General features: G+C 71.7%; 168 protein-coding genes, 1 rRNA gene, 1 pseudogene and 1 riboswitch (1 of these 171 only partly in view). Of the genes and pseudogenes, 99 read left to right on the forward strand and 71 right to left on the reverse strand.

Features of this window, described 5'->3' with window-relative positions; genetic code table 11:
- On the reverse strand, positions 1-962 hold the 5' portion of the coding sequence (locus ACGF5O_RS03470; RefSeq protein WP_393808228.1) for a heme A synthase. 58 nt of this gene lie to the left of the window's left edge; only the first 962 of its 1,020 coding nucleotides appear in the window; it begins with the start codon at positions 960-962; its stop codon lies beyond the left edge, outside the window.
- Between the two features lie 50 nt (positions 963-1,012).
- Positions 1,013-3,643, reverse strand: coding sequence for a tetratricopeptide repeat protein (locus tag ACGF5O_RS03475; RefSeq protein WP_393808229.1), 2,631 nt, complete (start codon positions 3,641-3,643; stop codon positions 1,013-1,015).
- A gap of 232 nt (positions 3,644-3,875) precedes the next feature.
- Here ACGF5O_RS03475 and ACGF5O_RS03480 point away from each other — a divergent pair, with 232 nt between their 5' ends.
- Positions 3,876-5,141: a glycosyltransferase family 4 protein gene (locus ACGF5O_RS03480; protein WP_393808230.1), complete on the forward strand. Its 1,266-nt coding sequence runs from the start codon at positions 3,876-3,878 to the stop codon at positions 5,139-5,141.
- Here the strand turns inward: ACGF5O_RS03480 and ACGF5O_RS03485 are convergent.
- From ACGF5O_RS03485 to ACGF5O_RS03500, 4 genes are all read right to left on the reverse strand, one after another.
- Positions 5,078-7,213 carry a glycogen debranching N-terminal domain-containing protein gene (locus ACGF5O_RS03485; RefSeq protein WP_393808231.1) on the reverse strand — a complete coding sequence of 712 codons (2,136 nt, stop codon included), beginning with the start codon at positions 7,211-7,213 and terminating at the stop codon, positions 5,078-5,080. The two genes, ACGF5O_RS03480 and ACGF5O_RS03485, sit on opposite strands and share 64 nt — an antisense overlap.
- Positions 7,214-7,290: 77 nt before the next feature.
- On the reverse strand, positions 7,291-8,070 hold the full coding sequence (locus ACGF5O_RS03490; RefSeq protein ID WP_393808232.1) for an ABC transporter permease: 780 nt from the start codon (positions 8,068-8,070) through the stop codon (positions 7,291-7,293).
- Positions 8,067-8,990, reverse strand: coding sequence for an ABC transporter ATP-binding protein (locus ACGF5O_RS03495; RefSeq protein ID WP_393808233.1), 924 nt, complete (start codon positions 8,988-8,990; stop codon positions 8,067-8,069). The genes ACGF5O_RS03490 and ACGF5O_RS03495 overlap by 4 nt, the downstream gene beginning before the upstream one ends.
- Before the next feature lie 46 nt (positions 8,991-9,036).
- Complete coding sequence (locus tag ACGF5O_RS03500; RefSeq protein WP_393808234.1) at positions 9,037-9,840, reverse strand: aminoglycoside N(3)-acetyltransferase; 804 nt, start codon at positions 9,838-9,840, stop codon at positions 9,037-9,039.
- Positions 9,841-10,024: 184 nt separating this feature from the next.
- Between ACGF5O_RS03500 and ACGF5O_RS03505 the strand changes: the two genes are divergently transcribed.
- From ACGF5O_RS03505 to ACGF5O_RS03540, 8 genes are read left to right on the forward strand one after another with little or no spacing between them, the layout of a single operon-like run.
- Complete coding sequence (locus ACGF5O_RS03505; RefSeq protein ID WP_393808235.1) at positions 10,025-10,759, forward strand: helix-turn-helix transcriptional regulator; 735 nt, start codon at positions 10,025-10,027, stop codon at positions 10,757-10,759.
- Positions 10,756-12,177: a Fe-S cluster assembly protein SufB gene (gene sufB / locus ACGF5O_RS03510; RefSeq protein ID WP_351326265.1), complete on the forward strand. Its 1,422-nt coding sequence runs from the start codon at positions 10,756-10,758 to the stop codon at positions 12,175-12,177. The genes ACGF5O_RS03505 and sufB overlap by 4 nt, the downstream gene beginning before the upstream one ends.
- Positions 12,178-12,232: 55 nt before the next feature.
- Complete coding sequence (gene sufD, locus ACGF5O_RS03515) at positions 12,233-13,417, forward strand: Fe-S cluster assembly protein SufD (RefSeq protein WP_393808236.1); 1,185 nt, start codon at positions 12,233-12,235, stop codon at positions 13,415-13,417.
- Positions 13,414-13,740 (forward strand): non-heme iron oxygenase ferredoxin subunit, encoded by a 327-nt coding sequence (locus tag ACGF5O_RS03520; RefSeq protein WP_393808237.1) that lies wholly within the window; start codon positions 13,414-13,416, stop codon positions 13,738-13,740. Before sufD ends, ACGF5O_RS03520 begins: the two co-directional genes overlap by 4 nt.
- Before the next feature lie 7 nt (positions 13,741-13,747).
- Positions 13,748-14,533 carry a Fe-S cluster assembly ATPase SufC gene (gene sufC / locus ACGF5O_RS03525; protein WP_393808238.1) on the forward strand — a complete coding sequence of 262 codons (786 nt, stop codon included), beginning with the start codon at positions 13,748-13,750 and terminating at the stop codon, positions 14,531-14,533.
- Positions 14,530-15,786 carry a cysteine desulfurase gene (locus tag ACGF5O_RS03530; protein WP_362581327.1) on the forward strand — a complete coding sequence of 419 codons (1,257 nt, stop codon included), beginning with the start codon at positions 14,530-14,532 and terminating at the stop codon, positions 15,784-15,786. Before sufC ends, ACGF5O_RS03530 begins: the two co-directional genes overlap by 4 nt.
- 18 nt (positions 15,787-15,804) lie before the next feature.
- Positions 15,805-16,272: a Fe-S cluster assembly sulfur transfer protein SufU gene (sufU, locus tag ACGF5O_RS03535; protein WP_393808239.1), complete on the forward strand. Its 468-nt coding sequence runs from the start codon at positions 15,805-15,807 to the stop codon at positions 16,270-16,272.
- Entirely contained in the window at positions 16,269-16,601 is a 333-nt protein-coding gene (locus ACGF5O_RS03540) for a metal-sulfur cluster assembly factor (protein ID WP_351485771.1), read from the forward strand. Before sufU ends, ACGF5O_RS03540 begins: the two co-directional genes overlap by 4 nt.
- A 54-nt stretch (positions 16,602-16,655) precedes the next feature.
- Here ACGF5O_RS03540 and ACGF5O_RS03545 read toward each other — a convergent pair whose 3' ends face one another.
- Complete coding sequence (locus ACGF5O_RS03545) at positions 16,656-17,567, reverse strand: AbfB domain-containing protein (RefSeq protein WP_393808240.1); 912 nt, start codon at positions 17,565-17,567, stop codon at positions 16,656-16,658.
- Between the two features lie 271 nt (positions 17,568-17,838).
- Here ACGF5O_RS03545 and ACGF5O_RS03550 point away from each other — a divergent pair, with 271 nt between their 5' ends.
- From ACGF5O_RS03550 to ACGF5O_RS03585, 8 genes are all read left to right on the forward strand, one after another.
- Complete coding sequence (locus tag ACGF5O_RS03550; RefSeq protein WP_362581321.1) at positions 17,839-18,159, forward strand: multidrug efflux SMR transporter; 321 nt, start codon at positions 17,839-17,841, stop codon at positions 18,157-18,159.
- Positions 18,159-18,695 carry a TetR/AcrR family transcriptional regulator gene (locus ACGF5O_RS03555; protein WP_393808241.1) on the forward strand — a complete coding sequence of 179 codons (537 nt, stop codon included), beginning with the start codon at positions 18,159-18,161 and terminating at the stop codon, positions 18,693-18,695. Before ACGF5O_RS03550 ends, ACGF5O_RS03555 begins: the two co-directional genes overlap by 1 nt.
- A 100-nt stretch (positions 18,696-18,795) precedes the next feature.
- Positions 18,796-19,401 carry an RNA polymerase sigma factor gene (locus ACGF5O_RS03560; RefSeq protein WP_393808242.1) on the forward strand — a complete coding sequence of 202 codons (606 nt, stop codon included), beginning with the start codon at positions 18,796-18,798 and terminating at the stop codon, positions 19,399-19,401.
- Positions 19,402-19,403: 2 nt separating this feature from the next.
- The gene (locus ACGF5O_RS03565; protein WP_393808243.1) at positions 19,404-20,357 is read left to right on the forward strand and encodes a CU044_5270 family protein; all 954 of its coding nucleotides are present in this window, start codon (positions 19,404-19,406) and stop codon (positions 20,355-20,357) included.
- Positions 20,358-20,489: 132 nt separating this feature from the next.
- A complete protein-coding gene (gene dapD, locus ACGF5O_RS03570; RefSeq protein WP_393808244.1) occupies positions 20,490-21,479 on the forward strand; it encodes a 2,3,4,5-tetrahydropyridine-2,6-dicarboxylate N-succinyltransferase in 990 nt (329 codons plus the stop codon).
- Between the two features lie 399 nt (positions 21,480-21,878).
- Positions 21,879-22,154, forward strand: a complete 276-nt coding sequence (locus ACGF5O_RS03575) for a hypothetical protein (RefSeq protein WP_393808245.1) — start codon at positions 21,879-21,881, stop codon at positions 22,152-22,154.
- Positions 22,155-22,322: 168 nt separating this feature from the next.
- Complete coding sequence (locus ACGF5O_RS03580) at positions 22,323-22,529, forward strand: hypothetical protein (RefSeq protein WP_393808246.1); 207 nt, start codon at positions 22,323-22,325, stop codon at positions 22,527-22,529.
- A gap of 303 nt (positions 22,530-22,832) precedes the next feature.
- On the forward strand, positions 22,833-24,305 hold the full coding sequence (locus tag ACGF5O_RS03585; protein WP_393808247.1) for a sialidase family protein: 1,473 nt from the start codon (positions 22,833-22,835) through the stop codon (positions 24,303-24,305).
- Positions 24,306-24,417: 112 nt separating this feature from the next.
- Here ACGF5O_RS03585 and ACGF5O_RS03590 read toward each other — a convergent pair whose 3' ends face one another.
- A complete protein-coding gene (locus tag ACGF5O_RS03590; RefSeq protein ID WP_393808248.1) occupies positions 24,418-24,633 on the reverse strand; it encodes a hypothetical protein in 216 nt (71 codons plus the stop codon).
- Positions 24,634-24,762: 129 nt separating this feature from the next.
- Between ACGF5O_RS03590 and ACGF5O_RS03595 the strand changes: the two genes are divergently transcribed.
- Positions 24,763-25,509 carry a phosphotransferase family protein gene (locus ACGF5O_RS03595; RefSeq protein ID WP_393808249.1) on the forward strand — a complete coding sequence of 249 codons (747 nt, stop codon included), beginning with the start codon at positions 24,763-24,765 and terminating at the stop codon, positions 25,507-25,509.
- A gap of 184 nt (positions 25,510-25,693) precedes the next feature.
- On the opposite strand, the gene dapA is transcribed toward ACGF5O_RS03595, so the two are convergent.
- Entirely contained in the window at positions 25,694-26,641 is a 948-nt protein-coding gene (gene dapA, locus ACGF5O_RS03600; protein ID WP_393808250.1) for a 4-hydroxy-tetrahydrodipicolinate synthase, read from the reverse strand.
- Between the two features lie 344 nt (positions 26,642-26,985).
- On the opposite strand from dapA, the gene ACGF5O_RS03605 reads away from it, so the two are divergent.
- The 4 genes from ACGF5O_RS03605 to ACGF5O_RS03620 all read left to right on the forward strand — a co-directional run bounded on the left by ACGF5O_RS03605 (position 26,986) and on the right by ACGF5O_RS03620 (position 29,679).
- A complete protein-coding gene (locus ACGF5O_RS03605) occupies positions 26,986-27,702 on the forward strand; it encodes a hypothetical protein (RefSeq protein ID WP_393808251.1) in 717 nt (238 codons plus the stop codon).
- Between the two features lie 157 nt (positions 27,703-27,859).
- Positions 27,860-28,222, forward strand: coding sequence for a hypothetical protein (locus ACGF5O_RS03610; protein WP_393808252.1), 363 nt, complete (start codon positions 27,860-27,862; stop codon positions 28,220-28,222).
- Between the two features lie 93 nt (positions 28,223-28,315).
- Complete coding sequence (locus ACGF5O_RS03615; RefSeq protein WP_393808253.1) at positions 28,316-28,924, forward strand: ArsR/SmtB family transcription factor; 609 nt, start codon at positions 28,316-28,318, stop codon at positions 28,922-28,924.
- A 17-nt stretch (positions 28,925-28,941) separates the two neighbouring features.
- On the forward strand, positions 28,942-29,679 hold the full coding sequence (locus ACGF5O_RS03620) for an SRPBCC domain-containing protein (RefSeq protein ID WP_393808254.1): 738 nt from the start codon (positions 28,942-28,944) through the stop codon (positions 29,677-29,679).
- A 15-nt stretch (positions 29,680-29,694) separates the two neighbouring features.
- Here the strand turns inward: ACGF5O_RS03620 and ACGF5O_RS03625 are convergent, their stop codons facing one another.
- Positions 29,695-31,521, reverse strand: a complete 1,827-nt coding sequence (locus tag ACGF5O_RS03625) for an endonuclease/exonuclease/phosphatase family protein (RefSeq protein ID WP_393808255.1) — start codon at positions 31,519-31,521, stop codon at positions 29,695-29,697.
- A gap of 342 nt (positions 31,522-31,863) precedes the next feature.
- Between ACGF5O_RS03625 and ACGF5O_RS03630 the strand changes: the two genes are divergently transcribed.
- The 5 genes from ACGF5O_RS03630 to ACGF5O_RS03650 all read left to right on the forward strand — a co-directional run bounded on the left by ACGF5O_RS03630 (position 31,864) and on the right by ACGF5O_RS03650 (position 38,593).
- On the forward strand, positions 31,864-33,294 hold the full coding sequence (locus ACGF5O_RS03630; RefSeq protein ID WP_393808256.1) for a hypothetical protein: 1,431 nt from the start codon (positions 31,864-31,866) through the stop codon (positions 33,292-33,294).
- A gap of 418 nt (positions 33,295-33,712) precedes the next feature.
- Positions 33,713-35,164: an alkaline phosphatase PhoX gene (locus ACGF5O_RS03635; protein ID WP_393808257.1), complete on the forward strand. Its 1,452-nt coding sequence runs from the start codon at positions 33,713-33,715 to the stop codon at positions 35,162-35,164.
- A 214-nt stretch (positions 35,165-35,378) separates the two neighbouring features.
- Positions 35,379-36,488, forward strand: a complete 1,110-nt coding sequence (locus ACGF5O_RS03640) for an LAGLIDADG family homing endonuclease (RefSeq protein WP_393808258.1) — start codon at positions 35,379-35,381, stop codon at positions 36,486-36,488.
- A gap of 435 nt (positions 36,489-36,923) precedes the next feature.
- A complete protein-coding gene (locus ACGF5O_RS03645) occupies positions 36,924-37,571 on the forward strand; it encodes a GntR family transcriptional regulator (protein ID WP_393808259.1) in 648 nt (215 codons plus the stop codon).
- A gap of 14 nt (positions 37,572-37,585) precedes the next feature.
- Positions 37,586-38,593, forward strand: coding sequence for a 1-aminocyclopropane-1-carboxylate deaminase (locus ACGF5O_RS03650; RefSeq protein WP_393808260.1), 1,008 nt, complete (start codon positions 37,586-37,588; stop codon positions 38,591-38,593).
- Between the two features lie 167 nt (positions 38,594-38,760).
- On the opposite strand, the gene ACGF5O_RS03655 is transcribed toward ACGF5O_RS03650, so the two are convergent.
- On the reverse strand, positions 38,761-40,206 hold the full coding sequence (locus ACGF5O_RS03655; protein WP_393808261.1) for an MFS transporter: 1,446 nt from the start codon (positions 40,204-40,206) through the stop codon (positions 38,761-38,763).
- Positions 40,207-40,369: 163 nt separating this feature from the next.
- Here ACGF5O_RS03655 and ACGF5O_RS03660 point away from each other — a divergent pair, with 163 nt between their 5' ends.
- Positions 40,370-40,936 carry a TetR/AcrR family transcriptional regulator gene (locus tag ACGF5O_RS03660; RefSeq protein ID WP_393808262.1) on the forward strand — a complete coding sequence of 189 codons (567 nt, stop codon included), beginning with the start codon at positions 40,370-40,372 and terminating at the stop codon, positions 40,934-40,936.
- A 135-nt stretch (positions 40,937-41,071) separates the two neighbouring features.
- On the opposite strand, the gene ACGF5O_RS03665 is transcribed toward ACGF5O_RS03660, so the two are convergent.
- The 7 genes from ACGF5O_RS03665 to ACGF5O_RS03695 form a co-directional block, all read right to left on the reverse strand.
- Positions 41,072-42,250 carry a TerD family protein gene (locus tag ACGF5O_RS03665; protein ID WP_393808263.1) on the reverse strand — a complete coding sequence of 393 codons (1,179 nt, stop codon included), beginning with the start codon at positions 42,248-42,250 and terminating at the stop codon, positions 41,072-41,074.
- Positions 42,251-42,339: 89 nt separating this feature from the next.
- Positions 42,340-43,329 carry a zinc-dependent alcohol dehydrogenase family protein gene (locus ACGF5O_RS03670; protein ID WP_362651815.1) on the reverse strand — a complete coding sequence of 330 codons (990 nt, stop codon included), beginning with the start codon at positions 43,327-43,329 and terminating at the stop codon, positions 42,340-42,342.
- Entirely contained in the window at positions 43,326-44,171 is an 846-nt protein-coding gene (locus tag ACGF5O_RS03675; protein WP_393808264.1) for a carbohydrate ABC transporter permease, read from the reverse strand. The genes ACGF5O_RS03670 and ACGF5O_RS03675 overlap by 4 nt, the downstream gene beginning before the upstream one ends.
- A complete protein-coding gene (locus ACGF5O_RS03680; protein WP_393808265.1) occupies positions 44,168-45,103 on the reverse strand; it encodes a carbohydrate ABC transporter permease in 936 nt (311 codons plus the stop codon). The genes ACGF5O_RS03675 and ACGF5O_RS03680 overlap by 4 nt, the downstream gene beginning before the upstream one ends.
- Positions 45,100-46,467 (reverse strand): ABC transporter substrate-binding protein, encoded by a 1,368-nt coding sequence (locus ACGF5O_RS03685; protein WP_393808266.1) that lies wholly within the window; start codon positions 46,465-46,467, stop codon positions 45,100-45,102. The genes ACGF5O_RS03680 and ACGF5O_RS03685 overlap by 4 nt, the downstream gene beginning before the upstream one ends.
- A gap of 76 nt (positions 46,468-46,543) precedes the next feature.
- Positions 46,544-47,314, reverse strand: a complete 771-nt coding sequence (locus tag ACGF5O_RS03690; protein WP_393808267.1) for a DeoR/GlpR family DNA-binding transcription regulator — start codon at positions 47,312-47,314, stop codon at positions 46,544-46,546.
- Positions 47,315-47,611: 297 nt separating this feature from the next.
- Entirely contained in the window at positions 47,612-48,421 is an 810-nt protein-coding gene (locus tag ACGF5O_RS03695) for an NAD-dependent epimerase/dehydratase family protein (RefSeq protein WP_393808268.1), read from the reverse strand.
- A gap of 251 nt (positions 48,422-48,672) precedes the next feature.
- Here ACGF5O_RS03695 and ACGF5O_RS03700 point away from each other — a divergent pair, with 251 nt between their 5' ends.
- The 4 genes from ACGF5O_RS03700 to ACGF5O_RS03715 all read left to right on the forward strand — a co-directional run bounded on the left by ACGF5O_RS03700 (position 48,673) and on the right by ACGF5O_RS03715 (position 52,425).
- Positions 48,673-49,614 (forward strand): 5-dehydro-4-deoxyglucarate dehydratase, encoded by a 942-nt coding sequence (locus ACGF5O_RS03700; protein ID WP_393808269.1) that lies wholly within the window; start codon positions 48,673-48,675, stop codon positions 49,612-49,614.
- On the forward strand, positions 49,611-50,801 hold the full coding sequence (locus tag ACGF5O_RS03705; protein WP_393808270.1) for a hypothetical protein: 1,191 nt from the start codon (positions 49,611-49,613) through the stop codon (positions 50,799-50,801). Before ACGF5O_RS03700 ends, ACGF5O_RS03705 begins: the two co-directional genes overlap by 4 nt.
- Before the next feature lie 238 nt (positions 50,802-51,039).
- Entirely contained in the window at positions 51,040-51,621 is a 582-nt protein-coding gene (locus ACGF5O_RS03710; RefSeq protein WP_393808271.1) for a TIGR03086 family metal-binding protein, read from the forward strand.
- A gap of 51 nt (positions 51,622-51,672) precedes the next feature.
- Entirely contained in the window at positions 51,673-52,425 is a 753-nt protein-coding gene (locus tag ACGF5O_RS03715) for an MBL fold metallo-hydrolase (RefSeq protein ID WP_393808272.1), read from the forward strand.
- 78 nt (positions 52,426-52,503) lie between these two features.
- Here ACGF5O_RS03715 and ACGF5O_RS03720 read toward each other — a convergent pair whose 3' ends face one another.
- Entirely contained in the window at positions 52,504-53,190 is a 687-nt protein-coding gene (locus tag ACGF5O_RS03720; protein WP_393808273.1) for a hypothetical protein, read from the reverse strand.
- Between the two features lie 185 nt (positions 53,191-53,375).
- Between ACGF5O_RS03720 and ACGF5O_RS03725 the strand changes: the two genes are divergently transcribed.
- The 14 genes from ACGF5O_RS03725 (at position 53,376) to ACGF5O_RS03790 (ending at position 69,104) form a co-directional block, all read left to right on the forward strand.
- Complete coding sequence (locus ACGF5O_RS03725; RefSeq protein ID WP_393808274.1) at positions 53,376-54,086, forward strand: GntR family transcriptional regulator; 711 nt, start codon at positions 53,376-53,378, stop codon at positions 54,084-54,086.
- Entirely contained in the window at positions 54,083-54,994 is a 912-nt protein-coding gene (locus ACGF5O_RS03730; protein ID WP_393808275.1) for a dihydrodipicolinate synthase family protein, read from the forward strand. The genes ACGF5O_RS03725 and ACGF5O_RS03730 overlap by 4 nt, the downstream gene beginning before the upstream one ends.
- Complete coding sequence (gene araD, locus ACGF5O_RS03735) at positions 54,982-56,736, forward strand: L-arabinonate dehydratase (RefSeq protein WP_393808276.1); 1,755 nt, start codon at positions 54,982-54,984, stop codon at positions 56,734-56,736. Before ACGF5O_RS03730 ends, araD begins: the two co-directional genes overlap by 13 nt.
- A gap of 95 nt (positions 56,737-56,831) precedes the next feature.
- Positions 56,832-57,767 carry a carbohydrate ABC transporter permease gene (locus ACGF5O_RS03740; RefSeq protein WP_393808277.1) on the forward strand — a complete coding sequence of 312 codons (936 nt, stop codon included), beginning with the start codon at positions 56,832-56,834 and terminating at the stop codon, positions 57,765-57,767.
- A complete protein-coding gene (locus tag ACGF5O_RS03745; RefSeq protein WP_393808278.1) occupies positions 57,764-58,648 on the forward strand; it encodes a carbohydrate ABC transporter permease in 885 nt (294 codons plus the stop codon). Before ACGF5O_RS03740 ends, ACGF5O_RS03745 begins: the two co-directional genes overlap by 4 nt.
- Before the next feature lie 70 nt (positions 58,649-58,718).
- Positions 58,719-59,867, forward strand: coding sequence for a Gfo/Idh/MocA family protein (locus tag ACGF5O_RS03750; RefSeq protein ID WP_393808279.1), 1,149 nt, complete (start codon positions 58,719-58,721; stop codon positions 59,865-59,867).
- A 100-nt stretch (positions 59,868-59,967) separates the two neighbouring features.
- The gene (locus ACGF5O_RS03755; protein ID WP_393808280.1) at positions 59,968-61,302 is read left to right on the forward strand and encodes an ABC transporter substrate-binding protein; all 1,335 of its coding nucleotides are present in this window, start codon (positions 59,968-59,970) and stop codon (positions 61,300-61,302) included.
- A gap of 98 nt (positions 61,303-61,400) precedes the next feature.
- Entirely contained in the window at positions 61,401-62,174 is a 774-nt protein-coding gene (locus ACGF5O_RS03760) for a rhamnogalacturonan acetylesterase (protein ID WP_393808281.1), read from the forward strand.
- A gap of 47 nt (positions 62,175-62,221) precedes the next feature.
- Positions 62,222-63,508 carry a polysaccharide lyase family 1 protein gene (locus ACGF5O_RS03765; protein WP_393808282.1) on the forward strand — a complete coding sequence of 429 codons (1,287 nt, stop codon included), beginning with the start codon at positions 62,222-62,224 and terminating at the stop codon, positions 63,506-63,508.
- A 112-nt stretch (positions 63,509-63,620) separates the two neighbouring features.
- Positions 63,621-64,736, forward strand: a complete 1,116-nt coding sequence (locus ACGF5O_RS03770; protein WP_393808283.1) for a pectinesterase family protein — start codon at positions 63,621-63,623, stop codon at positions 64,734-64,736.
- Between the two features lie 49 nt (positions 64,737-64,785).
- The gene (locus ACGF5O_RS03775) at positions 64,786-65,769 is read left to right on the forward strand and encodes a pectinesterase family protein (RefSeq protein WP_393808413.1); all 984 of its coding nucleotides are present in this window, start codon (positions 64,786-64,788) and stop codon (positions 65,767-65,769) included.
- A 32-nt stretch (positions 65,770-65,801) separates the two neighbouring features.
- Positions 65,802-66,914: a chondroitinase-B domain-containing protein gene (locus tag ACGF5O_RS03780; protein WP_393808284.1), complete on the forward strand. Its 1,113-nt coding sequence runs from the start codon at positions 65,802-65,804 to the stop codon at positions 66,912-66,914.
- Positions 66,915-67,022: 108 nt separating this feature from the next.
- Positions 67,023-67,820, forward strand: a complete 798-nt coding sequence (locus ACGF5O_RS03785; RefSeq protein WP_393808285.1) for an HAD family acid phosphatase — start codon at positions 67,023-67,025, stop codon at positions 67,818-67,820.
- 129 nt (positions 67,821-67,949) lie between these two features.
- Positions 67,950-69,104, forward strand: coding sequence for a right-handed parallel beta-helix repeat-containing protein (locus tag ACGF5O_RS03790; protein ID WP_393808286.1), 1,155 nt, complete (start codon positions 67,950-67,952; stop codon positions 69,102-69,104).
- 110 nt (positions 69,105-69,214) lie between these two features.
- Here the strand turns inward: ACGF5O_RS03790 and ACGF5O_RS03795 are convergent, their stop codons facing one another.
- Positions 69,215-70,066, reverse strand: coding sequence for a hypothetical protein (locus ACGF5O_RS03795; RefSeq protein ID WP_393808287.1), 852 nt, complete (start codon positions 70,064-70,066; stop codon positions 69,215-69,217).
- Positions 70,063-70,635: a SigE family RNA polymerase sigma factor gene (locus ACGF5O_RS03800; protein ID WP_393808288.1), complete on the reverse strand. Its 573-nt coding sequence runs from the start codon at positions 70,633-70,635 to the stop codon at positions 70,063-70,065. The genes ACGF5O_RS03795 and ACGF5O_RS03800 overlap by 4 nt, the downstream gene beginning before the upstream one ends.
- 283 nt (positions 70,636-70,918) lie before the next feature.
- Between ACGF5O_RS03800 and ACGF5O_RS03805 the strand changes: the two genes are divergently transcribed.
- A complete protein-coding gene (locus ACGF5O_RS03805) occupies positions 70,919-72,370 on the forward strand; it encodes an NCS2 family permease (RefSeq protein WP_393808289.1) in 1,452 nt (483 codons plus the stop codon).
- A 107-nt stretch (positions 72,371-72,477) separates the two neighbouring features.
- On the opposite strand, the gene ACGF5O_RS03810 is transcribed toward ACGF5O_RS03805, so the two are convergent.
- Both ACGF5O_RS03810 and ACGF5O_RS03815 read right to left on the reverse strand, forming a co-directional pair.
- Positions 72,478-73,935 carry a peptidoglycan D,D-transpeptidase FtsI family protein gene (locus tag ACGF5O_RS03810; RefSeq protein WP_393808290.1) on the reverse strand — a complete coding sequence of 486 codons (1,458 nt, stop codon included), beginning with the start codon at positions 73,933-73,935 and terminating at the stop codon, positions 72,478-72,480.
- A 105-nt stretch (positions 73,936-74,040) separates the two neighbouring features.
- Positions 74,041-74,814 (reverse strand): IclR family transcriptional regulator, encoded by a 774-nt coding sequence (locus ACGF5O_RS03815; protein WP_351694752.1) that lies wholly within the window; start codon positions 74,812-74,814, stop codon positions 74,041-74,043.
- Between the two features lie 168 nt (positions 74,815-74,982).
- Between ACGF5O_RS03815 and ACGF5O_RS03820 the strand changes: the two genes are divergently transcribed.
- The 5 genes from ACGF5O_RS03820 (at position 74,983) to ACGF5O_RS03840 (ending at position 79,794) form a co-directional block, all read left to right on the forward strand.
- Positions 74,983-76,512, forward strand: a complete 1,530-nt coding sequence (locus tag ACGF5O_RS03820; RefSeq protein ID WP_393808291.1) for an aldehyde dehydrogenase (NADP(+)) — start codon at positions 74,983-74,985, stop codon at positions 76,510-76,512.
- Positions 76,513-76,639: 127 nt separating this feature from the next.
- Complete coding sequence (locus ACGF5O_RS03825) at positions 76,640-77,248, forward strand: DUF1349 domain-containing protein (protein ID WP_393808292.1); 609 nt, start codon at positions 76,640-76,642, stop codon at positions 77,246-77,248.
- A 54-nt stretch (positions 77,249-77,302) separates the two neighbouring features.
- Positions 77,303-77,806, forward strand: coding sequence for a GNAT family N-acetyltransferase (locus tag ACGF5O_RS03830; RefSeq protein ID WP_393808293.1), 504 nt, complete (start codon positions 77,303-77,305; stop codon positions 77,804-77,806).
- Positions 77,807-77,870: 64 nt separating this feature from the next.
- Positions 77,871-78,587, forward strand: a complete 717-nt coding sequence (locus ACGF5O_RS03835; RefSeq protein WP_393808294.1) for a DsbA family oxidoreductase — start codon at positions 77,871-77,873, stop codon at positions 78,585-78,587.
- Positions 78,588-78,732: 145 nt separating this feature from the next.
- Complete coding sequence (locus ACGF5O_RS03840) at positions 78,733-79,794, forward strand: aminotransferase class V-fold PLP-dependent enzyme (RefSeq protein WP_393808295.1); 1,062 nt, start codon at positions 78,733-78,735, stop codon at positions 79,792-79,794.
- 71 nt (positions 79,795-79,865) lie between these two features.
- Here the strand turns inward: ACGF5O_RS03840 and thpD are convergent, their stop codons facing one another.
- The 5 genes from thpD to ACGF5O_RS03865 all read right to left on the reverse strand — a co-directional run bounded on the left by thpD (position 79,866) and on the right by ACGF5O_RS03865 (position 84,328).
- On the reverse strand, positions 79,866-80,753 hold the full coding sequence (gene thpD, locus ACGF5O_RS03845) for an ectoine hydroxylase (RefSeq protein WP_393808296.1): 888 nt from the start codon (positions 80,751-80,753) through the stop codon (positions 79,866-79,868).
- Between the two features lie 2 nt (positions 80,754-80,755).
- Positions 80,756-81,154: an ectoine synthase gene (locus ACGF5O_RS03850; protein WP_393808297.1), complete on the reverse strand. Its 399-nt coding sequence runs from the start codon at positions 81,152-81,154 to the stop codon at positions 80,756-80,758.
- A 31-nt stretch (positions 81,155-81,185) separates the two neighbouring features.
- Positions 81,186-82,457 carry a diaminobutyrate--2-oxoglutarate transaminase gene (ectB, locus tag ACGF5O_RS03855; RefSeq protein ID WP_393808298.1) on the reverse strand — a complete coding sequence of 424 codons (1,272 nt, stop codon included), beginning with the start codon at positions 82,455-82,457 and terminating at the stop codon, positions 81,186-81,188.
- Between the two features lie 11 nt (positions 82,458-82,468).
- Positions 82,469-82,984, reverse strand: a complete 516-nt coding sequence (gene ectA / locus ACGF5O_RS03860) for a diaminobutyrate acetyltransferase (protein WP_393808299.1) — start codon at positions 82,982-82,984, stop codon at positions 82,469-82,471.
- Between the two features lie 243 nt (positions 82,985-83,227).
- The gene (locus tag ACGF5O_RS03865) at positions 83,228-84,328 is read right to left on the reverse strand and encodes a pyridoxal-phosphate-dependent aminotransferase family protein (RefSeq protein WP_393808300.1); all 1,101 of its coding nucleotides are present in this window, start codon (positions 84,326-84,328) and stop codon (positions 83,228-83,230) included.
- A gap of 198 nt (positions 84,329-84,526) precedes the next feature.
- On the opposite strand from ACGF5O_RS03865, the gene ACGF5O_RS03870 reads away from it, so the two are divergent.
- From ACGF5O_RS03870 to ACGF5O_RS03895, 6 genes are all read left to right on the forward strand, one after another.
- Positions 84,527-85,381, forward strand: a complete 855-nt coding sequence (locus tag ACGF5O_RS03870; RefSeq protein ID WP_393808301.1) for an ABC transporter substrate-binding protein — start codon at positions 84,527-84,529, stop codon at positions 85,379-85,381.
- Positions 85,378-86,214, forward strand: coding sequence for an amino acid ABC transporter permease (locus tag ACGF5O_RS03875; protein WP_393808302.1), 837 nt, complete (start codon positions 85,378-85,380; stop codon positions 86,212-86,214). The genes ACGF5O_RS03870 and ACGF5O_RS03875 overlap by 4 nt, the downstream gene beginning before the upstream one ends.
- Positions 86,211-86,984, forward strand: coding sequence for an amino acid ABC transporter ATP-binding protein (locus ACGF5O_RS03880; RefSeq protein ID WP_393808303.1), 774 nt, complete (start codon positions 86,211-86,213; stop codon positions 86,982-86,984). Before ACGF5O_RS03875 ends, ACGF5O_RS03880 begins: the two co-directional genes overlap by 4 nt.
- Positions 86,985-87,027: 43 nt before the next feature.
- The gene (locus tag ACGF5O_RS03885; protein ID WP_393808304.1) at positions 87,028-87,654 is read left to right on the forward strand and encodes a hypothetical protein; all 627 of its coding nucleotides are present in this window, start codon (positions 87,028-87,030) and stop codon (positions 87,652-87,654) included.
- A 5-nt stretch (positions 87,655-87,659) separates the two neighbouring features.
- A complete protein-coding gene (locus tag ACGF5O_RS03890; protein WP_393808305.1) occupies positions 87,660-88,751 on the forward strand; it encodes an amidohydrolase family protein in 1,092 nt (363 codons plus the stop codon).
- A 142-nt stretch (positions 88,752-88,893) separates the two neighbouring features.
- Positions 88,894-89,832 (forward strand): SCO1860 family LAETG-anchored protein, encoded by a 939-nt coding sequence (locus tag ACGF5O_RS03895; protein WP_393808306.1) that lies wholly within the window; start codon positions 88,894-88,896, stop codon positions 89,830-89,832.
- Positions 89,833-89,940: 108 nt separating this feature from the next.
- Here ACGF5O_RS03895 and cobC read toward each other — a convergent pair whose 3' ends face one another.
- The 6 genes from cobC to cobM are packed head-to-tail and all read right to left on the reverse strand — an operon-like array spanning position 89,941 to position 96,540.
- Positions 89,941-91,053 carry an Rv2231c family pyridoxal phosphate-dependent protein CobC gene (gene cobC / locus ACGF5O_RS03900; RefSeq protein WP_393808307.1) on the reverse strand — a complete coding sequence of 371 codons (1,113 nt, stop codon included), beginning with the start codon at positions 91,051-91,053 and terminating at the stop codon, positions 89,941-89,943.
- Complete coding sequence (locus tag ACGF5O_RS03905; RefSeq protein ID WP_393808308.1) at positions 91,043-91,969, reverse strand: sirohydrochlorin chelatase; 927 nt, start codon at positions 91,967-91,969, stop codon at positions 91,043-91,045. Before ACGF5O_RS03905 ends, cobC begins: the two co-directional genes overlap by 11 nt.
- Complete coding sequence (locus tag ACGF5O_RS03910) at positions 91,966-92,550, reverse strand: precorrin-8X methylmutase (protein ID WP_393808309.1); 585 nt, start codon at positions 92,548-92,550, stop codon at positions 91,966-91,968. Before ACGF5O_RS03910 ends, ACGF5O_RS03905 begins: the two co-directional genes overlap by 4 nt.
- Positions 92,547-94,250 (reverse strand): precorrin-3B C(17)-methyltransferase, encoded by a 1,704-nt coding sequence (cobJ, locus tag ACGF5O_RS03915; RefSeq protein ID WP_393808310.1) that lies wholly within the window; start codon positions 94,248-94,250, stop codon positions 92,547-92,549. The genes ACGF5O_RS03910 and cobJ overlap by 4 nt, the downstream gene beginning before the upstream one ends.
- On the reverse strand, positions 94,247-95,683 hold the full coding sequence (gene cbiE / locus ACGF5O_RS03920; RefSeq protein ID WP_393808311.1) for a precorrin-6y C5,15-methyltransferase (decarboxylating) subunit CbiE: 1,437 nt from the start codon (positions 95,681-95,683) through the stop codon (positions 94,247-94,249). The genes cobJ and cbiE overlap by 4 nt, the downstream gene beginning before the upstream one ends.
- The gene (cobM, locus tag ACGF5O_RS03925; protein ID WP_393808312.1) at positions 95,680-96,540 is read right to left on the reverse strand and encodes a precorrin-4 C(11)-methyltransferase; all 861 of its coding nucleotides are present in this window, start codon (positions 96,538-96,540) and stop codon (positions 95,680-95,682) included. The genes cbiE and cobM overlap by 4 nt, the downstream gene beginning before the upstream one ends.
- 84 nt (positions 96,541-96,624) lie before the next feature.
- Here cobM and ACGF5O_RS03930 point away from each other — a divergent pair, with 84 nt between their 5' ends.
- Complete coding sequence (locus ACGF5O_RS03930; protein WP_393808313.1) at positions 96,625-97,353, forward strand: ZIP family metal transporter; 729 nt, start codon at positions 96,625-96,627, stop codon at positions 97,351-97,353.
- A gap of 11 nt (positions 97,354-97,364) precedes the next feature.
- Here ACGF5O_RS03930 and cobI read toward each other — a convergent pair whose 3' ends face one another.
- From cobI to ACGF5O_RS03980, 10 genes and pseudogenes are all read right to left on the reverse strand, one after another.
- The gene (gene cobI / locus ACGF5O_RS03935; protein ID WP_393808314.1) at positions 97,365-98,111 is read right to left on the reverse strand and encodes a precorrin-2 C(20)-methyltransferase; all 747 of its coding nucleotides are present in this window, start codon (positions 98,109-98,111) and stop codon (positions 97,365-97,367) included.
- Positions 98,096-99,718, reverse strand: a pseudogene (locus ACGF5O_RS03940) (cobyrinate a,c-diamide synthase); the annotation flags it as partial. The gene cobI and the pseudogene ACGF5O_RS03940, both read right to left, overlap by 16 nt.
- Positions 99,719-99,720: 2 nt before the next feature.
- On the reverse strand, positions 99,721-100,320 hold the full coding sequence (cobO, locus tag ACGF5O_RS03945; RefSeq protein ID WP_393808315.1) for a cob(I)yrinic acid a,c-diamide adenosyltransferase: 600 nt from the start codon (positions 100,318-100,320) through the stop codon (positions 99,721-99,723).
- The gene (locus ACGF5O_RS03950; protein WP_393808316.1) at positions 100,320-102,332 is read right to left on the reverse strand and encodes a putative cobaltochelatase; all 2,013 of its coding nucleotides are present in this window, start codon (positions 102,330-102,332) and stop codon (positions 100,320-100,322) included. Before ACGF5O_RS03950 ends, cobO begins: the two co-directional genes overlap by 1 nt.
- Entirely contained in the window at positions 102,329-105,997 is a 3,669-nt protein-coding gene (gene cobN, locus ACGF5O_RS03955) for a cobaltochelatase subunit CobN (RefSeq protein WP_393808317.1), read from the reverse strand. Before cobN ends, ACGF5O_RS03950 begins: the two co-directional genes overlap by 4 nt.
- A complete protein-coding gene (locus ACGF5O_RS03960; protein WP_393808318.1) occupies positions 105,994-107,505 on the reverse strand; it encodes a cobyric acid synthase in 1,512 nt (503 codons plus the stop codon). The genes cobN and ACGF5O_RS03960 overlap by 4 nt, the downstream gene beginning before the upstream one ends.
- Positions 107,502-108,452, reverse strand: a complete 951-nt coding sequence (locus ACGF5O_RS03965; protein WP_393808319.1) for a cobalamin biosynthesis protein — start codon at positions 108,450-108,452, stop codon at positions 107,502-107,504. The genes ACGF5O_RS03960 and ACGF5O_RS03965 overlap by 4 nt, the downstream gene beginning before the upstream one ends.
- Before the next feature lie 112 nt (positions 108,453-108,564).
- A riboswitch (cobalamin riboswitch) is annotated at positions 108,565-108,706 on the reverse strand.
- A 186-nt stretch (positions 108,707-108,892) separates the two neighbouring features.
- A complete protein-coding gene (locus ACGF5O_RS03970) occupies positions 108,893-109,120 on the reverse strand; it encodes a hypothetical protein (RefSeq protein WP_362651701.1) in 228 nt (75 codons plus the stop codon).
- Positions 109,121-109,138: 18 nt separating this feature from the next.
- Positions 109,139-110,383 (reverse strand): anion permease, encoded by a 1,245-nt coding sequence (locus ACGF5O_RS03975; protein ID WP_393808320.1) that lies wholly within the window; start codon positions 110,381-110,383, stop codon positions 109,139-109,141.
- Positions 110,384-110,557: 174 nt separating this feature from the next.
- The gene (locus tag ACGF5O_RS03980; RefSeq protein ID WP_393808321.1) at positions 110,558-111,337 is read right to left on the reverse strand and encodes a lysozyme; all 780 of its coding nucleotides are present in this window, start codon (positions 111,335-111,337) and stop codon (positions 110,558-110,560) included.
- Between the two features lie 196 nt (positions 111,338-111,533).
- Between ACGF5O_RS03980 and ACGF5O_RS03985 the strand changes: the two genes are divergently transcribed.
- The 3 genes from ACGF5O_RS03985 to ACGF5O_RS03995 all read left to right on the forward strand — a co-directional run bounded on the left by ACGF5O_RS03985 (position 111,534) and on the right by ACGF5O_RS03995 (position 115,334).
- Positions 111,534-112,268, forward strand: a complete 735-nt coding sequence (locus ACGF5O_RS03985) for a class II aldolase/adducin family protein (protein ID WP_393808322.1) — start codon at positions 111,534-111,536, stop codon at positions 112,266-112,268.
- Between the two features lie 126 nt (positions 112,269-112,394).
- Positions 112,395-113,522 (forward strand): alpha/beta hydrolase, encoded by a 1,128-nt coding sequence (locus ACGF5O_RS03990; protein ID WP_393808323.1) that lies wholly within the window; start codon positions 112,395-112,397, stop codon positions 113,520-113,522.
- Between the two features lie 423 nt (positions 113,523-113,945).
- The gene (locus ACGF5O_RS03995; protein WP_393808324.1) at positions 113,946-115,334 is read left to right on the forward strand and encodes a hypothetical protein; all 1,389 of its coding nucleotides are present in this window, start codon (positions 113,946-113,948) and stop codon (positions 115,332-115,334) included.
- 118 nt (positions 115,335-115,452) lie between these two features.
- On the opposite strand, the gene ACGF5O_RS04000 is transcribed toward ACGF5O_RS03995, so the two are convergent.
- Together ACGF5O_RS04000 and ACGF5O_RS04005 are read right to left on the reverse strand one after the other, a co-directional pair.
- Positions 115,453-115,866 carry a VOC family protein gene (locus ACGF5O_RS04000; protein ID WP_393808325.1) on the reverse strand — a complete coding sequence of 138 codons (414 nt, stop codon included), beginning with the start codon at positions 115,864-115,866 and terminating at the stop codon, positions 115,453-115,455.
- A gap of 116 nt (positions 115,867-115,982) precedes the next feature.
- Positions 115,983-116,873, reverse strand: a complete 891-nt coding sequence (locus ACGF5O_RS04005) for a neutral zinc metallopeptidase (protein WP_393808326.1) — start codon at positions 116,871-116,873, stop codon at positions 115,983-115,985.
- Between the two features lie 208 nt (positions 116,874-117,081).
- Here ACGF5O_RS04005 and ACGF5O_RS04010 point away from each other — a divergent pair, with 208 nt between their 5' ends.
- The 4 genes from ACGF5O_RS04010 (at position 117,082) to ACGF5O_RS04025 (ending at position 121,068) form a co-directional block, all read left to right on the forward strand.
- The gene (locus ACGF5O_RS04010) at positions 117,082-117,891 is read left to right on the forward strand and encodes a hypothetical protein (protein ID WP_393808327.1); all 810 of its coding nucleotides are present in this window, start codon (positions 117,082-117,084) and stop codon (positions 117,889-117,891) included.
- A 92-nt stretch (positions 117,892-117,983) separates the two neighbouring features.
- Positions 117,984-119,582, forward strand: coding sequence for an ABC-F family ATP-binding cassette domain-containing protein (locus ACGF5O_RS04015; RefSeq protein WP_393808328.1), 1,599 nt, complete (start codon positions 117,984-117,986; stop codon positions 119,580-119,582).
- A 335-nt stretch (positions 119,583-119,917) separates the two neighbouring features.
- Positions 119,918-120,136 (forward strand): helix-turn-helix domain-containing protein, encoded by a 219-nt coding sequence (locus tag ACGF5O_RS04020; RefSeq protein ID WP_046727957.1) that lies wholly within the window; start codon positions 119,918-119,920, stop codon positions 120,134-120,136.
- 128 nt (positions 120,137-120,264) lie between these two features.
- Entirely contained in the window at positions 120,265-121,068 is an 804-nt protein-coding gene (locus ACGF5O_RS04025) for an enoyl-CoA hydratase/isomerase family protein (protein WP_393808329.1), read from the forward strand.
- A gap of 60 nt (positions 121,069-121,128) precedes the next feature.
- Here ACGF5O_RS04025 and ACGF5O_RS04030 read toward each other — a convergent pair whose 3' ends face one another.
- The gene (locus ACGF5O_RS04030) at positions 121,129-121,824 is read right to left on the reverse strand and encodes a nucleopolyhedrovirus P10 family protein (protein WP_393808330.1); all 696 of its coding nucleotides are present in this window, start codon (positions 121,822-121,824) and stop codon (positions 121,129-121,131) included.
- Between the two features lie 87 nt (positions 121,825-121,911).
- On the opposite strand from ACGF5O_RS04030, the gene ACGF5O_RS04035 reads away from it, so the two are divergent.
- The 5 genes from ACGF5O_RS04035 to amaP are packed head-to-tail and all read left to right on the forward strand — an operon-like array spanning position 121,912 to position 124,173.
- Positions 121,912-122,376: an Asp23/Gls24 family envelope stress response protein gene (locus ACGF5O_RS04035; RefSeq protein WP_089101589.1), complete on the forward strand. Its 465-nt coding sequence runs from the start codon at positions 121,912-121,914 to the stop codon at positions 122,374-122,376.
- A gap of 55 nt (positions 122,377-122,431) precedes the next feature.
- Positions 122,432-122,626 (forward strand): hypothetical protein, encoded by a 195-nt coding sequence (locus tag ACGF5O_RS04040; protein WP_362581130.1) that lies wholly within the window; start codon positions 122,432-122,434, stop codon positions 122,624-122,626.
- Entirely contained in the window at positions 122,623-122,982 is a 360-nt protein-coding gene (locus ACGF5O_RS04045; RefSeq protein ID WP_393808331.1) for an Asp23/Gls24 family envelope stress response protein, read from the forward strand. The genes ACGF5O_RS04040 and ACGF5O_RS04045 overlap by 4 nt, the downstream gene beginning before the upstream one ends.
- Entirely contained in the window at positions 122,982-123,590 is a 609-nt protein-coding gene (locus ACGF5O_RS04050; RefSeq protein ID WP_393808332.1) for a DUF6286 domain-containing protein, read from the forward strand. Before ACGF5O_RS04045 ends, ACGF5O_RS04050 begins: the two co-directional genes overlap by 1 nt.
- Before the next feature lie 4 nt (positions 123,591-123,594).
- Positions 123,595-124,173: an alkaline shock response membrane anchor protein AmaP gene (gene amaP / locus ACGF5O_RS04055; RefSeq protein ID WP_393808333.1), complete on the forward strand. Its 579-nt coding sequence runs from the start codon at positions 123,595-123,597 to the stop codon at positions 124,171-124,173.
- Positions 124,174-124,263: 90 nt separating this feature from the next.
- Here amaP and ACGF5O_RS04060 read toward each other — a convergent pair whose 3' ends face one another.
- The 5 genes from ACGF5O_RS04060 to ACGF5O_RS04080 all read right to left on the reverse strand — a co-directional run bounded on the left by ACGF5O_RS04060 (position 124,264) and on the right by ACGF5O_RS04080 (position 129,084).
- The gene (locus tag ACGF5O_RS04060) at positions 124,264-125,019 is read right to left on the reverse strand and encodes an SDR family oxidoreductase (protein WP_393808334.1); all 756 of its coding nucleotides are present in this window, start codon (positions 125,017-125,019) and stop codon (positions 124,264-124,266) included.
- A 5-nt stretch (positions 125,020-125,024) separates the two neighbouring features.
- Entirely contained in the window at positions 125,025-126,809 is a 1,785-nt protein-coding gene (locus ACGF5O_RS04065; protein ID WP_393808335.1) for a glycoside hydrolase family 15 protein, read from the reverse strand.
- A gap of 94 nt (positions 126,810-126,903) precedes the next feature.
- Positions 126,904-127,698, reverse strand: coding sequence for an SURF1 family protein (locus tag ACGF5O_RS04070; protein WP_393808336.1), 795 nt, complete (start codon positions 127,696-127,698; stop codon positions 126,904-126,906).
- A gap of 49 nt (positions 127,699-127,747) precedes the next feature.
- Entirely contained in the window at positions 127,748-127,981 is a 234-nt protein-coding gene (locus tag ACGF5O_RS04075) for a hypothetical protein (protein ID WP_393808337.1), read from the reverse strand.
- Between the two features lie 113 nt (positions 127,982-128,094).
- Positions 128,095-129,084, reverse strand: a complete 990-nt coding sequence (locus tag ACGF5O_RS04080; RefSeq protein WP_393808338.1) for a DEDDh family exonuclease — start codon at positions 129,082-129,084, stop codon at positions 128,095-128,097.
- Positions 129,085-129,313: 229 nt separating this feature from the next.
- Between ACGF5O_RS04080 and ACGF5O_RS04085 the strand changes: the two genes are divergently transcribed.
- The 8 genes from ACGF5O_RS04085 to ACGF5O_RS04120 all read left to right on the forward strand — a co-directional run bounded on the left by ACGF5O_RS04085 (position 129,314) and on the right by ACGF5O_RS04120 (position 137,013).
- On the forward strand, positions 129,314-130,117 hold the full coding sequence (locus tag ACGF5O_RS04085; protein ID WP_393808339.1) for an acetoacetate decarboxylase family protein: 804 nt from the start codon (positions 129,314-129,316) through the stop codon (positions 130,115-130,117).
- A complete protein-coding gene (locus tag ACGF5O_RS04090; RefSeq protein ID WP_393808340.1) occupies positions 130,117-131,001 on the forward strand; it encodes an SDR family NAD(P)-dependent oxidoreductase in 885 nt (294 codons plus the stop codon). Before ACGF5O_RS04085 ends, ACGF5O_RS04090 begins: the two co-directional genes overlap by 1 nt.
- 30 nt (positions 131,002-131,031) lie before the next feature.
- Positions 131,032-132,318 carry an amidohydrolase family protein gene (locus ACGF5O_RS04095; RefSeq protein WP_393808341.1) on the forward strand — a complete coding sequence of 429 codons (1,287 nt, stop codon included), beginning with the start codon at positions 131,032-131,034 and terminating at the stop codon, positions 132,316-132,318.
- Positions 132,315-133,541 (forward strand): amidohydrolase family protein, encoded by a 1,227-nt coding sequence (locus tag ACGF5O_RS04100; protein ID WP_393808342.1) that lies wholly within the window; start codon positions 132,315-132,317, stop codon positions 133,539-133,541. Before ACGF5O_RS04095 ends, ACGF5O_RS04100 begins: the two co-directional genes overlap by 4 nt.
- A 45-nt stretch (positions 133,542-133,586) precedes the next feature.
- Positions 133,587-134,300, forward strand: coding sequence for a VIT family protein (locus tag ACGF5O_RS04105; RefSeq protein WP_393808343.1), 714 nt, complete (start codon positions 133,587-133,589; stop codon positions 134,298-134,300).
- Positions 134,301-134,400: 100 nt separating this feature from the next.
- Positions 134,401-135,267 (forward strand): sterol desaturase family protein, encoded by an 867-nt coding sequence (locus ACGF5O_RS04110; RefSeq protein WP_393808344.1) that lies wholly within the window; start codon positions 134,401-134,403, stop codon positions 135,265-135,267.
- Complete coding sequence (locus ACGF5O_RS04115) at positions 135,264-135,929, forward strand: lysoplasmalogenase (RefSeq protein ID WP_393808345.1); 666 nt, start codon at positions 135,264-135,266, stop codon at positions 135,927-135,929. The genes ACGF5O_RS04110 and ACGF5O_RS04115 overlap by 4 nt, the downstream gene beginning before the upstream one ends.
- A gap of 37 nt (positions 135,930-135,966) precedes the next feature.
- Positions 135,967-137,013 (forward strand): zinc-dependent alcohol dehydrogenase family protein, encoded by a 1,047-nt coding sequence (locus tag ACGF5O_RS04120; protein WP_393808346.1) that lies wholly within the window; start codon positions 135,967-135,969, stop codon positions 137,011-137,013.
- Between the two features lie 5 nt (positions 137,014-137,018).
- On the opposite strand, the gene ACGF5O_RS04125 is transcribed toward ACGF5O_RS04120, so the two are convergent.
- The 4 genes from ACGF5O_RS04125 to ACGF5O_RS04140 all read right to left on the reverse strand — a co-directional run bounded on the left by ACGF5O_RS04125 (position 137,019) and on the right by ACGF5O_RS04140 (position 142,725).
- Positions 137,019-138,020, reverse strand: a complete 1,002-nt coding sequence (locus ACGF5O_RS04125; RefSeq protein WP_393808347.1) for a CopD family protein — start codon at positions 138,018-138,020, stop codon at positions 137,019-137,021.
- A 110-nt stretch (positions 138,021-138,130) separates the two neighbouring features.
- A complete protein-coding gene (locus tag ACGF5O_RS04130; RefSeq protein WP_393808348.1) occupies positions 138,131-139,507 on the reverse strand; it encodes a CoA transferase in 1,377 nt (458 codons plus the stop codon).
- 87 nt (positions 139,508-139,594) lie between these two features.
- A complete protein-coding gene (locus ACGF5O_RS04135; RefSeq protein WP_393808349.1) occupies positions 139,595-141,136 on the reverse strand; it encodes a S8 family serine peptidase in 1,542 nt (513 codons plus the stop codon).
- Positions 141,137-141,198: 62 nt separating this feature from the next.
- On the reverse strand, positions 141,199-142,725 hold the full coding sequence (locus ACGF5O_RS04140; RefSeq protein WP_393808350.1) for a S8 family serine peptidase: 1,527 nt from the start codon (positions 142,723-142,725) through the stop codon (positions 141,199-141,201).
- A gap of 333 nt (positions 142,726-143,058) precedes the next feature.
- Here ACGF5O_RS04140 and ACGF5O_RS04145 point away from each other — a divergent pair, with 333 nt between their 5' ends.
- The 3 genes from ACGF5O_RS04145 to moaA all read left to right on the forward strand — a co-directional run bounded on the left by ACGF5O_RS04145 (position 143,059) and on the right by moaA (position 146,184).
- Positions 143,059-143,415, forward strand: a complete 357-nt coding sequence (locus ACGF5O_RS04145; RefSeq protein WP_393808351.1) for a DUF485 domain-containing protein — start codon at positions 143,059-143,061, stop codon at positions 143,413-143,415.
- Positions 143,412-145,040 carry a cation acetate symporter gene (locus ACGF5O_RS04150; protein WP_393808352.1) on the forward strand — a complete coding sequence of 543 codons (1,629 nt, stop codon included), beginning with the start codon at positions 143,412-143,414 and terminating at the stop codon, positions 145,038-145,040. Before ACGF5O_RS04145 ends, ACGF5O_RS04150 begins: the two co-directional genes overlap by 4 nt.
- Before the next feature lie 154 nt (positions 145,041-145,194).
- Complete coding sequence (gene moaA / locus ACGF5O_RS04155; protein ID WP_393808353.1) at positions 145,195-146,184, forward strand: GTP 3',8-cyclase MoaA; 990 nt, start codon at positions 145,195-145,197, stop codon at positions 146,182-146,184.
- 42 nt (positions 146,185-146,226) lie between these two features.
- Here the strand turns inward: moaA and ACGF5O_RS04160 are convergent, their stop codons facing one another.
- Together ACGF5O_RS04160 and ACGF5O_RS04165 are read right to left on the reverse strand one after the other, a co-directional pair.
- On the reverse strand, positions 146,227-146,460 hold the full coding sequence (locus ACGF5O_RS04160; RefSeq protein WP_393808354.1) for a hypothetical protein: 234 nt from the start codon (positions 146,458-146,460) through the stop codon (positions 146,227-146,229).
- Positions 146,461-146,707: 247 nt separating this feature from the next.
- Entirely contained in the window at positions 146,708-147,109 is a 402-nt protein-coding gene (locus tag ACGF5O_RS04165) for a DUF3099 domain-containing protein (RefSeq protein WP_393808355.1), read from the reverse strand.
- A gap of 245 nt (positions 147,110-147,354) precedes the next feature.
- Between ACGF5O_RS04165 and ACGF5O_RS04170 the strand changes: the two genes are divergently transcribed.
- A complete protein-coding gene (locus ACGF5O_RS04170; protein WP_393808356.1) occupies positions 147,355-147,636 on the forward strand; it encodes a GlsB/YeaQ/YmgE family stress response membrane protein in 282 nt (93 codons plus the stop codon).
- Positions 147,637-147,731: 95 nt separating this feature from the next.
- Here the strand turns inward: ACGF5O_RS04170 and tyrS are convergent, their stop codons facing one another.
- From tyrS to ACGF5O_RS04185, 3 genes are read right to left on the reverse strand one after another with little or no spacing between them, the layout of a single operon-like run.
- Complete coding sequence (gene tyrS, locus ACGF5O_RS04175; RefSeq protein WP_393808357.1) at positions 147,732-149,000, reverse strand: tyrosine--tRNA ligase; 1,269 nt, start codon at positions 148,998-149,000, stop codon at positions 147,732-147,734.
- Between the two features lie 43 nt (positions 149,001-149,043).
- Positions 149,044-150,438, reverse strand: coding sequence for a metallopeptidase TldD-related protein (locus tag ACGF5O_RS04180; RefSeq protein ID WP_393808358.1), 1,395 nt, complete (start codon positions 150,436-150,438; stop codon positions 149,044-149,046).
- Entirely contained in the window at positions 150,435-151,958 is a 1,524-nt protein-coding gene (locus ACGF5O_RS04185; RefSeq protein ID WP_393808359.1) for a TldD/PmbA family protein, read from the reverse strand. The genes ACGF5O_RS04180 and ACGF5O_RS04185 overlap by 4 nt, the downstream gene beginning before the upstream one ends.
- A 236-nt stretch (positions 151,959-152,194) precedes the next feature.
- On the opposite strand from ACGF5O_RS04185, the gene fabG reads away from it, so the two are divergent.
- The 3 genes from fabG (at position 152,195) to ACGF5O_RS04200 (ending at position 154,245) form a co-directional block, all read left to right on the forward strand.
- Complete coding sequence (fabG, locus tag ACGF5O_RS04190) at positions 152,195-152,914, forward strand: 3-oxoacyl-[acyl-carrier-protein] reductase (RefSeq protein WP_351498506.1); 720 nt, start codon at positions 152,195-152,197, stop codon at positions 152,912-152,914.
- 5 nt (positions 152,915-152,919) lie between these two features.
- Positions 152,920-153,687 carry an enoyl-ACP reductase FabI gene (gene fabI / locus ACGF5O_RS04195; protein ID WP_046727988.1) on the forward strand — a complete coding sequence of 256 codons (768 nt, stop codon included), beginning with the start codon at positions 152,920-152,922 and terminating at the stop codon, positions 153,685-153,687.
- Between the two features lie 207 nt (positions 153,688-153,894).
- Complete coding sequence (locus tag ACGF5O_RS04200) at positions 153,895-154,245, forward strand: hypothetical protein (protein ID WP_393808360.1); 351 nt, start codon at positions 153,895-153,897, stop codon at positions 154,243-154,245.
- On the opposite strand, the gene ACGF5O_RS04205 is transcribed toward ACGF5O_RS04200, so the two are convergent.
- Positions 154,223-154,915, reverse strand: a complete 693-nt coding sequence (locus tag ACGF5O_RS04205) for a FadR/GntR family transcriptional regulator (RefSeq protein WP_393808361.1) — start codon at positions 154,913-154,915, stop codon at positions 154,223-154,225. The genes ACGF5O_RS04200 and ACGF5O_RS04205 overlap by 23 nt on opposite strands.
- Before the next feature lie 91 nt (positions 154,916-155,006).
- On the opposite strand from ACGF5O_RS04205, the gene ACGF5O_RS04210 reads away from it, so the two are divergent.
- The 4 genes from ACGF5O_RS04210 to ACGF5O_RS04225 all read left to right on the forward strand — a co-directional run bounded on the left by ACGF5O_RS04210 (position 155,007) and on the right by ACGF5O_RS04225 (position 157,632).
- Entirely contained in the window at positions 155,007-156,389 is a 1,383-nt protein-coding gene (locus tag ACGF5O_RS04210) for a CynX/NimT family MFS transporter (RefSeq protein ID WP_393808362.1), read from the forward strand.
- Between the two features lie 133 nt (positions 156,390-156,522).
- The gene (locus tag ACGF5O_RS04215) at positions 156,523-156,639 is read left to right on the forward strand and encodes an SGM_5486 family transporter-associated protein (protein ID WP_089107830.1); all 117 of its coding nucleotides are present in this window, start codon (positions 156,523-156,525) and stop codon (positions 156,637-156,639) included.
- Between the two features lie 177 nt (positions 156,640-156,816).
- Positions 156,817-157,023 (forward strand): hypothetical protein, encoded by a 207-nt coding sequence (locus ACGF5O_RS04220; RefSeq protein ID WP_393808363.1) that lies wholly within the window; start codon positions 156,817-156,819, stop codon positions 157,021-157,023.
- A gap of 90 nt (positions 157,024-157,113) precedes the next feature.
- Positions 157,114-157,632: a SixA phosphatase family protein gene (locus ACGF5O_RS04225; protein ID WP_393808364.1), complete on the forward strand. Its 519-nt coding sequence runs from the start codon at positions 157,114-157,116 to the stop codon at positions 157,630-157,632.
- A gap of 90 nt (positions 157,633-157,722) precedes the next feature.
- Here the strand turns inward: ACGF5O_RS04225 and serB are convergent, their stop codons facing one another.
- Entirely contained in the window at positions 157,723-158,931 is a 1,209-nt protein-coding gene (serB, locus tag ACGF5O_RS04230; RefSeq protein WP_393808365.1) for a phosphoserine phosphatase SerB, read from the reverse strand.
- A 451-nt stretch (positions 158,932-159,382) separates the two neighbouring features.
- Positions 159,383-161,323, reverse strand: a complete 1,941-nt coding sequence (locus ACGF5O_RS04235; protein ID WP_393808366.1) for a streptophobe family protein — start codon at positions 161,321-161,323, stop codon at positions 159,383-159,385.
- Positions 161,324-161,555: 232 nt separating this feature from the next.
- On the opposite strand from ACGF5O_RS04235, the gene ACGF5O_RS04240 reads away from it, so the two are divergent.
- Complete coding sequence (locus ACGF5O_RS04240) at positions 161,556-164,099, forward strand: FHA domain-containing protein (protein ID WP_393808367.1); 2,544 nt, start codon at positions 161,556-161,558, stop codon at positions 164,097-164,099.
- Between the two features lie 83 nt (positions 164,100-164,182).
- On the opposite strand, the gene ACGF5O_RS04245 is transcribed toward ACGF5O_RS04240, so the two are convergent.
- The 3 genes from ACGF5O_RS04245 to ACGF5O_RS04255 all read right to left on the reverse strand — a co-directional run bounded on the left by ACGF5O_RS04245 (position 164,183) and on the right by ACGF5O_RS04255 (position 167,055).
- A complete protein-coding gene (locus ACGF5O_RS04245; RefSeq protein ID WP_393808368.1) occupies positions 164,183-164,971 on the reverse strand; it encodes a transglycosylase SLT domain-containing protein in 789 nt (262 codons plus the stop codon).
- Positions 164,972-165,307: 336 nt separating this feature from the next.
- Positions 165,308-166,363, reverse strand: a complete 1,056-nt coding sequence (locus ACGF5O_RS04250; RefSeq protein ID WP_393808369.1) for an S-adenosylmethionine:tRNA ribosyltransferase-isomerase — start codon at positions 166,361-166,363, stop codon at positions 165,308-165,310.
- Positions 166,360-167,055: an SDR family NAD(P)-dependent oxidoreductase gene (locus ACGF5O_RS04255; protein ID WP_393808370.1), complete on the reverse strand. Its 696-nt coding sequence runs from the start codon at positions 167,053-167,055 to the stop codon at positions 166,360-166,362. Before ACGF5O_RS04255 ends, ACGF5O_RS04250 begins: the two co-directional genes overlap by 4 nt.
- A gap of 226 nt (positions 167,056-167,281) precedes the next feature.
- On the opposite strand from ACGF5O_RS04255, the gene ACGF5O_RS04260 reads away from it, so the two are divergent.
- The 3 genes from ACGF5O_RS04260 (at position 167,282) to ACGF5O_RS04270 (ending at position 169,480) form a co-directional block, all read left to right on the forward strand.
- A complete protein-coding gene (locus ACGF5O_RS04260) occupies positions 167,282-168,427 on the forward strand; it encodes a GAF domain-containing sensor histidine kinase (RefSeq protein ID WP_393808371.1) in 1,146 nt (381 codons plus the stop codon).
- Positions 168,420-169,061 (forward strand): response regulator, encoded by a 642-nt coding sequence (locus ACGF5O_RS04265; RefSeq protein WP_393808372.1) that lies wholly within the window; start codon positions 168,420-168,422, stop codon positions 169,059-169,061. Before ACGF5O_RS04260 ends, ACGF5O_RS04265 begins: the two co-directional genes overlap by 8 nt.
- Before the next feature lie 170 nt (positions 169,062-169,231).
- Positions 169,232-169,480, forward strand: a complete 249-nt coding sequence (locus tag ACGF5O_RS04270) for a chaplin (RefSeq protein WP_393808373.1) — start codon at positions 169,232-169,234, stop codon at positions 169,478-169,480.
- A gap of 169 nt (positions 169,481-169,649) precedes the next feature.
- Here the strand turns inward: ACGF5O_RS04270 and ACGF5O_RS04275 are convergent, their stop codons facing one another.
- Entirely contained in the window at positions 169,650-170,429 is a 780-nt protein-coding gene (locus ACGF5O_RS04275) for a hypothetical protein (protein ID WP_393808374.1), read from the reverse strand.
- Positions 170,430-170,579: 150 nt separating this feature from the next.
- Here ACGF5O_RS04275 and ACGF5O_RS04280 point away from each other — a divergent pair, with 150 nt between their 5' ends.
- The 3 genes from ACGF5O_RS04280 to ACGF5O_RS04290 all read left to right on the forward strand — a co-directional run bounded on the left by ACGF5O_RS04280 (position 170,580) and on the right by ACGF5O_RS04290 (position 172,972).
- Positions 170,580-171,371 (forward strand): ABC transporter ATP-binding protein, encoded by a 792-nt coding sequence (locus tag ACGF5O_RS04280; RefSeq protein ID WP_393808375.1) that lies wholly within the window; start codon positions 170,580-170,582, stop codon positions 171,369-171,371.
- 91 nt (positions 171,372-171,462) lie between these two features.
- Positions 171,463-171,897: an NfeD family protein gene (locus tag ACGF5O_RS04285; RefSeq protein WP_393808376.1), complete on the forward strand. Its 435-nt coding sequence runs from the start codon at positions 171,463-171,465 to the stop codon at positions 171,895-171,897.
- Positions 171,898-172,027: 130 nt separating this feature from the next.
- Positions 172,028-172,972 (forward strand): SPFH domain-containing protein, encoded by a 945-nt coding sequence (locus tag ACGF5O_RS04290; RefSeq protein ID WP_393808377.1) that lies wholly within the window; start codon positions 172,028-172,030, stop codon positions 172,970-172,972.
- 108 nt (positions 172,973-173,080) lie between these two features.
- Here ACGF5O_RS04290 and ACGF5O_RS04295 read toward each other — a convergent pair whose 3' ends face one another.
- The 3 genes from ACGF5O_RS04295 to ACGF5O_RS04305 form a co-directional block, all read right to left on the reverse strand.
- The gene (locus ACGF5O_RS04295; protein ID WP_393808378.1) at positions 173,081-173,590 is read right to left on the reverse strand and encodes an HNH endonuclease; all 510 of its coding nucleotides are present in this window, start codon (positions 173,588-173,590) and stop codon (positions 173,081-173,083) included.
- A 166-nt stretch (positions 173,591-173,756) separates the two neighbouring features.
- Positions 173,757-174,296, reverse strand: coding sequence for a YbhB/YbcL family Raf kinase inhibitor-like protein (locus ACGF5O_RS04300; RefSeq protein ID WP_393808379.1), 540 nt, complete (start codon positions 174,294-174,296; stop codon positions 173,757-173,759).
- 77 nt (positions 174,297-174,373) lie between these two features.
- Positions 174,374-175,156, reverse strand: a complete 783-nt coding sequence (locus tag ACGF5O_RS04305) for a sporulation protein (protein WP_362581039.1) — start codon at positions 175,154-175,156, stop codon at positions 174,374-174,376.
- A 152-nt stretch (positions 175,157-175,308) separates the two neighbouring features.
- Here ACGF5O_RS04305 and ACGF5O_RS04310 point away from each other — a divergent pair, with 152 nt between their 5' ends.
- Together ACGF5O_RS04310 and ACGF5O_RS04315 are read left to right on the forward strand one after the other, a co-directional pair.
- Positions 175,309-175,959 carry a DNA-3-methyladenine glycosylase gene (locus tag ACGF5O_RS04310; protein WP_393808380.1) on the forward strand — a complete coding sequence of 217 codons (651 nt, stop codon included), beginning with the start codon at positions 175,309-175,311 and terminating at the stop codon, positions 175,957-175,959.
- A gap of 516 nt (positions 175,960-176,475) precedes the next feature.
- Positions 176,476-176,565: ribosomal RNA gene (locus ACGF5O_RS04315) — 16S ribosomal RNA — on the forward strand; the annotation flags it as partial.

Raw genomic sequence — 176,565 nt, forward strand, 5'->3', positions numbered from 1 at the left:
GCCGTGACCTCGGCGCGTTCCCGCAGCGACAGCAGGACCCGCAGCACGCCGATCCACACCAGGCAGGAGCCGAACATGTGCAGGCCGACCAGGACCGTCGGCAGGTGCGTGAAGTACTGGACGTAACCGATCACGCCCTGCCCGAGCAGGATCAGGAACAGCTCGCGGACGCGGTCCCGCGGCCCCTGGGGCGCGCCGACGCCCTTGAGGAAGAACCACAGCGCGAAGGTCAGCGACACCACGATCCAGGCGAACACCGCGTGCAGCTCCGCGACGCCCGACCAGCTGACGTCGATGCGCTCGACGTCGCCGGAGTCGCCCGGGTGCGGTCCCGCGCCGGTCACCACCGTGCCGGCGGTGATGAGCAGCAGGGTCACGACCACCAGGGCCCACACCAGCTGCTGCACGGCCTTGCCGACCAGCGGACGCGGCTGCCCGTCGCCCTCGCGGGTGCGCTGCCACATCAGGGCGGCGACCGTGATGAGGGCGGTCGCCAGCAGGAAGTGCGCGGCGACGGTGTACGGGTTGAGGCCGACGAGCACCACGATGCCGCCCAGGATCGCGTTGCTCATCACGAGCCAGAACTGCGCCCAGCCCAGCCGGGTCAGGCTGCGCCGGAACGGCTTCTGGGAGCGGGCCGCGATGATCGCCCAGCCGACCGCCGCGCACAGCACGTAGGTCAGCATGCGGTTCGTGAACTCGATGGCGCTGTGGTAGCTCAGCGCGTCGGTCGGGGTCAGCGAGCCGGCGGTGCACTCGGGCCAGGTCGGGCAGCCGAGCCCGGAGCCGGTGAGCCGCACCGCACCGCCGGTGACCACGATGACCACCGACATGACGAGCGCGGCGAGGGCCGCCCGGCGGACGGTCCGGGGATCCGGGGTCCAGCGGGCAGCGATGAAGGCGAGCGGGTTGCGCACGGCCGCTACGAGGTCGGTGGGGGTCAGCTTTGGCACGGGCACCATGGTAGGGGGCCGCTTGTGCATGCGTTCACGAGGGTCCGGGTCACCGTGCCTCACAACAACCGGCGGATGCGGTCCGCCTCGCGCCTGAGCCGGCCGGCCTCCTCGTGGTCACCGCGGTCCGAGGCGCAGTCGGACAGGTGCTCGCACACGGCCATCAGCGCGGGGTGGTCGTCACCGAGGGCCGTCCGGAAGATCCCGTCCGCCTCCCGGAGCACGCGCTCCGCGGCGCCGCCGTCGCCCTGGGCGCGCAGCACGGGACCGAGCCGGGTCAGGGACTTGGCGCGGTAGTAGTGCCGCTCGCCGTAGAGCCGCAGGTAGATCGCCTCGGCCTGCTCCAGCGTCCGCCGTGCCTCGGCCGGCCGGCCCTGCGCGAGCCGTAAGGAGCCGAGCTTGTTGAGGCAGGCCGCGTATTTGTGCTCCTCGGCCTCGCTGCGCTTGCGGTGCAGCTCCACCACCGGCCCCAGGAGCCGGTCGGCCCGGTCCAGTTCGGCGCGGGCCCTGCGGCGCAGGTCACGGCGGTGGAGCAGGCGCAGGCTCCGGCGCGCCTCCTCCCGGTGGCTCTCGCTGCGCCGGCGCAGCACGTCCGACAGGAACTTGGCTATCTGGGCCGTCTCGAAGTCCTCCGGTCCGCGATGGGCGCCGAACACCGTCAGGGCCTCGGTGAGCATGCCCTCCGCGTGTTCCAGCTGCCCTCTGTCCTGGGCGACGATGCCCAGGTCGCGCTGGAGCATGGCCCGGAACACGGTGTAGTCGGGGGGCTCCTGGTTGCCCCGGGTGGGAATGCACTCCTCCGCCCGCCGGTAGTGCCGGGTGGCCTCGGTGAGGCGCCCCGCGTTCCGGTGGATCAGCCCGGTCTCCTGCTCGGCGACGGCCCAGTCGAGGCTCTCCTCCCGCCATGTCTGACCCTCGTAGATCCCGACCGCGGTCCGGGCCGCCAGCAGCGCCTCGGGGAAGCGGTTGTGCTCACGCATGATGCCGCCCAGCTGCCGCTGGCAGTGGGCCCGTAACCGCAGGAACGCCTCCTCCTCGCGGTCGTCGCAGAGTTCGAGGGCACGGCGGCACTCCCGTTCGGCGTCGTCCAGCCCGGCCAGGAGATAGTGCTGGCGGGCCACGGCGTACCGGGCCGTCGCGCGGCCGAGGACGTCACCGTTGCCGATCTCGCGCAGCTCGGCCTCCCGTTCGAAGAAGTCCAGGGAACGCACCCAGTCGCAGCGGTGCTCCTGGTAGGCGCCGACGCGGTGCAGCAGCCGGGCCAGCGCCTCGGGGTCCTCGGACGCGCCCAGCCCGCCGTCTGCGTCGTCGCCCCAGGCGAGCTTGTCGATGACCGCCTCGACGTGCGGCATCAGGCGTTCGCACACCGGGCGGGACGCCAGCAGGTCCGGAGTGGTGGGGAAGCAGGCCTCCACGAGCCGCACCGCCGCCTGGGACCACTCCAGGCGCTCGGCCAGGCTCAGCCCGTCGTGGATCAGGGTCTGGACGCGCGGGTGCATGCCGTAGGCGGCGGATCCGTCGCGCCAGTCCCCGCTGCGCGTCAGCAGGGAGTGGTCCACCAGCAGCAGAACCGCGCGGTTGAAGGTGACCGGGTCGGCCATCACCGTCCGCAGCCGGACCGGGAGGACCGACCGGTACTGCATCAACGTGGTCTTCTGTACGTCCTCCGAGGCGAGGAACGTACACAGCCGCAGCAGGTCCACCGCGGCGGGAGAGGCTTCCGAGATGCGGGAGATGGCGAGCCGGAAGGTGTCCTCGACCGAGGCGCCGCCGGGCAGATCGCGCAGGTACTCGACCACGGTCGTCTCCGCCTGGACGATGTAGGCCGCCGCCTGTTCGAGGGCCAGCGGAAGCCAGCCGAGCTGGCGGCCGAGCCGGGTGAAGGCCTCCAGGTCCTGCTCCGAGGCCTCTTTCGGCTCGATGCCGAAGCGCTTCCGCAGGAACTCGATGCCCTCGTTCTCCGGGAAGACCCGGAGCTCGATCGGGCTCGCGCGCAGGCCGTCCCATCCCTGGTTCTGCTGAGTGGTGATCAGCACCTCGCCGTCGCCCTCCGACGGCAACAGGCTGCGCAGCGCGTCCTCGTAGGCGGGCCAGCCGTCGTAGACGAGCAGCCAGCCGCGCTGCTCGCGCAGCCAGCGCCACAGGTTCATGAGGACGACGTTCTTGCTCTCCTGGTCGCGGATGCCGACGTACTGGGCGAACTCCAGCAGCTCCGTGCGCAGCGCGTCGGGCCCGGAGGCGTTGAGCCACCAGGTCAGGGAGTGCCGGTCCAACTGGTCGCGGGCGTAGGCCACGGCGAGCTGGGACTTGCCGGCACCGGTCGCCCCGTACAGGACACAGACCCGGGGCACGGGCCGCTCGTCCCGCCGGCGCCCGCGGACCGGTCCCCGCAACACGCCCACCATGCGTTCGGTCTCGGCGGTGCGGCCGGTGAAGTACATGCTGAGGACGGGCAGGTTGTGCGGCGGCCCCTGGAGCGCGCCCGTCGGCACGTCCGGTGAGAGGTCTTGGCCGGACCTGCGGGCGACCTGCGCGGCGATCCCGCCGGCCAGCCCCGCGACCAGCCCCGCGGCCACGGACAGCCACCACAGCAGGGCGCCCCCGGAGTCGGCCGCTTTCACGGCCACCGCGACGAACGCGGTCGTTCCGGTTCCCGCCCCGGCGGAGACAGTGATCACCCAAGCGCGCATGTGGTTCCCCCGAAGCCGCGCCGCTGCCATGGGATTCGACCCACGTTCAGAGCGAATGTCGTCGAATCTTCTGTTTTCCCTACTTCTCTGCCGTGCAACCAATCGGTAACCGGTTCGTTGAAACCATCAGTTCGGGGCCGGTCGGTGGAATAACATCCCGGCCTGCGCAAGTCTGTTCTGCCGTTCACCGGGTGTGGCCCGAGCACGGTGGCAAGGGTGCCCGGAGGCGGCAATGAGGCAGGAGCCGGATCGACAGACCCCGAAGGCGCTGGACATCGCCTTCGTCCACTGGGCGTTCCCGCCGACGGTCGGCGGTGTGGAGTCGTACCTCTGGAACTGCTCCAGACTGCTCGCCAGAAGCGGGTACCGGGTGACGGTGTTCACGGGGACGTCGGACGTCAGGACGCCCCCGGAGGGCGGGGTCGAGGTGCTGCGGCATCCGGGGCTGGACCTGTCCCGGGCCTCCGGGAGCGCCACGGAGCGGGCCGAACTGCGCACGTGGTTCAGGAGCGAACTGGCCCCCAGGGAGATCCGGTTGGTCCACGGCCACAATCTCCATCACTTCTCGGCGGCACCCGCCGAGGCGCTGCTCGACCTCAGGGCCGACCTGGACCTGGTGCTGCTGCACACGTACCACAGCATCTGGCGGGACCCCGAGAGCGTCGCCCTGGCCAGGGCGTGCGGTGAGTTCGACGCGCACTTCGCGGTCTCCGGCTTCCTCCGTGACGCCTGCAGGGATGACCTCGGGGTGAAAGGCGCGGAACTCATGTACCTCGGCATCGACGCCGAGTCTTTTCTCCGGGTGCCGGAACTCGCCGATCCGGCACCGGACGACGAGGCGCTCATTCTGCTGCCGGCCCGTCTCATTCCCGACAAGGGAGCGCTGATGGCGGTACAGGCCATGCGTCGGGTCCTGAACGGGAAACTTCCGGTGCGCCCCCGCCTTGTTCTCATGGACACACCGAATTCGGTTGATTTCCATGGGGAAAAGGTCGGCTTCGGAGATGACGTGACCAGGCTTGCGAAGGATTTGAATGTCGCGGATCGCGTGAGTTTCGACCGGGCCGGCGTGGACGGAATGCACGAGCTGTATCGCCGCGCGCGTGTCGTGGTGTGTCCTTCGACGTTCGCCGAGCCCATGGGCCTCGCGGCGCTGGAGGCGATGTGTTCGGCACGCCCCGTGATCGCCACCGACGTGGGCGGCCTCGCCGAGGGAGTGGGCCGGGACGGCTCGACCGGGTTCCTCGTACCGCCCGGTGATGCGGACGCTCTTGCCGGTCACATCACCGAACTGCTCCGCTCGCCGAGCCTGGCGCGCGCCGTCGGCAATGCGGCGAGGAAGCGCGTGGTGGCGGAATTCGACCTGGAGAGTCGTTGTCTGCCCCCCTTGCTGTCGTCGTACGAGAAGTGTTCGGGTCTTCCGTTCCGGCCGCGTCAGGACGCCACGTGCCGCCATCCCTCGGGAAGTCCCTCGACCGTGATGCCGTCCGCCGGGTGATCCGTGCGGACGGTGACACTCCGCCCGGCCAGGCGGAGGCCCTCGACCTCGCGGATCAGCGGCGCGGCCGGGGAGAGCTCCCGCGCCATGGGGGCGACCAGGAGGGTCTGGTTCGTCCGATCCGGCCGGAGACCGAGCAGGGCGCCCAGCAGGGCCACACCTGATGCGGCGGACCAGCCCTGCGGACTGCAGGCGGCGGGGTAGGCGAGCGGGGCGGGTGCTCCCTGCGTGCGGCTGTCGCCGCCGTACAGTTCGGGCATCCGGTACTCGAAGTGGCTCGCCGCGTCCAGCAGGCCTGTCGTCAGGGCGTACGCCTCCTCGTGGCGGCCCGCCGCGGACAGGCCCTGGACGGCGATCGCGGTGTCGTGCGTCCAGACCGAACCGTTGTGGTAGCTCAGCGGGTTGAAGCCGGGCAGCGCGTCCGAGCGGCTGCGCAGCCCCCAGCCGGAGTTCAGTTCGGGCGAGGCGAGCCATGCCGCTATGTCCCGGCAGCCGTCGGCGTCCAGGATGCCGGTGGACAGCAACTGGCCCATGTTGGACGCGGGCCCGCTGACCGGTTCCAGGCCCCGGCCGACGGCGATCGCCACGTACCGCGGGGCCGGACCGCGCTGAGCCGACACCCAGAAGGCGTCGGCGAAGTGTTTGCGCAGCGCGTCCGCCCAGGTACGGAGCCGCGCGGCCGCGTCGTGACGGCCGCGCGCCGACAGCAGCCCGGCCAGTCCCGTCGCCGCCTGGTAGGCATACCCCTGCACCTCGCACAGCGCCAGCGGCGGTTCGATACGGCGGCCGGTCGCGTCCCGGACGGCGTCCTCGCTGTCCTTCCACGACTGGTGGCGCAGCCCGCCCTGCCGGGGGTAGTAGCGCAGGAAGCCGTCCTCGTCCCCGGCGCAGACCTCCAGCACCCACTCCATGGCGCGCTCGGCGTACGGCAGCAGTGCGTCGACCTCTTCCGTCGGCAGCCCCCAGTGCCATGCGTCCACCAGGAGCGACACGAACAACGGGGTCGCGTCGACCGAGCCGTAGTAGCGGGAGGGAAGCCACAGGCCATGACCGTGTTCGGCGTCGGCCGGGCGCAGCTCGTGGAGGATGCGGCCGGGTGCCTCCTCGCGGAACACGTCGTGGGCCGTGCCCTGACGGCGCGCGAGGGCCCACAGGGTGCCGCGGGCCAGGTCCGTGCCCAGGGGCAGCATCATGCGCGCCGACCAGATCGAGTCACGGCCGAACAACGTCAGATACCAGGGGCAGCCCGCCGCGATGAACTGGTCCTCGGTGCCGCCCGCCGTCCGGGTTCCGCGTTCGGGATCCGCGAGCCGCAGCGCCCCCAGGTCGTCCAGGCCGCGGCGGACCAGTGCCACCAGCCGCGGGTCGCCCGCCACCCGGGGTTCGGCCCAGGGGGCCGCTGAGCGCGGTGCGCCGGGGTGACCGGGCGGGGTGGGGACCGCGCCTCCGGTCACGCCGACGCGGGTCCGCCACTCCTCGCCCGGGCGCAGCACGATCCGGGGCCAGGCGAAGGTACCGCCCTCCGGCCCGTCCGTGACCTCAGGCGCGCTCGCCCCGCCCACGGTGCGGACCTCGGCGCGGCCCGCCGGGGTCCGCCAGTGCAGCCCGCCGCCGTCCCCGGAGGCGGTGCACGGCACGGTCGGCGTCCGGCGGCCCCGCTTGACGTCCGCGATGTCCGCGAGGTCGGTCGCCAGCGCCAGTTCGAGGCGCAGGCGGCGGGTGACCGTGCCGACGTTCCTGAGCTGGATGAACTCGCCCTGGCCCGCCACCCGCACCCGCTCGACGATCAGGGTGGGATCGTCGGTCGGCTCGCCCTGGTAGCGGCGGACCGAGGTGAAGCGCACCCGGTCGGGGCCCAGCGGCTGTACGCCGATCGGCTCGGGTTCGCGTCCGTCGATCAGCAGACAGGCCGTGTGCAGCAGCCTGCGGTCATGGCCGTAGAAGCCCTCCGCCCGAAGACCGCGCAGTTGCCCGTCCCGCGGCGATGCCACGAAGGCCGGAGCCGCCACGCACATGACGACGTCGTGCAGCAACGGTTGCAGAGCGCTGGGGAGTTCCGCCGACTCGTACACGGAGCGTCTTTTCCCGCTGGGCACGAACGTCACTCACGTGGCCCGGTGACGGCTTCCGTTCCGCCACGGCCGGGCCGTCACTCCCAGCGGAAGAACCTCCCCGCCGCCCCCAGCCCCACCACCGCCCAGACCGCGAGGATCCCCAGGTCGCCCCACGGCATCCCCGCCCCGTGCTGGAGCACGTCGCGCAGGCCGTCCGACAGGGCCGAGATGGGGAGCAGGCCGAGGACCGACTGGGCGCCGCCGAACTTGTCGAGGGGGACGATGACCCCGCCGCCGACGAGCAGGAGCAGGAACACCAGGTTGGCGGCGGCCAGGGTGGCCTCCGCCTTGAGGGTGCCCGCCATCAGCAGGCCGAGGCCGGAGAACGCGGCGGTGCCGAGGACCAGGAGGAGCAGGACGGCGAGGGGGTTGCCGTGCGGGGACCAGCCGAGGGCGAGGGCGATCACCGTCAGGAGGAGCACCTGGAGGATCTCGGTGACCAGGACCGACGCCGTCTTGGCCGTCATCAGGCCCCAGCGGGGCAGTGGGGAGGAGGCGAGGCGCTTCAGGACGCCGTAGCGGCGCTCGAAGCCGGTCGCGATGGCCTGGCCGGTGAAGGCCGTGGACATGACGGCGAGGGCGAGGATGCCCGGGGTCAGGAAGTCGACCGACTTGCCGGAGCCCGTGTCGACGATGTCCGCCGAGCTGAAGAGCACGAGGAGGAGGGTGGGGATCACCACCGTCAGCAGCAGCTGCTCGCCGTTGCGCAGCAGCATCCTCGTCTCCAGGGCCGCCTGCGCCGCGATCATGCGGGGGAGCGGGGCGGCACCCGGCCTCGGCGTGTAGGTGCCGGTACCGGTCGTCGCGGTGGTCATGAGCGCAGCTCCTTGCCGGTCAGCTCCAGGAAGACGTCCTCCAGCGTGTGGCGTTCGACCGAGATGCGGTCGGGCATCACGCCGTGCTGGGCGCACCACGAGGTCACCGTGGCCAGAAGTTGCGGGTTGACCTTGCCGGCGACCCGGTAGGAGCCCGGGGTCAGCTCGGCCGCCGTGGAGTCGGCCGGCAGCGCCTTGAGGAGCGAGCCGACGTCGAGGCCGGGGCGGCCGGTGAACCGCAGGGTGTTCTCGGCGCCGCCCCTGCACAGCTCCTCGGGGGAGCCCTTGGCGATCACCCGGCCGGCGTCGATGACGGCGACGTCGTCGGCGAGCTGCTCGGCCTCCTCCATGTAGTGCGTGGTGAGGATGACCGAGACGCCGTCGGCGCGCAGGTCCCGGACCAGGTCCCAGGTGGCGTGGCGGGCCTGCGGGTCGAGGCCGGCCGTCGGCTCGTCGAGGAAGACCAGTTCCGGGCGGCCGACCACGGCCATGGCGAGCGCGAGCCGCTGCTGCTGGCCGCCGGAGAGGCGGCGGTACGACGTCCGGCCGCAGCTGCCGAGGCCCAGCCGCTCCATCAGCGTGTCCACGTCCAGCGGATGCGCGTGCAGCTTCGCCACGTGCCGCAGCATTTCGTCGGCGCGGGCGCCCGAGTAGACGCCCCCGGACTGGAGCATCACGCCGAGTCTGGGGCGCAGCTCGGCCGACTGCCGTACGGGATCGAGGCCCAGGACGCGCACCGTGCCGGAATCCGGCTTGCGGTACCCCTCGCAGGTCTCGATCGTGGTCGTCTTGCCCGCCCCGTTGGGGCCGAGTACGGCGGTCACGCCCGCCTCGGCGGTCAGATCGAGGCCGTCCACAGCGGTCTTGGTGCCGTACCGCTTCACCAGGTCCCGCACCTGGACCACCGGCTCACTTCGCATGGTGACAGAGTCTAAGGACGCCGGCCGTCACCCGGACGGCCGGGTGCTAGATCTCCTCCTCACGGGGTCGATGTACGGCCAGCCACCGCTCGGCGTAGGCCACGGCTTCGGCCACGGGGAAGAGCCGGGCGTCCGCCGCGCCGACCCTGGCGCGGACGACGACGCTCCGGTCGCGTTCGAAGTCGTACCCCAGTTCGTCGAAGCGGTCCGAGGTGATCGCCACCTCGGTGACCTCCTCCCAGCCGCCGCCGGGGGCGGGGCGGCCGACCCGGACGCGCGGGGAGGGGATCCGGTACTCGGCGAGATGGAAGCTGGTGCAGGTGGCGTAGCCGGTGCCGAGCATGAGCACGCGCGCGTGCAGCTGCTCCAGCCGGGCCAGCGGGCTCCGCTCGCCGAGCCGGCAGTCCGGGGCGTGGCCGTCGAGGATCTCCGCCGCGCGGGGGCCGACGGCCGCGAAGGAGGTCTGCGGATGGGCGCTGCGCAGCGCACCCGGCCAGGTCCGCACCGTCTCCGGGATCACGCCGACCCCGCGGGTGGGGGTGGTCCGGGGGTCGTACGGCGGCATGGTGGCCCGGATCGTCTCCCACCACTCCTTCGGCACCGGCGGGTGCTGCCAGACCGCGGGGTCCGAGAGGTCGCCGGTCTGGGTGGGGACCACCAGGGTGCCCTCCGGGCCGACGGCGTCGAGGAGGGCCTGGACGACGGCCACGGCTCCGCCGTTCACCCAGCCGAGTGAGCTGAGTGAGGTGTGCGCGAGGAGGGTCTCGCCGGGCTCGAAACCCAGCAGGTGAAGCTGCCGCGCGAGGGTGTCCCGCGTGACAAGAGGGCCGGTCGGAGGGGGTGTGGACATGGTTCCGGAGTGTTCCCGAGGGGGCCGTGGAACGCCACCGAATTGGCTGAGGGATGATCGATCAAAGATCGTTTCCGCAGGTCAGAACCGGTGCCTGGTTAGGCATGCCTAAGTGATGCAGGGCACCGTCCTGTCGCCCGGACGCCGCTTGCCTGGCTCTGAGGAATTACGCAACAATGGCGTTGTGAAAAACGTCGGCGAGGCTCGGGAGACCCCCACGGGGACCCCGCAGGAGGAGCTAGCGACCGGTGAGCGCTCCACGCGCAACCGGGTCGCGCGGTCGATCCTGGACCACGGCCCGTCGACCGTCACCGAGCTGGCCGGACGCCTGGGCCTGACCCCCGCGGCCGTACGCCGGCATCTGGACGCCCTGGTCGCCGACGACGTCGTGGTGGCGCGCGAGCAGCGGGTGTACGGCGCACGGACGCGCGGCCGGCCCGCCAAGGTCTTCGCGCTCACCGACTGCGGCCGGGACGCCTTCGACCAGTCGTACGACAAGCTCGCCGCCGACGCGCTGCGCTGGATCGCCGAGCAGGGGGGCGGCCAGGAGGCGGTCGCCGCCTTCGCGCGGGCCCGGATCATGGCCCAGGCGAGCGCCTACCGCAAGGCGATCGAGGGCGTCAGCCCCGACGAGCGCACCGAAGCGCTGGCCAAGGCCCTGAGTCTGGACGGGTACGCTGCAACGGCGCGCACCGCACCGGTCGGCGAACAGCTGTGCCAGCACCACTGCCCGGTCGCCCATGTCGCGGAGCAGTTCCCCCAGCTGTGCGAGGCGGAGACGGAGATCTTCGCCGAGCTGCTCGGAACGCACGTCCAGCGACTGGCGACCATCGCGCACGGCGACGGCGTCTGCACGACGTTCATCCCCAAGATTTCCACTGACGCATCTGCTAGCACGGCCGGGAGGAACCCCGCATGACTCTCCCCACGGAGACTGCCCACCCTGAGCTCGAAGGCCTGGGCAAGTACGAATACGGCTGGGCCGACTCCGACACGGCCGGCGCCTCCGCCAAGCGCGGCATCAACGAGGACGTCGTCCGGGACATCTCCGCGAAGAAGTCCGAGCCCGAGTGGATGACCAAGCTCCGCCTCAAGGGCCTGCGCCTCTTCGAGAAGAAGCCCATGCCGAACTGGGGCTCGGACCTGTCGGGCATCGACTTCGACAACATCAAGTACTTCGTGCGCTCCACGGAGAAGCAGGCGGAGTCCTGGGAGGACCTGCCCGAGGACATCAAGAACACCTACGACAAGCTGGGCATCCCGGAGGCCGAGAAGCAGCGCCTGGTCGCCGGTGTCGCCGCCCAGTACGAGTCGGAGGTCGTCTACCACCAGATCCGCGAGGACCTGGAGGAGCAGGGCGTCATCTTCCTCGACACCGACACCGCGCTGAAGGAGCACCCGGAGCTCTTCAAGGAGTACTTCGGCACCGTCATCCCGGTCGGTGACAACAAGTTCGCCTCGCTGAACACCGCCGTGTGGTCGGGCGGCTCCTTCATCTACGTGCCGAAGGGCGTGCACGTCGAGATCCCGCTCCAGGCCTACTTCCGCATCAACACGGAGAACATGGGCCAGTTCGAGCGGACCCTGATCATCGTCGACGAGGGTGCCTACGTGCACTACGTCGAGGGCTGTACCGCCCCGATCTACAAGTCGGACTCGCTGCACAGCGCGGTCGTCGAGATCATCGTGAAGAAGAACGCCCGCTGCCGCTACACGACCATCCAGAACTGGTCGAACAACGTCTACAACCTGGTCACCAAGCGCGCCGTCGCCTACGAGGGCGCCACCATGGAGTGGATCGACGGCAACATCGGCTCCAAGGTGACGATGAAGTACCCGGCCGTCTATCTGATGGGCGAGCACGCCAAGGGCGAGACCCTCTCCATCGCCTTCGCGGGCGAGGGCCAGCACCAGGACGCCGGCTCCAAGATGGTCCACATGGCGCCGAACACGTCGTCCAACATCGTGTCGAAGTCCGTGGCGCGCGGCGGTGGCCGCACCTCCTACCGCGGTCTGGTCGAGATCGGCGAGGGCGCCGCCGGATCCAAGTCGAACGTGCTGTGCGACGCGCTGCTCGTCGACACGATCTCCCGCTCCGACACCTACCCCTACGTGGACGTCCGCGAGGACGACGTGTCCATGGGCCACGAGGCGACCGTCTCCAAGGTCTCCGAGGACCAGCTGTTCTACCTGATGAGCCGCGGTCTCTCCGAGTTCGAGGCGATGGCGATGATCGTGCGCGGCTTCGTCGAGCCGATCGCGAAGGAGCTCCCCATGGAGTACGCCCTCGAACTCAACCGGCTGATCGAGCTCCAGATGGAAGGCGCGGTCGGCTAAGCCACCGCCGTCACCGCCACGCCACTCACGTAAGAAAGCGAGCAGACCGACAGCCATGGCTGAGGCTCAGAACTCCCCGGTGGGCTCCACCACCGCCGGCGCCATCGCGGTGGCCGCCGAGTCGACCGTCGCCACGCGCATGAGCGCGCCCCCCTCCTTCGACGTCGCGGACTTCCCGGTCCCGCACGGCCGCGAGGAGGAGTGGCGGTTCACCCCGCTGGAGCGCCTGCGCGGGCTGCACGACGGCACGGCGGTCGCCACCGGCGACAGCCTGAAGGTCGCGGTGGAGGCCCCCGAGGGCGTCACCGTCGAGCTGGTCGGCCGCGACGACCCCCGGCTCGGCCGGGCCGGCGCCCCCGTGGACCGGGTCGCCGCCCAGGCGTACTCCGCCTTCGAGCAGGCCGGCGTGGTCACCGTCCCCAAGGAGACGGTGCTCACCGAGCCGATCCGGATCAGCGTGCACGGCCAGGGCGGCGTCGCCTTCGGCCACCAGGTCATCGAGCTGGGTGCCTTCGCCGAGGCCGTCGTCGTCATCGACCACACCGGTGACGTGGTCACCGCCGCCAACGTCGAGTACGTCCTCGGCGACGGCGCCAAGCTCACCGTCGTCTCCGTTCAGGACTGGGACGACAAGGCCGTCCACGTCGCCCAGCACAACGCCCTGGTCGGCCGCGACGCCGGCTTCAAGTCCGTGGTCGTCACCTTCGGCGGCGACGTCGTACGGCTGCACCCGCGCGTCGCCTACGCCGGCACCGGCGGCGAGGCCGAGCTGTACGGCCTGTACTTCACCGACGCCGGACAGCACCAGGAGCACCGCCTCCTCGTCGACCACAACACCCCGCACTGCAAGTCCAACGTCGCCTACAAGGGCGCACTCCAGGGCGACGAGGCGCACGCGGTGTGGATCGGCGACGTCCTCATCGAGGCCAAGGCCGAGGGCACCGACACCTACGAGATGAACCGCAACCTGGTCCTCACGGACGGCGCGCGGGTCGACTCGGTGCCGAACCTGGAGATCGAGACCGGCGAGATCGTCGGCGCCGGCCACGCCTCCGCCACCGGCCGCTTCGACGACGAGCAGCTCTTCTACCTGATGGCCCGCGGCATCCCGCAGCACGAGGCCCGCCGCCTCGTCGTCCGCGGCTTCTTCGCCGAGCTGGTCCAGCAGATCGGTGTCGCCGACATCGAGGAGCGCCTGCTCGCCAAGATCGAGGAGGAGCTGGAGGCCTCGGTCGCATGACGACGACTGCGTTCGTACGCGCCTGCGGGCTGAGCGAGCTGGAGGAGGACACCCCGAAGCGGGTGGAACTCGACGGCACGCCGGTCTCGGTCGTGAAGACCGAGGGAGAGGTGTTCGCGATCCACGACATCTGCTCCCACGCGAACGTCTCGCTCTCCGAGGGCGAGGTGGAGGACTGCCAGATCGAGTGCTGGCTGCACGGCTCCAGCTTCGACCTGCGCACCGGCAAGCCGTCCGGCCTCCCGGCCACGCGCCCCGTCCCCGTTTACCCCGTAAAGATCGAAGGGGACGACGTGCTCGTCTCCCTCACCCAGGAGTCCTGAGGCACCCATGGCAACGCTTGAAATCCGAGACCTGCACGTCACCGTCGAGGCCGACAACGCCACGAAGGAGATCCTCAAGGGCGTCGACCTCACCGTGAAGCAGGGCGAGACGCACGCCATCATGGGCCCCAACGGCTCCGGCAAGTCGACCCTCGCCTACTCCCTGGCGGGTCACCCGAAGTACACGATCACCGGCGGCACCGTCACCCTCGACGGCGAGGACGTCCTGGAGATGTCCGTCGACGAGCGCGCCCGCGCGGGCCTCTTCCTGGCGATGCAGTACCCGGTCGAGGTCCCCGGTGTCTCGGTCTCCAACTTCCTGCGCACCTCCGCCACCGCCATCCGCGGCGAGGCCCCCAAGCTGCGCACCTGGGTGAAGGAGGTCAAGGAGACCATGGAGCGCCTCTCCATGGACCCCTCCTTCGCCGAGCGCAACGTCAACGAGGGCTTCTCCGGCGGCGAGAAGAAGCGCCACGAGATCCTCCAGCTCGAACTGCTCAAGCCGAAGATCGCGATCCTCGACGAGACCGACTCCGGCCTCGACGTCGACGCCCTTCGCATCGTCTCCGAGGGCGTCAACCGCGTCCGCGAGACCGGCGAGGTCGGCACCCTGCTGATCACGCACTACACGCGCATCCTGCGCTACATCAAGCCCGACTTCGTCCACGTCTTCTCCGGTGGCCGGATCGTCGAGTCCGGCGGCGCCGAGCTCGCCGACAAGCTGGAGGCCGAGGGCTACGAGGCTTATGCGAAGCACGACGAAGTCGACACGAAGGGTGGCGTATCCGCGTGACACAACTGCCGGGCCTCCTCGACACCGAGGCGATCCGCAAGGACTTCCCCGTCCTGGACCGGCTGGTCCACGACGGCAAGAAGCTCGTGTACCTGGACAACGCGGCGACCAGCCAGAAGCCGCGCCAGGTACTGGACGCCCTCAGCGAGTACTACGAGCGCCACAACGCCAACGTCCACCGCGGTGTGCATGTGCTCGCCGAGGAGGCCACGGCGCTGTACGAGGGCGCGCGCGACAAGGTCGCCGAGTTCGTCAACGCGCCCAGCCGCGACGAGGTGATCTTCACCAAGAACGCCTCCGAGTCACTGAACCTCGTGGCCAACATGCTGGGCTGGGCCGACGAGCCCTACCGCGTGGACCACGAGACCGAGATCGTCATCACGGAGATGGAGCACCACTCCAACATCGTGCCGTGGCAGCTGCTCGCGCAGCGCACCGGCGCGAAGCTGAAGTGGTTCGGCCTCACCGACGACGGCCGGCTCGACCTGTCCAACATCGACGAGGTCATCACCGAGAAGACGAAGATCGTCTCCTTCGTGCTGGTGTCGAACATCCTGGGCACGGTCAACCCGGTCGAGGCGATAGTGCGCCGCGCCCAGGAGGTCGGCGCGCTCGTCTGCATCGACGCCTCCCAGGCCGCGCCCCACATGCCGCTGGACGTGCAGGCCCTGCAGGCCGACTTCGTGGCCTTCACCGGCCACAAGATGTGCGGCCCGACCGGCATCGGCGTCCTCTGGGGCCGCCAGGAGCTGCTCGAGGACCTGCCCCCGTTCCTCGGCGGCGGCGAGATGATCGAGACCGTGTCGATGCACTCGTCGACGTACGCGCCGGCGCCCCACAAGTTCGAGGCGGGCACCCCGCCGATCGCCCAGGCGGTCGGTCTCGGCGCGGCCATCGACTACCTCGACGCCATCGGCATGGACAAGATCCTCGCCCATGAGCACGCGCTCACCGAGTACGCGGTGAAGCGGCTGGCCGAGGTCCCGGACCTGAAGATCATCGGCCCCACCACGGCCGAGGACCGGGGCGCCGCGATCTCCTTCACCCTCGGGGACATCCACCCGCACGACGTGGGCCAGGTCCTCGACGAGCAGGGCATCGCGGTCCGGGTCGGCCACCACTGCGCACGGCCGGTCTGCCTGCGGTACGGAATTCCTGCGACCACGCGAGCGTCGTTCTATCTGTACTCCACTCCGGCCGAGATCGACGCTCTGGTCGAGGGCCTGGAGCACGTACGGAACTTCTTCGGCTGAAGGGCGTGAGCTGAGACCGTGAAGCTGGACTCGATGTACCAGGAAGTCATCCTGGACCACTACAAGCACCCGCACGGGCGTGGTCTCAGGGATGGCGACGCCGAGGTGCACCATGTGAACCCGACGTGCGGCGACGAGATCACCCTCCGAGTGAAGTACGACGGCACGACCATCGCGGACGTCTCGTACGAGGGCCAGGGCTGCTCCATCAGCCAGGCCTCGGCCTCCGTGCTGAACGAGCTGCTGGTCGGCAAGGACCTGGCGGACGCGCAGAAGGTCCAGGAGACCTTCCTGGAGCTGATGCAGTCCAAGGGCCGGATCGAGCCCGACGACGCGATGGAGGAGGTCCTGGAGGACGCCGTCGCGTTCGCCGGTGTCTCCAAGTACCCGGCCCGGGTCAAGTGCGCCCTCCTGAGCTGGATGGCGTGGAAGGACGCGACGGCCCAGGCGCTGGGTGGCGCCGACGCCGAAAGGAAGACGGCATGAGCGAGACCGTTGAGATGAAGCCGGCCTCGGAGGAAGAACTCCGCGAGGCGCTGTACGACGTCGTCGACCCCGAACTGGGCATCGACGTCGTCAACCTCGGGCTGATCTACGGCATCCACATCGACGACGCGAACATCGCGACGATCGACATGACCCTGACGTCGGCGGCCTGCCCGCTGACCGATGTCATCGAGGACCAGGCCAAGTCCGCCACGGACGGCATCGTCAACGAGCTGCGCATCAACTGGGTCTGGATGCCCCCGTGGGGCCCCGACAAGATCACGGACGACGGCCGTGAGCAGCTGCGGGCGCTCGGGTTCAACGTCTGAGACCGGACACGTGAAAGCGGCGGCACCCTCGGGGTGCCGCCGCTTTCACGTGTCTCAGCTCAGCCCGTCCACGAGGTCGAAGAAGAAGTCCTGGCGGTTGGTCGTGTTGTAGCCGTAAGGGTCCAGCCGCAGCTGGAAGTTCTTGTGGCGCAGGGCGTAGTTCGGGTAGTTCACCGACTGGAACAGCACGTCGTCGGAGAACCCCACCTTCTGCGGGCAGAAGGTGGCGTCCTGCCGGAAGAGGTTGCTGCCGTCGTAACTCTCGGCGCGCAGCACGAAGTTCTGGTGGCGCAGGTACAGCCCGTCGTGCGTGGCGAAGGAGTAGCAGGAGGCGTTCGCCAGGCCCTTGACCAGCTTGAAGGTCGAGTCCTCACGGGACTCGGAGCCGCTGGGCTGGTCGAGGTACACGTAGCTGCCGCTCGCGTGCCAGTAGCGGTCCGGGTAGTTGACCGAGCGGACCGACTTCTCGGAGGTGCTGGGCTGCTGCCCCGAGCCGCCCGACCCTCCTGAGCCGCCCGACCCTCCTGAGCTGCCCGAGCCGCCGGAGCTGCCCGAACTTCCCTTGGACGGCGTGGACTTGGACGGCTTCGAGCTGGACGGCGAGCTCTTCGGGCCGGTGCCGGACGAGCCGGCCGTCGCGGTGGCGGACGTGGACGAGGTCGGCGAGGTCGCCGACATCCCCGACGTGCCCTTGGGCGCACCGGACGCGTCCGAAGCCGACGGCGAGGCGAAGGAGAGCAGGCCGGGGCCGTTGTCGGTGTTCGCGGACGCCGTGGGGCCGGCCGATGACGTCTTGTCAGGGGCTTTGTGGCTGACGGCTATCGCGGTGACGCAGGCGACGACGGTGGCGATGGCCAGCGTGCCCGCCAGCCAGAGTCTTCGGGTTCCGGGAGCCCGGGAGGTGTCGGGGGCCCAGCCGTTCTCCCAGGCGGGATGCGGCGGGGGTTGGGGGGTGGTTTCTGGCATGCGCGTTTCCTCCAGCGGCGCCAAGGCAGCGGCGGCCGGGGGTGTGAAGGTGAGGTGGGTGAACTGTGAAGCAATGGTGGATCACAGAGGTGCACACACTAGTGGAGCCATGGGGCTCGGGGGAGCCGTTTCAGCTAGCGGTTTCTGTGAGCATTAAACATCTTCGTGTGGCGCACGGGGGTGCGAACGCCGTTCCTGGTGTTTTCCGGTCGCATGCCCGCCACTTCGCCGTTATGTACAGTCGTACACATCGTTGCGTACCCTCGTACACATGGGATATCTGACGCTCGCCGGCGCCATAGCCGCCGAGGTCGCCGCGACGACGGCGATGAAGTACGCGGACGGCTTCAGCAGACTCTGGCCGTCGCTGCTGACGGCGGTGGGATACGTCGTCTCGTTCCTGCTGCTGGCCGAGACGCTGAAGTCCGTGTCGATCGGCACGGCGTACGCGATCTGGTCCGGCGTCGGCACCGCGGCCATCGCCGTACTGGGCCTGCTCCTGTTCGGGGAGACGCTGACCCCGGTCAAGGTGGCCGGGATCGTGCTGATCGTCGGGGGAGTGGTGGTCCTGAACCTGGGAGGCGCGCACTGATGCCCCGCCGTTACGACCCCGACCGCCGCCAGCGGATCATCGAGGCCGCGATCCGCGTGGTCGGCGAGAGGGGACTCGCCGGGCTGAGCCACCGCACGGTCGCCGCCGAGGCGGACGTACCGCTCGGCTCCACGACGTACCACTTCAAGACCCTCGACGAGCTGATGGTGGCCGCGCTGCGCCAGGCCAACGAGGGCTTCGCCAGGACGGTCGCCGCGCACGGCGGCCTGGCCGACCCCGCGGCGGACCTCGCCACCGTCCTCGCGCGGATCCTCGGCGACTGGCTGAGCGGCGACCGCACCGCCGTGGAGCTGGAGTACGAGCTCTACCTCGCCGCCCTGCGCCGCCCGGCCCTGCGCCCGGTCGCCGCCGAGTGGGCCGACGACCTCGCCGAGCGGCTCGCCCACCGCACCGACCCGGTCACGGCGCGGGCGCTGGTCGCCCTGATGGACGGGATCTGCCTCCAGGTGCTGCTGACGGGGACGCCGTACGACGAGGGGTACGCGCGGGAGGCGCTGGGGCGCGTGCTTCCCTGAGCGGACGCGTCCGTCTCCCGGCCGGGCCACCGTGAACCCTCCGGCGGGCATCGGGGAACAAGGGGCGACACACACGCACCGACGAACCAGGGGGAGCCTCGTGAGCGGACCGCCGCCGGCCACGGCACAGGCGGGGGACGACGCGGACACCGTCGCCCAGTCCATGGAACAACCAGAGCTCTTCGCCCGGCTCTACGACCGTCACGCGCCCGACATCCACCGGTACGTGGCGCGCAGGCTCGGCTCCGACGCGGCCGACGACATCACCGCGGACACGTTCCTGACCGCCTTCCGGATCCGTTCCCGCTACGACCTCGCGCGCTCCAGCGCACGTCCGTGGCTGTACGGCATCGCGGCGAACCTGATCGGCAAGCAACGCCGGACGGAGGTACGGGCGCTGAGGGCGCTGGCCCGCACCGGGCAGGACCCGGTCGCCGCGTCCTGGAGCGAGAACTGGGTCGAGCACACGGACAACCGGATCGACGCGCAGGGACCACTAGCCGGCGCCCTCGCCGCGCTGTCGGCGGGCGACCGGCACGTCCTGCTGCTCGTCGCCTGGGCGGACCTCACCTACCAGGAGGTCGCCGAGGCGCTGGACATCCCGGTCGGCACGGTCCGCTCCCGGCTCAACCGTGCCCGCCGCAAGGTACGTACGGCGCTGGGCGCGGATCCGGCATTCGTGGGCGACACCGTGGAGGTGGCATAGCGATGGACGAGATGACCGAGGTACGAGCGCTGCGCGCCGAAGCGCCGGTGCCGGACCGGGCCAGGCTGGCGGCGGGGCGTGCCCTGCTGACCGACGCGGTACGCGCCGGGGAGCGGCGCCGGGCGGTGTGGTGGCGGCGGGAGTTCGTGATCGTCGCGGTCGTGGCCGCGGTGACCGCCGTCGCCGTCACCGCCGCCCTGCTGGTGGGCGGGAACGGCACGGGACGCGGAGTGCGGCCGGCGACGTCCGACCTCGACCTGAAAGGGATGAGTGCGGCCGACTTCCTGGAACGGGCGGCAGACGCGCTGGACCAGCAGCCGACGGGTGCCGAGCCCACGGCGAAGCAGTGGATCTACACGAGCACGGCGATGAAGCCGGCCCGCGGGCAGCAGCCGGCCGGGTACTGGCGCCGGTACGACGGTGAACTCCAGGCCTATCACCCGGCGGACGGCGATCCCGAGCTCACCGTCATCCCGGCGCACCTGAGGAGCGAAGGGCCCGGCGAGTTCGTCTCGCCGCGGGATGTGTACCGGTTCCTGGCCGCGCTGCCGGCCGACGGTGAGGGGACGCTGAAAGCGCTCCGCAAGAGGAACGCCGTCCGGGACACCGAGGGGGCGTCCCAGGCATGGGACGACTACGCCGAGATCAGTCTTCTCCTCAGGGCCGACCTCGTGCCGCCCGGGGGACTGGCCTCGCTGTACCGAGCCCTCGCACTCCTGCCCGACGGCACGGTCACCGACCACCTGGTCGACACGGTCACCGGCCGCAAGGCCGTCGCCCTGGCCTACGACCTCCCCCCGGGCGGCAAGGGCAGGACCACGACAGCACCCCAGTTCCTGATCGACCCGCGGACCTACCACCTCGTGGGCTCGCGGCTGATCGTGAACGGCAAGGTCACCGGCGCCACCGAGCGGCTCACCACGGCGGTGGTGGACAAGGCCGGCGAGCGCCCCTGACGCCACCCCCGGACCCGGGCGGCCCGCACCACGGGGGAGTGCGGGCCGCCCGGCGCGTCTTCACGGACCGTCCCCTGAGACGCCCCGCACGCTGGTTCGCCTCCCCGGCCCCCGGCCGGTTAGGTTGCCCTCATGACCGACACGACTGCTCTTCGCACCACCGGCGCCGTGGCCGCCGGCCTCGCCACCCTCGCCGCCGACGGCACCGTTCTCGACACCTGGTTCCCCGCTCCCGAACTGGTCGCCGAGCCCGGCCCGGCCGGCACCGAGACGCTCTCCGCCGAGCGGGCGGTGGAACTCCTCGGCGAGGGTGCGGCCCAGGCGATCGGCCCGGACCCCCGCCGCAACGTCGAGGTCGTCGCGGTCCGTACGGTCATCGCCTCGATCGACGAGAAGCCGATCGACGCCCACGACGTCTACCTGCGCCTGCACCTGCTCTCGCACCGGCTGGTCAAGCCGCACGGCCTGAGCCTGGAGGGCCAGTTCGGCTTCCTCGCCAACGTCGCCTGGACCTCGCTCGGCCCGGTCGCCGTCGACGAGATCGAGACGGTCCGGCTGAACGCCCGCGCCGAGGGCCTGCACCTCCAGGTCACCTCGGTCGACAAGTTCCCGCGGATGACCGACTACGTCGTCCCGAAGGGCGTGCGCATCGCCGACGCCGACCGGGTCCGCCTCGGCGCGCACCTCTCCGAGGGCACCACCGTCATGCACGAGGGCTTCGTCAACTTCAACGCCGGCACGCTCGGCACCTCCATGGTCGAGGGCCGCATCTCGGCCGGCGTCGTGGTCGGCGACGGCTCGGACATCGGCGGCGGCGCCTCCACGATGGGCACGCTGTCCGGCGGCGGCAACGTCATCATCTCCATCGGCGAGCGCTGCCTGATCGGCGCCGAGGCGGGCGTCGGCATCGCCCTCGGCGACGAGTGCGTGGTCGAGGCCGGCCTGTACGTCACCGCGGGCACCCGCGTCACCATGCCCGACGGCCAGATCGTCAAGGCCCGCGAGCTGAACGGCGCCTCCAACATCCTCTTCCGCCGCAACTCGGTCTCCGGCGCCGTCGAGGCCCGCCCGAACAACGCGGTGTGGGGCGGGCTGAACGAGATCCTGCACAGCCACAACTGACGCACGGCGGCCCGTGGCCCGCGCTGCGGCCGCCCCGTCGATGCCGGTCATCGCTGAGCGCCCTCCACGGCCCGACAACGGCCCGGGGAGGGCGCTCACCGCTTTCCTCGGGGCGGGACGTCGGCCCGCCTACCGCGCTTCGTGCGGTCGCAGTCACTCGGTGCGGCGCTCCCCCCGGGTGCCCAGGACGGGCGGGGGAGAGGATGGGACGCTGGAGTGAGGGGCCCGTGAGCGGCGAGTCGGGTGTGTTCCGTCCGGGCCGGCGGGTGCGGCGCGGAAGCGTGCGGTCAGCTCGTGCGTCCGCCGGCCGGGGCACCACTCACCGAGCGTCGCCGGGCGGCCCCACCGCGTGGATCCGGCCCGGGACCGCGCGACCAGCCCGGAAGGCAGGTGCATCCCATGCGCACGTCGACCCGTATCGCCGGTGCTCTCACCGGCCTGAGCCTCACCCTCGGCGGAGTGGTCCTCGCCGCTCCAGCGGCCCGGGCGGACATCCCCGCCTGCACGCGGATGGCCGAACTGGCCGGTGCCACCGTTTCCGACTCCGTGACGGCGGCCTGCGGCCGTGGCGTCTCCGGGGACCTGCAGAGTTGTGTGAGCGGGCTGACCGGGGCCGGAGTGGCGGGCGGCGCCGCGACCGCTGCCTGCCGGGCGGCGGCCCACGAACCGCGCTAGAGGACGGCGCGGCCGCCCGCCGGCTACCGTCGCCCGTCCCCTTCTCGGGCCCCGGCCGTGCCTCGCGGGCCTCATGCTGAGCGCCCATGCTGGGGACGAGGGCGCCGTCGTCTTGAGACCCGTCCTTCCCGAAGGCCGGACGAAGGCGCCTGCGAGGAGGAGGAAGTCATGCGTATGCGAAGAATCCTGGGCCTCGCCCTGGCCGCGGCAACCCTTGGCCTCGTGAGCGCCGTCGGCGCCGCCGGCGTCGGGGCCGCCTCGTCTCCGAACATCACCAGGGACGACTGCACGGCCGTCGGCGGCCAGGTCGTCGCACGCCCCTACGCCGGCTACGTCTGCACGCTGCCCGACGGGACCACGCAGGCGATCACCTGACCGGTCGGCGTACGGCGGGGCGAACGGTCCGGCCGGCGCGCCCGGGGCGGTGGTCCGACTTCCCGTACGAGACGGCGCCGTAGCAGCAACCACCGAGGAGCCGACCGGCACGGTGCACCCGCCGGTCGGCTCCGCCGTGCTCCGCGACGGCCCCGGGGACGACTCCGTCGTTCGGCCCATCAAGGGCACCGGCCGCAACGCCGAAAGGGACCAGGCGGAGTCGGCCCCCACCCTCGCGTTGCGGTACACCTCCGCGCCCCTGGCCGCCCCGATCCCGGCCGACAGGCCCGGAGGAGATCCCGTATGCGCGTCTTCCTGCCGCTGACCGCCGCCACCGCCGCCGCGCTCCTGCTCGTCACGGGCACCGGCGCGACTCCCGCCGCAGCGGTCCGGGACGCCGACGGGACACCACTGGTCAGGGTGTCCGAAGGCGACCCGTACGCGAGGTGCACCGTCGGGGCGAGGTCCCCCGACAGCGTCGTCTACCCGGGCACCGAGGTCGAGCCGTACGTGTCCGTCGATCCGCGTGACCCGAGGCGCGTGGTCACCGTGTTCCAGCAGGACCGCTGGAACGACGGCGGCGCCCGTGGCCTGGCGGCCGGCTGGACCACGGACGGCCGGACCTTCCACCGGAGCATGCTGCCGTTCAGCCTGTGCGCCCCCGGTGGCGCGGACTACGAACGGGCCACCGACCCCTGGGTGAGCACCGGACCGGACGGCACGGTCTACGCCGGCGGGGAGGGCGTCGACTTCACGAAGAGCACGCGCACCGCCCTCCTGGCAGCCACCTCCCGCGACGGCGGCCGTACCTGGCGGAACCTCACCACCACGCACGTCGACGAGCAGCCGTTCTTCAACGACAAGCCCTCACTCACCGCCGACCCGGTCCGCAAGGGCACCGCCTACCAGGTCTGGAACCGCCTCGACAACGACCCGCCAGGACCCGGCTCCCTCGACGGCCCCGGCTTCATCTCCCTCACCCGCGACGGGGGCCGCACCTGGAGCGAGGCCCGGCCGTTCGTCGACACCGGCGCCGTGCCCGACACCCAGACCATCGGCCATCAGATCGTCGTCGACCGGCGCACCGGCACCCTGTACGACTTCTTCGACCGGATCACCTACGCCGACGACCTGACCACCGTCGTCGAGGCCCACTACCAGGTGGTCACCTCGACCGACGCCGGAGAGACCTGGAGCGCCCCGGTCACCGTGGCCCGGGACACCTCCGTACCGGAGGTCGACCCGAACGACCCCGCCAAACTGCTGCGCGACGGGACCACTCTGCCGAGCCCGGCCGTCGACCCCAGGACAGGCACGCTGTACATGGCCTACGAGGGCTCGGACTTCTCCGGTGGGAAGTTCGACTCCGTCCAGCTCGCGCGGTCCACCGACGGCGGACGCACCTGGGGGAGGCCGGAGTTGATCAGCCCCGGGGGCGTTCCGGCCTTCTCGCCTTCGATCGCGGTCACCGAGCAGGGCACGGTCGCGCTCACCTACTACGACCTGCGCTTCCTCACGCCGGGCAACACCACCACCCTGCCCACCGCCTACCAACTGGCCACGCTGCAGCACGGAAACCCGAGGCTCCGGACCGAACGACGGATCTCCCGGGTCTTCGACTGGCTCCAGGCGCCCTTCGCCGGGGGCTACTTCCTCGGCGACTACCAGGGCCTGGCGGCGGACGGCAAGGGGGTTCGGGCGGTGCTCACCGAGACCAACTCCGGCGCACCACAGAACCGTACGGACGTGTACAGCGGCAGTTTCCGCACCCGCTGACCGACGCGCACGCCGCCTGAGGCCTGAGGCCTGAGGCCTGAGGCCTGAGGCCCACGCCCGCGGTCGCGCGGGAGCGCCCCGCGGCGCGTGGCTGCGGGGCGCCTTCGCGGGTTCAGTCGACCTGCTCGCCGTTGTGCGTCCCGCCCTTGCAGTAGTTGCCCGCCTCGTTGATCGCGGGAGTTCCGCCGCCCTGCTTGCACTGGGAAGGGGTGACATAGGACGGGGCACCCTTCGCGGTGGCGGCGGTCGCGGTGGCGGCGCCTGTGAGGCCGAGCCCGGCGAGGGCTGCCGTGGCGATGCAGGCGGCGAGGATTCGTCGAATGCGCATGTGGTTCCCCCTGCAGGGATTGCCTCGATTGGGGCACTAGCCAGCCTGATCTTCACCCATCCGGGTGGCACGCCATGCTGCGCCAATCGGGTGACACTGCTGAACCGGTGTCCCGGGATACTGGCCGCCATGGACGAGGTCGAGGTCGTCGTCGCCCACTCCGAGCGCGCGACCCTGCGCGTGGGCGACGTGTTCCTGAAGGTGGACGCCGATCAGGCCCGCATCGACGTCGAGGTCGAGGCGATGGCCCTGGCGCCGGTCCCGACCCCGCGGGTCCTGTGGCGCAAGCCGCCCGTGCTCGCGATCACCGCGGTCCCGGGTACGGCGCTCGGCCGCCTCGGCGAGCCGTCGACCGCGTCGCCGACGGCCTGGGCCCGGGCGGGTGCCGCCGTCCGGAGGCTGCACGACGCGCCGTTGCCGCCCTGGACCGGCCGGCGCCGCCGGGGCCCCGACGAGCTGGCGGCGGAACTCGACGGCGAGTGCGAGCTGCTCGTGGCGAACGGCCTCCTGCCCGCCGACCTGGTCACCCGCAACCGCCGGATCGCCGAGGCCGCGCTCCGGCCGTGGACCCCGGCGTTCACGCACGGCGACCTGCAGATCGAGCACGTCTTCGTCGACGGCGACGAGGTCACCGGCATCATCGACTGGTCCGAGGCGGGCCGGGGCGACGCCCTGTTCGACCTCGCCACCCTCACGCTCGGGCACGAGGAGCACCTCGGCGACGTCATCGCCGGCTACGGCACCGGCGTCGACCTCGACGTGATCCGTGCGTGGTGGTCGACGCGAAGCCTGCTGGGGGTTCGCTGGCTGGCCGAGCACGGCTTCGACCCGTTCGCTCCGGGCTGCGAGGTGGACGTGCTGAAATCCCGGATGTGAGGCCGCGCGGGCCCGACTGCCCCGGGTGCCTCCCGGCGCATCGGGCAGGCCGTCTCCGCGAGCGCATCGCCTGCCCAGGGAGACCATGGCCATGGTGACGCCGGCCCCGCACGCGGCACCGCGGACTCCGGGACTTCGCCGAGCGCCGAGCGCCGAGCGCCGAGCGCCGAGCGCCGAGTGCCGATCAGCCGGCAGCCGGCTCGGCGAACTCCTCGTATTCCTCGTGCTCCTCGTGCTCCTCGCACACCGCCCGCAGCCGGGCCGCCGTCTCCCGGTCGGCGGCCTGCAGCGGTGCCCGTACCGGGCCGGCCGGCAGGCCGAGCCCGGCGAGCAGTGCCTTCGCCGTGACCGTGCCCGGCAGGCCCGCGGCCGTCATCGCCTCGATCAACGGCGTGGCCCGCAGCTGGAGTTCGGCGGCCCGGGTGGTGTCGCCCGCGTCGAACGCGTCCAGGATCGCGGCGACCCGGGACGGGACGACGTTGGCCACCGTGCTCACACAGCCGGCCGCCCCCACCGAGTACAGGGCGAGGATGTGCTCGTCGCAGCCCGCGTAGTACGCCAGGTCCGTGCGCGCCAGCACCTTCTGGGTGCCGAGGAAGTCGTACGAGCAGTCCTTCACGGCCACGATCCGGGGGTGCGCGGCGAGCCGGACCAGTGTCTCCGGCTCGATCCGGGTGCCGGTACGGCCCGGGATGTCGTACAGCATCACCGGGAGCCCGCTCGCGTCGGCCACCTGGAGGAAGTGTGCCTCCAGAGCGTCCTGCGGGGGCCTGCTGTAGTACGGCGACACCACCAGGACGCCGTCCGCGCCCGCCTTCTCGGCCGCGCGCGTGAGCTCGACGGTGTGCAGGGTGTCCGCGGTGCCCACGCCCGCCACCACCGGGACCCGCTCTCCCACCGCGGCGCGGACGGCCGCGATCAGCTCGGCCTTCTCCGTGTCCGTCGTGGTCGGCGACTCGCCTGTGGTGCCGTTCAGCACCAGGCCGTCGCAGCCCTCCGCCACCAGATGCGCGGCCAGCCGCCGCGCGCCGTCGAGGTCGAGCGTGCCCGCTTCGGTGAAGGGGGTGACCATCGCGCAGAGGGTGCGGCCGAAGGGGCGGGGCCGACGGACGGTGCCGTGTGGGTTCGTCATGGGAGTAGTCTCGGCGGCACGAAAGCTTAGCTCTACTTAATTCTTCTACGTGATACGGCTTAGCAATGCTAAGCCGTCGAGTCGTCGGGCGTCCGAGGCCCTGTGTCCAACTCCGCCCCTCATGGGCCACTATGGGCCGGACGGTCATCGACGGCAGGTCATGGGTCATTGGGAGGCGCCATGAGGCTGGGCAAGGCACTGGCCACCGGGGTCGCTGAGGAGCGGCCGCTCGTTCACGACGACGTACCCGAACTCTCCGAAGAGAGCCAAGAGGTTCAGGGGGTTCAGCGGGCTCGGGAGGTCCGTGAAGCCCGGGGCGCGTCCGAAGAGGCCGCGGCCGCCCGATGAGGTGGTGGCTCCCGGCGGAACGGCCGACGGAGCCGCCGACCGGCTACAAGATCGCCCACCCGATGCTGTCCCAGGACGGTGCGCGGGCCGGGTTCACCGGTGTGTCGCTGGGCGGCGCGCTGCCGTACGGGGTGCTGGACGACGCGTCCTGCGTCTACGGCCGACGGCATCGCCCGCCCGCGCGGCTGTGCGACTGCGGCTTCCACTGCGTGCACGAACGCGATGTCGCCGAGGCCCTGTTGTGCACCGCCGAGCACCGGGCGGCCGTACTGCTCGAAGTCTCCGTCCTCGGCGCGTACATCCGATTCGAGCGCGGTTTCCGCTACGCCCGGCAGCGGGTGCGGACCGCGACCGTGGGACCGTGTGCCTGCGGTGCGCCGGCCGTCGCGTTCGCCGACGCGGGCTGGGGCAGGCCCGGTTGGCGTGCCCTGGCGGCCTCCTGCGCGGGCTGCGTACGTGCGCGTGCGTCCGTCTCGCTCGCCGGGTTCGCCAGGCTGGCGGGGCAGGGGCTGCGGGTGATCGCCGGGGGTGCGGGGGGTCGTGACGGCCGTCCGGCGGTGGAGGCGGAGGCAGGGGAGGGCTTCGGGGTGCCCGAACTGGTCGCGGAGGCAGCTCTGTTGCAGGCCCGCCTCGACTGGTTCCAGAGCCAGCTGGCCCGGCTCGGCGACCGGGGCGACCGGGGCGACCGGGGCGGACGGGGCGAGCAGGGCTGAGCGCCGGCGGCCCGGGTACCCGCAAGGTTCGCGAGCGGCGCGGACGCCGACGAGACCGGGAAGGGCGGCACCGATGGCGAAGAGGACCGCACGTGGGGCACGTGGGGCACATGGGAGGGGAGCGGGGCCCCGACTGACCGGCGCCGCCGACGCGTTGGTGGCGAGAGCCGGTGGCCGTACCAGGTCCCGCGTCGCAGACCTCGGGGACAAGGCCGGCGCGCTGACCGCGCGGCTGCGCGAGGGTGCGGCCAGGGCCGGCCGCCAGGCCCGCGGGCGCGTGGTGCGGGCGGCGTGGACGGGGCGGACGGGTCGGCTCGTCTCGGAGAAGGCCGGTGAGGCGCAGTACGCCGTCGGGGGCGGTGGCGCACGGCCCGCTGGCCGGGGCATCCGGGGCATCCGGGGCATCCGGGGTATCCGGGGTGTCCGGGGTGTCCGGGGTGTCGCGGTGCCCGGGGCCGTCGCCGCCGTCGTCCTCACCGCCGTGGCGGTGGGCGGGCTGCGCCGAAGTCGTCGTCGCTGAGCGGCGCAGGGGCTCCGCTCTGCCGTCCCGCCCGCCGTCACCGAAAATTCCGTTCACATGGACAAAAAAACTTTTCGGTGAGACGGTGGGGCCATGCTGGACGTCACCGTGATCGAGGACCCCGAGGCAGCGGCCGTTTCGCTGGACCCCGTACGGGCCAGGCTGCTCGCCGAACTGGCCGGCGCGCCCGCGTCGGCCGCGATGCTGGCCGGCCGGATCGGGCTGCCCCGGCAGAAGGTGAACTACCACCTGAAGACGCTGGAGCGGCACGGCCTGGTCGAGCTGGCCGGCGAGCGGCGCAAGGGCAACGTCACCGAGCGGCTGATGCGTGCGACCGCCGCGTCGTACGTCATCTCGCCGGCCGCGCTGCCCGCCGTACAGCCGGACCCGGACCGGTTCCGCGACCAACTCTCCGCGCGCTGGCTGCTCGCGCTCGGCGCGCGCCTGGTGCGGGACGTCGGCATGCTGGTCAGCGGGGCCGACAAGGCCCGCAAACGGCTGGCGACCTACGCGCTGGACGGCGAGGTCCGCTTCGCCTCCGCCGCCGACCGCGCGGCCTTCGTGCAGGAGCTGACGGCGGGTGTGAGCGCGCTCATCCGCAAGTACGACGCACCCGACGCGGAAGGCGGCCGGGACCACCGGATCGTGGTCGCCGTCCATCCCACGGTCAAGGACCGGCCCACCCCCGAGCTGGAACAGTAGGCGGCAGGAGCCCCATCATGTCCAAGGAATTCGAGATCGCCCGCGAGTTCGAGGTCGACGCCACACCCGGCGAGGTGTGGGAGGCGATCACGAACGGGACCGGCGGCTATCTGTGGCCGATGCAGCCGCCCGAGCCCCGGGTGGGCGGCACGGCGGCCTTCGGGTCCACCGTCGCCGCCTACGACCCGCCGCACCACCTGGTCACCCGCAGCGAGGACGTCGGCTTCCCCACGCAGAGCGCCAACCAGCTGGAGCACGTCATCGAGGAGCGCGACGGCGGCCGTCGCGCCTGGGTGCGCTACGTGCACAGCGGGATCTTCACCGACGACTGGGACAACCAGTACGACGGTGCGAGCCGGCACACCGACTTCTACCTGCACACCCTGCGTGAGTACCTCACCCGCTTCGCGCCACGGCCGGTGACCTTCGCCCAGCTGAACGGGCCGGAGGCGTCCCAGGCACCGGACGCCTTCACCGCCGTGGGCCGCGCCCTCGGTCTGCCGGACGACCTGGCCGCGGGCACCAAGGCGAGCGTCCGGGGGCCGGGCGGGCGGGCGCTTGAGGCGGTGGTCGACTACCGCGACCCGTACTTCGTCGGACTGCGCACCGAGGACGCCCTCATCAGGTTCTTCGGGCGCAACCACTGGGGCGCCCCGGTCGGCATCAGCGTCCACGACTTCGCGCCGGACGCCGACGCCGACGCGAACGAGACCGCCTGGCAGGACTGGCTGAACGGGGTGTTCAGCCAGTCCTGAGCGGCCTGCGACAGGTTACGGGCGGAAGCGCAGCACCTGCGGGTCGTGGTCGCTGATCTGGTCGTGGAACTCCGAGTTGATGTGCACGCTGTCGTACTCGAAGTCGCCCTTGCCGCGGATCTGCTTGCTGATCAGGATCTGGTCCAGGACCTGCTCGTTGCCCTGGTAGTCGTAGGTGTAGCGCTCCTTGGTCGGCAGCGACTGGATCGCCGACCAGAGCGCGCCGTGGCTCTCCAGGATCTTGGTGGTGCCGGAGAAGTCGAAGTCGTTCATGTCGCCGAGCGCGATGACCTCGGCGTCCTTCTGGACGTCGAGGATGCTCCGGACGAACGCGTTGACCAGCGTCGCCTGCGCGTGGCGCTGGGTCTCCGAGCTGCGCACCACCGGCTGGTACTGCGCGGTCAGCCCCTGGTCGCCGCCCTTGGAGTTCAGGTGGTTGGCGATCACGAAGACCGTCCTGCCCTGGAAGACGAACTCACCGGCGAGCGGCTTGCGGCTGGTCGTCCAGGCGGAGTTCGCCGGGTCGACACGGCCGGGGGAGGCCGTCAGCTGGGCCTTGCCGTGCACCTTGGTGACGCCCACCGCGGTGGTGGAGTCGCCGCCCGCGCGGTCGACGAAGGAGACCCGCTCCGGGTTGAACAGGAAGACCTGGCGGATGTTGCCGCCGGGCTCGCCGCCGTCCTGGTCGTTGACCGGGTTGATGGAACGCCACTGGTACTTCGGACCGCCGGCCGCGACGATCGCGTCGATCAGCTTGTTGACCGTCACGTCGGCGGCGACCGTGCCGTCGTCCGTCGCTCCGTTGTTGTCCTGGATCTCCTCCAGGGACACGATGTCGGGCGACTGGAGGTTGTTCACGATCGCGGACGCGTGCGCGGCGAAGGTGCCGTCGGAGGGGTCGAGGTTCTCGACGTTGTAGGTCGCCACCGCCAGTTGGCCGTGCGACTGCTTCTTCGTGGTCTCGCGCTGCAGGCCACCGCTCTTCAGGGTGCCCAGCGTGCTCGCGACCAGGGTGTAGCCGCCGTACTGGTTGTAGTCCATCGGGCCGGTCGTGGCGCCGGTCAGGGTGTCGCCGACGTTCGCCGCCGGGAAGTCCGCGGTCGAGCCGAGGGACTGGATCTGCAGGCGGCCGGTGTTCTGGTCGCGGTAGGAGCGGTACAGCGAGCCGCCGCGGCTGGTGCGGTTCTCGTGCGGCTTCACCGTGACCCACAGCTCGGCGTACGGGTCGGTGGCGGTGACCACGCGGGCGTTCTCGACCCGGACGTTCATGCCCTCAAGGGACTCGTAGTAGTCCAGGGCGTACTTCTTCGGCTGCAGGGTCAGGCCGTTGACCGAGTTGCTCGCGGCCGGGTCGCCCGCCGGGGTGTACGCGCTCGGCACCGACTTCTTGTCGATCACGACCGGGGCCGGGACCGCGTTGCCGGTGGAGACGGTGGTGACCGTCGGCTTGGTGATCTCGGTCAGCGACTGGTTGCCGGTGGAGGCGCCGCCCGGGACGTACTCGGAGACCGTGCCGGTGACCGTGACGGAGTCGCCGACCGCGACCTTCGGGGTCGAGCTGGTGAAGACGAAGACGCCCTCGCTGGTGGCCGGGTTGTCGTCCGGCGTCGGATCCTGGAGCCAGAAACCTCTGGAGGAGCCGTAGGTGCGCGTACCCGTGACGATGCCGGGCACGTCCGTCACCTTCTGGCCGGCGTACGGCGAGGTGCGCGTGGTGCCCTGGACGTCGTGGATGCGCAGCCCGTCGGCCTGGGCGGGCGAGGTGAGGGCGACGGTGGAGGCCGCGCTGCAGACGGCGGCGACGGTGAGCGCGGCGAGACGCGCGGAAGACCTGCTCGGCAAGGGAATCCCTCCGGGGACATACGGAAGCGCCGGGACGAGGGCGGTTTATGGAGCGTTCATGACACGTTCATGTATGTCATGCGACGCGGATATGACACGCGTAGATGTCGAGTGAACAGTTGTCCCCCCTATTTCTACGCGCGTCAATCTCCTGCCTGGCCACGGCAGTTGTCAAGGTTTCAGCCATGTACGGGGCCGGGCGGGGAGATGAACCGGGCGGCATGGGTGGAAATCCGTCTAGGCTGAGCGGCTGAGTCGTACGGCGTCCAGGTGGTCGTACGGCCGTCGATACGGTGTCCATGTAGCCGTACGACCGTTGCGGCGTCCGAGGAGAACCAGCCGATGTCTGACAGCGCCCCCCTGCCCCCGGTGCGGTTGCGTTCCGAAGCGGAGCTGGCGCACGCCGCGCTGTCCACGCCGTTGCTCACCCGGGCCGCCCGGCTCGCCCGCTGGGCCGGCCCCGACACCCGCGTGGACGCAGGTGGCGAACTGGTCGAGGAGCAGCTTCCGGCCGCCGCCGAGGCGCTCGGGCTCACCGGGGAGGACGCCGTCGCCTACGCCGGTGAGGCCTGGCGGGTCGCCGTGGACGCCGGCCTGGTCGAGATCGCCGACGAGGAGGCCGGGACGGTGGCGGCGGGGGAGGAGCTGGCGCTGCTCACCGGAGGCTCGCCGCACGACGTGCTCGCGGTGTGGCAGGCCGCGCTGGAGACCGTGATCGCGGACGCGAGCGTGCCCGACCTGGACGGGATTGTCGACGCGCTCGACGAGGGCGGCGAGGTCGATTTCTCGTCACTCGGCTGGGACCCCGAGGCGGAGGCGGACTTCCTCGACGGCGTCCTCGGCAACCTGTACCTGCTGACCGTGAGCGAGGGCGGTCCCGGCGAGGCGCCGGTGCCGCTGCCCGCGCTCGCCGCGTCGATGATCGTGCCCAGCGACATGGGAGAGCCGACCAACGACGTCCTCGAACAGGTCTCCGACGCGATGATGCGGCTCGACGACCAGTTCCGCCTGCTGGAGCCGGTCGGCCTTGTGGAGTACCAGCCGGTCGACGAGGCGCTGATGGCCGACGCGGAGGAGGAGCCGGCGGCGGGACCGGTCGACGAGGCCGACGTCTCCCGCTACGGCATGGTGCGGCTCACCCCGCTCGGCGCGTACGGGCTGCGGGCGCGGCTGCTGGAGGCCGGGTTCGCGGCGCCGGCGGTCGGGGAGCTCGCCGACAAGGGCGCGGACGCGCTGCTCGACGGCACGGCGGCGTTTCCGCAGGGGGCCGCGCAGGCCGAGACCGAGCAGTGGCTGGCCCGCCGGGAGTCCCTCGCCGCGGCCCGGGAGCTGCTGGCCGCCGCGCGCGGCGCGGACGCGGGCGCCCCGCTGCGGCGGCTCCGCTGCCAGCAGGCGCTCTCCCTGCTCGGCGCCGAGGCCGAGCCCGCCCTCCGTGAGGTCCTCGACGACCCCGAGCTGGGCGGCCTGGCGCGGGTCTGGCTGGCCGAACGCGGCGCCGTCGACGTGCCGGCGCCGTCCCAGGACATGATCTTCTGGCTGACCATCGACACGGTGGCCGCACAGCTGGCCGCCGAGGGGAACTCCGAGGAGCTCCAGGCGCTGGTGGAGGGCCTGGCCCAGCAGCACGGCGGCTTCTTCGCCGAGGCGTGGCGGGTCGGCCACCCCGATACGGCCGACGTCCTCGAAGCGATGGGCCGCCTCCACCCGGACAAGAGGGTGGCCAAGGAGGCCCGCAAGGCCGCGTTCAAGGCGCGGTCGCAGCACGGGGGGTAGGGGCCGAAGGGGCGGGGCTAAGGGGCGGGGCGCGCGGAGGCCGGGCACCGCCGGATGCGGTGTGTCCGGCTGGGCGCCGTCGCGGCGGGAAAAGGGGATGCGGCGGGGCGCGACGCTGCGGTGGGCGCCGATGCGATGGGGCGTGCGGTGGACGGGAACCGCCGGGTACCGCCGGGCACCGCCGCCTGGGCTGAGCGCCGTTGCGGCGGGAACAAGGCCGGCCCGGGAAGAAGTCGCCCTCCGTGGCGTGTTCTTGGGCGGTGCTTTGGGCGGGCGTGGGGCCGGGCTTACGGATTCATGGAACAGACGACCGCGATGTCGCCCTGCGTTCAACCGGAGTTCAGGGGTGGGCGGGAGCGTGTGCGCCGAGTTGAGGTCCGCCACCCTCCACGGCACTCCGACCGTCACAGGAGACACCATGTCGCTCACCCGCAGGGACTTCACGACGAAATCCGCGATCACCGGTGCCGGTGTCGCGCTGGCGGGCAGCGTCGGCGCGCTCGCCACCGCCCCGAACGCCCTCGCCGCCACCGAGACCGAGACCGAGGCGGCCGGGTCGGCGCACGGGCACGGGCACGGCGGTGTCGGCTACGGGCCGCTGGTCGAGGACCCCGACGGCATCCTCGCGCTCCCCGCCGGCTTCAAGTACAAGATCATCACGTACAGCGGCAGGACCAGGCTGGAGTCGGGCGAGTTCACCCCCTCCAACCACGACGGCACCTCCACCTTCGACGGCCCGCGCGGCGCCACCCTCCTCGTCAACAACCACGAGCTGGCCGGCCCCCGAGCCAACTGGCCGTACCCGGTTCCGCTCACCGAGGGCCTCGTCTACGACCCGGCCGCCGCCGGCGGCTGCACGGTCGTCGAGGTCCGCCCCGGCGGACACGTCGCCGAGTGGGTCGGCATCGCCGGTACCGCCACCAACTGCGCGGGCGGCAACACCCCTTGGGACACCTGGCTCACCTGCGAGGAGACCGAGGACAAGACCGGAACCAACGGCTTCACCAAGGACCACGGCTACGTCTTCGAGGTCGACCCCGAGGACCGCCGGGCCAACCGGAACCCCAAGCCCCTCAAGGCGCTGGGCCGTTACGCCCACGAGGCCGTCGTCGTCGACCCCAGGCGCGGCCACCTGTACCTGACCGAGGACGCCTCCAACCCGAACGGTCTGCTCTACCGCTGGACCCCGCCCGAGCACTTCCACCACGGGCGCGGCAGGCTGCGCACCCTCGCCGACGACGCCGGCACGCTCCAGGCGTTCAAGTGCTTCGACTCCGGCGGCCAGTTCGTCGACGACCTCTCCCGCGCCACGAAGATCGGCACGGTCTACGGCGTCGACTGGATCGACGTACCGGACCGCGACGCGAAGACCACCTCCGTCCGCAAGCAGTTCACCACCGGCCAGGTCACCCGCGCCCGCAAGCTGGAGGGCATGTGGTGGGGCGACGGCGGCGTGTACATCATCTCCTCCTACGCCCGCGCGGAGAGCCCCGTCCAGCACGACGGCTCGGTGTGGTTCTACGACCCCAAGCGCCGCACCCTCACGCTCAAGGTCCGCATCGGCGTCAACCCCGACCCGTCCGTGGAGGGCAACTTCGACGGCCCGGACAACATCACCGTCTCCCCGTACGGCGGCCTGGTCATCGCCGAGGACGGCGAGGGCCTCCAGCACCTGTTCGGCGCCACCGACAGCGGCCGTACCTACCCCATCGCCCGCAACGAGCTGAACATCGGCACCGAAGACGAGCCCGAGTACAGCGAGTTCACCGGCGTCACCTTCTCGCCCGACGGCCGGACCCTGTACGCCAACATCCAGACCCCGGGCATCATGCTCGCGATCACGGGGCCCTGGAAGCGCCAGAAGCTCTGAAACCGTTGAATAGCTCGAACGGGTGATCCCGACTCGATCTACTGAACATTCTCCCGCTGCAGAATATGTTCTGTCTCGCATGCCGGTTGTTGGTCGAGACGGGGGCGGGATTTTGGCCGGGAAAGCACAGGGAGGGATTTCCGAGGGTTCTCGGGTGTGGCTTCCCGACGGCTCCACGCGAGCTATCGAGGAGGTAGTTGCAAGACGTCTCCCTGTGCTTTCCTTCAGCAAGGAATGGGATACCAGGCCCGTCCGGTACGGTGCGAACCAGGGGCCAAGGGATCATCTCGTCGGCGAGGTAGTTCCAGGGTTTCCTGGGAGCTGGTACGGCGGCACCGTACGCGAAGTACGTCGTATCATTTTCGTTTCCGGCAAGGTGATTGAATCCGCGCTGGATCAGCGATGGATGACGCAAAGGCGGACTGGGCGCCGGTCATGGGAATGGAAAACGACGGAAGCCCTGGTGCCGGGTGATCGAGTGCCACTCTCATTGGCTGCTGCTTACTTTGGCGCGGAGGGGCAGTCCCGCGAAGGATATTTCGTCGGTGCCATGCTCGGTGACGGGGGTATGACGTCCTGCACTCCGGAGTTCCATGGGGATCCACTGGATGGCGCCGTGCAGTTCATGCGTGAGTTCGCGGCAGAAAACGAGTGCGGCGTGCGGGAGATTCCGCAGGGAACGATTGTGCGTCTTCGCTTCCCGTTCCGGCTGGGTCATCGCAATCCGCTCACGGACCGCCTTCGGCACTTCAGTGTGTGGGGGCAGCGGTGCGACGAGAAACAACTGCCCGACCAACGGTTGAGTCACGACTTCTGGGTCGGTTGTCTCTCAGGACTGATTGACACTGATGGTTGTGTTCGTCTGCGAGTGAACCCGAAGGGGACCCTGCATGGCTCCATCGAGTTCGCCACCGTATCGCCTGTGCTGGCGAGGCAAGTTTCTGATGCGCTCATGCGGTTCGGGATCGTCAATAGGCTTCGTGTTGACAAGCGACTGAAGAAGCGAGGCCACACGGTCAACGGCTATGTGGTCGTGAGTCGGCGGCCGATCTACATCGTGGAGGTTTCGCGGGCCATCGCGCTCGTCCGTCTCGCGGGGATGTTGGATCTTCGTATCGGTTACAAGGCGAGCAGGTTGAAGGAACTGGTGAGCGCCGTAGGGCACGTTTCCCCAGCAAGCAGTGAGATGCATGGATACGACAAGGCGGTGGCTCTGGACCGCGTCAAGGACGTTTCTTCGACCGGTGCCCGCCCTGTGTACGGCGTCACAGTGAGTCCTTCTGGGCTGTTCCTGGTGGATGGCCTTGTTTTAGGCGCTGGCTGAAAGCTATTCCGGCAGTGCTACTGCCGGAATAGCTCTCAGGTGGTTTGCTCTGATTCTATGCGCGGGTGATTGGTTACTTCCGGACGCTAATCCACTTGAGGATTGCCTTGGAAAGCTCCTTGCGGGAGCAGAGTGCTGCTGCGGTCAGCGCGACGATGAGGTACGCCACGTCCCCCGAGGCTTTGACGTGAAATTCGAGCACGAGTGCCATCCAGATGTGTTGAAGGAGGGCCTCATGTCTGAGATCAGGAGGAGCTCGCGAAGCTCTGCGCACCAGGCATGGAGGTGAAGATCAAACCGTGAAATATGAAGTAGGCGAGGTTGAACGATAGCAGATACCGCGCCGCCGGTTCCTGGAGTTGGTTTGCGGTCGAGGTGATGGCTCGTCCACTGACTCTTGCCTGTGCGGCAAACTGACATCTAACATTTCAGTTCATGGAGGCCCTACGACCCGTCGCCCGCACCCTGCTCCGTGACCGCGCCTACACCGCGATCCGGGACGCCATCGTCGCCGGGGACATCGAACCGGGCGCGGTGGTCCGCGACGCCGAGCTCGCGGAGCGGCTCGGGCTGTCCCGGGCGCCGGTGCGGGAGGCGTTCGCGCGGCTCGTCGACGAGGGGCTCCTGGAGAGCAAGCCGCAGAGCTACACCCGGGTCACGCCGGTCGTGGCCGCCGAGGTACGGGACGCGGCGGCCGTGGTCGGGGCCATGCACGAACTGGTCACGCGGGCCGCCGTGCCCCTGCTGCGGGACGTCGACCTGGATCTGATGCGGGTGTCCAACGTCCAGTTCGCCGCCGCCGTACAGGCCGGTGACGTGGACGGGGCCCTGCGCGCCGACGACGAGTTGCACGACGTCCTGGTCCGGGTGGCCGGCAATCGCGCGGCGGCCGCCACCGTGGCCCGCTACACCCCGCTCATCCGCCGCCTGGAGCGCCGCCGCTTCGGCGAGGGCGGCTCCTGCCGCTCGGCCGGCCTGCACGAACGGCTGATCGCGGCGTGTGCCGCCGGTGACACGGAGGCGGCGGTCCGGGTCACGGCGGAGATCTGGCGCAGCCTGGCCGACCTGGCCGACCCCGACTGACCCCAGGAGCTTCCATGTCCCTTTCCTCCTACGCCCGTTACCCCCTCCTCTTCGGCCCCTCGCCCGTGCATCCCCTGGAGCGCCTCACCGCCCACCTCGGCGGCGCCGCGCTGTGGGCCAAGCGGGAGGACTGCAACTCCGGGATCGCGTACGGCGGGAACAAGACGCGCAAGCTGGAGTACCTGGTCGCGGACGCGCTCGCCAAGGGCTGCGACACCCTCGTCTCCATCGGCGGGGTGCAGTCCAACCACACCCGCCAGGTCGCCGCCGTGGCCGCCCGTGCCGGGCTCAAGTGCGTGCTGGTGCAGGAGAGCTGGGTGGAGTGGCCGGACTCGGTCTACGACAAGGTCGGCAACATCCTGATCAGCAGGCTGGCCGGGGCGGACGTACGCCTGGTCCGGGCCGGGTTCGGCATCGGCTTCAAGGAGAGCTGGGAGCTGGCGCTGCGCGAGGTCGAGGAGTCCGGCGGCAAGCCGTACGCCATTCCGGCCGGCGCCTCCGACCACCCGCTCGGCGGCCTCGGCTTCGCCGGCTGGGCGTACGAAGTCGCCGAGCAGGAGCAGCAGTTGGGTGTCTTCTTCGACACGGTGATCGTCTGCTCGGTGACCGGGTCGACGCAGGCCGGCATGGTCGCGGGGTTCGCCGCGCTTGAGGAGGCGGGCGGCCGTGAGCGCCGGGTGATCGGCATCGACGCGTCGGCCAAGCCCGCAGAGACCCGCGAGCAGGTGGCCCGGATAGCCCGGCGCACCGGCGAACTCATCGGGGTCAAGGGCGAGTTGACCGTGGAGCTTGACGACCGCTACCACGCCGGCATCTACGGCGTCCCGGACGACACCACCCTCGCGGCGATGCGGCTGGCCGCCCGCACCGAGGGCATGGTCACCGACCCGGTGTACGAGGGGAAGTCGATGGCGGGGATGGTCGACCTGGTGGAGCGGGGCGAGATCGGCGCCGACTCCACGGTGCTGTACGCCCACTTGGGCGGACAGCCCGCGTTGAATGCCTACAGCGCCTTGTTCTAGCCGGTGTGCGCCGGTGGGCGGGTGCGGCGCCGTCGTGGCCGGTCGCGCAGTTCCCCGCGCCCCTAAAAGCAGGGCAGCGCGGTGGGCGCCCCTTCAGGGGCGCGGGGAACTGCGCGACCAGCCCCCACTCACCGGCGGCCGACGCACGGCCCGCACAGCGTGCGCAGCTAATCCGCCTGCTTCCGCGGCGTCGTGATGACGAACCCCGCCACCAGCAGCGCGACCACCGCGACCAGTGACCCGATGCCGAAGGCGCGGGCCGCGCCGTGGGTGAGGATGTCGGCCGGAGTGCCCGTCGCGTGGCGGGTCGCCGTGCCGTAGACCGTGACCAGGACGGCGAGTCCGAGGGTGCCGCCCAGCCACTGCAAGGTCTGCAGCAGGCCGGACGCGGCACCCGCCTCCCGCGGCCCGATGCGGGCGAGGATCGTCGCGTTGAGCGGCATGAAGCTCAGGCCGACGCCCACGCCGAGCAGCAGCAGCGGACCGAGCAGCCCGGCGGCGTAGCCGTCGCCGGGCCGCAGCCGCCACAGCCAGCCGCCGGCGGCGACGAGCAGGGTGATGCCGGTCAGCAGGATCGGCTTGGCACCGAAGCGGCCCAGCAGCTTCGGCAGCAGCCGCACCATCGTGAACATGGCCAGCGTCATGGGCAGGAACGCGAACCCGGCGCGCAACGGGCTGTACTCCAGGACCTGCTGGCAGATGAGGGTGAGGAAGTAGAAGGCGCCGAACATGCCCGCGGGCAGCAGCATCAGGGTGAGATAGCCGCCCGCCCGGTCCCGGTCGGCGAACAGCCGCAGCGGCATGATCGGCTGGCCGGCCCGGGACTCGACCAGGGTGAAGCCGAGGAGCAGCGCGACGGCGCAGCTGAAGCCGAGCAGGGACCGGGTGTCGGTCCAGCCGTCCTCGGAGACCCGGATGAACGCGTACACCAGTGAGGTCATCCCGGCCGTCCCGGTCAGCGCGCCCGCGAGGTCGAAGCGGCCCGCGTGGCGCGGGGTCTCGGCGACGAACCGGGGCAGGGCCACGAACAGGGCGATGCCGATCGGCACGTTGATGAGCAGGGCCCAGCGCCAGGAGGCCCAGGAGGTGAGCATGCCGCCCAGGACCAGGCCGGCGGAGCCGCCGATGCCGGCCACGGAGGAGTAGACGCTCAGGGCGTGGTGGCGGCGCGGGCCCGGGGGGAAGTTGGTGGTGATCAGGGCCAGGGTGCTGGGCGCGATCAGCGCGGCGCCGGCGCCCTGTAAGGCCCGCGCCGCGAGCAGCCAGCCGCCCTCCGCGGCGACCCCGCCGAGCAGCGAGGACAGCGCGAACAGCAGCGCTCCGGCGCCGAGCGTGCGACGGCGGCCGACGATGTCGCCGACGCGCCCGCCGAGCAGCAGCAGGCCGCCGAAGGCGAGGGTGTAGGCGTTGAGCACCCAGGACAGGCCGGTCCGGCTGAACCCCAGGCCCTGCTGGATGTCGGGCAGCGCGACGTTGACGACGGTGGCGTCGACGCCGACCATCATGTAGGCGGTGACGATGACGAGGAGGGCGGTGCCGAGCCTGACGGGGTGCGCGGAGTCCGGCGGGGCGGCGGCGGTGGACGGGGCGGACGGGCTGGACGGGGCGGACATGAGGTTCTCCCGGTCTGTGCGTCCCCGGCGCGGGCATGGTGAAGTACGGGCAGGTGGACTGCCCGTGGCGCACACACGCAGCACACGACAATAAGCGGGGACTCTCTCCGTTTAGTCTTCGATAAGATACGGAGAGAGTCCCCGGTTCGCAAGGAGTAACTGGATGACGCAGGTCAGGCCCATGCGTGCGGACGCCCGCCGCAACTACGAGCGGCTGCTGAAGGTCGCCGTCGAGGCCTTCGCCGAGCATGGTGAGAACGCGTCGCTCGACGACATCGCCAAACGGGCGGGCGTCGGATCCGGCACGCTCTACCGGCACTTCCCGACCCGGCAGGCGCTGCTGGAGGCCGCGTTCGTGGACCGGCTGGAGGGGCTGGCCGCGAAGGCCGACGAGTTCGCCGCGGAGCTCGCGCCGGGCGCGGCACTGACCGAGTGGCTGAACGAACTGTGCCTCGCCACCATCCAGGTGCGCGGCCTGAAGACCCTGCTGGGCTCCGCCGTCACGGACGGCAGCTCCGTCACGGTCACGGCCTGCGGCGTCACGGTCCGCGGCGCCGCCACCCGCCTGGTGGACGCGGCGAAGAAGGAGGGGACCCTGCGCCCGGACATCGAGCCGATCGAACTCCTGCGGCTGGCACACGGTCTGGCCACGGCCTCGGAACTGGCCGACGGGCAGGGGCGGGGGATCCGGCGGTATCTGGCGTTGCTGACGGAGGGTCTGCGGCCGTAGCTGCACGGGGCTGGGGCAGGGGTGGGGTGCGCTCACCTGCGCTGGCAGGGTGCCGCTGCGCCCACCCGTGCCGCCTGGGGGTCCCCCAGGCCCTTAAGGCACTGGGGGAGGCACGACTGCCCGCAGCCAAGTGGATCAGAGCGCCTCCGCCCCCGGCTTCACCATGTTCCGTACCGTCCGGGCCTTCACGAAGGAGCCCATCGCGGTCATGTCCCACTCGCCGGAGAACTGGCGGACCAGCTTCGCCATCATCACGCCCGTCTGTGCCTCGGCGCTGGTGAGGTCGAAGCGGACCAGCTCCTCGCCGGACGCGGCGTCCAGCAGGCGGCAGTAGGCCTTGGCGACCTCCGTGAACTTCTGGCCGGAGAAGGAGTTGACGGTGAAGACCAGGCCGGTGACCTCCGGGGGGATCCGCCCGAGGTCCACCGCGATCACCTCGTCGTCGCCGCCGCCCTCACCGGTGAGGTTGTCGCCCGAGTGCTTGATCGCGCCGCCCAGGATGGACAGCTTGCCGAAGTAGCAGCTGTCGATGTGGTTGCGCTGCGGGCCGTACGCGATGACCGACGCGTCCAGGTCGATGTCCTTGCCCCGGAACGCCGGCTCCCAGCCCAGGCCCATCTTGACCTGGGAGAGCAGCGGACGGCCGCCCTTGACCAGGGACACGGTCTGGTTCTTCTGGAGGCTGACCCGGCCCTTGTCGAGGTTGATCTTCCCGGCGCCGGGGGCGGGCGGTGCGGGCGGCATCGGGGGAGCGGCGGGCGGGGCCACCACGGTGGGAGCCGCCGGCTGGGGGACGGCCGGCTGGGGAGCGGCCGGAGCCGGTTCCTCCACCGTCACGCCGAAGTCGGTGGCGATGCCGGCCAGCCCGTTGGCGTACCCCTGGCCGACCGCGCGGGCCTTCCACGCGCCGTTGCGCAGGTAGATCTCCACGATCACCAGGGCCGTCTCCGTGCCCAGCTGCGGCGGCGTGAAGGTGGCCAGCACCGAGCCGTCGTCCGCGTTGCGGACCGTGGCCGTCGGCTCGATGCCCTGGAAGGTCTGGCCTGCGGCGTCGGGGCTCGCGGTGACGACGATCTTCTCGATGCCGGGCGGCACGGCCGCCGTGTCGACGGTGATCGCGTCCGGGGCCGTACCGCCGCCGGAGCGGTACGTCACGCCCGGGCCGCTGGGCTGGTTGTAGAAGATGAAGTCGTCGTCGGAGCGCACCTTGCCGTCGCCCGTGAGCAGCAGGCCCGACACGTCGAGCCGCACGGGGGCGGAGACGTCCACCGCCACCCGGGAGACCGGCAGAGGGATGTTCGAGCCAGGGGTCATAGCTGTCATGCCGGGTGAACGAACGACCCCGCTTTACCGTTCCCTTAAACTTCCACGGCACCACGGTCTCCACGGCATCACGACGACCGCTACGGCACCACGACGATCTTCCGCCCCACGCCCGCCGCGAACTGCTCCAGCGCCTGCGGGTAGCTGTCGAGCGGCAGACGGTCGCTGATGAAGACCTCCGGGTCCAGGACCCCGTTGGCGAACAGCTCCGCCGCCCGCTCGTAGCTGTGCAGGACGGCCATGGAGCCGGTGATGGTGATCTCCTGGTTGTAGATGCGGTACGGGTCGATCGTCACCCGGGTCGCGTAGTCGGCGACGCCGAACTGGAGGAACGTGCCGGCCTTGGCGACCCGGCCCAGGCCGTCCTGGATCGCCGCCGCGTTCCCGGTCGCGTCGATCACCACCTCCCAGCCCCGCGGCCGGTCCAGCTCGTCCGCGTTCGCGGCGGTCGCCGAGACGCCCAGCCGGTGGGCGGTCTCCAGGCGGGCCGGGTTCAGGTCGACCACGTCGACGCTCGCCGCGCCGGTCCGCTTGGCCAGCTCCAGCATCATCAGGCCCATGGTCCCCGAGCCGTAGATGAGCACGTGCGCGCCCAGCCTCGACTTCAGGACGTCGTAGCCGCGCACCGCGCAGGACAGCGGCTCGACCAGGGCCGCGTCCTGGGTGCGGACGTGCTCGGGGAGCTTCACGCAGTTGGCGACGGGGGCGACGGCGTACTGCGCGGCGCCGCCCGGCACGGTCACGCCGATCGCCGCCCAGCGCTCGCAGAGGTTGTTGTGGCCGTCCCGGCAGTAGCGGCACTCGTGGCAGTACAGGGACGGGTCGACCGCGACCCGGTCGCCGATCGCCACCTCGGTGACCTGGGAGCCGACGCCGACCACCTCGCCGGCGAACTCGTGGCCCGGCACGATCGGCAGCTTGGGCGCGAACTCGCCCTGGAGGATGTGCAGATCGGTGCCGCACAGGCCGCACGCGGCCACCTCCACCACGACCTCGCGGGGGCCCGGTGCCGGGTCGGGGACCTCGGTGACGACGGCACGGCCCACGGACTCGATGACGGCGGCCTTCATTTCACGGCTCCCAACGACAGGCCCTGGACCAGCTTGTCCTGGGCGGCGAACCCCGCGGCGAGCACCGGCAGGGAGACGACGAGCGACGCGGCGCACACCTTGGCCAGGAACAGGCCCTGGCTGGTGATGAAGCCGGTCAGGAAGACGGGGGCGGTCTCGGCGACCACGCCCGTCAGGACTCGGGCGAAGAGCAGTTCGTTCCAGCTGAAGATGAAGCAGATCAGCGAGGTGGCGGCGATGCCGGGCAGGGCGATCGGGGCGACCACGCGCGCGAGGATCGTCGGCAGCCGGGCGCCGTCGATCTGCGCCGCCTCGATGACGGCGACCGGGACCTCGGCGAGGAAGGACTGCATCATCCACACCGCGATCGGCAGGTTCATGGAGGTGTAGAGGATGACCAGGAACCAGATGTTGTCCAGCATCCCGGTGTTCTTCGCGAACAGGTAGATCGGCAGCAGGCCGGCCACGACCGGCAGCATCTTGGTGGAGAGGAAGAAGAACAGGACGTCCGTCCACTTCTTGACCCGCCGGATCGACAGCGCGTAGGCCGCCGGGAAGGCCAGGACGAGGACGAAGAGCGTCGAGACGATCGACGCCACCGCCGAGTTGACCAGCGCCGGCCAGGGGCTCGCGCCGCCGCCCGCGCCGAAGAACTCGCGGTAGCCGTCCAGGGTGAGGGCGGCGCCGAAGGAGGGCGGGTTGGTCGCCGCGTCCGCCTCGGAGTGGAAGGACGTCAGCGCCATCCAGGCGATGGGGAAGAAGAAGACGATGCCGACCAGCCAGGCCACCAGGCCGATGCTGCGGCCCCGGTGCTTGCCGACACGTAGGGCGAGGCTGCTCATGCGCGGGACGCCTCCTCTCGGAACAGGGACGACACCACGCGCAGGGCGAAGGTCGCGATGATGATCGAGCCGATGACCACCAGGACGCCGGCGGCCGAGGCGAGGCCGTTCTCGTGGGCCTGGTAGAAGTTCTGGTAGACGGTGTACGGGAGGTTGGCGGTGCCGAGGCCCCCGGACGTGATGGTGAAGACCGCGTCGAAGTTCTGGACGATGTAGATCGATCCGAGCAGGGCGCCGAGTTCGAGGTAGCGGCGCAGGTGCGGCAGGGTCAGGTGGCGGAAGATCTGCCATTCGCCCGCGCCGTCCACCCGCGCGGCCTCGAGCTGCTCGGGATCCCGGCTCTGCAGCCCGGCGAGCAGGATCAGCATCATGAACGGCGTCCACTGCCACACCAGGGCGGCCTCCACGGCCGGCAGCGGGGTGTTGGAGATCCAGTCGGGCTGCGGCCCGCCGACGTAGTGCAACAGGCCGTTGAGCAGGCCGTACTCGGGGTTGTAGAGGACGTGCTTCCAGAGCAGGGCGGCGGCCACCGGGACCACCAGGAACGGGGCGATCAGCAGGGTGCGGACGACGCCCCGGCCGCGGAACCTGTTGTTCAGCAGCAGCGCGAGGGCGAGGCCGAGGACCAGGCTGACCAGCACCACGGTCACCGTGAGCAGCACGGTCGTCCAGACCGAGTGGCGCAGGTCGGCGTCGGTGAGGACCTGGCGGTAGTTGTCGACGCCGGCGAAGTGCCGGGCCTTCGGGTAGAGGGCGTTCCAGTCGAAGAAGGAGATGACCACCGTGGCCACGAAGGGCAGCTGGGTCACCACGATCATGAAGACCAGGGCGGGCAGGAGCGGGGCCCGGGTGGCCCAGGTGCGCAGGCGGGCGGAGGGCGGCCGCGTGGCGCGTGCGGGTGTCGCTGCGTAGGGGGCTGTCGTCGCGGTCATCGTCCCTCGTACTCCTTGGAGATCTTCTCGGCGAGTTGCTGGGACTTCTTGAGGGCCGAGTCGACGGACTGCCGTCCGGCGACGGCCGAGCTGATCTCCTGGGAGACCTTGGTGCCGAGATCGGTGAACTCGGGGATGTCGACGAACTGGATGCCGGGCGCGGGCCGCGGCTGGACGCCGGGGTCGTTCGGGCGGGCGCTCTCGATGGCCTCCTTGGTCATCTCCTGGAAGGCCGCGGCCGACTTCACGTAGTCGGGGTTCGTATACGTCGACGCGCGCTTGCCCGCCGGCACGTTGGACCAGCCGCTGGTCTGCCCGACCAGGTCCTCGTACTCCTTGCCGGACGCCCAGGAGACGAACTTCCAGGCCTTGTCGGGGTTGCGGGAGGCCTTCTGGATGCCCCAGGCCCAGGTGTAGAGCCAGCCGGCGGACCTGGTCCGCTCCACGGGGGCGGGGACGTAGCCGAGCTTGCCCTTGACCGGGGAGCCGTTCGCCTCCAGGAGACCGGCCGCCGAGGTCGCGTCGTACCACATGGCCGTCTTGCCCTGGGTCATGTTGTTGAGGCACTCGGCGAAGCCGGACTGCGGGGCGCCGGACTCGCCGTGCGCGCGGACCAGGTCGACATAGAACTTCGTCGCCTTCTCGAAGCCGGACCCGGTCAGCTGCGCCTTCCAGTCCTTGTCGAACCAGGTGCCGCCGAAGGTGTTCACCACCGTGGTCAGCGGCGCCATCATCTCGCCCCAGCCGGGCAGGCCGCGCAGGCAGATGCCGCGCATCCCGGACTGCGCGCCGTCCACCTTGGCGGCGAGGTCGGCGACCTGCTGCCAGGTGGGGTGCGCGGGCATCGTCAGGCCCTTCGCCGCGAACACGTCCTTGCGGTACATCAGGAACGACGACTCGCCGTAGAAGGGCTCGCCGTAGAGCTTGCCGTCGTCGGCGGTCAGGGACTCGCGCATCGGCTGCAGGATGTCCTGCTGGTCGAAGCCCGGGTCCTTCGCGACGTAGGAGTCCATCTCGTGCAGCCAGCCGTTGCGGGCGTAGATCGGGATCTCGTAGTTGGACAGGGTGGCCACGTCGTACTGGCCGGCCTGGTTGGCGAAGTCCTGGCTGATCTTGTCGCGGACGTCGTTCTCGGGCAGGACGGTGAAGTTGACCTTGATGCCGGTCTCCTTGGTGAAGCGCGGGGCGAGCTTCTGGAGTTCCGTCATCTGGGGGTTGTTGACCATCAGCACGTTGATCGAGTCGCCGCCGGAACCGGACCCGCCCGCACCGACCCAGCAGCCGGAGAGCAGCGGGGCGAGCAGCGTCCCTGCGGCGACCATGGCGAGGGTGACTCGCGGCCTCCGTCGGCTCGGGGTTCGCATGGATCGCTCCTGGAGGAATCGGGATATATGGGGCATTGATGGGTGTGGAGCGCCCTCGGGGGAGGGCGGTGGTGGGTCAGACCCGGATGACCTGCGGGCCCAGCAGGGAGTAGCGGTGGGCCTCGGCCGTGGGGAGCAGGGTGCTCGTCACGATCGCCTCCAGGGCGCCGATCTCGGCGAAGCGGCAGAAGCTGACGGCTCCGAACTTGGTGTGCACGCCCGCGAACACCGTCCGGCGCGCGGCCCGGATCGCCTGCGCCTTGACCTCGCTGACAGCGGGGTCCGGGGTGGTCAGCCCGTGCTCGCGCGAGATGCCGTTGGCACCGATGTAGGCGAGGTCGAGGACGAAGCCGGCGAGCATCTTCGTCGTCCAGTGGTCGACGGTGGCCAGCGTGCCGGCCCGGACCCGGCCGCCCAGCAGCAGGACCGACATGTTCTCGGTCTCCGCCAGCGCGCCCGCGACCGGCAGCGACGCCGTGACCACGGTCAGCGGCCGGTCCGCCGGCAGCGACTCGGCGATGAGCCGCGGGGTGAAGCCCTCGTCGACGAAGACGGTCTCGGCGTCGCCCAGCAGCTCGGCGGCGGCCGACGCGATCCGCCGCTTCTCCGGCACATGGCTGGTCGAACGGAAGGCGAGGGTGGTCTCGAAACCGGCGCTCTCGACCGGGTACGCGCCCCCGTGGGTACGGCGCACCAGGCCGTGGTCCTCCAGGGCGCGCAGGTCGCGCCGGATGGTCTCCTTGGCCACGCCCAGGGCGTCGGCGAGCGCGGTGACGTCGACGGAGCCCGTGGCGCGCGCGGCCCGCACGATCTCGCGCTGGCGTTCCTCCGCCGTCTGCGTGCTCATCTCGTCACCCACTTCCTTGTGGAGGTGCCCGTTCGGGCCATGCAGCAAGTTCTACAGCGGGTGTGCGGGGCTGACCAGGCCTGTTGCGGGCCCGATACTGCCCGGGTGGGCCCGTTTGCCGGGCGCGGTGCCCGCCTCGGACCTGCGCGGCTGCCGGGGGAGGGGTGGGATCGGGCGGCCCGGATGCCCGAACGCGGCGGCGGGCGGGCCCGTTCGGTGCCCGCCCGCCGCCGCGTGCGATCGTTTCGCGCCGTCGCGCCCACTGGCCGCGTATCGGTCGCGTACCGGTGTCGCGTACTAGTAGGGCCACACCGGCGGGTCGTCCACGAAGCGCCCGCCGAGGTGGGTGTGGGCCGGCTTCTCCGGGTCCAGCTCGCCGTGCTCGGCGATCAGCTTCCCGGCGAACCGCTCGGAGTCGTCCTGCGGCTCGTAACCGAGCGCCCGCGCGGTGCCCAGGTCCCACCACAGCCGGGTGTTGGCGGACGACCCGTAGACGACGGTGTGGCCGACCTCCTCGGCGGTCAGGGCCGCGTGGAAGAGGCGGGCGCCGTCGGCGGGGCTCATCCACACCGAGAGCATCCGCACGTCGGCCGGTTCCGCGAAGCAGGAGCCGATGCGGACGGAGACCGTCTCCAGGCCGTGCTTGTCCCAGTACAGCTGGGCGAGGTCCTCGCCGAACGACTTGGACAGGCCGTAGAAGGTGTCGGGGCGGCGCGGGGTGTCCACCGGGATCAGCGGATCGCCCGGGCGCGGGGCCGGGGTGAAGCCGACGGCGTGGTTGGAGGAGGCGAAGACGATGCGCGGCACGCCGGCCTCGCGGGCGGCCTCGTACAGGTTGTAGGTGCCCTCGATGTTCGCGCGGAGGATCTTCCCGAACGGTGCCTCCAGGGAGATCCCCGCGAGGTGCAGGACCGCGTCCACGCCCCGCACCGCCTCGCGCAGCGCGTCCGTGTCGCCGAGGTCGGCGGTGATCGCGTCCGGTTCGCCCTCGATCGGCCGCACGTCGAACAGGCGCAGCTCGTAGCCGTACTCCGGGAGCAGGGACCGCATCAGGGTGCCGAGTCCGCCGGCGGCACCGGTGAGCAGTAGCGTGCGGGGCGTGGGCATCCACGGTCTCCTTGGATCGGCGCCGGTCGCGTCCGTGTATGAAATTCACATTCATGGACACGCTAGGGAGGTGTGACGTACCGAGTCAAGTGTGCCGTGGAGTGCGGGAATCCGCTCGACTGTTGGTCGTTTGTCGCCTTGACCGGCCCCGAGGGGGCCTCGTAACGTGGTCGCGTTCATGAATATGGACGCCGATCAGAAACATGCATCAGTAGCACGATCTGCGTCGACCGCCTCGACAGGGAGCGCCCGTGACGCCAGCCCCTCTCGCCGCCCGGCTCCGTGACCCGCGCGGGCCGCTCTTCTTCCCCGTCACCGCCTACGGCCCCGACGGCTCCCTCGACCTCGACGCCTACCGCGAGCACGTCCGCAGGGGCGTCGAGGCCGGCGCCGCCGCCGTCTTCGCCTGCTGCGGCACGGGGGAGTTCCACGCGCTGCTCCCCGAGGAGTTCGAGGCCTGCGTGGGTGCGGCCGTGGAAGCGACCGCCGGCCGGGTACCGGTGGTGGCCGGCGCCGGCTACGGCACCGCGCTCGCCGTACGCTACGCGCGTCTCGCCGAGGCCGCGGGCGCCGACGGCCTCCTCGCCATGCCGCCCTACCTGGTGGTCGCCGGCCAGGAGGGCCTGTTGCGGCACTACCGCGAGGTGGCGGCGGCCACCGGGCTCCCCGTGATCGTCTACCAGCGCGACAACGCCGTGTTCACCCCGCCCGCGGTCGTCGAACTCGCCCGCACCGAGGGCGTCATCGGCTTCAAGGACGGCCTCGGCGACCTGGACCTCATGCAGCGCATCGTCAGCGCCGTCCGCACCGAGGCCCCCGGCGACTTCCTCTACTTCAACGGCCTGCCCACCGCCGAACAGACCCAGCTCGCCTACCAGGCCATCGGCATCGGCCTCTACTCCTCCGCCGTCTTCTGCTTCGTCCCCGAGATCGCCCTCGCCTTCCACGCCGCCCTGCGCGAGGGGGACCGGACGACGGCCGAGCGCCTGCTGGACGGCTTCTACCGCCCGTTCGTCGAACTCCGCGCCCTGGGCCGGGGATACGCCGTCTCGCTGGTCAAGGCCGGCGTACGACTGCGCGGCCTGGACGTCGGCGAGGTCCGCCCCCCGCTGCACGAGCCGGCCGAGGACCACGTGAAGCAGCTCGCCCAGCTGATCGAGCGCGGCTACGCACTGCTGGAGGAGGACGCGTGACGCATCCCGGAGCGAGCCGGGCAGGACGGCCGAGGACCTCGGCGTTCGTGTACCCCTGGGACGTCAACGGGGACCCCACGGCCGCGGAGCGCGTCGCCGCACTCGGTGTCGACCAGGTGACCCTGGCCTCCGCCTACCACTCCACCCGCGCCCTGACCCCCCGCCACCCCCGCCACCGCATCGTCACCGCCGAGTACGCGGCCGTCTACTACCCGCCGGGCGAGCACTGGGCGGGCCGCGGACTCCGCCCCCACCGGGCGGGCGACTGGGCCCCGGGCGACGCCTACGGGGAAGCCGCCGAAGCCCTGGCCGGCGCCGGTCTCGACGTCCACACCTGGGTGATCCTCGCCCACAACTCCCGCCTGGGCGCCGAGCATCCGGACACCTCCGTCGTCAACGCCTACGGCGACCGCTACCCCTGGGCACCCTGCATCGCCCAGCCCGCCACGCGCGCGTACCTCGCCGACCTCGCCGCCGAGGCCGCCGTCCGCCCCGGCGCAGGCGGCACCGAACTGGAGTCCCTCGGCTGGTACGGCCTCCAGCACCTGCACGCCCACGACAAGACCGCGGGCGTCGGCCTGGGGGACGCCGGCCAGTACCTGATGGCACTGTGCTTCTGCCCCGCCTGCCGGGCCGGGTACGGCGAACAGGGCCTGGATCCCGACGAGTTGGCCGCCGCCGTACGGGAGGCCCTGGAGCCGCTGTGGCGGGGCACGGGCGACGACGCCGGCTGGCCCACGGTGGAGAAGCTGCTCGGCGAGCCGGTCGCGGCGGCCACGCGCGCGTGGCGCGACGGACGGGCCCGCACGCTCCAGGAGACGGCCGTGACCGCGGTCCGGGCGGCGGCCCCCGCAGGCTTCCAGGTACTGCTGCACGCCGACCCGGTGACCTACCACTGCGGCGCCAACGCGGGCGTGGACCCGGCCTGGATCCTGTCCGTCGCGGACGGCGTCGTGGTCCCCTGCGCGTCCGGTACGGCCCTGCTCGCGCCCTTCGCCGAACACGCCCGCGCCGACACCGTCCTGGCCGCCAACTTCACGGTGGTCTCCGGGATGGGCGGCAGCCCCGGCACCCTCGCCGCCGACGCCAACCGCGCCCGTGCGCTGGGCGCGACCGAACTGCGCCTGTATCACGCCGGATTGGCGTCCGACGGCGACCTGGCCGCGGTCCGGGAGGCGTTGCGCTGAGCCAGTGACCCGGCGGTGAGGAGCGGCGCGCCGCCGGAGACCGGTGACAGCATCCGGTGGCCGACGAGGGCGCCGAGGGCGGGGGCCCAGAGGGCTGCGGTGCACAGGGCGGTGAGGCCGTCGCAGCCGGTGAGGGTGTGGCGGGCCGATGAGTTCCGGGAGGCCGTGGGGTCTACCTCCTGAAGAGGATCGAGGAGTCCGGGCGGACGACCGAACCGGTGCACCGGGAGGCAGCACGATGACTGGTACGACCATGATCGACCTCGGCCCGCAGGCGAGGATCGTCGCGGAGCTCGCGGAGGGGGTGACGGACGGGCAGCTCGCGGGGGCGACGCCGTGTCCGGAGTACGCCGTGCGTCATTTGCTGGGTCATGTGGCGGGTCTGTCCGTGGCCTTCCGGGACGCGGCCCGCAAGGACCTGGGGGCCACGACCGGCCACCGCCCCGGCACGGCACTGCCGGTGCTCGGACCGGAGTGGCGGCAGGAACTGCCCGAGGCGCTCGACGCGCTCGCGGAGGCCTGGCGCGACCCGGCCGCCTGGGACGGCATGACCCGCGCCGGCGGGATCGACCTGCCGGGCGGGGTGGCGGCCGCGGTCGCCGCCGACGAACTGGTCATCCACGGCTGGGACCTGGCCCGGGCCACCGGCCAGGAGTACGCCCCCGATCCCGCGGCCCTGGAGGCGGCGTACGGCTTCCTGCGGATGGCCGCGGAGGGCGACCGCGGCCCGTTCGGCCCCGCCGTGCCGGTGCCGGAGGGTGCGCGGCTGCTGGACCGGACGGTGGGGCTGAGCGGCCGGGACCCGGGGTGGAAGGCGTAGAAGCACGCGAACGGTGAGTGGCCGGGGACCCGGATCCGTACTCTCCTCGCCATGCCCTTGAGCCTCACCGTCCTCGGCACCGCCTCCCCCTACCCCCGGCCCGGCCGCCCGTGCTCCGGCTACCTGGTGCGCGGCGGCGGCGCCGAGGTGTGGGTGGACGCCGGCACCGGGACCTTCGCGGAGTTGCAGCGGCACACGGATCCGGCGCGGCTCACGGCGATCTGGCTCTCGCACCTGCACGCGGACCACAGCGCCGATCTGTCGGCCGCCGCGTACGCGTACGCCTTCGGCGGCCTGGCCCCGGCCGCGCCGATCCCGGTCTACGCGCCGCAGGAGTGCGCACAGCGCCTTGCGGGCTTCTTCGGGCGGCCGGACCTCGGCTTCCTGGGCGGGGTCTTCGACTTCCGGCCGCTGTACGACGGGCACGCCGTCCGGCACTGGAACCTGCGGCTCACCGCGCGGGCGGTGGCGCACGGCACGGAGGCCTACGGGCTGCGTGCCGAGTGCCAGGGCAGCGTGCTGGCGTACTCGGGGGACAGCGGACCGTGCGCCGCCCTGACCGACCTGGCCACCCGCGCGGACGTCTTCCTGTGCGAGGCCGACCTCGACAGGCATCGCGAAGGCGAACGCGTACACCTGACCCCGGAGGACGCGGGCCGGATCGCCCGGGACGCGGGAGCACGGGAACTCCTGATCACCCACGTGGGCCCGTCCCTGACCCGGGAGATGGCGGCGGCCCGTGCGGGCGCGATCTCGGGGCGGCCCACCAGCGTGGCACGGGAGGGAGAGGCGAGGGGTTTCTGACCCGCCCGACGGCCGAAGCGGCCTCGGCCTTCGCGAGCCTCTCAGCGTTCGTGGGCCTCTCAGCGCTCCCGGGCCCCCTCACTCCTTACGGGCCGCCGGGCCCCGATCCGCCGGCCACGGCCGCAGGCCCCGCTCCACGGCGCGCAGTACCTCATCCGGGGACAGCTCGTCGGCCCGCTCGATCACCACGAGGTGCCACCCGTGCCGGGCGACCGCGGCGAGGGTCACCGCACGTTCGCGCGCCAGGTACCTCACCGCCGACGCGACATCCGTCACCGGCGGGCTCACGCCGTACCGGGCGAGCTTTCCGACGTACTGGTCCAGCCATTCCGCCCCCTCCCTCCCGGCGGCCCGGGACAGGGCGGCCCCGGCGTTCCCGTCGAGAAAGACCATGACCGGGGAGACGGGGGCGAGCACCTCGGTGAGGTCGGTGAGGAACGCGTCGATCGTCGCCTCGTCGTGGCCCATGGCCAGCAGTGTCGGCACGAACGGCACCAGGGCGTCGGCGATCACCACGTCGCCGCCGCTCGCCAGGACCGATGCCACGAACTCGCCGGTCGCCGCGATCAGCGTCTCCGGGCCGACGGCGCCGGTCGTCCGGAACGCCTCGGCCACCGCGGCGAACTGCGGTCTGGTCAGCACCTCCTCCTCCCGGAAGTGGTCCACCCGCAGTCCCGCGTCGGCCAGCCGGCGGGCCAGTCCGCCGCACAACGTCGACTTGCCCACCCCGGGGGCCGCTCCCCACACGCTGATCAGCACCGTCATGGCCGCCGAGCGTAGCTCCCCGGCCTTCCCCCCAACCCTCTTCTTTGTCAGAAGCATTGACGAAACACAGCCGTCCTCCTAGCTTCATCCGCGTCGTACTTCGTACGTCATATATGAGACGCGATACGCGAGATCAGATACGTCAGACCGGGTCCCGTGCCCGATCGTGACCCCGAGAGGCGCGCATGACCTCCGTGCCCATGCCGATTCCGTCGCGCACGCAGTTCGTGCTGGACGCGATCAAACACCGCATCCTCACCGGGCAGCTGACGCCGGGTCAGGCCCTGGTGGAGACCGAGCTCGCCGCGCAGTTCGGGGTGTCCAAGACCCCTGTGCGGGAGGCGCTCAAGACCCTCGCCGGGACCGGGCTGGTCGTGATGAGCCAGTACAAGGGCGTCACGGTGCGCATGGTGGACGCGGACATGGCGCGGGAGGTCTACGACGTACGGCTGCTCCTCGAACCCGAGGCCCTCCGGCGGGCCGTGCGGCGCGGCGCCCCGCTCGACGCCGCCCGCGACGCCCTCACCCGCGCCGCCGACGCCACCGACACCGCCGAACGCTCCCTCGCCAACCGCGACTTCCACCGCGCCCTCTACCTCCCGTGCGGCAACCCGCTCCTCGGCCGGATGCTCGACGAGGTCCGCGACCAGGCCGCCCTCGTCTCCGCGGTCGCCTGGGCCGCCTCCCCCTCCTGGGAGCAGGAGGCCGGTGAGCACCGGGAGATCCTGCGGCTGGCGCTGGCGGGCGACGCCGACGGTGCCGCCCGCACCCTGCACACCCACATCGCGTCCTTCGTCGACCGTGCCTTCCCCCAAGCGGCCGACCAGGCAGGCCGAGCAGGCCAGGCAGATCAGGCGGATCAAGCAGGCCAAGCAGGTCAGGGAGGCCAGGGATGAGCGGCGCGGTGTTCGAGACCCAGCGGGCGGCCCTGGCCGACGTGGTGGCCATCCCGGTCACCCCCTTCGCCGAGGACGGCGGCGTCGACCAGGACGCCCACCGGGCGCTGCTGCGCCGGCTCCTCGACGGCGGGATCCGGACCCTCACCCCGAACGGGAACACCGGCGAGTTCTACGCCCTGACCCCCGAGGAGCGGCGGCTCGTCACCGAGTCGACGCTCGACGAGGCCGGGGACCGGGCCGTGGTCCTCGTCGGGGTCGGGCACGACATCCCCACCGCGGCCGCCTCCGCCCGGCACGCCCGGGAGCACGGCGCCCGGATGGTCATGGTCCACCAGCCCGTCCACCCGTACGTCTCCCAGTCCGGCTGGGTCGACTACCACCGGGCCATCGCCGCGGCCGTCCCCGAACTCGGCGTCGTCCCGTACGTACGCAACGCCCAGCTCCCCGGCGCCCGCCTCGCCGAACTCGCCGACGCCTGCCCGAACGTCATCGGCGTCAAGTACGCGGTGCCGGACGCCGCCAAGTTCGCCGCGTTCGCACGTGACGCCGGGCTCGACCGGTTCGTGTGGGTCGCCGGGCTCGCCGAGCCCTACGCGCCCTCCTACTTCTCGGCCGGCGCCACCGGCTTCACCTCCGGCCTCGTGAACGTCGCCCCGGCCGTCTCGCTGGACATGATCGAAGCGCTTCGATCGGGTGACTACCCCGCCGCGATGAAGGTCTGGGAGCAGATCCGCCGCTTCGAGGAACTCCGCGCCGCCAACGGCTCCGCCGACAACGTCACCGTCGTCAAGGAGGCCCTCGCCGCCCTCGGCCTCTGCCGCCGCGACGTCCGCCCGCCCAGCAGGCAGCTGCCGGAGGAAGGGCGCGCCGAGGTCGCCGCCATAGCCACCGGATGGTCCCTGTGAGCCCCGGCGAGAACGTCCCGCGCAAGCGGCCCGAGGAGCTGCGGAGCCACCAGTGGTACGGCACCGAAGGCCTCCGCTCCTTCAGCCACCGCGCCCGCACCCGCCAGCTCGGCTACCTCCCCGAGGAGCACCTCGGCAAGCCGGTCATCGCGATCCTCAACACCTGGTCGGACATCAACCCCTGTCATGTGCACCTCCGTGACCGGGCGCAGGCCGTCAAGCGGGGCGTCTGGCAGGCGGGCGGTTTCCCGCTGGAGTTCCCGGTCGCCACCCTCTCCGAGACCTTCCAGAAGCCGACCCCGATGCTCTACCGCAACCTCCTCTCCATGGAGACCGAGGAGCTGCTGCGGTCGTATCCCGTGGACGGCGCGGTCCTCATGGGCGGCTGCGACAAGTCCACCCCGGCCCTGCTCATGGGCGCCGCCTCCGTCGACCTGCCCACCGTCTTCGTGCCCGCCGGGCCGATGCTCCCCGGCCACTGGCGGGGCGAGGTCCTCGGCTCCGGCACCGACATGTGGAAGTACTGGGACGACAAGCGCGCCGGACTGATCGGCGACTGCGAGATGCAGGAGCTGGAGAGCGGCCTCGCCCGCTCGCCCGGGCACTGCATGACCATGGGGACGGCCTCCACCCTGACCGCCGCCGCGGAGGCGCTGGGCGTCACCGTCCCCGGCGCGTCGAGCATCCCGGCCGTCGACTCCGGGCACGACCGGATGGCCGCCGGGTCGGGCATGCGGATCGTCGAACTCGTCCACCGGGACCGCAGGCTCTCCGCGCTCCTCACCCCGGACGCCTTCGAGGACGCGGTCACCACCGTCCTCGGGCTCGGCGGCTCCACCAACGCCGTCATCCACCTCATCGCCATGGCTGGCCGGGCCGGGGTGCGGCTCACCCTCGACGACTTCGACCGCATCGCGCGTACCGTGCCCGTCCTCGCCAACGTCCGCCCCGGCGGCCGGCGGTACCTCATGGAGGACTTCCACTTCGCGGGCGGCCTGCCCGGCTTCCTCTCCCGCATCCCCGACCTGCTCCACCTCGACCGGCCGACGGTGTCTTACGACACCTACCGCGAGCAGCTCGCCGGCGCCCGGGTGCACGACGACGACGTCATCAGGACCCGCACCGACCCGGTCGCGAGCGAAGGCGGAGTCGCCGTGCTGCGCGGCAACCTCTGCCCGGACGGTGCCGTGATCAAGCACATCGCCGCCGAACCGCACCTGCTCAAGCACACCGGCAGGGCGGTCGTCTTCGACGACTACCGGACCATGCAGCGCACCATCGACGACCCGGCCCTCGGCATCACCGCCGACAGCGTGCTCGTGCTGCGCAACGCCGGGCCCAGGGGAGGTCCCGGCATGCCCGAGTACGGCATGCTGCCCATCCCCGAGCACCTCCTCAGGCAGGGCGTGCGGGACATGGTCCGGATCTCCGACGCCCGGATGAGCGGGACGAGTTACGGCGCCTGCGTGCTGCACATCGCCCCCGAGTCGTACGTCGGCGGGCCGCTCGCCCTGGTCCGCACCGGGGACGCCATCACCCTGGACGTCGCGGCCCGCACCCTCCGGCTCGACGTGGACGACGAGGAGCTGGCGCGGCGCCGGGCCGCCTGGACCCCGCCGCCGGTGCGGTACGAGCGCGGGTACGGCGCCCTCTACGACCAGCAGATCACCCAGGCCGACACCGGCTGCGACTTCGAGTTCCTGGCCCGGCCGGGAGAAGTCCCGGACCCGTACGCGGGCTGACCCTTCCGCACGACGATCGTCGAAGCGCTTCAACCATGTGCATGTAGCAAGCGCTTCCTGCACCCGCTGTCACCCATGCGAACGGAGAGACGGTCATGGCCCAAGCCGCAGCCGTGGCGAACCCGCCCGCGCCACCCCGGCGGCGCCGTGCCTCCGCGACGCCGCGCAGGCTGCCGTACCTGCTGATCGCCCCGGCGGTCCTGCTGATGCTGGGCTTCATCGCCTACCCGGTGCTCAGCGTCTTCTACTACAGCCTTCAGGACTACAACCCCACCAAGCCCTGGCGGAACGGCTTCGCGGGCCTCGGCAACTTCACGCGGGCCTTCGCGCACGACCCGCAGTTCTGGGACACGCTCACCTTCAGCGCCAAGTGGGTCGTGGTGGAGGTCGGGCTGCAGCTGCTGTTCGGGCTCGCGCTCGCGCTGATCGTCAACCAGACGTTCGTGGGGCGGGCCCTGGGCCGGGCGCTGGTCTTCTCGCCGTGGGCCGTCTCCGGTGTGCTCACCTCCGCGATCTGGGTGCTGCTCTACAACTCCCAGACCGGCATCACCCGTTACCTCGCCGACGCGGGCATCGGGTCGTACGGCACCAGCTGGCTCTCCGACCCCTCGACCGTCTTCCCGGCGGCCGTGGTCGCCGACCTGTGGCGGGGCGTGCCGTTCTTCGCGATCCTCATCCTCGCCGACCTCCAGTCCGTCGCCAAGGACCTCTACGAGGCGGCGGAGGTCGACGGGGCGGGCCGCCTCAAGCAGTTCTGGCACATCACGCTGCCGCATCTCAAGGACGCCATCGTGCTGTCCACACTGCTGCGCGCGGTGTGGGAGTTCAACAACGTCGACCTGCTCTACACCCTGACCGGAGGCGGCCCGGCGGGGGAGACGACGACCCTTCCCCTCTACATCGCCAACACCAGCGTCGACGCCCACGACTTCGGCTACGCCTCCGCGCTGACCACGGTGGCCTTCGTGATCCTGCTCTTCTGCTCCGTCCTCTACCTGCGGCTGAGCAAGTTCGGAGGCGAGACCAAGTGATCACCGAGATCGCCCCCACGGCCGGGCCCGCCGTGTCCGAGCCCGCCCGGCCGGGGAAGAAGCGCCGCGCCTGGGACGAGGCCCCCCGCTGGCAGATCTACCTCCCCCTCGGGATCTACCTGCTCTTCACGCTGGTCCCGTTCTACTGGATCCTGCTCTTCGCCCTCCGCCCGGCCGGCTCCACCTCGCTCGTCCCCTGGCCGGTCACCTTCGACCACTTCCAGAAGGTGTGGACCGAGCGCAGCTTCGGCACCTACTTCACCAACAGCGTCTACGTCGGGGTCTCCACCCTGGTGCTGACCACCGTCGTCGCCCTGGCCGGCGGCTACGCCCTGGCCCGCTTCGACTTCCGGCTCAAGCGCGGCTTCATGCTGGCCCTGCTCTGCTCCCAGTTCGTGCCGGGCGCGCTGCTGCTCGTCCCGCTCTTCCAGATCTTCGCCGAGCTGCGGATGATCAACTCCCTCGGCAGTGTCGTCGTCGCCGAGACCGTTTTCCAGCTCCCGCTGTCGATGATCCTGATCAGCGGCTTCATCAGGAACGTGCCGTACTCCCTGGAGGAGGCCGCCTGGGTCGACGGCTGCAACCGGCTCACGGCCTTCCGGATCGTCGTGCTGCCGCTGCTGCGGCCGGGACTGGTCGCGGTCGGCTCCTTCGCCTTCGTGCACGCCTGGAACCACTTCCTGTTCGCCCTGATGTTCCTCTCCGACCAGAGCAAGCAGACCATCCCGGTCGGCCTCAACACCCTGATGAGCGCCGACAGCGTGGACCTGGGCGCGCTGGCCGCGGGCGGGATCGTCGCCGCCGTACCCGTCGTGATCGTCTTCGCCTTCATCCAGAAGTGGCTGATCACCGGCTTCAGCGCGGGGGCGGTGAAGGGATGAGACACGTCGCGGACCGACCGGGGAAACCGCTTACCCTGCATCCAAAGATCGACGACGCAGGGAGGACACCGTGAACTCTTCACCCATCGACCTCGTTCTGGCGGGCGCGCGCGGCCACGGCCGCTGGCACCTGGAGAACATCCGCCGGCTCCAGGAGAAGGGCGTCGTACGGCTCGCCGGCATCTGCGAGCTGACCCCGCTCGGCCCGGACGAGCTGCCGGAGGGGCTCGGGCAGCCCGCCCAGTCCGCCGACTTCGGCGCCCTGCTCGACGCGACAGGCGCCGGGATCGCCGTGATCTGCACGCCCATCCCCACCCACACGGACCTGGCCCTGACGGCCGCCGAGCGGGGCGTGCACGTGCTCCTGGAGAAGCCGCCGGCGCCGTCCTACGCGGAGTTCCGGCGGATGGCCGACGGGGTCGCCAAGGCGGGCGTGGCCTGCCAGATCGGCTTCCAGTCGCTGGGCTCGCACGCCGTGCCGGCGATCCGGCGGCTGATCGCGGAGGGCGCCATCGGCGAGGTGGTGGGGGTCGGCGGCGCGGGTGCCTGGGCCCGCCCCGAGGCCTACTACCGGCGGGCGCCCTGGGCCGGCAAGCGGCGCCTGAACGGCGTCGACGTCGTCGACGGGGTCCTCACCAACCCCCTCGCGCACGCCGTCGCCACCGGCCTCGCCCTGCTCGGCACCGACCGTGCCGAGGACGTCACCGGCATCGAGACCGAGCTGCTGCGCGCCAACGACATCGAGTCCGACGACACCTCCTGCGTCCGCGTCACCACCCCGCGCGGCCCGGTCACGGTCGCCGCCACGCTCTGCGCCGAGGAACCCGGGGAACCGTACGTCCTGGTGCACGGCACCGGCGGCCGGATCACCCACTGGTACAAGCAGGACCGGGTGCTGGTGCAGCGGGCGGACCACGGCCCGGAGGAGACCGAGTACGGCAGCACGGACCTGCTGGAGAACCTCGTCGACCATGTCACCACCGGCGCCGCCCTGCTGGTGGAGCCGGACGCGACCGGCGCCTTCATGAAGGTCGTTGAAGCGATTCGACTGGCCGACGCCCCGGTCGCGCTGCCCGCCGACGCCTGGCACCGCCGGCCTGAGGACGGGCGCCGGGTCGTGACCGGCATCGACGCACTGGTCGCGGCCGGCGCCGACACCCTCTCCCTCTACTCCGAACTGGGTGCCCCCTGGGCCCCGCCGAAGAGGGTGAGCCCATGAGGGACGCCGGTCGGCCGGGTGCCGCGGGCGTTGCCGGAGCCGCCTCCTTCACGCACTTACGCGTCACCCCCTGCTGACCCCGACACAGGAGAGCCGATCGATGAAGAGCAGCATCCGCAGAAGCAGGCGCGCGGCCGTCGCCGTCGCCCTGGGCTCCGTGCTCGCGCTGACCGCCACCGCCTGCGGCGACGACGGCAGCGGCAGCGCGGGCGACAAGGGCGGCGAGGGCTCCGGCAAGGGCACGATCACCTTCTGGGACAACAACGGCGGTGTCCGCACCGACGTCTGGAAGGAGATCATCGCCGACTTCGAGAAGCAGAACCCCGACATCAAGGTCACGTACGTCGGGGTGCCCGCGGCCGGCGTCCAGTCCAAGTACGACACCGCCATCCAGGGCGGCGGCCTGCCCGACGTCGGCGGGGTCACCACCGCGATGCTCGCGGAGGTCGCGGCGCAGGGCGCGCTGGAGCCGCTGGACGGCCGGCTCACCAAGAGCGCCCTGAACGGCAAGCTCAACGAGAAGTTCCTGGAGAGCGTGAAGTCCGCGGGCGGCGACGGAAAGACCTACTCCGTGCCGACCTCCGCGAACAACGGCACCCTCTGGTACCGGACCGACCTGTTCGGCGCGGCGAAGCTGGCGGCGCCGACCACCTGGACGAACTTCTACGCGGCGGCCGGCCGACTCACCGACAAGGCGAAGAACAGGTTCGGGTACACGATCCGGGGCGGGGAAGGGTCGATCGCGCAGGCGCTGGACGCCACCTACGGCCAGAGCGGGATCGACTCCTTCTGGAACGGTGACAAAACCACCGTCAACGACCCGAAGAACGTGGCGGCGCTGGAGAAGTACGTCGGCCTGTACAAGAAGGACACGCCCTCCGCCGACGTCAACAACGACTTCACCAAGATGGTGGCGCAGTGGGATTCCGGCACGATCGGGATGCTGAGCCACAACCTCGGTTCCTATGCGGACCACGAGAAGGCGCTGAGCGGGAAGTTCAAGGGAATTCCGAATCCGACGCTGGACGACGGGACCCGGGTGCAGGTCTCCAATCCCGTGGACGGTCTCGGTCTTTTCAAGTCGAGCAAGAACAAAGCGGCCGCCTGGAAGTTCATCGAGTTCGCCGCCTCGCACGAGGCCAACAGCAAGTGGAACGAGTCGGCGGGGCAGGTGCCGGCGAACAACGAGGCGGCGCAGGACGCCTGGGTGCGGGCGTCGGAGCCGACGAAGCTGGCCGCCGAGGCGCTCAACGGGGCGTCGACCAAGATCGTGCAGCTTCCTTACTACCTGCCGGACTGGAACACCGTTTCCAAGGCCGACAACGAGCCGAACTTCCAGAAGGTGCTGCTCGGGAGGATGACGACCAAGGAGTTCCTGGACACGCTGGCCGATCAGCTCAACAAGGCCCAGGCGGACTGGAAGGCCCATCACTGAGATCGGGTGGGTTCGGTCCGTGGGGGACTGCTGGCCGAGTGTGGCTGGTCGCGCAGTTCCCCGCGCCCCCAAGACAAAGACCTGAAAGGTGCACCCTTGTGTCCCTTACGCGCAGACAGGTAACTTCCGCGGCTCTTGCCGCCGTTCCTCTCGTCGGTCGGTCGCCCGGGAGGGGCCACCGCACCCTCTACATCGCCGGTGATTCCACCGCCGCGCAGAAATACGCCGACGCGGCGCCCGAGACCGGGTGGGGGATGGCGCTGCCGTTCTTCCTCCGGAAGGAGATCGGCGTCTCCAACCAGGCCGTCAACGGCCGCAGTTCCAAGAGCTTCGTCGACGAAGGGCGGCTGGACGCGATCCTCGCCGCCATCCGGCCGCATGATCTGCTGCTCGTCCAGTTCGCGCACAACGACGAGAAGAGCGACGATCCGACGCGGTACACCGAGCCCTGGAGCACCTACCAGGACTACCTGCGGCTCTACGTCGAGGGCGCCCGGGCGCGCGGTGCCCGGCCGGTGCTCGCCACGCCCGTCGAGCGGCGGCGGTTCGACGCCGACGGCAACGCCGTGCCGACGCACGGCGACTACCCGGCGGCGATGCGCGCGCTCGCCGCGCGGGAACGGGTCGCGCTGCTCGACATCGAGGCGCTGTCGCTCGCGCTCTGGCAGGCGCTCGGGGTCGAGGCGACCAAGACGTACTTCAACTGGACCGACACCGAGCAGGACAACACGCACTTCAACCCGCCGGGGGCCATCGCCGTGGCCCGGCTCGTGGCGCAGGAGTCGCTGCGCACCCAGGTGCTGGCCCGGCACGACGTCGTCCGGCTGCACGAGGACATACCGACTTCATGGATCACCTGGCCACCCGCATAGCCGAGGAGAACCGCACAGTGCGTACTCAGATATGTCATGCACGCGTCATGGGAGCGCTGGTCGGCTGCACGGCCCTGGTGCTGGCCGTGACCGGAAACGCCCAGGCCGCGGCCCCCCACCGGGTCGCGCCCGACCGGCAGGTGCTGGCCGCGAACGACGGCTGGGGAGCGGCCGGCACCGGGACCTCCGGCGGGGCCGCGGCCGACGCGGCGCACGTGTACACCGTCACCACCTGGGACGAGTTCAAGGCCGCCCTCGCCGACGGCGGCAGCGCGCCGAAGATCGTCAGAGTCGTGGGGACCATCGACGCGGACGGGCCGAGTTGCGCCTCGTTCGCCGTGCCCGGCTACGACTTCGACGCCTACCTCGCGAAGTACTCACCCGAGGCCTGGGGGCGCTCCACCAACCTCGACAACGAGCCCGCCGACAGCCCGGAGGGGCTGCGCCGCGCGTCCCAGGCCGCCCAGGACGCCTACATCAAGGCGTTCGTCCCGGCCAACACCACCATCGTCGGCGTCGGCAAGGACGCCGGTTTCAAGGGCGCCAGCCTGCAGATCAAGGCCGTCGACAACGTCATCGTGCGCAACCTGGGCTTCGAGAGCCCCCTCGACTGCTTCCCGCAGTGGGACCCGACCGACACCGCCGACGGCAACTGGAACTCCGAGTACGACAGCGTCGACATCTACGGCGGCACGCACGTCTGGATGGACCACAACACCTTCACCGACGGCGACCACCCGGACAGCACCCTGCCGTACTACTTCGGGCGGATCTACGAACAGCACGACGGCGAGATGGACATCGTCAAGGGCTCCGACCACATCACCGCCTCCTGGAACGTCTTCGCGGACCACGACAAGACGATCCTCGTCGGCAACAGCGACAGCGCGTCCACCGCGGCCGTCGACCGGGGGCACCTCAAGGTCACCTTCCACCACAACCTCTTCTCGAACCTGGTGGAGCGGGCACCCCGGGTGCGGTTCGGACAGGTCGACTCCTACAACAACCACTTCGTCGCCGAGGACGGCTACGGCTACAGCTACGGCATCGGGATCGAGTCCCAACTCGTAGCCGAGCACAACGCGTTCACCCTGCCCGACACCGTCAGGGCGGGCTCGATCCTGAAGAAGTGGAACGAGTCGACGCTCACCGCCGACGACAACTACGTCAACGGTGAACCGACGGACCTGATCGCGGTCCACAACGCGCAGATCCCGGCCGAGACCCTCACGGCGGGTTCGACCTGGACCCCGACCCTGCGCACGAAGGTCGACCCGGCACCGGCCGTGCCGCGCATCGTCGACTGCGGCGCGGGCGCCGGTCACCTGCGCTGACGCGCGTCCGTCGCGGCCGGGGCGCGCACCGGAGCCCGCCCCGGCCCCACCCCCGCACGGCAAGGAGTACCGCCACCCCCTTCCCCTCCTCTCCTCCTCAAGGAGCACCCGCATGTCCTCGCCCCACCTTCCCCTGTCCAGACGAGGTCTCCTCGCCGCGGGCGCCGGGGCGGGCGCCGCGCTCGCCCTGGCCGCCCTCCCCGCCCACGCCGGCGCCCGCCCCTTCGGGCGGTACGGCTCCCCGGAGCGCCGCCGCACCCCGCAGACCCTGTACGTCGACCCGCACGGCCGCGGCGACTTCAGCACCGTCCAGGCCGCCGTCACCGCCGCCACCGGCAGCGGCCGGACCCTGGTCCTCGCCCCGGGCGTCTACCGAGAGACGGTCGCCGTCGACACCACCCGCACCGGGGCCACCTGGATCGGCGCCGCCGAGGACCCGGGTGCCGTCGTCATCGTCTTCGACCACGCGGCCGGCACCCCCAAACCCGGCGGCGGCACGTACGGCACCACCGGCTCCGCCACCGTCACCGCGCAGGCCGACGGCTTCACCGCTCGCTGGATCACCTTCGCCAACGACTGGCTGCGCGCCGACCACCCCGACATCACCGGCACCCAGGCCGTCGCCCTCAAGGTGCAGGGCGACCGCAGCGCCTTCCACGACTGCCGGTTCCTCGGCCACCAGGACACCCTGTACGCCGACTCGACGGCCCTGGGCGTGTTCGCCCGGCAGTACTTCGCGCGCTGCTACGCCGAGGGCGACGTCGACTTCGTCTTCGGGCGGGCCACGGCGGTGTACGAGCACTGCCACTTCCGCACCCTGAACCGGACCGACCTGGCGGCCGCCCCGTACGGGTTCGTCCTCGCGCCGTCGACCGCGGCGGCCAACCCGTACGGCTACCTCGTGAGCCGGAGCCGCATCAGCGGCGAAGCCCCGGCCGCCGCCTACAAGCTGGCCCGCCCCTGGGTGCCCAGCTCCGACACCACGGCCCGCCCCTCGCTCGTCGTCCGCGACTCGTACCTCGGTCCCGGCATCGACGCCGTCGCGCCCTACACCAACATGTCGGACGCCTTCCCCTGGCAGAGCCAGCGCTTCGCCGAGTACCGCAACTCCGGTCCCGGTGCCGCGATCACCGTCCCCGGAAACCGGCCCCAACTCACCGCCGAACAGGCCCGGTCCGCGACCCGGGAGGCCTACCTCGGTGACTGGACGCCCTGGAAGGAGTGCTGACGTGCCGACCCGACGCGCACTTCTCGCCGCCGGAGCGGCGGCGATGGCCATGGGCTCGGCCACGGCCTTCACCCGAGACCGCCGTACCCTGCACGTCCGCCCCGGCGACTCCGTGCAGGCGGCCGTGGACGCGGTCCCGGGCCCCGGCTGGACGATCGTCGTGCACCCGGGGACCTACCGCGAGGTCGTCGACGTGCCCGCCGGGAAAGAGGAGTTGACGCTGCGCGGCGCGAGCCGCGACCCGCGGGCCGCCGTCATCGTGTACGACAACGCCAACGGCACGCAGAAACCCGACGGTTCGGGTACCTACGGCACGGCCGGCTCGGCCACCTTCACCTCGGCGGCGCCCGGGCTCGTGGTCCGCGATCTCACCCTCGCCAACGACTGGCTGCGCGCCGACCACCCGGAGATCACCGGCACCCAGGCCGTCGCCGCGTATCTGACCGGGGACCGGACCCACGTCGAGAACGTGCGGCTCCTCGCCCACCAGGACACCCTGTTCGCCGACACCACCGAACTCGGCTCCTTCGACCGGCAGTTCTTCCACCGCTGCCACATCGAGGGCGACGTCGACTTCGTCTTCGGGCGGGCCACGGCGGTGTACGAGCACTGCCACTTCCGCACCCTGCAACGGGACGTGGCCTTCACCCCCAAGGGCATGGTGTTCGCCCCCTCGACCGCCCGTGCGAACCCGTACGGGTTCCTCGCCGTCCGCTGTCGGTTCTCCTCCGGCGCGGAGGACGGGGCGTACAAGCTGGCGCGGCCCTGGGTGCCGACCTACGAGACCACCGCGTGGCCCTCGCTGGTCGTGCGGGACAGTCGCATCGGCCCCGGGACCGACCCCGTCGCGCCCTACACGAACATGCGGGAGGCCTACCCCTGGCAGTCCATGCGGTTCCGCGAGTACCGCAACTCCGGGCCGGGCGCGGTCATCACCGTGCCGTCGAACCGGCCCCAGCTCACCGACGCCGAGGCCCGGTCGCACACCCCCGCGGCCTACCTCGGCGACTGGACACCCGTCCGCTCACTCTGAATCCCCCTGATCGACGAAAGGACCCGCACGTCATGCGTCGTATCAGCACCTTCACCGCCCTCGCCGTGACCACGGCCTCGCTCGGACTGGCCGTCGTCGCCACCCCGGCGCACGCGGCGACCGTCGTGGTCAGCAACTCCACCGACCTGTCCAACGCCATCAAGAACGCCACCGCCGGCACGGTCATCCAGGTCCGCGGCGGCACCTACTACCCGACGGCCACCCTCCAGTCCACGGCCAACGGCACCTCGTCCGCGCCGGTCACGCTCACCGCGTACGGCTCGGAGACGGTCAAGATCGACGGCTCGTCGCTGCCCTCCGGCCAGTGGATCTTCAAGCTGACCGCGGACTACTGGAACGTCTCGAACATCACCTTCCAGAACTCCCCGGACAGCGCGGTGGTCTGCCAGTCCTGCACCGGGACGAACTGGAGCAACATCAAGACCATCGACGGCGGCGACTCCGGCTTCACCCTGACCGGGGACGGGACCGTGAACAACACGGTCAAGAACCTCGACTCGTACGGCAACTACGACGCCGCCACGCACGGCCAGAACGCCGACGGGGTCGCCATCAAGTTCGGCTCCGGCACCGGCAACCTCGTCACCGGAGCCCGCCTGTACAACAACTCGGACGACGGGATCGACCTGTGGTCCTTCTCCTCGCCGGTCACCATCGAGCACACCTGGTCCTTCGGCAACGGCGTCAACCGCTGGGGCGACTCCGCCTTCGAGGGCAACGGCAACGGGTTCAAGCTGGGCGGCAACGGCGTCACCGTCGCCCACGCCGTCAACAACTCGGCCGCCTGGGGCAACTCCGGCAACGGGTTCACCGAGAACTCCAACACCGGCGCGATCGTCATCAACCGCACCACCGCCTACGCCAACGGCGGCTGGGGCTACTACTTCGCCACCAGCGCGGCCCGGCTCGGCAAGAACCTCGCGGTGAGCAACGGCAGCGGACTGGTCAGCAAGGGCTCCTCGGTGGTGTCCGCCGGCAACAACTGGGACAGCGGCGTCTCCACGCCGTCGTTCGTCTCCACGGACGCCTCCACCACGTACAACGCCCGTAAGTCGGACGGCTCCCTGCCCGCGACGACGTTCCTCACGACCAGCAGCACCACGATCGGCGCCACGATGAACTAAGCGGAGTCCTCCGTTCAGGGCGCTTGACCCGGTTTTTGCCTGTGGATGAGGTATCGATCAGGCAACGGGTCTCGCGCCCGCCAGGGTGACGCGCGTAGAACTCCTGTCATGCATAAGTCACTTCGGATCGCGGCGATCACCGCCGCCTGTGCCGTGGCCGGGGGCGCCCTCTACGGCGCCGGCGCCGCCACCGCCGGTCAGTCGACCGCGAACTCCACCCACGAGCCGTACAACATCGGGCTCCTGGTGAAGGACATCGACACCTACTACGGCACCACCGCCGACGCCGCCGGCGTCTACCAGGCGTCGCCGGACAGCCCGTACGCCAAGGACCTGGCGCGCGTCGACACGGCCGTCGAGCGGCAGATCGACAAGGCCGCGCGCAAGGCCCACCGGCACGGCGAGAAGCCCGCGATCGTCTTCGACATCGACGACACGCTGCTGCTCAGCCTCGACTACGAGAAGCGCTACAACTACACGTACAACGGCACCACCTGGGCCGACTACGTCAACAAGGCCGACCGGCCCGGCGTGTTCGGCAGTGCCGAGCTCGTGCGGTACGCCGAGAGCAAGGGCGTCGAGGTCTTCTACAACTCCGGTCTGAGCGAGGCGCAGCGCACCGCCGCCGTCGAGAACCTGAAGAAGATCGGCGCCGACGTCAACCTCGACGCCGCCCACATGTTCCTCAAGGACAAGGCCAACCCGCCGTCCTACCTGAGCGCCTGCGCCACCCCGGGCGCCTGGAACTGCACCACCGTGCAGTACAAGTCCGGCACCCGCAAGCACATCGAGAAGGACCTCGGGTACGAGATCGTCGCCAACCTCGGCGACCAGTACTCGGACCTGGACGGCGGCTACGCGGACCGCACGTACAAGCTGCCCAACCCGACGTACTTCGTGTCGTAGGCGCAGCAGTGGTCGTAGCCGAGAAGGGCGGCAACCCTTTCCGGCCACGGCGGCGACTGGGAGACAGAAACGGGCCGGGGCGGCCCCTCCGGCCCGTTTCGCTCCCATCGTCAAGGAAAGGAACGGCCAGTGCGCTTCAGCACCGGACGCCACCGCAGGACGCGTACCCTCTCGATCGCCGCCGCGGTGGCCGTCGCCGCGGGCGCGAGCGGCGTCTACCTCGGCCTGTCGAACGGCGGTGCCCAGGCCGCCACCAGCACGGTCACCGTCTCCACCACCGCACAGCTGGAGTCGGCCGTCGCGGGCGCCGCCGCCGGTACCGTCATCCAGGTGCGCGCGGGCACGTACTACCCGACCGCCACGCTCAAGTCGACTGCCAGCGGCAGCAGTTCGAACCGCATCACGCTCAAGGCCTACAGCGGCGAGAAGGTGCGGATCGACGGCTCCAAGCTGCCCGCCGGCCAGTGGCTCACCGGGATCTACGGCAGCTACTGGACCGTCCAGGACCTCACCTTCCAGAACTCCCCGGCCCAGGGCTTCGTCGTCACCTCGTCCACGGGCGGGATCTTCAAGAACCTCGTCACCGCGGACAACGGCGACTCCGGGTTCACGCTGCGCGGCGACGACACCGTGGACAACCTCGTCCAGAACCTGGACAGTTACGGCAACTACGACAAGGCCGGGCACGGGCAGAACGCCGACGGCATCGCCATCAAGTTCGGCTCGGGCAGCGGCAACAAGGTCACCGGCGCGCGTCTGTACGACAACTCGGACGACGGCCTGGACCTCTGGCAGTTCTCCTCGCCGGTCAGGATCGAACACAGCTGGGCCTTCGGCAACGGCAGGAACCGGTGGAACGACTCCGCGTTCGAGGGCAACGGCAACGGGTTCAAGCTGGGCGGCGGGGGCGTCGCCGTCGCGCATGTCGTCAACGACGACGCGGCCTGGGACAACACGCTGAACGGGTTCACCGAGAACTCCAACACCGGGGCGATCGTCCTCAACCGCAACACGGCCTACGCGAACGCCCAGGCCGGGTTCTTCTTCGAGACCGGCAAGGCGCGGCTGGCGCGGAACCTCGCGGTGGGCAACGGGGGCGGGGCGGACAAGCTGGGGTCCCGGGCGGTGTCGGCGGCGAACAGCTGGGACGGCGGGGTGAGCGTGCCGGGGTTCAGGTCGACGGACGCGACGTCCGCGTACGCGGCGCGGCCGACGAGTGGGGCGTTGCCGGTGACGGTGTTTCTGACCACCGGGTCGGCTGCCATCGGATCCACCATGGACTGACGGGTGCGTTGCGGACCGCGGGGCCGTGGGGGCTGGTCGCGCCCACGCGGCGGCAGCCGCAGATCAAACACAGCCCCGCGCCCCCTTTCGGGGCGCCGATGTCCCGTCGGTCAGGAGTCACCCTCACTGTTTGTGTGCGTCGCGAAATTGCCCGTCACCGCGTACTGCTTGCCGGACGCCGTGCCGGTGATGGTGTAGGTGTCCTGCTTCGCGTCGCGGCCGCCCTGCTGGTGGTTGTACTGGCCGGCGAACACCCACTCGCCGGTGGCGACCTTGCTGCCGGGCTTGAGGGTCCAGGTGTAGACGAGGAAGCCGTCCTGTTCGGTGACCGACTGGGTGAAGTCGGTCTCCGGCAGGGAGCGCCATGCTCCGGCGTCGGTCACCCCGCCTGTCTGGGCCACCTTCAACCGGACGGTGAGCGCGGTCAGTTGGCCGGAGGTCTTGAGGGTCACGTCGGACTGCGCCCAGAAGTCGTTGCTGTGCGGGTCCACCGAGCCGTCCGACCAGAGCGGGCCGTCCTGTTCGCCCCGGGCGACGGGCGCCGCCGGGGTGGCGGAGGCCTTCGCGGTCGCCGAGGGCGTCGGGCTCGACCTGGGGGAGGAGTGGGCCGAGGGCACGCCCGGGGCCGGCGGGGCGGCCGTCCGGGACGGCGGGCGGCTGGTCGCGTCCGGGGACGCGGAGGGCGTCGGGGACACCGCGACCGTCTTCTCGGTGGGCGGGTCCTTCACGGCCGAGGCGACCGCGTAGCCGCCGACCCCGAGGACCGCGGCGACCGCGGCCGTGGCGCTGACCACCCGGATCCAGCCGAGGACGGGGGGAAGGGCGGCCCGATGGTCCGGGCGTCCCTGCGCGGCCATGCCCCGCTCGACCCGGGCCAGGATGCGGGCGCGGTCGGGTTCGTGCGCCTCGGCCGCCCCGTGCAGCCGGGCGCGCAGCTCGTCGTGCACGTCCTGCTGGCTCATCGGTTCCCTCCTCCGCTCTCACCGGTCCGCGGCGCCATCACCGCGTGCACCCGCTGCGGAACACCCTGGGAGTCGCCGAGCAGCCGCTGCAGCTCCGCCATGCCCTTCGACGTCTGGCTCTTAACCGTACCCACCGAGATCCCGAGGGCGAGCGCGGTGTCCTTCTCCGACAGGTCGAACGCGTGCCGGAGCACCACGCACGCCCGCTTGCGGAACGGCAGGCGGGCCAACGCCCCCTGGACGTCCACCACTCCGGCGACGTCCGGGTTCTCGGCGGTCTCCTCGCGGTGCGACCAGAACAGGGCGATGCGGCGCCGCTCGCGCACGGCGCTGCGGATGCGGGTCCGGGCCAGGTTGGCGACGACACCCCGGGCGTACGCCACCGGATGGTCGGCGGCCCGCACCCGGTCCCAGCGGTGCCACAGCGCCAGCAGGGCGTCGGCGGCCAGATCGTCGGCGGCGTCCGCCTCACCGGTCAACAGATGGGCGAGACGCGCGAGTTCGGCATAGTGGCGTTCGAAGAAGGCATGGAACTCCACGGAGGCGGCGTCGTCGACGACTGTGCCCACGGGTGACCTCTTCTGTCAGGGATTCTGTGTCATGTAGATGACATGCGGTGACATATGGATGTCCGGAGGAACGTTCCGGCGAGATCCGGAGCGTAGCAGTGATCATTTCGTGTCCGTCGTACGGGGGTTCGGTGTGCTCCGTGCGAGGGGCCGGACGCGGTGTGGTCCACCGAACCACACCGGGCCCGATTCCGTAACACGGGGAAAACCTGAAACCGGTGCGACGCGGGAACAATCCAGCCAGCATCCGCACACGCACGCTCAGGGGACGAGGAGTTCGACCATGTCCGAGACGCAGAAGGCGGCCCGGCCGCAGGGGGCCGCGCCACCTGCCGGGAACGGCGTCGACCGGTTCTTCAGGATCTCCGAACGGGGATCGACCTTCGGCCGGGAGATACGCGGCGGCTTCGCCACGTTCTTCACCATGGCCTACATCCTTGTCCTGAACCCCATCATCCTCGGCAGCGCCAAGGACAAGTTCGGGCACACCCTCGACACCGGCCAACTCGTCACCGCCACCGCACTGGTGGCCTGTGTGATGACGGTCGTCATGGGCGTCGGCGGCAACCTGCCCCTGGCGATCGCGGCCGGCCTCGGCCTCAACGCCGTCGTGGCCTTCCAGCTGGCGCCGCTGATGAGCTGGTCCGACGCCATGGGCCTGGTCGTCCTCGAAGGCCTGCTGATCTGTGTACTGGTCCTGACCGGCCTGCGCGAGGCGATCATGAACGCCATCCCGCAGCAGCTGAAGCAGGCGATCGGCGTCGGCATCGGCCTGTTCATCGCGTTCATCGGCTTCGTCGACGCGGGCTTCGTCAGCCGGATCCCGGACGCGGCCGACACCACCGTGCCGGTGCAGCTCGGTGCCGTCGGACGGCTCACCGGCTGGCCCGTGCTCGTCTTCTGTGTTGGCGTGCTCCTGACCATCGCGCTGGTCGCGCGCAAGGTGAAGGGCGCGATCCTGATCAGCATCGTCACGATGACGCTGGTGGCGATCGTCATCAACTCCGCCGCCGACATCAAGAGCTGGGGCCTGACCACGCCGAAGATCCCCGACAAGATCGTGGGCACGCCCGACTTCGGGCTCATCGGTCACTTCAGCCTGTTCGGCGGCTTCGCCAAGGCCGGTGTCCTCACCGCCGTCCTGCTGGTCTTCACCCTGATCCTGTCCGACTTCTTCGACGCCATGGGCACGATCGTCGGCATCAGCGCGGAGGCCGGACTGCTCGACGAGCAGGGGCAGGTGCCGGGCATCGGGCGGGTGCTGTTCATCGACGGCGCGGCGGCGGTGGCCGGCGGCCTCGGCTCGGCCTCCTCCAACACGGCGTACATCGAGTCCGCGGCGGGGGTGGGGGAAGGGGCCCGCACCGGCTTCGCCAACCTGATCACCGGCGGCATGTTCGGCCTGGCGCTCTTCCTGACCCCGCTGCTCACCATCGTCCCGCTGCAGGCGGCGGCGCCCGCGCTGATCGCCGTGGGCTTCCTGATGATGACCCACGTCAAGCACATCGACTGGGACAAGTACGAGATCGCCATCCCGGCGTTCCTGACGATCGCCGCGATGCCGTTCACCTACTCCATCACGGACGGCATCGGGGCGGGGTTCCTGGCGTACGTCGTGATCAAGGCGGTGCTGGGGAAGGCGAAGGAGGTCAACTGGCTGCTGTGGGCCGTGTCGGCGCTGTTCCTGGTGTACTTCGCGATTGATCCGGTGGAGCAGGTTCTGGGCGTGAAGTAGAGGGTGGGGCGCGGGTGCGTCGTCGGCCGCGGGTTCGTCGTGGCTGGTCGCGCCCGCGGGGCGGTAGCCGCAAATCGACTACCGCCCCGCGCCCCTACGGGGGCGCTTTACTTCAACGCCGCCTGCATCATCGCCTTGGCCACAGGGGCCGCAAGGCCGTTGCCGCTCACTTCCGACCTCGCCGCGTCCGACTGCTCGACCATCACCGCCACCGCGACCTCCTTGCCGGTGCTGTCGGACTTGCCGTACGACGTGAACCAGGCGTACGGCGTCTCGCTGTTGTTCTCGCCGTGCTGGGCGGTGCCCGTCTTGCCGCCCACCGTCACCCCGTCGATGAGCGCGTTCGTACCCGTGCCCTCCTTGACGACCGTCTCCATCGCGGACTGCAGCTGTTCCGCGGTCGAGGAGCTGACGATCTGCTCGCTGCTCGTGTCGTCGTCGTAGTTCTTCAGCACGTCGCCGCCGCTGTCGGTGATCTGCGAGACCATGTGCGGGGAGACCAGCTTGCCGCCGTTGGCTATGGCGGCCGACACCATGGCCATCTGGAGCGGGGTCGCCGTGACGTCGAACTGGCCGATGCCGGAGAGACCGGTCTGGGCCTTGTCCATGTCCTTGGGGTAGACGCTGGCGTAGGCCCGCACCGGGATGTCCAGCTTGTCGTCGTTGAAGCCGAACTTCTCGGCCATCGCCCTGACCTTGTCCTGGCCGAGGTCGACGGCCATCTTGCCGAAGACGTTGTTGCAGGAGTAGCGCAGGGCCGTGCGGATCGAGGCGTCCTCGCAGGGCGCCGAGGCGCTCTCGTTCCGCAGGGGGGTGGTCGTGCCCGGCAGGGTGTACGGGTTGGGGCTGTCGGTCTTCTTGTCGACGTTCGGGTAGAGGCCGTCCTCCAGCGCGGCCGCCGCGACCACCAGCTTGAACGTCGAGCCCGGCGGCAGCGGCTGGCGCAGCGCCCGGTCGGTGAGCGGCTTGTCGCTGTCGGCGTTCAGCTTCTTCCAGGCCGTGCCGGCGGTGTTGGCGTCGGTGAGCGCGGAGGGGTCGTACGACGGGGTCGACACGGCCGCCAGGATCTTGCCGGTCTTCGGGTCGATCGCGACCGCCCCGCCCTTCTTGTCGCCGAGCGCGGCGTACGCCGCCTTCTGGACGGCCGGGTCGATCGTCGTGATCACGTTGCCCGGCTCGGCGCGCTCGTCGGTGACCGTGTCCATCACCGTCTTGAGCCGGGTGTCGGTGCCGTTGAGCAGGTCCTGGTAGACGCCTTCCAGCAGGGTCGGGGCGTAGGCCTGCGAGGCGTAGCCCGTCACGGCCGCGTAGAGCTTGCCGTTGGTGTAGGTGCGCTTGTACTTGAGATCGCTGTTGCTCAGGGTCTGTGCCGAGCCGGTGATCGACTCACCGGCCACGATGATGTTCCCGAGCGGCTGTGAGTACGTCTCGATGACGTTGCGCCGGTTGTTCGTGTCGTCCGCGAGGGCCTGACCGTCGTAGAACTGCACCCATGTCGCCCTGACCAGCAGAGTGACCACGAGCAGCAGTGCGAAGACGGACGCCCGCCTGATCGTCTTGTTCATCCCGCTCAGACAGACGATCGAAAGCGGGGTCCTCGTTCCCGTTCGGCCGAATTCTCATCGAGTCTCGTCGATTCTCATCGGCCGCTCAGACGGGGAGCCGGAAGGCTAGAGCCGTCGCGTCGCCAGTGTCAGGCGGTCCCGGGCGTCGAACAGGGCGTCCTTGATCATCTGTTCGTGGGCGGGGGTGAGGCGGGCCACCGGTACCGAGCAGCTGATCGCGTCGCGGGCCGGGGTGCGGTACGGGATCGCCACCCCGAAGCAGCGCAGCCCGAGCGTGTTCTCCTCGCGGTCGATCGCGAAGCCCTGCTCGCGGATCTGGTGCAGCTCCTCGATGAGCTTCTCGCGGTCCGTGAGGGTGTGCTCGGTCAGCGCCGGGAGCGTCTCCGGCAGCAGCTTGCGGACCTGCTCGTCGGTGTGGGTGGCGAGCAGCGCCTTGCCGAGCGAGGTGGAGTGCGCGGGCAGCCGGCGGCCGACCCGGGTGAAGGGGCGGAGGTAGTGCTGGGACTGGCGGGTGGCCAGGTAGACCACGTTCGTGCCGTCGAGGCGGGCGAGGTGGATGGTCTCCGTGGTGTCGTCGGAGAGCCGGTCCAGGGTCGGACGGGCCGCCGCGACCACCTCGTCGCCGTCGATGTACGACGTGCCGACCAGCAGCGCCCGCACCCCGATGCCGTACCGGGTGCCGGTCGCGTCCGTCTCCACCCAGCCCAGCTCCACCAGCGTGCGCAGCAACATGTAGAGGCTCGACTTGGGGTACCCGACGGCCTCCTGGACGGCCGCGAGGGAGTGCATACCGGGCCGGCCCGCGAAGTACTCCAGCAACTCCACGGTCCGTACCGCGGACTTGACCTGTGCCCCGCCGCCTGTCTCGCCTGCCGACATCGCCCTTGACCCCTTCGTTGGACGAGAAACCGAGGTTATAGTCTCCAACAGCATATTCATCATCAGAGACAGCGTTCAGTATATCGAACACTCCTGGTGAATGACCCGGATATAACCCGGATATGACCGGGATACTGCGGCAGAACGCAACTCATGGAGGGACCCGCGGTGGCAGCAGCACCAGTCTGGAGCGTCGACCCGCGCACCGGGAAGCAGCGTGAGCAGGTTGCGGTGGAGGCCACAGCCGAGGAGGTCGACACCGTCGTCACGGCCGCGCACGCCGCCCGCGGCTCCCTCGCCGACCGCACGGTCCGCGCGGCCTTCCTGCGCTCGGCCGCCGCCGGACTCGACGCGGCCAAGGACCGGCTGGTCGAGGCCGCCGACGCGGAGACCGCGCTCGGCCCCGTCCGGCTGACCGGGGAACTCGCCCGTACCGTCTACCAGCTGCGCGCGTTCGCGGACATCGTCGACGAGGGCGCCTTCCTCGACGTCATCATCAACCACCCCGACGCCACCGCCACCCCGCCCGTCCCGGACCTGCGCCGCTACAAGGTCCCGCTGGGCGTCGTCGCCGTCTACTCGGCCTCCAACTTCCCCTTCGCCTTCTCCGTCGCCGGCGGCGACACCGCGAGCGCGCTGGCCGCCGGCAACCCGGTCGTCGTCAAGGCCCACCCCGACCACCCGGCTCTGTCCGAGCTGGTCGCGAAGGTGCTGCGCCGGGCCGCGGCCGGGCACGGCATCCCCGAGGCCGTGGTCGGTCTCGTGCACGGCTTCGAGGCCGGCATCGAACTGATCAGGCACCCGCTGGTCGCCGCGGCCGGCTTCACCGGTTCCGTCCGGGGCGGCCGGGCGCTCTTCGACGCGGCCGCCGCGCGTCCGGTGCCGATCCCCTTCCACGGCGAGCTGGGCTCCCTGAACCCGGTCCTCGTCACCGAGGCCGCGGCCACCGAGCGGGCCGAGGAGATCGGCACCGGGCTCGCCGGGTCGATGACGCTGGGCGTCGGGCAGTTCTGCGTGAAGCCGGGTCTGGTCCTGGTGCCGGCCGGCGCCGCCGGGGACGGCCTGGTCAAGTCCCTCACGGACGCGGTCAGCAACACCGACGCGGGCGTGCTGCTCGACCACCGGATGCGGGACAACTTCGTCGCCGGGGTCGCCGAGCGCACCGAACTCCCCGACGTGGAGAGCCCGGTGACGCCGGGCGCGGGCGGCGAGCACACCGTGAGCCCCGGGTTCCTGACGGTGCCGGCGGGCAGGCTGACCGAGGCCGGGGCGTACGACCTGCTCCTGGAGGAGTGCTTCGGTCCTGTGACCGTGGTGGTCCGCTACGAGGACCGGGGCGAGGCGACGGCGGTGCTGTCGCGGCTGCCGGGAAACCTCACGGCGACGGTGCACGTCTCCGCCGAGGAGGCCGCGGGGGAGGGGCTGGGGGCGGAGATCCTCGCGGAGCTCACGCCGCTGGCGGGCCGGGTCCTGGTGAACGGGTGGCCGACGGGGGTCGCCGTGGCCCCGGCCCAGCATCACGGCGGGCCGTACCCGGCGACCACCTCCACGTCGACCTCCGTGGGCGGCACGGCCATCGAGCGGTGGCTGCGGCCGGTGGCCTATCAGGGGGCGCCGTCGGCTCTGCTGCCGGCGGAGCTGAAGGACGAGAACCCGCTGGGGCTTCCGCGGCGGTTCAACGGGGTTCTGGAGCGGTAGCGCCGTGGGGGAGTGGGGTGGTTCGGCGGCTGCGGGGTGTCCGTGGTTGCCCGCGCCGTTCCCCGCGCCCCTTTCGGGCGCGCCTGCCCGTGCGCACGTCGAAAAGATCTGCTGACACAATTCCGCCATGGACCTGGAACTTCCCGAACTTCCTTTTCCCCTCCGTACCTACGGGCCCGACGGGCACTGGTTCCACGAGGGCGGGGTGCTCACCGGGTGGGCCGGGGCCCGGCAGGACCGGTTCGTCTCGCCCACCGGGGAGGCGCTGGACCCCGCCTCGGACGCGCCCCGGCTGCTGGGGGCGCCCGAGGGGGACTTCCAGCTGATCGCCCGGGTCACCGTCGGGTTCGGTGCCGCCTTCGACGCCGGTGGGCTGTACGTCCACGTCGGCGACCGGGCCTGGGCCAAGCTCTGCCTGGAGAACTCCCCGGACGTGCCCACCGTCTGCACGGTGGTCACCCGGGGGCACTCGGACGACGCCAACGCCTTCACGGTGGAGGGGAGTTCTGTCTGGCTCCGGATCAGCAGGACCGGCCGCGCGTTCGCCTTCCACGCCTCCCGCGACGGCAAGAAGTGGGTCTTCGTCCGGCTGTTCACCCTGGGCGCAGAGAAGGAGACGGAGGACGCGCTGGTCGGCTTCATGACCCAGTCGCCGATGGGCGAGGGCTGCGTGGTGACCTACGACCACATCGAGTTCAGGCCCGACTGGCCGGCCGACCTGCGCGACGGAAGCTGATCACGAGGGCGGCCGGCGTGGAACCGGTGCGGGCGTCGGTACGTCCTCCGTTGCATGACCAGTGATCACGTGAAGGGGATGCGGGTGATCCGTACGGCGGTGTCCGCCGAGGCGGAGGCCATCGCCGTGCTGCACCGGCGGGCCCGGTCGACGTACTACCCGGAGGGTCTCCCGGACGACGGCGTGGACTGGACGGCCGCCTGGCGGGGTGCCGTCGAGCGGCCGGACGGGCAGGTGCTGTGCGTGGTGGAGGCGGGGGCGATCATCGGGGTCGCCTCGTTCCGCACCCCGGAGGGTGCCACCGCCGAAACGGTCAAGCTGTTCCAGTTCCACGTCGACCCCGACCGCTGGCGGGCCGGTGTCGGCACCGCCCTGCACACCGCCTGTCTGGAGTGGTGGCGGGCCGACGGCAGAGGGACCGCCGTGCTGGACGTGCACGTCGACAACCGGCGGGCCCAGGCCTTCTACGCCCGCCAGGGCTGGGTGCCGGACCCGGAGAACCCGCCGGCCGAGGGGGACCACCACCTGTACCTGCGGTACACGGTGGGCGGGGAATGAAGCCGGCTGTTTGAAGGTTCAGGTAGTTGCAGGGTTTACCGTCGCTACCTGGAGAGCCGAGAACATGCGCGTCGAGATCTGGTCCGATATCGCTTGCCCCTGGTGCTATGTCGGAAAGGCGCGCTTCGAGAAGGCGCTCGCGGCCTTCCCGCACCGCGACGACGTCGAGGTCGTGCACCGCTCCTTCGAGCTGGACCCCGGCCGCGCCAAGGACGACGTCCAGCCGGTGCTCGCCATGCTCAGCAAGAGGTACGGCATGAGCGAGGCCCAGGCCCAGGCGGGCGAGGAGAACCTGGGCGCGCAGGCCGCTGCCGAGGGTCTCGACTACCGGACCCGGGACCGCGACCACGGCAACACCTTTGACATGCACCGGCTGCTGCACTTCGCCAAGGAGCAGGGCCGCCAGGACGAGCTGATCCAGATCCTGTACCGGGCGAACTTCGCCGAGGAGCGGTCCGTCTTCAGCGAGGGCGAGGACCGGCTCGTGGCGCTGGCCGAGGAGGCGGGGCTGGACGCGGCGGCCGTGCGCGCGGTGCTCGCCGACCCGTCCCGCTACGCCGACGACGTCCGCGCCGACGAGCGCGAGGCCGCCGAGCTCGGTGCGAACGGGGTGCCGTTCTTCGTCCTCGACCGGAAGTACGGGGTCTCGGGCGCCCAGCCCGCCGAGGTGTTCACCCAGGCGCTCAGCCAGGCCTGGGGCGCGCGTTCCCCGCTCAAGCTGATCGACGAGGGCGGCGCGGAGGCCTGCGGTCCGGACGGGTGCGCGGTGCCGCAGCACTGAGGCAGGCACGGAGAAGGGCGCTGCGGGAGGCATGGCGAACGGCGCTGAGAACGTGCAGGTCAGGGGCGTCGTATAAGCATCGCTTAGCGGTTCCGGGTAAAAATCCGCAATGGACGGGGGGTTCCCGGGGCCGCAGAGTGGACGTATGGAGACCACGGAGACGTTCGAGAGCCTCGTCCGCGCCGAGTTCGCCCCGCAGACCACCTACCTCAACACCGCCAGCAACAGCCTGCTGCCCGCCCGTACCGTGGCCGCCCTGCACGAGGCGGCGCTGCTGCGGGCCGAGGGCCGGGCCCTGACCTCGTTGTACGAGGACGTGGAGGCGTGCCGGGCCGCCTACGCCCGGCTCGCCGGAGTCCCGGCCACCCGGGTCGCGGCGGGTTCCTCGGTCGCCGCGCACTCCGGCGTGATCGCCGCCTCGCTCCCGGCCGGTGCCGAAGTCCTCACCGCGGAGGACGACTTCACCTCCGTGCTGAACCCGTTCCACGTCCGCGGCGACCTCAAGGTCCGCGCGGTGCCGCTGGAGCGCCTCGCCGAGTCCGTCCGGCCGGACACCGCCCTCGTCGCGGTCAGCGCGGTCCAGTCGGCGGACGGCCGGCTCGCCGACCTGCCCGCCCTGCGCGAGGCCGCCCGCGCGCACGGGACCCGCACCTACGTCGACTTCTCCCAGGCCGTCGGCTGGCTGCCGATGGACGCCGACGCGTACGACTTCACCGCGACCGTCTCCTTCAAGTGGCTGCTCGGCCCGCACGGCGTGGCCTTCCTCGTGCTCCCCGAGGACTTCGGCGGACTGACCCCGCTGCTCGCGGGCTGGGTCGCGGGCGAGGAACCGTGGGACAGCTGCTACGGCCCGGTCGCCGAACTCGCCCACTCCGCCCGGCGGTTCGACCTCACCCACGCCCTGTTCACGTTCGCCGGCCTGCGCCGCTCGCTCGACCTGCTCGAGGAACTCGGGATGCCCGCCGTGCACGCCCACGACGTGGGCCTCGCCGACCGGTTCCGCGCCGGGCTCGCGGCCCTCGGGCACGAGCCGGTGCCCGCCCCCGGCTCCGCGATCGTCTCGGTCCCCGGGCTCGGGGGCCGCCAGCCCGAGCTGAGCCGGGCCGGCATCGAGGTCTCCAACCGTGCGGGCAACCTGCGCGCGGCCTTCCACCTCTTCAACACGCCCGCAGACGTGGACCGCCTGCTCGACGCCCTGGCCGGCTGACCGACGGCACGGCCGGGCCGGGACCCCCCGTCCCACACGAGGAGATCCCGGCCCGGCGGCTCACTGAACGGTCACCTCACCGGCGTGAAGTCCCGTGCCCCGATGAACTCCGGCCGCCGCACCGGCGCCGCGAACGGCTCCACCGCCGCGTTCTCCACGCTGTTGAAGACGATGAAGACGTTGCTGCGCGGGAAAGGCGTGATGTTGTCGCCGGAGCCGTGCATGCAGTTGCAGTCGAACCAGGTCGCCGAACCGGCCCTGCCGGTGAACAGCTTGATGCCGTACTCGCCCGCCATCGCGGTCAGCGCATCGTCGGACGGTGTGCCCGCGTCCTGCATCTGCAGGGACTTCTTGTAGTTGTCCCTGGGCGTGGCGCCGGCGCAGCCCAGGAACGTCCTGTGCGAGCCCGGCATGATCATGAGCCCGCCGTTGGTGTCGTGGTTCTCGGTCAGGGCGATCGAGACGGACACGGCCCGCATGTTCGGCAGGCCGTCCTCGGCGTGCCAGGTCTCGAAGTCCGAGTGCCAGTAGAAGCCGCTGGCCCCGAACCCCGGCTTGACGTTGATCCGGGACTGGTGGACGTACACGTCCGAGCCGAGGATCTGCCGGGCCCGGCCGACCACCCGCTCGTCGTGCACCAGGTTCGCGAAGACCTCGCTGATCCGGTGCACCTCGAAGACGGACCGGATCTCCTGCGACTTCGGCTCGATGATCGAGCGTTCGTCGGCCCGGATCGCCGGGTCGGCGATCAGCCGCTCCAGCTCCTGCCGGTACACGGCGACCTCGTCGTCCCCGATCAGCTGCTCGACGGCGAGGAAACCGTCGCGCTCGAACGACTCAAGGCGGTCCGTGGCGATCGGTCCGGGCGCGCCGGGCGCCGACCAGACGACCGGGTCCTTGCGGGGGAGGGTGACCTCGACGGGGCCGCGGCTCGGGTAGAGGTCGGTGAGCGTGGTCATGGTCAGCCCTCCTCCGTCAGCAGGGGATAGACGCCGTTCTCGTCGTGGTCCTCCCGCCCGGTGACCGGCGGGTTGAACACGCAGATGCAGCGGAAGTCCTCCTTGACGCGCAGCGAGTGCCGCTCGTGCCCGTCGAGGAGGTACATGGTCCCGGGCGTGATCGTGTACGACGTCCCGGTCTCGCGGTCGGTCAGCTCGGCCTCGCCCTCGACGCAGACGACGGCCTCGATGTGGTTGGCGTACCACATCGACGTCTCGGTGCCCGCGTAGAGGATCGTCTCGTGCACCGAGAAGCCGACCCGCTCCTTGGCGAGGACGATGCGTTTGCTCTCCCAGGTCCCGGACGCGGCCTTCACATGCCGGTCGGTGCCTTCGATTTCCTTGAACGATCGGACGATCACGGTGGTGTACAGCCTCCTTGCTCGATCTTGGTCAGGCGGTTTCCCGGACGGCCCGGGCGACGACGCTGAGGCCCTCGTCCAGCTCGTCCGGGGTGACGGTCAGGGCGGGCAGCAGTTTGACGACCTCGCTCTCCGGCCCCGACGTCTCGATGAGCAGGCCGAGTTCGAAGGCGCGTTTCGCGATCCGCCCGGCCCGCTCCTTGTCGTGGAACTCCAGGCCCCACACCAGGCCCCGCCCCCGGTACTCCCGCACGTCGGCGAGGTTCTCCTCGACGATCGCGATGAGCCCCTGCTCGATCTGCTCGCCCTTGGTCCGGGTCTGCTTCTCCATCGCCGGGCCGTCGGTCCAGTAGCTCTCCAGGGCGGCGGTCGCGGTGACGAAGGCGGGGTTGTTGCCGCGGAAGGTGCCGTTGTGCTCGCCCGGCTCCCACACGTCCAGCTCGGGCCGGAACAGGCACAGCGACATCGGCAGCCCGTACCCGCTGATGGACTTCGACACCGTGACGATGTCCGGGACGATCCCCGACTCCTCGAAGGAGAAGAAGGCGCCGGTCCGCCCGCAGCCCATCTGGATGTCGTCGACGATCAGCAGCATGTCCTGCCGTTCGCAGAGTGCCTTGAGGGCGCGCAGCCACTCGGGCCGGGCGACGTTGATGCCGCCCTCGCCCTGCACGGTCTCCACGATCACCGCGGCCGGCTTGTTGAGCCCCGACCCCTGGTCCTCCAGGAGCCGCTCGAACCAGAGGAAGTCCGGCACGGTCCCCTCGAAGTAGTTGTCGAAGGGCATCGGCGTGCCGTGCACCAGCGGGACCCCGGCCCCGGCCCGCTTGAACGCGTTGCCGGTGACCGCGAGCGAGCCGAGGGACATCCCGTGGAAGGCATTGGTGAACGACACGATCGCCTCGCGCCCCTTCACCTTCCGGGCGAGCTTGAGTGCCGACTCGACGGCGTTCGTCCCGGTGGGCCCCGGGAACATGACCTTGTACGGCAGCTCACGCGGCCGCAGCACCAGGTCCTGGAACGTCCGCAGGAACGACCGCTTGGCCGTCGTCGACATGTCCAGGCCGTGGGTGACGCCGTCGCGTTCCAGATAGTCGAGCAACGCCCGTTTCAGCACGGGGTTGTTGTGGCCGTAGTTGAGTGATCCGGCGCCGGCGAAGAAGTCCAGGTACGCGTGGCCGTCCTCGTCGTACATGCGGCTGCCCCGGGCCCGGTCGAACACCGTCGGCCAGCTGCGGCAGTAGCTTCGGACCTCGGACTCCAGGGTCTCGAAGACGCTCAGGTCGGGCTGGGTGATGGTCACGTCGGGGCTCCTCAGTGCGATGTGGGGGTCAAGGGGCCGATGCGGTACAGGACTTCGGGGTCGTGCGGACCGTCGGGGAACTCACCGGCCTCGAACAGCACCGTGCGTTCGACGACGGCGTCGTGCCGGGCGGCGTACGAGGTGAACAGGCGCTCGGAGGCGGTGTTGCCGGGCGTGATGGTGGTCTCGACGGCGGTGAGCGGCCGGTCGGCGGCCACCCGTGCGGTGAGCCCGTCCAGCAGCCGCGCCGCGATGCCGCGCCCGCGCTGCGCGGCGTCCACGGCCACCTGCCAGACGAGCAGGGTGTCCGGCCGGTCGGGCCGGGTGTACCCGGTCACGAACCCGACGGGCTCGCCGTCCGCGCCGCGCGCCACCGCCGAGGTGCCGGCGAAATCCCGGCACCACAGCAGATAGCTGTACGAGGAGTTCAGATCGAGGCTTCCGGAATCCTTGGCGATACGCCAGAGAGCGGCACCGTCGGTCACCAGCGGGCGGTCGACGATCAGGTCTGCTTGTGGGGCAGTCATGTGGATCGAATTTAGCGAGGCAAATGCAAAAACGCACGGCAGGTCGAGTTGAGGGCTCGACCTGCCGTACCTGTATGTACCGATATGACCCACCGCAAAGTGGGCAAATGGCCCCCTTATGTGGAGTGCGTCACAGGGTTGAAACCCGGATGAAATTCCCCCGGTTTAGCTCTGCAAAAAGCGGGCAGGAGAACTCGGGTAAGCCATCGAAAAAAAGGGAATTCGAAATTGCTTTGAATTCGGCTACCGCCAGGCGGAATCCACGGCCCGCCGGGCGCCCGCAAGGTCCACCGGCAGCCCCCGCTTCGCCAGCCCCGCACCGAGTGCCGCCAGACTCGACCCGACGGCGCCGGCCGTCGCGTCCAACCCGTAGTGGTTGACCCGGATCATCTCTCCGGCCAGCGCGCCTCCGCCCGCCGCCAGCGGCAGGGCGCCGTCGTCCGCCAGTGCCTCGGCGACCAGCTCCGAGGCCACCACGCCGGCCGGCACCCGCAGGGTCGTGGCGACCGGCGCCGCGTCCGACTCCGCGTACACGTACGGCTCCAGGCCGCCGCCCAGGGCCACCGCCCCGGCCCGGGTGGCCAGCGCGGCCGTGCGGTGCCGCCGCATCACCGTCTCCAGGCCGTCCGCCTCGATCCGCTCCAGGCACGCCTCCAGCGCCAGCATCTCCAGCTGGGCCGGCGCGTGCAGCAGCACCTTGCGGCCGGCGTCGACCCAGCGCTCCTTCCAGTCCGGCAGGGAGAGGTAGGAGCGGCGCGGGGCGTGCGGGTTCGCCGCCATCCGGGCCCAGGCCCGTTCGCTCACCGAGACCGCCGAGACGCCGGCCGGGCCGCCCATCGCCTTCTGCGCCCCGATCACGCACAGGTCCACACCCCACGCGTCCGGCAGCACCGGCTCCGCCCCGACCGAGGCGACCGCGTCGAGGTAGAAGAGGGCGCCCTGCTCCCGTACCGCCTCGCCGATCTCCGCGACCGGGTTGGTGTTGCCGGTGGCCGCCTCCGCGTGCACCAGGGAGACGAAGTCGATCTCCGGGTGCTCGGCGAACGCCTCCCGGATCTGTCCGGCCGTCACCACCGTGTGGAACGGCACGGCGAGGTCGATCACGGTCGCGCCGCAGTCCCGCAGCCAGTTCCCGAAGGTCTGCCCGTACGGACCGGTGATCACGTTCAGGGCGACCGTTTCCGGCCCCGCCGTCGCCCGGATCGCGCCCTCCAGGGGCAGCAGCGCCTCGCCCTGCATGATCACCACGTCCTGGCGGGTATCCAGCAGCCGGGCCACCCGGTCCTCGATCGCGGCGAAGTGCGCGGCGCTCAGCGGGGTCAGGTCGAGGAAGGGGTGGGTCACGGCGGTGCTCTCTTCGGTCGGGACGGGGGAGATCCAGATGAGCGTAACCGGCAGGGGGATCACCGGCCCTGACCGGCGACTTCTTAGGCTGGACGGCTCCAAGACCATCGGTTTGATTTGAGAGACCCAAACATCTCCTTATAATCGGAACCCGCAGAACCGGAACCCAAAGCTCCCCCACAGATTTCTGGAGGTCTCGTGACCACGCTCCTCGGGCGCCGCCGGGCTCGCGCCCTGGCCGCCGTCACCGCCGCGGCCGGGCTGGCCCTCGTGGCCGGCTGCACGTCGAGCGGCAACGGCTCCAGCGCCTCCAGAACGGCCGCGGGCGGGGTCGAACTCGTCAAGGCCGGCCAGCTCACCACCTGCACCCACCTGCCGTACCCGCCGTTCCAGTCGGAGATCGACGGCAAGGTGCAGGGCTTCGACGTGTCGATGATCGACCTCGTCGCCAAGGACCTCGGCGTGAAGCAGCAGATCCTCGACACGCCGTTCGAGAACTTCAAGACCGGCGCCTTCCTCAACTCCGGCGAGTGCGACCTGGCCGCGGCCGGCATGACCATCACCGCCGAGCGCAAGAAGAACGTCGACTTCTCCGCCCCGTACTTCGACGCCACCCAGGCCCTCCTCGTCGACAAGAACAGCGGCATCACCTCGCTGGCCGACGCCAAGGCCAAGAAGGCGAAGCTCGGCGCCCAGGCGCAGACCACCGGCGAGGACTACGTGCAGAAGCAGGGCTTCGACCCGGTCTCCTTCGAGTCCTCCGACGCCGTCCTCAACGGCCTGCGCACCGGCCAGGTCAAGGCCGTCGTCATCGACTACCCGGTGGTCCAGGGCTGGCTCAAGGACAAGGCCAACGCGGACGCCTTCCAGGTCGCCGGCAACATCAACACCGGCGAGCAGTACGGCTTCACGGTGAAGAAGGGCAACACCAAGCTCCTCGCCGCCATCGACAAGGCGATCGCCGACGCCAAGGCCGACGGCACGTACAAGAAGCTGTACGAGAAGTGGATCGGTCCCTACGACGCCTCGGCCGCGTCCCCCGCCGCCTCATGACCGCAGACACGGACACCGGACTCCGGCCCCGCAGGAAGGGGCTGTCCCGGCGGCAGAAGCGCCGGCTGTCGCGCGGGGCCCAGTACGTCGTCTTCGTCGCCGCCGTGGTCGCGTTCGCGGTCGGCGCCGACTGGGGACGGCTGCAGAACCAGTTCGCCCAGTGGGACATCGCCCGGCAGATGTTCCCGGACGTCATCACGCTGGCGCTGAAGAACACCGTGCTCTACACGGTGTCCGGCTTCGCCGTCGGCCTGGCGCTCGGCATGGTGATGGCGCTCATGCGGCTGTCGTCGGTCGGGCCCTACCGCTGGCTGGCCGGCGTCTACATCGAGATCTTCCGCGGCCTGCCCGCCCTGCTGATCTTCATCTTCATCGGCGTCGCCGTCCCGCTCGCCTTCCCCGGCACCGAGATCATCGGCGGCACCTACGGCAAGGTGGCCCTCGCGCTCGGCCTGGTCGCCGCCGCCTACATGGCCGAGACGATCCGCGCGGGCATCCAGGCGGTCCCCAAGGGGCAGCTGGAGGCCGCCCGTTCGCTGGGCTTCTCCCCGGCCCGCGCGATGGTCTCGATCATCATCCCGCAGGCCTTCCGCATCATCCTCCCGCCGCTGACCAACGAACTGGTCCTGCTCTTCAAGGACTCCTCCCTGGTCCTCTTCCTCGGCGTCACCCTGGAGGAGCGCGAACTGTCCAAGTACGGCCGCGACCTGGCCAGTACGACCGCCAACTCCACGCCGATCCTCGTCGCCGGCCTGTGCTACCTGCTGGTCACGATCCCGCTCGGCTTCGTCGTGCGCCGCATGGAGGCGAAGGCCCAGGAGGCCGTCAGATGAGCCGACCCGAGATCGAGGTGAAGGGTCTGCACAAGTCCTTCGGCGACAACGAGGTGCTGCGCGGCATCGACCTGGAGATCGGCCAGGGCGAGGTCGTCTGCGTCATCGGCCCGTCCGGCTCGGGCAAGTCGACGCTGCTGAGGTGCGTCAACCTCCTCGAAGAGCCGACCCAGGGGCAGGTGTTCGTCGGCGGCACCGAGTTGACGGACCCCGACGTCGACATCGACGCCGTGCGCCGCCGGATCGGCATGGTCTTCCAGCAGTTCAACCTCTTCCCGCACCTGACCGTCACCGAGAACCTCACCCTGCCGCAGCGCCGGGTGCTGCGCAGGGACAAGGCGACGGCGGCACGGGTCGCCGCCGAGAACCTCGCCCGCGTGGGCCTCTCCGAGAAGGCGGACGCCTACCCCGCCTCCCTCTCCGGCGGCCAGCAGCAGCGCGTGGCCATCGCCCGCTCCCTGTCCATGGGCCCCGAGGTGATGCTCTTCGACGAGCCGACCTCCGCCCTCGACCCGGAACTGGTCGGGGACGTCCTGGCGGTGATGCGGATGCTGGCGCAGGAGGGCATGACCATGATGGTGGTCACCCACGAGATGACCTTCGCCCGCGAGGTCGCCGACCGGGTGGTCTTCATGGACGGGGGAGTCGTGGTCGAGGACGGCAGGCCGGACCAGGTCATCGGCAACCCCACCCACGCCCGCACCCGCCACTTCCTCTCCCGGCTCCTGGACCCGGCCATGGCCCAGGTGGAGGAGGAGACCCCCGACTAGGCCGACGGGACCGGCTGTCGGTGCCGTGTGCGAGGGTTCGGGCATGGACGCACAGCACGTGGAACGCAGTTGGGACGAGACCGTCGCCCTCTTCGAGCGGCGGGGGCTGCCCGAGTCGTCGTACGAGAACCTCTACGAGGAGTCCTACGACGTGCACACCGGCCCGGTGGTGATCGCGGGCGACCTCGACCTGGACACGGTCGGGTCCTCCGGCGCCGGGGTGGTCGTCGACGGCGACCTGACCGTCGAGGGCAGCATCGTCAACGTCGACGACGGCTGCCCGGCCTCGGTCGTCCTCGGCGACCTGCGGGCCGCCAACGTCTACCTCGAGGGCGACGCCAAGCTGCTGGTGCTGGGCAGCGTCACCGTGGACGCCTTCATCGGCAGCATGACGGACAAGCTGGTCATGATCCACGGCGACCTGCGGGCCGGAGTGACCGTGCTGTCGGGTGAGTTCAGCCCCGACCTGGTCGGCGGCACCCTGCACGGCGCGGTCGTCGCGCCCGCCTACCTCGACCTCGCCCAGGACGTCGACCCGGCCGCGGTCCTCGTCCCCGAGGTGCTGCGAGCGGAGGGCGAGGACGACCCGCGCGGCTTCGACGCCCCGCGGGTGCACGGCGGCCGGCTGCTGAGCCGTATCGTGAAGGGACTCCCGGTCGCCCTAGGCTGAGCCGCATGAGCGATCGAGCGGTGCTGCACGTGAAGGGCAGGGTCCTGGCGGGCCCCGAGGACGTCCGCGACGAGCTGTGGGTGGTGGACGGCCGGGTCTCCTACGACCGTCCCGCCGGCGCCCGTGACATCCGGACCGTCGAGGGCTGGACGCTCCCCGGCCTCGTCGACGCCCACTGCCACGTCGGCCTCGGCCCGCACGGCCCGGTGGACGCGGCGACGGCCGAGAAGCAGGCCCTCACCGACCGCGAGGCCGGCACCCTCCTCATCAGGGACGCCGGTTCACCCTCCGACACCCGCTGGGTCGACGACCGGGACGACCTCCCGAAGATCATCCGGGCCGGCCGGCACATCGCCCGGACCCGCCGCTACATCAGGAACTTCGCCCACGAGATCGAGCCGGCCGACCTGGTGGCCCACGTCGCCCAGGAGGCCCGGCGCGGCGACGGCTGGGTCAAGCTGGTCGGCGACTGGATCGACCGCGACCTCGGCGACCTGGCCCCCAGCTGGCCCCGGGACGCCGTCGAGGAGGCCATCGCCGAGGCCCACCGGCTCGGCGCCCGGGTCACCGCCCACTGCTTTGCCGAGAGCTCGCTCACGGACCTCGTCGAGGCCGGCATCGACTGCGTCGAGCACGCCACGGGCCTGACGGAGGACCTGATCCCCCTCTTCGCCTCCCGCGGCGTCGCGATCGTCCCCACCCTCGTCAACATCGCCACCTTCCCCGACCTGGCGGCGGGCGGCGAGGCCAGGTTCCCCCGCTGGTCGGCCCACATGCGCCGGCTGTACGAGCGCCGCTACGACACCGTCCGGGCCGCCTACGACGCCGGGATCCCGGTGTACGTCGGCACGGACGCCGGCGGCAGCCTGGCCCACGGCCTGGTCGCGGCCGAGGTCGCCGAGCTGGTGACCGCCGGGATCCCGCCCCTGGACGCGCTCTCGGCGACCAGCTGGGCGGCCCGCGCCTGGCTCGGCAGGCCCGGCCTTGAGGAGGGCGCGCCGGCCGACCTGGTGGTGTACGAGAGCGACCCGCGCGCGGACGTGCGCGTCCTCGCGTCCCCCCGGAGAGTGGTGCTGAACGGGCAGGTCGTGCAGTAAGGGAACTCCTGTGCCGACCGATTCGAATATATTCACGGAAAGTCCACTATTGAGTGAAGTGACGCAGGATTGCCGCCTGTTCACCCACAGTGCGTAATTCTTGGCGGGTCCCGAGCAAGTTTCCTCTGGGGGTCCCACCACCTTGAACAGCGACACATTCCGTATGCCCGCACGCCGTCTCGCGACCCTCGCGACGGCCACGGCCCTGGCCGCCGGTCCCGCGGTCCTGGCCGGCGCGGGCACCGCACACGCGACCACCGATCACGGTCGCGCGAGCGCGGTCGTCCTGCGCACCGGCCTCGACGTCTCCCTCCTCAGCAAGACCGTGAACGTCCCGCTCGCGGTCTCCCTGAACGAGGTCCAGGCACCGCGGAGCGCCGACCGGACGGCGCTCACCGCCACCCTCGACGGAGTCGACGGCGGCAAGCCCTTCAACGTCCTCGGCGCGGACGTCGCCGCGGCGAAGGCGACGGTCACCGCCGACCGCGCCGAGGCCTCCGTCCATCTCGCCCACGCCCGGCTGCACCTGCCGGGCCTGCCCCTGCTGTCCCTCGTCGAACTCGACACGGTCACGTCCGAGGCCACCTGCGAGACCGGCAGGCAGCCGGAGGCCTCCGCCGACGTGCTCGGCGCCGTCACCGTGCTCGGCAAGCGCGTGACGCTCAGCGCGGGCGGCCCCACCGACGTCAAGGTCCCCGGCGTCGGCGAGGTCCGCCTCGACCTGTCCAAGCGCGAGACGACCTCGACCACGGCGGCGGCCAGCGCCCTCGAACTCAAGGTCTCCATCAACCCGCTGAAGCTCAACGTGGCCGAGGTGGAGGGGACGGTGACGCTGGCGAAGGCGACGTGCGAAACGCCACCCGACTCCGAGGCCGCTCCGGCCGCTCCGGGCGACCCTGCCGACCCCACAGACCCCGCCGACCCGGCGACCGACGTGAAGGTCCAGGGCGCCCCGGCGAAGGAGGCCACCAAGCTGGCGGAGACGGGCGGCAGTTCGGCGATGCCGTACGTCGTGGGAGGAGCGCTGGCGTTGATTCTGGCGGGCGGAGGAGCGGTCACTGTGGTCCGGCGCAGGCGATAGCGCCCCTTTAGGGGCGCGGGGCGGTAGTCGATGTGCGGCTACCGCCGCGCGGGCGCGACCAGCCACAACGCACCCGCGGTCGCCCACGGTCCGCAGTTCCTCCTGCCATCACGCCCGTATCAACATCAGCGCCTGATCGAGCGCCTGGAGGAACCGGTTCACCGTCACCCGGTCCCGCACCGCGATCCGCACCCACTCCTCGTCGAGCCCGGGAAACGTGTCCCCCCGCCGCACGGCGTACCCCAGCACCCGCAGCTGCCGCCGCACGGCCGCCGCCCCCGCCATCCGGACGAGCACGAACGGCCCCTCCGCCGGCCCCGCCACCCGCACCCCCTCCGGCGCGAACTCCTCGAGCCCCGCGACCAGATGGGCCCGGTCGGTGGCGACGCGGTGTGCCGCGTGCGCCGCCTCCGCCAGCGCGCGCGGCGCCACACACGCCTCGGCCGCCGCCAGCGCCGGCGTCGACACCGGCCACAACGGCTGCGCCCGCGCCAGCTCGGCGACGATCTCCGGCGCGGCCAGCACGTACCCGATCCGCAGCCCGGCCAGCCCCCACGTCTTCGTCAGGCTCCGCAGCACCACAAGACCCGGTACGTCGGTCCGCCCGGCCAGCGTCTCCCGCTCACCCGGCACCGCGTCCATGAACGCCTCGTCGACCACCAACGTCCGCCCGGGACGGGCCAGTCGGGCGATCGTCTCGGCCGGGTGCAGCACCGAGGTCGGGTTGGTCGGGTTGCCGATCACCACCAGGTCGGCGTCCTCCGGGACGGCCACCGGATCCAGCCGGAACCCGTCCGCCTCCCGCAGCAGCACCCGGTCCACGGTGTGTCCGGCGTCCCGCAGCGCCGCCTCCGGCTCGGTGAACTGCGGGTGCACCACCACCGGCCTGCGCACCTTCAGCGCCCGCGCCAGCAGCACGAACGCCTCCGCGGCACCCGCCGTCAGCAGCACCCCCTCCACCGGCAGCCCGTGCCGCGCCGCGACCGCAGCCCGCGCCGCCCGCCCGTCCGGGTAGGCCGCGAGCCCGCCCAGGGACTCCGCCAGCCGCTCCCGCAGCCAGACCGGGGGAGTGCCGGTCCGCACGTTGACCGCGAGGTCGACGAGCGCCGGACCGCCGTCCCGGACCTCGGCGTCGCCGTGGTGGCGCAGATCGTGCCCGCCCCCGGAGCCTCTGTCGCCTCCGGGGCCGTCGGCACCGCCGGAACCGTCCTCAGTGCGCATGCGCGTGCCCGCCATGGTGATGATGTCCGTGCCCGTGGTGCTGGCCGTCGTCGTCCGGGTGGAAGTGCGGCTGCTGCGGCAGCCCGACCTTGTCCTCGAAGCCGGGCAGCGCGATCCGGTACACGCACGAGTCGCAGTTCATCCGCAGATCACCCTCGACCGCCTCCCGGTAGCGCTCCATCACCAGGTCCAGCAGCTCGGGTTCGGGCCCGATGACGTCCGCCGAACGCACCTCGATCTCCGGGTGCGCCGCCGCCCAGCCCTCGGTCTGCTGCCGCACCCGGTCCGGCAGGATCCCGGTGAAGAGAAAGTACGGCAGGACGACGATCCGGCGCGCCCCCAGTTTCAGACACCGGTCGAGCCCGCTCGGCACGTCCGGCGCCGCCAGCGACACGAACGCCGTCTCCACCCCCGCGTACCCGCGGCCCTCCCAGAGCAGCCGGGCCGCCTTGTACACCTCGGCGTTGGCGTCGGGGTCGGTGGAACCCCGGCCCACCAGCAGCACGGTCACGTCCGAGCGGTCCTGGACGGCCCGCGAGGAACCGCCCAGCGCCTCGTCCAGCCGCCGTTCGAGGACCGACAGCAGGGAAGGGTGCGGACCGAGCGGACGGCCGTAGGCGTACGAGATCCCCGGGTGCCGCTCCTTCTCCCGGGCCAGCGCGGCCGGGATGTCGCCCTTGGCGTGCCCGGCGGAGACCAGCATCAGCGGAACCGCGGCGAACCGCCGTACGCCCCGCTCCACCAGTTCGGCCACGGCGTCGCCGAGCGGCGGCGGGGACAGCTCGATGAAGCCGCCCGCGACGGGCAGTTCGGGGTGGCGGCGCCCCAGCTCCCGTACGAAGTCGCGGAACGCCTCGGCCCCGGCTTCGTCGCGGGTGCCGTGGCCGGCGATGAGCAGGGCGGGCGGGGTGGTCACGGCGTCTCCTCGGAAGTGGGGTGGTACAGCAGGGCGTTGAGCGCGGCGGCGGCGACCGCCGAGCCGCCCTTCTCGGACACGTTGCTCACGGCGGGCAGTCCGCTCTCCCGCAACGCGGCCTTGGACTCGACCGCGCCGACGAAGCCGACGGGCAGACCGATGACGAGCGCGGGGGCGGCGTCCAGTGTCAGCAACTCCTCCAGGGCGGTCGGCGCGTTGCCGATCACCCACAGGGCGCCGGGCCCGACCTGCTCGTAGGCGAGCCGGATCGCGTGTGCCGAACGGGTCAGCCCGGGCCCGGACTCGGCGTCGCGCAGCCGGCACACCGTCGCGCGGCGGGTGATCCCGGCGGCGACCATCTCGACGTCCACGACGACCGGCGCCCCGGCGTGCAGCGCGGCGTGCGCCTTCACCAGGTCGCCCTCGTCGGTCACCAGGTCGGTCGCGTACTCCAGGTCCGCCGCGGAGTGCACGACCCGCTCCACGACCGCCCGGGTCAGCGGCGGGAGGTGCGAGGTGTCCAGGCGGGCGCGCAGCCGCCGGTAGGACTCCTCCTCGATGGGATGGACGACCCGGTTCACCTGACCTCCTCCTGGGTGCTCCCCTGCCAGCGGTAGCCGCGCGGGGTGACCATGCGCCCGGCGATGTTCCGGGTCGCCGTGTTCCCCACGGTCACGACGGTCATCATGTCGACCCACGCCGGATCCAGCGCACCCAGGGTGGTCAGCCGGCTCGACTCGTCGGGGCGCGAGGCGTTGCGTACGACACCGACGGGCGTCGTCGGCTCCCGGTGCCCGGCGAGGATCGCGAGCGCTTTGGGCAGCTGCCAGTCGCGGCCCCGGGAACGCGGGTTGTAGAACGTCACGACGATGTCCGCCTCGGCCGCCGCGCGCACCCGGCGCTCGATGACCTCCCACGGCGTGTGCAGGTCGGACAGGCTGATCGAGACATGGTCGTGGCCGAGCGGCGCGCCCAGGATCGCCCCGGCCGCGAGGGCGGCCGTGACACCGGGTACGCCGATCACGTCGATGTCGTCGGAGGCCTCGGCGAGCGCCGGGGAGGCCATCGCGTACACGCCCGCGTCCCCGCTGCCGATCAGCGCGACGGCCTGCCCGGCGCGCGCCTCGGCGACCGCGGTCCGGGCCCGCTCCTCCTCGGCGCCGAGCCCCGACTCCAGGATCCGGGTGCCGGGCCGCAGCAGGTCGCGGATCTGGTCGACGTACTGGTCGAGGCCGACGAGCACGGCGGCGCGCCGGAGTTCGGCCCTGGCGCGCGGGGTGAGCAGGTCCCGGGCGCCCGGGCCGAGCCCGACCACCGCGAGCCGGCCGCGCGCAGGCCGTCGTACGACGGCGCAGGTCGCCATGGCCGGCCGGCCGTCGCCGCGCTCCGACTTCCGCTTGGGGACGAGGAGTTCGCCGCCGCGCGCGAGGGCCGCCGCCTCGGCGACGGAGGGGGTGCCGACGGCGGCGAGGGGAGCGTCCGAGGGGTTGGGGACCCGCACCCCGGCCAGCTCCCCGGCGGAGTACGTCACCAGCGGGACCCCGAGCCGCGCCGCCGCCGCGACGATTCCGGGTTCCCCGGACTTGGCGTCGACGGTGGCGAGTTCGGCGATGCTGCGCGGCGACAGCCCCGCGTCCCGCAACGCCGCCTCGACGAGGCCGAGCACCTCGTCGACGGGGGCGTCCTTCGAGGCGCCGACACCGACGACGAGGGACGGCGGTCGCAACAGCACCTCGTTCCCGGCGGGTTCGACCGCGCGGTCGGTCAGCCGGACGGCGAAGGCGCCCTCCTCCGCCAGCGGCAGTGGCGGCAGCGGCCACGTCAACTCGGCGTGCAGCGCCACCGGTTCGCCGTCCAGCAGAGCCCGTGACACGGCCGCCACCGAGCCCTCGACGGGGAGGCCGAGGGTGTCGAGCCCGGGCAGCCCGACCGCGTCGGTCGCGGTGGTCACCACCGGCTGCGCGGCCAGCAACTCACCAACCTGCACGGCGAGTTCGTTGGCGCCGCCGCCGTGCCCGCCGACCAGCGACACGGCGAACCGCCCGCCCTCGTCGACGCACACCACGCCCGGGTCGGTCGCCTTCCCGCCCAGCAGCGGGGCGATCAGCCGGACGACCGCGCCAGTGGCCAGGAAACACACCAGCTGCTCGCACTCCGCGAACGCGGACCGCACGGCGTCCTTGACGGGACCGTCGTACACCCGCGTGCGGTCCGGCCACGCCGCGGCCAGCCGGTCGCGCGCCGCCGCCCCCGCCGCGGTGGCGGAAATCAGGCCGATCACAGAGCAACTCCTTCGTCAGACAACGGGGTTCGTGTTCCCGTTCGTGTTCCCCAGAGCAGGAACACGGGATTGGTCGCCGCCAGCCGGGTCACGTCGCCCGGCAGCGGTGCGAGACGGGACGACTGCAGCAGCACCCCGTCGCAGGAGAACCCGGCACCGGTGAGCGCCGCGCGCGCCGCCGGTACCCGGTCCAGGGCGGCCATCGCGACCACCACGGTCCGCCGGGCGCGGGCGGCGCAGGCGCCGACGATCGCGGGCAGTTCGGTCCCGCCCCCGCCGACGAACACGGCGTCCGGGTCGGGGAGTCCGGCCAGGGCATCCGGTGCCATGTCACACACCACATCCACGTACACCCCGTGCGCCCGCGCGTTGGCCGCGATCCGCGCCACCCCGTCCGCCGCCTTCTCCACGGCGACGACGGCCGCGCCGAGCCGCGCGCACTCCACGGCCACCGACCCGGAGCCCGCGCCGACGTCCCAGACCAGGTCGCCGAGGCGGGGCCCGAGCCGGGCCAGGGCCAGCGCCCTCACCTCGAACTTGGTGATCATCGAGTCGCGGTGCGCGAACGCGTCCTCGCCGAGGGCCCACCCGGCGGGTTCCGCCCGGCCGCCCGCGACCGTCCGCGCGGCGCCCGGCGTCCGCGTCCGCGCCTCGTCGAGGCACAGCACCACGCTGACGTCCGGCCCCCAGTCCCGGTCGGCGGCCTCGGCGGGCGTGACCCGCTCGACGCGCTCCCGCGCGGAGCCGAGCGCCGACGCGACGACGAGCACGCGCGCGCCGGACCCGCCCACGGACCCGCCCGGTGGCGTGCCGTGCACTGTGCCCGGTGGCGTCGTGCCCTGCACTGCACCCGGTGGCATGCCCTGGGCCGTGCCCGGTGGCGTGTCCGGTGACGTGTCCTGCACTGCACCCGGTGGCATGTCCTGCACTGCACCCGGTGGCGTGTCCGGTGATGTGCCGAAGGCATGCCGCAGCGCCGCCCCCAGCTCCGCCGGGCCCGCTCCCGGCCCCGTCAGGACCGCGACCTTGGGGTGCGCCCGGCAGACGTTCACCGCCGTGCGGAGGGCGCGTCCGTGTGCGCTCACCACCACGGCGTCGTCCCAGGTGAGCCCGATCCGCGCGAAGGCGGCGGCGACGGAGGACACCCCGGGGCGGACGTCCAGCCGTTCCGCCCCGAACCGCTCGGCCAGCACCCGCACGATCCCGAAGAACCCCGGATCCCCCGAGGCCAGCACGGTCACGGGCCGGTCCTTGCCGACGTACTCCCCGATGGTGTCGAGGGCGGGCGCCAGCGGCCCGAGGACGACCCGCTCGGCCCCCTCCGGCAGCCGTACGGCGTCCAGGTGCCGCCGCCCGCCGACGACCAGCTCGGCGCCGGCCAGCGTCTCCGGTGCCGGGGGCGCTCCCGTCCCGGTACCGACCACGGTGATCATGTACTGGCCCCCCGCTCGCGCAGCTCCCGCCGGGCCTCGGGGTCGGCCTTGCGGAAGCCGTGGAAGTGGCCCGGGTGGTAGAGGTGCGAGCGGGTGCCCTGGGCGGCCAGGGCCGGGCCGACCAGGAAGAGGGTGTGCTTCCAGAGCCTGTGCTCCTTGACCGTCTCCTCCAGCGTCTCGATCGTGCACCGCACGACCAGCTCCTCCGGCCAGGTCGCCTGGTAGGCGACGACGACCGGGGTGGACGTCGGGTAGCCGCCCTCCAGCAGCTCGCGCACCAGCTGCCCGCTGCGCGCGGCGGAGAGGAAGACCGCCATGGTGGTCCCGTGCCGGGCGAACTCCCGCACCTCCTCCCCGGGCGGCATCGGCGTCTTGCCGCCGCCGAGCCGGGTGAGCACGACGGACTGCGCCACCTCGGGAATGGTCAGCTCGCGCTGGGCGAGTGCGGCAACGGCGGAGAAGGAGGAGACGCCGGGCACGATCTCGACCTCGATGCCGATCCCGGCACACCGGTCGACCTGCTCCTGCGTACCGCCCCAGAGCGCCGGGTCCCCGGAGTGGATCCGGGCGACCCGCAGCCCCTCGGCCCGTGCCCGCTCGTACACGGCGACGACGTCCTCCAGGGACATCGTCGCGGAATCGAGCACCTCCGCGTCCTCGCGGGCGTGCTGGAGGACCTCCGCCTGGACGAGGCTCGCGGCCCAGATCACGACGTCGGCCTCGGCGATGGCGCGCGCGGCCCGGAACGTCAGCAGGTCGGCGGCGCCGGGGCCGGCACCGACGAAGGTCACCCTGCCGGCCGGAGCGGCGCCGGAGGCGGGGTCGGCGGCAGCGGCAGAGGCGGCGGCATCGGCCATGGAAATTCGGTCCTCTCTGGACAAAGGGTGTTACTGGTGGTGCTGGATGTGCGCTGGGGCGGGTCGATCGGATAGCAAGGGCACATGGCGGTCTTCGTCGCGCTCGGCGCGTTCCTGATGACGCTGGCCGGCGGCTGGACGGCACAGCGTGTGACCGACCGTCGTCACCTGGTCCTGGGCCTGGCCGGCGGTCTGATGCTCGGGGTGGTCGGTCTCGACCTGCTGCCGGAGGCGCTGCGCGCGGCCGGCCGGGAGGTCTTCGGCGTACCGGCCGCCCTGCTGCTGTTCGTGGCAGGCTTCCTGCTGGCCCATCTGGTGGAGCGCACCCTGGCCCTGCGCCAGGCCGCGCACGGCGCCGACGAGCACGGCCACCGGGCCCCCGAGGTGGGCCTGACGGCGGCCGGTGCGATGGTCGGCCACAGCGCGATGGACGGCGTGGCGATCGGCGCGGCCTTCCAGGTGGGCGGCGGCATGGGCGCGGCGGTCGCGCTGGCCGTGATCGCCCACGACTTCGCGGACGGCTTCAACACGTTCACCATCACGAGCCTGTACGGCAACGCGCGCCGCCGGGCGATAGGCATGCTGGTCGCGGACGCCTTCGCACCGGTCGTCGGCGCCCTGTCCACGATCTTCGTCACCATCCCGGAGAGCGTTCTCGGCGGCTATCTCGGTCTCTTCGGCGGCGTCCTGCTCTACCTGGCCGCCGCCGAGATCCTCCCCGAGGCCCACCACGAACACCCGGCCCGCTCGACGCTGCTGTGCACGGTCGCAGGCGCGGCCTTCATCTGGCTGGTGGTGGGCATCTCCGGCTGACGCCCGACCGCTCACAGTTTCCCGCCTCTGCCACCGTCCCGGCGCGGGGGCGCGATGAGCGTGGAGAGGTACGGCAGCGGGGAGCCGTCGAGCTCGGCGGCCGGCCGGACGGATTCCTCCGCCAGTCCCAGCGCCGCCCCCCACACCGCGTCGTCCAGCCGCCCGGCCTCCCGCAACGCCTCCACGACCGCCCCGGCATGCCGCCCGAACTTGTACGCCACGACCGTCCCCGGCCCGCTGAGCGCGTCCTTGAGCACCTCGGCCCCCGCCGTCACCGGCACCAGCGTCAACGGCTCGGTCCCCTCGGTGAGCACGGCCCCGGAGCGGGCGGCGAGATCCTGCATGGCGGTGATCCCGGGCACGGTCTCCACCACCACGTCCGGCACCAGTTCGGCGATGGTCTGCGCGAGATACGTGAACGTCGAATAGACGTTCGGATCCCCGATGGTGGCGAAGGCGACCGTCCCGTTGCCCCGCAGCAGCTCGGCGACCCGGGTCCCCGCCGCGTCCCAGGCGGCCTCCCGCCGCCCCCGGTCACTGCGCTCGTTCAGCGCGAAGACGACCCGTACGACCTTCTCCGCCCCGACGTAGTGCAGCACCGTGGCCTCGGCCCGTCCCTGCTCACCGGTGTCCATCACCGGGACCACGACGACATCGGCCGCACGCAGCGCGTTGACCCCCTTGACGGTCACCAGCTCCGGGTCACCGGGCCCGACCCCGACTCCGATCAACCTGCTGCTGCTCATGACGTCCGGCACCTCTCCACGAACCTCCGGGCCACACCGGGCTCGGACGCCCAGTGCGTGTGCAGATAACTCGCGTGCACACCCCGCTGTACAAAACCTTCGACCCGCGGCCGGGGCGCACGCACCCCCCACGCGGGAGCCGCCCCCGCCCCCGGCTCCACCACGGTCCGGTGGAACTCGTGCCCGCGCATCCGCGTCCCGGCGACGGCCAGCACACTGTCACTCACGGCAACGGCATCCCGGTACCCGAGAGTCAGCCGTTCCGACATCCGCGCGCCCGCGTCCAACACCCCGCACATGGGCAGCCCGTCGAGCTCACGGCAGAGGTACAGCAGCCCGGCGCACTCGGCGGCGACAGGGGATCCACCGAGGGCAAGCTCACCGACCGCCTTGCGCAGCGGCTCATTGGCGGCCAACTCGGCGGCGTACACCTCGGGAAACCCACCCCCGATCACCAACCCACGCGTCCCGTCCGGCAGTCGCTCATCCCGAAGCGGATCGAACACGACAACCTCGGCCCCGGCAGCGGCAAGCAACTCGACATGCTCGGCATAGGAGAAGGTGAACGCGGCCCCACCAGCGACGGCAACCCGCACGCCGGTCTTCTTCGCCCCGTCCGGCGTCTGAGGACGAGAGCCGTCCCGCACCCCTTCCAGCCCGTCCGGCGTCTGAGGACGAGAGCCGGTCCGCGCCCCCTCCAGCCCGTCCGGCGTCTGAGGACGAGAGCCGTCCCGCACCCCTTCCAGCCCGTCCGGCGTTTGAGGACGAGGCCGTTCAGGCCGAAGCGGGGGTCCGGGGGCGGCAGCCCCCGAAACGGGCGGTCGAAGGGGGTCCACCCCCTGGAGGGACGGGACGGGTAGGGGCGGCGGGGGCGAGGAAACCAGGGCCGCACCCGCATCCCACGCAGCACCACCCGGCACCGTCCCGGCCCCCCGCGCCAACCCCATCAGCCCCTCCAGGTCACACCCGTCGGAGACCTGCGCGGCCATCGCCGCCACCGCCTCCACCGCCGCCCCCCGCCGCTCGGCAACCGGCACCAACCCCAGATGCCGCGACGGCGTATCCACCCGCGCCACCCGCCGCAACACCCCGAACACCGGCACCCCCGCCGAATCCAGCGCCTCCCGCAGCAACTCCTCGTGCCGGTCCGACCCCACCTTGTTCAGGATCACGCCCCCGACCCGCACCTCCGGATCCCACGACGCGAACCCGTGCACCAGCGCCGCCACCGACCGCGACTGCGACGACGCGTCCACGACCAGCACCACCGGCGCCCGCAACAGCTTCGCGACATGCGCGGTGGACGCCAGTTCCCCTTCCCCCGCGGCCCCGTCGTACAGCCCCATCACGCCCTCGACGACGGCCAGGTCACACCCCCGCGCGCCGTGCGCGAACAGCGGGCCGATCAGCTCCGGCCCGCACAGGTACGCGTCGAGGTTCCGCCCCACCCGCCCGGTCGCGAGCGCGTGGTACCCCGGGTCGATGTAGTCCGGCCCGACCTTGTGCGGGGACACGGCGAGCCCCCGCGCGGCGAACGCGGCCATCAGCCCGGTGGCGACGGTGGTCTTGCCGCTGCCCGACGAGGGCGCGGCGACGACCAGCCGGGGCACGGACGAGGACATCACCACTCGATGCCCCTCTGCCCCTTCTGCCCCGCGTCCATCGGATGCTTGACCTTGGACATGTCGGTGACGAGATCGGCGAGGTCGACCAGCTTCTCCGGCGCGTTCCGCCCGGTGATCACGACATGCTGCGTCCCCGGCCGGTTGCGCAGCACCTCCACGACCTCATCGGTGTCCACCCACCCCCAGTGCATCGGGTACGCGAACTCGTCGAGCACGTACAGCCGGTACGTCTCGGCGGCGAGGTCCCGCTTGACCTGCTCCCAGCCCTCCCGCGCCTTCTCCTCGTTGTCCATCTGGGCGTCGCGCTGGACCCAGGACCAGCCCTCGCCCATCTTGTGCCAGTCGACGGTCCCGCCCTCGCCGGAGGCGCCCAGCACCCGCAGCGCGTTCTCCTCGCCGACCTTCCACTTCGCCGACTTGACGAACTGGAACACCCCGATGGGCCACCCCTGGTTCCAGGCCCGCAGCGCGAGCCCGAACGCGGCGGTGGACTTGCCCTTCCCGATCCCCGTGTGCACGACGACGAGCGGCCGGTTGCGGCGCTGGCGGGTCGTCAGGCCGTCGTCGGGCACGACACTCGGCTGTCCCTGCGGCATTACGCGGCCCTCCTCGAACGACCCTGAACGTCATTCACCAGCCCGGCGATCGAGTCCGCCCGCAGCTCGTCGAGCGTCACCGCGGTACCGCCCAGCTCGCCCGCCAACTGGCCGGCGAGCCCCAGCCGCACCGGCCCGGACTCGCAGTCCACGACCACCGAGGCGACCCCGTCGGCCGCGAACAGCCGGGCCGCCCGCCCGGCCAGGGCGACCGGCTCAGGCCCGCCCGTGGCCCGTCCGTCGGTCACCAGCACCACCAGCGCCCGCCGCGCCGGATCCCGCAACCGTTCCACCCGCAGCACGTCGTGCGCCTTGAGCAGCCCGGCCGCGAGCGGTGTACGGCCGCCGGTCGGCAGCGACTCCAGCCGGGCCGCGGCCGCGTCCACCGACGAGGTCGGCGGCAGCGCCACATCGGCGGCCGAACCCCGGAAGGTCACCAGCCCCACCTTGTCCCGCCGCTGGTACGCGTCGAGCAGCAGCGACAGCACGGCGCCCTTCACCGCGCCCATCCGCTGCCGGGCCGCCATCGACCCGGACGCGTCGACCACGAACAGCACGAGGTTCCCCTCACGCCCTTCCCGGGTCGCCTGCCGCAGATCGTCCCGCCGGAGCACGAGCCCCGGCCCGGACCGCCCGCGCGCCCGCTGGTGCGGGGCGGCGGCCTGCACGGTCGCCGCCAGGTGCAGCTTGGTCAGCGCACCGCGCGGCCGGCGCGCGCCCGTGGTCCGCCCGTGCTCGGTCCGCGCCCGCGACCGCCGCCCGGCGGCGCCCTCGCCGATCCCGGGCACGCTCAGCACCTTGGTACGAAAGGGCTCGGCGGCCCGCACGGGCGCCTGTTCCCCGCCACCGGCCTGCTGCGGCACGCCGTCGCCCTCCCCGGCCTCGGGCCGGGCGGCACCACCGGTGTCCCCGTCACCCTGCGGCCCCTCGTCGGGCCGCGGCTGCCCGCCGCCCCCACCGGGACCGTCCGGATCCGGATCGTCCTCGCTCCGGTCCTCCCCGGAGAACTCCTCCAGCGTCTGGTCCAGCTTGTCCTCGTCGAGTCCCGGCGCGTCAAAGGGGTTGCGGCGCCTGCGGTGCGGCAGCGCCAGCAGTGCGGCCTGCCGTACGTCCTCGGCGAGCACCTCGGTCCGCCCGGCCCACGCGGCCAGCGCGGTCGCCGTCCGGGCCATCACGATGTCGGCGCGCATCCCGTCGACCTCGAAGGCCGCGCAGGTCGCCGCGATCTGCCGCAACGCCCCGTCGCCGAGCCGGACCGACGGCAGCAACTCCCGTGCCGCCATGATCCGTTGCCGTACGGCGGTCTCCTCGCCCGCCCAGCGCGCCGCGAACCCCGCCGGATCGTCGTCGTACGCGAGCCGCCGCCGTACGACCTCCACCCGCTGGTCGGGCTCGCGGGAGGCGGCCACCTCCACCGTGAGGCCGAACCGGTCGAGCAACTGCGGTCGCAGCTCGCCCTCTTCGGGGTTCATCGTCCCGACGAGCAGGAAGCGCGCCGCGTGCCGGACCGACACACCCTCGCGCTCCACGTACGACGCGCCCATCGCCGCCGCGTCCAGCAGCAGGTCGACCAGGTGGTCGTGGAGGAGGTTGACCTCGTCGACGTAGAGGATGCCCCGGTGCGCGTCGGCCAGCAGGCCCGGCTCGAAGGCCTTCACGCCCTCCGCCAGGGCGCGTTCGATGTCCAGGGCGCCGACCAGCCGGTCCTCCGAGGCGCCCACCGGCAGCTCGACCATGCGCGCCGGGCGGGACTCGAAGGCGCCGGGCGGGTTGTGCGGGCCGTCCGGGCAGGCCGGGTCCGGGGCGGCCGGGTCGCAGGAGAAGCGGCAGCCGGCGACGACGTCCACGGCCGGCAGCAGCGCCGACAGCGCGCGCACGGCGGTGCTCTTCGCGGTGCCCTTCTCGCCGCGCACCAGCACGCCGCCGACCGCCGGCGAGACGGCGTTCAGCAGCAGCGCGAGCCGCAGGTCGTCCTGGCCGACGACGGCCGTGAACGGGAACGGGGTACTCACTGGTCGTCGCCCTCCGAGTTGCCTTCCAGGTCGCCTTCGAGCTCGAGGTAGGTGGCGCGCAGCCGTTCCAGGGTGTCCGCGTCCGGCTCGGCCCACAGGCCCCGGTCGGCGGCCTCCAGGAGCCGTTCGGTGATGCCGCGCAGCGCCCACGGGTTGGACTTCTTCATGAAGTCCCGGTTCTCCGGGTCGAAGACGTACTCCGCGCTGAGTTTCTCGTACATCCAGTCGTCGACCACGCCCGCCGTGGCGTCGTAGCCGAAGAGGTAGTCGACGGTCGCCGCCATCTCGAAGGCGCCCTTGTAGCCGTGCCGGCGCATCGCGGCCATCCAACGGGGGTTGACCACCCGGGCCCGGAAGACGCGGTGCGTCTCCTCGCCGAGGGTGCGGGTCCTCACCTGGTCGGGGGTGGCCGAATCACCCACGTACGCCTCGGGGTTGGCGCCGGTCAGGTGACGGACCATGGCGACCATGCCGCCGTGGTACTGGAAGTAGTCGTCGGCGTCCACGAGGTCGTGCTCGCGGGTGTCCACGTTCTTCGCGGCGACCGCGATCCGCTTGAACGCGGTCTCCATGTCCCCGCGCGCCGCCCGCCCGTCGAGCCCGCGCCCGTAGGCGTAACCGCCCCACACCGCGTACACCTCGGCGAGGTCCGCGTCGGAACGCCAGTTGCGGGCGTCGATCAGGGGCAGCAGCCCGGCGCCGTAGGCCCCCGGCTTGGAGCCGAAGACACGGGCGGTCGCGCGCCGCCGGTCGCCGTGCTCGGCGGTGTCCTCGTCGGCGTGCGCCCGCACGTAGTTGGACTCCGCCGGCTCGTCCAGCTCGGCGACCGTGCGCACCGCGTCGTCGATCAGCCCGACCACGTGCGGGAACGCGTCCCGGAAGAAACCGGAGATGCGGACCGTGACGTCGATGCGCGGCCGGCCCAGCTCGTCGAGCGGGACCACCTCGAAGCCGGTGACGCGCCGCGACGCGTCGTCCCAGACCGGACGGCAGCCAAGGAGCGCCAGGATCTCGGCGATGTCGTCGCCCTGCGTGCGCATCGCGGAGGTGCCCCACACCGTCAGGCCGACGGACTTCGGGTACGCCCCGGTGTCGCTCAGGTACCGCTGCACCAGCGAGTCGGCGAGGGACTGGCCGACCTCCCAACTCAGCCGGGAGGGAATCGCCTTGGGGTCGACCGAGTAGAAGTTCCGGCCGGTGGGCAGGACGTTGACCAGGCCGCGGGTGGGGGAGCCGGACGGGCCGGCCGGGACGTAACCGCCGTCCAGGGCCTTCAGGATGTGCCCGATCTCGTCCGTGGTGCGGGCGAGCCGCGGCACGACCTCGTTGCAGGCGAACTCCAGCACGGCCACCGCGTCCGGGAGTTCGGTGCCGAGGACCTCCCGCACCAGCGCGCGGCTCTCGCCGACCGCCCAGTCCCGCTGCTCCATGCCCTCCGCGACCCGGCGGCACAGCTGCTCCAGCAGGTCGATCGCGTCGGCCGCGGTGCGCGACGGACCCTCGACCAGATCCGACAGCTCGACCGGCACCTTCACCGGCGCGCCCGGCTCCGCGAGCAACTCCTTCTCGACCAGGCCGAAATACGCGGCGAAGGCGGCGCGAAGCCCCGGCAGCGCGTTGGCCTGCCCGCCCCACACCTGCGAGGCGCGCAGCACGGCCAGCACCAGGTTCACCCGGGGCTCGCCGACCGGACCGCCGCCGAGGATGTGCAGCCCGTCGCGGATCTGCACGTCCTTGATCTCGCACAGGTAGCCGTCGATGTGCATGACGAACGAGTCGAAGTCGTCGTCCTCGGGCTGCTCGGCCACGTGCAGGTCGTGGTGGAGCTCGGCCGCCTTGACCAGCGTCCAGATCTGGGCGCGGACGGCCGGCGCCTTCGTCGGGTCCAGGTCGGACACCAGCGCGTACTCGTCGAGCAGTTGCTCCAGCTTGGCCAGGTCGCCGTAGGTGTCGGCGCGGGCCATCGGCGGCACCAGGTGGTCGACGACCGTGGCGTGCCCGCGCCGCTTGGCCTGGGTGCCCTCACCGGGGTCGTTGACGATGAACGGGTAGATCAGCGGCAGTTCGCCGAGGACCGCGTCCGGCGCGCAGCCGGCGCTCAGCCCGAGGCCCTTGCCCGGCAGCCACTCCATCGTGCCGTGCTTGCCCATGTGCACGATCGCGTCCGCGCCGAATGAGTTGTCCAGCCACCGGTAGGCCGCCATGTAGTGGTGCGACGGCGGCATGTCCGGGTCGTGGTAGATCGCGATCGGGTTCTCGCCGAAGCCGCGCGGCGGCTGGATCATCACGACGACGTTCCCGAACTGCAGGGAGGCCAGCACGATGTCGTCCCCGTCGACGTACAGGTTGCCCGGCGGCTCGCCCCACGCCTCCGTCATCGCGTCCCGCAGCTCCGGGTCGAGCTTCTCGAACCACGCCCGGTAGTCCGCGAGCGGCACCCGCGCGGGCGCGGCGGCCAGTTGCTCCTCGGTGAGCCATTCGACGTCGTGGCCACCGGCGTTGATGAGCCGGTGGATCAACTCGTCGCCCTCGGAGGGGTATTCGGATACCCCGTAGCCGGCCGCCGCGAGGGCGTCCAGCACCCGCACCGCCGACGCGGGCGTGTCCAGGCCGACCGCGTTGCCGACCCGGGAGTGCTTGGTCGGGTACGCGGTGAAGACCAGCGCGATCTTCTTCTCCGCGTTCGGCTTGTGCCGGAGCCGCGCGTGCCGTACGGCGATCCCGGCGACCCGTCCGGCCCGCTCGGGGTCGGCGACGTACACCGGGACGTCGTCGGGACCCTGCTCCTTGAAGGAGAACGGGACGGTGATCAGCCGCCCGTCGAACTCCGGGATCGCGACCTGCATCGCCGCGTCCATGGGGGAGAGGGCCGCGTCGGACCCGTCCCAGGCGCTCTTCGAGGAGGTCAGGCAGAGACCCTGCAGCACCGGCACGTCGAGGTCGGCGAGCGCCCCGATGTCCCAGGCCTCCTCGTCGCCGCCGGCCGAGGCCTGCGAGGCGTGCGTACCGCCGGCCGCCAGGACGGTCGCGACCAGCGCGTCCGCCTCGGCGAGGAGCTCGTACAGCCCCGCGTCCGCGCCGCGCAGCGAACCGCAGTACACCGGAAGGGCGTTGGCGCCGTGCGCCTCGATCGCGTCGCACAGGGTGTCCACGAAGCCGGTGTTGCCGCTCAGTTCGTGGGCCCGGTAGAAGAGCACTCCGACGGTCGGCCGGCCGCTCTCCCGGGTACGCGCGCCGTGCACGCCGTACTCCGGCATCTTCCCCGGCTCGACGAACCCCTCGCCGGTGAGCAGCACGGTGTCGGAGAGGAACCGGGCCAGCTCGGTGAGGTTGGCGGGGCCGCCCTCGACGAGGTACCTGAGGGCCTCGGCGACCACACCCGCCGGCACCGACGACTCCGCCATCAGCTCGGCGTCCGGCACCGCCTCGCCGCCGAGCAGCACGGTCGGGATCCCGGCGGCCTTCAGCGCGGCGAGCCCGTCCTCCCAGGCCCGCTTGCCGCCGAGCAGCCGTACGACGGCGATGTCCGCGCCCGCGATCAGCGCGGGCAGCTCCTCCGCGACGTCGACGCGCGTCGGATTGCCGATCCGGTAGTCGGCACCGGAGGCGGCCCGGGCCGCCAGCAGATCGGTGTCGGCGGTCGACAACAACAGCACAGTGCTCATGCGGGCGCTCCCGGTGGAATGAAAGGCAGTCCTTGCGGCGCGCCCGACTCGATGAGCCGCCAGAGCGCGTCCGTGTCCGCGTGTTGTTCGATCAGGTCGCCGAGCCGGTCGAGCTGCTCCTCGCGCAGCGCGGCGAACGAGGTGTCGGGGGCCGGCACGAACCGGCGGCCCGCGGCGGCCGCCACCTCGCGCAGGAAGGCCCGGCGGAAACCGTCCGACTCCAGCGAGCCGTGCCAGTGCGTGCCCCAGGTCTGCCCGACCCGGCAGCCGTCCAGGAAGGGTTCGCCTCCGGTGACTTCGGCGACCCCGTGATGGATCTCGTACCCCTCGGCCCGCTCGCCGAGTGCCGTCCCCTCCGGCCGGGTGAGGATCTTCTCGGGGGCGAACCGCACCCTCAGAGGCAGCACCCCGAGACCCTCCACCCGCCCCCGCCGGCTCTCGACCTCGTCCTCGATGTGCTCCCCGAGGATCTGGAAGCCGCCGCAGACGCCGAGCACGGGCCGCCCTTCGGCAGCGCGCCTGCGGAGCGCCTCCGCGAGCCCCCGCTCGTGCAGCCACTCCAGGGCGCGGACCGTGCCCCGGGTGCCGGGGACGATGACGAGGTCGGCGTCGGCCAGCTCCTCCGGCCGGTCCACGAACCGCACCACGACGCCCGGTTCGGCGGCCAGCGCGTCCACGTCCGTGAAGTTGGACATCAGGGGGATCGCACAGACGGCGACCCGCAGCACGTCATCGCCCACGGGCGGGGCGGTGTTCGACTCGCGCACGGTCCCGCGCAGGGACACCCGCAGCCCGTCCTCCTCGTCGATCCCGAGGCCGTGCCGGAAGGGCAGGACGCCGTAGGTCTGCCGCCCGGTGAGCCCGTGGAGCATGTCGAGGCCCGGCTCCAGCAGGGAGACGTCCCCGCGGAACTTGTTGACGAGGAACCCGGCGACGAGGGTCTGGTCCTCCGGCGAGAGCAGCGCGACGGTCCCGAAGAAGGAGGCGAAGACACCGCCGCGGTCGATGTCCCCGACCACGAGCACGGGCAGCCCGGCGTTCCGGGCGATCCCCATGTTCACGATGTCGGTCCGGCGCAGGTTGATCTCCGCCGGACTGCCGGCCCCCTCACAGATCACCGCGTCATACGTGCCCCGCAACTCGGCGAGACAGTCGAGCACGGTCCCGAGCAGCTTCTGCTGCCGCCCGCCGTGGTAGCCACGCGCGCTCAGCTCGCCGACCGGCTTGCCGAGCAGCACGACCTGACTGCTCTGCTCGCCGCCGGGCTTGAGCAGCACGGGGTTCATCAGCGCGGTCGGCTCCACCCGGCAGGCCTGCGCCTGCATGGCCTGCGCCCGCCCGATCTCGGCTCCTTCGCGCGTGACGAAGGAGTTGAGCGACATGTTCTGCGCCTTGAACGGCGCGACCTTCACACCCTGCCGCACCAGCCACCGGCAGATACCGGCGGTGACGACACTCTTCCCGGCGTCGGAGGTGGTACCTGCGACGAGGAGGCCTCCGTTGTTCATGACGCCCTGCCCCGGAGCGATCCGCGCAGCAGCGCCCCGGCCGCGCCCACCCCCAACGCCAGCCACCCCACCCGCCGCGACAACCACACCGCCCGCTCGATGTCCGCGACTTCCACGGCCCGCCCCTCCCCGTTCAGCACCGGCCGGTGCTCGACCCGGCCCCCGTACGACAACGTCCCCCCGAGCCGCACCCCCAACGCCCCCGCGAACGACGCCTCCACGGGCCCGGCGTTGGGACTCGGATGCTTCACGGCATCGGCCCGCCAGGCCCGTACGGCCCCCCGCGGGTCGTCCCCGGCCGCCGCGGCCAGTACGGCGGTGAGCCGCGCCCCCGGCCAGCCGGCCACGTCGTCCAGCCGCGCGGAGGCCCACCCGTACCGCCGGTACCGGGCCGACCTGTGACCCACCATCGCGTCCAGGGTGTTGACGGCCCGGAACCCCACCAGCCCGGGGACGCCGGCCACGGCTCCCCACACCAGCGCGCCCACGACCGCGTCGCTCGTGTTCTCGGCGACGGACTCCACGACCGCCCGCGCGATCCCGTCGGCGTCCAGGGCCTGCGGATCCCGTCCGCACAGATGCGGCAGCCGGGCGCGGGCCGCCTCGACGTCGCCGGCCTCCAGGGCCCGCCCGATGCCACGGGCCTCGCGCGCGAGCGAAGTACCCCCGACCACGGCCCAGGTGGCAGCGGCGGTGAGAGCGACGGACGCGGCGGCGGACGGCCGTACGACCCGCTGGGCCACGGCGCCCAGCGCCACGGCGCCGCCGGCGCACACCGCGGTGTGCAGCGCGCCCCACCCGCGGTGGTCCCGCCACAGCACCCGCTCCACGGCTCCGGCCGCCCGTCCGAACACGGCGACCGGATGCCCTCGGCGAGGATCGCCGAGCAGCAGATCACCGAGTAGGCCGGCGGCGGCGCCGTACGCGAAGACGCGATCGGCACCCATCGGCTCAGCCGGCCGAGGGGTCGGCGACGGGGTCGGGGACGGGCCGGGTACTCGACCTCGATCGGCAGCCGCGCATGGCGTTATGTCCTCACTCAGGGTGTCCACGCCCTGGTTCGACGAGACCGGCGGTGGGAGTTCCTGGCTTCCGGGGGATTGCTACCCCGGTGACAGTGGCGGGACCGCGCCGGATTCACACCGGCTTCCTCCCTTGCCGCCGTACATGGCTCCGGAAGTCCACCACGCCCCCGGAAGACCCGTCAACTTGCCTTTGACCTGCGAGGGGAGTGTGTGGGAAGGCCCACACCGGTTGTCCGGCGGGGCCTGTGGGGCATGCGGAAGGCTCCTCTCCGTCCGGACGGAGAGGAGCCTTCGAGGCGCCGACGAGGCCCTTTGTGTCAGGCCCTCGTGTGTCAGGCCTGCTTGTGCCGGGCCCTCTTGTGTCAGGCCTTCGCCACGATCAGGTGGATGCCGTACGCCACGGCGGCCGCGCAGCCGGCGAAGCAGAGGTAGGCGGCGGTCACGGCCAGGGCCGCGGAGTCGCCCTGGGCGGTGGCGCGTTCGCGGGCGGAGAGGCCCTTGATGCCGAGGGTGAAGAGGGCCACCAGTCCCACGGTGGCCACGAGGCTGACGCCGAAGACGGAGCCGATGGCTGCCCAGTCGATGTTCATGTCGCTTCTTCCTCGGGGTCAGACGGTGGCGGCCGGGTCGGCCGCGGGAGCGGCCGGGGCGGGGGAGGGGATCGTGGCGGTGAGGTCCTCCGCGACCGTGGCCGTGCCCACGGGCGGCGGGGTCACGGCGGCGATCGCCGTGGTCACCACGCCGGCCGGCTCCGCGGCGGCGACGACGTTGCCGCTGTCCACGACCTCGCGGCGGGAGAGCTTCCAGATCGCGGCGCTGGAGGCCACGAGGAAGACGGCGACGACCGCCGTGCCCCAGTCGCCGAGGTCCGTCACGGACTCGGCCAGCGCGCCGACCAGCGCGGCGGCCGGGAGCGTGAGCACCCAGGCGACCATCATGCGGGTCGCGGTGGACCAGCGGACCGTCCCGCCCCTGCGGCCGAGGCCCGCGCCCATCACGGAACCGGAGACGACGTGCGTGGTGGAGAGCGAGAAGCCGAGGTGGGAGGAGGCCAGGATGGCGGTGGCCGCGCTGGTCTGGGCGGCGAAGCCCTGCTGTGGCTGGAGGTCGGTCAGGCCGGTGCCCATGGTGCGGATGATCCGCCAGCCGCCGATGTAGGTGCCGAGCGCGATGGCGAGGCCGGCGGAGAGGATGACCCAGGTGGGAGGGTTCGAGCCGGGAGCGATGGAACCGCCCGCGATCAGCGCGAGGGTGATGATGCCCATCGTCTTCTGCGCGTCGTTGGTGCCGTGCGCGAGCGAGACCAGGCCGGCGGAGGCGATCTGGCCGGCACGGTAGCCCTTGCGGGTGGCCTCGTCCTCGGCGTTCTTCGAGAGCCTGTAGGAGAGGCGCGTGGAGAGCGCCGCCGCGAGGCCCGCGACGACGGGGGCGGCGACCGCCGGCAGCAGGACCTTGGTGACGAGCACGTCGCCGTGGACCGCGCCGAAGCCGGCGGAGGCGACGGTGGCGCCGATCAGACCGCCCATGAGGGCGTGCGAGGAACTGGACGGCAGGCCCACCAGCCAGGTCACCAGGTTCCAGAGGATGGCGCCGACGAGGGCGGCGAAGATGACCTCGGGACGAATGCCGTTCTCGTCGACGAGACCCTTGGAGATCGTGTTGGCGACCTCCACCGACAGGAAGGCGCCCACCAGGTTGAGCGCGGCGGACATGGCCACCGCGATCTTGGGCTTGAGCGCACCGGTCGAGATGGTGGTGGCCATCGCGTTGGCGGTGTCGTGGAAACCGTTCGTGAAATCAAACGCGAGTGCGGTGATCACCACAATCGCGAGGATCAGCGAGAAGTTTTCCATTTACCCAGGCAATCTTTCGAGGTCATTGGCTGTTGGACCGTAGGCAACCTGGATGAACGGAAGGTGAACTGGGGCGGTCTTGGTGGTGTATGAGATCGATATCGGGGTGGGTGTGCGCGGAGTGGGGTGAGGCCGCCGTCCCGGTTCCGGCCCGGCGGCCCGGTCGCCGCTTGGCTACAGGCCCAGGGCGAACGCCTTCAGTCGGCCCGCCGACCCGTTGAAGAGATTCTGGTCACCCGGCAGGCTGCCGCTGTTGTCGTACTGCCAGAAGGTCCACGACGACCATCCGGCCGGCAGCGTCCCGGCGTCCGCCGAGCCGTGCCGGGCGATCCACAGCGCGTGGTCGGCGGCGAACGCGCCGCTGCCGCCGGTGCAGAGGTTCCACCAGTTCGTGGTCGTGTAGATCACCGGCCGCCGGCCCGTCTCCCGCTTCAGCTCGTCGCTGAAGGACCTGATCCACTGGACCATCCGGGAGGTGCTCAGTCCGTAGCACCTGTGCTTCTTGTCGTACGGGTTGTACTCGACGTCGAGCGCGGGCGGCAGCGTCCAGCCGTCCGCCGTCCAGGTGCCGCCGTGGCTCACGAAGTACGCGGCCTGCCGGGCGCCCGACGACTTGTCCGGCAGGGCGAAGTGGTACGCGCCCCGCCTGATCCCCGCCTGGCGTGAGCCGTTGTACTGCTGGTCGAAGTACGGGTTGCGGTAGGTGGTGGACTCGGTGGCCTTGATGTAGACGAACCTGGCGCCCTTCGTCCTGGCGCTCGGCCAGTCGACGTTCTTCTGGTGCGAGGAGACGTCGTGCCCCTTCGGCAGGCTCGCCGCGGACGCCGGTGTCCCGGTGAACGCGGTCGCGGTGCCCGCGAGGGCGAGCGCCGCCACGGCCGCCGCGAGGGCGCGGGCGTGGCGGCGGCGCCGGCGGTGGCGGTCGTGGGACGGCGGAATACGGTCACGGGCCATGTTTCCCCCCGGAATGGCGACGTGTACGAAAAATCGTCCAGAGATTATTGGAAGATCGGCGTATCCTCGGCGATCTTCGGCCAAGCCTGGAAATGGAACTCTTTGCGGTGGTTTGCGCTCTACAGGATTCGGGACGTCCGGCCTAAAGTGCCCAGCCGTGCAGGCCCGTTGGAGCCCCGCCTGGCAGGATCGGGCCATGGCTGAGCAGCGGCGCGACGAGCGTGACGGACGGGATGGACGGGCCGGCGCACAAGGTGTGTCGGAGCCGCGAAGGCGGGATGTACGCGCGGCGGAGGCGGACGCCTGGCTCGAACTCGTCGACGCCGCCCGCCGCACGGTCTCCGACGGACTGGTCGTCGGCACCTCCGGCAACGTCTCGGTCCGCGTCGGCGACACCGTGCTGGTCACGCCGTCGGGCGTGCCCTACGACCGGCTCACCCCGGACGACGTGACGGGCGTGGACCTCGCCGGCCGCCAGGTCCTCGGCACCCTGGTCCCGACCAGCGAACTGCCGATGCACCTCGCGATCTACGGCAGCACCGACGCCCGGGCCGTCGTCCACACCCACGCCGTGCACGCCACGGCCGTCTCGACGCTCGTCCCCGAGCTGCCGGCGATCCACTACATGTCCGCAGCGCTCGGCGGCGCGGTCCGGGTTGCCCCGTATGCGACGTACGGCACCGACGAGTTGGCCGAGAACATGCTCCGCGCCCTCGCCGACCGCTCCGGCTGCCTCCTCCAGAACCACGGCACGATCACCTACGGCACCACCCTGACCCAGGCCTACGACCGCACCGCCCAGCTGGAGTGGATGTGCCGCCTGTGGCTGGCGGCGTCCTCGGTGCCCGGCCTGGCCCCGAGCCTGCTCTCCCCGGCACAGGTGGCGGAGGTGGGCGAGCGGCTCCGCGGCTACGGGCAGAAGGAGAAGTGAACGGAGGCGGACCCCCCGCCCCTGCCCTCGCCTTCACCACCCTCGCCCCCACCGCCACCCCCACCGCCACCCCCACCGCCCCCGCCTCCACTGGCCGCCGACCCGCTCCGCCCCGACACTGGACAGGTGCGCCCAGTCAAAGTCACGGCCGCTGCCGTCGGTGCCGTACTCGCCGCCGGTGCGGCCGGTGTGGCCGCGGGGCGGTTCGCCAGTGACGCCGCGCTGAAGGCACCGCCCGGCCGCCCCCTGCCCACCGAGCCCCGGCTCACCGTGCACGGCACCGCGGCCGGCCGCATCACCCTCACCCGTGACCTCGCCTCGCTGCGCCCCGGCACCTACGGCCTGGCCGGGGACGGCTCGCACGCGGTCGTCGGCGCCGTCCTCCAGGCCGCCGCGGACACCGCCGACACCGTCGTACGGCGGCTGGAGCGGGTGACCCACGGCACCTTCGAGACCGGCGACCGGGCCTGGCTCACCGCCAACGTCCACGTCGGCAACCCGGGCACCGCCCTCGGCCTGGAGTACGCCGACATCGACCTCCCCGGCGAACTCGGCCCGCTGCCCGCCTGGTTCGTGCCCGGCCACCGCGACACCTGGGTGATCGCGGTGCACGGCCTCGGCACCACCCGCGAGCACCCCATGAACGTCATGGCCTTCCTGCACGCCCGCCGCCTGCCGGTCCTCGCCCTCGCCTACCGCGGCGACCTCGGCGCCCCGCGCCCACCGGACGGCCTGAACCACCTCGGCGAGAGCGAGTGGCGCGACCTGGACGCGGCGATCCGCTACGCCGTCCGCTACGGCGCCCGCCGCGTCGTCCTGCACGGCTGGTCCACCGGCGCCACCATGGCGCTGCGCGCCGCCGCCCACTCCGCACTGCGCGAACGGATCTCCGGCCTCGTCCTGGACTCCCCGGTACTCAGCTGGGAGGCCACCCTGCGCGCCCTCGCCCAGGCCCGGCACACCCCCGAGCCCCTGCTGCCGCTCGCGGTACGCGCCGCCCAGGGCCGCGCCGGCCTGCACGCCGACCACACCGCGGACCCCCTCGACCCGGACCGGCTCACCGTGCCCACCCTGATCGTGCACGGCCCCGACGACACCGTGGCCCCCTGGGTGTACTCCCGCCGCCTCGCCGAGCGCCGCCCCGACCTGGTCGCCCTGCACACCGTCCCGGACGCCCCGCACGGCGCGATGTGGAACCCCGACCCGGAGGAGTACGAGGAGCGGCTGCGCCGGTTCCTCACGCCCCTGATGTGACGCGCTCCGGCGCGTGCGCCCCCGGACGAGCCCGCCCCGGCACCCGTCGGCAGCACCGATCGGTACCTCACATCGGCACCTCACTTCGGTACCTCACATCGGGCACCTCCGAGGGGCCCGATGTGATTCTTCCCGCACCCGCTGGTCCTTCCCCTCCTGTCCCCGGCGGCTCTCCGCCCCGAGTCGGAACCCCCGGTCCCAGCCGGTTCCGGAGGTTCCGTTTAACGCCGTACCACTGGCCTGAACATGTCTCCTCGCCTCCCCTCGCACCCCGTGCGTTGGCCAGCCCCGTCGCCCGCCGTGACATTCCGTTTGGGTTTTCGGACCGTCAACCGGAAGACTGCACCCGTGACGTCCCGTATCCCGCGCGACTCAAGGCTTCGACTCGTCCGAACGCGACCCCTGGCCGCCGCCCCCCGAGCGATGAACCAGCGGCCCGCGCGCCGCCCCGCACCCCGCCCGCCCGAGGGCACCCCGGCCCCCGCCGAGCTGGCCAGAATGGCTCGCTCCGGCCTGGCCGGCGCGGCCCGCGTCGCCCACTGGGCGGACACCGCCCTCGGGCCCGGCAGCGACGGCGCGACCGCCGACGGCAAGGCCACCCTCTCCGAGGCGTCCGCCGAACGCGCGTCCGACGACCTGGGCCTGACCGCCGCTCAGGTCCGCGCCGACTGGGACACCGCCCGCCTCGCCGGTCTGGTCGAGGTGCACGGCGACAGCGCGCGTCCCGGCTGGCGCCTGCGCGCCTGGGACCGCGACGACAGCGCCGTGCTGCGTGGCTGGGTCGCCCTCTTCGACGCCTGGTCGCTGGCCCACCCGGAGCCCGCCGAGTTCGAGCCCGCGGCCGTCGCCGAGGTCGTCTCGGCCATGCCCCAGGTGCTCTCCTTCCTCCAGCTGTCCGCCGGTCCCGTCCCGGTCGAGCAGCTCCTGGACCTGCTGGGACAGCGGGTCACGGAACTGCGCACCGAGCGCTGCGAGGTCCCCTACGGCACGGAGAACGGCACCGGGACCGCCCGGCCCCTCGCCGCCGTGCGCTCCGCCGCCGCCGACCCGGCGGAGCTTGCCCCGGCCGAGGACCCGGCCCCCGCCGACGAGGCGGAGCTCGCCCCCCTCCTCGACTGGGCCCTGCACGCGCTCGCCTCCGTCGGCGCGCTGACCTACGGCGACGGCCAGGCCACCCTCACCCCGCTGGGCAGCTGGGCGGTCTGGGTCAAACTGGAGCAGATCTGCGTCGCCGCGCAGAGCCCCGCCGGGAACATCGAGGTCGCCGCCGAGGAGATGCTGCGCGGCTGCGCCCAGCTGCGGCCCAACGCGGCCCGCGCCGAGTACCGCGCCTGGCTCGCCGCCCGGCCCGTCGGCGGCGCCGTCACCGAACTCGTCGACGCCGCCCGTGGCGAGGACGCCCTGCTGCGCGGCCTCGCCTTCGAGGCGCTGCGCGTCGTCGGCGCCCCCGCCGAACCGGACGTCCGCGCGGTCGTCGACGAGCCGACGCTGCGGCCCTACGCCCTGCTGTGGCTGGCCGAGCACGACGGGGTCGACCCCGAGGACGCCCACGAGGTGCTCACCCGGGAAGAGGCCACCTGGCTCTGGGTGGACACGGCCGCCGCGGTCGCCGACCACGGCGAGGCCCCGCTGCTCGTCCGCCACCTGGAGTCGGCGCTGCAGCCCACCGTCCCCGCGCTGCTCGACGAGGTGCGCGCCGTCGGCCACCCGCGCACCGTGCAGGTCCTGGTCGCCCTCGCCGCCGCCCACCCCGACCCGGCCCTCGCCAAAGCCGTCCGCCGGGCCGCCTTCCAGGTGCACACCGGCGGCTAGGCACGCCGCTGGAAGTGCCGCGACATGCCCGCTGCCAACCGCGGCACCGTCGTGGCCGGCAGCGCAGTTCCCCGTGCCCCTTCGGGGCGCTGGACCCGCTTAGGGGCTGCCCGGCGGGTCAGCCGGCTATCTCCGGGGCGTACGTGCCGAAGCTCCAGATGTTGCCCTCGACGTCGCGGGCCATGTAGTCACGCGAACCGTAGTCCTGGTCGGTCGGGGGCATCAGGATCTCGGCGCCGTGGTCGACGGCGCGCTGGTGGTGCGCGTCGACGTCGTCCACGACGATGTACACCCCGGTCGGGCCGCCGCCCTCCATCGCCGCGTCGAACCGGCCGCCGCGGCCCCTGGAGCCCAGCATGATCGCGCCGTTGCCCTGCACCAGTTCGGCGTGGAGCACCATGCCGTCCTCGCCCTCGTACACCGACAGCTCGGTGAAGCCGAAGGCCTCCGTCAGCTGCTTGATCGCCGCCTTCGCGTCCGTGTACAGCAGCGACGGATAGATGCTCGGCCGCCCGCCACTCGTGCCCACCATCCCGATCACTCCCTCGTGCGTCGGTCCCCCGAAGGCCGTCGTTCCGGCCTGGTCCCCAGTCTCGCACCCGGCACTGACAACGCCCCCAGACCGTAACGTCGTTGCAGGTCGGCCGGTCATCGGAAGGTGTCGCAGCGCGCCATGTCGCCGGTCCGGTAGCCCTGGTAGAACCACTGCTGGCGCTGCTCGGCCGACCCGTGCGTCCATGTCTCCGGCGTCACCCGCCCCTGGAACCGCTCCTGGATCCGGTCGTCGCCCACGGCCGCCGCCGCGTCCAGCCCGTCCCGGATGTCCGCGGCCGTCAGACTGGTGATCAGCGGCCGGCCGGTCGACTCGTCCTTCGTGGTCGTGGCGTGGTGCGCCCACACCCCGGCGTAGCAGTCGGCCTGTAGCTCCACCCGCACCGCATTGCCGTTCGCCCCGGTCATGTTGGACTGCGACCTGCTCAACGTGCCCATCAGGTCCTGCACGTGGTGCCCGTACTCGTGCGCCACGACGTACGCCTGCGCGAACGGCCCGCCGCTCGCGCCGAACTTGGACCGCAGCTCGTCGAAGAAGCCGAGGTCCAGATAGACCCTCCGGTCGCCGGGGCAGTAGAAGGGCCCGACCGCCGAGGTCGCCGTCCCGCACGCGGTGCCGACCCGCCCGCTGAAGAAGACGGTGGGGGCGGCGGTGTAGGTGCCGTGGCGGCGCCGGAACTCCTGCGTCCAGTAGTCCTGCACGCTGTTGACCACCGCCACGATCCGGCAGTCCTCCTTGGTGTTCGCGTCCTTTCCGGTGCGGCAGCTCTGCTGCACCTGCGCCAGCGAGGAGGAGGCGGGTGCGGGCGAGCTGTCCCCGGAGGAGAGCCCCAGCTGGTCCGGGCCGATCCCGAGGAACAGGGCGAGGAGCAGCGCGATCAGACCGACCAGACCGCCGCCGACGGTCTTCCTCCCGCCCGGGATCCGGCTGCCCCGGGCATCCTGCACCTCGGAGGTGTCCAGGTTCGCGTCGTCGTCGAACTGCATGGGGCACCGCCTTCCGCTCGCACCGTCCCCCACCACCACCTTGCGCCATCCGCGCCGCCACTTCGCGTCGATGTCCGGTCCGACGCCCGAACGGGCGACGTCCCGCCCCGCCTCCGCGTCACGCCCGCCCGCCCGTCGCGGGCGTGGCTACGCTCTGCGCCTGACGCGTGGCACAGGGGCGCCCGGCCGGGCGCCGAAGGGGGAAGAGGTGGCCGTCCCGCACCACAGGAGAACCGGGCCGTCCGACGCCGGGGCACTCCTGGAGCAGTCCGCGGCGGCCTGCCGGGAGCGGTCTCCGGCCCCCCTCCCGCACCGGCCGCCCGGTGCCTTCCCTGAGACGCCTCCCGCCCGCAGACCCGTCAAGCGCCTCCTCGCCCTCGCCCTGCTCCTCGCGGCCGGGCTCCTCGCCGCCGCCCACGAGATCCGCCCCGCCCCCTACGGCGACCACCTCACCTCCGGACCGCCCGCGCCCACCGCACGCGCGCGTGGCGGCGCCGTCGAGGCGTACGACGGGCGGACCCTGCGCTGGCGGTACGCGCGCGTGGGGCGGCGCCCGCTCAGCGTGCTGCCCACGCGCGGGCAGGCGATCACCGTCTGGGACGACGGGCTCGTCACCGACACCGACGGCCGCTCCGTGCGCTGGCACCGCGCCCTGCCCGCGGCCACCGACTGGCTGCGCGCCCGGGGCGGCGCCGGCGTCCTGCGCCCCCTGGGCCGCGGCATCCTCGCCGTCGTCACCCCGTCCCGCATCGCCGCGTACCGCACCGCCGACGGCGACCTGCGCTGGGTGCTGCCCGCCCGCGCGGGCTGCGCGTTCCGCCCCGAACGTGCCGTACGTCACGGCCACGCCCTGCTCGTCGCCCAGCCGTGCGCGGACGGCGCCTGGACCGCGCAGCTCGTCGCCGTGGACGACCTGGGCGGAATCGCTCCGCACCGCACCCCGCTGGGCAACGAACCGCCCCGCGCGGGCCGCCCCGAACACCCGCGCACCGAAAAAGCGCTTGCGCCGCCCCGTTAGACTTGGCCCATGGCCATTCTCCTCGCGCATTAGACGGCGGGAACGTCCTCAGCCGCCCACCCGTCACTATCCGTACGCCCTGGAGTCTGTCCGTGATCTCCGCCTCCGGTATCGAGCTGCGCGCCGGTGCCCGCATCCTCATCGAAAGCGCCACCTTCCGCGTGGCCAAGGGCGACCGCATCGGCCTGGTCGGCCGCAACGGCGCCGGCAAGACCACCCTCACCAAGGTGCTGGCCGGGGACGGCATCCCCGCCGCGGGCACCGTCACCCGCTCCGGCGAGGTCGGCTACCTCCCGCAGGACCCGCGCACCGGCGACCTCGACGTCCTCGCCCGCGACCGCATCCTCTCGGCGCGCGGCCTCGACGTCCTGATCCGCAAGATGCGGGAGAACGAGCAGCGCATCGCCAACGGCCAGGGCACCACCCGCGAGAAGGCGCTGAGGCAGTACGAGCGCCAGGAGACCGAGTTCCTCACCAAGGGCGGGTACTCCGCCGAGGCCGAGGCCGCCACCATCGCCGCCGCGCTCAACCTGCCCGACCGGGTGCTCGGCCAGCCCCTGCACACGCTCTCCGGCGGTCAGCGCCGCCGTATCGAGCTGGCCCGGATCCTGTTCTCGGACGCGGACACGCTGCTGCTGGACGAGCCGACCAACCACCTCGACGCGGACTCGATCGTCTGGCTGCGCGACTACCTGAAGACCTACCGCGGCGGCTTCATCGTGATCTCCCACGACGTCGACCTGGTCGAGACGGTCGTCAACAAGGTCTTCTACCTGGACGCCAACCGTTCCCAGATCGACGTCTACAACATGGGCTGGAAGCTCTACCAGCAGCAGCGCGAGGCCGACGAGAAGCGCCGCAAGCGCGAGCGCGCCAACGCCGAGAAGAAGGCCGCCGCGCTGCACTCGCAGGCCGACAAGATGCGCGCCAAGGCCACCAAGACGGTCGCCGCGCAGAACATGGCCAAGCGCGCCGACAAGCTGCTGGCCGGCCTGGACGCCGTCCGCGTCTCCGACAAGGTCGCCAAGCTGCGCTTCCCGGAGCCGGCGCCCTGCGGCAAGACCCCGCTGACCGCCGAGGGCCTGTCGAAGTCGTACGGCTCGCTGGAGATCTTCACCGACGTCGACCTGGCCATCGACAAGGGCTCCCGGGTCGTCATCCTCGGCCTCAACGGCGCCGGCAAGACCACCCTGCTGCGCCTTCTCGGCGGTGTCGAGCAGCCCGACACCGGCGAGGTCGTCGAGGGGCACGGCCTCAAGCTCGGCTACTACGCGCAGGAGCACGAGACCCTGGACCCGGACCGCACGGTCCTGGAGAACATGCGCTCGTCGGCCCCCGACATGGACCTCGTCGAGGTCCGCAAGGTGCTGGGCTCGTTCCTGTTCTCCGGCGACGACGTCGACAAGCCGGCCGGTGTCCTCTCCGGCGGCGAGAAGACCCGCCTCGCCCTCGCCACCCTGGTCGTCTCCGCCGCGAACGTCCTGCTCCTGGACGAGCCGACCAACAACCTCGACCCCGCCAGCCGCGAGGAGATCCTCGGCGCCCTGCGCACCTACAAGGGCGCGGTCGTCCTCGTCACCCACGACGAGGGCGCCGTCGAGGCACTCCAGCCGGAGCGGATCATCCTGCTCCCCGACGGCGTCGAGGACCTGTGGGGCGCGGACTACGCGGATCTCGTCGCCCTCGCTTGATCGAATGCCTGATCCACTGGCTATGGATCATTCGGCCTATCGGTGATCCACCATCTGTGTGAGATCTCCTCGTATCGAGGTGTGTCCTACATCGATTTCGCGGCCGATCCCTTTGTCGACAAGGGATCGGCCGCTTTGTATGTCTGACCTGGCACTTCCCGGAAGAACCCGTTCGGCCGCACGGACGGCCCGTGACGGAATCACAGATTCCGTATGTGGGGATGCGCTCCTGTCGTCACAACGATGTCTCACGGACCTTGCCGAATGGGTGGCCATCACGCCCCGGAGGGGTGATCATGAGGGGACCAGAGCGCACTTCCCATGAGGAGGCACGGGTGGCCGAGACTCTGAAGAAGGGCAGCCGGGTTACCGGCGCCGCGCGCGACAAGCTCGCGGCAGACCTGAAGAAGAAGTACGACTCCGGTGCGAGCATTCGGGCACTGGCCGAGGAAACCGGCCGCTCGTATGGCTTCGTCCACCGGATGCTCAGCGAGTCGGGTGTCACGCTGCGTGGGCGTGGCGGGGCGACGCGGGGCAAGAAAGCCGCGTCCTGACCCCGGGCGGCCCATCGGCTTCGATGGTGGCCACCCGGTCGGTCGGCTGATCGACCGGGTGGTTACTGTGCAGTCACTTGGCATGCCGTACGGCATTGCGTGATGACCGCACACATCGGAGGCGCCCCATGGCTTCGCCCGACCAGGACCTCGCTCCTGTTCTCGACAAGGACGGCGTACGGCTCACCGTCGACGACGCGCTCGCCACGGTGACGCTGACCAACCCGGCCAAGCGCAACGCCCAGAGCCCCGCACTGTGGCGGGCGTTGGCAGAGGCCGGGCGGTCGCTGCCGGGGTCGGTCCGGGTCGTCGTGCTGCGCGGTGAGGGGCAGTCCTTCTCCGCGGGCCTCGACCGGCAGATGTTCACGCCGGAGGGGATCCCGGGCGAGCCGACCTTCATCGAGCTCGCACGCCGCGACGACGCCGCACTCGACGCGTCCATCGCCGAATTCCAGGAGGCGTTCACCTGGTGGCGGCAGAGCGACATCGTGTCGATCGCCGCCGTGCAGGGGCACGCCATCGGGGCCGGCTTCCAGCTGGCCCTCGCCTGTGACCTGCGCGTCGTCGCGGACGACGTGCAGTTCGCGATGCGCGAGACGAGCCTCGGGCTGGTGCCCGACCTGACCGGCACCCACCCGCTCGTCTCCCTGGTGGGCTACGCCCGCGCGCTGGAGATCTGCGCGACCGGCCGCTATGTCCAGGCCGAGGAGGCGGTGTCCTCCGGACTGGCGAGCGTCGCCGTGCCGGCGGGCGAACTCGACGCGGCGGTACGGGACCTGGCCGGGGCGCTGCTGGCTGCGCCGCGGGATGCGGTGGTGGAGACCAAGGCGCTGCTGCGGGGTGCGAGTGGTCGTACGTACGACGAGCAGCGGGCCGCGGAGCGGCAGGCGCAGGCTCGGCGGCTGCGGGACCTTGCGGGGGTCGGCGAGTAGTCCACCGCGGGCCGGTGGGGGCTGGTCGCGCTGTTCCCCACGCCCCTGAAGGGGCGCGTTTCAGGCGACGCTTGTCACCAGTACAGCCACCGTTGGCTGATCGCCCAGCGCCTCGCCGACCGCCGTACGGACCTGTCGGGCCACCTCCACGGCCCGTGGGTCGTCAGTCAGGGCCACTTCCACGCGCACGTGCCGGCGCGGCAGCGCGGTGTCGAAGTGGACCTCCCGGCTCAGTGCCCCCGTCACCCGGGCCACCCCCGGCACCGCCAGCGCCGCCGCCGTCACCCGGGCGCCGTCGGGATCCGTCCCCTCCCGGACGGACGGCGGCCGGGGCGCACGTACCGCGTCCGGCTCCACCGTCTCCTCCTCCAGCAGGTCGGTGACCCGCAGGTCGACCTCGGTCACCGTCAGCCCGAGCCGCTCCGCGGTCGCCGCCAGTGCCCGGCGCAGCCGGGTCGCCGTCGCCGGCAGGGGCTCGGCCGCCGTCGCCGCGAAGTCCGCCGACAGCCGCAGCGGCCCCGGCGGTACCGCCCCGGGCGGCGCCGGTACGACGGCCTCCGTCACCTCCGCCGGATCCGCCGGGGCGATCCGCACCGCACCCAGCCGCACCCCCGCCACCCCGGCCGCCGCCCGCCGCAGCACCGCGTCCGCCGCCGCCTCCGCGAGCCACGCCCCTTCCTGCGACCCGCCCAGCGGGAGGATCCTGCCGAAGCCCAGAAGGTGCCGTACCGTGTCTGTCCGTCGGTCCGCCGTCATTGCTCCAGCCTGCCGCATCTTCGGGGCACGACAGGACATCCGCACGTACCGTGGTCGCAGGACGACGACGGGAAGGGACGCACGGCGATGACCGAGATGGCGGCGGAGCCCGAGAAGGACCCGACGGTACAGACCCGGAAGACCGTCAGGCGCGGCGGCGGTGACCCGGCGACCCGCGGACGGACGACGATCGCCGACGGGGTCGTGGAGAAGATCGCGGGACTGGCGGCCCGGGACGTGGTCGGCGTGCACGCGATGGGCAGCGGCCTCGCCCGTACCTTCGGCGTCGTGCGGGACCGGGTGCCCGGCGGCTCCAAGTCCGTGAGCCGGGGCGTGAAGGCCGAGGTCGGCGAGGTGCAGACCGCGCTGGACCTGGAGATCGTCGTGGACTACGGCGTGTCGATCGCCGACGTGGCCCGCGCGGTCCGGGAGAACGTGATCGCCGCCGTGGAGCGCATGACCGGTCTCGAAGTGGTCGAGGTCAACATCGCGGTGAGTGATGTGAAGCTTCCGGAGGAAGAGGAAGAGGAGCCGGAGTCCCGGCTCCAGTGACCACCGACGGGAACACCGACGGGACCGCCGACGGGACCGCTGAGGGGAGCGCACCATGAACATGGCCGTGGTCGGCATGATCGCCGGCATGGCGCTGGGCTTCGCCGGGTATTTCGGCGGGTTCGGCGCCTTTCTGCTGGTGGCGGCCCTCGGGGCCATCGGGTTCGTCGTCGGCCGGTTCGCGGAGGGGGACCTCGAACTCGGCGACTTCTTCCGCACCCGCGACGACCGGCGCGACCGCCGGCGATGACCTCCGCGAGCGGTGGGACACGCGGCGCCCCGACGGCCGTGGCGCCCGGCGAGCGCGGTGCCGTCCGGATCGCCGACCGGGTGGTGGCGAAGATCGCCGCGCAGGCGGCCCGCGAGGCGCTCGGCGCCCTCCCCAAGGACGCCGTACCCCCGCACGCCACCGTGGTCACCCACCACGACACGGCCCGCGTCCGGGTCCACCTCGAACTCGACTACCCGTCCGACATCGGCGCCCGGTGCGCGGCCGTGCGTCGGCATGTGGTCGAGCGGGTAGGCGCGTTGGTGGACATGGACGTCCGGGAGGTCGCCGTCCACGTCGAACGGCTGCACCCGGCCCGGACCCAGGGGAGGGCGTGATGAGCACGGAGCAGACACCGGTCATCGAGAAGCCACCGGCACCGGCCGCCGCATCCACGGCAGGCCGCGAGCCCCGCTTCTGGTCCCCGCGCCGCGCCCCCGCCACCCTGGTCGCGCTGCTCGTCCTGGTGACCGCGGGCGCCTTCCTGTACGACATCGCCGCCGTACGAGCCCACCACCCCGCCATGCACTGGCGCCGCGAACTGGCCCGCCAACTCGCGACGCAGCCCCTGGACGGCACCTGGGTCCTGGTGGGCGCGGGCATCGCCACCGCCCTCGGCCTGTGGCTGCTGGCCCTGGCCGTCACACCCGGCCTGCGGCGCCTGCTGCCCATGCGCCGTACCCACCCCGACGTCCGCGCCGGGCTGCGCCGTGACGCGGCCGCCCTGCTGCTGCGCGACCGGGCCATGGAGATCTCCGGCGTGCGCCGGGTGCGGGTACGACTGCACCGGTCCCGCGCCCACGTCCTCGCCGTCTCACACTTCCGCGAACTCGACGAGGTGCGCGGCGACCTGGAGGCGGCGCTGACCGACGCGATCCGCGCCATGGGGCTGGCCCGCCCGCCCGCGCTGACCCTGCACGTGATCCGCCCCGGCCGGAAGGGGTGACGCCGTGCTCGGCACCGTCAACCGCGTCCTGATCGCCCTCGCGGGCCTCCTGCTCCTCGCGCTCGGCGGCTCGGTCCTGGCCGTCGGCCTCGGCGCCCCGCCCCCGTCCTGGTGGATCCACGACGGCCGCCACGACGTCCTGCTCACCCAGGCCGAACGCACCCACTGGCGCACCGCGGGCTGGTGGTGGCCGACGGCCCTGGCCGCACTCGCCGTCCTGTTCCTGCTCGCTCTCTGGTGGCTGACCGCCCAACTGCGCCGACGCCGCCTGGCCGAGATCCTGGTGGACACCGGGGACGGCGAGAGCGCCCTGCTGCGCGGCCGGGCCCTGGAGACCGTCCTCGCCACGGACGCGGCCCACCAGGCGGGCGTCTCCCACGCCCAGGCGGTCCTGCGGGGCACCCGCACGGCACCACAGGTACGGGTATGGCTCCAACTGGAGCCGGACGTGGCCCCGGAGGACGCCCTGAACGACCTCACGGCTCAGGCCCTCACACACGCCCGGGACTCGGCGGCCCTTGAAAAACTCCCCGCGGAGGTCCGACTGACGTCAGTGAAACACCGTGCGGAGAGGGTGACTTGACAGCGCCCGTCCGAGGACGCGCCCCTTCTGTTAGGGGCGCGGGGAACTGCGCGACCAGCCCCCACCCACCCGCGCCCAAAGCACCGACCGTCAGAACCCGTGCCTCATCCCCCCGTCCACAGGCACCATGATCCCGGTCAGATAGGAAGCGGCCGGAGACATCAGGAACGCCCCCACCCGCCCGAACTCCTCCGGAGCCCCGTACCGGCGCAACGGAATCCGCGCCTCGTGCTCGGCCCGCGTAGCCGCCGGGTCGGCGGACATGGCGTCCAGCTCCCGCACCCGGTCCGTGTCGATCCGGGACGGCAGCAGCCCCACCACCCGGATCCCGCGCGGCCCCAGTTCGTCGGCGAGCGACTTGGCGAACCCGGCCAGCCCCGGCCGCAGCCCGTTGGAGATCGTCAGCCCGGGAATCGGCTCGTACACCGACGCGGACAGCACGAACCCGATGACCCCGCCGTCCCCCAGTTCCGCCGCCGCCGCGCGGGCGAGCCGTACGGCCCCCAGGAACACCGACTCGAACGCGGCCTGCCACTGCTCGTCCGTGTTGTCGGCGACGAACCCGGCCGCGGGCCCGCCGACGCTCACGAGGATCCCGTCGAACCCTCCGAACCGCTCACGCGCGGTCGCGATCAGCCGCTCCGGCGCCGCCGGATCCGCGTTGTCGACGGCCACGCCCACCGCGTTCGGTCCCAGTTCGGCCGCCACGTCGGCGGCCCGCTTCTCGTCCCGTCCGGTCAGCACGACCTTCGCCCCGTCCGCGACCAGCTCGCGCGCGGCCGCGTGGCCCAGCCCGCGGGTCGCTCCGGTGACGACGTACACCCGGTCCTTCAGTCCAAGATCCATGGTCCCTATCCTGCCTGCTCGCCGCCGAAGAGCGTGAGGGCGGTGTTCACCAGCCCGATGTGACTGAACGCCTGCGGGAAGTTGCCCAGCTGGCGTCCGGTCTCCGGGTCGTACTCCTCGGACAGCAGCCCCACGTCGTTGACCAGCCCCACCAGCCGTTCGAACAGTTCCTTCGCCTCGTCGGTGCGGCCCGTCATGTGCAGCGCGTCCGCGAGCCAGAACGAGCAGGCAAGGAAGGCGCCCTCGCCGCCCGGCATCCCGTCGACGCCGATCGCGTCGGTGTCGTAGCGGCGCAGGAACCCGTTCTGGCCCAGGTCGTCGCGGATGGCGTCCACCGTGCCGACCACCCGGGGGTCGTCCGGGGGCAGGAAGCCGACGCGCGGGATCAGCAGCAGGGAGGCGTCGAGTTCGCGCGAGCCGTAGTACTGGGTGAAGGTGTTGCGCTTCGGGTCGAACCCCTTCTCGCACACCTCCCGGTGCACCTCGTCGCGCAGCGCCCGCCACCCCATCAGCTCGCCCTTGAACTCCGGGTGGTCCTCCAGGGTCCGCACCGCGCGGTCCGCGGCCACCCACACCAGCACCTTGGAGTGCACGAAGTGGCGCCGGCCGCCGCGCACCTCCCACAGGCCCTCGTCCGGCTGCCGCCAGGCCTTCTCCAGGAACTTCATCAGCGCGCACTGGATGGCCCACATGTGCGGCTTGGTGGGCAGACCGGCGGTGCGGGCCAGCGACAGCGAGTCCATCACCTCGCCGTACACGTCCAGCTGGAGCTGGTCGACGGCGCCGTTGCCGACGCGTACCGGCCGGGAGCCGGCGAAGCCGGGCAGCCAGTCCAGTTCGAACTCGGGCAGCCGGCGCTCGCCCGCGAGGCCGTACATGATCTGCAGGTCCGCCGGGTCGCCGGCGACCGCGCGTACCAGCCAGTCGCGCCAGCGCTCGGCCTCCTTGTGGTAGCCGGCGGCGAGCAGGGCGCCGAGGGTCAGGGTGGAGTCGCGCAGCCAGCAGAACCGGTAGTCCCAGTTCCGCACCCCGCCCAGCTCCTCGGGCAGCGAGCTGGTGGCCGCGGCGACGATGCCGCCGGTCGGCGCGTAGCTGAGCGCCTTGAGAGTGATCAGGGAGCGCACGACCGTGTCCCGGTGGGGGCCGTCGTAGGTGCAGCGGGCGGTCCAGCGCCGCCAGTCGGTCACGCTGGACCGCAGCGCCTCGTACGGGTCCACGAGCGGTGGCCGCTGCTGGTGCGAGGGATGCCAGGTGAGCACGAACGCGACCCGCTCGCCCTCCGCGACGGTGAACTCCGAGTGGGTGCCGAAGTCCTCGCCCCAGGTCCGTACCGACGGTTCGCTGCGCAGCCACACCGAGTCGGGGCCGGCGACCGCGACCCGGTGGCCGCCGGAGCGGCGCATCCACGGGATGACGGAGCCGTAGTCGAAGCGGAGCCGGAGCGTGCTGTGCACGGTGACACGGCCGCTGACGCCCTCGACGATGCGTACGACGTCCGGCGCGTGCTCGCGCTGGGGCATCAGGTCGGTGACGCGGACCGTGCCCTCGGCGGTCTCCCACTCGGTGTCCAGGACCAGGGTGTCGGGCCGGTAGCCGCGCCGGGTGCAGGTCGTGGCGCCGCCGGGGGCGATCCGCCAGTGGCCGTGGTCCTCGTCGCCCAGCAGCCTGGCGAAGCAGGCGGCCGAGTCGAAGCGGGGCAGGCACAGCCAGTCGATGGAGCCGTCCCGGCCGACCAGGGCCGCGGTCTGCTCGTCGCCGATGAGCGCGTAGTCCTCGATGCGTCGGTCCACGGGAGCCGGTTTCCCTGCCGGGCGGAGGGCCAACCAGGGGGTGGGCCGGGGGAGTGACGGGACCGCTCCCCGGAACCTCGGGCGGCCGGGAGCTTCAGACGGCGGCCGGTTCCGACTCCGCGGCCGGCTCCTGCTCCGCCGCCTCCGCACGCGTGCGCGCCTCACGGCGGGCCAGCACGAAGAAGCCGTAGGGGACGCCCGCGGCGAACAGCCACCACTGGATCATGTACGCGTAGTTCAGCGGGGCGTCTTCCTTGCCCGGGTCGGAGATCTGCTCCGGCGTGTCGCCCTTGGGCTCGGGTGCCGTCTGCTGGATGTAGCCGCCGAGCACCTGCTTGCCGAGCCGGCGTGCCTGCTCCTCGCTGTTGATCAGCATGATCTGCCGGTCGGGCAGGCCCTTGAGGTCCTTGATGCCGCTCGCCGCGGTGGTCTCGTCGGGCATCAGCCGGCCCTGGACGGTGACCTTGCCGGCCGGCGGCGCCGGGATCTTCGGGAAGGCGGTCTGGCTCGGGCCGTCCGACGGGATCCAGCCCCGGTTGACCAGCAGCACCTTGCCGTCGCTCAGCACGAAGGGGGTGAGGACGTGGTAGCCGACCTCGTCGTCGGAGTTGGTGCGGCGGCGGACGACGACCTCGTCGGCGGTGTCGAAGGTGCCGGTCGCGGTGACCGTGTGGTAACGCTCCTTGCGGGTCACGGCATGCCCCGGCTCGGTCACCTCCTCGACCGGCACCGGCTTGGCACCGAGGGCGTCGGAGACCAGCTGGTTGCGGGCGCTGCGCTCCTCGTACCGGTGCTTCTGCCAGATCCCGAGCCGGATCATCGTCGGGATCAGAAGCAGCGAGATGAGGGTGAGGATCACCCACTGCCGAGTCAACAGGAAGCGGTACACCCCACGACCGTACAACTCGGTCGTGGGGCGCGTTCGGGCGGGTACCGGGTCAGACGCGGTCGACGATGCCCGCCTTCCCGGCCTCGCGGGCGCAGTGGGCGCCGCAGAACCACTCGTTGTCGGCCTCGACGCCCTGGCCGATGATCGAGACCTTGCAGTGCTCGCAGACCGGGGCCATGCGGTGGATCGCACAGGAGAAGCAGTCGAAGACATGGACCGCGCCCTGCGCGTGCACCTCGAAGGTCATTCCGTAGTCATTGCCGCAGACTTCACATTTCGCCATGCGCCACAGGGTGGGCGGTCGGCCGCGCGCGGGCGAGCGGGCGCCGGGCGAGTCGTACGGCAATCACCCGTCCGTACGGCCCGTGCGGACGGGTGTACGGCCCGCGCGGGCGGTCACTTCCCGGTGGCCGGTGCCACGTCCCGCAGCAGCTGCCCGAAAGCCGCCTCGTCGACCACCGGTGTCCCGAACTGACGGGCCTTGACGACCTTCGAGGTGCCCGAGTCGGGGTCGTTGGTGACGAGCAGGCTGGTGAGCCGCGAGACGCTCGTGGAGACGTGCAGACCGGCCTCGACGGCCCGGTCCTCCAGCAGCTCCCGCTCGATCGAGGTGTCCCCGGAGAACGCCACCCGCATGCCCTGCTTCAGCGGGCTGCCGTCCTCGTACCGTCCCGGGTTCGGGTAGGGGCACGCCGGCCGTTTGCGGGCCGGCCGCCAGGTGCCGGGCCGGTAGCCGCCGTACCCGCCGCTCGCCTGAGGCCCGATCCGGGGCGTGTCCGACCACTCCGTCAGGGGCCGGCACTCCAGCAGCGGCAGCCGTACGTTGCCCGCCGCGGCGGCCCGCAGGCTGGGCCGGAACGCCTCCGCGAGCACGCGCGCGTCGTCCAGCGCGTGGTGCGCCCGCCGCTGCACCACCCCGAAGTGCGCGGCCAGGGTCTCCAGTTTGTGGTTGGGCAGCGGCAGGTCCAGCTCCTTGGCGAGCGCGATCGTGCACAGCCGCTGCCGCACCGGGGCCTCGGCCTTCGCGCGCGCGTACTCCCGCGCGATCATCTGCCAGTCGAAGACCGCGTTGTGCGCGACCAGCACCCGGCCGTCCAGCCGGGCCGAGAACTCCTCGGCGATGTCGGTGAAGAGCGGCGCGCCGTCGAGCACCTCGCTCGTCAGTCCGTGGATCCACACCGGACCCGGATCACGCTCGGGGTTGACCAGCGTGTACCAGTGGTCCTCGACCTCGCCGCGCTCGTCCAGCCGGTAGACGGCCGCGCTGATTATCCGGTCGTCCCGGGCCAGTCCGGTGGTCTCCACGTCGACGACGGCGTACCCCTTGGGGTACGCGGCCGGCCACGGGGTGCCGGGGGACACTGCGGTCGTACGGTCTTCGAGCATGGTCATTGAGGATACGGGCCCGCACCGACAGCCCGGTCCGTCAGGGCACCTGCCACAGCGGCCCGTTCGAATGTCCTGATTCCCCGTCCGCATGGCCCGTCCGCGTTTCCCGTCCGCTTTCCTCGTCCGGGCTGATTGCCCCTCGCGGGGCTATGGACCTTTTCGCCGCCCGGTGCCAGCGTGCACCCCGCCCGGAGCACGGACGGCCGACGGAAGGGCGGTACGGCGGATGGCACGCGTACGGTACGGCGCTCGGACCGAGGCGGAGATCGCCGCCGCGCGCACCACGAGACTCCCGGACGTCTGGTCCACCGGGGTGGTGGCCGTCTGGGAGACCGACCCGGACGCGGTCGCGGCCGTCCTGCCGCCGCCGCTGAAGCCGACCGGCAGACCCCTGGCCCGCGTCAACATCAGCAAGGTCCAACTGACGGGGTACCCGCTCGGCGCGGGCTCGTTCGCGGTCGCCGCCGCGCACGGCACGGTCGAGGGCTGGTACCCGCTGGTCATGCCGATGACCCACGAGCGCGCCCTCACCGGCGGCCGTGAGGTCTTCGGCGAGCCCAAGAAGCTCGGCGAGGTGACCGTCGAGCGGGAGGACGGTCTCGTGCGCGCGGCCCTGGCCCGGCACGGCGTCACCTTCGTCGAGGTGCGCGGCACGGTCGACGGCCCGCTGCCGCTGCCCGCGCCCGCCCCGAAGACCGACTTCTACTTCAAGTTCCTCCCGGCCGTGGACGGTTCGGGCTTCGACGGCGACCCGCTGCTGGTGCACTGCGTACGCGAGGAGAAGGTCCGCCGGCTGGAGCGCGTCACCGGAGAGGTGATCCTCCGTGAGTCCGCGTACGACCCGGTCGCCGACCTGCCGGTGCTGCGCCTGCTGGACCTCACCCTCGGCGAGAAGACCAGCGACCAGCGCGGCAGGGTCGCCGAACGGGTCGACGCCCAGGCCCTGTTGCCCTACGTCCACCAGCGCTACGACGACCCGCGCCAGGTCCACGACGCGCCCCCGGAGGGCAGTGAAGGGAGCGGGGCCTGATGGAGCTGCACGAAGGACAGGTCGCCGTCGTCACCGGCGCGGCGAGCGGGGTCGGGCTCGCGATGGCCCGGCGGTTCGCCGCCGAGGGGCTGAAGGTGGTCCTCGCCGACGTGGAGCCGGCCGCCCTGGAGAAGGCCGCCGACGGGCTGCGCGCGGAGGGCGCCGACGTGCACGCGCGCGTGGTCGACGTCGGCGTCCGCGAACAGGTACTGGAACTGGCCGACTCGGCCTACGACACCTACGGCGCGGTGCACGTCCTGTGCAACAACGCCGGGGTCGGTTCGGGCGCCGAGGGCCGGATGTGGGAGCACGAACCGAACGACTGGAAGTGGGCGTTCGAGGTCAACGTGTGGGGTGTCTTCCACGGCATACAGGCTTTCCTGCCCAGGATGATCAAGTCGGGTCAACCCGGTCATGTGGTCAATACATCCTCCGGCGACGGCGGTATCGCCCCGCTGCCCACGGCTTCCGTGTACGCGGTCACGAAGGCGGCCGTCGTCACGATGACCGAGTCCCTGTACGCCCATCTCCGGGCCGAGCACGCGCGCGTGGGCGCCTCGGTGCTCTTCCCGGGGCCGCACATGCTGCGCACGGGCCTGTGGGAGTCGCACCGCAACCGCCCCGACCGCTGGGCCAAGGAACGGCCCCGCAGGACGCCGTACCGCAGCCTCGACCAGTGGGAGGCGGCGATGCGCGCGGCGGGCCGGGAGGTCGCCTTCACGCCCGTCGAGGAGGTCGCCGGCCTCGTCGTGGCGGGCATCCGCGCGGACCGCTTCTGGCTGCTCCCGGAGAGCGGGCACAGCGACGCCCAGATCCGGGCGCGGGCGCGCTCGATGCTGGACCGGACGAACCCCTCGTACCTCGAGAACTTCATCCTCGACTGACACCTCATCCCGTACCGACAGGGGGCAGTGGTGACCGCGTACGACGACCCATACCTGATCATCTCCTCCGACTGCCACGCCGGGCTGCCCACCGAGGAGTACCGGCCCTATCTGGACGCCCGGTTCCACCGGGACTTCGACGAGTTCCTCGCGGGGCGCGAGCGCCGCCGGGAGGAGATGACCCGGCTCGGCATCCGCAACGAGGCGTTCGCGGCCAGGTGGTTCCAGGACAACGAGGAGGGGCTGCGCGGGGGCTGGGACGCCGCGCAGCGGGTGAAGGAGCTGGACGGGGACGGGGTGGCCGCCGAGGTGGTCTTCCCGGACGCAGACGCGGTCGACAGCCGGACCGCGGCGCCCTTCGGGGTCGGCCTCGGCCTGTCCGGGGACCACGACCCGGAGCTCGGCATGGCGGGCGCGCAGGCCCACAACCGCTGGCTGGCCGACTTCGTGTCCGAGCACCCCGAACGGCACTGCGGGGTCGCCCTGTTGCCGGTCACGGCCCCGACCGACCGGGTCGTCGCGGAGGTGTACCGCGCCAGGGAGTCCGGTCTCGGTGCCCTGATGATCCCCGCCATGTGGGTCGACAGGGAGCCGTACCACGACCGCCGTTACGACCCCGTCTGGGCCGCGTCGGCCGAGTGCGGGATGCCGGTCCTCACCCACTCCGGCGCGGCCCCGCGCGACGAGTACGGCGACCATCTCGGCATCTACGTCAGCGAGGTGACGTGGTGGCCGGCCCGCCCGCTGTGGTTCCTGCTCTGGTCCGGCGTCTTCGAACGCCATCCGGGACTGCGCTTCGGCGTCGCCGAGTCGGGCTGCTGGTGGCTGCCGAACCTGCTGTGGTTCATGGACCGCCTCTACCTCGGCGCGCACGGCGGCAAGAAGCTCTCCCCCTTCGAGGAGCTGACCCGCCCGCCGCACGAGTACCTGGACCGGCAGGTCTTCGTCTGCGCCACCAACACCAAGCGCCGGGAACTCGCCCAGCGCTACGAGATCGGCGTCGACAACATCCTCTGGGGCAGCGACTTCCCGCACCCCGAGGGCACCTGGCCGGACACGCGCGCGTGGCTGCGCCGCACCTTCCACGACATCCCGGTGACCGAGACCCGCCGGATGCTGGGCCTCGCGGCGGCCGAGGCCTTCGGCTTCGACACGGACCGCCTGACCCCGCTGGCCCGGCGCATCGGCCCCACCCCGGCCGACCTCGGCCAGCCGGCCGATCAGGCGGCGGTGGAGGCCTCCTGGGCCCGCTCGCGCGAGGTGGGCCGCCACTGGCTGACCGACAACGACTTCCCGGTGCTGGGGGTGACGTCGTGAACGACGACCGCTACACGGTGATCTCGGCCGACTGCCACGCGGGGGCGGACCTCCTCGACTACCGCCCCTACCTGGAGAAGCGCTACCACGAAGACTTCGACCTGTGGGCGGCGACCTACGTCAACCCGTACGAGGACCTGCTCGCCGACTCGGCGGACCGGAACTGGAACTCCGCGCGGCGGCTCGCGGAGCTGGAGGAGGACGGGATCGTCGCGGAGGTGATCTTCCCGAACACCATCCCGCCGTTCTTCCCGTCCGGGTCGCTCATGGCCCCCGCGCCGACCGCGGCGGAGTACGAGCGGCGCTGGGCGGGCCTGCGCGCCCACAACCGCTGGCTGGCCGACTTCTGCGCCGCGGCGCCGGGCCGCCGGGCGGGCGTCTTCCAGATCCTCCTCAACGACGTCGAGGAGGCCGTGAAGGAGATCCGCCGGGCGGCCGGGGCGGGCCTGAAGGGCGGCCTGATGCTCCCGGGCACCCCGCCCGGCTCGGGCCTGCCCGAACTGCACGCGCGCGTGTACGATCCGATCTGGGCCGTCTGCGCGGAGCTCGGCGTCCCCGTCAACCACCACGCGGGGTCCGCGTCTCCGCCGCTCGGCGACGAACCGGCCGCCCGCGCGGTCTTCATGGTCGAGACGACCTGGTTCTCGCACCGCGCGCTCTGGCACCTGGTCTTCGGCGGCGCCTTCCGCCGCCATCCGGAGCTGAAACTGGTCCTGACCGAGCAGGGCTCCGGCTGGATCCCCGGGGTCCTGGCCATGCTGGACTACTACCACGGCCGCCTGCTGGCGGCGGCGCGGGCGACCACCGCGGAGGCGAAGTTCGGCGTCGGCCTTGCGGACTCGATGGGTGAACCGCCGTCCGCGGTCTGGCGGGACAACTGCTTCGTCGGCGCCAGCTTCATGCGCCCGCACGAGGTGCCGCTGCGCGACCGCATCGGCCTGGACAAGATCATGTGGGGCAGCGACTACCCGCACGACGAGGGCACCTACCCGTACACCAGGGAGGGCCTGCGCTTCGCCTTCGCCGGCGTCCCGCAGGACGAGCTCGCGGCGATGCTCGGCGGCAACGCGGCCCGCGTCTACGGCTTCGACCTGGACCTCCTGGACCCGATCGCGGCGAAGGTGGGGCCGACGGTGGCGGAGATCGCCGAACCGCTGCCGGACCCGCCGGCCGACGCGACGAGCCCGGTGTTCGCGCGGGGCGCCTCGGTACGGGTCTGGTGACGTCGGTACGGTGCCCACGGGCCGCGGGGTGCGATCCTCCCTGCTGTGACGGAACCTACGCACGACGACGAGGCCCACGGGGGAGCGCTCGGCTCCCGGCTGAACTGGCTGCGGGCGGCCGTACTGGGCGCGAACGACGGCATCGTGTCGACGGCGGGCATCGTCGTCGGCGTCGCGGGCGCCACGGCCGACCGCAACGCCCTGCTGACCGCGGGCCTGGCGGGGCTGCTCGCCGGCTCCATGTCGATGGCGGCGGGCGAGTACGTCTCGGTGTCCACCCAGCGCGACTCCGAACTCGCCGCGCTGGCGCAGGAGAAACGCGAGCTGAAGGAGCAGCCCCAGGCGGAACTGGAGGAACTGACCGAGCTCCTGGAGCGCCGCGGCCTGTCCCGGGAGGTGGCCCGCGAGGCGGCCGTCCAGCTGACGGAACGCGACGCCCTGAAGGCCCACGCGAGCGTGGAGCTGGGCATCGACCCCGACCAGCTGACCAACCCCTGGAACGCGGCCCTCGCCAGCTTCCTGGCGTTCACCGTGGGGGCGCTGCTCCCGCTGCTCGCGATCGTCCTGCCGCCCTCCGGCTGGCGGCTCCCGGTGACGGTGGTCTCCGTGCTGGCGGCACTGGTCCTGACCGGCTGGGCCGGCGCCCGCCTGGGAGCTGCCTCGGTGGGCCCGGCGGTACTGCGCAACGTCCTGGGCGGCGCGCTGGCCATGGGCGTCACGTACGGGGCGGGGAGCCTGCTGGGGGCGGTCGGGGTCTAGCTCCTTGGCGGAGATCGCCAACAAGCAAGCGCATACCCCCGGTAATACTTGTGGGTAACAACGTCTAGCCGCAGCCGACCGGCGGTTCTACGGTGCCCACATGCCGAACCTGCCCGATGTCGTGCTGTGGTCGATACCCGCCTTCGTGCTGCTCACCGTGATCGAGGTGATCAGCTACCGCATCCATCCCGACGACGATGCCGCCGGGTACGAGACCAAGGACGCGGCCACCAGCATCGGCATGGGGCTCGGGTCGCTCGTCTTCGACTTCGTGTGGAAGATCCCGATCGTCATGATCTACACGGCGGTGTACGAGCTGACCCCGCTGCGCATCCCCGTGCTGTGGTGGACGGTCCCGCTGATGCTGCTCGGGCAGGACTTCTTCTACTACTGGTCGCACCGCGGCCACCACGTCATCCGCATCCTGTGGGCCTGCCACGTCGTCCACCACTCCAGCAGGAAGTTCAACCTCTCCACCGCGCTGCGCCAGCCCTGGACCTCGCTGACCGTCTGGCCGTTCTACGTCCCGCTGGTCGCCGTGGGGGTGCACCCGGCCGCGCTCGCCTTCTGCTCCTCCGCCAACCTCGTCTACCAGTTCTGGATCCACACCGAACGCATCGACAAGATGCCCCGGTGGTTCGAGTTCGTCTTCAACACGCCGTCCCACCACCGCGTGCACCACGCCTCCCAGGGCGGCTACCTGGACCGCAACTTCGGCGGGATCCTGATCGTCTGGGACCGGCTGTTCGGGTCCTGGGTGCCGGAGACCGAGCGGCCGGTGTACGGGTTGACCAAGAACATCAACACGTTCAACCCCGTCAAGGTGGCCACCCACGAGTACGCTGCCATCGCCAAGGACATCAGGGCTGCGCGCAGTTGGCGGGAGCGGGCCGGGCGGGTGTTGCGGGGACCGGGCTGGGCGCCGGCGCCCGCCGTGGAACAGACAGAGGAGTCCGTGGCCGCGTGAGAGCGTCCCGGGCGCCGCTCGCCGCCTTCGCCCTCGCCGTCGTCCTCGACCTCGCCTTCCTGGCGGTCGGCTTCCACTCCGGGCACGTCGTCGCCAAGGTGCTCCTGATGCCCCTGCTCGCCGCGTCGGCCGCCCGCGCGGGCGGCCCCCGGCTCCTCGTCGCCGCCCTGCTGTGCGGCTGGGGCGGCGACGTCCTGCTCCTCTCCGACGCCGACGCCGCCTTCATGGCGGGCATGGCCTCCTTCGCCGCCGGGCACGTCTGCTACCTCGTCCTCTTCCGCCGCCAGGGCCCGCCACACGCGCGTGCGCGTCCGCTCGCCCTCGGCTACGCCGCCGCCCTGGTCACCCTGGTCGCCCTGCTCTGGCCCGACCTGCCGACCGGCCTGCGCGTCCCCGTGGCCGGCTACAGCACCCTGCTCACCGCCATGGCGTACGCCGCTGCCACCCGGCTCGGCCCGCTCGCCGGGCTCGGCGGCGCGCTCTTCATGGTCTCCGACACGCTGATCGCGACCGGCGTCGCCGACTGGCCGCAGCCGCCGCGCCCCGACTTCTGGATCATGCTCACCTACGTGGCGGCACAGTTCCTGCTGGTCCGCGGCACCCTCGACGCGCGGGCCGCACCGGCCACGGCGTACCGTGAAGTGCGCTCGACCACCCCCTGAGCGCACCCACCGACACCGCACGAGAAGGACCCTCGCCATGCGTGCCACCACCATCCATGCCCCGTTCGACATGCGCGTGGAGGACGTGCCCGAGCCGGTGGTGCAGCTGCCCACCGACGCCGTCGTACGGGTGCTGCGCGCCTGCATCTGCGGCAGCGACCTGTGGGCGTACCGCGGTGAGTCGGCCCGGCAGCCGGGGCAGCGCATCGGCCACGAGTTCCTCGGCGTGGTCGAGGAGACCGGCTCCGAGGTGGGCACCGTGCGGCGCGGCGACCTCGTGGTCGCCCCCTTCATGTGGTCCGACGGCGTCTGCGACTACTGCCGTGAGGGCCTGACCACGTCCTGCGAGCACGGCGGTTTCTGGGGCTCCGTGGGGTACGACGGCGGCCAGGGCGAGGCCGTACGGGTCCCGTTCGCCGACGGCACCCTGGTCACGCTGCCCAAGGACGCCGCCTCCGACGACCACCTGCTGTCCGCCCTGCTGACCCTCTCCGACGTGCTCGGCACCGGCCATCACGCGGCCCTCGGCGCGGGCGCCCGGCCCGGCGCCACGGTCGCGGTCGTCGGGGACGGCGCGGTCGGCCTGTGCGCCGTGCTGGCCGCCAAGCGGCTCGGCGCCGAGCGGATCATCGCGCTGGGCCGGCACGAGGTGCGCACCGACATCGCGCGCCGCTTCGGCGCCACCGACGTCGTCGCCGAACGCGGGGACGCGGCCGTGGCCGCCGTACGCGAACTCACCCGGGGCCAGGGCGCGCACGCCGTCGTCGAGGCCGTGGGCACCGAGCAGTCCATGCGGACGGCCGTCGAGATCACCCGCGACGGCGGCGCGATCGGCTTCGTCGGCGTCCCGCACGGCAGCGGCACCGGACTGGACCTCGGCGTCATGTTCGACCGGAACATCGCCCTGCGCGGCGGTGTCGCCCCGGTCCGCGCCTACATCCCCGACCTGCTGCCCGACGTCCTCGACGGCACCATCGACCCGTCGCCGGTCTTCGACCTCACCGTCGGCATCGAGGGCGTGCCCGACGGCTACAAGGCGATGGACGACCGCACCGCCCTGAAGGTGCTCGTCACCAACGGCTGACCGGGTCAGGTCCACCTGATCGGCAGCGGCAGTGCCGTCAGCACCCCCGACACCGCGACGACCAGTCCCAGCACGGCCACCTCGGCCCGCGCGGGGACGTACGCGGTCAGCGGGTCGGCCGCCCGGCGCAGCCGGAACCGGGCCCACAGCGCGAGCACGACGACGGCGGCGACGAGGACCACCTTGGCCAGCAGGGTGCGCCCGTACGCCGTCGTCGTCAGCTGGTCCAGGACCGTGCCCAGGGGCATCCGCCGCAGCGAACTCCACACGCCCGTCGCGGTGATGGCGGCGAGCAGGACGGCCGCCACGCGCGCGTAGAGCCCGAGCAGCGCCGCCCCGGCCGCCCGGCCGCGCCACCGGCGCAGCATCCGCAACGCGTGCAGCAGACCGCCCACCCACAGCGTCGCGCAGGTCAGATGCACCAGGGTCAGCGCGGAGCCGAGCAACGGGCCGTGCTCGGGCGCGGGATGGGCGCGCAGCGCCTCGGCGACGGCCACCGCCGCCAGCGGCCACGCCTGGGTCGCCGGGCGGCGCGAGCGGGCACACAGACCGGCCAGCAGAAAGGCGTTGACCTCGATCAGCGCCAACCTGCCGTCCCGCGACCGGTACAGGCCGCCCACGTCGACGTCGGCGAGCGAGTGCGGCACCAGGTTGCCCGTCGACACGACCGACGCGAGCCCCAGCGCGGCGACGAATCCGGCGGCCGCCGCGAACACCGCCCAGCCGGCGGGGCGTTCGGGCGGCGCGTCCGGCAGCCGGCGCACCAGCCGGTCCACGAACAGCTCACCCGCCGGCACGCACAGCGCGGCGAACAGCACCCCGCGCAGCAGGGCGACACCGCCCACCCCCGGCGCCGCGGCCTCCCCGGTGCCCCGCAGCGCGGCGGACGGCCCGAGCAGCGGCACCAGCACGGCCACCGCGGCCAGCACCAGCACGGCGACGGCCCGCCAGGTCCCCGGGCGTCTCGCGGGGCCGCTCGCGGCCACCTCGGCGGTCGGTCGTGTCAACGGCCCCCCTGATCTCCCCCGGCCGGTACAGAAGCGGGCAACTAAAGGAAAACAGCTGACGGAACGGCATTCCACCCATTCGTACGTTTCCGGCCACCGGGCGTGCACGGTCATGCCCAGCGGGCCGGATCCGATCCCCAGGGCGCCGGAGGCCGGGCCCAGTCGGCCGGCCCGCCCGCGAAGGACACCGGTGGCCGCGCGTACCGGAGCCGCCCCGGCGCGCCGTCCGTCTCCGCGAGCCAGGCGTCCGGCCCGTCGTACGGCTCACCGGTCCCGGAACCCGGCTCCAGCTCCGCCGTGAGCCACCGCGCGGTCCGCGCCAGCGCCACCCGGACGAACCTGCTCCCGCCGTCGTACGACTGCTCGGTCAGCGCCCGCAGCACACCGGCCGCCAGCAGATAACCGGTGCCGTGGTCCAGCGCCTGGGCGGGCAGCGCGCCCGGCCGGCCGGCGGAACCCTCGGTCCCCGCGATGCCGGTGGCGACCTGCACGAGGCTGTCGAAGCCGCGCCGCCCGCCCCACGGCCCGTACGCGCCCCACGCCGACACCTGGGCCACGACCAGCCCGGGCCGCCGCTCGGCCAGCGCCTCGGGGGAGAGCCCGAACCGGTCGAGGGCGCCCGGCCGGTAGCCGGTGACCACGACGTCCGCGGAGGCCAGCAACTCCTCGAAGGCCGCCGCTTCCGTCGTCAGGTCGAGCGTCGCCGAGCGCTTCCCGAAGCCCGTGTCGGCGTGCTGGTCGGGGAGTTCGGGCAGCCAGGGCGCGTCCAGGCGCAGGACGTCGGCGCCCAGCAGCCCGAGGGTGCGGGTGGCGACCGGGCCGGCCAGGACCCGGGTCAGGTCCAGGACGCGCAGCCCGGCGGCGGGCAGCAGGGGAGCGGCGCCGGCGTCGAGCGGCGGGAGCACGCGCGCGTGCGCCGCGTCCGGGCGGCCCCGCTCGACCAGGGGGTGCGCGGCCACCGCGACCGCCTGTTCGTGCGCGGCCCATTCCTCGGGCGAGCGCAGCGCCACGGCCAGTCCGCCGGCGGCGTGGACCGCGTCCTCCGTCTCCAGGGCGGGCTGCGCGGTGATCCGGGCCGCGACCTGCTCCGGGGCGGCGTCCGCCGGCAGGCCCAGCGCGCCCAGCAACCGGGCCCTGTGATGCGGGTAGTTGGCGTGCGTGCGCACCCACCCGTCGGCCGCCGGCCAGAACCGGGAGAGCGGGGCGAACTGCACCGGCGCCCGCCCGTCGGCCAGCAGGTGCCGCTCGCTGGTGAACGCCGTCGCCACGGCCCCGTCGTCCACCCGGACCCGGGGCACCTCGGCGGTCCCGGTCCGCCGTGCCGCCAGCTCGGCGGCGGCGAGCGCGCAGACGCCGACGCAGGCGCGGGCGAGCTGCCGCACCGGAAGGCGTGCCGGGAGCGTGCTCTCGCGTGTCACGGTCGTGACACGCGAGAGCAGTGACGGATCGCCGCCCAGCGCGGACCACGCATAGTTGATTCCAGTCATGATTTCACTATGCATTATTGACTGGATCAATATGTGTCCCCAGGGCCAGGGCCAGGGCCAGGGCCAGGGGCAGAGTCAGGACCAGGGCTACCTGGTCACCGCCGCCAGCGCGTCGGCCGTGCCCCACCCGTAGAAGCCGTTGCGGTTCCTGGAGCCCTCGCACACCGCGTCGATCTTGCCGTCGCCGTTGATGTCGTACGGGTCGGTGCACGGCGTGGCGGTCGCCTCGGCGTACAGCAGAGCCTTCACCAGGGCGGCGGAGGCGTGCGGATGGGTTGACTTGATCAATGCGGCGACGCCGACGACGTGCGGGGTCGCCATCGACGTGCCGGCCATGTAGCCCCACCTGCCGCCCGGCAGCGGGCCCAGGATCAGGCCGCTGGTGGCGGGGGGCTCCGGCGCCTGGTAGGCCGTCGAGTCGCCACCGGGTGCGGCGATGTCGATGACCCCGAGGCCGTAGTTGGAGAACGACGACTTGAGGCCCTTCGCGCCGGTCGCCGCGACCGTGACGACACCGGGCAGCTGGGTCGGGATGTCGAAGCAGGTGTGCGGGTCGATCACCCGGTCGACGGGGGTGCCGTCGTTCGGCGAGACCGGGTCGGTGATCGAGTCGGAGGCCAGGTCGTAGCTCTCGTTGCCGGCCGCCGCGACGTTGACCGTGCCCTTGCGCTCCGCGAACTGCGAGGCCCGGGTGATGGCGTCGACGAGCGCTTTCTGGTCCGGGTCGTCGGTGCAGTTGAAGTACCACGGGTCGGTGTAGTAGCTGTTGTTGGTCACGTCGATGTGGTGCTCGGCCGCCCACACGAAGCCGCAGACCACGGCCTCCGTGTAGAAGTAGCCGGCGGTGGTGGCCACCTTGATGCCGGCCACCTTCACGCCCGGCGCCACACCGGTGATGCCGATCCCGTTCTTGGCGCCCGCGATCTCGCCCGCCACGTGCGTGCCGTGCGGGCTCTCCGCCGCGGTGGGCCGCCAGGCGCCGTAGGTCGTGTCCGGCTTGCCGGAGACGCAGTTGGTGGACTGCGCGGCGGAGAAGTTGGGGGCGATGTCCGGGTGGGTGTCGTCGACGCCCGTGTCGATGACGGCGACGGTGACCTTCGAACTGCCCAGGGTCTTCTCGTGCGCCTTGTCCGCCTTGATGGCCGGCAGGTCCCACTGCAGCGGCTCCAGCGGGTCCTGCCCGTCGGTCGCCTGCGCGTCCGCCGCCGCGACCTGCTCGGAACTGAGCACCTCCGGCGTGCCGACGTCCGTGGTCGACTGGGCGGGCAGCGGCGCGTTGCGGGTGTTCCCGGCCGAGTCCACGCCGGGCACCTTGCGGATGATCTTCGCGAAGTCGGCGTTCGACGAATGCACGACGATCACGCCGATCTCGTCGTACGCGATCACCACCGAACCGCCGGCCCGCTCGATCGCCTTCCGGACGCGCTCGGAAGTGTGGTGCCCGGGACGGACGTTGACGACGTAGCTGAGGGACGTCGGGTCACCGGCGTCGGCTGCCGAGGCGGACGCGGACGTACCGGTGTCGGCGGCGGACGCCGAGACGTTGGGCAGGAAGGTGAGTGCCGTGGCCATGGCCATGCCGAGCGGGAGGGCGAGGACTCGGCGGTGGCGCGGCTTGGGCGCGGTCATCTGAGGTCTCCACTTCGTTCGCGGAACGGGCATGCCGTGCGGGAAGTCCTGCTCTGCGGTGGCTACTTGACGGCGCGCAGCGCGTCGACGACACCGGAGCCGTAGAAGCCGTTGACGTGCTTGCCGCCCACGCAGGTGGCGTCGACGACACCGTCGCCGTCCCCGTCGTACGGGCCGGCCGGGCAGCCCGGGTTGTCCGCCTCGGCCTTCAGGAGGGCCAGCAGCCGGGCCGGAGTGGCGTGCGGGTGCGTCGACTTCAGCAGCGCGGCCACCGCGGCCACGTGCGGGGACGCCATCGAGGTGCCCTGGAGGAAGCCGTACTGGTCGTTCGGCAGGGTGGACAGGACGCGGCCGTTCTTCGACGGCGTGTCCGGGATCTGGTACTTGTCGCCGCCCGGGCCCGCCACGTCGACGACGCCCCGGCCGTAGCTGGAGTAGTACGACTTCGTGTTGTTGACGCCCACCGCGCTCACGGTGACCACACCGGGCAGCTGGGTCGGTACGTCGAAGCACTCGTGCGGGTCGACCGTCCGGGTGGTCGCGGTCGAGTCGTCGGGGCTGGAGTCGTCGACGAGGGCGTGCGCGTCGAGGTCGTCGTTCGAGTTCCCCGCCGAGGCCACGTTGAGCGTGCCCTTGCGCTGGGCGTACAGCTGCGCCCTGTTGACCGCGTCAACGATGGCACGTTGATCGGGGTCGTCCATGCAGTTGTACAGCCATGGATCCACGTAGTAGCTGTTGTTGGTGATGTCGATGCCGTGGTCGGCGGCGAAGACGAAGGCGCAGACCACGCTCTCCGGGTAGAACAGCTGCGTCGAGTCGGGCTGCGCCACGGTGATGCTCGCGACCTTCACGCCCGGCGCCACACCGGCCACGCCGATCCCGTTGCGGGCGGCGGCTATCTCACCGGCGACATGGGTGCCGTGGTAGTGGTCGGCGTCCACCGGTCTCCAGGCGCCGTACGTCGTGTCCGCCTTGCCGCTCACGCAGTTGGCGGACTGCGCGGCGGAGAAGTTCGGGGCGATGTCCGGGTGGGTGTCGTCGACGCCGGTGTCGATGATGCCGACCGTCACCGAGCGGCTCCCCGGGTTGATCGCGGCGGCCTTGTCGGCACCGATCGTCCGCAGATCCCACTGGTCCGCTTCAAGGGGTTCCTGGCCGGCCGCCGACCGCTGCTCGACCTTCGCGGCCTCCGCCTTCGACAGGACCTGTACGGCGCCCTCGTCCGTGGTCCCCGCCGCGCTCAGCGCGGCCGTCCGGGTGGCGCCCGCCGACTCCACCCCGCGCACCGCCCGCAGGGCCGTGCCGAAGTCGGGGTTCGCCGAATGCGCGACGATCACGCCGATCTTGTCGTACGTCGCGACGATCGTGCCGCCGTTGCGGGTGACCGCCCGCTGCGCCGACTCGATCGTGCGATGGTCCGTCCTGGTGTTGACGACATAGGCCAGGTTCGGCCCGTCCGCCGACTGCGCGGCCCGGGTGGTCAGCGGGGCCGCGGAAGCCGCCGCCGGCACCAGGCCGAGCGAGGCGGTCAGCGACAGGACGACCGGGACGGCGAACGCCAGCCCGGGTCTGGAACGCAGATGAGCCATGGGGTCTCCACATCATCCGGAACATCAACCGAAAACGGGCCCGCCCGAGCCGTGTGCTGCTTGGGCAGGTACATGACGGGTGGTGCAGGGCCGAAGCTATCTCCCGCACTCACCGGCCAGCAATGACCGGAGGTGACTTGCGCCGACGACTTCCGAAAGAACCCGGGCGAGTTGAACCTGCCCACGCGTGGCGCCGTGACCTTGAGGAGGGAGCCGCAGCAGGATCGAGGCCCCCTGTCGGAATCACGCTCCGGAGTCGCGAGATCACTTCGGGTGCGCGATCCACATGTCTGTGAGGTCAGAATCCGCATGTCCGTATCGCGAGGAGACTCCGTGGCCACCGAGACACCACCGCCCTCGAACACGCAGACGCGGCACCCCTCCGGCGAGGAGTTCGCCGAGATGCAGCAGAGTCCGGAGTTCGCCGAACTGCGGCACTCCTACCGCTCCTTCGCCTTCCCGCTGACCGTCGCCTTCATCGCCTGGTACCTGCTGTACGTCCTGCTCTCCAGCTACGCGGACGGGTTCATGGGCACCAAGGTCGTCGGCAACGTCAACGTGGCGCTGGTCCTCGGCCTCGCCCAGTTCCTCACCACGTTCCTCATCGCCTGGTGGTACGCCCGGCACGCCGCCGCGAAGCTCGACCCCAAGGCCGAGGCCATCAAGTCCCGGATGGAGGGCGGCGCATGAGCCCCGCACAGCACACCACCCTGCTCGCGGCCGGCGAGGCGAGCCAGCACCGGACCCTGATCATCACCCTGTTCGCGGTGTTCGTCGCCGCTACCCTCGTCATCACCGTCTGGGCGGGCCGCCAGACCAAGGACGCCGCCGACTTCTACGCGGGCGGCCGCCAGTTCACCGGCTTCCAGAACGGCCTCGCCGTCTCCGGCGACTACATGTCCGCCGCGTCCTTCCTCGGCATCGCGGGCGCCATCGCCCTCTTCGGCTACGACGGCTTCCTGTACTCCATCGGCTTCCTGGTCGCCTGGCTGGTCGCCCTGCTCCTGGTCGCCGAGCCGCTGCGCAACTCCGGCCGCTACACCATGGGCGACGTCCTCGCCTACCGCATGCGCCAGCGCCCGGTCCGCACCGCCGCCGGCACCTCCACGATCGTCGTCTCGATCTTCTACCTGCTGGCCCAGATGGCGGGAGCGGGCGTCCTCGTCTCCCTCCTCCTCGGCATCACCAGCGACGGCGGCAAGATCGCCATCGTCGCCCTGGTCGGCGTCCTGATGATCGTCTACGTCACCATCGGCGGCATGAAGGGCACCACCTGGGTCCAGATGGTCAAGGCCGTCCTGCTCATCGCGGGCGCCCTGCTGCTGACCTTCATGGTCCTGGCCAAGTTCCACTTCAACCTCTCCGACCTGCTCGGCAAGGCCGCCGACAACAGCGGCAAGGGCGCCGCGTTCCTGGAGCCCGGTCTGAAGTACGGCGCCACCGGCACCAGCAAGCTGGACTTCCTCTCCCTCGGCATCGCCCTGGTCCTCGGCACCGCCGGCCTGCCGCACATCCTGATCCGCTTCTACACCGTGCCCACCGCGAAGGCAGCCCGGCAGTCGGTCCTCTGGGCCATCGGACTGATCGGCGCCTTCTACCTGATGACCCTCGCCCTCGGCTTCGGCGCCGCCGCGCTGATCAAACCCGACGAGATCATCGCGTCCAACAAGTCCGGCAACACCGCGGCCCCCCTCCTCGCCCTCCACCTGGGCGGCGTCGACTCCAACTGGGGCGCGATCCTGCTGGCCACGATCTCGGCGGTGGCCTTCGCGACCATCCTCGCGGTGGTCGCGGGCCTCACCCTGGCGTCCTCGTCGTCCTTCGCGCACGACATCTACGCCAACGTCATCAAGAAGGGCCAGGCCACCGAGAAGCAGGAGATCAACGCGGCCCGGTACGCCACGGTCGGCATCGGCGCCGTCTCCATCCTCCTCGGCGCCCTCGCCCGCGACCTGAACGTCGCCGGCCTGGTCGCCCTGGCCTTCGCGGTCGCCGCCTCCGCCAACCTGCCGACCATCCTCTACAGCCTCTTCTGGAAGCGGTTCACCACCGCCGGCGCCCTCTGGTCGATCTACGGCGGCCTGGTCACCGCCGTCGGCCTGGTGCTCTTCTCCCCGGTGGTGTCCGGCAAGGAGACGTCGATGTTCCCCGGCGTCGACTTCCACTGGTTCCCGCTGGAGAACCCGGGCATCATCTCGATCCCGGTCGGATTCCTCCTCGGCGTCGTGGGCACTCTGCTCTCCAAGGAGGACCCGGACGCCGCCAAGTACGCGGAGCTGGAGGTGCGGTCCCTGACCGGCACCGGAGCGCACTGAGCTTCGTACGACCGGCCGCGTCGACGGGATCATAGGATCCTACGACGCGGCCGCGTCGTACCTCGTGGCATCAGGCCTCTCCCGATGTCAGTGCCGTCACGTAGGCTCGCAAGAGACGGCAGAGATCCGATCCGCAACGAGGGAGGGGGCCCGCGTGCTCATCGACACCTATGGCCGGGTGGCCACCGACCTGAGAGTCTCGCTGACCGACCGGTGCAACCTGCGCTGTACGTACTGCATGCCCGAGGAGGGCCTGCAGTGGCTGGCCAAGCCCGACCTGCTCACGGACGACGAGATCGTCCGGCTGATCGACATCGCGGTCCGCCTGCTGGGCGTCGAGGAGGTCCGCTTCACCGGCGGCGAGCCGCTGCTGCGCCCCGGCCTGACCGGAATCGTCGAGCGGGTGGCGGCCCTCGCCCCGCGCCCCCGGATGTCCCTGACGACCAACGGCATCGGCCTGCGCCGCACCGCGGCGGCCCTCAAGGCGGCCGGCCTGGACCGGGTCAACGTCTCCCTTGACACCCTCCGCCCCGACGTCTTCAAGACCCTGACCCGCCGCGACCGCCACCACGACGTCCTCGACGGCCTCCGCGCCGCCCACGACGCCGGCCTCACCCCGGTCAAGGTCAACACGGTCCTGATGCCCGGGCTGAACGAGGACGAGGCCCCCGACCTCCTCGCCTGGGCGGTGGCCCACGACTACGAACTGCGCTTCATCGAGCAGATGCCCCTCGACGCCCAGCACGGCTGGAAGCGCGACAGCATGGTGACGGCCGGGGACATCCTCGCCTCCCTCCGCACCCGCTTCGACCTCGCCCCCGAGGGCGCGGACGACCGCGGCTCGGCCCCGGCGGAGCGCTGGCTGGTCGACGGCGGCCCGCACCGCGTCGGCGTCATCGCCTCGGTCACCCGCCCGTTCTGCGCGGCCTGCGACCGCACCCGCCTCACGGCCGACGGCCAGATACGGACCTGCCTGTTCGCGCGGGAGGAGACGGACCTGCGCGGCGCGCTCCGCTCGGGCGCGCCGGACGAGGAGATCGCCCGCAGGTGGCGGCTGGCGATGTGGGGCAAGAAGGCGGGGGCGGGGCTGGACGACCCGCAGTTCGTGCAGCCGGACCGGCCGATGTCCGCGATCGGCGGCTAGCCCGGCCCACCCGTCCTGCCCGGCTGACCCGGCCTACCCGGCCTACCCGTCCTGCCCGGACGACTCGGGCGACTCGGGCGACTCCCAGTCCCGCAAGAGCACGACGTCCTTCAGGAACCCCCGCACCCCGAGGAACTGCGAGAGATGCTCCCGGTGCTCCTCACAGGCGAGCCAGGTCTTGCGCCGCTCCGGCGTGTGGATCTTCGGGTTGTTCCACGCCAGCACCCACACCGCCGCGGCGCGGCAGCCCTTCGCCGAACAAACAACGTCACTCACTGCTTCGTCTCGCACCGCGTCGTCTCGCAAAAAAGACCCCGTAAACAAGGCGACGCCGAGCAGCCACGGGGGGAGCTGCCCGGCGTCGGTCCGTCGCTCCGACGGGGGATGCGGAGCGCGTACGCAGTATGTCACGGGTCACCCTTGGCCCGGCACTGGAACAGCACGATAGATCTGAGCATTTCTTGAGCTTCGGGCGGCGTCGCTCGGGGCCGGGTCGCCGCCCGTCCACGCCGCGTCGCCGAGCTCAGACCGACTCCGGTCGCTCGCCGCGCACGGCCCCCGCCGCCGGGTCCGCCGCCACGTCCTCCGGGACGGATTCCGCCTGTGCCTCCTCGGCCCGCGGCGGCGCGATCATCAGCCTGGTCGGCGCGACCCCGAAGGTCGACGGAAGCGACTGCGGCCGCTCCCGCCCGGCGTTGGCGATGACGACGGCGACATAGGGGAGCAGCGCCCCGAGCACCAGGGCCACGACGGCGACGTACCGTTCGACGTTCCACAACGTCACCGCGAGGATCACCGACAGGGTCCGGACGCCCATCGAGATGACGTACCGCCGCTGCCGGCCGCGTACGTCCTCCGCCAGGCCGGTGCGGGCTCCGGTGATCCGGAACACCTGGACGTTGCCGTCGCCGCGCTGCTTCCGCATCACATTCCACCATCCGCCCGCATCGGACTCTCCCCGGCCCGTACCCGGTCCGCACCCGCTCGGGGAACCGGGTCGGGACTCATTCCACGGTACGCCGCGCCTGCGCCGCCTTCGAGACCGGGTCGCCCTCCCGCCTGCGTGAACGCCCTGCGCCGTAGCGCGTACGGGCGTACCGACATGCGCCGTACGGCGTACGGGCCGAGACTTGGCGTAATGCTCACGTCGAGCCGTACGAGGAGGCAGCCATGGGCTGGTTGTGGGCGATCATCGTGGGTTTCGTGCTGGGCCTGATCGCGAAGGCGGTCATCCCGGGCAAGCAGCACAGCCCTCTATGGCTGACGACCATCTTCGGCATCCTGGGCGCCATCGCCGGCAACGCGATCGCCCGCGCGGTCGGCGTGGCGGAGACGAAGGGCATCGACTGGACCCGTCACCTCTTCCAGCTGGTGGCGGCCATCATCATCGTCTTCCTGGGCGACATGGCCTACACGGCGACCCTGGGAAAGCGCAAACAACAGCGCATCTGACGCGCCCCGAAGCGCCCCGTCAGGGGCGCGGGGAACTGCGCGACCAGCCACATCGAACCCGCGGCCGACAACGCACCCCGCACCCCCTAAGGCGCTCACGATCCGACGACCTCCACGGCCGCCAGGTTCTTCTTCCCCCGCCGCAGCACCAGCCACCGCCCGTGCAGCAGCTCCGCAGGATCCGGCACGGCGTCCTCGGCGGTCACCTTCACGTTGTTCACGTAGGCCCCGCCCTCCTTCACGGTCCGCCGCGCCGCGGACTTGCTGGCCACCAGCCCGACCTCGGCGAACAGGTCGACCACCGGACCCAGCTCGGCCACCTTGACGTGCGGCACCTCGGCCAGCGCCGAGGCCAGCGTCCGGTCGTCCAGCTCCGCCAGCTCGCCCTGCCCGAAGAGGGCACGGGACGCGGCCATCACGGCGGCCGTCTGGTCGGCCCCGTGGACCAGCGTCGTCAGCTCCTCGGCCAGCGCCCGCTGCGCGGCCCGCGCCTGCGGACGCTCCGCGGTCTGCCTCTCCAGGTCCTCGATCTCGGCGTGCGACCTGAAGCTGAAGATCCGCAGGAACTTGGAGACGTCCCGGTCGTCCGCGTTCAGCCAGAACTGGTAGAAGGCGTACGGCGTGGTCATCTCCGGGTCGAGCCAGACCGTGCCGGACTCCGTCTTGCCGAACTTGGTGCCGTCGGCCTTGGTGATCAGCGGCGTGCCCAGCGCGTGCACCACGGCGTCGGGCTCGACCTTGTGGATCAGGTCGGTGCCCGAGGTGAGGTTGCCCCACTGGTCGCTGCCGCCGGTCTGCAGCGTGCAGCCGTGGCGGCGGTACAGCTGGAGGAAGTCCATGCCCTGGAGGATCTGGTAGCTGAACTCCGTGTAGCTGATGCCCTCCTGCGACTCCAGGCGCCGGGCCACGGCCTCCTTCGCGATCATCTTGTTCACGCGGAAGTGCTTGCCGATGTCCCGCAGGAACTCGATGGCCGACAGGCCCTGCGTCCAGTCCAGGTTGTTGACCATGACCGCCGCGTTCGGACCCTCGAAGTCCAGCAGCGGAGCGATCTGGGCGCGCAGCCGCTCGACCCACTGGGCGACGACCTCGGGGGCGTTGAGCGTGCGCTCGGAGTTCGGCTTCGGGTCACCGATCAGGCCGGTGGCGCCCCCGACCAGGCCCAGCGGGCGGTTCCCGGCCTGCTGGATCCGGCGCATCGTCAGGATCTGCACGAGGTTGCCGAGGTGCAGGCTGGGCGCGGTCGGGTCGAAGCCGCAATAGAACGTGACGGGACCGTCTGCGAACGCCTTGCGCAATGCGTCCTCGTCGGTGGAGAGGGCGATGAGGCCCCGCCACTTCAGCTCGTCGACGATGTCCGTCACGGTTCTCGTATCTCCTTGGGTGGTCTCGTAATCAGCTACGAGGTTATACGCCCTGGCTGACAGAGCTCATATTGAAGTCGGGCACCCGCAGCGCGGGCATCGCAGCCCTAGTGAACCAGTCGCTCCACTCCCTCGGCAGCGTCTTTTCCGTGCGCCCGGCCTCGGTCGCCCGCCCCAGCAGGTCCACCGGCGACTCGTTGAACCTGAAGTTGTTCACCTGCCCGGTGACCTGGCCGTTCTCCACCAGGTAGACGCCGTCCCTGGTCAGGCCCGTGAGCAGCAGCGTCGCCGGGTCGACCTCGCGGATGTACCAGAGGCAGGTCAGCAGCAGCCCGCGCTCGGTGGCGGCCACCATGTCCTCGAGCGAGCGGTCCTCGCCGCCGTCGAGGATCAGGTTCCCGCCCGCCGTGGCGACCGGGAGCCCGGTCAGACCGGCCGTGTGCCGGGTGGTCGTGAGGTGCTTCAGCTCGCCCCCCGACACCCACTCGGTGGCGCCGACCGGCAGCCCGTTGTCGAAGACCGACTGGTCGCCGCCGGAGGAGTGCGCGACGACGAAGGGCGCGGACTCCAGGCCCGGCTCGTTCGGGTCGCTGCGCAGGGTCAGCGGCAGGTCGGTCAGCCTCTCGCCGACCCGGGTGCCGCCGCCCGGCTTGGAGAACACCGTCCGGCCCTCGGCCGCGTCCCGCCCGGACGCCGACCACAGCTGGTAGATCAGCAGGTCGGCGACGGCGGTCGGCGGCAGCAGCGTCTCGTACCGGCCGGCCGGGAGGTCCACCCGCCGCTCGGCCCAGCCGAGCCGCACCGCGAGCTCGGCGTCGAGCGCGCCGGGGTCGACGTCCTTGAAGTTCCGCGTGGAGTGCCCGGCCCAGGCGGAGCGGGTACGGTCCGGCGACTTGGCGTTCAGCTCCAGCGTGCCGGTGGGCTGGTCGTGCCTGAGCCGCAGCCCGGTCGAGGTGCCCACGTACGTCGAGACCAGCTCGTGGTTGGCGAAGCCGTACAGCTCGCGGCCGCCGGCGCGCGCGCGTGCGAAGGCCTCGCCGAGCGCCGGGGCGAAGTCGGTGAACACGGCGGAGGAGGTCTCGGCGGGCGCGTCCGTGAAGTCCGGCGCCTCCGGTACGCCGGTGACCAGCGGCTGGGCGTCCTCGGCGGGACCGGCACCGCGCGCGGCGGCCTCGGCGGCCCGCACCAGCGGCTCCAGGTCGTCGGCGGTCACGGCCGACCGGGAGACGACACCCGAGGCGGTGCCCTCCTTGCCGTCCACGGTGGCGACGACGGTGAGCGAACGGCCACGCGTGACGCCGTTGGTGGTGAGCGCGTTGCCGGCCCAGCGCAGGTTGGCGGTGGAGTACTCGTCGGCGATGACCACGCAGCCGTCGGCCCGGGACAGTTCCAGAGCGCGCTCGACGATCTCGTGCGGCTTGTTGCTACGGGCGCTCATCGACCGGCCTCCTGCGTGGTGTTGAGGATGTTGACGCCCTTGAAGAGGGCCGAGGGGCAGCCGTGCGACACCGCGGCGACCTGTCCCGGCTGGGCCTTGCCGCAGTTGAAGGCGCCGCCGAGGACGTACGTCTGGGGGCCGCCGACGGCCGCCATGGAGCCCCAGAAGTCGGTGGTCGTCGCCTGGTAGGCGACGTCGCGCAGCTGCCCGGTGATCCGGCCGTTCTCGATCCTGAAGAACCGCTGTCCGGTGAACTGGAAGTTGTAGCGCTGCATGTCGATCGACCAGGAACGGTCGCCGACCACGTAGACCCCGCGGTCGACCCCGCCGATCAGGTCCTCCGTCGCCAGCCCGGCCGGGTCCGGTCGCAGGGACACGTTGGCCATGCGCTGCACCGGGACGTGCCCGGGGGAGTCGGCGTACGCGCACCCGTTGGAGCGGTCGAAGCCGGTCAGCTTCGCGATGCGCCGGTCCAGCTGGTAGCCGACGAGCGTGCCGTCCTTGACCAGGTCCCAGGACTGGCCCTCGACGCCCTCGTCGTCGTACCCGATGGTCGCCAGGCCGTGCTCGGCGGTGCGGTCGCCGGTGACGTTCATCAGCTCGGAGCCGTACTTGAGCTTGCCGAGCTGGTCGAAGGTGGCGAAGGAGGTGCCGGCGTAGGCGGCCTCGTAGCCGAGCGCGCGGTCCAGCTCGGTGGCGTGGCCGATGGACTCGTGGATGGTCAGCCACAGGTTGGAGGGATCGACCACCAGGTCGTACAGGCCCGCCTCGACGCTCGGCGCACGCATCTTCTCGGCCAGCAGCTCCGGGATCTGCTCCAGCTCGGCGTCCCAGTCCCAGCCGGTGCCGGTGAGGTACTCCCAGCCGCGGCCGACCGGCGGCGCGATGGTCCGCATCGAGTCGAACTCGCCGCTGGACTCGTCGACCGACACGGCCGTCAGCTGCGGATGCAGCCGCACCCGCTGCTGGGTCGTCACGGTCCCGGCCGTGTCCGCGTAGAACTTGTTCTCGTGGACGGTGAGCAGCGAGGCGTCGACGTGGTTGACGCCGTTCGCCGCCAGCAGCCGCGCGCTCCACTCCGCGAGCAGCGCCGCCTTCTCCTCGTCCGGCACCGAGAACGGGTCGATCTCGTACGCCGAGACCCACGTCTTCTCCGCGTGCACCGGCTCGCCGGCCAGCTCCACCCGCTCGTCCGAGCCGGCCGCCTTGATGACCTGCGCCGAGAGCTTGGCCATCGCCACCGCCTGGGAGGCGACCTTGGCCGCCGCGTCCAGGGTCAGGTCCACCCCGGACGCGAAGCCCCACGTACCGCCGTGTACGACCCGGACCGCGTACCCGAGGTCGGTGGTGTCCGAGGAGCCGGCCGGCTTGGCGTCCCGCAGCCGCCAGGACGCGCTGCGCACCCGCTCGAACCGGAAGTCCGCGTGCTCGGCCCCCAGCGCACGCGCGCGTGCCAGCGCGGCGTCGGCCAGGGCCCGTAGCGGAAGCGCCGTGAAGGCTTCGTCGATGGAATGAGGCACGGAGGTCTCCCTGCTGTCGTGGCCTGTCCGTCCGATCATGTCGCGCCCGCGGGTGCGCGGACCACAGGTTTCGGCCCGGCGTCGCGGCTTTCTGTAGGGATCCGACAGTGACACTCCCGAGCCACTGTCGGTGCCCGCTTGCCCGCGGAGATGGCGGGACCGATAGGTTTTCGATGAAGCCGCCTGTCGTGTCAGCTGTTCGGGCGGGTTGTCAGACCGATCGAAAGGGTGATCCGTTGAGCCGCTCGGTTCTCGTCACTGGAGGCAACCGGGGCATCGGCCTCGCCATCGCCCGCGCTTTCGCCGACAACGGCGACAAGGTTGCCGTCACGTACCGCTCCGGTGAGCCGCCGGCCGTACTCAAGGAACTGGGCGTCCTGGCCGTCAAGTGCGACATCACCGACTCCGAGCAGGTGGAGCAGGCCTACAAGGAGATCGAGGACGCGCACGGCCCGGTCGAGGTCCTGATCGCCAACGCCGGCATCACCAAGGACACGCTCCTGATGCGGATGTCCGAGGAGGACTTCACCTCGGTCGTCGACACCAACCTCACCGGCACCTTCCGGGTCGTCAAGCGCGCCAACCGCGGCATGCTGCGCGCCAAGAAGGGCCGCGTCGTCCTCATCTCCTCGGTCGTCGGCCTCTACGGCGGTCCCGGCCAGGCCAACTACGCCGCCTCCAAGGCCGCCCTGGTCGGCTTCGCGCGCTCCCTCGCCCGTGAGCTGGGCTCGCGCAACATCACCTTCAACGTCGTCGCGCCCGGCTTCGTCGACACCGACATGACCAAGGTGCTCACCGACGAGCAGCGCGCCACCATCGTGTCGCAGGTGCCGCTCGGCCGGTACGCGGAGCCCGAGGAGGTCGCCGCGACGGTGCGGTTCCTCGCCTCGGACGACGCCTCGTACATCACTGGAGCCGTCATCCCCGTTGACGGCGGACTGGGAATGGGTCACTGATCACCATGAGTGGAATCCTCGAGGGCAAGCGCATCCTGATCACGGGTGTGCTGATGGAGTCCTCCATCGCCTTCCACGCGGCCAAGCTGGCCCAGGAGCAGGGTGCCGAGATCATCCTCACCGCGTTCCCGCGGCCCACGCTGACCGAGCGCATCGCCAAGAAGCTGCCGAAGCCCACCAAGGTCATCGAGCTCGACGTCACCAACGACGAGCACCTCGGGCGCCTCGCCGACCTCGTCGGCGAGGAGCTCGGCGGCCTCGACGGCGTCGTCCACTCCATCGGCTTCGCCCCCCAGGACGCCCTCGGCGGCAACTTCCTCAACACGCCGTTCGAGTCCGTCGCCACCGCCATGCACGTCTCGGCGTACTCCCTGAAGTCGCTGACCATGGCCTGCCTGCCGCTGATGCAGAACGGCGGCTCGGTCGTCGGCCTCACCTTCGACGCCCAGTACGCCTGGCCGCAGTACGACTGGATGGGCCCGGCCAAGGCCGCCCTGGAGGCCACCAGCCGCTACATCGCCCGCGACCTGGGCAAGCAGAACATCCGCTGCAACCTCATCTCGGCCGGCCCGATCGGCTCCATGGCCGCCAAGTCCATCCCGGGCTTCAGCGACCTGGCCGCCGTCTGGGACCACCGCTCCCCGCTGGAGTGGGACCTCAAGGACCCGGAGCCGGCCGGCAAGGGCATCGTCGCCCTGCTGAGCGACTGGTTCCCGAAGACCACCGGCGAGATCATCCACGTGGACGGCGGCCTGCACGCCATCGGCGCCTGACCGCACGGACTCACGGAGTCATCGAGCGGATTCGTCGAGCGGATTCGTCGAGGCCCGCATCCCGCGAGGGGTGCGGGCCTCACCCGTTCGGCCCACCGGCCGGGTGATCACCCGCCGGGCGGCGCACGCTGGAGAGGCGGCGGCGCCCCCTGGTTGCGCGTTCACCGCGCGACGTCCCTCCCCAGCCCGGCCGAGGAGGTCCCCCTTGTGCGCCTTTCCCGCAGCCTGGCCCCGGTGACCCTGGCCCTCGCCCTCGTGGTGTCGCTGCCCTGCGACGCGCGGTCCCACGCGCGCGTGCCGAGCGGACACGAGCCGGCCCCGCAGCTGTTCGGCGCGTCCTGCCGGACCACCGTCCGCGGCTCCCACGTGGTGGCCTACTGCCACAACCCCTACGTCGACACGGACCGGGTCCGGCTGCACATCGAGTGCGCCCAGTGGTGGGACATCGACACCGACGGCTCCCCGGTCGACACCGGCCCGGCGATGACCGTACGGCTCTCCGGCCGCTGCTGGGAGGAGGTCGGATCGGTGTGGATCAGTCACCAGAAGGTGGACTGAACCGGTCCGGACGGCACAGGAACGGGTAGCTCGCCGCCTCCTTCGCGGCAGCGTCCGCGTCGCCCGCGCGGATCGCCTCGACCAGCCGGGTGTGGTCCATGTACGACTGCGGTGTCAGCTCGGCGCCGACGTCCGCGCGCAGCCAGTCCCGCAGCACCTCGCCCAGGTCGGCGTACATCGCCGTCAGCACGTCGTTGTGCGAGGCGGCCACCACGGCCAGGTGCAGGGTCGCGTCCGCCGCCACGAAGGCCTCCGCGTCGCCCGACCGCCAGGCCTGCTCGCGGCGCGACAGGAGGGCGTCGAGCTGCCCGAGGTCCTTCTCGGTGCGGCGCGCCGCGGCCAGCCGGGCGGCCGACGACTCCAGGGTGGAGCGCAGCTCGGCGATGTGCCGGGGGTCGGCGTCGGCGAACCGGCGGTGCATCACGCCGGCCAGCTCGCTGGTGGCCGCGACGTACGTCCCCGAGCCCTGGCGGATGTCCAGCAGGCCGTTGTGGGCCAGTGCCCGGACGGCCTCCCGGACGGTGTTGCGGGCCACCCCGAGCTGCTCGACCAGCTCCGGCTCGGTGGGGATGCGCGAGCCGACCGGCCACTCGCCCGAGGTGATCTGGTTCCGCAACGCTGCGATGACCTGCTCGGACAGCGCCGAGCGGCGCGGATGGCTCAGAGGCATGACACACCTTCGCACGCGAGGGCCCGGCGGGGGCGGCCGGGCCTGCCCGGGGATGGACAAGTATTCATCCTATGATTCTATGATGGGTCTCATGGCAGGCAAGGAAACCGGCACCACGGCCTCTGAGGCGACCGAGACCACCAAGACCACCGAGACAGCTGGGACAGCTGGGACAGCTGGGATAGCTGGGACCGTTGAGACGGCTCGCGCGACGGCATCAGGGGGCAGCCCCGCGACCGTCACGCGCGTGTGGGCGACACGGCTGGTCGTCGTCGGCATCGTGCTGTCCGCCGTCAACCTCCGACCGGCCATCACCAGCCTCGGCGCGCTCCTGGAGGAGGTCCGCGACGGCCTCGGCATGAGCGGCAGCGTGGCCGGACTGCTCACCTCCGTGCCCCCGCTCTGCTTCGCCGTCTTCGGCGTCATGGCTCCCCGCCTCGCCCGCCGCTTCGGCCCGGCGGCCGTGGTCTGCGCGGGCATGGCGGCCGTCACGGCCGGCCTGCTGATACGGCCGTACGCCGGGAGCACCGCCGGATTCCTGGCCGGCAGCGCGCTCGCGCTCATGGGCATCGCCGTCAGCAACGTACTGATGCCGGTCATCGTCAAGCGCTGGTTCCCCGACCGGGTCGGCTCCATGACCGGCCTGTACTCGATGGCGCTCGCCGCCGGCACCGCGCTGGCCGCCGCGGTGACCGTCCCGCTGACCGACACGCTGGGCGGCAGCTGGCAGACCGGGCTGGCCGTCTGGGGCGGGCTCGCCGCGGTCGCGGTGCTGCCCTGGGTCCCGCTGGTGCGGGACCGGGGAACGGCGCCCGCCCCTGCCCCTGCCCCCGAGGCCGGTGCCGGCGCACACGCGCGTGCCGAGCGGCAGCCGCCCGCGCTGCGGATCACCCGCAGCCGTACCGCCTGGGCGCTCGCCGTGTTCTTCGGGCTCCAGGCCACCGCCGCCTACATCACGATGGGCTGGATGGCACAGATCTTCCGGGACGCGGGCGTCTCCGCGAGCACGGCCGGACTGCTGCTGGCCGTCACCATGGTGATGGGCGTACCGCTGGCCTTCGTCATCCCGCGCGTGGCGACCCGGCTGCCGCACCAGGGCCCCATCGTGATCGCGCTCGGCGTCTGCGGCCTCGCCGGATACGCCGGCCTGTACCTGGCGCCCGCAGGCGGCGCCTGGGCCTGGGCCGTCCTGCTGGGCATCGCGAACTGTGCCTTCCCGCTGGCCCTCACCATGGTCGGGATGCGGGCCAGGACCGGCGCGGGCGTCGCCCAGCTCTCCGCCTTCGCCCAGAGCACCGGATACCTGATCTCCATCCCCGGTCCGCTGCTGGTGGGCGTGCTCTACCAGCACAGCGGCGGCTGGGGCCTGCCGATCGCCCTCATGGTCGGCCTGATGATCCCGCAGATGGCCGTCGGCGTCCTGGCGGGCCGGAACCGCATCGTGGAGGACGAGGCGGCCACGACGGCCGCCTGACCGCGCACCGGCCCCCGCCGACGACGCCCGCCGGCCCTCTGTCCGCTCGTGTCGGCGCGTGTCTGCTCATACCGGTCCGTGTCGCGGCCACCCCGCGCGGTCCGGCCGCGACCCGGGGTGCCAGACTGGCCTCATGCCAGTGCTCGACCCGAACCCCCAGAACGGTCAGAAGAAGATGCTGATCGTCTTCGGCTCGTTCTTCGCCATCTTCATCGTCATCGCCGTCATCGCGACCCTCGCGTCACCCTGACCACAGCAGGCCGCCACCCCCGCGGCCGATGGTGGTGCTAGCCCCACCATCCCCTAGGGGGTGAGGGTCAGGGTCAAGTGGGTGGATCACCGGATGGGACGGCGACCGCGGATTCCGTAGTTTCGAGGTGTGGCCGCGAGGGCGGCCGACAGACCCCGGAGACCAACGGAGGCGACCATGCCGGCCCCCACGCACACCCGGTCCCACCCGGCGACCCCGGGCAGCGTCGACATCCGGCTCCCCTGGTGGGCGCTCGCGCTTCCCGCGCTCGCCTTCGTCGCCCTGCTGCTCCTGATACTGAACCCGGCGGACGCCCACGCGGCCACCGGGGACCCCGCCGTCACCCACCTTTTCGAGCGCGTCCAGCAGATCGTCACCCGTTAGCGCATTCAGGGGCTCGGCACCCGCGGACCGGGCGAAGCCGCATGTCAACTCCCTGCGCCCGTTGGCCTGTTTCATGCGAAGCTGGGTGCCATGAGCGTCGCAGAACCCCGCAGGATTGTCCTCTTCCGCCATGCGAAAGCCGACTGGCCACAGGTGACCGACCACGAGCGACCGCTCGCTGAGCGGGGCCGAATGGACGCCGCCGTCGCCGGACGCAAGCTCGCGGACAGCGGCATCACCTTCGACCTGGCACTGTGCTCCACCTCCGTGCGTACCCGGGAGACCTGGAAGCTCGCCGTCCATGAGCTCGCGCACCGGCCGAAAACCGTCTATGAGGAGCGGGTGTACGAGGCCTCGCCCGGCGAGCTGATCGCCGTGCTCAACGAGGTGCCCGACGACGTACAGACCGTGATCCTCATCGGCCACAATCCCGGCGTGCACGGCGTGACCGAGATCCTGGCCGGCGCCGCCGAGGCCGACGCCCGCGAGCGGATGGACCGCCGGGGCTTTCCCGCCGCCGCCTTCGCCGTCCTGACGCACGAGGGCTCCTGGAAGACCCTGGAGCCCGGCGTGGCCACGCTCGCGGACTACTGGGCACCTTCCGAGTGAGACCACCGCACCAGCACTGACGCGGCACGACGAGGGCCCGGCACCGATCTCCGCGGTGCCGGGCCCTCGGGTCCGTGTCGGCCGGACGGCTCAGCTCTCGTCGTGGGTGTCCGCCGCCTCGACCTCTTCGCGGGTGACGCCCAGCAGATACAGGACCGTGTCCAGGAACGGGAAGTTCACCGCCGTGTGCGCGGCCTCGCGGACCACCGGCTTGGCGTTGAAGGCGACCCCGAGACCGGCCGCGTTCAGCATGTCCAGGTCGTTGGCGCCGTCGCCGATGGCCACCGTCTGCACCAGCGGCACGCCCGCCTCGGCGGCGAACCGGCGCAGCAGCCGCGCCTTGCCCGCCCGGTCCACGATCTCGCCGGTCACCCGGCCGGTCAGCTTCCCGTCCACGATCTCCAGCGTGTTGGCCTGGGCGAAGTCCAGCCCCAGCCGCTCCTTCAGATCGTCGGTGACCTGGGTGAAACCGCCCGAGACGACGCCGACTTGGTAGCCGAGCCGCTTCAGCGTCCGGATCAGGGTCCGCGCGCCCGGCGTCAGCCGGACCTCGGCGCGCACCTTCCGCACGACCGACTCGTCCAGCCCCTTCAGCAGCGCCACGCGCGCGTGCAGCGACTGCTCGAAGTCCAGCTCGCCGCGCATCGCGGCCGCCGTCACCTGGGCGACCTCGTCCTCGCAGCCGGCGTGCGCCGCGAAGAGCTCGATCACCTCGTCCTGGATGAGCGTCGAGTCCACGTCCATGACGACCAGCCGCTGGGCCCGCCGGTGCAGGCCCGCCGAGACCACCGCGATGTCCACGCCGAGCTCGGCGGCGTCGGAGGCCAGGGCGGTGCGCAGCGGTTCGGTCTCCACGCCGGACACCGCGAACTCGACCGCCGTCACCGGGTACTTGGCGAGCCGGAAGATACGGTCGATGTTGCCGCCGGTCTTGGCGATCCGGGCGGCGATGGCGGCCGTCGACTCGGCGGTCAGCGGGTGGCCGAGGACGGTGACCAGAGAACGGCCGAGGCCACGCGGGCGGTTGTCGCCGTGACCGGAGATGATCTCCGCCTGCATCTTCATCGACTCGGCCCAGCTGTGCACGGTCGCCCTGAGGTCGCCCTCAAGACCCGCCGGGGGCTGGGTCACGAGCGCGCACAGCACCAGGCGGCCTCGCGTGACGACCTGCTCGATGTCGACCACGTCGACCATGTAGGCGGCAAGAGTGTCGAAGAGGCCGGCCGTGATGCCCGGCCTGTCCTTGCCGAAAATCTTGACGAGGAGAGTGGGGACCTCGGAGGTCTGCGGATCGCTCATGGTGTAACCAAGGTAACCGGCACCCAGTGCCTGCGGCGCAGGTGGTCCGCCTGACGGACACGGAACAATAGGTGTCGGGCCGGTGTCGGACGCCTTGCCTCCGCCCTACGGGCGAACGTGCGTGCGATGTCCACGGCCGGGGCCGGGGCGTATCCCGCCGCGCCTTCACGCACGGTTCAGCGCCGGGACATGCGCGTGGCGGATGCCGGGACATGCGTGTGGCGGGCACTGGGAGACGCGCGTGGCGGGCGCCGGGGGACGCGCGTGGCGGATGCCGGGACACGTGCGTGGCCGACCGCCGTGCTCCGTGCGCGGCGGTCGCTCTGACGCGCAGATGACGCAGCGAACCGCGCGGATGAAGCCGTGAACCGTGCGGCTGGCGCCGTGCTTCCCGCGGATCACGCGATCTGCGTGGCCGCCGCCTCCCGGCCCGGCGACCCACCCGCCGGTCCTACCCACGGGGTCGCCTGGGCGGCGGAGACGGCGGGGGAGGAGGTGGCGGGGGTGGGGGCCCGGCGCCCGGACCGCTCTGGGGTCCGTCGGGTCGCCGTGCGCCCGGCCTGGGCCGCGGGGAGCGAGGCGGCGGATCGAAGGGGCGCGCCATGGTGGGAGCGCCGTACACGTCGCTTGAGCCGGACGGCGGTACGTCGGAGGGGCCGCCACCCGATCCGCTCTCCTTGGGCGCGCGGCGGCCGTCGTCCGCCGGGGGCGGTGCGCCCGGCGGACGACGGCCCGGGACGGCGGAACCGCCCGGCGGTGCCGTCCCCGCCCCCTGCGCCGCACCGGACCGGGCCCCTCGGCCGCCGCCGGTCTCCCGCAGCTCCTCCGGCACCCGGAGATACGGGTTCGTGTTCGGATTGGGCGGACGGTACGGCGTACCCGGCGCGTAGGGCCCCGTCGTCCCGCTCCCCTCCCGCCCCGGAGTCCCGTCGGCCCCCGCACGAGCGGGCCCGCCGCCCGCCTCGCTGTCACCCAGTGCCAGCGGGGCGGCCCGTGACCCCGCCGCCCCGGTCATCCATGCCAGCAGCGCCCCCGCGGCCCCCGCCGCCGCGCCCCAGACCGCTCCGAGCAGCAACGCCATCCCCAGCTGCCCGTGCAGCTGGATCCCCGCCCCGAACGCGTCGAAGCCCAGTACCGACAGCGAGGCGTCCACCGACACGTCGGCCAGCCAGGCCAGCAGCGGCAGCGTGAGCGCGGTGGCGATCCCCAGCCGCACGGCACACCGCCCGGCGAAACCGAGCGCACCGGCCGAGCCGCCCCGCCGCCCCACCGGAGTCCGCCCCACCGGCGTCCGGACCGCCGTGAACACCCCGGCCAGCAGCATGAGCAGGGCCGCCGCGACCCCCAGCAGCCACACCCGTCCGTCCAGGCCGGCCAGGTGGCCGAGCGTCACCGACTGGTCGGACTTCGAGTTCAGGAGTTCGTCGAGGGGGTGCGGCAGGAACATGGTCAGGACGCCCGTCGCCCGGCCGTCGAAGGGGACGAAGAGCCCGATCGGGACGCCGAGCCAGACGCCGTTCGGAGCGCCGAGCAGGGCCGCGCCCATGATCCGGGCCGGATGCGGGTCGCCGATCGCCGCGTAGGCCGCCGCCGCCCAGCCGGCCGCCACGGCCACCAGCAGCACCGTCACCAGCGCCGAGGCCGCCGGCCGTACCACCCGGTGCACCGCGGCCCAGCCGTGTGGCAGCGGAGTCCGGCGCGAGGCCAGCAGGGCGATCAGCAGGATGCCCACCGACCAGCCGAGGCCGCCGAGCAGGGTCGCCGACGTGTCCACGCTGAAGCCGACCGCGGCGTTCGCGTGCACGAGGTCGCCGAGGCGGTCCGGCAGCAGCCCGCCGACGTCACCGATGCCGGGGATCTTCAGCCCCCCGCCACCGCTCCCGCCGCCCGGCAGCCTGTCCAGGCCGAGCGCACCGCCGTCGATCGTCACGACGGAGTGCCCCGCCCACGCCAGTCCGCCCAGCATCGCCACGAAGACCACCACCACCGAGCCCGCGCGGGCCAGCAGTTCGGCCGGGGAGATCACAACTCCGGCCGTGCGCAGGGACCGTAAGAAGAACCATGACAAAAGGAGCGCGCCGACCAGGCTCACCCCCAGTGGCGTGATCTCGATGGCCGTCGTGGCCTGCGCCCCCTTCAGCCCGAAAGCGGACAGATCTCCGTCCGGGGTGACCGAACCACCCGCCCCGAGCGCCACGACGGCCGCGGTCATCGGGCCCAGCGAGCCCGCCGCGTCGGCCCGCAGCAGATGCAGGCCCAGCGCCGCCGTGCCCGCCATACCGATCAACGCCCAGCTCACGGCGGCTATCGAGGACAGCAGGACGTCGGCCCACGGCAGCCGTGCGCCGTGCCTCGCGTGCTCGACTCCCGTACCAGACGCATCAGCACTCATGGCAGACCCCCCGATCCGCAGGCGCCCCGGACCACTCCGTCGCGCTTGTCCCCCTCGCGTGGATTACCACTCTCCGGGCCGGTTTCAACCCCGTCAACGGAAAGAGTTGAAGCGCTCGTACGAGCCCTCCACAAGGCCCGGCTTTCGGTCAGAGGGTCGAGCCTGAAATAGTTCCCGACGATGTTCGACATCCCTAGACTCCCTGTGATGGGGGTAACTCGGGGGACTACTCATGGGGCTTGGAGTGCCGGAACTCGTACTTGAATCAAACGGACGCACCTGGACGCTCGATCCGTCCAGGTCATACACCCTCGGACGCGATCCGCAGGGGGACATCGTGTTCGACGACGCCAGGGTCTCCTGGCGGCACGCCACGATCAGCTTCGACGGCCGCAGTTGGGTCATCGAGGACCACGGCAGTACCAACGGCACCTTCGTGCAGAGCAGCAGGGTCCAGCGGTCGGAGATCGGCCCGGGCTCGGCCGTCCATCTCGGCAACGCGAACGACGGACCGCGCCTCGGCCTCTCCGGCGCCGCGACCGCCGTCGCCCAACCGCAGCCCCAGCAGCAGCCGTTCGCGGCGCAGGGCGCGGGCGGCGCGGGCTGGTCCCAGCCACCCGCTCCGCAGCCGTCGGCCGTGCAGCAGGCTCCGCAACAGGGCTGGCAGCAGGCCCCGCCGGCGATCCCGCAGCAGCAGGGCGCCCCGGCCATGGCCTCCGGCGGTGGCGCGGGGGCGCCGCCGGTCTACGGCGACCGCAGCCCGACCACCTTCCACCAGTTCTCCGTCGGCCGCGTGATGCGCATCGGCCGCGCCCTGGACAACGAGCTGGTCGTCTCCGACCTGCAGGTCTCGCGCCACCACGCCGAGTTCCACTCCACGCCCGACGGCCGCATGGAGATCCGCGACCTCGGCTCGCACAACGGCACGTACGTCAACGGCATGCCGATCGCCAAGAGCGGCAGCGCGCTGCTCGACGCGGACGACATCGTGGGCGTCGGCCACTCCACCTTCCGGATCGTCGGCGACCGGCTGGAGGAGTTCGTCGACACCGGTGAGGTCTCCTTCTCCGCACGCCACCTGACCGTCACGGTCGACGGCGGCAAGCAGATCCTGAAGGACGTCTCCTTCGGCGTCCCGGAGAAGTCCGTGATCGCGGTCATCGGCCCGTCGGGATCCGGCAAGTCGACCCTGCTCAAGGCGCTCACCGGCTACCGCCCCGCCAACGAGGGCGAGGTGCTGTACGACAACCGCAACCTGTACAAGCAGTTCGCCGAGCTGCGCCAGCGCATCGGTCTGGTCCCGCAGGACGACATCCTGCACAAGGAGCTGACCGTCAAGAAGGCCCTCAAGTACGCGGCCAAGCTCCGCTTCCCCGCCGACACCACGGGGGAGGAGCGCGAGGCCCGGATAGACGAGGTGCTGCGCGAGCTGAAGCTCGACGTCCACAAGGAGAAGAAGGTCACCTCCCTCTCCGGCGGCCAGCGCAAGCGCGTGTCGGTGGCCCTGGAGCTGCTCACCAAGCCGTCGCTGATCTTCCTGGACGAGCCCACCTCGGGCCTCGACCCGGGCATGGACCGCGATGTCATGCAGCTGCTGCGCGGCCTCGCCGACGACGGCCGCACGGTCCTCGTCGTCACCCACTCGGTGGCCGAGCTGGCGCTGTGCGACAAGCTTCTGGTGATGGCCCCGGGCGGTGCGGTCGCCTACTTCGGCCCGCCCGAGGAGGCACTGAACTTCTTCGGCTACGACACCTGGGCCGACGTCTTCTCCGCCTTCGAGAACTACCGCGACTACGACTGGGCGGGCCGCTGGAAGGGCTCGCAGCACTACCAGATGTACGCCGCGGACATCGACGCGATTGCTCCGCAGTCCGTACAGATGCCGCCGATGCAGGTGATGAAGCCGAAGAAGCCGCAGAGCTGGGGTTCGCAGCTGCTGACCCTGGTCCGGCGGTACGTGTCGGTCATCGCCTCCGACAAGGGCTTCCTGGCGCTGACGGTGATCCTGCCGGCGGTGCTCGGCGCGGTCAGCCTGCTGATCGACAGCGACAAGACCCTGCTGGTGAACCCGATCAACTCGAAGACGGGGGTGCCGGTCCCGAACGGCACGGCGACCACGGTCCTGCTGATCCTCGCCGTCGGCGCCTGTTTCGCGGGCGCCGCGAACTCCGTGCGCGAGCTGATCAAGGAACGGGTCATCTACGAGCGGGAGCGCGCGGTCGGCCTGTCCCGGTCGGCGTACCTGATGTCCAAGGTGGTCGTGCTCGGCCTGATCACCGTGCTGCAGGGCCTGATGGTCGGCCTGATCGGCTTCTCCAGCCGCACGATCCCCGACCAGGGCGTGGTCCTCGGCCACTCCACCCTCTTCGAGCTGTGCATCCCGATCATGGGGCTCGGCTTCACCTCGATGATGTTCGGCCTGGTCATCTCCTCGCTGGTGAAGACGTCCGAGAAGACCATGCCGCTGCTGGTGATGTTCGCGATCATCCAGGTCGTGTTCACCGGCTGCCTGTTCACCCTGAACGGCGCGGTCGGCGTGAACCAGGTCTCGTTCCTGATGCCCTCCCGCTGGGCGGTGGGCGCGGCCGGCGCCACGCTGGACTTCAACAACATCGCGCCCAACGTCGACGACCCGACCAAGACGGATCCGCTGTGGAACCACACGGCCGGCGCCTGGACCATGGACATGGCCGCGCTGATCGTCATCGGCGTGATCTGCGGCTTCCTGGTGGCCCGCTTCCTGCGCCGCCACGAGCCCGAGGTCATGCGCAAGTAGCAGGTCCGTACGAACGCCGAAGGGCGGCGCCCCGCAGTGGGGTGCCGCCCTTCGGCATGTGCGTGAAGAGGTCCGCGCAGGCCTCAGTACGCGCTGTTGACGTTGTCCATCGAGCCGTACCGGTGGGCGGCGTAGTTGCAGGCGGCCGTGATGTTGGCGACCGGGTCGTAGATGTTCCACGAGGTGCCGGCCACGTGGTAGGTGGCGAAGGTCGGCGGGATGACCTGGAGCAGACCCTTGGAGGGGATGCCGTTGATGGCGTTGATGTCCCAGTTGTTGATGGCGTTGGGGTTGCCGGAGGACTCCCGCATGATGTTGCGGTACAGGCCGTTGTACGAGCCCGGGATGCCCTTGGCGTTCATGATGTCGAGGGACTGGCGGATCCAGCCGTCGAGGTTGTTGGCGTAGCTCTTCGTGGCGACCTGCTGGAGCTGCGGGCGCGCGGCGGACCGGCTGGCGGCCTGCTGGGCGGCGCGCTTGGCGGCGGCCTTCTTGACGGCGGCGACGTGGTTCACGTGGGCCGCGTGCAGCTTCTTCGCGTGGACCTGCTTCACGTGGGCGACGTGGGCCGCGTGGACCTTCTTCAGGTGCGCCACGTGCAGCTGGTGGGCGGAGGGCGCCTTCTTCTTGGCGATGGCCTCGAGCTTGACGTTCTGCAGGGCCAGCCGGTCCGTGACCCTGCCCGTGACGTCCTTGACCTGCGCGGTGCCGTAGGCGGCCTTGGCGGCGGTCTCGGGGGTACCGGACGCGATCGTCTCGGCGCTGCTCGGCACGGCCGAGAAGGCGAGGGCGGCGGCGCCGAGCGTGGCGACACCGGCGAGCGCGAGCTTGTGGTGCTTGGTCAGGGTGGGACTGTGGCTGTGCTTGGGCATGGCTTCGGACCTCTTCGAATAGCGCGGAGGTCGCTCGTTGTCCGCGGGGGAGACCGGCTCCTCCTGCACGAACACCGCCGGGGGAACCCGCGGTGCTGAGCGACGGTTGCCATTCTTAGCGGCCGCAAAATGCCGTGGCAAAGGTGTGACGTACGATCCGCGGTAGTGGAGCCCGGAGGGGCAAATCGGGACAGACTGGAACGTCTGCCCCGTTCGCGCCGGGACCCTTTATCTCCTATGTCCGTTCGTACGTGATGTGCGCCCTATGTGCGGCCTCACATCGGCCGCACATGAATCTCACCGGGAGTTGCTGACGCAACGCACTGCGTGAGGGGTCTACTGCGGGAGGATGAGGTGCACGTCGCCGAACTCGTGCCACAGGTAGAGAGCGCGCAGCGCCTCCTCGTAGCCGAGGTCGACCGCGGGCCGCCCGGCGACCGCCTCCAGCATCAGCAGATGCGAGGCCTCCGGCTCGTGCAGCCCGGTCAGCAGCCCGTCCACCACCCGGACCCCGCGCCTCGGCGTCACCACCAGCTCCGTCCAGCCCTCGGCCGCCCGCACCACCCCGTCGGACCCGGCCGCCGACTCCACGGCCCGCACCGCGGTCGTCCCGACGGCCACCACCCGCCCCTCTCCCGCTCTGACGTTGTTGATCAGCCGCGCCGACGCCTCCGGCACGGCGAACCGCTCCGCGTACGGCGGCTCGTACGCCTCCGCCGACGACACCCCGGTGTGCAGCGTGATCGGCGCGAACTGCACCCCACGGCTCACCAGCTCCGCCACCAGCCGCGCGGTGAAGGGCCGGGCCGCGCTCGGCATCTCCGCGCTCCCCGCCCCGTCCGCCGACGGCAGCGCGAACACCGTCTGGTATACGGACAACGGCTGGTCCCGCTCCGTATACGAGTAACGGATGGGCCTCCCGTATTCCCGCAGCACCCCGTGCACGTCCGTCGAGGCCCGCGCCCACCACAGCCGCTCGCCCCGCTCGCTCAGCGGCTCCTCAAGGACCAGCCGCCCGCCCCCGGGCAGCCGCACCCCCGTACCCGCACGCGTACCCGCACGCGCGCGTGTGGTCCCCTTCCCGTCCGGCTCGCGCAGCTCGACCGCCCACCGCCCGTCCCCGCGTACCTCGTCCCCGCGCGTGGAGAAGTGCACCACCACGCGCGCGTGCCCGACCCGCCCGTCCACGGCCGCCGCCAGCGTCGGCGAGGTGTTCACCACCAGCAGGTCCCCGGCCCGCAGCAGACACGGCAGCTCGGCGAAGGCGTGATGCGACACCGCCGTCCCGCGCGACACCAGCAGCCGTACGGCGTCCCGATCCAGACCCGGCCCGCGCTGCTCGGCCGGCACCCGCGCGGACAGCTCCTCGGGCACCCGCAGCACCGTCGTCATCGCCCCTCCACCAGGGCAGGAGCCCCGTACCGCCCGCTCACCGGCCGCTCGTCCAGGAGCCGCAGGAAGGCCGGTACGACACTCACCGGCGCCGGCCGCGGATCGTCGTCGTCCGGTACGGCCGCCGCGTACAGGCCGGTCGCCATGTCCCCGGGATCCACCGCCCACACCCGCAGCCCCGGCTCCTCCACGGCGAGCACCGCCGCCAGCTGGTCCAGGGCCGCCTTCGAGGCGCCGTAGCCGCCCCAGGTCTCGTACGCCTCGGCGCCCGCGTCCGAGCTGACCGCGACCACCGCGCCCGCCGCCGACTCCCGCAGCAGCGGCAGCGCCTCCTGGACCAGGCCCAGCGCGGCCACCACGTTCACCTCCAGCGCCCTGCGCAGCCCCGCCAGCGGCAGCTCGCCCAGGCGCACCAGCGGCTCGGCGCCCAGCGCGCTGGCATTGCTCACCAGCAGATCCACCCCGCCCAGCTCCCGCGCGGCGGCCACCAGACCGGCCCGGTGCCCGGCGTCCGTGACGTCGCCGGGCAGCGCCGCCACCCGCGTCCCGTGCTCCGCGACGGCCTCCGCCGTCTCCTTCAGCACCCCGGCCCCCCTGGCGTCCAGCACCAGATCCCAGCCGCGCGCGGCCAGCGCCTCGGCCAGCGCCCGCCCCAGCCCCTTCGAGGCCCCCGTGATGATCGCTACCGGCATGACAACCGTCCCCTCGGCTCCGTCCGCCCGCGTCGGCGGTGATCCCAACGTAGGAACCGGACCGCCCCGGCCGCCTCGGACGCGGGCCGCAACCCGGCGGGGTCCTTCGGACTAAGCCGCCGGTCCGGGCCTCGCGCCCTAGGTCCCCGGGCCTACGGCCGACGGTCGAGGTCCTGCCGCCATCGGTCCGATCCGCGCTGTCGGACCCCGCCGGTACCGTGAGGACATGAGTCAAGGTCCCCGGTCCGGCCTCGCCGCGGTGAGCTCCGCGCTGCTGGCCATGAGCAGGCATCTGGAGGTGCGCGACGTCCTCAAGACGATCGTCGCCTCCGCCCGTGAGCTGCTCGACGCCCAGTACGCCGCGCTGGGGGTCCCCGACGACCACGGCGGCTTCGCCCAGTTCGTCGTCGACGGCGTCACCGACGCCCAGTGGAAGGCCATCGGCCCGCTCCCGCGCCAGCACGGCATCCTCGCGGCGATGCTGCGCGAGGCCAAGGTCGAGCGGCTGGCCGACGTCCGCACGGACCCCCGCTTCGAGGGCTGGCCCTCCGCCCACCCCGACATGTCCGACTTCCTGGGCCTGCCGATCCGGGACGGCGACGAGGTCATCGGCGCGCTGTTCCTCGCCAACAAGAACTGCGCGAAGCCAAGGGGAGGCTGCGGCTTCACCGCCGAGGACGAGGAACTCCTCTCCATCCTCGCCCAGCACGCGGCCATCGCCCTCACCAACGCCCGCCTCTACGAGCGCAGCCGCGAGCTGACCATCGCCGAGGAGCGCTCCCGGCTCGCCCACGAACTGCACGACGCGGTCAGCCAGAAGCTCTTCTCGCTCCGCCTGACCGCCCAGGCCGCCGCCGCCCTGGTCGACCGCGACCCCTCGCGCGCCAAGGGCGAGCTGCAGCAGGTCGCCGTGCTCGCCGCCGAGGCCATCGACGAACTGCGCGCCGCCGTCGTGGAGCTGCGCCCCGCGGCCCTCGACGAGGACGGCCTGCTCGCCACCCTGCGCACCCAGATCCAGGTCCTCGACCGCGCCCACACCGCGCGCGTGACCTTCGCCGCCGGCGGCTTCCGCGCCCTGCCCGCCGCCCAGGAGGAGGCACTGCTCCGGGTGGCCCAGGAAGCCCTGCACAACGCCCTGCGGCACTCCGGGGCCGAGCACGTCGACGTGACGCTGAACCGGCGCGGCGGCGGAGCCGTCCTGCGGGTCACGGACGACGGCGGCGGCTTCGACCCGCACCTCACCCGGCGCGCCGGACGCCACCTCGGCCTGGTCTCCATGCGGGACCGGACGAGCGGCGTCGGCGGCACGCTGACCGTGGAATCGGCGCCCGGCAAGGGCACCACGATCGAGATGGAGGTCCCCGGTGGCTGACGCAATCCGGGTGCTGCTGGTCGACGACCACCAGGTCGTGCGCCGGGGCCTGCGCACCTTCCTGGAGGTCCAGGACGACATCGAGGTCGTCGGCGAGGCCGCCGACGGCGCCGAAGGGGTCGAGCGCGCCCAGGAGCTGACCCCCGACGTCGTCCTGATGGACGTCAAGATGCCCGGCCTGGACGGCGTGGCGGCGCTGCGCAGGCTCCGCGAACTCGACAACCCCGCGCGCGTGCTGATCGTCACCAGCTTCACCGAACAGCGCACGGTGGTCCCGGCCCTGCGCGCGGGCGCCGCCGGATACGTCTACAAGGACGTCGATCCCGACGCGCTCGCCGCCGCCATCCGGTCGGTGCACGCCGGGCACGTGCTGCTCCAGCCCGAGGTGGCCGGCGCCCTGCTCTCCCAGGAGGAGGCCAACTCCGGCCAGGGCAGGGGCGGCTCGCTCACCGAACGGGAGCGGGAGGTGCTCGGGCTGATCGCCGACGGCCGCTCCAACCGCGAGATAGCCCGTGCCCTGGTGCTGTCCGAGAAGACGGTCAAGACGCACGTCTCGAACATCCTGATGAAACTCGACCTCTCCGATCGCACGCAGGCCGCCCTGTGGGCCGTTCGCCATGGCGTGACCGGCTGAAACGCCTTCCGCAGCGCTTCACCTACGACAATATGGAGGGTCGCCTTCCGGGCTGAGATTCATACCGTCGTGGGAATGTCACCCGGACGGCGCATCCTCTGTCGGCCGCCGCCGTTCTTCAGTGCGTGCTGCGGCGACCGCCGTGGCGATCGCCAAGGAGGGCTCAAGAAGTGAAGAACCTGAAGAAGGCAGCGGCCGTGACGATGATGGCCGGCGGGATCGTGGCCGCCGGTGCCGGACTGGCCTCCGCCCACACCGGCGGCGCCACCGCGGTCGGCGAGGCCCACGGTTCTCCGGGCGTCGTCTCCGGCAACGTCATCCAGGCCCCGGTGCACGTTCCGGTCAACGTCGTCGGCAACAGCATCAACGTCATCGGCGTCCTGAACCCCGCCTTCGGCAACCTCGGCCTCAACCACTGAGACCACGACCTCCGGCCTTCCGGCTACCCCGGAAGGCCGGGCAGCGCCCCGAAGGGGCGCGGGGCCGAATTCGATTTGCGGCTGCCGCCGCGCGGGCGCGACCAGCCACTACGCCGCCGCAGACGACCGGCGCATCTCGCGCTACTTCGCCGCACGTCCAGCAGAGCGCTCAGCGCCCCCGCTCCTCCACAACGGAGTTGTACGCCGCGACCTGCGCCCGCCGGGCCGTCCGCTCCACCGGCCGCAGCGCCAGCGACCGCGCCGCGATCTCCGACGCGCTCACCGCCCCGCCGTGCCCGTTGTCGTAGGCCAGCGAGACCAGCAACCCCACCCGCTGCGCCAGCTCCAGCACCCGCACCGCCCGCGGCGGATACCCCGGGGCCAGCACCTCCCGGCCCCGCTCCGCACGCGCCCGGTACGCGTCGATCGCCGCCTCCGCCACCGGCCCCGACCCCGCGACGTCCAGCTTCGACAGCACCTCCGTCGCGTCCCGCAAGGCCTCGGCCAGCTCGCGCTCCGCCTCACCGAGCGACGGCACGTCGGCCGGCGGAGCCTCCCGCACCGGCAGCACATGCCAGACCACCTCGACATGCACATCGCCGGCCGGCCCGGCCTCGTACACCTCCGGCACCAGCCCGAACGCGGCGCCGTGGCAGATCACCGCCTCCTCGGCCTCCAGCGCCCGCGCGTTGAACTCCGGCGGCCCGCTCAGCCCCAGCGGATGCCCGGACGCCGGCAGCGCGACCCGCAACCCGGTCGCCCCCAGTGCCCGCAGCCGCCCCAGCGCCAGCGTGAGCCCGACCGGAGCGGACTCACCGGGCAGCCCCTCCACCCGGTGCACCGCGTCCTCGCCGACGATGGCGAGCACGGCGTCATCCGGAGAGACAAGTCCGGTCAAAAGGGCGTTTCCCCAAGCGGCGAGGCGTCCTGAACGCGGTTCCGAGAGCATGCCCCCACCCTAAGGACAGGACCGATGGAATGGAGCGGCGCACTCGTGGCGTAGATTTCATAAGGGCTGCGCCCACCGGCGCCGCCACCCGGGCCACAGGCGTACGCGACAGCCGAGAACGGCGACACTGCAAGGGGAGACAACGCGCTCATGAGCGATGTTCTGGAGCTTCAGGACGTATCCGTGGTCCGGGAGGGCCGGGCTCTGGTGGACCAGGTCTCCTGGTCGGTGAAGGAGGGCGAGCGCTGGGTCATCCTCGGCCCCAACGGCGCCGGCAAGACCACCCTCCTGAACGTCGCGTCCAGCTACCTCTTCCCCAGCAACGGCACCGCCACCATCCTCGGCGACACCCTCGGCAGGGTCGACGTCTTCGACCTCCGCCCGCGCATCGGCATGGCCGGCGTCGCCATGGCCGAGAAGCTCCCCAAGCGCCAGACCGTCCTGGAGACCGTGCTCACCGCCGCCTACGGCATGACCGCCCACTGGCAGGAGGAGTACGACGAGGTCGACGAGGAGCGCGCCCGCGCCTTCCTCGACCGCCTCGGCATGACCGACTACGTGGACCGGAAGTTCGGCACCCTCTCCGAGGGCGAGCGCAAGCGCACCCTGATCGCCCGCGCCCTGATGACCGACCCCGAGCTCCTCCTCCTCGACGAGCCCGCCGCGGGACTCGACCTCGGCGGCCGAGAGGACCTGGTCCGCCGCCTCGGCCGGCTCGCCCGCGACCCGATCGCCCCCTCCATGATCATGGTCACCCACCATGTCGAGGAGATCGCCCCCGGCTTCACCCACGTCCTGATGATCCGCCAGGGCAAGGTCCTCACCGCCGGCCCGCTGGAGCTCGAACTCACCTCCCGCAACCTCTCCCTCTGCTTCGGCCTCCCGCTCGTCGTCGAGCAGCTCGGCGACCGCTGGACCGCCCACGGACTGCCCCTGTCCTGACCGCTCTTGACGAGTTCTCACGACTCCTGCGGGGCCCTGACCCGGCAAAGCACTCTGTCGTGGTCGGCACCTCCGGCCCTACCATGACTATGTGAACAGCATCGACGCATGGGTGTGGTGGCTCGTCGTCGCGGCGGCGCTCGGAATTCCGCTCGTGGTGACCGCTATGCCGGAGTTCGCCATGTTCGCGGTCGGCGCCGTGGCCGCCGCGGGTACCGCCGGACTCGGCGCGGGCACCGTGATCCAGGTGCTCGTCTTCGTCGTCGTCTCGGTCGCGCTGATCGCCGTCGTACGTCCCATCGCGAACCGGCATGCCGCCCAGCGTCCGCAACTCGCCACCGGCGTCGACGCGTTGAAGGGCAAACAGGCCGTCGTACTCGAACGCGTCGACGGCAGCGCGGACGGCCGGATCAAGCTCGCCGGCGAGATCTGGTCGGCGCGCGCCCTCGACCCGGACCGTGCCTACGAAGTGGGACAGGAAGTCGACGTCGTGGAGATCGAGGGGGCCACCGCGATCGTCATCTGACCTCGTAAGACTCAACTGAACAGAAGAGTCCCCGAGTTGCGCGTGCGTCTGTCAGACTCATCCAGCAAGATCTTCAACAACCATAAGATCTGCCGAAGCGCCGAGGCGGAGAAGGGTACGGGGAGCGACGATGGAACCGGTCATCATCGTCCTGGTCATTCTGGTGGTGTTGGTCTTCATCGCCCTGATCAAGACGATCCAAGTCATCCCACAGGCGAGCGCCGCCATCGTCGAGCGCTTCGGCCGCTACACGCGGACCCTGAACGCGGGCCTGAACATCGTGGTCCCGTTCATAGACACCATCCGCAACCGCATCGACCTGCGTGAACAGGTCGTCCCGTTCCCGCCGCAGCCGGTGATCACCCAGGACAACCTGGTCGTGAACATCGACACCGTCATCTACTACCAGGTGACGGACGCGCGCGCGGCCACCTACGAGGTCGCCAGCTACATCCAGGCCATCGAGCAGCTCACGGTCACCACGCTCCGCAACATCATCGGCGGCATGGACCTGGAGCGCACCCTGACCTCCCGCGAGGAGATCAACGCGGCCCTGCGCGGCGTCCTCGACGAGGCCACCGGCAAGTGGGGCATCCGCGTCAACCGCGTCGAGCTCAAGGCGATCGAACCGCCCACCTCCATCCAGGACTCGATGGAGAAGCAGATGCGCGCCGACCGTGACAAGCGCGCCGCGATCCTCACCGCGGAGGGCACCCGCCAGGCGGCGATCCTCACCGCCGAGGGCGAGAAGCAGTCCCAGATCCTGCGTGCCGAGGGTGAGGCCAAGGCCGCGGCCCTGCGCGCCGAGGGCGAGGCCCAGGCGGTCCGCACGGTCTTCGAGGCCATCCACGCCGGCGACCCGGACCAGAAGCTCCTCTCCTACCAGTACCTCCAGATGCTCCCGAAGATCGCCGAGGGCGACGCCAACAAGCTCTGGATCGTCCCCAGCGAGATCGGCGACGCCCTCAAGGGCCTCTCCGGCGCGATGGGCAACTTCGGTAACCTGGGCGGCGGTTCCAACGGCGGCGGCAACATCCCCTCGCAGGAACGCCGCGAGAAGCCGAGCATCGACTGACGGTCCCTCAAAACAAAGGTTCCCCGCACCCCGTTAAGGGGCGCGGGGAACTGCGCGATCAGCCACAACGAAGCCGCAGTCGCCGGACGACCGAGACCAGGCACTCTCCTAGGCGGCCACATCCCCCGCCAGCCACTCGGGCAACGACGCCAGATCCTCGGCCCCCATCGCCAACAGCATCGCATCCTGCGGCGAAGGCTCGAACGGCTTCCGAAGCAACGGCATCTCCGCCTGCTCCGGCGTCCGGTCCGCCTTCCGGTGATTGTCCTCCGCGCAGGACGCCACCGTGTTCAGCCAGGAGTCCGCACCGCCCTGCGCCCGCGGCACCACGTGGTCCACGGTCGTCGCCCGCTTCCCGCAGTACGCGCACCGGTGCCGGTCCCTGACCAGCACCCCCCGCCGCGACCAAGGCGCCTGTCTCCGAAAGGGCACCCGCACATACCTGCACAGCCGTATGACCCGAGGCGCAGGTATGTCCACCTCGGCACCGCGCATGCGCAGCTCGGGGTGGGCCTGCTCGACGACGGCCTTGTCCTGGAGCACCAGAACGACGGCGCGGTTCAATGTCACCGTAGACAGCGGCTCGAAGCTCGCGTTCAGCACCAGCGTGTCACGCATCCAGCCCACCTCCCATGTGCACCTGCCCACCCCCGGCGGGCTTGGATCAACTCTGGACGGGCGCGCCGAGATGGACAACGCAATAAAAACTGCCCGCCCCTGATCACTTCCATGACCAGAGACGGGCAAACGTTCAATGAACGCTCAGCTGATTTCGCGCGCTGCGTCAGCCCTGCTCGGGGTTCTCGTACTCCCCGATGAGCTGCGCCCGCGCGACGGCGTGGAACCGCAGGTTGAACCCGACGACGGCGGGCGACACACCGGCGTCCGGACCGAGCTTCTCCTGGTCCACCGCATACACCGTGAAGACGTACCGGTGCGGCCCGTCCCCGGGCGGCGGCGCGGCACCGCCGAAGTCCTTCGACCCGTAGTCGTTGCGCACCTGCACCGCACCCTCGGGCAGACCCTCGAACTTGCCGCTGCCCGCGCCCGCAGGCAGCTCGGTCACCGAGACCGGGATGTCGAACACGGACCAGTGCCAGAACCCGCTGCCCGTCGGGGCGTCCGGGTCGTAGCAGGTCACGGCGAAGCTCTTGGTCCCGGCCGGGAAGCCCTCCCACCGCAGCTGCGGCGAGGTGTTGCCCTTGGCGTAGACCTGAGCGTCCTTGAGCGTCGCCCCTTCCTCGATGTCCTCGCTCGTCACCGTGAACGACGGGACGGGCGGATGGAAGTCATGGGGGAGAGGCCGCCGCTTGAGCTCGGTCACCTCGGTACCTCCTGATCGATACTGATCGATTACGTAACCCACTACAGGATCCGTCACGGAATCCGCGGTTCCCGAGCCTAGAACCAGTTGCGCTTGCTGCCGACCTCGGACAGCCACTGGTTGAGATAAGCCGCCCAGTCGGTCCCGTGGAAGTCGTGCAGCCCCACCTGGAACGACCGGAACGTGTCACTGCCCTCGCTGAACAGCCCCGGCTTCTTGTCCATTTCGAGGATGACGTCCATGGCGTGCGCGTCCGCCACGAAGCTCAGCTCGACCTGGTTCAGCCCCCGGTACTGGGACGGCGGGTGGAACTCGACCTCCTGGTAGAACGGCAGCGTCTGCCGCGTCCCCCGGATGTGCCCCTTCTCCAGGTCCGCGTTCCTGAACCGGAAGCCCAGCTGGATGAAGGCGTCCAGGATCGCCTTCTGCGCCGGCAGCGGATGCACGTTGATCGGGTCCAGGTCCCCGGAGTCGACGGCACGCGCGATCTCCAGCTCGGTGGTCACCCCGATGTGCATCCCGCGCAGCGCCTGCCCGTCGATCATCGTGACGGGCGTCTCCCACGGGATCTCCAGCCCGAACGGCACCGCGTGCACGGCCCCGGCCTGTAGCTCGAAGGCACCGCCGAGCCGCGTCTTGCCGAAGGCGATGTTCTGCTTGTACTCCTCGTCGCCGTGCTCCACCTCGACCCGCGCCTGGAGCCCCACGGACAGCCCCTGGATCTCCTGGTTCACCGAGCCGCCCTGGATCCGCACCTCGCCCTGGACGACACCGCCCGGTACGACGTTCACCTCGGTGAGCACCGTCTCGACGGACGCCCCGCCGGCCCCCAGGCTCGCGAGCAGCTTCTTGAACCCCATGACTCTCCTCTACTACGCACGGTCTACTACGTACGGACCCTTGATCCCTACAAACGCGATCCGGTCGCGACCGGTTCCGGCCCACACCCTGGCAAGCAGACGATTCCTTGACCAGTCCTTGGCGTCCCCGGTCTGGACTACGCTCGGGCGCCATGATCGCGCCCCCGGACCGTACGCCACTCCCCAGAGCCTTCTTCGACCGCCCTGTCCTGGAGGTCGCCCCCGACCTCCTCGGCCGCACCCTTCTCCGCACGACTCCGGACGGCCCGATCGCGGTGCGACTCACAGAGGTCGAGGCGTACGACGGCCCGAACGATCCCGGCTCGCACGCCTATCGCGGCCCGACCCCCCGCAACGAAGTGATGTTCGGTCCGCCCGGACACGTGTACGTCTACTTCACCTACGGCATGTGGTTCTGCATGAACCTGGTCTGCGGTCCCGAGGGCACCGCGTGCGCGGTCCTGCTCCGCGCCGGCGAGATCATCGAGGGCGCCGACCTCGCCCGTAAACGTCGACTTTCGGCCCGATACGACAGAGAACTGGCCAAAGGACCGGCCCGCCTGGCCACCGCCCTGGGCGTCGACCGGGCCCTGGACGGCACGGACGCGTGCGCCGACGGCGAGACCCCGCTGCGGATACTGACCGGCACCCCCGTCCCCTCCGACCAGGTACGCAACGGTCCGCGCACCGGAGTCGCCGGCGAGGGCGGTGACGGCGAGATCCATCCCTGGCGCTACTGGATCGCCAACGACCCCACCGTGAGCCCCTATCGGGCCCATGTACCGAGGCGCCGCTCAAGTTGACGCGTCCCTGGAAGGTGCGTAATGTAGCCCGAGCCGCTGAACCGGGTACGGCAATCGCCAGCAACCGGAAGTGGCCACCCACTACCTACGACTTCCCCTGACGGGGTCGATTTCGGCGTGCCCGCATGCCTGAATTCGAGCCCGCGGAACTCGATTATGAGTCCCGGCGGGAATCGGCTAACGTAGTGAATGTCGAAAGGTCGACGGGCGAAAGCCAAAAAGCCTGAAGACAATCCCGCCGACCGGGAATCGGACGCCGAAAGGATCTGATAGAGTCGGAAACACCGAAGGGAAGCCCGGAGGAAAGCCCGAGAGGGTGAGTACAAAGGAAGCGACCGTTCCTTGAGAACTCAACAGCGTGCCAAAAATCAACGCCAGATATGTTGATACCCCGTCTCCGGCCGATCGGCTGGGGCGAGGTTCCTTTGAAATAACACAGCGAGGACGCTGTGAACGGTCGGATCATTCCTCCGACTGTTCCGCTCTCGTGTGTGTCGTCCCGATTACGGGAAAACATTCACGGAGAGTTTGATCCTGGCTCAGGACGAACGCTGGCGGCGTGCTTAACACATGCAAGTCGAACGATGAACCACTTCGGTGGGGATT

Source organism: Streptomyces sp. NPDC048291 (assembly GCF_043201715.1).
GTDB lineage: Bacteria > Actinomycetota > Actinomycetes > Streptomycetales > Streptomycetaceae > Streptomyces.

Excerpts from the sequence above, each read along its gene's own strand:
- ACGF5O_RS03475 (WP_393808229.1), bottom strand. The coding sequence starts at position 3,643 with ATGCGCGCTTGGGTGATCACTGTCTCCGCCGGGGCGGGAACCGGAACG.
- ACGF5O_RS03480 (WP_393808230.1), top strand. The coding sequence starts at position 3,876 with ATGAGGCAGGAGCCGGATCGACAGACCCCGAAGGCGCTGGACATCGCC.
- ACGF5O_RS03490 (WP_393808232.1), bottom strand. The coding sequence starts at position 8,070 with ATGACCACCGCGACGACCGGTACCGGCACCTACACGCCGAGGCCGGGT.
- ACGF5O_RS03495 (WP_393808233.1), bottom strand. The coding sequence starts at position 8,990 with ATGCGAAGTGAGCCGGTGGTCCAGGTGCGGGACCTGGTGAAGCGGTAC.
- ACGF5O_RS03500 (WP_393808234.1), bottom strand. The coding sequence starts at position 9,840 with ATGTCCACACCCCCTCCGACCGGCCCTCTTGTCACGCGGGACACCCTC.
- sufB (WP_351326265.1), top strand. The coding sequence starts at position 10,756 with ATGACTCTCCCCACGGAGACTGCCCACCCTGAGCTCGAAGGCCTGGGC.
- sufD (WP_393808236.1), top strand. The coding sequence starts at position 12,233 with ATGGCTGAGGCTCAGAACTCCCCGGTGGGCTCCACCACCGCCGGCGCC.
- ACGF5O_RS03520 (WP_393808237.1), top strand. The coding sequence starts at position 13,414 with ATGACGACGACTGCGTTCGTACGCGCCTGCGGGCTGAGCGAGCTGGAG.
- sufC (WP_393808238.1), top strand. The coding sequence starts at position 13,748 with ATGGCAACGCTTGAAATCCGAGACCTGCACGTCACCGTCGAGGCCGAC.
- ACGF5O_RS03540 (WP_351485771.1), top strand. The coding sequence starts at position 16,269 with ATGAGCGAGACCGTTGAGATGAAGCCGGCCTCGGAGGAAGAACTCCGC.
- ACGF5O_RS03545 (WP_393808240.1), bottom strand. The coding sequence starts at position 17,567 with ATGCCAGAAACCACCCCCCAACCCCCGCCGCATCCCGCCTGGGAGAAC.
- ACGF5O_RS03550 (WP_362581321.1), top strand. The coding sequence starts at position 17,839 with ATGGGATATCTGACGCTCGCCGGCGCCATAGCCGCCGAGGTCGCCGCG.
- ACGF5O_RS03555 (WP_393808241.1), top strand. The coding sequence starts at position 18,159 with ATGCCCCGCCGTTACGACCCCGACCGCCGCCAGCGGATCATCGAGGCC.
- ACGF5O_RS03565 (WP_393808243.1), top strand. The coding sequence starts at position 19,404 with ATGGACGAGATGACCGAGGTACGAGCGCTGCGCGCCGAAGCGCCGGTG.
- dapD (WP_393808244.1), top strand. The coding sequence starts at position 20,490 with ATGACCGACACGACTGCTCTTCGCACCACCGGCGCCGTGGCCGCCGGC.
- ACGF5O_RS03575 (WP_393808245.1), top strand. The coding sequence starts at position 21,879 with ATGCGCACGTCGACCCGTATCGCCGGTGCTCTCACCGGCCTGAGCCTC.
- ACGF5O_RS03580 (WP_393808246.1), top strand. The coding sequence starts at position 22,323 with ATGCGTATGCGAAGAATCCTGGGCCTCGCCCTGGCCGCGGCAACCCTT.
- ACGF5O_RS03585 (WP_393808247.1), top strand. The coding sequence starts at position 22,833 with ATGCGCGTCTTCCTGCCGCTGACCGCCGCCACCGCCGCCGCGCTCCTG.
- ACGF5O_RS03590 (WP_393808248.1), bottom strand. The coding sequence starts at position 24,633 with ATGCGCATTCGACGAATCCTCGCCGCCTGCATCGCCACGGCAGCCCTC.
- ACGF5O_RS03595 (WP_393808249.1), top strand. The coding sequence starts at position 24,763 with ATGGACGAGGTCGAGGTCGTCGTCGCCCACTCCGAGCGCGCGACCCTG.
- dapA (WP_393808250.1), bottom strand. The coding sequence starts at position 26,641 with ATGACGAACCCACACGGCACCGTCCGTCGGCCCCGCCCCTTCGGCCGC.
- ACGF5O_RS03605 (WP_393808251.1), top strand. The coding sequence starts at position 26,986 with ATGAGGTGGTGGCTCCCGGCGGAACGGCCGACGGAGCCGCCGACCGGC.
- ACGF5O_RS03615 (WP_393808253.1), top strand. The coding sequence starts at position 28,316 with ATGCTGGACGTCACCGTGATCGAGGACCCCGAGGCAGCGGCCGTTTCG.
- ACGF5O_RS03620 (WP_393808254.1), top strand. The coding sequence starts at position 28,942 with ATGTCCAAGGAATTCGAGATCGCCCGCGAGTTCGAGGTCGACGCCACA.
- ACGF5O_RS03630 (WP_393808256.1), top strand. The coding sequence starts at position 31,864 with ATGTCTGACAGCGCCCCCCTGCCCCCGGTGCGGTTGCGTTCCGAAGCG.
- ACGF5O_RS03635 (WP_393808257.1), top strand. The coding sequence starts at position 33,713 with ATGTCGCTCACCCGCAGGGACTTCACGACGAAATCCGCGATCACCGGT.
- ACGF5O_RS03645 (WP_393808259.1), top strand. The coding sequence starts at position 36,924 with ATGGAGGCCCTACGACCCGTCGCCCGCACCCTGCTCCGTGACCGCGCC.
- ACGF5O_RS03650 (WP_393808260.1), top strand. The coding sequence starts at position 37,586 with ATGTCCCTTTCCTCCTACGCCCGTTACCCCCTCCTCTTCGGCCCCTCG.
- ACGF5O_RS03655 (WP_393808261.1), bottom strand. The coding sequence starts at position 40,206 with ATGTCCGCCCCGTCCAGCCCGTCCGCCCCGTCCACCGCCGCCGCCCCG.
- ACGF5O_RS03660 (WP_393808262.1), top strand. The coding sequence starts at position 40,370 with ATGACGCAGGTCAGGCCCATGCGTGCGGACGCCCGCCGCAACTACGAG.
- ACGF5O_RS03665 (WP_393808263.1), bottom strand. The coding sequence starts at position 42,250 with ATGACCCCTGGCTCGAACATCCCTCTGCCGGTCTCCCGGGTGGCGGTG.
- ACGF5O_RS03670 (WP_362651815.1), bottom strand. The coding sequence starts at position 43,329 with ATGAAGGCCGCCGTCATCGAGTCCGTGGGCCGTGCCGTCGTCACCGAG.
- ACGF5O_RS03675 (WP_393808264.1), bottom strand. The coding sequence starts at position 44,171 with ATGAGCAGCCTCGCCCTACGTGTCGGCAAGCACCGGGGCCGCAGCATC.
- ACGF5O_RS03680 (WP_393808265.1), bottom strand. The coding sequence starts at position 45,103 with ATGACCGCGACGACAGCCCCCTACGCAGCGACACCCGCACGCGCCACG.
- ACGF5O_RS03685 (WP_393808266.1), bottom strand. The coding sequence starts at position 46,467 with ATGCGAACCCCGAGCCGACGGAGGCCGCGAGTCACCCTCGCCATGGTC.
- ACGF5O_RS03690 (WP_393808267.1), bottom strand. The coding sequence starts at position 47,314 with ATGAGCACGCAGACGGCGGAGGAACGCCAGCGCGAGATCGTGCGGGCC.
- ACGF5O_RS03695 (WP_393808268.1), bottom strand. The coding sequence starts at position 48,421 with ATGCCCACGCCCCGCACGCTACTGCTCACCGGTGCCGCCGGCGGACTC.
- ACGF5O_RS03710 (WP_393808271.1), top strand. The coding sequence starts at position 51,040 with ATGACTGGTACGACCATGATCGACCTCGGCCCGCAGGCGAGGATCGTC.
- ACGF5O_RS03715 (WP_393808272.1), top strand. The coding sequence starts at position 51,673 with ATGCCCTTGAGCCTCACCGTCCTCGGCACCGCCTCCCCCTACCCCCGG.
- ACGF5O_RS03720 (WP_393808273.1), bottom strand. The coding sequence starts at position 53,190 with ATGACGGTGCTGATCAGCGTGTGGGGAGCGGCCCCCGGGGTGGGCAAG.
- ACGF5O_RS03725 (WP_393808274.1), top strand. The coding sequence starts at position 53,376 with ATGACCTCCGTGCCCATGCCGATTCCGTCGCGCACGCAGTTCGTGCTG.
- ACGF5O_RS03730 (WP_393808275.1), top strand. The coding sequence starts at position 54,083 with ATGAGCGGCGCGGTGTTCGAGACCCAGCGGGCGGCCCTGGCCGACGTG.
- araD (WP_393808276.1), top strand. The coding sequence starts at position 54,982 with ATGGTCCCTGTGAGCCCCGGCGAGAACGTCCCGCGCAAGCGGCCCGAG.
- ACGF5O_RS03740 (WP_393808277.1), top strand. The coding sequence starts at position 56,832 with ATGGCCCAAGCCGCAGCCGTGGCGAACCCGCCCGCGCCACCCCGGCGG.
- ACGF5O_RS03755 (WP_393808280.1), top strand. The coding sequence starts at position 59,968 with ATGAAGAGCAGCATCCGCAGAAGCAGGCGCGCGGCCGTCGCCGTCGCC.
- ACGF5O_RS03765 (WP_393808282.1), top strand. The coding sequence starts at position 62,222 with ATGGGAGCGCTGGTCGGCTGCACGGCCCTGGTGCTGGCCGTGACCGGA.
- ACGF5O_RS03770 (WP_393808283.1), top strand. The coding sequence starts at position 63,621 with ATGTCCTCGCCCCACCTTCCCCTGTCCAGACGAGGTCTCCTCGCCGCG.
- ACGF5O_RS03775 (WP_393808413.1), top strand. The coding sequence starts at position 64,786 with ATGGGCTCGGCCACGGCCTTCACCCGAGACCGCCGTACCCTGCACGTC.
- ACGF5O_RS03780 (WP_393808284.1), top strand. The coding sequence starts at position 65,802 with ATGCGTCGTATCAGCACCTTCACCGCCCTCGCCGTGACCACGGCCTCG.
- ACGF5O_RS03785 (WP_393808285.1), top strand. The coding sequence starts at position 67,023 with ATGCATAAGTCACTTCGGATCGCGGCGATCACCGCCGCCTGTGCCGTG.
- ACGF5O_RS03795 (WP_393808287.1), bottom strand. The coding sequence starts at position 70,066 with ATGAGCCAGCAGGACGTGCACGACGAGCTGCGCGCCCGGCTGCACGGG.
- ACGF5O_RS03805 (WP_393808289.1), top strand. The coding sequence starts at position 70,919 with ATGTCCGAGACGCAGAAGGCGGCCCGGCCGCAGGGGGCCGCGCCACCT.
- ACGF5O_RS03810 (WP_393808290.1), bottom strand. The coding sequence starts at position 73,935 with ATGAACAAGACGATCAGGCGGGCGTCCGTCTTCGCACTGCTGCTCGTG.
- ACGF5O_RS03815 (WP_351694752.1), bottom strand. The coding sequence starts at position 74,814 with ATGTCGGCAGGCGAGACAGGCGGCGGGGCACAGGTCAAGTCCGCGGTA.
- ACGF5O_RS03825 (WP_393808292.1), top strand. The coding sequence starts at position 76,640 with ATGGACCTGGAACTTCCCGAACTTCCTTTTCCCCTCCGTACCTACGGG.
- ACGF5O_RS03830 (WP_393808293.1), top strand. The coding sequence starts at position 77,303 with ATGACCAGTGATCACGTGAAGGGGATGCGGGTGATCCGTACGGCGGTG.
- ACGF5O_RS03835 (WP_393808294.1), top strand. The coding sequence starts at position 77,871 with ATGCGCGTCGAGATCTGGTCCGATATCGCTTGCCCCTGGTGCTATGTC.
- ACGF5O_RS03840 (WP_393808295.1), top strand. The coding sequence starts at position 78,733 with ATGGAGACCACGGAGACGTTCGAGAGCCTCGTCCGCGCCGAGTTCGCC.
- thpD (WP_393808296.1), bottom strand. The coding sequence starts at position 80,753 with ATGACCACGCTCACCGACCTCTACCCGAGCCGCGGCCCCGTCGAGGTC.
- ectA (WP_393808299.1), bottom strand. The coding sequence starts at position 82,984 with ATGACTGCCCCACAAGCAGACCTGATCGTCGACCGCCCGCTGGTGACC.
- ACGF5O_RS03875 (WP_393808302.1), top strand. The coding sequence starts at position 85,378 with ATGACCGCAGACACGGACACCGGACTCCGGCCCCGCAGGAAGGGGCTG.
- ACGF5O_RS03880 (WP_393808303.1), top strand. The coding sequence starts at position 86,211 with ATGAGCCGACCCGAGATCGAGGTGAAGGGTCTGCACAAGTCCTTCGGC.
- ACGF5O_RS03885 (WP_393808304.1), top strand. The coding sequence starts at position 87,028 with ATGGACGCACAGCACGTGGAACGCAGTTGGGACGAGACCGTCGCCCTC.
- ACGF5O_RS03890 (WP_393808305.1), top strand. The coding sequence starts at position 87,660 with ATGAGCGATCGAGCGGTGCTGCACGTGAAGGGCAGGGTCCTGGCGGGC.
- cobC (WP_393808307.1), bottom strand. The coding sequence starts at position 91,053 with ATGCGCACTGAGGACGGTTCCGGCGGTGCCGACGGCCCCGGAGGCGAC.
- cbiE (WP_393808311.1), bottom strand. The coding sequence starts at position 95,683 with ATGATCACCGTGGTCGGTACCGGGACGGGAGCGCCCCCGGCACCGGAG.
- cobM (WP_393808312.1), bottom strand. The coding sequence starts at position 96,540 with ATGGCCGATGCCGCCGCCTCTGCCGCTGCCGCCGACCCCGCCTCCGGC.
- ACGF5O_RS03930 (WP_393808313.1), top strand. The coding sequence starts at position 96,625 with ATGGCGGTCTTCGTCGCGCTCGGCGCGTTCCTGATGACGCTGGCCGGC.
- cobO (WP_393808315.1), bottom strand. The coding sequence starts at position 100,320 with ATGCCGCAGGGACAGCCGAGTGTCGTGCCCGACGACGGCCTGACGACC.
- cobN (WP_393808317.1), bottom strand. The coding sequence starts at position 105,997 with ATGAGCACTGTGCTGTTGTTGTCGACCGCCGACACCGATCTGCTGGCG.
- ACGF5O_RS03960 (WP_393808318.1), bottom strand. The coding sequence starts at position 107,505 with ATGAACAACGGAGGCCTCCTCGTCGCAGGTACCACCTCCGACGCCGGG.
- ACGF5O_RS03965 (WP_393808319.1), bottom strand. The coding sequence starts at position 108,452 with ATGGGTGCCGATCGCGTCTTCGCGTACGGCGCCGCCGCCGGCCTACTC.
- ACGF5O_RS03970 (WP_362651701.1), bottom strand. The coding sequence starts at position 109,120 with ATGAACATCGACTGGGCAGCCATCGGCTCCGTCTTCGGCGTCAGCCTC.
- ACGF5O_RS03975 (WP_393808320.1), bottom strand. The coding sequence starts at position 110,383 with ATGGAAAACTTCTCGCTGATCCTCGCGATTGTGGTGATCACCGCACTC.
- ACGF5O_RS03980 (WP_393808321.1), bottom strand. The coding sequence starts at position 111,337 with ATGGCCCGTGACCGTATTCCGCCGTCCCACGACCGCCACCGCCGGCGC.
- ACGF5O_RS03985 (WP_393808322.1), top strand. The coding sequence starts at position 111,534 with ATGGCTGAGCAGCGGCGCGACGAGCGTGACGGACGGGATGGACGGGCC.
- ACGF5O_RS03995 (WP_393808324.1), top strand. The coding sequence starts at position 113,946 with ATGAACCAGCGGCCCGCGCGCCGCCCCGCACCCCGCCCGCCCGAGGGC.
- ACGF5O_RS04000 (WP_393808325.1), bottom strand. The coding sequence starts at position 115,866 with ATGGTGGGCACGAGTGGCGGGCGGCCGAGCATCTATCCGTCGCTGCTG.
- ACGF5O_RS04005 (WP_393808326.1), bottom strand. The coding sequence starts at position 116,873 with ATGCAGTTCGACGACGACGCGAACCTGGACACCTCCGAGGTGCAGGAT.
- ACGF5O_RS04025 (WP_393808329.1), top strand. The coding sequence starts at position 120,265 with ATGGCTTCGCCCGACCAGGACCTCGCTCCTGTTCTCGACAAGGACGGC.
- ACGF5O_RS04030 (WP_393808330.1), bottom strand. The coding sequence starts at position 121,824 with ATGACGGCGGACCGACGGACAGACACGGTACGGCACCTTCTGGGCTTC.
- ACGF5O_RS04035 (WP_089101589.1), top strand. The coding sequence starts at position 121,912 with ATGACCGAGATGGCGGCGGAGCCCGAGAAGGACCCGACGGTACAGACC.
- ACGF5O_RS04040 (WP_362581130.1), top strand. The coding sequence starts at position 122,432 with ATGAACATGGCCGTGGTCGGCATGATCGCCGGCATGGCGCTGGGCTTC.
- ACGF5O_RS04045 (WP_393808331.1), top strand. The coding sequence starts at position 122,623 with ATGACCTCCGCGAGCGGTGGGACACGCGGCGCCCCGACGGCCGTGGCG.
- ACGF5O_RS04050 (WP_393808332.1), top strand. The coding sequence starts at position 122,982 with ATGAGCACGGAGCAGACACCGGTCATCGAGAAGCCACCGGCACCGGCC.
- ACGF5O_RS04060 (WP_393808334.1), bottom strand. The coding sequence starts at position 125,019 with ATGGATCTTGGACTGAAGGACCGGGTGTACGTCGTCACCGGAGCGACC.
- ACGF5O_RS04075 (WP_393808337.1), bottom strand. The coding sequence starts at position 127,981 with ATGGCGAAATGTGAAGTCTGCGGCAATGACTACGGAATGACCTTCGAG.
- ACGF5O_RS04080 (WP_393808338.1), bottom strand. The coding sequence starts at position 129,084 with ATGCTCGAAGACCGTACGACCGCAGTGTCCCCCGGCACCCCGTGGCCG.
- ACGF5O_RS04085 (WP_393808339.1), top strand. The coding sequence starts at position 129,314 with ATGGCACGCGTACGGTACGGCGCTCGGACCGAGGCGGAGATCGCCGCC.
- ACGF5O_RS04090 (WP_393808340.1), top strand. The coding sequence starts at position 130,117 with ATGGAGCTGCACGAAGGACAGGTCGCCGTCGTCACCGGCGCGGCGAGC.
- ACGF5O_RS04110 (WP_393808344.1), top strand. The coding sequence starts at position 134,401 with ATGCCGAACCTGCCCGATGTCGTGCTGTGGTCGATACCCGCCTTCGTG.
- ACGF5O_RS04120 (WP_393808346.1), top strand. The coding sequence starts at position 135,967 with ATGCGTGCCACCACCATCCATGCCCCGTTCGACATGCGCGTGGAGGAC.
- ACGF5O_RS04130 (WP_393808348.1), bottom strand. The coding sequence starts at position 139,507 with ATGACTGGAATCAACTATGCGTGGTCCGCGCTGGGCGGCGATCCGTCA.
- ACGF5O_RS04135 (WP_393808349.1), bottom strand. The coding sequence starts at position 141,136 with ATGACCGCGCCCAAGCCGCGCCACCGCCGAGTCCTCGCCCTCCCGCTC.
- ACGF5O_RS04140 (WP_393808350.1), bottom strand. The coding sequence starts at position 142,725 with ATGGCTCATCTGCGTTCCAGACCCGGGCTGGCGTTCGCCGTCCCGGTC.
- ACGF5O_RS04150 (WP_393808352.1), top strand. The coding sequence starts at position 143,412 with ATGAGCCCCGCACAGCACACCACCCTGCTCGCGGCCGGCGAGGCGAGC.
- ACGF5O_RS04165 (WP_393808355.1), bottom strand. The coding sequence starts at position 147,109 with ATGCGGAAGCAGCGCGGCGACGGCAACGTCCAGGTGTTCCGGATCACC.
- ACGF5O_RS04170 (WP_393808356.1), top strand. The coding sequence starts at position 147,355 with ATGGGCTGGTTGTGGGCGATCATCGTGGGTTTCGTGCTGGGCCTGATC.
- ACGF5O_RS04180 (WP_393808358.1), bottom strand. The coding sequence starts at position 150,438 with ATGAGCGCCCGTAGCAACAAGCCGCACGAGATCGTCGAGCGCGCTCTG.
- fabI (WP_046727988.1), top strand. The coding sequence starts at position 152,920 with ATGAGTGGAATCCTCGAGGGCAAGCGCATCCTGATCACGGGTGTGCTG.
- ACGF5O_RS04205 (WP_393808361.1), bottom strand. The coding sequence starts at position 154,915 with ATGCCTCTGAGCCATCCGCGCCGCTCGGCGCTGTCCGAGCAGGTCATC.
- ACGF5O_RS04210 (WP_393808362.1), top strand. The coding sequence starts at position 155,007 with ATGGCAGGCAAGGAAACCGGCACCACGGCCTCTGAGGCGACCGAGACC.
- ACGF5O_RS04215 (WP_089107830.1), top strand. The coding sequence starts at position 156,523 with ATGCCAGTGCTCGACCCGAACCCCCAGAACGGTCAGAAGAAGATGCTG.
- ACGF5O_RS04220 (WP_393808363.1), top strand. The coding sequence starts at position 156,817 with ATGCCGGCCCCCACGCACACCCGGTCCCACCCGGCGACCCCGGGCAGC.
- ACGF5O_RS04225 (WP_393808364.1), top strand. The coding sequence starts at position 157,114 with ATGAGCGTCGCAGAACCCCGCAGGATTGTCCTCTTCCGCCATGCGAAA.
- serB (WP_393808365.1), bottom strand. The coding sequence starts at position 158,931 with ATGAGCGATCCGCAGACCTCCGAGGTCCCCACTCTCCTCGTCAAGATT.
- ACGF5O_RS04235 (WP_393808366.1), bottom strand. The coding sequence starts at position 161,323 with ATGAGTGCTGATGCGTCTGGTACGGGAGTCGAGCACGCGAGGCACGGC.
- ACGF5O_RS04240 (WP_393808367.1), top strand. The coding sequence starts at position 161,556 with ATGGGGCTTGGAGTGCCGGAACTCGTACTTGAATCAAACGGACGCACC.
- ACGF5O_RS04245 (WP_393808368.1), bottom strand. The coding sequence starts at position 164,971 with ATGCCCAAGCACAGCCACAGTCCCACCCTGACCAAGCACCACAAGCTC.
- ACGF5O_RS04250 (WP_393808369.1), bottom strand. The coding sequence starts at position 166,363 with ATGACGACGGTGCTGCGGGTGCCCGAGGAGCTGTCCGCGCGGGTGCCG.
- ACGF5O_RS04255 (WP_393808370.1), bottom strand. The coding sequence starts at position 167,055 with ATGCCGGTAGCGATCATCACGGGGGCCTCGAAGGGGCTGGGGCGGGCG.
- ACGF5O_RS04260 (WP_393808371.1), top strand. The coding sequence starts at position 167,282 with ATGAGTCAAGGTCCCCGGTCCGGCCTCGCCGCGGTGAGCTCCGCGCTG.
- ACGF5O_RS04275 (WP_393808374.1), bottom strand. The coding sequence starts at position 170,429 with ATGCTCTCGGAACCGCGTTCAGGACGCCTCGCCGCTTGGGGAAACGCC.
- ACGF5O_RS04280 (WP_393808375.1), top strand. The coding sequence starts at position 170,580 with ATGAGCGATGTTCTGGAGCTTCAGGACGTATCCGTGGTCCGGGAGGGC.
- ACGF5O_RS04290 (WP_393808377.1), top strand. The coding sequence starts at position 172,028 with ATGGAACCGGTCATCATCGTCCTGGTCATTCTGGTGGTGTTGGTCTTC.
- ACGF5O_RS04295 (WP_393808378.1), bottom strand. The coding sequence starts at position 173,590 with ATGCGTGACACGCTGGTGCTGAACGCGAGCTTCGAGCCGCTGTCTACG.
- ACGF5O_RS04305 (WP_362581039.1), bottom strand. The coding sequence starts at position 175,156 with ATGGGGTTCAAGAAGCTGCTCGCGAGCCTGGGGGCCGGCGGGGCGTCC.
- ACGF5O_RS04310 (WP_393808380.1), top strand. The coding sequence starts at position 175,309 with ATGATCGCGCCCCCGGACCGTACGCCACTCCCCAGAGCCTTCTTCGAC.